At 37.2% G+C, this 230,686-nt stretch carries 223 protein-coding genes, 2 pseudogenes, 1 riboswitch and 1 other annotated feature (2 of these 227 cut by a window edge); of the genes and pseudogenes, 64 read left to right on the top strand and 161 right to left on the bottom strand.

Annotation, left to right across the window (positions count from 1 at the left end; genetic code table 11):
* The 3 genes from FXW34_RS05905 to dcm all read right to left on the bottom strand — a co-directional run.
* A protein-coding gene (locus tag FXW34_RS05905) for a phospholipase D-like domain-containing protein (protein WP_147533028.1) crosses the window boundary here: on the bottom strand, positions 1-1,052 show its 5' portion. Its footprint begins 733 nt before the window's first position; 1,052 of the gene's 1,785 nt are visible here — the first part of the coding sequence; the start codon lies at positions 1,050-1,052; its stop codon lies off the left edge, out of view.
* The gene (locus FXW34_RS05900) at positions 1,036-2,250 is read right to left on the bottom strand and encodes a DUF6361 family protein (RefSeq protein WP_147533027.1); all 1,215 of its coding nucleotides are present in this window, start codon (positions 2,248-2,250) and stop codon (positions 1,036-1,038) included. Before FXW34_RS05900 ends, FXW34_RS05905 begins: the two co-directional genes overlap by 17 nt.
* A gap of 176 nt (positions 2,251-2,426) precedes the next feature.
* Positions 2,427-3,686, bottom strand: a complete 1,260-nt coding sequence (gene dcm / locus FXW34_RS05895) for a DNA (cytosine-5-)-methyltransferase (protein WP_147533026.1) — start codon at positions 3,684-3,686, stop codon at positions 2,427-2,429.
* Positions 3,687-3,989: 303 nt separating this feature from the next.
* On the opposite strand from dcm, the gene FXW34_RS05890 reads away from it, so the two are divergent.
* The 7 genes and pseudogenes from FXW34_RS05890 (at position 3,990) to FXW34_RS05860 (ending at position 10,669) form a co-directional block, all read left to right on the top strand.
* Positions 3,990-5,375: a Sau3AI family type II restriction endonuclease gene (locus FXW34_RS05890; protein ID WP_147533025.1), complete on the top strand. Its 1,386-nt coding sequence runs from the start codon at positions 3,990-3,992 to the stop codon at positions 5,373-5,375.
* 160 nt (positions 5,376-5,535) lie between these two features.
* The gene (gene istA / locus FXW34_RS05885) at positions 5,536-7,083 is read left to right on the top strand and encodes an IS21 family transposase (protein WP_147533024.1); all 1,548 of its coding nucleotides are present in this window, start codon (positions 5,536-5,538) and stop codon (positions 7,081-7,083) included.
* Complete coding sequence (locus tag FXW34_RS05880; RefSeq protein WP_147533023.1) at positions 7,080-7,835, top strand: ATP-binding protein; 756 nt, start codon at positions 7,080-7,082, stop codon at positions 7,833-7,835. Before istA ends, FXW34_RS05880 begins: the two co-directional genes overlap by 4 nt.
* Positions 7,832-8,032, top strand: a complete 201-nt coding sequence (locus FXW34_RS05875) for a hypothetical protein (protein WP_147533022.1) — start codon at positions 7,832-7,834, stop codon at positions 8,030-8,032. Before FXW34_RS05880 ends, FXW34_RS05875 begins: the two co-directional genes overlap by 4 nt.
* Positions 8,033-8,511: 479 nt before the next feature.
* Positions 8,512-8,718 (top strand): annotated as a pseudogene (locus FXW34_RS23295) (transposase domain-containing protein); the annotation flags it as partial.
* A 289-nt stretch (positions 8,719-9,007) separates the two neighbouring features.
* The gene (locus tag FXW34_RS05865; RefSeq protein WP_147533021.1) at positions 9,008-10,321 is read left to right on the top strand and encodes a competence protein CoiA family protein; all 1,314 of its coding nucleotides are present in this window, start codon (positions 9,008-9,010) and stop codon (positions 10,319-10,321) included.
* 27 nt (positions 10,322-10,348) lie between these two features.
* On the top strand, positions 10,349-10,669 hold the full coding sequence (locus tag FXW34_RS05860) for a hypothetical protein (RefSeq protein ID WP_147533020.1): 321 nt from the start codon (positions 10,349-10,351) through the stop codon (positions 10,667-10,669).
* A gap of 180 nt (positions 10,670-10,849) precedes the next feature.
* On the opposite strand, the gene FXW34_RS05855 is transcribed toward FXW34_RS05860, so the two are convergent.
* The 7 genes from FXW34_RS05855 to FXW34_RS05825 all read right to left on the bottom strand — a co-directional run bounded on the left by FXW34_RS05855 (position 10,850) and on the right by FXW34_RS05825 (position 24,535).
* The gene (locus tag FXW34_RS05855; protein ID WP_147533019.1) at positions 10,850-12,274 is read right to left on the bottom strand and encodes an ApeA N-terminal domain 1-containing protein; all 1,425 of its coding nucleotides are present in this window, start codon (positions 12,272-12,274) and stop codon (positions 10,850-10,852) included.
* 207 nt (positions 12,275-12,481) lie between these two features.
* The gene (locus FXW34_RS05850) at positions 12,482-14,410 is read right to left on the bottom strand and encodes a UvrD-helicase domain-containing protein (RefSeq protein WP_147533018.1); all 1,929 of its coding nucleotides are present in this window, start codon (positions 14,408-14,410) and stop codon (positions 12,482-12,484) included.
* Entirely contained in the window at positions 14,407-16,314 is a 1,908-nt protein-coding gene (locus tag FXW34_RS05845) for an ATP-dependent nuclease (RefSeq protein WP_147533017.1), read from the bottom strand. The genes FXW34_RS05850 and FXW34_RS05845 overlap by 4 nt, the downstream gene beginning before the upstream one ends.
* Positions 16,315-16,667: 353 nt before the next feature.
* Complete coding sequence (locus FXW34_RS05840; protein WP_147533016.1) at positions 16,668-21,200, bottom strand: coiled-coil domain-containing protein; 4,533 nt, start codon at positions 21,198-21,200, stop codon at positions 16,668-16,670.
* 3 nt (positions 21,201-21,203) lie between these two features.
* Positions 21,204-21,935, bottom strand: coding sequence for a DUF6063 family protein (locus tag FXW34_RS05835; RefSeq protein ID WP_147533015.1), 732 nt, complete (start codon positions 21,933-21,935; stop codon positions 21,204-21,206).
* 3 nt (positions 21,936-21,938) lie between these two features.
* A complete protein-coding gene (locus FXW34_RS05830) occupies positions 21,939-23,444 on the bottom strand; it encodes a hypothetical protein (RefSeq protein ID WP_147533014.1) in 1,506 nt (501 codons plus the stop codon).
* Between the two features lie 5 nt (positions 23,445-23,449).
* Positions 23,450-24,535 carry a Wadjet anti-phage system protein JetD domain-containing protein gene (locus FXW34_RS05825; RefSeq protein WP_147533013.1) on the bottom strand — a complete coding sequence of 362 codons (1,086 nt, stop codon included), beginning with the start codon at positions 24,533-24,535 and terminating at the stop codon, positions 23,450-23,452.
* 164 nt (positions 24,536-24,699) lie between these two features.
* Between FXW34_RS05825 and FXW34_RS05820 the strand changes: the two genes are divergently transcribed.
* The 3 genes from FXW34_RS05820 (at position 24,700) to FXW34_RS05810 (ending at position 26,636) form a co-directional block, all read left to right on the top strand.
* Positions 24,700-25,299 carry a mismatch-specific DNA-glycosylase gene (locus tag FXW34_RS05820; protein WP_147533012.1) on the top strand — a complete coding sequence of 200 codons (600 nt, stop codon included), beginning with the start codon at positions 24,700-24,702 and terminating at the stop codon, positions 25,297-25,299.
* Positions 25,300-25,334: 35 nt separating this feature from the next.
* Positions 25,335-25,802, top strand: a complete 468-nt coding sequence (locus tag FXW34_RS05815; protein WP_147533011.1) for a hypothetical protein — start codon at positions 25,335-25,337, stop codon at positions 25,800-25,802.
* Positions 25,803-25,865: 63 nt separating this feature from the next.
* Positions 25,866-26,636: a hypothetical protein gene (locus FXW34_RS05810; protein WP_147533010.1), complete on the top strand. Its 771-nt coding sequence runs from the start codon at positions 25,866-25,868 to the stop codon at positions 26,634-26,636.
* Positions 26,637-26,716: 80 nt separating this feature from the next.
* Here FXW34_RS05810 and FXW34_RS05805 read toward each other — a convergent pair whose 3' ends face one another.
* Positions 26,717-28,081, bottom strand: coding sequence for a phospholipase D family protein (locus FXW34_RS05805; RefSeq protein WP_147533009.1), 1,365 nt, complete (start codon positions 28,079-28,081; stop codon positions 26,717-26,719).
* A 44-nt stretch (positions 28,082-28,125) separates the two neighbouring features.
* The gene (locus FXW34_RS05800) at positions 28,126-29,232 is read right to left on the bottom strand and encodes a hypothetical protein (RefSeq protein ID WP_147533008.1); all 1,107 of its coding nucleotides are present in this window, start codon (positions 29,230-29,232) and stop codon (positions 28,126-28,128) included.
* A 195-nt stretch (positions 29,233-29,427) separates the two neighbouring features.
* On the opposite strand from FXW34_RS05800, the gene FXW34_RS05795 reads away from it, so the two are divergent.
* The gene (locus FXW34_RS05795; RefSeq protein ID WP_147533007.1) at positions 29,428-30,906 is read left to right on the top strand and encodes a recombinase family protein; all 1,479 of its coding nucleotides are present in this window, start codon (positions 29,428-29,430) and stop codon (positions 30,904-30,906) included.
* A gap of 189 nt (positions 30,907-31,095) precedes the next feature.
* Here the strand turns inward: FXW34_RS05795 and FXW34_RS05790 are convergent, their stop codons facing one another.
* The 6 genes from FXW34_RS05790 to FXW34_RS05760 form a co-directional block, all read right to left on the bottom strand.
* Complete coding sequence (locus tag FXW34_RS05790) at positions 31,096-31,758, bottom strand: acetate uptake transporter (RefSeq protein ID WP_147533006.1); 663 nt, start codon at positions 31,756-31,758, stop codon at positions 31,096-31,098.
* A gap of 150 nt (positions 31,759-31,908) precedes the next feature.
* Positions 31,909-33,303: a M20/M25/M40 family metallo-hydrolase gene (locus FXW34_RS05785; protein ID WP_147533005.1), complete on the bottom strand. Its 1,395-nt coding sequence runs from the start codon at positions 33,301-33,303 to the stop codon at positions 31,909-31,911.
* 61 nt (positions 33,304-33,364) lie between these two features.
* Positions 33,365-34,402, bottom strand: a complete 1,038-nt coding sequence (locus tag FXW34_RS05780) for a hypothetical protein (RefSeq protein ID WP_147533004.1) — start codon at positions 34,400-34,402, stop codon at positions 33,365-33,367.
* An 893-nt stretch (positions 34,403-35,295) separates the two neighbouring features.
* A complete protein-coding gene (locus FXW34_RS05770; protein ID WP_147533002.1) occupies positions 35,296-36,123 on the bottom strand; it encodes an ABC transporter permease subunit in 828 nt (275 codons plus the stop codon).
* Between the two features lie 3 nt (positions 36,124-36,126).
* Positions 36,127-37,026, bottom strand: coding sequence for an ABC transporter ATP-binding protein (locus FXW34_RS05765; RefSeq protein WP_147533001.1), 900 nt, complete (start codon positions 37,024-37,026; stop codon positions 36,127-36,129).
* A 195-nt stretch (positions 37,027-37,221) separates the two neighbouring features.
* Positions 37,222-37,449: a hypothetical protein gene (locus FXW34_RS05760; protein ID WP_147533000.1), complete on the bottom strand. Its 228-nt coding sequence runs from the start codon at positions 37,447-37,449 to the stop codon at positions 37,222-37,224.
* Positions 37,450-37,748: 299 nt separating this feature from the next.
* On the opposite strand from FXW34_RS05760, the gene FXW34_RS05755 reads away from it, so the two are divergent.
* From FXW34_RS05755 to FXW34_RS05745, 3 genes are all read left to right on the top strand, one after another.
* Positions 37,749-38,516, top strand: a complete 768-nt coding sequence (locus FXW34_RS05755; RefSeq protein WP_147532999.1) for an ABC transporter ATP-binding protein — start codon at positions 37,749-37,751, stop codon at positions 38,514-38,516.
* Complete coding sequence (locus FXW34_RS05750) at positions 38,503-40,416, top strand: ABC transporter permease (protein WP_147532998.1); 1,914 nt, start codon at positions 38,503-38,505, stop codon at positions 40,414-40,416. The genes FXW34_RS05755 and FXW34_RS05750 overlap by 14 nt, the downstream gene beginning before the upstream one ends.
* Before the next feature lie 376 nt (positions 40,417-40,792).
* Positions 40,793-41,014, top strand: coding sequence for a hypothetical protein (locus FXW34_RS05745; protein ID WP_147532997.1), 222 nt, complete (start codon positions 40,793-40,795; stop codon positions 41,012-41,014).
* 112 nt (positions 41,015-41,126) lie between these two features.
* On the opposite strand, the gene FXW34_RS05740 is transcribed toward FXW34_RS05745, so the two are convergent.
* From FXW34_RS05740 to FXW34_RS05720, 5 genes are all read right to left on the bottom strand, one after another.
* Positions 41,127-43,391, bottom strand: coding sequence for a putative bifunctional diguanylate cyclase/phosphodiesterase (locus FXW34_RS05740; RefSeq protein ID WP_147532996.1), 2,265 nt, complete (start codon positions 43,389-43,391; stop codon positions 41,127-41,129).
* Between the two features lie 244 nt (positions 43,392-43,635).
* Entirely contained in the window at positions 43,636-45,288 is a 1,653-nt protein-coding gene (gene hcp / locus FXW34_RS05735) for a hydroxylamine reductase (protein ID WP_222705312.1), read from the bottom strand.
* Between the two features lie 388 nt (positions 45,289-45,676).
* Entirely contained in the window at positions 45,677-45,901 is a 225-nt protein-coding gene (locus tag FXW34_RS05730) for a hypothetical protein (protein ID WP_147532994.1), read from the bottom strand.
* Positions 45,902-46,031: 130 nt separating this feature from the next.
* The gene (locus tag FXW34_RS05725; RefSeq protein ID WP_147532993.1) at positions 46,032-47,513 is read right to left on the bottom strand and encodes a S41 family peptidase; all 1,482 of its coding nucleotides are present in this window, start codon (positions 47,511-47,513) and stop codon (positions 46,032-46,034) included.
* A gap of 59 nt (positions 47,514-47,572) precedes the next feature.
* On the bottom strand, positions 47,573-48,040 hold the full coding sequence (locus FXW34_RS05720; protein WP_147532992.1) for a hypothetical protein: 468 nt from the start codon (positions 48,038-48,040) through the stop codon (positions 47,573-47,575).
* Positions 48,041-48,302: 262 nt separating this feature from the next.
* Between FXW34_RS05720 and FXW34_RS05715 the strand changes: the two genes are divergently transcribed.
* Positions 48,303-49,163, top strand: a complete 861-nt coding sequence (locus tag FXW34_RS05715) for an AraC family transcriptional regulator (RefSeq protein WP_147532991.1) — start codon at positions 48,303-48,305, stop codon at positions 49,161-49,163.
* A gap of 89 nt (positions 49,164-49,252) precedes the next feature.
* Here the strand turns inward: FXW34_RS05715 and FXW34_RS05710 are convergent, their stop codons facing one another.
* The 3 genes from FXW34_RS05710 to FXW34_RS05700 form a co-directional block, all read right to left on the bottom strand.
* Positions 49,253-49,819: a Uma2 family endonuclease gene (locus FXW34_RS05710; RefSeq protein ID WP_147532990.1), complete on the bottom strand. Its 567-nt coding sequence runs from the start codon at positions 49,817-49,819 to the stop codon at positions 49,253-49,255.
* Between the two features lie 243 nt (positions 49,820-50,062).
* Positions 50,063-50,383, bottom strand: coding sequence for a DUF378 domain-containing protein (locus tag FXW34_RS05705; RefSeq protein WP_147532989.1), 321 nt, complete (start codon positions 50,381-50,383; stop codon positions 50,063-50,065).
* A 195-nt stretch (positions 50,384-50,578) separates the two neighbouring features.
* Entirely contained in the window at positions 50,579-51,322 is a 744-nt protein-coding gene (locus FXW34_RS05700; protein WP_187118846.1) for a MerR family transcriptional regulator, read from the bottom strand.
* A 204-nt stretch (positions 51,323-51,526) separates the two neighbouring features.
* Here FXW34_RS05700 and FXW34_RS05695 point away from each other — a divergent pair, with 204 nt between their 5' ends.
* The gene (locus FXW34_RS05695; protein WP_222705309.1) at positions 51,527-52,282 is read left to right on the top strand and encodes an NAD-dependent protein deacylase; all 756 of its coding nucleotides are present in this window, start codon (positions 51,527-51,529) and stop codon (positions 52,280-52,282) included.
* Between the two features lie 208 nt (positions 52,283-52,490).
* On the opposite strand, the gene FXW34_RS05690 is transcribed toward FXW34_RS05695, so the two are convergent.
* On the bottom strand, positions 52,491-52,913 hold the full coding sequence (locus FXW34_RS05690; protein ID WP_246140885.1) for a hypothetical protein: 423 nt from the start codon (positions 52,911-52,913) through the stop codon (positions 52,491-52,493).
* 204 nt (positions 52,914-53,117) lie between these two features.
* Between FXW34_RS05690 and FXW34_RS22830 the strand changes: the two genes are divergently transcribed.
* The gene (locus FXW34_RS22830; RefSeq protein ID WP_187118845.1) at positions 53,118-53,261 is read left to right on the top strand and encodes a hypothetical protein; all 144 of its coding nucleotides are present in this window, start codon (positions 53,118-53,120) and stop codon (positions 53,259-53,261) included.
* A gap of 94 nt (positions 53,262-53,355) precedes the next feature.
* Here the strand turns inward: FXW34_RS22830 and FXW34_RS05685 are convergent, their stop codons facing one another.
* The 15 genes and pseudogenes from FXW34_RS05685 to FXW34_RS05615 all read right to left on the bottom strand — a co-directional run bounded on the left by FXW34_RS05685 (position 53,356) and on the right by FXW34_RS05615 (position 67,700).
* Positions 53,356-53,940 (bottom strand): 4Fe-4S single cluster domain-containing protein, encoded by a 585-nt coding sequence (locus FXW34_RS05685; protein WP_246140883.1) that lies wholly within the window; start codon positions 53,938-53,940, stop codon positions 53,356-53,358.
* A 56-nt stretch (positions 53,941-53,996) separates the two neighbouring features.
* The gene (locus tag FXW34_RS05680; RefSeq protein WP_187118844.1) at positions 53,997-54,746 is read right to left on the bottom strand and encodes a ComEA family DNA-binding protein; all 750 of its coding nucleotides are present in this window, start codon (positions 54,744-54,746) and stop codon (positions 53,997-53,999) included.
* A 1-nt stretch (position 54,747) separates the two neighbouring features.
* Positions 54,748-54,960 (bottom strand): DUF2997 domain-containing protein, encoded by a 213-nt coding sequence (locus tag FXW34_RS05675; protein ID WP_147532986.1) that lies wholly within the window; start codon positions 54,958-54,960, stop codon positions 54,748-54,750.
* Positions 54,961-54,965: 5 nt separating this feature from the next.
* Complete coding sequence (locus FXW34_RS05670; RefSeq protein ID WP_147532985.1) at positions 54,966-55,418, bottom strand: hypothetical protein; 453 nt, start codon at positions 55,416-55,418, stop codon at positions 54,966-54,968.
* A gap of 11 nt (positions 55,419-55,429) precedes the next feature.
* On the bottom strand, positions 55,430-57,085 hold the full coding sequence (locus tag FXW34_RS05665; protein ID WP_147532984.1) for an AAA family ATPase: 1,656 nt from the start codon (positions 57,083-57,085) through the stop codon (positions 55,430-55,432).
* A 36-nt stretch (positions 57,086-57,121) separates the two neighbouring features.
* Positions 57,122-58,216, bottom strand: a complete 1,095-nt coding sequence (locus tag FXW34_RS05660) for a DUF4236 domain-containing protein (protein ID WP_147532983.1) — start codon at positions 58,214-58,216, stop codon at positions 57,122-57,124.
* A gap of 282 nt (positions 58,217-58,498) precedes the next feature.
* Positions 58,499-58,675 carry a Fur-regulated basic protein FbpA gene (locus FXW34_RS05655; protein WP_147532982.1) on the bottom strand — a complete coding sequence of 59 codons (177 nt, stop codon included), beginning with the start codon at positions 58,673-58,675 and terminating at the stop codon, positions 58,499-58,501.
* Positions 58,676-58,858: 183 nt separating this feature from the next.
* The gene (locus tag FXW34_RS23150) at positions 58,859-59,053 is read right to left on the bottom strand and encodes a cyclase family protein (RefSeq protein WP_222705308.1); all 195 of its coding nucleotides are present in this window, start codon (positions 59,051-59,053) and stop codon (positions 58,859-58,861) included.
* A 42-nt stretch (positions 59,054-59,095) separates the two neighbouring features.
* A pseudogene (locus FXW34_RS23145) lies at positions 59,096-59,460 on the bottom strand (cyclase family protein); the annotation flags it as partial.
* Between the two features lie 512 nt (positions 59,461-59,972).
* Positions 59,973-60,221, bottom strand: a complete 249-nt coding sequence (locus tag FXW34_RS05640) for a hypothetical protein (protein WP_147532981.1) — start codon at positions 60,219-60,221, stop codon at positions 59,973-59,975.
* 131 nt (positions 60,222-60,352) lie between these two features.
* The gene (locus FXW34_RS05635; protein ID WP_147532980.1) at positions 60,353-63,556 is read right to left on the bottom strand and encodes an AAA family ATPase; all 3,204 of its coding nucleotides are present in this window, start codon (positions 63,554-63,556) and stop codon (positions 60,353-60,355) included.
* A complete protein-coding gene (locus tag FXW34_RS05630; RefSeq protein ID WP_147533053.1) occupies positions 63,553-64,182 on the bottom strand; it encodes a hypothetical protein in 630 nt (209 codons plus the stop codon). Before FXW34_RS05630 ends, FXW34_RS05635 begins: the two co-directional genes overlap by 4 nt.
* 46 nt (positions 64,183-64,228) lie before the next feature.
* Positions 64,229-65,644 carry a hypothetical protein gene (locus tag FXW34_RS05625; protein ID WP_147533054.1) on the bottom strand — a complete coding sequence of 472 codons (1,416 nt, stop codon included), beginning with the start codon at positions 65,642-65,644 and terminating at the stop codon, positions 64,229-64,231.
* Complete coding sequence (locus FXW34_RS05620; RefSeq protein ID WP_147532979.1) at positions 65,629-66,945, bottom strand: DUF2399 domain-containing protein; 1,317 nt, start codon at positions 66,943-66,945, stop codon at positions 65,629-65,631. Before FXW34_RS05620 ends, FXW34_RS05625 begins: the two co-directional genes overlap by 16 nt.
* A 98-nt stretch (positions 66,946-67,043) precedes the next feature.
* Positions 67,044-67,700 carry a cyclase family protein gene (locus FXW34_RS05615; protein WP_147532978.1) on the bottom strand — a complete coding sequence of 219 codons (657 nt, stop codon included), beginning with the start codon at positions 67,698-67,700 and terminating at the stop codon, positions 67,044-67,046.
* A gap of 213 nt (positions 67,701-67,913) precedes the next feature.
* On the opposite strand from FXW34_RS05615, the gene FXW34_RS05610 reads away from it, so the two are divergent.
* The 7 genes from FXW34_RS05610 to FXW34_RS05585 all read left to right on the top strand — a co-directional run bounded on the left by FXW34_RS05610 (position 67,914) and on the right by FXW34_RS05585 (position 74,260).
* Entirely contained in the window at positions 67,914-68,801 is an 888-nt protein-coding gene (locus FXW34_RS05610) for a putative selenate ABC transporter substrate-binding protein (RefSeq protein WP_147532977.1), read from the top strand.
* A gap of 10 nt (positions 68,802-68,811) precedes the next feature.
* Complete coding sequence (locus FXW34_RS05605; RefSeq protein WP_222705306.1) at positions 68,812-69,564, top strand: phosphonate ABC transporter ATP-binding protein; 753 nt, start codon at positions 68,812-68,814, stop codon at positions 69,562-69,564.
* A 1-nt stretch (position 69,565) separates the two neighbouring features.
* The gene (locus tag FXW34_RS23290) at positions 69,566-70,354 is read left to right on the top strand and encodes a PhnE/PtxC family ABC transporter permease (RefSeq protein ID WP_246140880.1); all 789 of its coding nucleotides are present in this window, start codon (positions 69,566-69,568) and stop codon (positions 70,352-70,354) included.
* Positions 70,351-71,187, top strand: coding sequence for a PhnE/PtxC family ABC transporter permease (locus FXW34_RS23285; RefSeq protein WP_246140878.1), 837 nt, complete (start codon positions 70,351-70,353; stop codon positions 71,185-71,187). Before FXW34_RS23290 ends, FXW34_RS23285 begins: the two co-directional genes overlap by 4 nt.
* Before the next feature lie 185 nt (positions 71,188-71,372).
* Positions 71,373-72,482, top strand: coding sequence for an FAD-dependent monooxygenase (locus tag FXW34_RS05595; protein WP_147532976.1), 1,110 nt, complete (start codon positions 71,373-71,375; stop codon positions 72,480-72,482).
* A 270-nt stretch (positions 72,483-72,752) separates the two neighbouring features.
* Positions 72,753-74,006 carry a selenium metabolism membrane protein YedE/FdhT gene (yedE, locus tag FXW34_RS05590; RefSeq protein WP_281292920.1) on the top strand — a complete coding sequence of 418 codons (1,254 nt, stop codon included), beginning with the start codon at positions 72,753-72,755 and terminating at the stop codon, positions 74,004-74,006.
* A 71-nt stretch (positions 74,007-74,077) separates the two neighbouring features.
* Positions 74,078-74,260, top strand: coding sequence for a sulfurtransferase TusA family protein (locus tag FXW34_RS05585; RefSeq protein WP_281292919.1), 183 nt, complete (start codon positions 74,078-74,080; stop codon positions 74,258-74,260).
* 124 nt (positions 74,261-74,384) lie between these two features.
* Here the strand turns inward: FXW34_RS05585 and FXW34_RS05580 are convergent, their stop codons facing one another.
* The 15 genes from FXW34_RS05580 to FXW34_RS05510 all read right to left on the bottom strand — a co-directional run bounded on the left by FXW34_RS05580 (position 74,385) and on the right by FXW34_RS05510 (position 88,747).
* Entirely contained in the window at positions 74,385-75,200 is an 816-nt protein-coding gene (locus tag FXW34_RS05580) for an urease accessory protein UreD (protein ID WP_147532974.1), read from the bottom strand.
* A complete protein-coding gene (gene ureG / locus FXW34_RS05575) occupies positions 75,197-75,814 on the bottom strand; it encodes an urease accessory protein UreG (protein ID WP_147532973.1) in 618 nt (205 codons plus the stop codon). The genes FXW34_RS05580 and ureG overlap by 4 nt, the downstream gene beginning before the upstream one ends.
* Positions 75,815-75,832: 18 nt before the next feature.
* The gene (locus FXW34_RS05570; RefSeq protein WP_147532972.1) at positions 75,833-76,519 is read right to left on the bottom strand and encodes an urease accessory protein UreF; all 687 of its coding nucleotides are present in this window, start codon (positions 76,517-76,519) and stop codon (positions 75,833-75,835) included.
* On the bottom strand, positions 76,512-76,961 hold the full coding sequence (gene ureE, locus FXW34_RS05565; RefSeq protein WP_425457398.1) for an urease accessory protein UreE: 450 nt from the start codon (positions 76,959-76,961) through the stop codon (positions 76,512-76,514). Before ureE ends, FXW34_RS05570 begins: the two co-directional genes overlap by 8 nt.
* Positions 76,962-76,968: 7 nt before the next feature.
* On the bottom strand, positions 76,969-78,675 hold the full coding sequence (gene ureC / locus FXW34_RS05560) for an urease subunit alpha (protein WP_147532970.1): 1,707 nt from the start codon (positions 78,673-78,675) through the stop codon (positions 76,969-76,971).
* Between the two features lie 2 nt (positions 78,676-78,677).
* A complete protein-coding gene (locus FXW34_RS05555; protein ID WP_147532969.1) occupies positions 78,678-78,995 on the bottom strand; it encodes an urease subunit beta in 318 nt (105 codons plus the stop codon).
* A gap of 36 nt (positions 78,996-79,031) precedes the next feature.
* On the bottom strand, positions 79,032-79,334 hold the full coding sequence (locus FXW34_RS05550) for an urease subunit gamma (protein ID WP_147532968.1): 303 nt from the start codon (positions 79,332-79,334) through the stop codon (positions 79,032-79,034).
* An 88-nt stretch (positions 79,335-79,422) separates the two neighbouring features.
* Positions 79,423-80,649, bottom strand: coding sequence for an ammonium transporter (locus FXW34_RS05545; protein ID WP_425457403.1), 1,227 nt, complete (start codon positions 80,647-80,649; stop codon positions 79,423-79,425).
* 142 nt (positions 80,650-80,791) lie between these two features.
* Positions 80,792-81,940 carry an N-methyl-L-tryptophan oxidase gene (gene solA, locus FXW34_RS05540; protein WP_147532966.1) on the bottom strand — a complete coding sequence of 383 codons (1,149 nt, stop codon included), beginning with the start codon at positions 81,938-81,940 and terminating at the stop codon, positions 80,792-80,794.
* Positions 81,941-81,959: 19 nt separating this feature from the next.
* Complete coding sequence (glnT, locus tag FXW34_RS05535) at positions 81,960-83,315, bottom strand: type III glutamate--ammonia ligase (protein WP_222705305.1); 1,356 nt, start codon at positions 83,313-83,315, stop codon at positions 81,960-81,962.
* A 245-nt stretch (positions 83,316-83,560) separates the two neighbouring features.
* On the bottom strand, positions 83,561-84,919 hold the full coding sequence (locus tag FXW34_RS05530) for an FMN-binding glutamate synthase family protein (protein ID WP_147532965.1): 1,359 nt from the start codon (positions 84,917-84,919) through the stop codon (positions 83,561-83,563).
* Positions 84,901-85,608 (bottom strand): GltB/FmdC/FwdC-like GXGXG domain-containing protein, encoded by a 708-nt coding sequence (locus FXW34_RS05525; RefSeq protein WP_222705304.1) that lies wholly within the window; start codon positions 85,606-85,608, stop codon positions 84,901-84,903. Before FXW34_RS05525 ends, FXW34_RS05530 begins: the two co-directional genes overlap by 19 nt.
* Positions 85,596-86,492, bottom strand: coding sequence for a class II glutamine amidotransferase domain-containing protein (locus FXW34_RS05520; protein WP_147532964.1), 897 nt, complete (start codon positions 86,490-86,492; stop codon positions 85,596-85,598). Before FXW34_RS05520 ends, FXW34_RS05525 begins: the two co-directional genes overlap by 13 nt.
* A 75-nt stretch (positions 86,493-86,567) precedes the next feature.
* On the bottom strand, positions 86,568-87,833 hold the full coding sequence (locus tag FXW34_RS05515) for a M20 family metallo-hydrolase (protein WP_147532963.1): 1,266 nt from the start codon (positions 87,831-87,833) through the stop codon (positions 86,568-86,570).
* Between the two features lie 152 nt (positions 87,834-87,985).
* On the bottom strand, positions 87,986-88,747 hold the full coding sequence (locus FXW34_RS05510) for an IclR family transcriptional regulator (protein ID WP_147532962.1): 762 nt from the start codon (positions 88,745-88,747) through the stop codon (positions 87,986-87,988).
* 522 nt (positions 88,748-89,269) lie between these two features.
* Here FXW34_RS05510 and FXW34_RS05505 point away from each other — a divergent pair.
* Both FXW34_RS05505 and FXW34_RS05500 read left to right on the top strand, forming a co-directional pair.
* On the top strand, positions 89,270-89,917 hold the full coding sequence (locus FXW34_RS05505; RefSeq protein WP_425457397.1) for a transcriptional regulator: 648 nt from the start codon (positions 89,270-89,272) through the stop codon (positions 89,915-89,917).
* A gap of 824 nt (positions 89,918-90,741) precedes the next feature.
* The gene (locus FXW34_RS05500; protein ID WP_147532961.1) at positions 90,742-91,548 is read left to right on the top strand and encodes an enoyl-CoA hydratase/isomerase family protein; all 807 of its coding nucleotides are present in this window, start codon (positions 90,742-90,744) and stop codon (positions 91,546-91,548) included.
* A 118-nt stretch (positions 91,549-91,666) separates the two neighbouring features.
* Here the strand turns inward: FXW34_RS05500 and FXW34_RS05495 are convergent, their stop codons facing one another.
* The 3 genes from FXW34_RS05495 to FXW34_RS05485 all read right to left on the bottom strand — a co-directional run bounded on the left by FXW34_RS05495 (position 91,667) and on the right by FXW34_RS05485 (position 93,053).
* Positions 91,667-92,110 carry a cell wall hydrolase gene (locus FXW34_RS05495; protein WP_147532960.1) on the bottom strand — a complete coding sequence of 148 codons (444 nt, stop codon included), beginning with the start codon at positions 92,108-92,110 and terminating at the stop codon, positions 91,667-91,669.
* Between the two features lie 246 nt (positions 92,111-92,356).
* Positions 92,357-92,653: a septation regulator SpoVG gene (spoVG, locus tag FXW34_RS05490; protein WP_147532959.1), complete on the bottom strand. Its 297-nt coding sequence runs from the start codon at positions 92,651-92,653 to the stop codon at positions 92,357-92,359.
* A 76-nt stretch (positions 92,654-92,729) separates the two neighbouring features.
* Positions 92,730-93,053 (bottom strand): hypothetical protein, encoded by a 324-nt coding sequence (locus tag FXW34_RS05485; protein WP_147532958.1) that lies wholly within the window; start codon positions 93,051-93,053, stop codon positions 92,730-92,732.
* 347 nt (positions 93,054-93,400) lie between these two features.
* Between FXW34_RS05485 and FXW34_RS05480 the strand changes: the two genes are divergently transcribed.
* Together FXW34_RS05480 and FXW34_RS05475 are read left to right on the top strand one after the other, a co-directional pair.
* Complete coding sequence (locus FXW34_RS05480) at positions 93,401-93,730, top strand: hypothetical protein (RefSeq protein ID WP_147532957.1); 330 nt, start codon at positions 93,401-93,403, stop codon at positions 93,728-93,730.
* 233 nt (positions 93,731-93,963) lie between these two features.
* Positions 93,964-95,040: a sensor domain-containing diguanylate cyclase gene (locus FXW34_RS05475; RefSeq protein WP_147532956.1), complete on the top strand. Its 1,077-nt coding sequence runs from the start codon at positions 93,964-93,966 to the stop codon at positions 95,038-95,040.
* A 134-nt stretch (positions 95,041-95,174) separates the two neighbouring features.
* On the opposite strand, the gene FXW34_RS05470 is transcribed toward FXW34_RS05475, so the two are convergent.
* Positions 95,175-95,948, bottom strand: coding sequence for a DUF1129 family protein (locus FXW34_RS05470; RefSeq protein WP_147532955.1), 774 nt, complete (start codon positions 95,946-95,948; stop codon positions 95,175-95,177).
* 5 nt (positions 95,949-95,953) lie between these two features.
* On the bottom strand, positions 95,954-96,283 hold the full coding sequence (locus FXW34_RS05465) for a PadR family transcriptional regulator (RefSeq protein ID WP_147532954.1): 330 nt from the start codon (positions 96,281-96,283) through the stop codon (positions 95,954-95,956).
* 333 nt (positions 96,284-96,616) lie between these two features.
* Between FXW34_RS05465 and FXW34_RS05460 the strand changes: the two genes are divergently transcribed.
* Positions 96,617-96,841 carry a hypothetical protein gene (locus tag FXW34_RS05460; protein WP_147532953.1) on the top strand — a complete coding sequence of 75 codons (225 nt, stop codon included), beginning with the start codon at positions 96,617-96,619 and terminating at the stop codon, positions 96,839-96,841.
* Positions 96,842-96,911: 70 nt separating this feature from the next.
* Here FXW34_RS05460 and FXW34_RS05455 read toward each other — a convergent pair whose 3' ends face one another.
* From FXW34_RS05455 to FXW34_RS05435, 5 genes are all read right to left on the bottom strand, one after another.
* On the bottom strand, positions 96,912-97,919 hold the full coding sequence (locus FXW34_RS05455) for an HAAS signaling domain-containing protein (RefSeq protein ID WP_147532952.1): 1,008 nt from the start codon (positions 97,917-97,919) through the stop codon (positions 96,912-96,914).
* Positions 97,906-98,253, bottom strand: a complete 348-nt coding sequence (locus tag FXW34_RS05450) for a PadR family transcriptional regulator (protein WP_147532951.1) — start codon at positions 98,251-98,253, stop codon at positions 97,906-97,908. Before FXW34_RS05450 ends, FXW34_RS05455 begins: the two co-directional genes overlap by 14 nt.
* A gap of 226 nt (positions 98,254-98,479) precedes the next feature.
* Positions 98,480-99,805 carry a DUF4179 domain-containing protein gene (locus FXW34_RS05445; RefSeq protein WP_147532950.1) on the bottom strand — a complete coding sequence of 442 codons (1,326 nt, stop codon included), beginning with the start codon at positions 99,803-99,805 and terminating at the stop codon, positions 98,480-98,482.
* Positions 99,798-100,325, bottom strand: a complete 528-nt coding sequence (locus FXW34_RS05440) for a sigma-70 family RNA polymerase sigma factor (RefSeq protein ID WP_147532949.1) — start codon at positions 100,323-100,325, stop codon at positions 99,798-99,800. Before FXW34_RS05440 ends, FXW34_RS05445 begins: the two co-directional genes overlap by 8 nt.
* A gap of 305 nt (positions 100,326-100,630) precedes the next feature.
* Positions 100,631-102,454, bottom strand: a complete 1,824-nt coding sequence (locus FXW34_RS05435) for an acyltransferase family protein (RefSeq protein ID WP_147532948.1) — start codon at positions 102,452-102,454, stop codon at positions 100,631-100,633.
* Positions 102,455-102,657: 203 nt separating this feature from the next.
* On the opposite strand from FXW34_RS05435, the gene FXW34_RS05430 reads away from it, so the two are divergent.
* Positions 102,658-103,365 (top strand): M48 family metallopeptidase, encoded by a 708-nt coding sequence (locus tag FXW34_RS05430; RefSeq protein ID WP_147532947.1) that lies wholly within the window; start codon positions 102,658-102,660, stop codon positions 103,363-103,365.
* A 77-nt stretch (positions 103,366-103,442) separates the two neighbouring features.
* Here FXW34_RS05430 and FXW34_RS05425 read toward each other — a convergent pair whose 3' ends face one another.
* Positions 103,443-103,820, bottom strand: coding sequence for a hotdog family protein (locus FXW34_RS05425; protein WP_147532946.1), 378 nt, complete (start codon positions 103,818-103,820; stop codon positions 103,443-103,445).
* Positions 103,821-103,845: 25 nt separating this feature from the next.
* A complete protein-coding gene (locus FXW34_RS05420) occupies positions 103,846-104,778 on the bottom strand; it encodes an MBL fold metallo-hydrolase (protein WP_246140876.1) in 933 nt (310 codons plus the stop codon).
* A gap of 277 nt (positions 104,779-105,055) precedes the next feature.
* Here FXW34_RS05420 and FXW34_RS05415 point away from each other — a divergent pair, with 277 nt between their 5' ends.
* Entirely contained in the window at positions 105,056-105,751 is a 696-nt protein-coding gene (locus FXW34_RS05415) for a class I SAM-dependent methyltransferase (RefSeq protein ID WP_147532944.1), read from the top strand.
* 136 nt (positions 105,752-105,887) lie between these two features.
* Here FXW34_RS05415 and FXW34_RS05410 read toward each other — a convergent pair whose 3' ends face one another.
* The 9 genes from FXW34_RS05410 to FXW34_RS05365 form a co-directional block, all read right to left on the bottom strand.
* Positions 105,888-108,338, bottom strand: coding sequence for a sensor domain-containing diguanylate cyclase (locus FXW34_RS05410; protein ID WP_147532943.1), 2,451 nt, complete (start codon positions 108,336-108,338; stop codon positions 105,888-105,890).
* A gap of 357 nt (positions 108,339-108,695) precedes the next feature.
* Complete coding sequence (locus FXW34_RS05405; protein ID WP_147532942.1) at positions 108,696-109,316, bottom strand: HAD-IA family hydrolase; 621 nt, start codon at positions 109,314-109,316, stop codon at positions 108,696-108,698.
* 159 nt (positions 109,317-109,475) lie between these two features.
* A complete protein-coding gene (locus FXW34_RS05400) occupies positions 109,476-110,582 on the bottom strand; it encodes a GerAB/ArcD/ProY family transporter (RefSeq protein ID WP_147532941.1) in 1,107 nt (368 codons plus the stop codon).
* 218 nt (positions 110,583-110,800) lie between these two features.
* Positions 110,801-111,943: a Ger(x)C family spore germination protein gene (locus FXW34_RS05390; RefSeq protein ID WP_147532939.1), complete on the bottom strand. Its 1,143-nt coding sequence runs from the start codon at positions 111,941-111,943 to the stop codon at positions 110,801-110,803.
* A 13-nt stretch (positions 111,944-111,956) separates the two neighbouring features.
* On the bottom strand, positions 111,957-113,501 hold the full coding sequence (locus tag FXW34_RS05385; protein ID WP_147532938.1) for a spore germination protein: 1,545 nt from the start codon (positions 113,499-113,501) through the stop codon (positions 111,957-111,959).
* 144 nt (positions 113,502-113,645) lie between these two features.
* Positions 113,646-114,497 carry a DUF1259 domain-containing protein gene (locus tag FXW34_RS05380; RefSeq protein ID WP_246140874.1) on the bottom strand — a complete coding sequence of 284 codons (852 nt, stop codon included), beginning with the start codon at positions 114,495-114,497 and terminating at the stop codon, positions 113,646-113,648.
* Between the two features lie 213 nt (positions 114,498-114,710).
* Positions 114,711-116,372 carry a hypothetical protein gene (locus tag FXW34_RS05375; RefSeq protein ID WP_147532937.1) on the bottom strand — a complete coding sequence of 554 codons (1,662 nt, stop codon included), beginning with the start codon at positions 116,370-116,372 and terminating at the stop codon, positions 114,711-114,713.
* Between the two features lie 75 nt (positions 116,373-116,447).
* Entirely contained in the window at positions 116,448-118,292 is a 1,845-nt protein-coding gene (locus tag FXW34_RS05370) for an adhesive domain-containing protein (RefSeq protein ID WP_147532936.1), read from the bottom strand.
* Positions 118,293-118,717: 425 nt separating this feature from the next.
* Positions 118,718-120,475 (bottom strand): adenine deaminase C-terminal domain-containing protein, encoded by a 1,758-nt coding sequence (locus tag FXW34_RS05365; protein ID WP_147532935.1) that lies wholly within the window; start codon positions 120,473-120,475, stop codon positions 118,718-118,720.
* 199 nt (positions 120,476-120,674) lie between these two features.
* On the opposite strand from FXW34_RS05365, the gene FXW34_RS05360 reads away from it, so the two are divergent.
* From FXW34_RS05360 to FXW34_RS05345, 4 genes are all read left to right on the top strand, one after another.
* Positions 120,675-121,310, top strand: a complete 636-nt coding sequence (locus FXW34_RS05360) for a class I SAM-dependent DNA methyltransferase (protein WP_147532934.1) — start codon at positions 120,675-120,677, stop codon at positions 121,308-121,310.
* Between the two features lie 288 nt (positions 121,311-121,598).
* Entirely contained in the window at positions 121,599-122,063 is a 465-nt protein-coding gene (locus tag FXW34_RS05355; protein WP_147532933.1) for a prepilin-type N-terminal cleavage/methylation domain-containing protein, read from the top strand.
* 1 nt (position 122,064) lies between these two features.
* Positions 122,065-122,535 carry a PulJ/GspJ family protein gene (locus FXW34_RS05350; RefSeq protein ID WP_187118841.1) on the top strand — a complete coding sequence of 157 codons (471 nt, stop codon included), beginning with the start codon at positions 122,065-122,067 and terminating at the stop codon, positions 122,533-122,535.
* Between the two features lie 133 nt (positions 122,536-122,668).
* Positions 122,669-123,565: a hypothetical protein gene (locus tag FXW34_RS05345; protein ID WP_147532931.1), complete on the top strand. Its 897-nt coding sequence runs from the start codon at positions 122,669-122,671 to the stop codon at positions 123,563-123,565.
* 84 nt (positions 123,566-123,649) lie between these two features.
* Here FXW34_RS05345 and FXW34_RS05340 read toward each other — a convergent pair whose 3' ends face one another.
* The 3 genes from FXW34_RS05340 to FXW34_RS05330 all read right to left on the bottom strand — a co-directional run bounded on the left by FXW34_RS05340 (position 123,650) and on the right by FXW34_RS05330 (position 127,815).
* Complete coding sequence (locus FXW34_RS05340) at positions 123,650-124,852, bottom strand: CynX/NimT family MFS transporter (protein WP_147532930.1); 1,203 nt, start codon at positions 124,850-124,852, stop codon at positions 123,650-123,652.
* A gap of 107 nt (positions 124,853-124,959) precedes the next feature.
* A complete protein-coding gene (locus FXW34_RS05335; RefSeq protein WP_147532929.1) occupies positions 124,960-126,120 on the bottom strand; it encodes a DUF4317 domain-containing protein in 1,161 nt (386 codons plus the stop codon).
* Positions 126,121-126,237: 117 nt separating this feature from the next.
* The gene (locus FXW34_RS05330; RefSeq protein WP_147532928.1) at positions 126,238-127,815 is read right to left on the bottom strand and encodes a Na+/H+ antiporter; all 1,578 of its coding nucleotides are present in this window, start codon (positions 127,813-127,815) and stop codon (positions 126,238-126,240) included.
* 219 nt (positions 127,816-128,034) lie between these two features.
* Here FXW34_RS05330 and FXW34_RS05325 point away from each other — a divergent pair, with 219 nt between their 5' ends.
* Both FXW34_RS05325 and FXW34_RS05320 read left to right on the top strand, forming a co-directional pair.
* On the top strand, positions 128,035-128,961 hold the full coding sequence (locus FXW34_RS05325) for an ABC transporter ATP-binding protein (protein WP_147532927.1): 927 nt from the start codon (positions 128,035-128,037) through the stop codon (positions 128,959-128,961).
* Positions 128,961-129,740 carry an ABC transporter permease gene (locus tag FXW34_RS05320; protein WP_147532926.1) on the top strand — a complete coding sequence of 260 codons (780 nt, stop codon included), beginning with the start codon at positions 128,961-128,963 and terminating at the stop codon, positions 129,738-129,740. The genes FXW34_RS05325 and FXW34_RS05320 overlap by 1 nt, the downstream gene beginning before the upstream one ends.
* A 121-nt stretch (positions 129,741-129,861) precedes the next feature.
* Here the strand turns inward: FXW34_RS05320 and FXW34_RS05315 are convergent, their stop codons facing one another.
* From FXW34_RS05315 to FXW34_RS05300, 4 genes are all read right to left on the bottom strand, one after another.
* A complete protein-coding gene (locus FXW34_RS05315; protein WP_147532925.1) occupies positions 129,862-131,073 on the bottom strand; it encodes a cytochrome P450 in 1,212 nt (403 codons plus the stop codon).
* A 36-nt stretch (positions 131,074-131,109) separates the two neighbouring features.
* The gene (locus FXW34_RS05310) at positions 131,110-131,472 is read right to left on the bottom strand and encodes a hypothetical protein (protein ID WP_147532924.1); all 363 of its coding nucleotides are present in this window, start codon (positions 131,470-131,472) and stop codon (positions 131,110-131,112) included.
* A gap of 146 nt (positions 131,473-131,618) precedes the next feature.
* On the bottom strand, positions 131,619-132,788 hold the full coding sequence (gene bioF / locus FXW34_RS05305) for an 8-amino-7-oxononanoate synthase (protein ID WP_147532923.1): 1,170 nt from the start codon (positions 132,786-132,788) through the stop codon (positions 131,619-131,621).
* A 42-nt stretch (positions 132,789-132,830) separates the two neighbouring features.
* On the bottom strand, positions 132,831-133,595 hold the full coding sequence (locus FXW34_RS05300; RefSeq protein WP_147532922.1) for a 6-carboxyhexanoate--CoA ligase: 765 nt from the start codon (positions 133,593-133,595) through the stop codon (positions 132,831-132,833).
* Positions 133,596-133,743: 148 nt separating this feature from the next.
* On the opposite strand from FXW34_RS05300, the gene FXW34_RS05295 reads away from it, so the two are divergent.
* Positions 133,744-134,307 (top strand): pyridoxamine 5'-phosphate oxidase family protein, encoded by a 564-nt coding sequence (locus FXW34_RS05295; RefSeq protein WP_187118840.1) that lies wholly within the window; start codon positions 133,744-133,746, stop codon positions 134,305-134,307.
* Positions 134,308-134,598: 291 nt separating this feature from the next.
* Here FXW34_RS05295 and FXW34_RS05290 read toward each other — a convergent pair whose 3' ends face one another.
* Positions 134,599-135,558: an L-lactate dehydrogenase gene (locus tag FXW34_RS05290; RefSeq protein ID WP_147532921.1), complete on the bottom strand. Its 960-nt coding sequence runs from the start codon at positions 135,556-135,558 to the stop codon at positions 134,599-134,601.
* 185 nt (positions 135,559-135,743) lie between these two features.
* Positions 135,744-137,006 (bottom strand): MFS transporter, encoded by a 1,263-nt coding sequence (locus FXW34_RS05285; protein WP_187118839.1) that lies wholly within the window; start codon positions 137,004-137,006, stop codon positions 135,744-135,746.
* Positions 137,007-137,320: 314 nt separating this feature from the next.
* On the opposite strand from FXW34_RS05285, the gene FXW34_RS05280 reads away from it, so the two are divergent.
* Positions 137,321-138,235, top strand: coding sequence for a class I SAM-dependent methyltransferase (locus FXW34_RS05280; RefSeq protein ID WP_147532919.1), 915 nt, complete (start codon positions 137,321-137,323; stop codon positions 138,233-138,235).
* Positions 138,236-138,735: 500 nt separating this feature from the next.
* Here FXW34_RS05280 and FXW34_RS05275 read toward each other — a convergent pair whose 3' ends face one another.
* The 4 genes from FXW34_RS05275 to FXW34_RS05260 form a co-directional block, all read right to left on the bottom strand.
* Positions 138,736-139,995, bottom strand: a complete 1,260-nt coding sequence (locus FXW34_RS05275; protein ID WP_147532918.1) for an ammonium transporter — start codon at positions 139,993-139,995, stop codon at positions 138,736-138,738.
* Positions 139,985-140,404, bottom strand: coding sequence for a hypothetical protein (locus tag FXW34_RS05270; protein ID WP_147532917.1), 420 nt, complete (start codon positions 140,402-140,404; stop codon positions 139,985-139,987). The genes FXW34_RS05275 and FXW34_RS05270 overlap by 11 nt, the downstream gene beginning before the upstream one ends.
* Before the next feature lie 154 nt (positions 140,405-140,558).
* Entirely contained in the window at positions 140,559-141,356 is a 798-nt protein-coding gene (locus FXW34_RS05265; RefSeq protein ID WP_147532916.1) for a sulfite exporter TauE/SafE family protein, read from the bottom strand.
* 32 nt (positions 141,357-141,388) lie between these two features.
* Positions 141,389-141,886: a CBO0543 family protein gene (locus FXW34_RS05260; RefSeq protein WP_147532915.1), complete on the bottom strand. Its 498-nt coding sequence runs from the start codon at positions 141,884-141,886 to the stop codon at positions 141,389-141,391.
* Positions 141,887-142,080: 194 nt separating this feature from the next.
* On the opposite strand from FXW34_RS05260, the gene FXW34_RS05255 reads away from it, so the two are divergent.
* Complete coding sequence (locus FXW34_RS05255; RefSeq protein ID WP_147532914.1) at positions 142,081-142,287, top strand: transcription initiation factor TFIIIB; 207 nt, start codon at positions 142,081-142,083, stop codon at positions 142,285-142,287.
* Positions 142,288-142,332: 45 nt separating this feature from the next.
* Here FXW34_RS05255 and FXW34_RS05250 read toward each other — a convergent pair whose 3' ends face one another.
* Positions 142,333-143,502, bottom strand: coding sequence for an aminotransferase class I/II-fold pyridoxal phosphate-dependent enzyme (locus tag FXW34_RS05250; protein WP_147533046.1), 1,170 nt, complete (start codon positions 143,500-143,502; stop codon positions 142,333-142,335).
* Between the two features lie 381 nt (positions 143,503-143,883).
* The gene (locus FXW34_RS05245; protein ID WP_147532913.1) at positions 143,884-145,401 is read right to left on the bottom strand and encodes an MDR family MFS transporter; all 1,518 of its coding nucleotides are present in this window, start codon (positions 145,399-145,401) and stop codon (positions 143,884-143,886) included.
* 157 nt (positions 145,402-145,558) lie between these two features.
* On the opposite strand from FXW34_RS05245, the gene FXW34_RS05240 reads away from it, so the two are divergent.
* Positions 145,559-146,431 carry a TetR/AcrR family transcriptional regulator gene (locus FXW34_RS05240; protein ID WP_147532912.1) on the top strand — a complete coding sequence of 291 codons (873 nt, stop codon included), beginning with the start codon at positions 145,559-145,561 and terminating at the stop codon, positions 146,429-146,431.
* A gap of 186 nt (positions 146,432-146,617) precedes the next feature.
* Here the strand turns inward: FXW34_RS05240 and FXW34_RS22825 are convergent, their stop codons facing one another.
* Positions 146,618-146,776 carry a hypothetical protein gene (locus FXW34_RS22825; protein ID WP_187118838.1) on the bottom strand — a complete coding sequence of 53 codons (159 nt, stop codon included), beginning with the start codon at positions 146,774-146,776 and terminating at the stop codon, positions 146,618-146,620.
* Between the two features lie 102 nt (positions 146,777-146,878).
* On the opposite strand from FXW34_RS22825, the gene FXW34_RS05235 reads away from it, so the two are divergent.
* Genes FXW34_RS05235 through FXW34_RS05225 form a run of 3 tightly spaced genes read left to right on the top strand, consistent with a single transcriptional unit; the run spans position 146,879 to position 148,752 of the window.
* Positions 146,879-147,562, top strand: a complete 684-nt coding sequence (locus FXW34_RS05235) for a hypothetical protein (protein WP_147532911.1) — start codon at positions 146,879-146,881, stop codon at positions 147,560-147,562.
* Between the two features lie 12 nt (positions 147,563-147,574).
* On the top strand, positions 147,575-148,510 hold the full coding sequence (locus tag FXW34_RS05230; RefSeq protein ID WP_147532910.1) for a 4Fe-4S binding protein: 936 nt from the start codon (positions 147,575-147,577) through the stop codon (positions 148,508-148,510).
* Positions 148,511-148,512: 2 nt separating this feature from the next.
* Entirely contained in the window at positions 148,513-148,752 is a 240-nt protein-coding gene (locus FXW34_RS05225; protein WP_147532909.1) for a hypothetical protein, read from the top strand.
* A 76-nt stretch (positions 148,753-148,828) separates the two neighbouring features.
* Here the strand turns inward: FXW34_RS05225 and FXW34_RS05220 are convergent, their stop codons facing one another.
* The 16 genes from FXW34_RS05220 to FXW34_RS05145 all read right to left on the bottom strand — a co-directional run bounded on the left by FXW34_RS05220 (position 148,829) and on the right by FXW34_RS05145 (position 165,815).
* A complete protein-coding gene (locus FXW34_RS05220; protein ID WP_147532908.1) occupies positions 148,829-149,353 on the bottom strand; it encodes a YceI family protein in 525 nt (174 codons plus the stop codon).
* A 260-nt stretch (positions 149,354-149,613) separates the two neighbouring features.
* Positions 149,614-150,318 (bottom strand): pirin family protein, encoded by a 705-nt coding sequence (locus FXW34_RS05215; protein ID WP_147532907.1) that lies wholly within the window; start codon positions 150,316-150,318, stop codon positions 149,614-149,616.
* Positions 150,319-150,514: 196 nt separating this feature from the next.
* Complete coding sequence (locus tag FXW34_RS05210) at positions 150,515-150,655, bottom strand: DUF3934 family protein (protein ID WP_147532906.1); 141 nt, start codon at positions 150,653-150,655, stop codon at positions 150,515-150,517.
* A gap of 156 nt (positions 150,656-150,811) precedes the next feature.
* A complete protein-coding gene (locus tag FXW34_RS05205; protein ID WP_147532905.1) occupies positions 150,812-151,621 on the bottom strand; it encodes an ABC transporter ATP-binding protein in 810 nt (269 codons plus the stop codon).
* 11 nt (positions 151,622-151,632) lie between these two features.
* Complete coding sequence (locus FXW34_RS05200) at positions 151,633-152,400, bottom strand: ABC transporter permease (protein WP_147532904.1); 768 nt, start codon at positions 152,398-152,400, stop codon at positions 151,633-151,635.
* A gap of 63 nt (positions 152,401-152,463) precedes the next feature.
* Positions 152,464-153,504: an ABC transporter substrate-binding protein gene (locus tag FXW34_RS05195; RefSeq protein ID WP_147532903.1), complete on the bottom strand. Its 1,041-nt coding sequence runs from the start codon at positions 153,502-153,504 to the stop codon at positions 152,464-152,466.
* Positions 153,505-153,518: 14 nt separating this feature from the next.
* On the bottom strand, positions 153,519-153,842 hold the full coding sequence (locus tag FXW34_RS05190) for a 4Fe-4S dicluster domain-containing protein (RefSeq protein WP_147532902.1): 324 nt from the start codon (positions 153,840-153,842) through the stop codon (positions 153,519-153,521).
* Between the two features lie 13 nt (positions 153,843-153,855).
* Positions 153,856-155,478 carry an FAD-dependent oxidoreductase gene (locus tag FXW34_RS05185; protein ID WP_246140872.1) on the bottom strand — a complete coding sequence of 541 codons (1,623 nt, stop codon included), beginning with the start codon at positions 155,476-155,478 and terminating at the stop codon, positions 153,856-153,858.
* 340 nt (positions 155,479-155,818) lie between these two features.
* On the bottom strand, positions 155,819-157,036 hold the full coding sequence (locus tag FXW34_RS05180; RefSeq protein WP_147533045.1) for an MFS transporter: 1,218 nt from the start codon (positions 157,034-157,036) through the stop codon (positions 155,819-155,821).
* A gap of 4 nt (positions 157,037-157,040) precedes the next feature.
* Complete coding sequence (locus tag FXW34_RS05175) at positions 157,041-157,889, bottom strand: ABC transporter permease (RefSeq protein ID WP_147532900.1); 849 nt, start codon at positions 157,887-157,889, stop codon at positions 157,041-157,043.
* A 104-nt stretch (positions 157,890-157,993) separates the two neighbouring features.
* Entirely contained in the window at positions 157,994-159,340 is a 1,347-nt protein-coding gene (locus FXW34_RS05170) for an LLM class flavin-dependent oxidoreductase (protein ID WP_147532899.1), read from the bottom strand.
* A 60-nt stretch (positions 159,341-159,400) separates the two neighbouring features.
* Positions 159,401-160,432: an ABC transporter substrate-binding protein gene (locus FXW34_RS05165; RefSeq protein ID WP_147532898.1), complete on the bottom strand. Its 1,032-nt coding sequence runs from the start codon at positions 160,430-160,432 to the stop codon at positions 159,401-159,403.
* Between the two features lie 13 nt (positions 160,433-160,445).
* Positions 160,446-161,783, bottom strand: a complete 1,338-nt coding sequence (locus tag FXW34_RS05160) for an LLM class flavin-dependent oxidoreductase (RefSeq protein ID WP_147532897.1) — start codon at positions 161,781-161,783, stop codon at positions 160,446-160,448.
* 76 nt (positions 161,784-161,859) lie between these two features.
* Positions 161,860-162,693 carry an ABC transporter permease gene (locus tag FXW34_RS05155; RefSeq protein WP_147532896.1) on the bottom strand — a complete coding sequence of 278 codons (834 nt, stop codon included), beginning with the start codon at positions 162,691-162,693 and terminating at the stop codon, positions 161,860-161,862.
* A gap of 16 nt (positions 162,694-162,709) precedes the next feature.
* On the bottom strand, positions 162,710-163,519 hold the full coding sequence (locus FXW34_RS05150; protein WP_147532895.1) for an ABC transporter ATP-binding protein: 810 nt from the start codon (positions 163,517-163,519) through the stop codon (positions 162,710-162,712).
* A 1,039-nt stretch (positions 163,520-164,558) separates the two neighbouring features.
* On the bottom strand, positions 164,559-165,815 hold the full coding sequence (locus FXW34_RS05145) for a DUF445 domain-containing protein (RefSeq protein WP_246140869.1): 1,257 nt from the start codon (positions 165,813-165,815) through the stop codon (positions 164,559-164,561).
* Between the two features lie 206 nt (positions 165,816-166,021).
* Between FXW34_RS05145 and FXW34_RS05140 the strand changes: the two genes are divergently transcribed.
* The 5 genes from FXW34_RS05140 to FXW34_RS05120 all read left to right on the top strand — a co-directional run bounded on the left by FXW34_RS05140 (position 166,022) and on the right by FXW34_RS05120 (position 170,834).
* On the top strand, positions 166,022-167,302 hold the full coding sequence (locus tag FXW34_RS05140; protein WP_187118837.1) for an acetyl-CoA hydrolase/transferase family protein: 1,281 nt from the start codon (positions 166,022-166,024) through the stop codon (positions 167,300-167,302).
* 440 nt (positions 167,303-167,742) lie between these two features.
* Positions 167,743-168,642, top strand: a complete 900-nt coding sequence (locus tag FXW34_RS05135) for an HD-GYP domain-containing protein (protein WP_147532893.1) — start codon at positions 167,743-167,745, stop codon at positions 168,640-168,642.
* Positions 168,643-168,653: 11 nt separating this feature from the next.
* On the top strand, positions 168,654-168,941 hold the full coding sequence (locus FXW34_RS05130; RefSeq protein WP_147532892.1) for a hypothetical protein: 288 nt from the start codon (positions 168,654-168,656) through the stop codon (positions 168,939-168,941).
* Between the two features lie 131 nt (positions 168,942-169,072).
* Entirely contained in the window at positions 169,073-169,999 is a 927-nt protein-coding gene (locus tag FXW34_RS05125) for a WD40/YVTN/BNR-like repeat-containing protein (RefSeq protein ID WP_147532891.1), read from the top strand.
* Positions 169,983-170,834, top strand: a complete 852-nt coding sequence (locus FXW34_RS05120; protein ID WP_147532890.1) for a hypothetical protein — start codon at positions 169,983-169,985, stop codon at positions 170,832-170,834. The genes FXW34_RS05125 and FXW34_RS05120 overlap by 17 nt, the downstream gene beginning before the upstream one ends.
* A 303-nt stretch (positions 170,835-171,137) precedes the next feature.
* Here the strand turns inward: FXW34_RS05120 and FXW34_RS05115 are convergent, their stop codons facing one another.
* The 8 genes from FXW34_RS05115 to FXW34_RS22820 form a co-directional block, all read right to left on the bottom strand.
* Positions 171,138-171,887, bottom strand: coding sequence for an SAM-dependent methyltransferase (locus tag FXW34_RS05115; RefSeq protein ID WP_147532889.1), 750 nt, complete (start codon positions 171,885-171,887; stop codon positions 171,138-171,140).
* A gap of 46 nt (positions 171,888-171,933) precedes the next feature.
* Entirely contained in the window at positions 171,934-172,545 is a 612-nt protein-coding gene (locus tag FXW34_RS05110) for a hypothetical protein (protein ID WP_147532888.1), read from the bottom strand.
* Between the two features lie 161 nt (positions 172,546-172,706).
* A complete protein-coding gene (locus tag FXW34_RS05105) occupies positions 172,707-173,216 on the bottom strand; it encodes a hypothetical protein (protein WP_246140867.1) in 510 nt (169 codons plus the stop codon).
* A 125-nt stretch (positions 173,217-173,341) separates the two neighbouring features.
* Positions 173,342-173,623 (bottom strand): hypothetical protein, encoded by a 282-nt coding sequence (locus FXW34_RS05100; protein ID WP_147532886.1) that lies wholly within the window; start codon positions 173,621-173,623, stop codon positions 173,342-173,344.
* 120 nt (positions 173,624-173,743) lie between these two features.
* Positions 173,744-174,070, bottom strand: coding sequence for a hypothetical protein (locus tag FXW34_RS05095; protein ID WP_147532885.1), 327 nt, complete (start codon positions 174,068-174,070; stop codon positions 173,744-173,746).
* Positions 174,071-174,190: 120 nt separating this feature from the next.
* A complete protein-coding gene (locus FXW34_RS05090; protein ID WP_147532884.1) occupies positions 174,191-174,739 on the bottom strand; it encodes a GNAT family N-acetyltransferase in 549 nt (182 codons plus the stop codon).
* A 33-nt stretch (positions 174,740-174,772) separates the two neighbouring features.
* Positions 174,773-175,108 (bottom strand): DUF2651 family protein, encoded by a 336-nt coding sequence (locus FXW34_RS05085; protein WP_147532883.1) that lies wholly within the window; start codon positions 175,106-175,108, stop codon positions 174,773-174,775.
* Between the two features lie 141 nt (positions 175,109-175,249).
* On the bottom strand, positions 175,250-175,402 hold the full coding sequence (locus FXW34_RS22820; RefSeq protein WP_187118836.1) for a lipoprotein: 153 nt from the start codon (positions 175,400-175,402) through the stop codon (positions 175,250-175,252).
* A gap of 191 nt (positions 175,403-175,593) precedes the next feature.
* Here FXW34_RS22820 and FXW34_RS05080 point away from each other — a divergent pair, with 191 nt between their 5' ends.
* Positions 175,594-176,073, top strand: a complete 480-nt coding sequence (locus tag FXW34_RS05080; protein WP_147532882.1) for a glutathione peroxidase — start codon at positions 175,594-175,596, stop codon at positions 176,071-176,073.
* A 53-nt stretch (positions 176,074-176,126) separates the two neighbouring features.
* Positions 176,127-176,561 carry a MarR family winged helix-turn-helix transcriptional regulator gene (locus FXW34_RS05075; RefSeq protein WP_147532881.1) on the top strand — a complete coding sequence of 145 codons (435 nt, stop codon included), beginning with the start codon at positions 176,127-176,129 and terminating at the stop codon, positions 176,559-176,561.
* A 54-nt stretch (positions 176,562-176,615) separates the two neighbouring features.
* Here FXW34_RS05075 and FXW34_RS05070 read toward each other — a convergent pair whose 3' ends face one another.
* Both FXW34_RS05070 and FXW34_RS05065 read right to left on the bottom strand, forming a co-directional pair.
* Complete coding sequence (locus tag FXW34_RS05070) at positions 176,616-176,990, bottom strand: DoxX family protein (protein WP_147532880.1); 375 nt, start codon at positions 176,988-176,990, stop codon at positions 176,616-176,618.
* Between the two features lie 213 nt (positions 176,991-177,203).
* The gene (locus FXW34_RS05065; RefSeq protein ID WP_147532879.1) at positions 177,204-178,403 is read right to left on the bottom strand and encodes a phosphoglycerate dehydrogenase; all 1,200 of its coding nucleotides are present in this window, start codon (positions 178,401-178,403) and stop codon (positions 177,204-177,206) included.
* A gap of 144 nt (positions 178,404-178,547) precedes the next feature.
* Positions 178,548-178,626, bottom strand: a riboswitch (ZMP/ZTP riboswitch).
* A 200-nt stretch (positions 178,627-178,826) separates the two neighbouring features.
* Here FXW34_RS05065 and FXW34_RS22815 point away from each other — a divergent pair.
* Positions 178,827-178,982, top strand: a complete 156-nt coding sequence (locus FXW34_RS22815) for a hypothetical protein (RefSeq protein WP_169098777.1) — start codon at positions 178,827-178,829, stop codon at positions 178,980-178,982.
* Between the two features lie 119 nt (positions 178,983-179,101).
* Here FXW34_RS22815 and FXW34_RS05060 read toward each other — a convergent pair whose 3' ends face one another.
* Positions 179,102-180,148: a threonine aldolase family protein gene (locus FXW34_RS05060; protein WP_147532878.1), complete on the bottom strand. Its 1,047-nt coding sequence runs from the start codon at positions 180,146-180,148 to the stop codon at positions 179,102-179,104.
* A gap of 189 nt (positions 180,149-180,337) precedes the next feature.
* On the opposite strand from FXW34_RS05060, the gene FXW34_RS05055 reads away from it, so the two are divergent.
* Entirely contained in the window at positions 180,338-181,234 is an 897-nt protein-coding gene (locus FXW34_RS05055) for an HD-GYP domain-containing protein (RefSeq protein ID WP_147532877.1), read from the top strand.
* A 77-nt stretch (positions 181,235-181,311) separates the two neighbouring features.
* Here FXW34_RS05055 and FXW34_RS05050 read toward each other — a convergent pair whose 3' ends face one another.
* From FXW34_RS05050 to FXW34_RS05015, 8 genes are all read right to left on the bottom strand, one after another.
* The gene (locus FXW34_RS05050; RefSeq protein WP_147532876.1) at positions 181,312-182,160 is read right to left on the bottom strand and encodes a pentapeptide repeat-containing protein; all 849 of its coding nucleotides are present in this window, start codon (positions 182,158-182,160) and stop codon (positions 181,312-181,314) included.
* Between the two features lie 30 nt (positions 182,161-182,190).
* A complete protein-coding gene (locus tag FXW34_RS05045; protein ID WP_147532875.1) occupies positions 182,191-182,805 on the bottom strand; it encodes a LysE/ArgO family amino acid transporter in 615 nt (204 codons plus the stop codon).
* Positions 182,806-182,857: 52 nt separating this feature from the next.
* A complete protein-coding gene (locus tag FXW34_RS05040) occupies positions 182,858-183,232 on the bottom strand; it encodes a rhodanese-like domain-containing protein (RefSeq protein ID WP_147532874.1) in 375 nt (124 codons plus the stop codon).
* Between the two features lie 232 nt (positions 183,233-183,464).
* Complete coding sequence (gene ssuE / locus FXW34_RS05035) at positions 183,465-184,016, bottom strand: NADPH-dependent FMN reductase (protein WP_147532873.1); 552 nt, start codon at positions 184,014-184,016, stop codon at positions 183,465-183,467.
* Between the two features lie 88 nt (positions 184,017-184,104).
* Positions 184,105-184,275 (bottom strand): YezD family protein, encoded by a 171-nt coding sequence (locus FXW34_RS05030; RefSeq protein WP_147532872.1) that lies wholly within the window; start codon positions 184,273-184,275, stop codon positions 184,105-184,107.
* Positions 184,276-184,528: 253 nt separating this feature from the next.
* Positions 184,529-185,419 (bottom strand): WD40/YVTN/BNR-like repeat-containing protein, encoded by an 891-nt coding sequence (locus FXW34_RS05025; protein WP_147532871.1) that lies wholly within the window; start codon positions 185,417-185,419, stop codon positions 184,529-184,531.
* Between the two features lie 170 nt (positions 185,420-185,589).
* Positions 185,590-186,045, bottom strand: a complete 456-nt coding sequence (locus tag FXW34_RS05020; protein ID WP_147532870.1) for a flavodoxin — start codon at positions 186,043-186,045, stop codon at positions 185,590-185,592.
* Between the two features lie 184 nt (positions 186,046-186,229).
* A complete protein-coding gene (locus tag FXW34_RS05015) occupies positions 186,230-187,129 on the bottom strand; it encodes a GNAT family N-acetyltransferase (protein WP_187118835.1) in 900 nt (299 codons plus the stop codon).
* A 140-nt stretch (positions 187,130-187,269) separates the two neighbouring features.
* Between FXW34_RS05015 and FXW34_RS05010 the strand changes: the two genes are divergently transcribed.
* A complete protein-coding gene (locus tag FXW34_RS05010; RefSeq protein WP_246140865.1) occupies positions 187,270-187,698 on the top strand; it encodes a DUF2383 domain-containing protein in 429 nt (142 codons plus the stop codon).
* A gap of 777 nt (positions 187,699-188,475) precedes the next feature.
* On the opposite strand, the gene FXW34_RS05005 is transcribed toward FXW34_RS05010, so the two are convergent.
* Positions 188,476-189,492, bottom strand: coding sequence for a hypothetical protein (locus FXW34_RS05005; protein WP_147532868.1), 1,017 nt, complete (start codon positions 189,490-189,492; stop codon positions 188,476-188,478).
* A gap of 255 nt (positions 189,493-189,747) precedes the next feature.
* Here FXW34_RS05005 and FXW34_RS05000 point away from each other — a divergent pair, with 255 nt between their 5' ends.
* Positions 189,748-189,942 carry a hypothetical protein gene (locus tag FXW34_RS05000; RefSeq protein ID WP_147532867.1) on the top strand — a complete coding sequence of 65 codons (195 nt, stop codon included), beginning with the start codon at positions 189,748-189,750 and terminating at the stop codon, positions 189,940-189,942.
* Positions 189,942-190,148 (top strand): YwbE family protein, encoded by a 207-nt coding sequence (locus FXW34_RS04995; RefSeq protein WP_147532866.1) that lies wholly within the window; start codon positions 189,942-189,944, stop codon positions 190,146-190,148. Before FXW34_RS05000 ends, FXW34_RS04995 begins: the two co-directional genes overlap by 1 nt.
* A gap of 268 nt (positions 190,149-190,416) precedes the next feature.
* On the opposite strand, the gene FXW34_RS04990 is transcribed toward FXW34_RS04995, so the two are convergent.
* The 9 genes from FXW34_RS04990 to FXW34_RS04950 form a co-directional block, all read right to left on the bottom strand.
* A complete protein-coding gene (locus FXW34_RS04990; protein WP_066299304.1) occupies positions 190,417-190,617 on the bottom strand; it encodes a cold-shock protein in 201 nt (66 codons plus the stop codon).
* 176 nt (positions 190,618-190,793) lie between these two features.
* Positions 190,794-190,991, bottom strand: coding sequence for a cysteine-rich CWC family protein (locus FXW34_RS04985; protein ID WP_147532865.1), 198 nt, complete (start codon positions 190,989-190,991; stop codon positions 190,794-190,796).
* A gap of 600 nt (positions 190,992-191,591) precedes the next feature.
* The gene (locus tag FXW34_RS04980; protein WP_147532864.1) at positions 191,592-192,353 is read right to left on the bottom strand and encodes an undecaprenyl pyrophosphate synthase; all 762 of its coding nucleotides are present in this window, start codon (positions 192,351-192,353) and stop codon (positions 191,592-191,594) included.
* Entirely contained in the window at positions 192,322-193,155 is an 834-nt protein-coding gene (locus FXW34_RS04975) for a DUF817 domain-containing protein (RefSeq protein WP_147532863.1), read from the bottom strand. Before FXW34_RS04975 ends, FXW34_RS04980 begins: the two co-directional genes overlap by 32 nt.
* 148 nt (positions 193,156-193,303) lie before the next feature.
* The gene (locus tag FXW34_RS04970; protein ID WP_147532862.1) at positions 193,304-194,248 is read right to left on the bottom strand and encodes an ABC transporter permease; all 945 of its coding nucleotides are present in this window, start codon (positions 194,246-194,248) and stop codon (positions 193,304-193,306) included.
* The gene (locus tag FXW34_RS04965; protein WP_147532861.1) at positions 194,241-195,173 is read right to left on the bottom strand and encodes an ABC transporter ATP-binding protein; all 933 of its coding nucleotides are present in this window, start codon (positions 195,171-195,173) and stop codon (positions 194,241-194,243) included. Before FXW34_RS04965 ends, FXW34_RS04970 begins: the two co-directional genes overlap by 8 nt.
* A 65-nt stretch (positions 195,174-195,238) precedes the next feature.
* Positions 195,239-195,463, bottom strand: coding sequence for a helix-turn-helix domain-containing protein (locus tag FXW34_RS04960; protein ID WP_147532860.1), 225 nt, complete (start codon positions 195,461-195,463; stop codon positions 195,239-195,241).
* A gap of 10 nt (positions 195,464-195,473) precedes the next feature.
* Positions 195,474-195,950 (bottom strand): DUF2975 domain-containing protein, encoded by a 477-nt coding sequence (locus FXW34_RS04955; protein ID WP_147532859.1) that lies wholly within the window; start codon positions 195,948-195,950, stop codon positions 195,474-195,476.
* A gap of 562 nt (positions 195,951-196,512) precedes the next feature.
* Positions 196,513-198,441, bottom strand: a complete 1,929-nt coding sequence (locus tag FXW34_RS04950) for an endonuclease MutS2 (protein WP_147532858.1) — start codon at positions 198,439-198,441, stop codon at positions 196,513-196,515.
* 449 nt (positions 198,442-198,890) lie between these two features.
* Here FXW34_RS04950 and FXW34_RS04945 point away from each other — a divergent pair, with 449 nt between their 5' ends.
* Positions 198,891-199,547: an MOSC domain-containing protein gene (locus FXW34_RS04945; RefSeq protein ID WP_147532857.1), complete on the top strand. Its 657-nt coding sequence runs from the start codon at positions 198,891-198,893 to the stop codon at positions 199,545-199,547.
* 16 nt (positions 199,548-199,563) lie between these two features.
* Positions 199,564-200,439 (top strand): GNAT family N-acetyltransferase, encoded by an 876-nt coding sequence (locus tag FXW34_RS04940; RefSeq protein WP_147532856.1) that lies wholly within the window; start codon positions 199,564-199,566, stop codon positions 200,437-200,439.
* Positions 200,440-200,452: 13 nt separating this feature from the next.
* On the opposite strand, the gene FXW34_RS04935 is transcribed toward FXW34_RS04940, so the two are convergent.
* From FXW34_RS04935 to FXW34_RS04880, 12 genes are all read right to left on the bottom strand, one after another.
* Positions 200,453-200,737, bottom strand: coding sequence for a DUF2325 domain-containing protein (locus FXW34_RS04935; RefSeq protein ID WP_147532855.1), 285 nt, complete (start codon positions 200,735-200,737; stop codon positions 200,453-200,455).
* Positions 200,738-200,827: 90 nt separating this feature from the next.
* Positions 200,828-201,190, bottom strand: coding sequence for a hypothetical protein (locus FXW34_RS04930; protein WP_147532854.1), 363 nt, complete (start codon positions 201,188-201,190; stop codon positions 200,828-200,830).
* 19 nt (positions 201,191-201,209) lie between these two features.
* Entirely contained in the window at positions 201,210-201,422 is a 213-nt protein-coding gene (locus FXW34_RS04925) for a Fur-regulated basic protein FbpA (protein ID WP_147532853.1), read from the bottom strand.
* A gap of 159 nt (positions 201,423-201,581) precedes the next feature.
* The gene (locus FXW34_RS04920; protein ID WP_147532852.1) at positions 201,582-202,901 is read right to left on the bottom strand and encodes a homocysteine synthase; all 1,320 of its coding nucleotides are present in this window, start codon (positions 202,899-202,901) and stop codon (positions 201,582-201,584) included.
* Between the two features lie 73 nt (positions 202,902-202,974).
* Entirely contained in the window at positions 202,975-203,145 is a 171-nt protein-coding gene (locus FXW34_RS04915) for a YezD family protein (RefSeq protein WP_147532851.1), read from the bottom strand.
* The gene (locus FXW34_RS04910; RefSeq protein WP_147532850.1) at positions 203,129-203,578 is read right to left on the bottom strand and encodes an RrF2 family transcriptional regulator; all 450 of its coding nucleotides are present in this window, start codon (positions 203,576-203,578) and stop codon (positions 203,129-203,131) included. Before FXW34_RS04910 ends, FXW34_RS04915 begins: the two co-directional genes overlap by 17 nt.
* Before the next feature lie 82 nt (positions 203,579-203,660).
* Entirely contained in the window at positions 203,661-204,575 is a 915-nt protein-coding gene (locus FXW34_RS04905) for a sulfite exporter TauE/SafE family protein (protein ID WP_147532849.1), read from the bottom strand.
* Positions 204,576-204,827: 252 nt separating this feature from the next.
* Positions 204,828-207,326 carry a sensor domain-containing protein gene (locus FXW34_RS04900; RefSeq protein ID WP_187118834.1) on the bottom strand — a complete coding sequence of 833 codons (2,499 nt, stop codon included), beginning with the start codon at positions 207,324-207,326 and terminating at the stop codon, positions 204,828-204,830.
* A 211-nt stretch (positions 207,327-207,537) separates the two neighbouring features.
* Positions 207,538-208,329 carry a hypothetical protein gene (locus FXW34_RS04895; RefSeq protein ID WP_147532847.1) on the bottom strand — a complete coding sequence of 264 codons (792 nt, stop codon included), beginning with the start codon at positions 208,327-208,329 and terminating at the stop codon, positions 207,538-207,540.
* On the bottom strand, positions 208,329-209,204 hold the full coding sequence (locus FXW34_RS04890) for an ATP-binding cassette domain-containing protein (protein ID WP_147532846.1): 876 nt from the start codon (positions 209,202-209,204) through the stop codon (positions 208,329-208,331). The genes FXW34_RS04895 and FXW34_RS04890 overlap by 1 nt, the downstream gene beginning before the upstream one ends.
* On the bottom strand, positions 209,201-209,578 hold the full coding sequence (locus FXW34_RS04885) for a GntR family transcriptional regulator (protein WP_147532845.1): 378 nt from the start codon (positions 209,576-209,578) through the stop codon (positions 209,201-209,203). The genes FXW34_RS04890 and FXW34_RS04885 overlap by 4 nt, the downstream gene beginning before the upstream one ends.
* Before the next feature lie 419 nt (positions 209,579-209,997).
* Positions 209,998-210,696 (bottom strand): DUF3889 domain-containing protein, encoded by a 699-nt coding sequence (locus FXW34_RS04880; RefSeq protein WP_147532844.1) that lies wholly within the window; start codon positions 210,694-210,696, stop codon positions 209,998-210,000.
* Positions 210,697-210,843: 147 nt separating this feature from the next.
* On the opposite strand from FXW34_RS04880, the gene FXW34_RS04875 reads away from it, so the two are divergent.
* Positions 210,844-211,698, top strand: a complete 855-nt coding sequence (locus FXW34_RS04875) for a manganese catalase family protein (protein ID WP_147532843.1) — start codon at positions 210,844-210,846, stop codon at positions 211,696-211,698.
* A 271-nt stretch (positions 211,699-211,969) separates the two neighbouring features.
* Here the strand turns inward: FXW34_RS04875 and FXW34_RS04870 are convergent, their stop codons facing one another.
* A complete protein-coding gene (locus FXW34_RS04870; protein WP_147532842.1) occupies positions 211,970-212,311 on the bottom strand; it encodes a zinc ribbon domain-containing protein YjdM in 342 nt (113 codons plus the stop codon).
* Positions 212,312-212,773: 462 nt separating this feature from the next.
* Between FXW34_RS04870 and FXW34_RS04865 the strand changes: the two genes are divergently transcribed.
* Positions 212,774-214,495: a DUF2207 domain-containing protein gene (locus FXW34_RS04865; RefSeq protein WP_147532841.1), complete on the top strand. Its 1,722-nt coding sequence runs from the start codon at positions 212,774-212,776 to the stop codon at positions 214,493-214,495.
* 512 nt (positions 214,496-215,007) lie between these two features.
* Here the strand turns inward: FXW34_RS04865 and FXW34_RS04860 are convergent.
* Both FXW34_RS04860 and FXW34_RS04855 read right to left on the bottom strand, forming a co-directional pair.
* Positions 215,008-215,712: a hypothetical protein gene (locus FXW34_RS04860; RefSeq protein ID WP_147532840.1), complete on the bottom strand. Its 705-nt coding sequence runs from the start codon at positions 215,710-215,712 to the stop codon at positions 215,008-215,010.
* 4 nt (positions 215,713-215,716) lie between these two features.
* The gene (locus FXW34_RS04855; RefSeq protein ID WP_147532839.1) at positions 215,717-216,532 is read right to left on the bottom strand and encodes an ATP-binding cassette domain-containing protein; all 816 of its coding nucleotides are present in this window, start codon (positions 216,530-216,532) and stop codon (positions 215,717-215,719) included.
* Positions 216,533-216,631: 99 nt separating this feature from the next.
* On the opposite strand from FXW34_RS04855, the gene FXW34_RS04850 reads away from it, so the two are divergent.
* Positions 216,632-218,305: a ribonuclease J gene (locus tag FXW34_RS04850; RefSeq protein ID WP_187118833.1), complete on the top strand. Its 1,674-nt coding sequence runs from the start codon at positions 216,632-216,634 to the stop codon at positions 218,303-218,305.
* Between the two features lie 69 nt (positions 218,306-218,374).
* Here FXW34_RS04850 and FXW34_RS04845 read toward each other — a convergent pair whose 3' ends face one another.
* Positions 218,375-219,919 (bottom strand): histidine kinase N-terminal 7TM domain-containing diguanylate cyclase, encoded by a 1,545-nt coding sequence (locus tag FXW34_RS04845; protein ID WP_147532838.1) that lies wholly within the window; start codon positions 219,917-219,919, stop codon positions 218,375-218,377.
* 187 nt (positions 219,920-220,106) lie between these two features.
* A complete protein-coding gene (locus tag FXW34_RS04840; protein ID WP_147532837.1) occupies positions 220,107-220,748 on the bottom strand; it encodes an FMN-dependent NADH-azoreductase in 642 nt (213 codons plus the stop codon).
* Between the two features lie 293 nt (positions 220,749-221,041).
* Between FXW34_RS04840 and acsA the strand changes: the two genes are divergently transcribed.
* Complete coding sequence (gene acsA / locus FXW34_RS04835) at positions 221,042-222,763, top strand: acetate--CoA ligase (protein WP_147532836.1); 1,722 nt, start codon at positions 221,042-221,044, stop codon at positions 222,761-222,763.
* Positions 222,764-222,840: 77 nt separating this feature from the next.
* Here the strand turns inward: acsA and FXW34_RS04830 are convergent, their stop codons facing one another.
* Entirely contained in the window at positions 222,841-224,181 is a 1,341-nt protein-coding gene (locus FXW34_RS04830) for a sodium-dependent transporter (protein WP_147532835.1), read from the bottom strand.
* A gap of 116 nt (positions 224,182-224,297) precedes the next feature.
* Positions 224,298-224,519, bottom strand: a binding site (T-box leader).
* Between the two features lie 76 nt (positions 224,520-224,595).
* Positions 224,596-225,150 carry an NADPH-dependent FMN reductase gene (locus tag FXW34_RS04825; RefSeq protein ID WP_147532834.1) on the bottom strand — a complete coding sequence of 185 codons (555 nt, stop codon included), beginning with the start codon at positions 225,148-225,150 and terminating at the stop codon, positions 224,596-224,598.
* A 214-nt stretch (positions 225,151-225,364) separates the two neighbouring features.
* On the opposite strand from FXW34_RS04825, the gene FXW34_RS04820 reads away from it, so the two are divergent.
* The gene (locus FXW34_RS04820) at positions 225,365-225,877 is read left to right on the top strand and encodes a DUF3231 family protein (protein ID WP_147532833.1); all 513 of its coding nucleotides are present in this window, start codon (positions 225,365-225,367) and stop codon (positions 225,875-225,877) included.
* A gap of 60 nt (positions 225,878-225,937) precedes the next feature.
* Positions 225,938-226,903: a UV DNA damage repair endonuclease UvsE gene (gene uvsE / locus FXW34_RS04815; RefSeq protein ID WP_147532832.1), complete on the top strand. Its 966-nt coding sequence runs from the start codon at positions 225,938-225,940 to the stop codon at positions 226,901-226,903.
* Positions 226,904-227,458: 555 nt separating this feature from the next.
* Here the strand turns inward: uvsE (FXW34_RS04815) and uvsE (FXW34_RS04810) are convergent.
* The 3 genes from uvsE (FXW34_RS04810) to FXW34_RS04800 form a co-directional block, all read right to left on the bottom strand.
* Positions 227,459-228,415: a UV DNA damage repair endonuclease UvsE gene (uvsE, locus tag FXW34_RS04810; RefSeq protein WP_147533041.1), complete on the bottom strand. Its 957-nt coding sequence runs from the start codon at positions 228,413-228,415 to the stop codon at positions 227,459-227,461.
* Positions 228,416-228,536: 121 nt separating this feature from the next.
* Entirely contained in the window at positions 228,537-230,528 is a 1,992-nt protein-coding gene (locus FXW34_RS04805; protein WP_187118832.1) for an FtsX-like permease family protein, read from the bottom strand.
* A protein-coding gene (locus FXW34_RS04800) for an ABC transporter ATP-binding protein (RefSeq protein WP_147532830.1) crosses the window boundary here: on the bottom strand, positions 230,518-230,686 show its 3' portion. The gene runs 596 nt beyond the window's last position; 169 of the gene's 765 nt are visible here — the last part of the coding sequence; its start codon lies beyond the right edge, outside the window — the gene reads right to left on this strand; it ends in the stop codon at positions 230,518-230,520. The genes FXW34_RS04805 and FXW34_RS04800 overlap by 11 nt, the downstream gene beginning before the upstream one ends.

The following is a 230,686-nucleotide window of genomic DNA, read 5'->3' as shown; positions in this document are numbered from 1 at the left end:
TTTAGCATGAACTCAACATTTCCATAGCTAGCGCTAGTTGAGGCATTTAATGAGCCAATGTATAACTCGCTATTAGCGTATTTTGTTTTACAATAAACCTTAGCGTGAATATCTTGCTGAAGCTTTTCTTCCTCCTGCTCACCTTCACTCAAGGCCTCTTCCCCATCGACAATTTCATCCTTCATGACAAAAACATCGAAGTGTGTGACCGAAGATTTTCTTAACCTCGGGAGCTCCGACCGTCGTGTGATCAGTGTGTTTCGATGAGGATTTGTTAATGCATTTTTATTAAAATCAAGAATGATTTCGTCACTTAAAAATGGAGAAAGTATAAGCAACTCATGAAAATTTTGAAACAAACCCGTTGAATCAATATCATATCCAGCAATCCCAACAGGACAAAAATCAAATTCCAGGAAACGCTTATCATGTAACTCGAATTTCACATCCAGTACTTCAGAGGATAATTTAGACACCATTTTCCGCTTATCAGATAGAAACGCATTTGTTCCTGCAAGTTTTAATAAAGATTTTAGGAAATCACTTATTGGTTTAGACTTCGGATATCCATTTGTGTATCTACCATCAGGCTTATAAACCCCATCAACACCAACAGCGACATCCCAGCTTCGGTCAAAGGTAAGGTTCCTGCTTAAAATCAAACATCGATACAAAGCGTCCCCATCCTCGTTTTCGTATTTAACAAACCAAAATTTCGGATGGAATGATTTTTTGTTTTTCATTTTCACTTCAACGACCATTTTTTCCAAAAGAATATGTAATGGACTCGGATTTGCCGGTGCCTTTATTTGACCACCCTCGCAAAAAATGAGAACCTTATCCGCCGTCCTTTTCAAAGCTTCTAATAAATAGATAGGCTGATTCTTCAAGGCACTGTCAATTGATTCTGACAATCCAAGGGCAATGCTGATACCTATTAATGTATTAAGGTCCAATGAATAGGTTGTGCCAATCGCAAAGCTCGTCTCATAACCCGTTGGAGGTGTCAGCATATTACTATAATCTAGTCGATCACTACTTGGTTTTAACATACGTCTCGCCTAGCCCTTCGAAAATATCACCTAATATATTTTTTGCTTGTCTTAATCGAAATTGGAGCTTATCAATCCCAACCCAACCTTCATAAGTAAATTCGTGCCGATTATATAGCTTCGAACGCTTCCTACCTTTTAAGCTTTTCTCCCGCTGAAGAATGAGTTCATCAAGCTTGTCGATATGATCCGCTTGCATCGCCAGCTGAAGCTTTACTAAAAATGGCAACAACTTCGGGTTATTGATATGTAATCGTTTCACTACGATTTCTTGAAGATCTAAACTTGAATACGGTTCCATTTTCTCGTGCCATTCCTCCCATTTTTGTAAAACACCATCATCTTCATGATTGGAAAGGATCACATTATAACGGAGATGTGCACCATAAATAAACTCAGCAAAGGATTTTGCCATTTGATAATCGGAGCGAATTTGCTCAGGAAACTGCTCTAGCATCGCTTCAAGCTGCTCGAAAGTCCCATAACTACAAAAGTCAGTCACATTGTTTTCTAATACCCAGGCTAACAATGAATTAGGCACGGATTGTATGATTCTATATTTCAAGAATAGAGCCTCATCAGAAGACAGTTTTATATTTAAAGTATCACGCCAGTCCTTTGAATGCTCTGGTACTCGCCAAAAACCCTTTGCAAGCTCTTCGGAAACAGCATTATTATCATCTCCGTCTTGATCACTATTATTTTGATGAATAAACCCATGTGATCTAGTCGTTTTCTTTTTCTCTTTTAAAAAATGAAAGGCACGGACATATTCATTCATGGTCATACTCTCATCTGTAAAAATACCGAATGTTCTCAACCCATTCCAATAAATATCAGAAGGCTTTCGTTGCAAGCTCCTGCCGGCATTTTCTCCGATTATGCCCCATTCATTACTCTGTTTCAGAACATCAATTAACTCGAGCTCACGTTCATGCAGCAGCTTCAACATCTTGTCAGGATTTAACGCTTTTTCACTTTCAAGTTCTGTAAATAGGTACGGGACAATAAGAAAATATTTAGCCCTCGTTTGGATGGTAGATGTACCAGGAAAAAAGATATTTGCAAAAGCATCACGAACAACCCCAATCCCCAATTCATCCACCGCACCTGGCTCTGTTAGAAGATTTATCACGCTTAACACTTTATTTCTCTGCTCTTTAGAAAAATCAATCCACCCAAATTGAAGGCCATTCATGCTGGACATCCTTTCTCGTTATCACTCAAACATAGGATTATTTTACCATAATGATTTCTAATAAATAACAAAGGCAGACCCTATATTTAGAGTCTGCCTTCAATTATTAATCCTCAAGATAGCCTTTTCTACACGGATGAAACAAAGGCCCTTTCCTTTAGAAGCTACACATCAAACTAAAATATATAATTATCTATACTTAATTGCTGAGGTTCTTCTGCTAAAGCTTCTTTGTCTTCGTTCTCAATTTCTAAAATACGATTTCCCATCCGCTCTATTAATCCAACAACTAGCGCATTTCCCATACAGAAATATCTCATTCTTTCAGACATTCCTTCTGTCCAATTATCTGGAAATCCATTCAGTCTCTCACACTCAACAGGTGTTAAAATACGTAACCTCTTAGTTTCTAAATCTTCCACAACATGACTACTTCTATTTACTGTTCCTTCACTTGTTAACATTGTCCTACCCGGTTTATCTAATGGTTCCGGAAAAGACATTCCTCCCTCTGAGAAAACATATTTATGTCCATTTGCAGAAGTTCTTTCGATTTTTTTAGGACCTTTTAAGTATTCAAATTTGGCAATCGCATTTTCACCTAAATAATATTTTTCATCTACACCCAATTGTAGAATTTCACCTAATGTAATAGGATTTTCTTCTAATGTCGGTATTAGCTCCTCTGTATAAACTTTCCCATCTCTCATAATACCTGCATTATAATAAGTTTTAGAAAACTTTTCCGAAATATCAATAATATCATCATTAAAATCAAAGTAGTGAATCTTCTTGCCTTCTTCTTGAATGACGGGAAATGCTTTTGCAAAAAAGCCTTCAGCTTGGAGCATTATAGAATCATCAACATTCTTTCTTTTTTCCAAAAACATATTTTCATTTCGGACAGCAAATATGAATACCCTCCTTCTCCTTTGGGCTTGACCATATTCCGCTGCATTAATAACACGCCATTCAACAGAATAACCTAAATCCCTAAAAGCAGCTAACATAACCGAAAAATCTCTGCCCCTCTGCTTAGATGGTGACTTCAGTAGCCTATCTACGTTTTCTAGTAAAATATATTTAGGATTTAATTCCCCAGTTAGTCTAACAATCTCCCAGAAGAGAACACCTTTTTTACCTTCTATCCCCTTTTCACCAGATAGACTTCGAGCAACAGAGTAATCCTGACAAGGAAAACCTCCAACTATGAGGTCAACATTTATGTCCTTTAGTGTCTGTTCGTTAACAGACGCAATATCTTCATTCGAATGAATACCTCGACCTTCAAAATTTCTCGAGTAACAATTAAAGGCATCTTGTGTCTTTTTAGAAGGCTCCCACTGGTTCCCCCATACAACGTCAAATCCCTTTGTTTTTTCGAGTCCGATTCTGAATCCTCCTACCCCTGCAAATAACTCTATTACATTCAACATGCACGAACATCCTTTCGGTATTGAATATACCTAAGAAGTATTATAATAAAAATTGAATAAAAGATCAACCTTAATACTAATACCATTTAATATAAAAAATAATCTTATCACAATATCAACATTTTTTCAGTGATTTACAAAAACTAGTGAAAATTAAGAATTGCTAAACATAATTAATCAAAGATAATACTTCATAATAAATAAATGTATCACAAAAAGAACGATCGTTCTATATTTTTTGGAATTTATTCACTAATTAATTGGATTGGCGATTATTATCAAATGAACATACGGGAGGTAACAATGGAATATTTAACAACGGATCACTTACTTAGAAAAGCACATGAGGCCGAAGGAAAAACATTCGGGGAAATAGATGAGACGAATAGGCTAAATAATAAAAAATCCAAAGGAAGTCTTGGACAAGTAATTGAAGAAAGTTTTTTTGGATACACAGTTAATTCAGAAGCAAGACCAGACTTTGATAACTTAGGAATTGAACTGAAAGTAACCCCTTTTAAGCATAACAAAAACGGCACAATTTCAGCTAAGGAAAGATTAGTTTTAAATATTATTAATTATTTTGAAGAAGTAAATGAATCATTTAAATCATCAAGTTTTTGGAGAAAGAATGCAAAACTACTACTTATGTTTTATGAATGGCTTCCAGAAAAAAATCGTGAGGATTATCGTATTTTCAAAAGTATTCTTTTTACTTATCCTGAAGCTGATTTAGAAATCATCAAGAATGATTGGGAAATAATCGTTTCAAAAATTAAATCCGGAAATGCACATCTTCTATCAGAAAGTGATACTAACTACCTTGGTGCATGTCCTAAAGGGGCAAATAAGGGTTCGTTAAGAAAACAACCCTTTTCGGATACTTTAGCCATGCAAAGAGCATTTTCTCTTAAACAATCTTATATGACTGCATTGGTGAGAAAACACATTAATAATGAAGAACTTATTAGTTTTACCAAAGTGGATGAGTTAAAACAGAAATCCCTCCAAGAACTACTTAAAGAAAGATTCACACCATTTACCGGTAAAACTGATAAAGAAATTGCAAAAATATTCGATATAACCTATAACCCCAAATCCAAAAGTTTTATTCCATTAATAGTAAGCTCTTTACTTGGTATAAAAGGAACGAGATTAGATGATATTGATGAATTTGCAAAAGCTAATATTCAATTTAAAACTATTAGATTAGAGCCAAACGGAAAACCCGAGCAGCATATGTCGTTTGAAAATATAGATTTTCATCAATGGGTAAGCGAATCATGGGAAGATAGCTACATACGTCAGCGCTTTTTGGAAACAAAATTTCTACTCGTTGTATTTGAATATAAAGAAACAAAGAAAGAAAATCCACTTCGTCAATTATATCTTAAAGGAATAAAACTATGGAATATGCCTGTAACCACCATCGAGAATGAAATTAAACAACTTTGGGAACAGGTAAATAATGTTATTATACAAGGGATAAAAATTGAATACAAGAAACATGGAAATAAAATGATTGAAACCAATAACTTGCCTAAAATTGGATTTAATGGCGTAACACATATCCGTCCAAAAGGAAAAGATGGGTCTGATAAAGTAGTTCTACCAAATGGGCAAGTCATTACGAAACAGTGTTTTTGGTTAAATAACACTTACATCGCAAAAATCATTGAAACCACTTGATTATTGCGATTAATTAGAGCCACTTATGCTAAGTTTAGAGCCATTCAGTGCGGAGAACTGAGCCATCTTCTGCGACATAGTAAACCGCCGAATAAAATAGCCTTTTGTATAATTGAGTTGCATGCATAAGCATGACACCAATATACAGGAGGTTTTTTTTATGGTTAATTGTCGTAAGATTCTGGAACTGTATTTTGAAGGGGTCAGTCAAAGAACAATTAGTTCTAGTACTGGGCACTCAAGAAATACAGTATCCGAAGTCGTTCATCGTGCCAGGAAACTTGGTATAGATAATTTGAACGATACAATGACCAATCGATGGCTAGAAGTATATCTTTTTCCTGAGAAACAAGCTGTTGAAAAAGGTTATTATCCGGTGGACTGGGAAGAAGTGCATAAGGAACTGCAGAAAAAGAATGTCACCTTGACTCTATTGCATCATGAGTATGAAACAGAAGCACGTGAAGGTGGCAAGATTCCCTATGCATACCGAACTTTTTGTGAAAAGTATGGGAAATATGCGAAGAAATATAAGTTAACGATGCCTATTCGGAGAAAACCAGGTGAGATCATGGAGGTGGATTGGGCTGGCTCAACACTTCATATTTACGATCGTTTAACCGGAGAAAAGATTCCAGCGTATGTTTTTATTGCAACATTGCCTTACAGTCAATTCAGTTATGTGGAGGCATTTTTAGATATGAAATCAGCCAATTGGCTTATTGCTCATATCCATGCATTTGAGTATTTTGAAGGTGTTCCTGAAACGATGGTTCCAGATAATTTGAAAACAGGAGTTACGAAAGCACTTCGTGGTGAGCCTATACTCAATGAAGCCTATCGTGAATTAGCAGATTATTATCGAACAGTGATTGTCCCGAGCCGTGTTCGGAGACCTAAAGATAAAGCAAGCGTCGAAGGGACTGTTGGATATATTTCTCGGCAGATTATAGCTGCTTTAAGGAACTATCAGAGTTTTCATATCGAAGATTTGAACCAGAAAATACTTGAGAAGCTAGAGGAAATTAATACTATAATTTTTCAAAAGCGCCCAGGTTCGCGTAAAAAAGTGTTTGAGGAAGAAGAGAAATCCCACCTTCTGCAGCTTCCTCAAACACGGTACAAGTTTACGGAATGGAAAACAGCAAGAGTTCAATTGAACTACCACATCCAAATTGAACGAATGTATTATTCCGTTCCGTATGATTATGTCCGTGAGGATGTCGACGTACGACTAACCACGGATTTAATAGAAGTTTACTTCAAAGAAGCTCGAATTGCATCCCATAAACGATTACACGGTGAAATTGGCCAATTTTCTACGAACATAGATCATATGCCTGATAATCACAGATTATATCTGGATCATAATCCTGCGAGTAATCTTAAGTGGGCTGAAACCATTGGGCCATCTATGACACAATTTGTTTCTAATATCTTGGAAACGAACGTGGAGAAAAAAGCTTTAAATATCCTTAGCACATTAAGGAATTTATCTGATAGATATACAAAGTATGAATTAGAAAAGGCATCTGAAACTTTACTTGAAATATCTACAAACCCCTCTGTTTCTGTTTTAAAAGGCGTACTGGAGAGAAGTAAGAAGCGAAACCAAAAACGAAAAACAGATACTAATAGTCATCCAGCCAACGCTAATGACTATGGATTCGTTCGTGGTGCTAAATACTTTGGGAGGGACCAAAAATGATGAACCAAGAAACTTTACGAAAATTAACAGAAATGAAAATGGGTGCGATGGCAGAAATGTACCAGCAACAAAATCAGAATAAAGAATACCGTAAAATGGACTTTGATGATCGATTCAACCTAATGGTAGATTATGAGTATGATCGTCGCAAATCCAATAAGCTTGAGCGATTAATTAAAATGGCCACATTTAACGAACCAATGGCAGCAATTGAAGATATAGAATATCATCCTGACCGCAATTTAGATAAAAACCTAATACTAGAGTTAGCCTCAGGAAATTACATTCAAAATCATCATAACATTATTCTAATGGGTGCATCAGGCAACGGAAAGACGTGGATTTCAAATGCCTTTGGGGTTCATGCGTGTCGGCAATTTTACAAAGTAAAATATATTAGATTACCTGAATTACTTGATGAATTAGCTGTAGCAAAATATGAAGCTGATGGTAGCTTCCGGAAATTAATTCAAAAATATAGAAAGATTGATTTATTAATTCTAGATGAGTGGTTATTAACAGATCTTTCTGAGGAAAATGTACTTCATGTGTTGGAAATTATTGAGGCAAGGTTTAAAAGAGCATCTACTATTTTCTGTTCTCAATTTTCCCCAGAAGGTTGGCATTCTAAGTTAGGACAAGCACAGGTGGCTGATGCGATCCTCGACCGTATCGTTCAAGATTCATATAAGATTCTAGTTGATGGGGATGTCTCTATGAGAGAACGTCATGGATTGGCGGGAATTAAATGATTCCAATAGAAGTTGAGAATCGCATAGCTAAGTATTTTTTTCATAGATATTTACCTAATGAAGTGATGAACCAAGTTGAAAGTAAGCTATTATCCTCCTGCATATGCGCCAGAGATGAGGATTTGAATCTTGATGAACTTGTTCGTTGGGCAATTGAGATTATTGACAAGGAGTTAGAGAATAAAAGATTTAAATAATACGATAAGCAGCCATTTGAACAGGTCTCTGTTCAAATGGCTGTAAAATTATTTTATGCATTATTAACAGTGGCTCCCTTTCACACAAATACTGGCTCTTTCATCCGCAAACCACGGCTTAAAGCTCCGCACCACTGGCTCAATCTATCTGCAATACTCACCACTGAATAATCCTAATCTCAAACATTAAACTACTCCTCACAATATTTCTTGTGGGGAGTAATCAGTTTCATTTATCAAATTTTCAAATAACCATAAAATCTTCTTCTTTAACGAATTTACCAGTACTTTATTGTTTTCGAAAAGAATCCTAAAGCGACCTTTGCAATCATTCAATGTAAAAAGGAACTAGATATGAGTGATTACAGCCAAGGGATTTTACCACCTTTGCCATGTTTTAACCACTGTTTGTCAGGGGATTTACCAGGCTAAGCCAAACATTGCGGTTATGTTTTCAAGAACATAACCGCAAAAACTAGCTCCACTCTGTTAGTGAAGCTGGTACAAAAGCCAACGCAATTTGTTTGAGTATCGCAGAAACAGCCAAAGCGAACGGCGTAGATTTTTATCAATACCTTGTGAAGTTATTGACGGATCTTCCGAATCTTGATATTCACAGAAATCCAGAAATATTAAAACAATATTTGCCTTGGTCAAAAATGATCCAGGCTCAATGTGGAATATAAAATAGCCGTATATCTGATTAAAAAATCAATGATATATGGCTATTTATGATGCGTACCGTGAATAGACTATTACTTGTATAAATTTCATGAAGATTCAAAATATACCTTTTCCAAAAATATCCCTACTCCGAAATAATTGAATTTGGAACCTCACAGTCTATCCCCTTGTCTTAATAATGTTATAAGGAATCTCTTCACCAGTATCCATAATATTTTCATATAGTTGCATATTGACTTCCTTCTAGTAATATATGATTCTTGAAAAAAAGGGAAACTGAGGTGAAGATTTTTGAGAGAGGCTCTTCATGTAATTGATAACGAATTATACAAACTTCCATATTCTGCAACCAAAGAAGAAGTGAATAATTTTAAGAAGTTAGCAGATAAAGACATTTTCCAATGCCCCCATTGTAAAGCAAAACTAATAGTAAAATACGGCGACACAAAAGGAATATATTTTTCACATCAGCATTCTGAAGCTTGTGAAGAATCTAGGAAAATTGACCAGGCAGAGAAAAGGTATAGACGCCAGATTGAAAGGGAAACAAGTGTTCATAATACTATTCAAGCCATTCTTCATGATGAAATCTCGAATCAGGCTAAGAATAATACAATGATTAAAGTCGACTATGGCTTCAGGGCAAAACCCGACTTGAAAGAATTTCCGGATATTTGGGTAAAGGTTGCCGATAGGGAATTTGCACTTTCAGTGATTACCAACGTAAATTCGTTAGTTGATAATAAACTTTCAAATACAATCAGCAAAAGGCATCAATACTTTCTGGAACAAGGTATAGAACCTATTTGGTTTGTAGAAAAGAAGGAACAAGCAATTGAAAGAGAAAAAAATTCCATAGTGTTGTGGGATGCTGAATTGACAATTGCGGCAAAAACAAATCAAGATAGAGAATGGGATTCTTTACTTGCTTCCCTTATGAAGGACACAATGTTTTTTAAATATTTTAATTATCCTGTATCCACGGAAAACATTGCAATTGATGTTCTAAGCATGTATTACATTTATTCTAACGAGGACCGAATTGTAGTCAAAGTCCAACGGTTCTTAAAAGACCATCTTGTAAAGCCTTACCGGGCATTCCTTCTAGGGGACGGATATGAAATTCCATTTTCTGATGCGGTTCTAATAAAAAATGAATTCCTTTTGAGGAACCCCACACTAGAAGCTCAGTACCAAAATGAATTTATTCAAAAATTCAAGCAGCTACAATTCGATTTTTATGAGCAACAAAGAATTGAAAAAAAACGGCAGCAGCAAGAGGAAGAAAAAAGGCAAAAATTAATGCAGCAAAGGTTGGAACAAGAGGAGCAGCGCCGAAAAATCCTAAAGCAAATATCTGAGCAAAAATTAAACAGTAACCTAGAAACAATGAGAGTATCTTCTTATGATAGCCTTAAATTGCTTCTAAAAAAACGAATCGGCTTAACCCAATCACAACAAATGGAATTATGGACCACGTTCATGCCCGTGATTGGTTACAAAAATTCAGATGTTGTCTGGGATTTGTTTGTGAAGCATGATTGTAAATCATTTGGTGAATTAAGAACAGTTCTGCAAAATTTCATTTCGACCCGTAATAAATAAAGAGGTCGATTGAAGGGGTGAATACCAATGAAAGAACTACGTACCTTAGTAAAACAAAAGCCATTTAAGTACGATGGTTCCGTAAAAAATGGCACCATCATCTATTTTGGAGAAGGCTGGAAGATTAAAGTTACCGACAGTCAATATTCTTCACTTCTCGAAAAGTTTAACGGTCAGACCTTGGCAATTGGTGCTTCTAGAACTAATCCTCCGAAAAATAGCTTAGGTGAATGGCTGATGGCGAATATTACAAAGACAGCAATAGCATCTTATGTTGTGCCGATATTAATTGATGAAGGTTTCGCTATTAGTAATGGAAAATACAAAATATTTATTAAAGAACAGTAGTATCTTATTGCTCAATGGTATTCGACAAAAGAACTAACATAATTAATCTTGCACACGCAATAGAGTTGGATATAACTGCTGGTAAATGTGGAAAAAGGACCGAATTGGTCCTTTTTTTCACATTTAATGGTCTTCTTTTTATCTAAAGTATTAACATTATATTTTAACATAGCTAATTAGTTATGATTCAGTTATTGTAGAGTCTGTAGAATTCTCTTTTGAATCATCCTCGGTAACATCTTTAATCTCTATTTTCATCAATTCTATCGGTGGGATGAGTCCTAATCCCTCTTTTATATTTAATAATTCTTGACTATCAATCATACGACATTTAATAAGGTCATTATCCATCCCTAATTCTCTCAATAGTAGCACCCGTAATACAAGCTTTAAATACCCAGTTAAATAGTACATCATATCCACATCAAGAACGTTAGGTTTTAGTGCTTCATCGAAATGGGTAAAATAATTGCGAGTATCCACTATTTTATTTGTATATGATTTTCTCTTTTTAGAAGAAATTTCAAAAATATCATTAACTTCTGCAAATAAGTCTGTTAACCTTTGTCTTAATCTTGGTTCATTTGAAAGAATTCCAGAGATAAGCTTTTTATCTTCATCATCCTGCAATTGCGCTACAATCCTATCAACTTTTTCTTTAAACTCTTCTTCAGTCCAAATCTTATTGTTTCTCATCCTTCTTGAAAAGGCTTCTATAGCTTGTACCACTTTAAGAAAAGATAAAGGAACATGAAATCCTCTTTCATGTGCTTCAACAAAGTAAATAATAATTGGCTCTAGTAGCGCTTTTTTTGCATTCCATGCCTGTAGGCATGTTTCAAATGTTTCTTCGATGTAAGAGAATTTAATAAAAATATCATGCTCTCTTATTTTTTGGGAATTTTCCATTTGTAATTTAAATAAGAGAATAATATCATTACCATCTATATCTTTAGCATAAAAATTTTTATTACCTACCTTCTTACCAATACAAAGAGTTAAAAAACTAGAAAAATCATATACTTCATCAATTGCTGCCCTATAATGTGTGTTCTCTTTAAAAAGAAATCTTACAAATTCTGTTTGGGTCAATTCAAATTTACTATATTGGTCCCCTGTGGCACTCACCCTATAAGTAAACTCTATACCTAAATTGCCAATTTCACTTTTAATAACTTCGGGCATCTTATAATTCATATAGATTTCATTTTGACGACTTATTATCTCAAATGGATTTTTATTCAACCAGAAATTTAAGTGTTCATACGTAGCTTTCATTTCGGAAATTATTATATCTTTTTCATCTTGATAAAATCCACCTATAACAGCTAATCTACAAGATAAAATTGTCACAGGAAAGCCTGGGAATGCCCATTGTTGATTTGTTTTAGTTGAGTCTATTAGTGTTACTTTTTTTCCATTTGACAATATGCCATGAATTACAGGTAAATTATCAATTCCTATGCCAGAAAATCCCCCAAAGTTATGAGCCATCTTTAACTTACAACCATTATCATCATCAATAATCAATGTTCCTGAAAGTCTCTCAGTGGGACTTGATGGCAAAAACCATATTCCTAAATTTTCCTTTTCGATTTTATTCATTTAGCTCACCTCACTAGATTCCTCAAACCCTATTCACTTTACGTTTTCTTCATTTTTTATATCTAAGCTAATAAATTTATTAAAAGGATAGTCACAATATTAACCGGTTCCAATTAAGAATGGAAACTAAACTACTCGATATTACAGCTAAAACCATCATTCCAATGGTAAAGACATCCAAGTTGAAATTTGATTGCTTTCTTACAGTTATGAGCTTATGCTTACCTTAATTATCGGCGGTATTACCTCGACGATTTCCCAACCTGCTTCTTTCAATTCTTCTTCATGCCCTTCTATAGATGACCTTTGAGCTGCAACACAAAGTAGATGTGATGGTCTGGACATGGCAACATAAGCATTTTTTAAGGCAGCTTGCTCCCTCTTCCCCCTTTTTTCTTTTTTGTAGCCTTTAAATGAATTAATTAGGCTACCCACATCATAATTATAATGAAACGTTTCTAAATAGAGGGTTGCGGTATGTGTTTCACCTTTTACACCAGCAATTGTATCAATATCAATATTAATAGTTATCCCCTCATCACAAGTATATGAGAATATATTTAATGACAATTGACTTGCCTCTACTTCGAATTGGGTACCTTCAAAAAAAGATTTCAATTTTTCAAAGGGTTGATTACCAAACAAAAGTGTAATTATTTCCTTACTAAACTCGATGAATTCCTCTCTTACAACTTCCTCTTTTCTTACCTTTAAACACCACTTCATTAATTCACCTTGAATAGTATCATATAACATTGGGTCATGTTCTTTAACTTTGGTTAAAAAGGATTTTTTTGAATAGTATGTTCCTCTGTCAGTTCTAATGCCTAGGATAGAAACCATGCGTAACAATGCTGCTAAAATAGCATTTCGATATGTTTTTACATCAGAATCACTATGCGGGTCAATAAAACGTTTGTTTAAATAATCCGAAACAAACTTTGGTCCTACAGCGCTCCTTTTTTGAATGTATTCTTGAAAATAGCTTGGGATTTTTATTCTCTCATCACCCTTATCTTTACCGATTCTTCCCACAGCTTTAAATTTATTGTTTCCTATGTTGTGTACCCGATTTGAGATTATTAAATTAGCAAATCGCGGCAAAACCTCATTAATATTTTCTGTATCATATACAATAATCTTAGGAGATATAACTGCTAGTTGGTCATTTCCATTCATTCCAGACTCCAAAAGTTCAAAGGGAGCAATCAACTTACTAATTACAGGAGAATTTCTGTTACTATTCGTAATTTTTAAGGGGTCTTGTCCAATATCCCAAGCCATTCCTTCAGAATCTCCATAGATTGCCTGATTCGGGTCCCCAAACCTTTGCATTATTACTTTCTCTTTATCAAACACTCGATTGAGAATGTTAAGCTGTAATGGCGAAGTATCCTGCATTTCATCAATAAAAACAATAGCAAATCGTTCAGAAAAAAAACTTCTTAGCTGGCTTTCACATTTGTCCATATATTTGAGCGCCAAATAATAAGCGTCATGATAACTTAATATTCCATCTTCAATAATTCCCTTTTTCAGTTCCATTAAAGCAATTGATATTTTTCCTTCTGACTTATATAAAGGTTTTCCCATTCCGTTAACTAATGTATCATTCCCCGGATGGAAATGAATATCATTTAAATACTTAAATACATTTTCCTGAGTTTTAAATGTTTTTATTAGCCCATATCTTACTCCATATTCCAATGTATAATATCGCTTTTTAACTTCTTCAAAATATTTTTCGTCATCAACAGATACCACGTTTTTATTGTATTGATTTCTAAAGAAGGGAAGAGCTAAATACTGATTTATAAAGGATTGTATTGTGCCAAAGTAGTTTGGATAATCAAACAACTTCTTACTATCGGCATTCAATCTTTCCCTTATTTCATCAATAGCGATGTTTGTATGCGTTAGTACACAGATACCTTTATTATTCAATTCATGCAAATGGTCTCCAATTATAGACAACTTCGCTAATAGAGTAGTTGTTTTACCACTTCCTGGGCATGCCACAATATCTTTAGACTCTAAGCAACATAGTATGCTCCGTTTTTCTTCACTAAACGTATCTCCATTGGGTAAAAAGAGGGATTCTGCCTTCATGATATCCTCTGTTGAAATCGAAATCATACTTCTTCACCTAATTTCGCAGCAAACTTAATTGCATTTACGAGGTAAGAAAAGTTCTCATCCTTTTTAATTCTTTCTTTAGTTTCAGTTGGGTCAAGACTAGAAAGAATTTCGGCAAAGCATTGAGCTACAATTGCTTTTGAGATTTTTTTGTCGAGCATATAGTCATTATAGATAGCGTAGGCAATTGCTTCATCGGTTCGTTGTTCCTGTTTCCATTTTGATAATTCGCCTTCCACAAACTCTATACCCGCTGCCTTTTTCTCCTCGGTAAGTCCATATTTCTCACTATTCTCGATGTATTCTGCAAACTTAATTGCTATAAAAAATTCATGTTGAAATTCACCTGCTGCAATACAATATTCTAGTGTCCATGCGTCCGAGACAAAGCACTTTATTTCATCCTTTGTATATAGTTCTTCTTTTCTCTGTTTGTGGTAATTTTTTGCCTCTTCATAGGTAACATTATCTCTGTCTCCTATTTTATAAGTTGAGGCACTTATGGAAGGTTTAACATCCAAATCAGTCACACAGGCTACAGGGATACCCATATTTTCTGCATCGTTTTCTCTTAAGAAGATATTTGAGTATCTCAAAAACGCAGTGCTACCTACATTGATTACAGAAATCCCATACTTTGAAAGTGAGATTCCAAGTATTTGAGAAAGGGTTGGAATGAGTATGTTTTCAGCATCTCCTTCCACAATAATAATTCCATTTGCAAAAAATAAGTTAGATTTTGTTACATCTAAAAATCTTTGAAGAAATAAGTAGTCCCCAACCCTTAATTTAGTATACTTAGACCCCATGTTAAAGACACCAGAGCTTTTACAAATAATTAGATTTTCCACATTCACTTTTGAAGCAAGATTTGGACTGTGTGTGGTGAGTATCATTTGAATGGATGATTCATTGCAAACAGACTCTAAATATTCTATTAATAACGACTGGGATTGAGGATGTAAATGTGCTTCTATCTCCTCAATTAAAGCTAGTTTTAACCCACTAAAATTCTCTCTTTTTAACAAGAGTAGTTCCGTTGCAATAAATAGTAAATTTTGAGAGCCTAAACCAGCTTTATTATTTTGGAGCAGAAGACTCAGTTTCTCTAGTATTGATTTTAATTTCGTATCAGCAATATTAAAGTTTGTCTTAAGAAGATTACCTTCCCTTGAAAATTTATTTAAATAGCTGTTTAGTTCTTCTAGTAACTTTTTCCCTTCTACATCGGCAATCTCATTACCATGCCCATCTAACCCTTTGAAGTAGTTACTAATTGAATTGTTGGCATCTTGGATAATCTTAATTAATTGATGATTTTCTTCATTACTAAATGCATCATGATTGTACAGAATCTGTGATAGTCGTGAGTTTCTCCTGGAGCCTAACTCTCTCTCTGAATCTCTTAGTGGCTTAAGATAAGTTGTTCTCAATAGTTCCCGCGCTTTTCCGTCCATTTGTGAGCCTTCTTCATGAGAACCAGCTTTGATATCGTAATAAATATTTTTACCTTCCCTTTTTGCAGCAAAAGTTAACTTTAGATAAAATGTGGTTTCTCCAGCAGTTTCTTCAAAGCTCAACCACTCCAAAAAGTTTTTTGCTTCTGCATCACTTAATCCCTTAAAGATGCATTCAATTCTAAATTCACTGCACCTGAATTTTTCTTCCTTTCCAGGCTCAAGATAAAAGTCTTCTACTTCTGGCTTAATAAAATCGTTGCTTTGCGTACTAAGGACCATCTTTACCGCATCAATGATAGCTGTTTTTCCGCCATCGTTTTCACCAACAATAAGATTTAGTTTGGGATTAAGATTTAAACATAGTCCTGGAATAACTGTCCCATCTACACTTGGTTTAATTCCGTACTTTCTAAAATTAGATATATTTAGTTGAAATAGATACATGACTACCGCCCCTGCTTTCTTGTTATCTGCTTTTATTATACTGGGTATTTCTTACAAAACCATTAATAATATTCAAAAAGTGTCGAACTTTGGAAGATACAAAGATTCATAATCAAATCCAGCTAGGAAAAATATATACAGAGAATAGCTTAGTTCATTTAATTTCGGACTAGGCTTCTTTATTATGAAAAATAAACAAAAAACACCGCAAATTACCGGTGTTTTTTGTTTATTTTTCACTTCACATTTTCATATGTAAATTAACGTTTTATGATAGGGAACGGAACCCCTTAGCATTATACTGGTTCTTACACAAAATGATGGTGTTATTCACACTGAAAATTGATTTATTTTTAATCTAAGATAAATTCACCTTGCTCCACATCCGTGTTTTTTACCGCTGAAAAGCCAATTACTTCATCCTCAAATGCTTCTGTCATAAACCCGCTAGGCGATAAATATTGTCTTCTCGTAACTAAGACTCTACTTTTCCCTGTTGGTTCTTTTTCGAATGACAAATCATGTAAAGATGGAAACTTCATTGAAATCTCGGCTTTCATTAATTCAGGCGGAGCCACAACAATTAATTGATAATTCAACGCTTCGGTAATAGCGAAAATCGGGTCTATCACACTAGCAGAAATAGCATTAGCAAACGGGTTGTCCATATAAAAGAACTGCCAGTCTTTATCAGCAACTTTCCGTTTATGAGACATCATCATCAAGAACATAATCGTCCTACCTGCGACCTTCTGTCCACCGCTTCCTGCCGGATTGGTCAGTGACCCTTCATTTAGCACTTCCCAATCCACGTAATATTCAGTTCTTGGAGAGTCGTACATAAAAACATTGTCTTTATCGAGATAATAAATATCAAATAACGGATATTGATTCCCCAATGCGGTGTACACAATATCGGCGATGTTAATAATTTGATTGATTTCCCGAATGGTCATTGAATCCACTGGTATGTTCATTTGATTCACCTTTTTAATAGATTCATCGAAGTAGCGCTCCAATGCAACCTGAAAATCATCTGCTTTGGTAGATAGTTTGCGTTTGTTTCTGATTTTCACAAGCGGAAAGGTAAATCCGCCACGATTTTTGAGTTCCATGGACTCTGCCATTTCTATAATGGCTTTGGCGATATTAGAAGAAAACTGAGCAGCATACCTCACCCATCGTTCTCTAGCCTCAACGCCTTTTTTCTTATCTTCTTCCATCACTTCTAGTTCATACTTGGACAATGCCCGAATTCCTTCTATCATTTCCACGGTGGAAGGGAGATTGGCTACGTCCATAGCGTTATATTGTTCAAGAAGATTTTGTTTGGTTTTTTCGTCCCAGTTGGATACTTTGATGTCTTCCAGGCTCTTTCTCTTGATTCGATTTAATGCATTAAACGCTTCTGTTCGTCTTCTTTTTCTTTTTTCAAATTCTCCGCTCCAATCTTCCACCACTTGGTTGATGGTTTCAACTAACCCATGGATATTTTCCTTGATGGAAAACATCAACGAAGGAGGAGCTCCAATATGAACGGCAATCGTCGGTCGTGCCTTTTCTAATGTGTTCTGCATGGTTTGAAGTTCTTTCAATGCTTTGTCTTGGGCACTCAATTCATCATGAATCCGTCTCGATTCTTCGGCAATTTCTTTTCCCTTTACTTCTAAATCAACATTCTCCCAGTCATCTACAGAACATTTGTGGTTTTGCCGGATATCTTCTATCAGCCCATTTACTTGCTCTTCAATTCTTCCTACCACCGCTGTCAGCGATTCGAGCGTTTTTTCTGCACTTTGCAGCCTCTTTGCTGCGTGCTGGGCATTTGTGATTGCTCTTTCTTTCTGTTGTTTTAAGAAGTCAAGCGGTTCAACCGGCTCCGAAAGCGACAATCCCTCTGGGTCGCATTTCAATAACTCTTCTTTAGCATCTTGCACGAGACCGATATTGACCTTATTCATTCCTTTTAACTCAGCGATTTTAGAAGATTTTTGTTCTAATGTATGAGTTAACTCATCATGCTGAACCACAGTCTCCATAATACTGTCAAACAAGGTATCCGGCAGGCTAGGTGTAGAGATTTCATCCATTCCTGCCTCTACCCTTAATTCTTTTGGGAACTCCACATTTGGAATAATTTTGGCAATACGGTCCACTTTTTGGAGCATACGCGCTTTCCAGTCGGCATAATACGTTTGCCACTCCTTTAACTCTTCATCTCTATCGGTTGCTTGTTGGGTGAGTGCTTCTAGCTTTGACTGTTTTTGTGATAGCTCCGTTGAAAGAGTGGACTCAAGGGTTACATCCTCTTGATGTTGATGAAGACGCCCAATAAAAATTTCTAGTTCTCGCCAGTCCTTTTCCTTTTCTTTTAATATCAGTCCTGCGTTTTTTTGTTTTATTTTGTTATCTTCAATTTTCTTTTTGAGTTCGGTTTGTTTCGACCCCATTGTGGTGAGCTCATTTTCTAATTGCTCGAATCTATTATTCAACCGGATAAGTTCCTGTTTAAGAAAATCTGCACTATCTGTTTGTGGAAAGCGTTGCACATCTTGAATAAGAACTTGAATTTCATCTATTTCTTGAGTGACTTTTTGAATTTCCTCTTCTAATTTTACCTTTTCGTCTTGAGAGGCTTGTAGGAATCCCTTCCATTTTTCCGGTTGTTCAACAAACTCATCTGCCTGGTTCCAAAATAGAAAGGTGCTATCGGATAACTGGTCCAGTTGTCTCGCTTCTACAAGATTCACCGGACTTTGCAATAGTTCATCGTGGAACTGGAGTTTTCGTCTTAATTCTTCTAAGTTTTGGGTTTGAACAATGATGCTGTATTTAAGACTAGAGAACTGTCGATTATATCGTTCTCTCTCCTCTTCCTTTAACTCCATAAGAAATTCGGAACCGGTCTGGTGGTAAACATTGTAGTGAGCCAGTTTTTCACTAATTCGTTGAATATCGGCATTGAAAAGAAAGCGGTCCTCATTTGATATTTGGAGTTGTTGCTCCAACTTTAAAACCTCCACCGTCAATTCTCTAACTCGTTTCTCTCTTTTTTCTCGCAAATCTTGGAGGGCAGGAAGAACAGATTGGAGCCAATCATACGTGGCTAGACACTCATCTGGAGTCAATTTTAAGAGCCTTGAAACTTGATTCATCCACTCAAACTGCTGCCTTTGTTGCTGAGGTAGTCGTTCTTTTACTTCTCTTTGCTGTTTCTTAATCGAGTTTTTCTCGTTATTTAGTGTCCAAACTTCTTCAGCAAGTTTATCTTGCTTGGCTAGTAATGAAGGCTCTTCAATTTCAGCTTCCCTTTGCAAGAACTGATTAGCTTCTATTTCTTTTAGGAGTGACGCTTTTGCATGTTCTGGTTTGACATGAACCGAATAACCGAATTTCTCCTTTGCTTTTCCGAGTAGAGTTTCAAACTCTTTGGTACGATTTGTCACAGTTGAGAGTTGAACATCTAACCTGCCTATCGCCGTAGCTAATTCTTGGCTTTCCTTGACAAGATTAGTAGCTTCCTTTTTCTTTTGTTGGGTAAATGCTTGATACTGCGCTTGAACCTGTAGCAAGGCCTCTTTGTTTTCAGCCCATTGTTCTTCTATGGTCTGCTTGATGGCTCGTTCCTTTGTTGAAATTTCTATCATTTCCTCTGATTGTTCTAAACGCTTAATGTCAGCCTCAATAGCTTGATATTTTTTCTCTTCTACTTGATACTTTTTAACCAGTAGTTTCCTTTCTGCTCCTCGTTGCTTATTATCAGCAGTTTCTTTATCAAAAGCAGCATCTTTCTGGTCTAAATCCGCTTGTTCCTGTTCTTCTTGCTTCTCTCGTAAATCTCGTAGTGATTTCACATATTTTAAATTATCTTTTTCCCATTCGTTTTCATCCCGTTGATTTTCCAGTTCCGAAGTCTGGTTATTAAGTCTCTCCTTTTGATTTTCCAACTCTTGGAGTTTCTCGTCTATATTCCCTAAAATATTTTCTCCGGTTCGTTTATGCTCAATTATTTGCTTTTCGGCAAATTCATAGTTTTTGATGGGAGCATCAAAGTGTGAGACCATTTCTAATATCTCACGATGGTACTTCTCTCTAGCTAACAAATGCGGTAAATTATTGGCAATCGATGCACTATCTTTAAATTGTTGGCTAAGTTGAGATTGGATATCAATCCCGTTGATGATTTCATTTCGGTCCACTATCGAAGGAATTAACATATTACGGAAAAACGTTTCATTTTTTGTGGCTTTTTTCTGTTCAAAATAAGGACCAATTCCTGCTTCATAGCGGTTGATTTTCTTTAGTTCTGCCCAATCGCTTTCAAAGACTCCATGCGTCCGACACTCTTTAAAGAATTTCCCTTTTCCACTCGGTGCATAAGAAAACATCCCCTTTTGTTCTTTAACATGGTTTTCAAATACAGAAAAGTCCACTGCCGTGTTGTTTTCCTTATCCCATACCGGCACTCGTTGAATAGTGTATTCGTTTTTGACGTACTTTTTCCCGAATAATCGATACTTGATTCGATACTCTGGTTTAGGGTCTGTGACTTCCTCTGCGGTCATAACAATCCCTGTCATAAGGCGGCGAGTATAAGAAATCCACCATTCAATCATAATGTAAAATGTATAAGGGGCAAACTTGTTCCCTTTCATAAAGTAATGCAACGGGGTATTTTCATTGTTATTCCCCCATTCGGTCTCTGGCAGAAAGATTTGGTTTATCGCTTGTAACAATGCACCCTTCCCATTTCCGTTTGGGAACGTAATGGCTCCATTACTTGGAATGCCGGCTTCCGTTAAAAAGTGGAAAGTTAAATCATCATAATAGTTATTTTGTTTGGCGTAATGCAAATTGACCACTCGGATTTCTGCTATGGCTGCCATTTCTTATAGTGCTCCTTTCGCAGAGAGTATCATTTTTTTGATATTCTCATACCGGGTATCCTCTCGGTAGGCAAATTCCAGTCGTTCATACAAAATATCAGTTGGATATACCAAAAGATTGTCGCTGGACTCAAAAAAACGGACCAGTTTTTGCTCTTTTAAAAAGGTCATGATTTTATGTATAATGCCCCATTTGGTCCGAAACGAGGGAACCAATCGACTGACTTTTTCGTCTCGCAAATTCTTATTCAGGTACAATTCTGCTGCTGTTTTGATGTTGATGCCCCATTGTTCTTCCCACTTTGGATTTTCTTTCATCTTCTCTTGCCAGTCTTCTAAGACTCTATCTACTTCTTTGGCGAGTTTCGTATAAGAGACGCCATCCCGCTCCGCACTGCTTCGAATAACTAAATTCCCGTCGACTTCGGCTAAATAGACAAGAGCTATCAAACACAAAAGATGGAATTCGTCTTGGTTTTGAAACCCTATTTTTTCTTTCAAGAGATGGTAAGGGGTTTCAAAAAGAGACCCGCTTCCGGCTGTAACCAAATGTATATTTTCTGCTGCTTCTAATATTTCAGTGCCAGACTGAGTGGCACACATACGGACAAACTCTCGTACTCTGGCATCCGAAAAATAAAGTATCCCTTCCTCCTCTTTGGTTTGTATATAACCATTTTTCACCAAGGAAAAATAGATTCTCAGCCCTTCTTTAAAGGTTGTTTCTTGTTCCATTCCTTACTCTCCTTCCTGCGCTAACTTCAATCGGAGCGTCCCATCTGTTATCAAAACGAAATTGTTGTAACGCATGGTTTCACTGTAGTGTTTATCTACATAAAAAACACTTCCCTCTAACACGGCGTATTTGGGATTTCGAAGAATGGCTCTTCTAATGAATTCTTCACGCTCATCTTTGTACGATTGATTCGTAAAGACCTTGACGGGCACCGTGAACCGCTCTTTTGTAAATTGCGACCAAAGTTCTACTGCATCCTTTGACCAACCTTCTAGGCTTTCAAGGGAATGAAGGGAAAAAGTCCGGTGTTTCAATAATTCTTCGAGTATCGGTATCCATTTATCTAATATATTTTCCCAACGCAACACATATTCAAAGGTTTTAATTTCATAGACTTCTTGTTCCACAGGTTGAGTAGTCACTACTTTTTCTGTTAGAACCCGCTGTTTTGCCCAAACTCTATCCAGAGAAAACAAGACGGGTGATTGTGGAGAAAATAAAGGGTTCAGGATTTCCTGTAAGATGTGTTCATCCGGAACCCCTTCCACCCGTATCAACTTTTCCCACACATCTTCTTTGTATCGTTTGGATGACTTTCGCAGCAATAAATCCGGTCGATTTGTTCGGATATCGAGGATGAGCGCAATATTTCTTGTGACCATCGTATTGAATTCCGCATGCTTAATCGTTGTCTGATTGAGGCGGTCTCGAATCTCATTCATTTTTATCTTTGCCTCGGCGTCGTACAGTCCTTCGTTTTTCTCTTCAATTCGGAACAATAACATATGCATATGTCGGAAGTTCTCATCTTCCTCCTGAAACTGTTTCCGTATTTCTTGCTCTCGTTTACTTCTATCATCAAATCCTTCTCGAAGGATTATCTTAGGCTCCCGAAGAATTTCTCTTCCATATGCAGTTTCTTTTGCAATGAGTTGGCGGACACGTTGTAATAAAAAATCCGTTTGTTTTAAAACCCCTTCGATGTTTCCTTTTTTCAACAACTGAATCATATATAGCTGCTCCAATGAAATGGATAGCTCGGACGTGATTTCTCGGCTCGAAAACAGTATGAACTGGGCGTCGTCCGATAATTTATAATGGATGGAAGGAGCATTATCGCCCATCGTTTCTAAGTCCGGAATCAAATATTTAAACTGGTGAACCTCAAAGGTTCGATGTTTGACTGAATAGAATTTTCCTTGAAAGGCTTCTAGAGTCTGCGGATTGGAATATAACAATCCGGTAACGAGCCGCTCCGAGTCTTTTTCTGAGGCTTCCAATTTCATTTCCTTTAGCACCTCTTGAACGATTTCCACAATGTCCCGTTCCGTTCTCGCGTCATTGTTTCGGACTTCGCGGTAGAACAATTCAAGTAAAACCGCCAAAAGGATATTTTCAATGTATGGATTTAAATGTGGACCAAGTTGTATCCCTTTTCCGAACGAAAAGAATGGATTTAATAGTCGCATTCGACTCTCGTACCCATCCCATATATCTTGATTCAGCATTTTGTTCACTTCTTTCTTGTTAGCTTCTCATAATTCAGTACTTCTTGCGGAATTCGTTTGTTCTCTTTCCACATGGTTTCAAGCTTGGCTCGTTCCATTGCATTCTCTATTTCATTAAATTGGTGGAGGAACAATTGGAAATCCTCTCGATTCTTCCGTTGACCTTTATCCACCGCTGGAGGGTTCGGTTCTTCTCGTAACATCCACAGGTAGATGTTTTTGGCTATGTTAATCGACAAATCATCGTATTTTCGTCTTACTTGAGCAAAAATACTATAGCCTTCAGGGTCAAGGTCCCCAACGTAGTAGTATTGTTTTTGGGTTGGCTGCTCGAACAGTGCATACAAATATTCTAAATTGGCAATAGTTTGCTTTCCTCTGGCGTACACTATCATATCCACAGGAATACCTGCTATGACCTCTTGTACTTCGAGGGTCCTTCTGACCGAATGGTAAAATGAATTATTTTCTGTAATTAGAACAGTTTGTACCTCGGATAACGGCATTCGATTTCTTGTTTCGTATGGGATGGGTTCAGGGAATTTTTTAGCTTTCAAATCATCCAAACTAATTTTTATTTTTGATAAAAAGCTTTGTCCGTTTTCCCCATTCGGTTCCGGCAATAACCATTTCTCTTTTTGAAACAATTCATACATCCGTTCCTCTGCTGACACTAATTTCCGATTCGGTGATTCCAAAAAAGAATAAATCGCATCTATTCGGTCTTTGTTGAGAGCCGTTTGATTTTCTGGATTCTGGATGAAATTTTTTAGGTCCAGTTTGGTCATTTTAGTGAGAACATACGACCTAGCCCAGGTTTCTTCTGTCAGTTCTTTATTCTTTCTCCAATGATTTGGGAGCGATAATACGCGATGTATCTCTTTTATTTTGGATTTAACAGGCGTGATTTTGGATTCCTCTTCGAATAAAAGAATGTCCTTTTTTAATTGAGCGCTACCGCCTCTATCAATATAGGTATTCATGTTTTGGGTTTGACCTAGGACGTATTCTTCTAATTCATCTAACGTAAATCCCAATTGCCTTCGTTGAGATAAGAACGACTCTATGAATTGGCAGAAAGATGGCTCCATATCTGACACTCCTTTATTTTTCTACTTCCCTAATTTATTTTTCCAATGTTCCTCTTGTTCTTTATGTACCCTAAACCCATTTTTAATAGGTAAAAATGGCTAGTGTACCATTGCTATAACTTAATTCGAATCGAAAATTTCGCACTTCTTGATATGGTATCGTTATGTTAATAATCGGTCTGGAATTAGGATATCTAGTAAAATATTACCATAGTAAAACCATATTATGTTATATAATTAAATGGGTAAGGGGGGGTAATATACTGAAGGATGTAATAAAAAGTAACCTTGATATTGTATTTTGTGGAACAGCTGCTGGTAATAAATCTGCACAAGTCGGTTTTTACTATGCATCCCCAAACAACAAGTTCTGGAGTGCCATACATCAAGTAGGTCTTACCCCATTACAACTGAAACCAAATCAATACATGGACTTGTTAAAATTTAATTTGGGGTTAACCGACTTAGTTAAAGAGGAAAGCGGCAATGACAGGGAGTTAAATGAGGATGCATATGATTTAGCTAGGTTTGAAGAATTAATTGAAATAAATCAACCAAAATATGTTTGCTTTAATGGCAAAGAAGCTGCCAAGGTCTATCTAGGGAGAAAAAAAGTTGCATATGGATTACAAAAGGAATTAATTAATAACACTAGGCTTTTTGTTGCTCCTTCTACTTCAGGCGCAGCTAGTAAATATTGGGATATAAAATGGTGGCAACGTCTTGTTGAAATATTAAATAAAGAACACAAGAAATATTCATAGTTAGAGCAACCTTAAAAGTTTACTGGAGAAAAGAAATGTGTGAAATTATAAACGAATATGCCAAAACAAGAAGAAGAATTCATAGCTGGCTAGACTCAAAAAAAATTCCCAGCAATGATAACATTGTAGGACGAATCGGAGAGTATTACGCAATTGTTTATTTTAAACAGCAGTTTCCCGATTTATCAATTATTCCCACAAGTACGACCAATCAAGCAGATTATGACTTTTGTATTGGGAGCGAAAAATATTCAGTAAAGACAATCACAAAAGAAAACAAGGCTGGTTCAACGACACCCATTAAGTTTAATGAAAACTGGAACTATTTAGTTGCAATCAAGCTTGATGATAATTTTAATTTAGCAAGCTTGTCGGTAATTGATTACCCATCATTAAAGAAAGCCCTGGATGCAAATTCCTTAAAACAAGGAAGAGTTCCAGGGATAAAAAAATCATTTCGATGGTGGAAAATATTAAATGAACATATTTACCGCAAAGTGTAATGATTTTTCTAGAAGAAAGAGTAGCTAATACTAGTACATAAAAAAAGGTAGGTATTATAGATTATGAGTTGGAAAGAGATACCTGATAAAAATGATGATTTTATTTTAAAAGAGTTTAAACACTTCAAAGACATTTCAGGTCCATACCTTTGCCGTATATTAGGCGATTCCCCTGAATATGGGGATTACCGTTATTTCTTTTTAGGTTCTGGAGGGTTTTTAAAGTTTAGAGAGAAATTTTTTGTTGTAACAAATTATCATGAAGTTAAAGATATACCCTATGAAGAGAGGCTAGAGAGAATTGTTGTACCTATTGTGTCTGATGGTACAGCAAAAGCGGTTTTAATAAATCAGGCTGAAGATAAACATATTGATTTGGCTGCATTTGAAATACCGAATACTGACGTAGCTCGATTTCACCCCAAAAATTTTGTAACAGATGAAAAACTAGAGACAGAACCTGTCAATTATCTTGAAAGTGTTTGTAATAACGTCCTCCTACATGGCTTCCCTGGAGAGCGGTCTATTATTGATTATGATAAAAAAATAATTGGAATTACCACTTTCCCTTACGGTACATTTGCTAAAGGCTATGATAAAGATATAGATATGATTGAACTAGATGCAGCAATTACAGGAATTGATGAAAATGGTGATGTTGTTAATGTCCCTGTATTTAATGGTATGAGCGGTTCTTTTGCTTACACTATAACAGAGGGGCTGATACCTTATAAGTGTTTCGGAGTCTTATCAAATGGAGAAAAAAATGCTGGGAGTATGTGGGTTATCCCGATAAATCAGGTCTTAACATTTATCGAAAATTCTTTTTTCTAAAAGCTAATTATTTTATTGCTAAAACTTAAAAGGACAAGATACATTACTTGTCCTTTTTAGATTAGATTGTAACTGCAATTTTAATTCTTAGTTGTAACTTTATTTCTAAAAGTAATTAATTGATATAATGGCAAAAGCTGTCTTATCTTCTTAAGTGTAAACTTTGCAAGAGTGATTCTGTCTTTTAATATATCACTATTAGGTGATAGTAAATAGCTACAGAAAGATTCATAACCTGCCTTATCATATTTCTTATAAAAACCAATAAAATCTTCTGCTTCATTCTTGTCAAAGGAAAAACTTGCTATTGTTCTATCGTTCTTTGCATCGGTTATATACCATGTAAATCCTTTTCCCTTTAATTTTGCAATTTCTCTAATAATACTTTCTATTTTCACTTTATCAGGTTGGTTAATAATATCATGCATAGTTCCCCTATCCACAGCATCATTAGCGACAGAATGAAAAAGAACTATTTCAAAACCATTGCTAACTAAACAAAATTGGATACAACCATGTTTTTGAAATCCCATATATTCATCAGATGATGTATAACTTCCTCTTGAAGGAGATAAAAACGCATTTAACTGCTTTACTTCCTGCTCTGTTTTCCCATAACGCACACCTATCCAAGAAACTCGATTATGGTTAAAATAATTTGGTTCAATTCCGGATGTTAAATTATTCAACTTCCAATGTTCATGCAAATCTAATAAATTTACATGTTTTTTTAATAACTTGTGGATGCTTGCCAATTTATCTCGAATTAACTTTCGTCTTTCTTTAATTTCGTTATTATTTAAAATAGCATTTCTATGGAATAGAGATTCATAATCTTCATAAGTAAAATAATGCTTAGTTAAATCATACTCATCCCTCTCAAATGAATCCCCATTTGTAATTCTTCGATTTAGCTTTTTCCTAATATTTTTTTGTAAGTTATTTAATTTTAATAGTTCCGCTTCAATTTCCTTATAATAATCTATAATTATACTATCTACTAAACTAGCATTATTCTTACAATAATCAAAAAACAGGAGTATCCTATCTACGTTATGTTTATCTCCTTCATGATAGCTCATAAACTCTAAGTTTCTTTGAAATCCACCTTGAGTTAAATTAGCAGAACCGTGAATAAGTTCGAAATCCCCATCTTCCTTTTCCACTAGGTAAACCTTGGCATGTAATTGTAAAGAGTCCACAATAAAGACATTTGCGATATTACTTAATTCTTTCAACAGAAAGACAGGGGAAGTGTTACTAAACTCAGTTGATAAAAAAATAACGACCTTTGATTTAGGTAATTTATTTTTATTGACTATATCTTTTAATAAGTTTAAACCAAACTCAGAAAAGTAAGCTGTTGCAATTCGAATTGATTTTATTTTACTTAGCCTTTCAAAATATTCTACTAAATTACCACGTTTCCATTGGTAATTAACCAATTCAGTCCCCCCTTATCTGATATTACTTACTACATTTTTATCTCTTATATGTAATCATCTTCCTGCCATTCAATAATTTCATATTCTGACATTTCATCCTTCATTCCTATGTAGGTAGCTACCGATAGAATAACAAGTGTCATACTACTGAACACTTGACTGACATGAATAACTTTACCAAAAGTGGTTGTTCCTAAGTCCAAAGAAAAGTTATAAGCAGAAACGGACATGCTATATAAAAAATAATCAATAAATGAAGTCATGGAGCCATTATTAAATGAATTACTTATGTAGGTACCAGATAAATAATAAATACAACAGAATAATAATATAAATTCAAAATAACTATGTAAGGCGAGTGATATCCTATTTCCTCTTTTTAAATTAGAAGACTTGTAACCTATACTTAAATTTGAATAATTCATTTTTGCCCCTACCACATCTTTGTAAAAGGCAAATACAACTTCTATTATCCTTGATAGTAAATGAAATACGAGAAACGTATAAAATACTCCCTCTACTTTAAAAATAGCAATTATGCAGATAATACAAGCTATAACAACATTACCCCAGTTTGAATAAATTACGAAGTCCTTCCGCCGATTTTTTTGCTGATGAATTTCACAATTATATTTACCACGTTCTTCTTCACATTGGATATACTTTTTACTTATTGTATTATAATGCCCTTCGCCTTTTTTTATGGGACATTCAGAATTTAACTTTTCACTCCATAAGATTGCCTTAAAATTGGAAGCAAAAGAATAATCCGGACTAATTACCCTTAACAATATGTTTTTTAATCTTGATGGACTCTTACTGGATTGCTCTTTATCCGTCACAAACTTAAATATTGCTATCCAATAAAAGTTATCTTCGAGTTGCGAGTTTGGTATTTGTATTTTATTTGATTTTTTAACCAACCAAAATGTAAGGAAATGTAATATGTAAGCTATAAAATATGAAATTAAGTAGCCCCAAAACCATATATAATATTCGATACCTAGAAAGCGCGTACCATATTTAAAAAATCCTATTTCATTTGTCAAATTATTTGAAAGTCCACTTGCATTTATAATTGCCGCAAATAGTATAAAAATAGCCCAACTTTTAAATTTCCAGGATATATTATTCATTTGCTTCCTATTCATATGTTCCTCCTATTTTGATAATGCCTTACAATCCGTATTCCAACAATTTCTAATTATACCATGTTTGACTTTATCAAAATAACTATAAACAACCTAAAAAGTATTCATTACAGATTAAATAATTAAAAAACTGACAATATTAGTTCACAGGTAAACATTACTACATCTCAACAAATGGAATGGGAGTTGAGATGATTGAAATGTGCAGTATACATTCGTGTATCGACTGATAAGGAAGAACAGAAAACCTCATTGGAAAATCAGCAGCGGTTCTTTTACAACATTATCGTGGAGAAAGGATGGGATTTGTTTCGTTTTTATATTAATGTGGAATCAGGAACAAAAGATAAAAAGCGGGAAAACTTGCGGCAATTGATTGAGGACGCAAAGCAACATAAGTTTGATGTCATCCTTTCAAAGGAACTATCGCGACTAGCAAGGAATGGGAAGCTTTCATACGAAATAAAGGATATTGCTGAAAAGCATAATATCCACATCATCACCTTTGATAATGCGATTAATTCACTTGAGGGCAATATTCATATGTTCGGCTTATATGCATGGGTATATGAACAAGAATCACAGCGTACTTCTGAGCGTATCAAGGCTGCTCTAAATACCAATGCCAAAAGAGGAGATTTTCACGGTTCAAATGCTCCCTATGGATATAAAGTATTTGATAAGAAACTTATCTTTGCAGATGATAATACACCTGAAGTGGTTAAGAGCATTTTCGAATTATATTTGAATGGAAAGGGTTTCGATTCTATTGCTCGTTCTCTTTCCAAAAAGGGATACCCAACACCCTCTCAGGTAGCAGAGAAGAGCAATGCAGGTCGTTTTTGGCATGGTTCCACTATTAAAACCATACTAAGTAATCCACATTATACAGGTGATTTAGTTCAAGGAAGGGAGACTACTAGAAGTGTTACCTCCCAGTCCAGACACAGTGTTCCTGAAGAAAACCAAATTGTTGTAAAGAACACTCACCCTGCAATTATTTCACATGAAATGTTTGATGCCGTTCAAGAGCTAATGAAAAGCCGCAAAAAAAATCATCCAAAAGTAAAAAAACATCTTTTTACGAATGTCTTATATTGTTCTGATTGTGGAACAGGCATGTGGTACCGGCAGAATCGAATTGGTTATATTTGCGGGAGTTACGCTCGTCATGGGAAAATCGCTTGCACTCAAAGAACGATAAAAGAAAAGGATTTAAAAGAAACAATCCTTTCTGATATTAAAAAAATGGCTCAAGTTATTAATGATAAGGAATACCTAAATAACCTAGCCATAGATGCTCAAAAGAAGCAAAAGCAAGTTACTCAAATTTTAATCAACATTGAAAATGAGATTAAAGCTTCTAAAGCAAAAAAGAAACGTTTCCTTGAGATGCTTGCAGAAAAACAAATCACCCATGAAGAATACCGGGAAGTTGCTGATGAAAATCAGGGACGGATAAATGAATTGAATATAAAAAGGAGTGGGCTTGAAGCCTCACTCCGACATGATGAATTTTTAGTACGTATTGAAAACCTTCGGAATTCGATTAACCGTTTTTTACCATTTGATGACGTAACAGAGGAACTGCTCCATCAGTTCGTCGAGCGAATTGAGGTAGATAAAAGCGGAATTCCTAAAATAATTTATAGGTTTTCAATATTACCGAATTAATTTTCTCTCAAAACTATCTGCGACACGCATTCAACATGTGTCGAGGGTAGTTAGGGGGTGGTGTGTTTGTTGTTTACGATATTAAATACTTCAGGAGACTAAAAAAAGAGCACCCCAAAAGAGATGCTCTAAACTACTATATATGAAAGAATGAAACGTTCTATCCTTCTGTATTATGCAGTATTTGTTTTACCCAACCTTAAGCTGTCTTTCAGTTCTCTGTTCATTAACATTTTGTTTTGTAAATATCCCAAATGGTTTACCTACTGGTAAAACAACTTGGCCAAAATGTGGATTTAAGATTGCTGCTGCAGAACCATAGAATGATAGTAAAGCGATGAGCAATTCAGATATGGCTGCAAGCATATGAGAAAACTCATACATTATGCCAAATGAGCTTAGGGACAATCCGACAAATAAGAAATCGATTAGGACAAAAATAGAAAACAGTACTTTATGGGTTTCCATTGCACCTACTGTCATAAATATGCTAAAGATTAGATAGCCGACGAATGCAACACCTAGCTGTTTCGTATCCCCGTTAGCAAGGAGATTTTCACCGAAAGCACCTAGTTGAATCAACCATGTTGTTCCGACTCCAAACCAAAATAATCCGAATGCTCCAAATGCCGTTGTTCCAAAAATATTATTCTTTTTTGCATCTAGGAAACTTGCGATTAGTTGTGCAAGGCCACCTAAAAAGAAAGCCCATGGTAGGATTAAAGCAGTGCCTTCTGTCAGTCCTAATTTTTGTGATGATGCTACGAGTGTAACCATGGCTAAACCAAACAGCCCAAGGGCAGATGGATCAGCAGTAACGATTTTTACTGAGGTATGATTATGCGTGTTCAATGGTGTCTTACTCCTCCTTAGTTATATGCCTTCATAAAGATACGGGAGAATCGCCTGTTTTGTCAATCAATCCTGGATATTTACGTTCCAAAGAATTTGCAAGAATTCACAAGAATTTCAGTAGACAAAAATCAAAGGTTTTAAAGGTTATTACAACGCTCTTTTCATTAAAGTCGCTGCATATTTTTCCCTTTCAATTGTACGTAATGTTCTTTGTAATTCTCTCCCATTATTCATCACTGCTTTGACGAGTTCGGCAGTTCTGTAAGAATCGTCCACGTTTAGTGATTCTCTCTCACTATGTTCGTTTTTGTAGCCTGCTGATAAATTAACGCTTTGGATGCCGTGTTGAGCCCAGATGGCGGTGTCGCTGCTTCCTCCTTTGGTAACAGCCCAACCACTTAAGCCTGCTGCAACTGCTATTTTTTCGAAAAATTCACCATATCGTGTATCGCAAAACTGGATGTAGCCTCCACATGAGGTGACGATGTCTCCGTTGCCACGGCGGTCGACGACTATGGCTGCATCTATGTTCCATAGGAAATAGTCATCTACTTGGCTCGCACCTACTAAACCACATTCTTCTTCGACAGTGAAAATGAATTTGATTTTCCCGCTAAAGGATGTATCGTTTACTTGTTCCGCTTGGTGAAGGATTACTGCAACACCCGCTCGGTCATCAGCTCCCAGTATCCCCTTGCTGCTGGTCCAGCTGTTTCCTTCCTTCAATATTTTTCGGTCATGATCAATTTCGAAGACTGTATCAAGATGTGCATTTAATAGAATGGTAGGTCCTTGCCCACCGCGGTACGTTTTTTCTGCTAAAATATTTCCGTATCGGTCAACAGTTAAGTGGTCGACATGCGGTGTTAATTTTTCTAAAACGTAATTACGTACTTGAGCTTCATCCCCGCTCGCACCGGGAATCATGAGTAATTCCTCCAGCATGTTGTGAAAAAGCTGTTTTTTAATAAAATCAATTCCTTTAGCTAACCATTCTGGATCTACTAAGCTAAGTTTCTCAGCAAGATCCAGTAGTTCAGAGGGTGTTAATCTGAAGGCAATCTGATGGTAAGTTGGCGATTTGTGATTAGGTTGGATTTTGATTCCTAGGGCATGTAGTAGTTCTACAAGCTGATGAACATTGCTTTCCTTGATGATCATCACATACGGGTTTCTTTTTCCATGACCGTCGCATGAGCCGTTCGTATAATATCCTAGGCGGTTTAATTGACGAACGATGCCAGCAATATAGGTGTCCAGCTCGCGAATCTTTGGTTCATCGATACCTGGACGGAACCATAGGTCTCCACCTACGCCACGATATCTGTATTGAACGGCTTGGATCCATGCGTCTTCTTGAATCACATCTATTGGTAATTCAAGCAGGCCGTCTTGAAATTGATAAGGAATATTTGCATTCTCAAGACATTGAAATAGGAAATCAAGATTTTCTTCCGTTTCTTTTCTGCAATCAAATACATTTCCTTCCTGCTTTGCTACCTTCCACCCATGACGTACTAATAATTGATTCCAGTTTTTCATACAATCATCTCCCTCGCTTTGATGAGTTTATTATCTCATCAGGTCGATGACAGACCTGTCATTAGCCAAGGATGAAGTTGTCATCACTGCGATGGATGATGATAAACGGAATCAGTTGATTGTAATAATACGCCGTTTCTTGATGATCCGGTTTGTTTTCAATGACTTTTATCGGAATCCCTGCATTTGAGAGCCGTTGGTTTAATCTGGTAATGTTTTGTATATATGTATTTGTTGGTATTTCACCATTCTCATCGGCGTTATTAAACAAATCGTACACATCATGTTTAGTAATTGGGGTATCTAGATTGCTTTTCAACAAAAGAAAGCGAAGCAATTCAACTTGATTTTTTGATAATGGCTTGTCTTTTTGATTATATGAAATGATATTCTCTCTTTTTGTTAAATCAAGTATCATCGTATTATTTCGTTCGAAAGCAGCTTCACATTCTTCCAAACTGCAGTATCTGCTACCTTCATTTGTGATGATTTGATATCCATGTTTTTCGATAAGAGCTTCATTATGTTTTATTAAATGAAATAAAGAAGATGTTTCATATTTCTGAATGACATTAGGCTTTACATTCAATTCCAATTCATCAAGTGATCTTTGTGCATTTTGGGCAATGAACAAACCACAGTTGGCTAAATACAAATGACAATAGTACAACTGCTGTTGATTTAAGTGGTATTGCTTGTTATTATCGCGCGTCTGAATTTTGAGCGCATTTTCAAAATGGATTAGAGCTGTAGTGAATTTCCTTTTTTTATAGTTTAGGAACCCAAGACGATAATGGACAATTGGCAGATGTCGTTCATACTTAAGTGCATCCTTTAAGGTAGACTCTGCAGCATGGTCGTCCTTTTGATATACAGTCTTTAAGTATGTACCGTGTTGAATAAGATAGGAGATTAATTTTGTTTTGATTTTTTCTAAACTGGTGATATATTCACTAGTCTTGTCGGCTGATATTTTGGATAGGAGTGCTTTATAAATAGAGATACGCATATAAACGATACCATTATTCTCATCTTCCTCGGCATCAAGTAGCTCCTGTTCCATATCCAAAAGTTCATCAATCGTTTTGTTTTCATACATATCGATTCTACCTCCTGATATCTTTTCCGGTGCATATTTATAGATTTTAACTTAATTTGATTTTATTAAAATCCTTAGTGTTTTTGTTATTTATTTCATAGGATTGTAGCAAAAAGAACACCTTTTTTGTGTCCTTTATAGAAAACTAAGAATTGTTATACATATACTCGATACTACTCGACAGAAATTTTTAATTGTTACCATTCTGTAGATTGATGGGCGCTGTTAAACCCAATAGTTGATTTCCTTGTGTATGAGTAATAAGTGGAGAAATTCCCCTTAAAACGGGAAATACCTATATTTCCCTAAAAATAACAGGAGTTTTTCCGCTTATTTCATAAAAATCTTTGGATTTTGCCTATTTTGGAGTAGTTAAGCGGATTTTCTCCTCTTATATCTGCTCATTTTGCCTCACCTAACTATATTAAGCGGAAATTCTCCCCCTATCATTATATCTACACGAAAATCAACACTGAACTTCAACAGATCTTGTTGATAAAAACGAAACTTAATGTAATCCTAAACGTAAATATTTTTAAATAAGCAGAATATACAATATAAAATGATAAAAAGGATTGAGCACAATGAAGGAATGGTGGAGAAAGAAGAAAGCAGCGTCAAGAAAGAGCAACAAAGATAGTAATAAGTATACGGTCGTAGATTTCCTTTTGGATGTACTTATTTGGGTGCCAGAATTATTATTTTTGCCTTTCAGAATGCTGTTTTGGATGTTTAGAGGTTTGATGAGGTATGTTTTCGATTTTGTCAATTAATTGTTCCAGAATCAATTGATATTGATAATGTGATGCAGCACAAAAAAATAAAACCCTTAAACAAAGAAGTTTTTGTTTAGAAGGTTTTATTTTTTTGGGAGTGATATCTCTTTCAGATTCTTAATGGATTTGCTTTTCGAACAACACGTATCTATCATTATTTTTTGAAATGAATATCCATAAGACAAAGTTTATGATTAGTAATGCTACGGAAATGAGGATGATGAGCTGAACTCCTAGTAAAAATAGTCCACTAACCTGGCCAATCAGTAGGGCGATGACTGGTAAAAGGATGATGCCACCGAAGTTCTGGGCTTCTTGATACGTCTTTACCCTTGATGAAATAAGGACATTGAGCAGCACTGTCAGCAAGATTACCATTGGCGAAAGACAGACGATTAACGCAACCCAGTTACCTGATGGGAAGATGAGTTCGCCAAACAAGTTATAGCCCAAAGAATTGATGATGATTCCAATTAGCACAAAACTGATGATAGACACAAAAAATGGCGGGATGAAAGCTGCGATTGTTTTGCTCAGGAATAGCGTTTTAATCGAAATCGGTGAAAATAATAAGCTTTCGAGTGTGCGGTTTTCCTTTTCACCAACAAAGCTGTTCGCGGCCACTGACATCGCTGTAATGATCGGAACGAGCAAAAATAAGTTTGGCAGCATAAAATTGATGAACATATAAATTATTTGTTGTTCCATTGAATAGGAAGAAAACTGATCACCTGTTGTACTTTTTAGAAAAGCATCGATTAGTTTCTGTACATCATTTCCGGCGATTTTTTCGGCATCGAAAAATACAGCTCCTCCCACTAAAATGGAAGGGAAAATCACAGAAAAGATAATCGGGATGATAATCATCGTTACCAGCAATGTTTTACTTCTAAAAATATCTTTAATATCTTTTTTTATTAAGGCTTTGCTTATATAAGTGCCCATGATTTACATCCCCCTTACCTTAAAATAAATCGATTGTAGGTCATTATTCATAATCGTAACTGAATAAACAGGATCTGTTTTCAGCAGGTTATTAAGCAAACTTGGGATGTCTTTTTTACTAGGCAGCTCGAAAACGACCATGGATTCTTCTTCCAATTTGCAAGGAAACCCGGAGAAATGGTTATCTTGCGGCTTGAATGTCGTATTCACTTTTACGACGACGTTTTGAACATATTTTTCCTCTAATTCTGTTAGTGTTCCTTGTTCAGCTATTGTCCCATTTTCGATAAACGCAAAAGTATCGCAGATTGTCTCCAATTGATGCAGGACATGAGAACAAATAATCATCGTCGTCCCTGTTTCCTGATTGTATTTTTTCAAATAGGATAAGACCATTTGAATCCCATCGGGGTCTAAGCCATTTGTCGGTTCATCTAAAAAAAGAATGTCCGGCTTGTGTAACAGCGCTTTAGCCAGAGCTAACCGCTTTTTCATTCCGGTACTATACTTACCTACTGGTTTATCCTGATGTTCAGTCAAATCAAACAGGTCAAGTAGCTCAGTCAATCTCTTTTTATCCTTTACCCCATATAAATCAGCGAATAATTCTAGATTCTCTTTGCCGCTCATCTGATGATAAAGTCCCGCACTCTCCGTCACAATTCCGGATATTTTTCTAATGGTATCACCCTCTGTGGCAGGATCCATTCCGTTTAATAAAATCGTTCCTTTTTCTGGTTTGATTACACCATTCAAGATCCGGATAAAGGTCGTTTTCCCAGAGCCATTGGGACCAAGTAACCCGACTATTTCTCCTTTTTCCACCTTAAAGTTCACATTTTTTAGTACGTTTTGTTCACCAAATGATTTATACAAACCTTCCACATTTATGAAACTAGTCATGTTTTTCACGGTCCTTTTTATATGATTAAAATCAAACTAGTACAAAAGCTTGGTCATCATTATTTTTATTGCAATAAAGGTTTCTTGGGAAAATTCCCATTATATGTATTCAACATGTAAATCATAAATACCTGTATTGTCGATAGGAGTTCTTTTAATCAAGGTTTTTCAATCAAAAAAATACCATTCCCGATGTTAATCGAAAATGGTCACCTCGTTTAATTCCTGTAACAGGTCTACTACCTGGTCTTCGTTATAGAACGCGACTTCTTCCTTCCCCGTCCACATTCTTAATCGTCTTTTTAAGATCTTGAAAAACTCCTCATAGGACATGTCCTGCCCTTGCATTGAGCGAAGTTTTTCGATTACACTTCTTGGACCATGGTACTTAAACTCCCTGTCCTCTAGCACAAATTTTCTCATTTGGTACACCATCCTCCCCCATGATTCCATTTTATTTTCCGCAATTCTTCCATTAATATTGCCTTCTTTGCGAAAAAATCACCCACATGTTTACACTTTATTAACTCGGATTACTATGGACTAGGTCTATGGTCTTAAATTTTATAAAGGCTTGAGGCGGTTTTTAATATCCAATAAAATTCGTATGCTTAATATACGGTTTCGGATGCCGAGACTAAGTGACCACTCAATTTGAAAATATTAATAATAGAAATAATTCGTTCGTGATTTCAAAGGCGTAATTTATGGAGGGCAAATATATGAAAACTATTATAGAAGCAAAACAAGTCAAAAAAACATATGGAACAAAAGAAAATGTATTTACGGCAATCGATGAATTTAACTTAACTGTCAGGCAAGGTGAATTCGTTGGAATTATGGGCCCTTCTGGTGCTGGAAAATCAACATTGCTCAACATTTTAGCGACGATTGATGAACCTACTGGAGGAGACGTAAAGATTGATGGAACAAGCATTGTAAAGATGAATGAAGAGAAATTATCCGCTTTTCGCCGAGATAAGCTTGGATTCATTTTTCAAGATTATAATTTATTAAATACTTTAACGGTAAAAGAAAATATCCTACTCCCACTAGCACTGGCAAAAATGAATGTTCAGGAGCTTGAAAAAAGAGTGAATGAAGTTGCGGTTAAGTTTGGGATTGTTGAAATATTAGAAAAGTACCCCTATCAAATCTCTGGAGGACAAAAACAGCGAACGGCTGCTGCACGGGCGATTGTGGCAAAGCCAAGTTTAATCCTAGCCGACGAACCTACTGGTGCACTAGATTCCAAATCGGCAACTGATTTATTGGAAGGTTTAAAGGGTTTAAGTGAACATGACCAAGCTACGATCTTAATGGTTACACACGATGCCTTTGCCGCGAGTTATTGTCAGAGGGTGATTTTTATAAAAGACGGGAAATTGTTTACTGAACTTATTAAGGGCGAAAGTTCCCGTAAGCAATTTTTCAATAGAGTTTTAGATGTACTAGCTACACTTGGAGGTGGCGTAAGTGACGTTATATAGTTTGGCGTGGAAAAACATTAAAGGGAATTTCAGCAATTATCTCGTCTATTTTAGTTCATTGGTTTTTTGTATGGTCATTTACTATACATTTGTTTCTTTACAATATAGTGATGATATCCAAAGTAGCATTTTGCTATCGGATACGATGAATTTTATGTTTCTAGCGGCATCCGTCGTATTAATTATCTTTGTTGCTGTGTTTATTTTATATTCAAATACATTTTTCACCAGGCAGAGGAAAAGAGAAGTTGGGCTTTATTCGATGCTAGGCTTGCGAAAGAAAACCATCGGGAAAATGTTGTTTTATGAAAATCTCATCATGGGTATCATCGCTCTAGTGATCGGAATTGGTCTTGGTACGATTATTTCAAGTTTATTTTCATATATATTAATCCATTTAATGGGCTCAACCGTCGAAATAGGCTTTGGCTTTTCTTTAAAAGCAATAATCCAAACAGCGCTTGTATTTATGGTAATTATCCTATTTACATCTGTTCAAGGTTATCGTTTAGTGTATCGTTTTAAATTAATCGAATTATTTAATGCCGAGAAAAAAGGCGAAGAAGTTCCTAAGGTTTCCCCTCTATCCATTGCAATCGGACTTATTTTTCTTATAGCAAGTTACCTGCTAATCCTAAGACCATTTCCGGATGAATTAACAATTGAATATATCCAATTGAATTATGGGATCGCATTAGTTTTACTTATCATTGGTTCTCAACTCTTTTTCCGCTCTGTCACTGTATTTTTATTAAAGCTAGCGCAAAGAAATAAAGCGCGTTATTACCGAGGCACAAACTTAATTGAAACGGCACAACATCTTCATCGAATTAAAGGTAATGCTCGGACGTTTACGATGATTGCCTTATCCAGCGCTTTTACTATTAGCTTGTTCGGAGCAACATACGGTGGATATTATGGCAATGAAAAGCAAGCAATTGAGGATGCAGCATTTAGTTATTCTCATTTATCAAGGGATGAGGCTTTTGATGGTCAGATAGAAAATATGATTTTGAACGATAAAAGCCATCCTGTATTGGCGCAACTTGATCTCTCGGTTATTGAAGTGAAAGGGAAACTCTCATTTGAATTCGATTATCTAACTGATCCTATAAAATTAATACCTATAAGTTCTTTTAATGAGGCTTCTTTGGCTTTGGATAGAAAAATAAAGTTGTCACTTTCAGGTAACGAGGCTGCGGTGATCAAACCGAGAGCAACAGAATTTACCGATAGTACCTTTAAAGCTCAAAAGTTAGCGTTACAAAATCAAGAACTTATCTTTACAGAAATGGTGGAAGGCAGTTTGCTTCCATTCGATTATCCGGACTTCTTTGTCGTCGTTAGTGATGATGTTTTCCAAGAAGTTTCCGAGCAAGTTGCTCCATTAACTTATAAGTTGTATGAAGTAGAGGATGAAAAAAGGACTGAAGAAACTGGATTGAAAATCGACGAACTCACTCGTGATGACTTCCAGGCTTCTGCTTCCTTTTATGTAGAATATAAGGAAGGAAAAGAAGGAAATGCACTGAATCTATTTATACTCGGGTTTTTAGGACTGGTATTTTTGACAGCGACGGGAAGCATTCTTTATTTTAAACAATTAACAGAAGCAAACGAAGTGAAGCCAAACTATGAAATATTAAGAAAAATTGGTGTCGGCAAAAAGCAAATTCGCAAAACGATCAGCAAACAGATGCTCTTCGTATTCGGATTACCATTAATTGTTGGTATATTACACGGAAGTGCAATCCTCCACTTTGTTAGTAACTTTATGTCAAACCTAATCGGAGCCAATATGTTTGTTCCGATGTTTACAGCTATGGCAGCGTTTGTGTTCATTTATGTTGTTTATTATGTGATGACAGTAAATACGTACAATCAGATTGTGAACAAATAAAAATGGCTGTATATTTGCTTTACTCTATCCTAGGTATACCCTTGAAGCGATTTGGTATTAATTAAAGCGGACACAGAAGACATTATTTGCGGAAAAATACCATCATTTCAAAGTTTTGCGGACAGCAGATTCCTTATTTCGCCCAAATCTTGCTACTCAGACGGTTGTTTGGGCCAATAGCGTATTCTGTGTCCGCTCCCAGCTCAAATATACGGTTTTTGTCACAAATAAAGGCTTGGAAGTCCGCTAACGATCACCTTCTAATTCAAACTCCCCTCTGAAATGATATACCCGATTATTCACATTTTTGAAACTGCTTTAACAGATGTTTTCTACTAAAATAGGATTAAGTACAGATCAGGAGGTTGGTTTGATAATGAAAAATTTAGCTCAAACACAAGAATTCGTTTCTGGAAAAATATACATAGTTGAATCACAAAACGGGAACGTTGATAGATATAGGGTGCTCGCAGAAACGCCCTCCCATTTTATCTTTTATAAGGGGGATGGCGAAAATGTTGATGTCATTGAAAAAGCGAAGAAGGAAATCGTTGGAATATATGAAGTAAAGGATTGGGTAGATTCCCAAGAGAATTAAAGCAACCGAACTTACTTATGCTTTCTACTGTAAATGAAAAAAAATCCTTAACGAGTAAAAAAGGGTGACCGGCACCATCCATTCCTTTGATAGTGCGGTCACCTTTTGCTTTTTAAAGACAGATACTTCTCCGGTTTTCCTCTCGTAACAATTCAATAGACCGAACTTCTGATATCGGTTTGCTGAATAAATACCCTTGGATAATATCGCAGTTATTTTTTAACAGATAATCCTTTTGTACCTGAAGCTCTACACCTTCGGCAACAATTGTTAGTCCAAGCTTATGGGCCATAGAGATAATATCATCTATTAACAGAAATTTGTCATCTGTACTAGTTATTTTTGTGATGAAATATCGGTCTATTTTTAATGTATCAATGGGAAGCTCCCTTATTCTAGCAAAAGACGAGTATCCAGTTCCAAAATCATCTAGCGCAATAGCTATATTGTGTTCTTTTAATATTTGTAGTTTTTCGGTTACAATCTGATAATTCCCCATAAGTACTGATTCAGTGATTTCTAATTCAAGATTGGAGCCATTAACACCTGTTTCGTGAATGATATCCATAACCGTACTTAAAAAATCATCACGGAGAATTTGAATTCCTGAGATATTAACAGCAACTTTAATATCTTCGTAACCTTCATCACTTAATCTCCTGAGAAAACTACAAGCCTTTTGTAATATCAATTTACCGAGGGGAACAATTAGTTGATTCTTTTCTGCAACATCAATGAACTCAACTGGCGATACGAATCCATTGCTTTCGGTCTTCATTCTTGCTAAGGCTTCAAAACAAATAACTTTATCCTTACGTAAATCAATCTGAGGTTGGAATTCTAAATAAATATTCTCAGTATTTTCTTCAGCAATCGATTTTCTAAGCTCTTTATCAATGAGTCGTTCCCTTTGGATTTTACTCTCCATTACTTCATCAAAAAATGCATAGTTGATGGCATCATTATTTCTTATATGCTTCATCGAAATCAAAGCTTCCTTGAGAACTTGATCAATTTTTGTTAATTCAATTTGAAATTCACTTATTCCAATTTTTACTTTTATATTAAGTTCGGCGTCATGAATTCTTAAAGGGGTATCAAATAAATGGCTAATGATGTTCGCGATTAACACCAAGCTTTCACGACTATCATAATTTTCCACATAAAACACAAACCCTTCGGAGGAAAATCGAAAAACCTTCATGTTGCCATCTTCTAACTCTTTAAACTTTCGACTTACTTCTTTTAGTAAATCATCTCCATTTTCATAACCATAAGCTTCGTTAATAAGATGAAAATTAATAAAATTCACGAGCAGAACGGCATTGTTTTTTCCCTTTTTTATTGTCGCTTCTTTTAGATAACTTTTTAAATATTGTTCATTTGGCAAATTTGTTAGTTTATCGAAATAGGCCAATTTCACAAGCCGATTATTTTTTTTATTAGTCGAAATAATGATGAAAAATATCAAGGTGAATATAGTGATTACGATCGAAATTCCTGTAACATAGATTTGCCACATAATTACTTTAGCCTCATTTAATGTCTTAATCATAGCTAAAGTGCCTATCTTTTTTTCATTAGAATAGATTGGAACAAAAACTTCGTACATCTCTTCCCCATTTTGTTTAATTTTGTGCCCGAATTCTTTATTCTTATTTATAGCCTTTATTACTTCATTATTTGTCACCTTGCTACCAATAAGTTTGTTAACCGTACTGCCAATTACTTTATTTTGATTATCAATAAAATAGATCTGATTAACAATGCCGCCTACTTGCATTTCATAGAGTAATTGATTCATTTCAAATCGATCAAGAAACTGAAAAATTTTGTCTGCTCGAACACCAATTTGAATAAAACCACTTTCAGAAACGCGAAAATAACCATATTTATATTGGATACCACTTTCAGCGCTAGGTCGTATTTCCTCCACTTGTTTTAATTCATTGCTTTTCAAGAAATCATAGGAAGGTTGACCCTCATGGGTTTTCCAGCCACGGAAATCTTTTAAATTAGAAAAAATGATTTCGCCTTGAGAATTGAAAAAATTGATTTCATCAACCTCTAGTGTTGCAGCAAGCTCTTCAAATAATTGGTTACTATAGCTTTCAGGATATAAGCCAATTGTTCTACTCGCTACAAGCAGCTTATCTTGAAGCAAATTATTTACTATGACTGTGGCCTCAGCTGACTTTGAAATACTAAGCGAGTAGCTGCTTGCTAAATCTTTTGACATCTCTTCTAAATGCTGATAATAAACTCTATTTATGTTATTAATTGTTAAATAACAAATAATAATAAAGATTAAGGAGAAAATGGTGATTGGTATTAAAAAGCCTTTTTTATCAACATTATATTTACTTTTTTTACTCAATGGAATTCAACTCCTCAATGCCTAAAAACAGTATAGTTAAATATTAAATAAACATACTGTATAAAACATCTAAAAGTTGAAATCTTTCATTTTTTTGTCATAAAGATTGGCTTACCATGAAAATATTTCCATTAAAATGAGAAGAATAGCATCGGATTTTTAGAAATTTCCTTAAACCCCAATCCATAAAAAAGGAGACAGGCACCATCCCTATTTTGTGGATGGTACCTGTCTCCATTTGCTATTAAACTAATGCACCATTCATGAACATTTCCACGTCTTCTGTAGTTGTAGAAATCCCGCCTACACCAAAGTTTTCAACTAAATAGTTTGTTACGTTTGGAGATAAGAATGCTGGTAATGTTGGACCCACGTGAATATTTTTCACACCTAGGTACAGTAAAGATAAGAATACGATTACCGCTTTTTGCTCATACCATGCGATATTGTAAGATAAAGGTAATTCGTTGACACTTTCTAATCCAAATGCGTCCTTCAACTTCAATGCAGTCATAACAAGTGAGTAAGAGTCGTTACATTGACCGGCATCAAGAACACGAGGAATTCCGTTGATATCGCCTAACTCTAGCTTGTTGTAACGATATTTTGCACAACCAGCTGTTAAGATAATTGTATCTTTTGGAAGCTCTTCAGCAAAATCACTATAATAAGTTCTGCTCTTATGGCGTCCATCACAGCCTGCCATAACGAAGAAGCGTTTGATATCACCGTTTTTCACAGCTTCTACCACTTGATCCGCTACTTGAGCCACTTGATTATGGGCAAAGCCGCCAATAATTTCACCTTTTTCAATTTCTACTGGTGGCTGGCATTTCTTGGCATGCTCGATCATTACAGAGAAGTCTTTTGTACCATCTTCATTTTTAGGAATATATGTTACACCTTCAACAGCCGTTGCTCCAGTTGTGTACATTCTTCCTTTATAAGAATCCTTCGGTGGTACGATACAGTTTGTTGTCATTAAAATTGGACCGTTGAAGCTCTCGAATTCACGAGTTTGTTCCCACCATGCGTTTCCATAGTTACCGACAAAGTGGTCATACTTTTTGAAAGCAGGATAGTAGTTTGCTGGTAGCATTTCACTATGTGTATACACATCTACGCCTGTGCCTTCTGTTTGTTTTAATAATTGTTCCATATCTTTTAGGTCATGTCCGCTGATTAAAATACCAGGATTTTGACGTACACCAATGTTTACTTTCGTCATTTCAGGGTGACCATAAGTTGAAGTATTGGCAGTATCTAAAAGCTCCATCGCATGAACGCCGTACTTACCACATTCCATGGATAGCTCAATCAATTGCTCTAAGCCTAAAGAATCATCAGTGATCAGTGAAAGTGCTTTTTGCATGAACGCATTTAGCTCTTCGTTTTCATAAGCAAGGGCTTCAGCATGCTTTAGGTAAGCAGCCATTCCTTTCAGACCGTAAGTCACTAACTCTCTTAATGAACGAATATCTTCATCTCTTGTCGCTAGAATGCTAACTTCTTGTGAAGCAGATTTGATTTCTAGTTGTTCATTTGTTTCTGCTGACCAAGTGACAAAATCGCTATCGTTGTTTACAGTGTGACCAGCTGCAACGATAGCCGCTATAATTTCCTCACGGAGTTTTAATCCTTCACTTACTGTTTTGAAGAATTCATTTTTATCCCAGTTGGCATTTGTAATCGTCATGAAAAGGCTATTTACGATATAGCGATCAGTTTTATTTTGATTTATCCCGATTTCACGAGCCATATTGTTCACAATCGCTACGCCCTTAAGCGTATAGATTAATAAATCTTGCATATTAGCTAAATCGTCTTTTTTCCCACATACTCCAACGATTGTACAGCCTGTACCTTTTGATGTTTCTTGACATTGATAACAAAACATACTCATTTTATACGTTCCCCCATTGCTGATTTTTACATTTTCTAATTCTTCTAAAATAAATAAGCATTTCTCATTTTTAGAATGAATTTGATCTTGTAACACAAGTGATTGCAATATAACCAACTTGTTTACTTCGTTATTATAGATTCAATCATCTGGAATTTGGAGTTCCTTGTGCACCTGTTCATAAATAGGTCGATAACATTTGAACACTTCGTGACAAAAAATCATTTAGTTAAAAACCTCACAGACGATTCTTTCCTGTTTTTGTTTATACGAACTACGTCAGTAGATTGCTCCCTATTGTGATGGATACAAACAACAAAAGACACTCCCTGTAAGGTAGTGCCTTTACGTTGTGTGACTTATGTTTTACTTTTGCTAAATGTTAATCAATATCCTTCACCAACACCAATAGTCCACTGACTGCCTCCTTGATTGCTTGTTCTTTTGTTTCACCAAATCCATTATGGCAAAACCATTCTGATCTTTCGGCAGTGGCGACTGCATGCCAATGATGGCCGTTCAGAAACACATCAACTAATACACCACAAGCTGGATGGTCGTAGTGAAAACGTTCAGTGGCTAGAAGTAGATTGAAATCTAGTGCCATTTTGATATCTCCTTTGCTTCTTTATTTTTACGGAAACAATTGGAGATATTTTTCTTCTGAACGTGATATTCTATTCAAGATTTTGGAAATCATGACGAGACTTTTTGTTGTTTGAGACCAAGTCGACATTTTATTTAAACTGCCCTACTCCAGCCACCATCACCACATCCTTATTTTTCAAAATATCCTCAATACTTGGTCGTACTTCAATATCTGGCGTGACTCCACTGTTTTCTGACATCCCTTTAACTTTGACTTTAAAAAGTTGGGTTGAATAATGCAGGCGAAGACGTGTATTCTTTAAAGCTACGTCCTTTGATCCATCCGTACAAATATAGGTCCCTCCTGTTTCAGCGCCTACAACCGTCCCCAATTGATGATATTTCATAAGCGCGGTAAAGTGGGCAGCCGTTGAAAACACTGCTCCATCAGTTAATACCACCACTTCTAAATTCGGCAAATTGTTCTTTGGTGTTACAGGCTTCGTAAACCCTAGCCAACGATAATAATAGGGCAATTCTGAGCTTATATAGTCAAATTTTTGTGTGGTCAAATAGGACAGTAACTTCTTTGCCAAAAAGGAATCTCCACCAAAATTCCCTCTCAGGTCAATTATTAAATGGTCAATTTTCTCTGCTTTAAGTTTCTCAAAGAAATCGGCCAAAAATCCATCAAACTTATTTTCGTTTTCGTTTGCAAACATTTTGATGGTGAGCACTGCATAATCCTCGAAGATCTTACTCTCAAAGTAATTCCCATCTTTAGTTTCTACAAAGTGCGCATCCCACGCAGTAGTATTGAAATCCTTTCGGGGTATAGCTTGCAATTTAGCATTCTTAGTTTCTCCATCAGCACCTACCAAATCCACTTCAAACCTGTCGCTGCTATCGACAAAATCATAAAATTTAGAGTTAAAATGTTTACTAATCAAAAAGCGGCGTTTGGATTCATAATCTCCATCACCACTTGTATTGTTAATAAGTATGCTGATTATTTCCTCACTAGTTTTTCCGTTAATTGTGAGAAGTTCATCACCAGCGAAAATCCCAGAAGATGGATCATTCTCTATTACATATAAATGATTATCGACAAGTGTTACCTTTAATGGAAAAAATTTTGCTGTATCCTTACGATTCTCATATAACGCTTTTGATATGGATAAATTCGTATGACCGCAATTAACGGCTGCGACAATTGGATTAATCAAACGATAGAATTCAAGCTCCGACATCCCATCCTCAATATTGTTATAAGCATTGTTAAAAAGTTCATTCAGCTTAATTTTATCGGCAAAATAAAGCGGATTCTCCTCGAGAATGTGCTTTTCAAGCTCCTGTAAATCCTGTGTAAGCTCCACCTTCGTATATTCTTTAATGTTGATTGTTTGCGAGTCGACGAATTTCCCGAATGCCCCAACCCAAAATAGAAAACCACCAATGAGAAGCCACGCTCCTACCCATATCCCAAATACCTTTATTCTTTTTCCTTTAAATCGTTTCCTGAACACCACGATACCAACAAAAGAAATTAGTAAAAATAGGATCACGAACAAAATGATAGTATCCATTGGAAAGATTATATACGATTTATTTGCTGAAAATATCATAGGCATGACAACCTCCTATCAGCTTTATGACCAAGATCTATTTTTATAAATCCCCTCCGCGTTCATCAATTGTCTTCCTGATGTGACACCCTCTTTACTCCCTTAGTTTCTAAATCCATTTTGATTTTCCCCTTGGCATTCCTGCCTACGATTTTGATACGATACTTTCCTTTAGAAGTCTTCACTTTATAATTCCCTTTGCTGGTATTCTGGGCAATGTTAGTAACTTCCTGTTTTGGCGTTACTAGCACAATCTTGAAATCACCTTTTTCAATCTCGGTATCATAACGTAGCTTTATCTCACTATTTTCTTTAGCCTCAATTAACCATTGCGATTGCATCCCGGAAAACTTTTTAAATCTAAAATCAACCTGATTTTTTCTTTGATTCCCAATTCTCCCCACAAATGTATAGCTATCTCCTTCCTTAGCAATCTCTAAGTCACTATCATAAATTTCCCCTTTATCCGTCCCGCACCCAAATAATACAGTTAAAAGTGTGAATACTATTACTAGCAGCCCGTACTTCCTCAAATCAATTCCCTCCTCAGGTTTATTTACAAAAAAAACGTCCGCTCCATCAACGAAAAAATGATGTGCGGACGAGACTCTCAGTAACATTCTCTATGACTAACATACTACAAGACTTAAAGGACCTCAATGAATTATCGGTAATTTCAAACAATCCCGCGCCTAATGGGTTTCAGTCTGTTTATTAGGTATAATAATTCTGTTCAAATAAAGCATAAAAAGACAGGATTTGAAAAATTTACGATGTTAATATGATGTTAAGGAGTTGAGTTGGGTGGCATTAGTAGAATCATTGCAGATGGCGATTGATTACATGGAGGATCATATTCTGGATAAAATCACGATTGAGGATATTGCTAACGAGGCAAATCTATCTCCTTATCACTTCCAGCGCACGTTTATGATTTTAACAGACTTATCTGTTGGAGATTATCTTCGGCGACGCCGTTTGACATTGGCAGCTCAAGAATTGGTCAATACTGATAGCAAGGTGATTGAGATTGCCTATAAGTATGGCTACGAAACTCCTGAAGCATTTTCAAAAGCGTTTCGCAAGCAGCACGGCTTTACACCAAGAGATGCACGAAAAGGAATTGGAAGTATTAAATCTTATAACCGCCTGATGATACAGGTAAGTCTGAAAGGAGCTCAACCAATGAAGTACAAAATGATAGAAGCTGAAGCTTTCCAAGTGGTCGGGATTAAAGAGAACATTTCATGTGGTACTAAGGATACTGATGCGACGATTCCAAAGCTGTGGGGAAAAGTCGCTCAAGATGGAACGCTTGAGACATTAGCTAGGCTTAATAATGGTCCTGTTGAAGGTGTATTGGGGATAACTGATAATTATCGTGAGAGTGACGACACGATGGATTATTGGATCGCCACAGCCTTTAGCGGAGAGCATGTGCCTGATGGTCTTCGGAGCCTAGAAATCCCTGCTTCAAAATGGGTTGTATTTGAGGTGGAAGGCCCGATTCCAGAGGCTATCACAGACACTTGGAAACGAATTTTTTCAGAGTGGTTCCCGTCTAATGGGTACCAGCCTTCGAGTGCCCCTTCGTTAGAAGTATACATTGGTGAATACCCGAATCCATCATGTGAAATTTGGGTATCGATTAAATAGCTTGGCGTTTGGCAGATTATATGCAAAGAAGTCTAATTCGTGGGTGAATTAGACTTCTTTTATGATAGTAAGACGACTTTGAATTCTCTCTATTCAAATATCTCTTTTAAATCGACTGAGAAACCCTGTAAGATTTTTGAAGTAATGTATCCTTGTTTTGTTTGGATATCATGTTGTTCATATAATCCTTCTAGATTGAGTGAGTATACGGTCACTGAATGGAGCATTGGATTCACAATCCAATATTCTTTTACTCCGGATTTCATATAAATGTTTAATTTTGTAATTAAGTCATGCGCTTGGTTTGAAGGGCTTAGGATTTCAACGATTAGCGTTGGTACCCCTATATAACGAGAGTCTGTAAAACCACTCTTATCACAGATGACGCTGAGGTCTGGAATGACAATTTTCGCCTCTTCACTATGATCAACTTTTAGTTCAATATCAAACGGTGCATGAAACACTTCACAGGACTTTCCTTCTAAATAATGATCCAATTGAATGAGAAGTTTTCTTGATATTCGTTGATGGGCTGTTGATAGTGAAGGTGGCATATAAACCATTCCATCTATGTACTCTAACAGATTCTCAGACTTCTCTCTGATATTATAATATTCATGAACAGACATGGGGCTATTTTGGTACAGATGATTCATCTCAACCTTCTCCTTAGCCATTCGTTTCTTATATTTTACCATTATTTTCTTTAAGGAAACACCCTAAACATGTGTGCAACTTGGGTGCTGTCACCGCCCGAATTATCATTAGTGGTATATATTGGCGAGTACCCGAAACCATCGTGTGAAATTTGGTTTCCAATTAGGTAGTATGTTTTTACCTGGAAAAAAAAGTCATGCTTTTGCATGACTTTTGCTTTTGGATGACTTTCTTTGTTTTCCTTACTTTCCATCTTCTCTATTAGAGTTTTTTAATTGAGATATGTCCGCTTCTTCACCGAATTCAGTTCCATAATTAAGCTTACCGTAGTTACTCCTATTATTAGCCTCTTCTGTTGAATTAGTTTCTCCCCATTGTTTAAATAATAGCGATAAACAGATTAAACCACTTAGTCCTACTAGGCTATAAATAACTCTTGATAAAAAAGCGTCCTGACCACCAAATAGTGTCGCTACCAAGTCAAAATCAAATAAACCAATCAATCCCCAATTAATAGCTCCAATGATAACTAATGTTAAGGCAATTCTTTGAAGAACTTTCATATACACGTCTCCTTTAAATTAAGTTATATTATTATCATCTCTAAAATTGGGGATATCATACGGTGCCTGTCACCGCCCGAATTTTCTTGTTTCACAGTTTTGTTTCACGGCTTTTTCCTGAATTGATGTCCTTTCGGTTTGAAAAATTTTTTTAAAAAAGGCACCTAAGACTTCTTTTCTTAGGTGCCCTCTTGTTTAGTGATTGGATACATAGAATGCAGCTGCTTTATTCAGAAAATAGGCAAAGCCAGTTTGCTGTTGTTCTAGCATATTTCTGTGAAATCCGTCCGAAAGGAAAAATTCAGTTTGATTTAGAAAATCCTGTGGTGTTGAAGGATGACCCATTTTTTCTAAAAATGATAGATGCTTCTCAATTCGATTAAGTACTTTCGTATCATTTACTGGATGCCCTTCTTTCAAGAAATGGATCATCTCCTGATTAAATGCCTGTGCTTCCATCGCAGCTTCATTCATCGCTTGAACATCTAGTGGTTGTTTAAATAAATCAACCTCATACTCGTTAATGAGATATTCATTTTGCTCCTGTAATGCTTGTTGCCATTCTTTTTCTGTTTCGAAACCTTTAAACATTTTTTCCATTTCTAGTTCGACTCCTTCTTTGGCACTGTCGATTGATAAATCAATCGTTTCGACTAATTGGTTCAATCGCGTTATTTTTTGCAGGAATAACTGCTTTTGACTTATCAACGTTTGTCCCAAATCGACCTTGCCATCAAGTAATTGTTTGATTTCTTTGAGAGGAAAATCTAGCTCTTTGTAAAAGAGAATATGCTGCAAGCGTTCGAGATCCTTTCTCCCATATAAACGATAGCCGGCTTCCGTCGTTTTTTCAGGGATTAACAGGCCGATTTTATGATAATGATGCAGCGTTTTTACAGTCGTGTGAGATATGTTAGCAACTTCTTGAACTGTGAACATTCTTCTCTCTCCTCTCATTGATTTGATGATAAGGTATCCTCTAAGGTCAGAGTCAAACAAAAAAATAATTCATTTGGTAACACAATTATTTCATCATAAATTTTGTAACGATGAATACTCCTTTCAGATGCATTTTCATTCACAGCACATTGAGATAATATGATTGTAGGATAAACGTTTTATTTTTAAGGAGTGTGCATTAGGTTGAACGAGCAAACAAGATTATGTACAGATATTATTCAAAGAGCCAAAAACATCGTGGTGTTGACGGGTGCAGGTATTAGTACAGAGTCAGGAATTAACGATTTTCGTTCCCGTACTGGTCTTTATCAAAAAGCACCGGAAACGATACTGTCGATTGATTATTTTTATCAACATCCTGACGAATTTTATCAATTTGCTTTTGAGCATCTTTATCACCCAGATGCTGAGCCAAACGATGGCCACAAGATTTTAGCAAAATGGGAAAAAGAAGGCCGCGTTTCAACGATCATTACCCAAAACATTGATGGACTTCATCAAAAGGCAGGCAGCGCGCATGTGATTGAATTTCACGGGACGATGAAAACAGCGTCCTGTCAAAATTGTGGGAGTAAATATAGCGCAGAACAAATGGTTGAGCGCAAACGTGTGATGCCTGACTATTATGTATGCGACAAGTGTAATACTCGCGATAAACGGGAGCGCTATATTAAACCGGATGTTGTCCTGTTCGGCGATACAGGTGAATGGTTTTCGGATAAAGGATTTCACACGATTCTCTCACAAATCGAACAAGCTGATTTGTTATTGGTTCTAGGCAGTAGCTTAAAGGTCACACCCTTTTCCTATTTTCCAGAATACAGATCGGCTGGTGTCCCTTTGATCATCATTAATATAGGAGAAACAAGGTATGATATTCAAGATGACACCTATGTCATTCGTGAATCAATTGGAGAAACCCTGAAACAAATGGTGTAAGGTGCCTGTCACCGCCCGAATTTTCTTGTTTCACGGTTTTGTTTCACAGGCCCACTTATCCAATCATCTCCCATATAGTATTTAATTAGAAAAAAATATTAGTTTAATTTTCAAATACCAGTATCCACTTCCTTATCAGAATCATATTGAATCCCGCAACCATTTGGATTGCGGGTACCGAAGAGTCGTGCTGATTCATAATGTATATTTAATTTTCTTCATCTTGCTGAGCCAAGCCTTCGCTGTGCTCAGAAGATGATTCTATAATGCTCTTTTTCACGATACTGTCTCTTACCTTAATTCCTTGCTGTCCACCCGCTTCATCATTATCATTTCCAGCAATACCACTTCTGCCATTTCCATCTGCGAAATTTGATTGATCATTTCGGGTTGAGCTGTGATCAATCGCATTTTGCCCACCTTGGTTTGCGTTTGTTCCGACGTGTTTATTTATTTGTCCGCCTCCCTCAGCTCGTTGGTCTACGTGGATTTCTTTATTGCCTATATTAATGGTGTAAGAAATGTTGATATTGATGGAACAACCATCACACTCATGTTTCTTTACTTCTGTTTCCACCAGCTCATCTTGGTGCTTGGAATGTTCTTTATGCTTTTTTCTTTTGCTTGACATATCTTTTTCACCCCTTTTACCCTCGATACTATCAATATATTTCTTCACAAAGGGTTGAGTGTAGACAAGTTTAAGGGAAAACAAACAAATTTGATTGCCAGGAAGGATTGAAATTAACAGAGTTTTTTCGGTAAATTTTAAAATGGAGGCGTTTTGGGGAAATTTACATATCATCTGGACATATTAACCCTAGGAGGTGATAATGTGGCTGATAAAAAGGAGGCAGCTAAACCGATAGACAGTAACAGTAATTCCGAAAGCTACGAAACTGATCGGCATAGTCAGAATGCTAAGGCTGCAGCAGAGCTAGAACCACTAACTCCAAATATAAGTACCGACGGTCTTTAAACGTGAATTGACTTACAGGACCCTTGAAAAACCCAACCGATATTTACTACACCACAAACGCTTGGATCTTCACCCAAGCGTTTTTATGAATAACCTATTTGCCTATATTGGGATTGATTCTCTGACTTAATGCCACATTTTCGAACAATTCACTGATACCCATTTGGGTTATCATTCCATTAATTTCTACTATGCCCCGATTTGAAATTCTGACTTCGAGCCGATTAGGAATGGTAGACACCTTTCCTTCTAAATGCCGGTATCGCTCAGTCAAGAAATGATATCGCTGGTTTGAAGACCCCACCCAAGGTCTACTTAAATCAAGCTTTGTCTCTAAAAATGGTCCATCAATTAATAAATCAGTTTGATTTAGTAGTTCAATCCAGTTTGCATTGTTTTCTTTTCTAATTTTTTCAATCGTATAGCCTGTGAAGGTCATGATTGAAAGACCGATTTCTTTGCATTTCTTTGCTAAAATTGCTAAGCTTTTCGCTTGTGCAAAGGGTTCACCACCAAGAAACGTGATACCTTCTATGCCATTTTCGCTGACGCTTTCTGTTATTTTTCTGAAAATTCCCTCCACATCAATAAGCTTTCCACCAGAATCTGACCAAGTCCATGGAACACCGCAGCCCTTACATTGAATGGGGCAGCCTTGAACCCATATGCAAAATCTCATCCCTGGTCCTTCCGCATTCGTAAGGGGGAGAATTCTATGTATTCTTAGTTGAGCCTTCATATATCCAAGACACGTCCAGAAGTTTCTGGATCATCGGAAGGTGGGGTAGTCGGCGTAGAATTGCTCCCACTAACATACAAATAGGGTCTGACTCTCTCAAGCGTGTGAGGTTTTAAACCCAAACTTTCTCCAAAATGTTCTATCGATTGAAAAGACCTTATTTCTTGACGGATAGTGATAATTTTTTTCGCGATAATCAGGCCCAATCCTGGAACTGCCGCAAACTCTTCTTCAGTTGCTGTATTAATATCAATCGGTTTCATATCCTGTTCCGATTCTTGATGTTTTACTGGGCCTTTCCTATCATTGGCTTGGATGTTACGCTTTTCTTCTTTTTTAAACGAAGCATTTTCAGTTACCGGTGAAACACCATATTCTTTTTTGATACTATCTCTTAATGATGCTATTTCATTTGGAGCGAGCTTTTGTCTTGCTTCTAATCGTAACAAATACTCTGGTCTAATTTTAAACGCATGAAAAATGGAAAATATCCATGATAACAATAGTAAAACCATCCCTACATCAGAAGACCAATGCTCGGTATTTTCAATCGTAAGCATGATAATGATAAAAGGAATAGAATATATAAGCCCAAAATAAAACCATTTACGTTGTTTGACCCGGTAACTAATATAAAAGAAGGAGATATAATTAAAAAATCCAACCGTTAAAATTGCCCAGAGTATCCAAATTGAATTTGCAATCTCCCACACTTTCCCCTTGGATGTAATTCCTGTATATGCCACCTTAACCTTCCCCTTTAAGCACTTGTTGATTTCGAGTGCGCTCGTATTGCTTTTCCACTTGGTGATATTCCTCTGTATATGCAGAATCAGTGGTCTCAGCATCTAGAAGCTTTTCTAGAATTTCAATCATTTTCGTACAATCCTTTCCCTTTATTCCCAGAGTTTCAGCAAAAATTTTTCCGTCAGGAGTGATTTCAATCTTTACTTTTTTCATTCTAATCACCGTTGTTCCTGATTGATTTGAAAGGTCAATACAATGGAATTTTGTTCGTTGATTTCTTCAGACTCAAGGATATACCCTTTATCTTTAGCTCTTTGTAAAAGCTTCTGGTAGGTGTCCTCCTGGACGAGCCTTCTATATTCGGTTGAGATATTATCCAAAAACTGTAGCGCATGCTCTTCACCAATTTCGTTTGAAAAAATCGCACGAATGACGCCTTCTTCGTCTTTTTGAAAAATAATGCCAATATCACCAATTGACGACGATACTTGATTATCTAGATTCGTGACGCTACACCCATAAGCTTTTAGAGCTCTTGCTAATAATCTTTCCTCTTTCATGATGGTTTTATAGGTACGTGATGGTTTCTTTTCTATTTTTGAATCTAACCTAGTCGCAATCGTTTGCCCAACGGCAATCGCAATCGGAATTAATGCTAGTTCTATACTCACCCACAAACCTCCTAAAAATCTAACGTCCTTCCGCCTCTAGTGAAACGAATTTCCTCTGCTGCAGCTGGGCTATCGCTTTTTTTAACTGATTTTGATGATTGATATTCAAAACGATCTTCTCTTGGAGTGGCAGCTACTGCTCTGACATTGGCCCATTCCCTAATTTTGAGAATTTGTTCCGCTTGGGTAACCGACAAAGGGACCACATTTTGAATGACTTTCTCTAAATCTTGCAGTTGCAGGCTTCTGTCCTCAGAAAACGCCTCAAACAGTGCAGCATTCACGACTTCTTCAATTTCAGCACCAATAAAGGTTTCCGTTATGTCCGCTAAATGCTCGAGGGTACTATGATCGTAGGTAAAATCGCCTTGAATCTTAGGGTTATTCAGTCGTCTAGATAAGTGAATTTTAAAGATTTCCATCCGCTCTTTTTTAGTAGGAAGGTCAACGAAAAAGATTTCATCGAAGCGTCCTTTTCTTAGCAATTCTGGAGGCAAGGCTTGTATGTTATTAGCGGTTGCTATGACAAACACTGGCTTTGTTTTTTCTTGCATCCACGTTAACAATGTTCCAAAAATTCTCGTCGATGTACCCCCATCGCCTTCTCTGCCTGCTCCACTAAGACCTTTTTCAATCTCATCAATCCAAAGGATACAAGGAGCTAATGCTTCCGCATTTGATATCGCTTTTCTCATATTCTCCTCGCTGCTACCAACAATTCCACTAAAAATTTTTCCCATATCGAGCTTCAACAAAGGTAAATGCCACATAGAGCTCACAGCTTTAGCGGTTAAACTCTTTCCACATCCTGGGACCCCCGTAATTAACACCCCTTTAGGTGCTGGAAGATTATATTCCTTTGCTTGATCGAGCCAGGATTTATTTCGTTTTTTCAACCATCGTTTTAAATTTCCAAGTCCCCCGACGTCCTGCATATTCGGTTCACTATTAATAAATTCAAGAATTCCTGTCTTTTTGATGGTTTGCTGCTTTTCTTTAAGGATTTGGTCAACACTTTCAATATCTAAGCGTCCTCTACTTACTAATGCTAAAGCAAAAGCATTTTCAGCCTCTTGAATTGTTAATCCTTGAGCTGCCCTTACGATAAGCTCCTTTTCTTCTTTTGATAAATCAATCACGATTCGACTGTTATTTTGATTGGCTATTAAAATTTTGTCCAAAACTTCATTTAATTCTTCAAAAGATGGAAATCCAAAATCCATAATCGTCATATCCTTTTGTAAATCATTCGGGATGACTAGGGTTGGCGATATAAATACAACATTTTTGGGGTTCGAACTGCTTTCTAATACGGACACCAAGTCACGGAGTTTTCGAACTACAACAGTTTCTACTGGTCTTCCTTCCGTTCCAAAAAAAACATGGAAGTCTTTTAATATAAACAGTGCTGGAGGTTCATATTTTTGGATAAACTCCAATGCTTTAAGTGCAGCTTTTGTATCACTGCCTTTAGATCCTCCTTCCCCTTTAAATCCTTCCGTTTGACTCCATGTAAAAAAATCTCGCTTCGTCTTAATAAGCTCTAAATCAGCAGAAAGACGCATTAATTCATCAATCACCCGCTCTTCTTCCCAAGAAGAGATATAGACAAATGGAAATCTTGCTCGAAATAAATTAGCCATTTGCATTCTGAATTCTATACTCATATTTGAATTGAATCCCCTTATGAAAAGTTTTCACTATTAGGATGTGATTACTTCTACTTCTTCAAACCCTTTCGTCTTTTTAAAATTCATATTGTGCTTAAAATTACTTAACGCATCGGATGGGTCTAAATTGCTAAAGTTCAAACTATTCAATGTGGGTTTGTCAAATTTTACGGATAGAATCGATTCCCTCTCTTGATGTCCTGTTGCAGTATTCATTTTATTATCATAAGCATGTACAAAAACGTACTTTATCGGTAATAAGGCAAACATATCGCGAGCAATTCTAAGTGAACAACCACATACATAGTCTTGACATAAATCAAAATATCTCGTTTTTGCCATTGCCTTTTCAGAGAGCTTTCCTGTTTTCGTTAATGATAAAACTTTTTCCGGAATCACATTTTCCGCATTTACGTCAAAAGAAACATGAATAGAATCTTCCTGGTCTGTTCCAAATTCAAAGCCACTCCCAAATTCAACCAGGTCATCTAATGGTCCAAACTCCTCAATGACCTCAAAATAGGCGTCGATGTCATGAGCTACCATTCTTTTGGCAATGGTCACCATCCGCTGCCATTCTTCATATAGTTCAGCATCCTTCTGAATCGCTTCGTTTACTTCTTCCTTTAGTCGTTGGATGATTCTCTGATCTTTTTTAAACAAACGGTCGAAAAAGCCAGGTATATAATCATTTAATGCTTGTGTTGCTTTCCGTTCATTAGGTCCTACCTGCCCTTTTTCAAACGGTGGTCGGCGATTAGATACTTCATCCCAATCGACTTGGTCATCACATTCATCATGGATAGATTTGATTTGGTCTAGTCGATTTTCGAAGAGGTCCACCTGGAGTCGAGCATATTCTAGCTGCTCTAGCTTTTGTTGTTCCTTTATACGGCGATTCAATTCACTTTTTCGTTTATAGGCGTCTGTTTTATAAGAACGTGAATTGGTTGAGGATGTATAATACAATCCTGAGCCTGGTATACCAGCGGTTGCCGTTCGTTTCCCACTGCTGTGTATCGAATACCTAAGCCCTTTCCCGCCAAAGCTCACGCCAACACCTTTTTTACCAACATTCATTCGAATTCCAGGGGCAATCTTAAAACTCTTTCGAAACCTCAACCCCATAAAACGCACCTCCTATGGTGACAGGCACCGCCCGAATTTTCTTGTTTCACAGGTTTTGTTTCACGAATTTAAATTATGTATATTTCATTAACTTACTTTTAGTATATGGAAGGCATTCATGGAAATACAAATCAATTTAGTTTACATAATATTATTATTGATTCCTACAGAAGTTGGTCCTCAGAATAATTTATCGCACAAAAAAACAACTCCAAGTTAGAGTTGTCTCATTTTAAACGATATTTGGTGTTTTAAATTTAACGCTTTCCTAAGTTTACCAGATTAAACGAACTGGATTGATCCAAATTCACCATGTGGATGTGAACGTAAATTTTTGTACTCTGATTCAAGTTTATATAATGGTAGCTCGTAAAGTTGTTGATCATCTTCTTTATAAACATTAAGAAAAATTAATTTATTAATTAGCTTTTGACGTTTTTTTTCTTTTTTATCTTTCATTCGAAACACCCCTTTGTTCCTTTGAATGCTATTTTATTATTAATCTCATTATAAAACATATAATTCCCATCAGTCAAGTATGTTTTAATTTCTTGAAACCCATTTTATTCATTAAGCAAGCTTTCACTCAACAGAAAAAAGACCCGAGAAAGCGTAGTATATACGGCTTTCTCGGGTCTTTATTTACAAAATAGCAACTGCACGAACAGGTGCCCCATTAGCGTTCTCAAATTTAATTGGAAATGCACAAAAGGTAAATATGTCTGCTCCAACACTCCCTAAAATTTTGAGATTTTCAATGACTACAATATCTGATTGTGCAAATAGCTTGCGATGGATGATCAGCTTTTCATCAGAGATGGCATCAATGCCCATCACATCTATACCTACCCCTTTCTTTTGACTGCTAATTATATATGCAACCACTTTCCCTGTAATAGTCGGATAATCTCCAAAATAGGTATCCGTTCCCCAATATTTGTCCCAGCCTGTATAGAACAAAATGAATTCAGCCTGCTCCGCCTTTCTTTGACAGCTTCCATATCCTTCATTGTGATTTGATGACCTTCAGCCAGATTACTACAATTAATGACTAATCCTTTGTCAATGAAATGGTCAATTGGAAAGTCACCTAATGATGTTCTATTTTCAAATATATGTAATGGAGCATCCATATGCGTACCGATATGGGAAAACATCGTCAACAGCGTGCCTTTAAAGCCATGTTCATCATATGTACAAGTAGCTTCAAGTTTAGGAGTGTCATCGCCTGGATAAACAGGCATTTTTTCTGATATGGAATGTGTTAAATCAATTATTTTAATCGAACAACCTCTCTTTCCGAACGATGGAATTCATCTTCATTCTCTAAACCGCCCGTGAACAAAATATGCTAAACTACTTCATCATGATAGGTTATTGTTTAGTCTATTGGTATGTAATTCTAGCATTGCCATGTCAATAATAAAATTGTAATTTTTCAGGATGTCCAAAGCCAGTAACCCGCTATGATCTTTTGGTAGTGTTCCAACATCTATTTCTATATCGTTTATTTCAAATGTTCCAATCTGGATTTTATTTACATTTTTTTGCGTAGAAGGGGATTGAACCACCTATACCATAGGCTTCATAGATTGGATCTCCGTTTTCATAAAAAATTTGAATTTTTTCCAAAAGGTCAGAGGTTATTATTGTGTGGGTGAACCCGTATCTATAACAACATCGTTAATTTGAAGGGAGTTTCCACGAAAAGTGATTATTAATGAGGTAGTATGTAGTTGTCCATCAAGATTAATTTTCATGAGCCCCACCTCACCCTCATTAATGGATCTTTACGGATGTGGATGATAAATTTTTCATTTGAAGTGTGATAAACAATATTTCCTGGAGAAACGTTAAAAAACTCTTTATTTGCGTCCTCATTTGCAATTGGTCGTATCGGAGCGACTTCATCTACAATTTTTTTCTCGCCCTCAATATGGGAATCTAGAATTGTGACTAACACGAATTGATTTGGAAACAAATTTCTTACTTCTTCCCATTTCATTGTCATACCTCCTTTTCGGCCTATTTAATGAGAATTTGTGGATGTGTTCCACGTGATTGTTATATTATGGAAATTAAATATATTCAAAAAAAATCAAGACACCCATCTTACCGGTGGATGTCTTGCGTTACTTATGCTTTTTTAATAATACCTACTACCTTACTTTTTGGGACGGTTGGATCATGCTGAACGACAAACGCTTTTGAAAATTTATTCAGATAGGTTTCTTCATGAGATTTTGGGGTGAGAATGATTAGTTTCCTTTGTAATTCAAGAACATACAAATCGAAGACTTTCACTTTACGATTTTCATCTAAAGCACTATCAAATTCATCCAAAACAATAAAGCCAGGAGTTGTCTGCAGATTTTGTAGAAGTGCAAGTGCAAATAACAATGAGCTAAGAGATTCCTCTCCGCCAGAAACACCTTTACCCACTCGGCCGCCGCGAGCTTTTGTACTCACATCCTCCATGGTACCTCGATGACCTTCTTTTCTTGCTTTAATATACAAATTAAAATGCGTTCGATTTCTACGATCCTCATAGGATTCCCAGCTAATATCCCCTTCAAATTGAAATTGACCCATGTAAGATTTAAATCGCTGCTGCAGTTCAAGTACTCTCATATTTATAGTCGTTTCAAGCTGATCTTTTAGGCCTTCCATCCGTTCCTTATCTTGATCAAGCAATATTTTGGTTCGCTTGTAATCGTCATCCAATCGCTCGTATTCTTGTTTTACAGTTTGATAATTTTCCGGTGCTGCTGGGTCGATTCCGGATTCATTGCGAGCATGCTCAAATTTTACTCTGCCGTTTTCGCAAGCTTGCTTTATAAGCTTCACTGAAGGGAGCTTTTCAAACGTGTTATCCATAGAAACTCTTTTATAAAGGTCTGGAATCATATGTTTCATATCTTCTAATTCCTTAATAATCTGCACGAGTTCCTGTTTCGCTACATCTTGATCTTCTATTCCTGAAGTCCTTTGCCTTTTTATCGAATCTAATTTTCCCTGTTGAGATTCGATAGCGTCATCCATATGCTCGCAATCTCGGGTGAGTCTTGTTATCGTTCGTTTGAGTAGATCCAAACCATCTTCCATTTTTTCAATCGCCGTTAGTTGGTGCTTTAACGCTGCTTTTTGTTCATCCAATTCTGTATGTAATTCGTTTCGCTTTTCATACTTGTCTTTCAGCTTACCAAGCTCAACATAAAAGCTAGCTTCATTTTCCAGAGTTTCCCTTTGTTGTTCTTGCTTCAATTGCTGACGGTCAAGAATTGATTTTTCACTTTCTAACTTTTGTATTTCAGCTTTGATTGCCTCTTTTTCCACATTTGCTTCAATTAATTTCTTCTTTCGTAAAATCCTTTCATACTCATTTGTCATGAACGCTTCCGATTCCTTCACCTGATGTATTATGCTATTCAGTTCTTGGAATCGCTTTGTTTCCCTATCAATGTCCTGTTCCAATACTGATAGTTGATGACGAAGAACTTCTAGTGACTTTTGAACTTCAAGCTTTCGTGCCATTAAAGCTTTTACACTTAAAATATAGCGATTTTTTTCCTGCGGACCACGAAGTCCCTTTGAATCGATTAAGATACCATTTTTAATAGAAACCGCACCTTCTTTGAAAAACTGTTCCACCCACCATAGCGCCTTCATCGCGAAGGCCAATTCTTTCTCTACTAAATCATTTCTCACTTTTAAATGAAGCGTTGGTAAATGGTTCACCATCCGGTCTGGCACAATGGCCATCAACGGGACATGATACAAGTCGTTCGGAGGTGTAGCGTGCTTTCCATCGAAAAACATTGTATATTTGATTGCATTAAAAAGCTGTTCTGCTTTTATTGAAGCTTCCTCATCCAACTCCAATAATTCACGAAGAGCATATGCTTTTATTTGCTGGGTTCGGAAAAACTTCAGAGATTCGAGCTGACGCACTGACAAATCTCGATTTTCTTCCAGTAATTCTAATTCTTCTTCCAATGCCTTCTCTTTTTGCTTTTTTTCAAATTGTGTATTCTTTTTTTCCACTACCTTTGTGTTAAGGTGCTCAATTGTAGATTGAACTGCATGACTGCTTTGATATTGATTTAATCTTTCAAAATGAAGACGGTGTGCCTGTTCATCATGTTCAACTTCCAATTTTAGTCTCGCAATTTCTTCTACATTTTTCTGCTGAAGTGCCTTTTGGTCCTTTAAGCTTTGCTGTATTTGCTCTAATTCGTTATTGGTTTGTGTTTCTGAAATGATTAATTTTTCTAAAGCAGTTTTCACCTCTGCTTCTGTTCTGGAAATTTGATTTTTCCTTTGAGTAATCGAGGCTAATTCCTGGTCAAGCTCGTCAATTTGCTCTTGAAGTAGAGTTATTTTATCATCTATATTTTGTCTTATTTCAATACTAGCTTCATACTTTTCGTCAAGATGTCGTAGAGATAATTTCGTTTCTTCTAATTCTGTTATCTTCCGCTCTTTTAAACTTATCTTTAAAGCCACATCATCCTTCGCTTCCTCAAGATCATCCTCTAGTTGAAGTATGACTGCACCTAGTCGTTCCTTTTCGATTTTATAATAAGTCTCTAATTGCAATAACGAAAGGATATAGAGCTGCCCGCCATCAGAAAGCCGATTTTGGTTATCGATAAACCGATCCAATGCCGATTTTTTCATTGAAAGTTCTTGCTTCATTAATTTGACATTTGTCTCAGCACTTCGAAGCGTTTCTTCAGTGTCCTTTACTTTTTCCATACTTTCTTCCCAATCACGCTGTACTTTATCAATGCCATGCATTTCACTAAAAATACGGAAACGCTCCTCGGGATTCATGACAGCAAACTGGTTTACCTCTTGTTGGTACCAAATGAGATAGTAAAGGTCTGGATCGACCTTGTATTTGTATTGGAGGTCTTTTTTATAGGTTGAAAAACTAAAAACCTTATCGCCGGAAGTATACCGATCTGTATATTCCCACTCATCGATTACATCACCTGCAGCGATACTGAACTCTTTTTTCATTGGCTGTCCAGGGTCCTGCGTAATTTTCAAAGTGAATTCAATAAACGCGGGAGCATCAATTTTCATCATGCCTTCGTTATGAAATAACAAAGAAACTTTGGCCTTCCATGTTTGATCAACTGGTAGATTTCGAGATTTTAGCCCCTCGATATCCACCTTTGAAGAATATAATACTGCTCCCATACAAAAGGTAATCGTTGATTTTCCCGCACCGTTTGGACCTGTAATCATCACGTGTTCGTCAGCACCAGAAAGGTCTAATAGTGTTGGCGGATAATCCCGAATCCCAGAAAAAGTCAGTCTCCAAGGAATCATTCCGTATCACCTCTTTGATAAAGGTTGTACCGTTTGAAGAACTTCAACACTTCCTCTTTATTTAATTGATTGGATTGACTAAATTCTGCCGTCCTTCTTAAGAACGAGTCCGAGAACATATGAACTCCAATGGTCGTTAACTGATACGCTTTTTCTTGTGAAGCGTGCTCATATTCTTCAATCGCTCCAATTTTTCGCAGTTGGTCAAGATTTAATAATATTCGCTGGTTTGCTTTCGTTGTTTCATGGCCAAATGCTTCAAGAATCTGGTCAAACAGTGTAAATTCATGCTGCAGTACTTCTTGCTGGTAAAACATATATAACAAAATCGATAGACTTTCTTTAGATAATGTATTCCGTGCCGCACGGGCCGGAACCCTCATCATCACAATGACTTGATCACGACGTTCATCATAAATCACCTTCATATAACGGCTAATTGCTTGATTCACCCTAGTAATAAAAGAATAAAATCGCTCATCGTCCTCTTGAATCTGCAACTGTTTTTCCACTTCTTTTCGGGATAGTCCGAAATTTCCCGAACGTATCGAAGCTGAAGATGAGAATAAAATATTCATAAACGTTAATTCTTCTGTTTCAGTAAGCATGCCCTTTAACGATTGCATTACATTAAGGGGGTTGAAATTTGACCCGGTTTCTTGATCTATTTTATTAGTCTCGGTGCTCTGTTCTTGATGTTCGTTTGCGGATAATGTTTCGTCCATCATCTGAGTTCATCCACTCCCAATTCCGTTCGTATTTAGGAAGAGTTATTTTGTCAGTTGGCTTTAATATAGTTATTTTTTTATTCCCGACTAAGGCTGCAATTGCCGTAACGGCATTTACAGCATCACACCACTGCGTTGAAGTTGCTTCAACCACTACTTGCTCCATCGGTGCTTCCTCATGTTCTACTAAATATGCTTCAATTGCTTCGGTCTCAATCATCGATTTAGCCATTAACCATTGAGATTGACCCAGGATTTCATCAAGTTCCTGCTCTGAAACATGTTCAGAAGAATATTCAACTTCCTCGTCTTGATCAATAACAGGTGCTATTACCGGCTCATACGTTTCTAAGAAATTTACAGCTTCATCAATCGCGATTGGCGAAATTGGTGCTGCGAATTTCACTGGTATCCATAATCCGTCGATTGCCTCATCTTCATATTGACCTTGTTCAATAAAGCTAAATAATTGATACACATTCGGTATATCTGAATCAAGCGGGGGATCATACATTTTCACGATAAACTCTCGAACCTTCTCCGGTTGAATCGTAGTTGATAAAGGTGTTTTTTGCATATGCGTAAACTTTAAATATTTATTAATCATCCCCAAGCTAAGGTTAGTCCCTTCAGCAAGTGATGCTGTCCCCTTTTGCATTAAATTGGAAAGGACTAGACTTTCTTCCAATGTCTGAAACTGACGAAATCGTTCTTGGATTTTCTCCTCTAAGTCCTCCATTAGACGATGAATTAATTCAAGTTGCGGCAGAGCATTGCGATCTGCGAGCATTTCCAATTCACGTTCTTTCATGAGTTGAATCGCGTCCTCTACATTACGAATCATGCTCGCTATCTTATTTCCGCCCGAGATGCCCTGATCATCGTAGGCTTCGCTCAATTCAGCATCCCGCCTAGCTTGAAATAGAGAACGCCCGATATCATCATTCATATAATAAGCCATCGAATCATTCGCTAATCGGATTAACGCATCCATCATCCTTTTTCCAGTATCGCGCATTTTAATTTGTCTGGACTGTTTTGAGATCCAATTATATTTCACTAGTACATTTATGACTTGCTCGACCCGCTTTTTAGTAGGAGGCTCATGATCTTGGTAACGATTACGATAGCGATAATAGACAGTCTCTGCATGATCGATTGGATCATCTAAACCAAGTGCCGCTTCATTGATTAATTGGATGATTTTTAAAAAGCGAAGAATCTCGATTGGTGATTGAAATGAACTTTGAGAGCCTAGTTCACTTAATACACCTGATAGAGTGGCGATATCTTTCATAGATTGTAGTACTTCCGGTGCCGAATCTTTTGTATGAAAAATTGAGATTAATGACGAACCCATTTTTTCCAAATATCTGCACCTCCCAAAACTTCTTCTTGTTCCATCTTCTTCATTTTTAGAAAATCATGCATATATTCTTGGTAACTATTCCAAGTATCATATACCTTATGCTCTGCAGAAATCCATTTTAGATGCAACTCTGAATTGGCTTGTGATACAGTTTCAAACAATTCTTTAGAAATTTGCAGTCCATCAGGATCATAATCTGTCCAAAGAATAACCACTTCTATGGCACTATTTATTAATAACTTGTTAATGCATTGCTTATGCGAGGAACGAAGATGACCGTCAATGCAAAGCATTAATGAGTTAGTATCCTGAAGAAATCCCTTTTCTGAAGCGATTCTTGTTAATATTGCTCGGTTTTCAACAAGCCATAACGTGGTTGCCATCGTTGTGTATTCTTCTTGATAAATGGAAATGTCGGTCAATGCATGGATTGGTCCAAAAGAATAAGAAGAGTATTTCCCTTTGATTGGCCCTGAAAAATATAATGGCGTAATTTTGCCAAGACTTGTTAATCCGAGTATTGCTGCAGGGCATTGTGAGAGATTTTCAAGTTGATCAATAAACCCCTCTTTATATGTATCAAATTCTTTCGAACCACCGATTTCTCTATAATAATTAGCTCCGATTTCTTTCCAATCAAATTCTGATTTACTCCGACAGATTTGAAGGAATGCCACCATAAAATGAAGAAATTTCATTTTTTTATTGATAGACCATTGGCTAGGAAAATGAACTGACTCATGAAGCTGAGATGCTTCTTGATTGAAAATTTCATTCATTACATTCGTGCATGAGTTAATTCCTTTTTCCCGTAGCTTTGGCATTTGCTGTGATTGAGAATCTCTCATCAAGTTGAATTTATTTTTAATCTCGTTAAATTCTAGTTCCCATCCTTGTTCTCTTTCTCTTTGGAGATTTTGTATGTATTGGTACAGTTTAAATCCCATCCGATAATGCATGGATTCAGGAGTTCTACCATCTTTTTTGAAACGAATCTCTTTCATAATCCAGCCTTGTTCAAACCAATAGGTGGTATTTGGATCATGATCATTCAATTGGATTTTCTTATTGGGTGTTAATTTAAGTTTGAGTAATTCTTCGTCAGGAGCATCAGCGTTAGTATCTTCGGAAAACGTTATAAGACCGACGATTCGATATTTTCTCGCTGTCCTTTTTACAATTTTAACATCGGTAAAAAAGGATGTATCTGCGGGGGGTGTATCTAAATCCAGCTGTTCACCACTTTTTAATATGAAATTTTTAATATAATCTAGTTCATTGCTTATCAACATAATTCAATTCCCCGTTATTTTCTTTACTACTATTTTATCAAAATAATTATCAGTTAGTGGATTGTAACTCATAGGCAGCTTACTTAAAGATTCAAATTTCAATTGTTTAAATTATCCAATATAGCCACCGCTCGGACCGGAGCACCGTCAGCGTTCTCGTATTTTAGCGGAAATGCACAATATGTAAAGAGCTCTGATCCAATCTCACCTAATTTTGTCAGATTCTCGATGACAACGATATCGGTTTCAGCAAAAATTTTGCGGTGGATGGTCAGTTTTTCATCAGAGATGGCATCAATCCCCATCACATCTAAGCCTATCCCCTTCTTCTTGCTGTGAATTAAATATTCAGCGACTTCCTCTGTGATTGTCGGGTAGTCTCCAAAATAGGTATCTGCACCCCAATACTGATCCCATCCAGTATAGAACAAAATGAATTCGGCTTGTTCCGCCTTTTCTTTGACTGCTTCTAAATATTTCATTGAAATTTGTTGGCCTTCGTGTAATTCACTACAATTTATCACTAATCCCTTGCCGATGAACTGCTCCACTGGGAAGGCGTCTAGAGTAGTTCTTTGTGGAAAAACGTGGGAAGGTGCATCCATATGAGTACCAGCATGGGAAAATAAAGTTAGTAACGTTCCTTTGAAACCATGGTCATCATATGAGCAAGTTGCTTCTAATTTTGGCGAGTCATCACCTGGATAAACAGGCATTCTTTCTGAAATCGTATGAGTCAAATCAATAATCTTCATCTTAAGACCTCCTATGGTGCCTGGCACCACCCGAATTTTCTTGTTTCACAGGTTTGTTTCACATTTCGCTCTTTGTGCAACGTTTTTTCATTTTCTGCATGTATCGATTTTATCAATAGGTTAGCGTGTTTGTTATCGATTAAATGATTTGGAATTATTCTGATATAACATGTAATATTAAGATTCCACTATATATATTAAGGGGCGTTTTAATTGAAAAAACTACTACCAATTATGTTAGGCATCATGATGATTTTTTTCATTACGGCCTGCACAGATCAAACTGAACAAGCTAAAGATAACACGAATGAAAAGGAAGCGGAAATAACAAAGATTAAGATTGGAATGATTCCCGATCAAAACACTGCAGATTTAAATCGTAGTATGGATGATTTTGCGAAAGACCTTGGCGAAAAAACAGGGCTTGAGGTTGAATTCGTTCCTTCTGTTGATTACGCGGCACTAGTGACTGCTTTTGAGCGCGGTGAAATCCATCTCGCTTGGTTTGGTGGACTTACTGGTGTACAAGCAAGAAACCTTGTACCTGAATCTGAAGCAATCGCCCAAAGACCAATAGATCAACAATTTAAATCGGTATTTATCGCAAACAGTGAGGTAAAAATCAATTCGTTGGAAGAACTGAAGGGTAAAACTTTTACCTTTGGTAGTGAAAGCTCAACATCTGGACACTTAATGCCACGCTATTTTGTGATGGAAGCCGGAATTAATCCAGAGAAAGACCTTGATGGTACCCCTAATTATTCTGGATCCCACGATAAAACTTATAAATTAGTGGAATCAGGAGCCTATCAAACTGGTGCTCTCAACATTTCTGTTTGGGAAGCAGCTGTCAAAGAAGGAAAAGTTGATACAACTAAAGTGAAGGTCTTCTATACGACGCCAGAGTATTATGACTATAACTGGACTGTAAATAAAATGGATAAAGAGACAAAAACAAAAATTAAAGATGCGATTCTTTCTATGAAGGCTGGGGACAATGAGGTTATGAACCTCCTTCAAACTGATAAATTCATTGAAACAAATAATGACAATTACAAAGCAATTGAAGAAGTTGCAAAAGAACTTAAGATAATCAAGTAGGTGACACCTTGTGTCTAGAGAGAAAATGATTGTATTAAATCAAATAGTGAAACAATATGACCGGAAGATAGCCTTATCTTCCCTTTCTTTTGCTGTCGAAAAAGGTGAATTAATTGCCTTAATTGGCCCTAGTGGAGCTGGAAAAACCACTTTGCTCAATATCCTTGGTGCAACTCTCCAACCTGACAGTGGTGAATTATTAATCGATGGCAAGCCTCTCCAGCATTATGCCAATCAAAAAATTAGAGCAAAAAAAATTGGAATGATTCGTCAGCAGTTTGACCTTGTCGGGCAGCTTGCTGTGATCCACAATGTTCTTGCAGGGCGGCTTGCCCATTGGAGTTTCTTTAAATCTTTATTGTCTTTGTTCGTACCTCAAGAAAAACAATCAGTCATAAAAGCGTTGGAACGAGTTGGGTTATCTGAAAAATTGTATGAGCGCACCTCGACTTTATCTGGCGGAGAACAACAGCGTGTAGCACTCGCTAGACTCCTTATTCAAAAACCAGAAATCGTTCTCGCCGATGAACCAGTAGCTTCGCTTGACCCGGCGCGGGCTGAGGATATTCTTGGTATGTTATCTAGACTTGCTGTGGAAGAAAATCAAACTGTCATAGCGAGCCTGCATTCCGTCGAGTACGCCAAAAAATATTTTACAAGGTTGATTGCCTTAAAAAATGGTGAGTTGCTCTTTGACCTTCCGGCGGACCAAGTAACAGACAAGCTTCTCAAAGAGCTTTATCAGCTAAAGGAGCTGGACTAAGATGCTCTTTGTGGATTTGCATAAAAGAAAAATTTTAACGATATTCTTGCTTTTGATTTTTACCTGGAGTCTTTTTGCAGTGGAATGGGGTCCTAATGTGTTGCATGCGAAAGGCCTTAGTACAGCCTCGGATATATTTGCAGCCATTCTTCAACCTGACCTTTCCTCAGATATTCTTGTTTTAGCGCTGGAATCAGCCTGGCTTACTCTTGCCTATGCGACTGCTGGGATGAGTCTAGCTATTATAATAGCACTTATTTTCGGAATTTTTGCTTCCGGGGTTTTAGCATCTGGGAGTCGATCAAGGGCATTTATGATGAGTACTTTCCGAGGATTACTTGGTTTTATGCGTGCTGTCCACGAACTAGTATGGGCATGGCTTTTTGTAGCTTCGTTTGGTTTATCACCTTATGCAGCTGTGTTTGCCCTTGCGATTCCTTATGGGGGAATTCTTGGGAGGATTTTTGCTGATATGTTAAATGATGTCCCAAAAGAGCCTATTCAAGCCTTGGTCGCAACCGGTGCTTCAAGGTGGGAATGCCTGTTTTATGGTTATTTTCCAAGCGTAAAGATGAGCATTATCAGTTATACGATGTACCGTTTTGAATGTGCTGTTCGGTCCTCTGCGATTATGAGTTTTGTTGGGCTTGGCGGACTTGGTTACCAAATTCAGCTATCGCTTAATGATTTGAATTACAATGAGGTTTGGACCTTTGTATTCTTTTTGATATTGATGGTTGTTGCTATTGACGGTTGGAGCAGTATGCTTAGAAAGAGGATGGCACAATGAGGAAAAGAAAATTAAATTTTGTTACCCTTTCATTTTACTTAACCATTCTTTTAATTGCGTCGTCTTGGTATTTTATCATTGGTGTGGAAAAGGCAAGTTTACTGGACGTTTTTTCGCGGGACAATATGCACTATGCAAGTAAGTTTTTCAAAGGGATGCTCGGTTTCGGTGAAGAGGAAGTAGCTTTTTTGAATCAGGATAGCTGGTCTGATGCTTTTACACTTACCGTTGAAACACTGCAAATGAGTATTATGGCAATTGGATTCTCAACAATTGTGATGTTTCTGACGGTTATTCCTGCTGCTCGTAATGTAGCAGATGGAACGCTCACATTATCCCGTAAATGGTATCGCTGGTTTGTTTTCGGTCTAATTAGAGGGCTTTATATTTTCAGCAGGGCAGTGCCTGAGTTGGTGTGGGCAATGATTGTCATTTTTATTTTTAAACCAGGTATTCTTCCGGGTGCAATCGCTCTTGCCCTACACAATTTTGGAATTCTCGGTAAGCTTTGTGCGGAAGTCATTGAGGATACTGATTCACGTCCCATCCGTAATCTTGCTTCAGCTGGAGCTGGGCGGGCACAGATTCTTTTGTACGGCGTGCTGCCTTCCGTTCTGCCACAATTTCTCACTTATATTCTTTATCGATGGGAAGTCATTATGAGAACGACCATAGTCGTTGGATTTGTTGGGGCCGGCGGATTAGGCCAGCAATTCAAGCTTAGTATGAGCTTCTTCCACTATACCGAAATAACCTTGATTCTTATTTGCTACATCATCCTGGTCACAATCGCCGACTACATCTCCGAAAAATCCAGATACTTCGTAAAATGATTCGGGTGCCTGTCACCACCCGAATTTTCTTGTTTCACATGTGTGTTTCACAGCGCGCATTGTGGCACTTTTATTCGGTCTTGTGGTTTCCCCTATGTGTATGCATTCTTCCAAAATCATCCTCCGCTTTTGCAATTATATTCATTCCCATTAATGGCAAACTACGATAAAGGGAGCGGTGGAATATGGGTCAAAACACATTTAATGTAGATGTTTGTATTGTTGGCGCAGGACCAAGTGGAGCTTTGTTAGGTTTGTTATTAGCGAAAAACGGTGTGTCTACCTTAGTCCTTGAACGAACCTCCGGAAAATCACCCGAGTTTAGGGGTGAACATATCAGTGCCGAAACGGAAGGAATCTTAACGGAACTGGGGTTGTTCGATAAAATTGAAGAAAAAGGCTTACTTCGAATGAAAAAGGTTGAGTACATAGTTCAAAATCGAGTTATTAAAGAAATCGCTCCACGAGGCGATGAAGAACATGTTGGAATTCATGTGCCCCAAGCACATTTAATGAGCACAATCATCCAGGAGGCAAAGCACTATAAACAACATTTTCAGATCTTGTTTAACGCCAAGGCCACTGGTTTAATACAAGATGATCATCTACGCTACTGTGGTGTAAAGGCCACACTCAATCAGACTGAAGTAACGATAAACTGTTCGGTTGTGACCGGTGCTGATGGTCGCTTTTCAACAGTACGGAAGCTGGCTAACATTCCGGTTGAGTTCTTTCAGCATGGCTATGATGTCCTATGGGCAAAAATTACAGCTCTATTTGAATGGAAACCGACTGTTAGGATGCTACTTGTAAACGATGCACAGCTTGCTCTTTTCACTCAAACTGGTGGCTTTGTTCAAATCGGCTGGAACATCGAAAAGGGTTCATTTTCGGAACTCAAAAAAGCCCCTTTTAGAGACTTTATACAGCCGCTTGTTGAGAATGTTCCTGAGTTAAAAAAAACAGTCGAACGCGAACTTCATACCTGGAATGACCTCATTTCTTTAGATGTATTTAGTTCAAAAAGTCCGACCTGGGTAAAGGACGGACTTATGATTATTGGCGATGCCGCTCACACGATGACTCCAACAGCCGCAATAGGAATTAACACCGGAATGATTGATGCATATGTGTTGGCCCCTCTTCTTTCAAGGGCTATTAAAACCAGGCAATTTGACAAAGAAACATTAAGTGAGTTTGAGGTTCTCCGCCGAGATAAAGTAGAATTGCTTCAAGAGCAGCAAATTATTATCGAAAAATCATATAAGGAAAATTTTAATGGGGTTGTGCTTTGACCAAAACTGCACTCCAAATGACAGTGGTGGTATGCAGTCCATGTCATTACACATACTCTGCCGCGTTTTAGTATCGATTTTTCCGATACATTTTAAATTCATTTATCGATTTTATGAATTGTTATATCTCCGTTTTACCAATACATTAGTGATAGATAGAGTGCCGAGATTGATATCTCAGGCATTTTTTATTTGTAGGATGCATTTTGGGAAATTTCTACACGAAAGAGTTTCTCACCGTGTTTAACTACATAAAGTGCTAATACTTTTATTAAGGAAGAAGGAGTTAACAACATGCAGCTTTATCAAAAAATCTTCAAAGAGTATTGGAATCCCTATGTAGCAATGGGTATCGCTGGGCTTGTCAGTGCGTTGTATTTTGGGATTACTGGAACGGTGTGGGCAGTGACTGGGGAATTCACTAGATTTGGTGGTCACATCCTAAAATGGTTTGGATTGGATGTATCAGATTGGGCCTATTTCCAACTTGTCGGCCTTGAAGGCACTCCCATCAGCCGTACGGACGGTTGGATTGTCATCGGGATGCTTGTTGGTGCAATGATTACGATACTGCTTAGTAACAGCTTTAAGATTCGCGTACCGAAACAGAAGCGTCGTTTAGTTCAGGGATTTGCCGGAGGAATTATCGCCGGATTTGGCGCACGACTTGCACTTGGCTGCAACTTGGCTGCCTTTTTTACTGGGGTGCCACAGTTTTCATTCCATGCTTGGGTTTTCATGCTAACGACAGCGATTGGAACGTACTTTGGCGTGAAACTAGTGAGCACAAAGTGGTGGCGCGGAAAACCAGCCTTGATGAAAGGTTCGATGAATCCTGTTGTCTCCGAAAATGACACAAAGAGAAGCGTTCAGCCGCTGTTAGGACTTATTTTTGCTAGTTTGTATCTCGTACTTATCCTCTACTTTTTCGTAACTGGCAAAACGATGCTTGCGGTTGCCTGTATTGCCGGAGCACTATTCGGGATTCTGATTGAACGAGGACAAATTTGTTTCACGTCTGCCTTCCGCGATTTATGGATTAGCGGCCGAGCGGTCATGTCCAAGGCCATTGCTGTTGGGATGATGATTAGCGTTGTGGTAACTTTTTTCTATATTCAAAGCGGTGCAATTTCGCTGATTAAAGTTGCTGCTCCAAGTACTGCCATTGGTGGCGTCCTCTTCGGTTTTGGAATTGTACTTGCCGGGGGATGTGAAACTGGCATGATGTATCGAGCAATGGAAGGTCAATTATTATACTGGGTAGTCGGCGCTGGGAATATTGTTGGAGCTACTGTTCTTGCTTACGGCTGGGATCACCTCGGTATTTTTAATGCACTTGCGAAAAATTGGAATAAAGTTGACTTAATTCAAGAATGGGGACCAATGGGAGCACTATTTGGAACGATGGCAATGCTTGCTGCTTGGTTCTTCCTATCAAATTGGTGGGAAAAAAGATTCCGTTATGGTTCTGGTATGAAAAATATATCAGGAAAACGCAATTCACATGTTCCTAAGGAGGCTTAAAACTCATGTCACAAGTAATTGATGTAAACTACACTTTAGATATACGTGGTGAGCCTTGACCGTACCCAGTCATTTATGCGCTGGATGCGCTAAAAACGATGAAAATTGGGGAAGTACTTCAGGTCATCGCCGATTGTCCGCAATCTTTTCGCAGTGTGCCAGAGGAAGCTGTCAAACATGGCTATCAGCTTTTAGCTGAGCCTAAAAAGCTCGGACAGGATATTTATTTTTATATAAAAGTGGTCCCATCGTAAAACTCAAAAAGTACTCTATCTTGTAGACGAGGAAGAAGTCTCGAGATGAGTACTTTTTTATTGTAACAGCCTTGGCAAAAGGCCTGTAAATACATAATGATAGATGATTTCAAGCTTACGGTACTTATTTTCTCCATTCAAGCTTTTCTCTCTTTATCAAATTTTGATTTATATAAGACTCACAATTTGAAAGGATTGATTCGATACAGTCCGTGGAATTTGCTAAAATTCTAATTGAGAGACCATTGATACTAAGTAAACTAATGCCGATTCTGACACCATCGTCCGTGTTGCTCGATAATTCTTCTCTCAACATATCAACGAATGTTGCATTTACCTTTTCATTTATAAAAAACATCGTTCCAACATGAGTATACCCCTCTAAATACATGATTTCTTCCAACTGTTCAGATGGCTGCAGAAGTAAATGATCAAAAACAGCTAACCTCCCATCGACAAACACCTTTAGCCTAGATGAAAGTTTTTCATATTGAAAAAGCTTACCATCTCGCGACCAACCAGGGGTGATAATATCTATATAGGAGAAAGTGGCCATTGAACTCATGAATACATTTGTATTTTGGAAGAATTTAGCATCCTTGTATAAAATTAAGCTATCTTGTTTGACATATAGGGCACTCTCCTCTTTCAAGACAAAATTCATCGTTTGCGTGGCACCATAACGGGGTGATTTATAAATTTTTGTGGCTGCTTGGGTTGTTAAAGCCAGTGCGGTTGATTCATTTAGCGTGACTTCAGTCAAATAGGTGTCACCATCGACATAACCTCCCCCGACATGAATGAGTGTAAGTAAGGGGAGGTTTTCACTTACATATGAAGGTCTTGTGATTTTCAAAACCCCATCAAAAAAACTGTTTGTAATGACAGATTTGTTAAACCGCTTTTCCATCACGATTTTCAATAGTCCGGTGTACGTCATGTGTCGAGACCAATCAAAAAAGCTTCCCGTTTAATCCATTCCACTACATCGCTAACACCTGAACCACTTTTTAAATTTGTAAAAAAGAACGGTTTTTCACCACGTGTTACCAATGTATCCTTTCGCATCACCTCAAGATCTGCGCCAACATGTGGGGCAAGGTCCGTTTTGTTGATAATGAATAAATCGGACTTAATCATTCCCTGCCCGCCCTTCCGTGGAATTTTCTCCCCTTGGGCAACATCAATGATATATATTGAAAAATCAACAAGTTCTGGAGAGAAAGTAGCAGCGAGATTATCACCACCACTTTCGATAAATATCAAATCAAGACTCGGATGACGTTCGTTTAATTCATCAATGGCGGCGAAATTCATCGAGGCATCTTCACGTATCGCTGTATGTGGGCAACCACCAGTTTCTACCCCAATGATTCTTTCCTCAGGTAACACGCCATTTTTGATTAGAAATAACGCATCCTCTTTCGTATAAATATCGTTCGTAATAACCGCTAACTCGAATTCATGCATTAGTCCTCTCGTGAGTTTATCTACTAAAAGGGTTTTTCCAGCCCCAACCGGACCACCCACTCCAATTTTGATTGGCTCTCCCATTTAACCACTACCTTTCTATTAAGAGGAAAACAGCCGCACTGAAAGCTGTTCATGTCTCATTTGGGCAATTTCCAGACCTGGAACACTTCCACCGAAGTCATTCTCAGGTACCTCCAATATTTTCGAAACCTGTTCTTGCATATAGGTATGAAGGTCTCGAAGGATCATTTGTCCATCTGTTTGCCCAATCGGAATTCCTCTAACCCCATTTTGAATAAGGGTAGAGACTGTTGAATGAAGATAGCAAAATAGAATCATATTTAGGTCAATTTCGAGATTTTCCAATCCAATCGCGAATACAAGCGAAGAATGCCCATATAATTCTTTTGCCCTTATTTTAGATTCATAGACTTTTAACAGCTCATTAGGATAAAGTACATTCATGACTTTAATAAATTGCCGTCCAATCCGTTGGTTCCCTTCTCTAGACTCCCTGCTCCCTACTAAGGCAAATAGTTCTTGATCAATTTCCCATATCCTCTGCTCGTTTCCACTATTAATGGCTTCATAACCTAAGCGGCAGGCTAAGCCATCACTATACACAAACTGATTTTTTATATATTGCTGTAAGGCATATTGAAACGTTTCTTTATCTTTGATTTTCCCTTCTTGGATATAAGTTTCCAGTCCAAACGAATGACTAAAGGCACCTGTTGGAAAATTTGAATCGCATATTTGCATAATTTGATAAATCGCGTTATTCATGAGAATGTCCAATATGTTTAAAGGCTTGAGCTAATTTCCTTTTTTCACAAACGTATGGGATCCCTTCATCTTGAAGTAATTTTTCTACTAAATAATCGTATTGAACAAGCATCTCATCGTTCGTAAACTGAGCCGGTAGATGACGATTACCAAGCTGATGAGCGATCTCCCCCATTTGCTTGATTGTGGTCGGTCTTATTGCGATTACTTCATCCTCTAACACACTGATAACAATCGCATTTTTCTCATCACGATATAATATATCGCCATCCCGAAGCTCTTCACCATTTTTCAAACGAATACCTAGCTCATTTCCATGATCAGTTTTTACTCGTTGAATTTTCTTCAAGAGCAAGTCGCTTCTTAAATAGACACGTTCAATATGGGGAGGCAATTTTTCAATACTACGAATATTTCCCAACACTTGTTCAATAATCAACATCATCACCTCAAAATAAGAAATATCGTTGTGCTAAAGCTACTCTTTGATCTGGTTCACAGGTAATCAATTTACCATTTACTTTTACCTCATAAGTCTCGGGATCCACCTCAATGTTAGGAGTCTCGCCGTTTAAAACCATATCCTTCTTAGTAAGACTTCGAACATTCCCAACCGGACGAATATTCTTTTGCAATCCTAGCTTTTCATGGACTTTCTTCTCCATCGCAGCTTTAGATAGGAAAGTGATAGAAGTGGTGTATCTTGCTTTTCCGAAGCTTGCAAACATCGGACGATAGATGCAAGGCTCTGGGGTCGGGATTGAAGCATTAGGGTCGCCCATTACACTCCAAGCAATCATCCCTCCTTTTAAAACAATTTCAGGCTTTGCTCCAAAAAAGGCCGGCTTCCACAGAACTAGATCCGCAAACTTTCCAATTTCTATTGAACCGACATAATCGGAAATTCCATGCGTAATTGCCGGGTTTATCGTATATTTAGCAATGTATCTTTTCACCCTCGCATTATCATTTTCCTCACCTTTCACCATTTCACCTCGTTGGCGTTTCATTTTATCGGCCGTTTGCCACGTTCGGATAATCACTTCACCAACTCTTCCCATCGCTTGAGAATCCGAGCTAATCATACTGAACACACCCAGATCATGAAGAATATCCTCAGCAGCAATCGTTTCTTTCCGAATTCTTGAATCGGCAAAAGCTAAATCCTCAGGTACGGAAGGGTCTAAATGGTGGCAAACCATCAGCATATCTAAATGCTCTGCAATCGTATTGACGGTAAAAGGTCTAGTTGGATTGGTGGATGAAGGTAGAATGTTTGGGTAGGAAGCCGCTTTGATGATATCAGGTGCATGCCCACCGCCCGCACCTTCTGTATGATAGGTATGAATTACTCGACCGTTAATGGCCCGAAGCGTATCCTCTACAAATCCACCTTCATTCAGCGTATCTGTATGTATCGCCACTTGAACATCATATTGATCTGCGACCTTTAACGCCTTATCAATATTGGACGAATTCGTTCCCCAATCTTCATGCAACTTTAATCCGATTGCCCCGGCTTCAATTTGCTCAATCAGAGCTGCCTCGCTTGAAGCATTACCTTTAGCTAGAAAGCCAAGATTCATCGGAAATTCTTCTGCACTTTTCAGCATTTGGGCAATATTCCAAGCTCCTGGCGTGCAAGTGGTGGCATTCGTACCTGTAGCAGGACCTGTACCACCGCCTATCATTGTAGTGATGCCAGACTCAATCGCAGTTTGAATCTGCTGCGGACTGATAAAATGAATATGAGCATCGATTCCACCAGCAGTCACTATCATCCCTTCAGCTGCGACGACTTCTGTTGCAGCACCGATGATAATGTCAACATGGTCCATGATTAGCGGATTACCCGCCTTCCCAATTCCTGCAATCATCCCATCCTTAATCCCGATATCGGCTTTTACAATTCCTGTATAATCCACAATCAAAGCATTAGTGATGACAAGATCGACAGCATCTTTTCTAGTTGCTAAAGGATGTTGTCCCATCCCGTCTCTTATCACTTTTCCTCCACCAAACTTCACTTCATCTCCATAGGTGGTATAGTCTTTTTCAATTTCAATAAACAGCTCTGTATCGCCAAGTCTCACTTGGTCTCCAATCGTTGGACCGAACATCTCAGCGTATGCTTGACGTGACATTTTAAAGCTCATTGCTATTCCCCCGTATCTAAAGCCGAATTGGTCAGGTTATTTAATCCATATATCTTCCTTTCACCACTTAAGGGAATCAGCTCCACCAGCTTCTTGTCACCTGGTTCAAAACGCACAGCCGTGCCAGCAGGAATATTTAATCGCCTTCCCCAAGCCTTTTCTCTTTCAAAATATAACAAACTATTAATTTCATAAAAGTGAAAATGTGACCCCACTTGGACAGGACGATCTCCCTTATTCATAACCGCTACTTTAATTGGCTTCTTACCTTCATTACAGATAATCGGTGTTTGTTTTAGCCTGTACTCCCCAGGTATCATCTTTTTTCCCCCTACTTCCCACCGTGGTTATTCATACTATTGAATCGGATTGTGTATCGTAACTAGCTTTGTCCCATCAGGAAATGTTGCTTCGACCTGGATATCATGAATCATTTCAGGAATACCTTCCATGACGTCCTCTCGAGATAAGATGTGTTGACCGAATTGCATTAATTCCGGTACAGATTTCCCATCCCTCGCTCCTTCCATTACTTCATATGTAATGATGGCAATCGCCTCAGGATAATTTAGCTTTAGACCTCGGCTTTTCCGTCTCCTTGCTAAATCACTAGCTACGACAATCATCAGTTTTTCCTGCTCACGTAAGGTAAGCTTCATTCTTTTCCCTCCCATATCCTACTATTCTTTAAACAAGCAATTGAGTTCCTAAGCCAAAAGACTTAGGAACTACAAGAGTTGCGTTATTTTACGAAGAAACCTTTTCTGATTTAATATCTATGTCTTTCACGGTTGAATATGCAGGTTCTTCATGAAAGCTTAAATCCAAGCCCATCAGTTCTTCCTCTCTGCTTACTCGTAACTGAGTGAATAAGCCAATAACTTTTAAGATAATAAATGTCCCCACTGTTGCTAAAACAACGGCAGTACCTACTCCGATTAATTGATGCAGGAGCTGTTCAGCATTTCCGTAAAATAAACCATTATTCCCAGCAGAATTGACCGTTTTAGTTGCAAATAAACCAGTGGCGATGGCACCCCAAATCCCGGCAATACCATGGACTCCAAATGCATCTAATGTATCATCATATCTAAAGCGTCTCTTGATAAAGTGAATACCGAAATAACTGACCGGAGCTGAAATCAACCCAATCACTAATGCTGATAGAACCGTAACGAAGCCAGCAGCCGGTGTAATCCCTACTAAACCAGCAATTGCACCTGTTGCAGCCCCTACTAAAGTAGGTCTTTTTCGAATACTCCACTCAATCACTAACCACCCGAGACCACCTGCTGCAGCAGCTACTTGTGTGTTGGCAAAAACAAGTGAAGTTAACCCGTTTGCTGAAAGTGCACTACCGGCATTAAAGGCAAACCAGCCAAACCAAAGCGTGGCTGCACCGATTAAAAACAGCACAATATTATGTGGCACTAGTTCTTTTTTCAAATGTTCATAACGTGGCCCAATCACGATGGCTGCGGTTAATGCACTAACCCCTGAAAGTATATGAACGACGGTACCTCCGGCAAAATCTAATTCACCAAGCTTATACAGCCAGCCGCCACCCCAAACCCAATGAGCCATCGGGGCATAAATGAAGGTTACCCACAGAATCGAGAACAGGATCCAGGCTGGAAAGGCAATCCTTCCGGCAATCCCCCCTGAAATAATTGCAACGGTAATCGCTGCAAATGCTCCCTGGAAAATCGCGAAAACATAATGAGGAATCGTCCCAAACGCTTCTTCACCGACATTGTTGAAGCCTAAGAAATCCAGGCCGCCAATCAAACCGGCAATATCACCACCAAAGCTTAAACTATAGCCCCATAAAACCCAGACAATTGTAACGACTAGTAAACTTACAAAACTATGCATCATCGTCGACACAACGTTTCGTTCACTAACTAATCCACCATAAAATAACGCTAAACCAGGGACATGCATGAAGATGACAATCGCAGTAGCTACTAGCATCCAAGCCGTATCACCCGTATCTATGACAGCTTCTTTCTCTGCTGCAAAGACACTTGAAGGTAAAATAAGAAATAATAAAACCAGTGCACTAAATAATAATGATCGCGTGTTCAATAAACGCTTCATAAAATCCTCCCCCTCTTTATACTTTCTCAACTTCGGAAAAACGATTTAGGCGAAGAAATGAAATATCGTATTGTGTTTCTCCTTTAGTGGCTAATTCTGTTAAAATTTTTCCAACTACACTCGCAAATTTGAAACCATGGCCAGAGAACCCCCCAGCAACACATACATTTTGATATTCTGGATGAATGTCGATAATAAAATCTTCATCAGGCGTCATCGCAAACATACTAGCTGCTCCTTTAACGAGTTCACCGGCAGCGCCTGGAAGATACTGTTCTAGGAAATTTCGAATATCACTTTCATCATCTTCGTATGCGCCAAATTCTCGGTTTACTGTATCCGGATCGCAGTCATAGCCTAAATCCATCCGACCTAACTTCACCCCGCCTCCATCAAAATCTGGGAAGCCATAATAATGACCAATTGTGTCAGTATCAAAAATAAAGCAAGGAAAACCTTCACTATATAATTTTTCGACTGTTGGTTTAAACCAGCCAATTGTTTTACGCAGTGGTTTAATTGGAATGTCTATTGATCGTAGCAACTTAGGAATCCAAGCCCCAGCAGTAACGATAAGTTTCTCAGCTGTAAAATCGGCACTAGTGGTGAAGACAGTTACTTGCTCACTTTTTATATCTAAATCTACTACAGCTTGATTTTCCAGGACAACAGCTCCTAGCTTAATGGCTTCTTCCTTGTATGTTTGAATACACTCCTCACTAAAAAGAAATCCTGCTTCTGGATCATAGCAACCGTAATAATCATCGGGAATTTCGATACCAGGCCAGCGCTCACGTATCATGCTTGCAGTCATTTCCTCGTAAGTAAGATCATTAATTACAGAACTCTTAATTGCTTCACTTACATACTCTGATTTTGGATGCCCCACTGTTAAGGCACCTACTCGTTGATAAAGAGTTTTTCCGCTTACTTCTTCCAGGTCCTTCCACAAACGAAGCGATTCTTTTCCAAGCGGAACGTATTGTCCACCATTACCATTCCCTAGACGAAACATTCTAGTGTGTCCATGATGACTACCGTAAGTATTTGGAATCGAGTATTGATCAATGACCAACACCTTTTTTCCTTCTTTTGCTAAGTAAAAGGCAGCGGCAACTCCCATTGTGCCGCCTCCTAAAACAATCACATCATACTTTTTCCCCATAACTTCCACCCTCTAAAATTTAATTTGTTTCTTTTAAATATTTTTCGATTTCCCAAGAACTGATAAAGTCATGATACTCTGACCATTCCTCTTTCTTTCTATTAATATAAGTTTTCATAAAATCTTTTCCCAAAGCTTCAAGCAAAACTGAATCCTGCTCTAGTTCAATAATGGCTTCTTGCAAAGTGGCAGGAAGAGTGTTAATCTGAATCCCGAAAACCTCGTTAATTCCAGAAAATTCTGATATTATTACGTCTGGATCGACCTTTTGTTCAATTCCATCTAATCCAGCGGCTAAAATTGCAGCAGTTGCAAGATAGGGATTTGCATTATTATCCATTGCTCGGAACTCAATTCTTCCTGAGCCTGGAATCCTTACGAGCTGAGTACGATTATTTCCACCATAAGAAATTTGATTGGGGGCCCATGTTTGACCTGAGCTCGTTGACATCGCCGTCAAGCGTTTATAGGAGTTTACAGTCGGACAAACGATGGCAGACAAAGCACGCGCATGTTTTAGTAATCCTCCGATAAAGTGATAACCTGTCTCAGATAACCCATTTCCCTTAATGTCTTTTTCATTACTAAAAATATTCTTCGCACCATCCCAAAGGCTTAAATGCATATGGCAGCCATTACCGGTTAAATGTGAAAAGGGCTTTGGCATAAACGTAGCGACTAGATTTCGCTCCTCGGCCATGCTTCGAACCATGTATTTAAAAAAGGTTAAACGATCCGCAGAAGTAAGTGCATCGGCAAACTCAAAGTTTATCTCAAATTGTCCATTCGCATCCTCATGATCAGCCTGCGCAACATTCCAGTCTAATTCCTCCATATAGTTGATTAAAGTAGATAAGAAATCATAATTTCTCATCAAGGCAAGCTGATTATAACAAGGCTTCTTTGCGACATCTAAAGAATCAGAAGGTGAAATTCCTCCCTGTTCGTCTTCATTTAATAAGAAGAACTCCGGTTCTACACCTGTCTTCATCTCGTAGCCAAGCTTTTTTGCTTTTTCCATTACATTTAGTAAAATCGTTCTAGTGCAGTAGGACCAAGGTGTCCCATCTTCCGTTAACGTCCCTGCAAACCATGCCAAATTCTTTTGCCAAGGTAGGATTGTCATCGATCGTAAATCAGGAATACATAAAATGTCTGGATCAGTTGGTCCGTGCCCCAGGTCGCCTATAGCAAAGCCGGCAAAACCGGCTCCACTTTCACATACCGACGATAATCTTTTTGCAGGAACCAGCTTTGCTCTTGAAGTTCCATTCATATCTGAAAAAGATGCTAATAAAAATTGGACTTTTTCCTCTTCCATTTTCTTTTGAATTTCTTCTAATAGCAGTGTATTACTGGAGACTACTCCGTTCATTATTAACACCTTCCTTTATTATTTTGTTTTGATTTTTAGCGGACACAGCGGACCTTATTTTCAATAAAATGGTTTCATTTAAAAGGTTGGCGGACATCAGATCCCTTATTCAGCCAAAATCTAGACTATTAGACGGATTTTTGGGCAAATAGAGGATTCTACGTCCGCTTCCACCTCAAAAATGTTGTTTTTTTCACAAATAGCGGATTCTGTGTCCGCTAAATTTCCCATCAAACACGACAATCTTATCTAGACAAAAGTTCTCCCGCTTGGGTTGAAGTATGATAGTTCGCCCAATACGGCTTACGCGTGCCCATTCCGACAATCGGAACACCTGTAATCATCGAAGTGTTCATGGTAAGTGAACGTAAATCGGTTGGGTCTAAGTCACCTACTTTACTTTTTCCACAAGAACGCGCGAAGATTTGCAGCTCCATCGTAATCGAATTGATATAGTTTTCAACTCGATCTGCAGCTTCATTTGGATTAAGACGGAGCATTAAATCTGGATCTTGTGTGGCAATACCGACTGGACATTTTCCGGTATGACAGTGGTGACAAGCTGATGGAATCGTACCAAGCGCTTTATAGTCCTCAACATACAAGGCCTTATTGCAATTTAACGCAACCAACATTGCCGTACCAATGTACACAACGTCAGCACCAAGTGCGATTGCTTTTGCCGCATCGGCTCCATTGCTAATTCCACCACCGATAATCAGCTTGATTTCATCCTTCATCCCAATTTCATGTAGTGCTTCAGCCGCTTCCACAACAGCTGCCACAGTAGGAATGCCTGTATGATCAAGCTGGATTTCTGGAGAGGCAGCCGTTCCACCTTCCATGCCATCAATGACAATCGCATCAGCGCCAGCCTTTGCTGCTAGTTTCGTATCATCATAGACTCGACCTGCGCCTATTTTAATAAAAATAGGAACCTCATAATTGGTTGCAATCCGGACTTGGTCGATTTTTACCCCTAAATCATCAGGACCCATCCAATCAGGATGACGACAAGGACTACGTTGGTCGACACCCACTGGTAAATCACGCATTGTTGCGACTTCTTCCGAAACCTTTTGTCCGAGTAAAGTTCCCCCTGTACCCGGTTTTGCGCCCTGACTGACGACGATTTCCACCGCATCAGCACGTTTTAAATCATACGGATTCAAACCGTAGCGACTAGGTAGTAGTTGATAAACTAATTTGTCAGAAGCTTCACGTTCAACCGGATGCATCCCACCGTCTCCGGTACAAGTACTGATTCCGCAGCGTGTGGCTGCCATTCCTAATGCTTTTTTCGCATTGGAGTTAATCGCGCCAAAGCTCATCCCTGCGACCATAATCGGTGTTTCTAACACTAATGGTCGTTTAACTCTTCCTTCACCAATTACCACTCTTGTATCACATTTTTCACGGTAGCCCTCAAGTGCAACACGTGATAATCCAGCAGGTGTAAAAACTAAATCATCAAAAGACGGTAAATCCATTCTTTTCGTAGCTTGACCTCTTATGCGATAGCGACCTAGCTGTGCTTTCTCTTGAATTTCTTCTATTTTCTCCGGACTCCATACTTTGCTTTTTCTTATAATACTGTTTTCCATACGCCAAACTCCTTTTTATTAAAATTGTGAAGCATTCCGTTGCAAACAATCTTTTTAAAACTTGCTGGGACTGCCACTCCGTAGAATTCAAGTAAGCTCTTAATCTCTTCATACTCTTTTTTCTCACATTCTACGATTTCAGTGCCATTGCCTAGCTCGGCAATTTCACCTGCCACATAAATTGTGCCGTCATACATCGAATCACCTAATGCTTTTCCAGCGTTTCCACAAATAATCATTTTCCCTTTTTGCATCATAAAACCTGTCATATATCCGACATCACCGCCAACAATGAGCGTGCCACCTTTGAGGCCAATACCAGTGCGGGCACCAGAGCTTCCTTTTACTACAACGGTCCCCCCGCGCATCGAAGCTGCTGTTGAGGATGCTGCATTTCCTTCAACAATAATTTCACCATTCATTAGATTCTCACCAATTGCCCAACCAGCATTGCCTTTTACGATAGCCGAAATCAAATCACAAAGACTTGAGGCGTAATAGCCTACATCGCCTTCGTAAACGAGATGAATGGGATCTGTAATTCCAACACCTAAATTATGACGGGCATATGGGTTCTTAATAACGACTTCCTTTATTCCTTTTTTGGCTGCTTCTCTAATTTGCTCATTTAGCTCTTTTTGAGAAGTTTCGTTACAATCAATTACCAATTGCTGTTTTACAGATTCCATACCATAACCTCCTCTGAACCAGGTTCAATTACTTTTAAATTTTTACCAAAACCATTTGTAATCGCTTGGCTTTCTGATGCGAAAGCAACAAAATCCTCTGTCTCGGCAATGACCATCGGTTTCATGCCAAACGGCTCTTTTGCTAATCCAACCAGCTCAGGTGTAATGGCAATATAACTAAAGGACCCGTCTAACTCTTGAAGTGATTGCTCCATCGCCTCTTTTAAATCTAATCCGGCCTTCATTTTATCAACTAAAAATACGGCTATTACTTCTGAATCATTGCCAGTGATAAAGTTGTAGCCCAGATTTTCGTACTTGCTTCGTAGTTTAATATAGTTGGTAATATGGCCATTATGGATGATCGTTAAGTCCTTGCCATTGTGGCAGCATAAAGGCTGTGAATGAGAAATGTCTACCTTACTTTCTGTTGCCATTCTTGTATGACCGATGGCAACCTTGCCGTCATATTCTGAAATTTTATATTGTGTTTCTAGGTTTTGAGCTCCCCCTAAAAACTTCAATACTTCTATTTGTTCACCGAAGCTAGCGACCGAAACATCACTATCGATATTGTTTATCGCATTGATTAACATGCCCTCATCTGTAACATCCTTAATTAAGGCTCTTACATAATTACAGTGATCTGTTGAGCATATCACCGTCGAAAATTCCGTTAATAGATGAATAACCTTTTGACCGTTACCTCCCTTATCGTAATTGACATCGATGTATAATCGATTTTCAGCTTTTGGATGGAGCAGGGCCACACCTGTTGAATCAGGTCCCCTTCTCCCTAAGCCCTCAAGCATTTTTAAAACAATTTCTCCTGTTTTTTTCTCATGAACTGGATTTTTATAAATAAGCCCTCCAATACCACACATTTTCAATCACCTCATTTATATTTTTAAAAAATCAAAAGTAATTTCAATATTCAGTTTTTTAAATTCAACACATGGCTACCACACATCGAATCTCTTATCCAAAGCTAAAAGTGTGTTCAACAATACATTGGCAACAATTTCAATATCCTCTAATCGACTTTCTTCCTCAGGGCAGTGGCTTTTCCCATCAAGACTTGGAACAAACAACATCCCGCTTTTAGTAATAGACGCCATGTGAGTTGCATCATGTCCAGCCATACTTCCTAATAATAATGGCTCATAGTATAGTTGTTTCGCTTGCTCCATCATTACCTCAATAACTTTGTCATCCATCGGCGCGGGTGCTTGATTTAGCAATATTTCTCTTTTTACTGCGACGGAACGATTGTTCTTTATTTCTTCAACCTTATTACTCCACTGCAGTAGGACTTCATTAATTTCATTTTTTGTCGCACCTCTAATTTCTAGGGTAAAATCAACCTGAGCTGGAATAATATTCGGTGAATTCGGTTGAAGGCTTAGTTTTCCAACCGTCCCCACAACTTCCTTTACCGGATAGCTCTTACAAATTTTTTCTAAGGACAATATCAACTCTGATGCCACTGCAAGAGCATCCTTTCGATCCTCCATTAAGGTTGTGCCAGAATGGTTAGCTTCTCCAAAAATCGTCACCTCTTCTCGATAAATTCCTGTAATTGCCGTCACAACGCCAACAGGAATGTTACGCTTTAATAATCTCTTACCTTGTTCAATATGTACCTCAACGTAGGCACTAATTTCATGTGGATGACGAACTGCGGCCTCGAATTTTTCCGGATCCCCTCCAGCACTTTTTACAGCTTCAGTTAACAACTTTCCCTGCGGGTCTTTTACACCTATTAAATCATTGGCATTCAATTTTCCAGTAATCGCTCTACTACCAAAGGTTGATAACCCAAACGGATTTGGCTCTTCAGCACTAAAGGAGACGATTTCAAAAGGATGCCTCGTGCGAATTTGATTTTCCTCAAGTACCTTCATGACTTCGAGTGCCATCAATACCCCTAGAGCTCCATCATATTTTCCGCCATTTGGAACTGTGTCGATATGTGAACCAAATACGATGACAGGCAACGCATTATTTGTTCCTTGTCTTGTTGCCCAAATATTGGCTGCTTCATCCACTCTTACATTTAGATTGATTTTTTGTAGTTCACTTTTCAACCATTCGCGAGCTTCTAATTCAGATTCAGTAAAGGTTGTGCGATCTAACCCATTATTTTCATTCAGTCCAAATCTTGAAAGCTCGTTGATTGAGGATGCTAATCTTTCAATATTAATTTTGTGTTTCGTTATGGGCATTATTTATAAATCCTCCTTTCAAACCAGTGTTGGTGTTTTTTGGTTGCTCTTATCATGCCTTATTTTTTCTCGAGTAAAAAGGTGGATATCCCACATATTGGGATAACTCAAAAATTTATGTCAGAAATTCTTACATCATTTGATTATTTTCATCATTTGCCACTAACCCAACCCATTTCTTTAGAAATTTCTATGGAAGTTTTCTTCACAAGTTCACTAATTTTATTTAAATAATTGGAACTAAACCTTATTTCTGGCCCTGCTACGCTGATTGCCCCTTCAACCTGGCCACTCCATGAAAAAACCGGAGCTGCGACACCGCTCGTACCTCTTGTTGTCTCACTCGTACTTATCGCAAATCCTTGTTGTTTTATCATGTTTAATTCCTCCATCAATGCATTGAGTTCTCCGCGTGATTTAATAGCCTTCGAATCAATTAAATCTTCAAGCACTTTCCTTTGAGCAGCAGGTTTAAGATAAGCAAGAATAACCTTCTTCGAAGCACCGTGGCACAGTGGTAGCCTCATGCCGATTGGTTCTGCAATTCTAAGCATTTGCGGAGAGTTGATGCACTCAACAAAGATCCCGTCGTTGCCTTCCCTTACAGTTAAATAAATGCTTTCCTTCGTTGTTTCAGCAAGCTTTTCCATAAAGGGTCTGGCAATATTTAATATCGACAAACCTTCCCAAATCGTCAGGCCTAATTGCATCAAACCTAAGCCCAATCTGAATTTACGATTCTCATTATTCTTAAAAACTAAACCGTTTTTTTCTAAGCTCGATAACAATCTATGAACTGTTTGGACAGGCATCCCCACCTTCTTACTAATTTCGGTGGCACTCCATTCATTTTCAAATTCATCCGGTTTAAGTGCATGAATTAATTTAACTGATTTATTAATGACCTCTGACACAAAAACACCTCACTTTTTATTAAATAATTGGAAAATTTTTATTTATCTAAATTATACGTAGCTTAGTTTAACATATGATGTAATAAAACTTAACATAAGTTTTGTAAATTTTTCTAAAGCACACGAAGACAAATAAGCCGCTCCAATAATTTGAACAGCCGGAATAGGATTATCTCTTGAATTCTACTGTTAAGAAAATTTCTAAAAATTATTGAAGGAAATTAAATTCGCATGTGGAATTTGTGAGTGATACACCACTAAATTTCCCTCTATAGTGGCCCGTTGAGGACACGAAGCTTCTTATTTCCTCCTTAAACTCCATTTTGTTATTTTCCAAGGACAATTAATCCCTTATTTATTTTAAAAATAAGAAATATTGAAGAGCTATTGTTTAATAGAGGATTCAATGTCCTTTCAGCATTTCAATTTTGTAAATTTGAGTTGGATAAAGGAACCAGTGTCCGATAGTGTCAGTATCCTTTGTAGAAGAACACTTAATTATCAGAAAGGATTGAAGGCGTAATGATAGGAAAATTCGAGCAAAAATACGAAGAATGGCTTAATGAGAAAATTTCCGAGGAGACAAACCACAGGAGACGTGAAATTTTAGAAAAGGGATTAGGTCACGGGACAGTTGAATTTCTGAGGAAAATTTGGTTTCCTGCAGTAGGAAATTTTGATTTTTTATATCCCGAATGGGAAGTCCGTGATTTCAACAACGGCCATCGTTATCTAGATCTTGCCTTTAGACCCGAGGATTCGAAGGGTTGTATTGAAAATCAGGGATATGGACCACATGCTAGAGACCTTGATGTTAGACGATTCAAGGATTTATGCTGGCGCCAGTCATTATTAGCACTTGATGGATGGACCATATTAACAATTGCTTATTTATCTATTCATGACGAACCTAAACAATGTCAACAACTCGTACTAGCCTTTATAGGTAAATTCGCAAGTATCGATACTCCGTCACAATTGTCCTGGTTTGAAGCAGAAGTATTACGCTTCGGGCTCAGACTACTTCGACCATTTGCTCCTCGTGAAATTGCATCCCACTTAAAAATTAGCGACCGTCACGCAAGACGCATACTACGTAATCTAGTAAATTCGGAACATATATGTGTAGCGAGTGGTAATAAGCGAGCTCGGACATACAGATTAAGATGACCATTCTGGTATTTTTGCTGACACTACATCCTCATGCTGGCGCGAAGGGTGAATCTGATTTTTTTGCGGACATTCGTTCCGCTATTTGTCCTCATTTTGTTGGGTTGCGATGTTTTGCGGACACAGAAGCCTCTATTCTCCAGTTTAAACAGCAAAAAGTGTTTATTTTATCAAAATAAGGGCTGTGGGGTCCTCTTAATTGCGGATATTAGAAATTTTGATCAAATAAGGCATTCTGTGTCCGCTAACAATACACTCTAGCCGGACCGACGGTGGCTCTGATTTTTAGCGGACAATGGTTCCACTGTTTACCCTAATTTTGTTGGGTTTCGATGTTTTGCGGACACAGAAGCCTCTATTCTCCTGTTTACACAGCAAAGAGTGTTTATTTTTGCAAAATAAGGGCTGTGGTGTTCTCTTAATTGCGGAAATTAGACATTCTGATTAAATAAGGTATTCTATGTCCGCTAACAAAACACTCTAGCTGGATCGACGGTGGCTCTGATTTTTAGCGGACAACCGTTCCGCTATTTACCCTAATTTTGTTGGGTTTCGATGTTTTACGGACACAGGAGCCTCTATTCTTCAGTTTAAACAGCAACGAGTGTTTATTTTATCAAAATAAGGGCTGTGGGGTCCTCTTAATTGCGGATATTAGAAATTTTGATCAAATAAGGCATTCTGTGTCCTCCAAAAAATCAATCCATGTTTTTGTTTGAAAGTTTTTAATTTTCTGATAAAATAAAAGAAATTACATATTAATAGACTAGATTTGTTTTATTAGAATTGTAATTAATGATTAGACATTTTAAGGAGGCAACAGCATGGAAAATAATTATGTTCAACTAACAATCGAAAATCATGTAGCAATCATTACATTAAACCGCCCTGAAGCCGGTAATTCACTAGATTATCAGATGGCAAAGCAATTAATGAAAGCTGCCGTTTTTTGTTCAGAAAATGAAAAAGTCAGAGCAGTAGTACTAACAGGGGCTGGAAACAAATTTTCAGTTGGCGGGGATTTAAAGAGTTTTGCGAGTCATGGCGATGAAGTTGGTGCACATCTTAAAATTGTTACAGGCTATTTCCATCAGGCAGTATCTCTTTTTGCGAGAATGAATAAACCAATTATTGCAGCAGTTAATGGTGTGGCTGCCGGAGGAGGAATGAGTCTGGCATGCGCATGTGATCTTGTTTATTCCTCAGAGAATGCAAAATTTGTTACCGCTTACAATAATATTGGATTAACACCTGACGGATCGGGAAGTTATTTCTTGCCACGTCTTATCGGCATGCGACGTGCATTTGAATTATTGTATACGAATCGAGTATTGGCTGCGAACGAGGCAAAAGAATGGGGACTCGTTAATGATGTATTACCGAGCGAAAAACTAAAGCCATTTGTTATTGATTTAGCTACTAAACTAGCAAACGGACCAAAGAATGCCTACGGAGTAACGAAAAGGCTATTCCTACACTCTCTTCAGGAAACCCTTGAATCGCAAATGAGTATGGAGTCATTACTGATTGCAGAAAGAGCGAGCAGCGCCGAGGGTAAAGAAGGAATTTCAGCCTTTCTGGAAAAACGTGAAGCAGACTATGTGAAAAATAGTGAAAAATTGTTTAAATAATTTAAAGCAGATAAAAAAACTCGGGAGGTGCCTGTCACCGCCCGAATTTTCTTGTTTCACGTGTTGTTTCACGTAAATATTTATGGATTGGCGTGGCTTTTCGTGCCAATTTGATTTGCTATCCTCCACTATAAACACTATCACATGTTCCGGCTTTTGGTTCATAATAACAATGATTTTTAAACTTACCTGTTAAAATTTGACCATACCATGTTGGAGGACATGGTGCATATGGATTAAAATACCAAAGGGCAAATTTCCCTGGATGTTGTCTCCAATAATCGAGATTCTGCTTTGCCAATCTTTTTTCAGCACTTCTCGCTCTTTGGTAAAATACATTTCCCTTTTGCACAGCTTCAAAAGAATAATTTCCTCCTTGCACTTGAAAAATTACTTGGGGAACAGTTCTTACATTTTTAAAGTCTGAACAATTTGCTTTTACACGATTCACAATGACATTTCCAACATACAACATCCCCTGTTTTCCTTCACCTTCTGCTTCTGCTCTCATCATCCTCGCCATCAAATCAATATCTGAGCTTCGGTAATTTACTCTCGGCATTTTCTCACCCCAAATATATCGTATGAACAAATACCGAAATTGATGTCTAACTCTATAGGGTGCCTGTCACCGCCCGAATTTCTTGTTTCACATTGATGTTTCACAACGCTCGAATGAATATTCTTTAAAAGACAGCTTTTGCAATTTTCTTTTGCGCATAGCAAAACAGGCGCAGCACTTCGCTACACCCGTCCATTCCATATCTCTATTTTTTCATATATAAAACTATTTTCATATATAAAACTATTAAAATACGCCAGCTCCAGCTTCCTCAACTTGACTTTCTAATTCTCCAAGGCGATGGTATTCTCCCAAAACGGCCTCTTGAATTTTGCCTCGAACCATTGAATTAATTGGATGGCATACATCACGGAACTCGCCATCTTTTGTTCGCTTGCTTGGCATCGCTACAAATAAACCTTCATTTCCATCAATTACACGGATATCATGAACTACGAATTCATTGTCTAACGTAATTGAAGCGATTGCTCTCATACGTCCATCTGTGTTAACCCGGTGTAATCTAACATCTGTCACTTCCATCATGCTCGCCCCTTTATATTATATAGAATAATTACCAAAATAATTAACTAGCTAGAGAAGTGATGAAATGAAGTTATTAAAGGATTGAGTCTAAATAACTACTATCACCCTTAATAATCTCTACCCCTTTTTGTTCTAGATCTTTCCATAGTTTAATGTCCAGCGAAAATGGCGCCTGCTTTTGTAGAGAATCGAGTTCTTCCTCAGAAATCATTACATCATAATAACAATCACCATTTTTAACATTAAATTCATAGTCTTTAAGTTTCAAAACATAAACTTCATAATTTTCATCCCATTCTTTAAGTTGTTGCTCTACGACATTCGCAACCCGAATTAGGAATTCTTCATTTTTCATACTTCTTGACATATACGCTCTGATCCAACTACTAACATACATTTCTCCCGTCTCCCCTTTGTTCAATGTAAAATAACCCCATATACCCCTTTTTCAAAAACGACATACCCCAGACAACTGTAATTAGGAAAAACGTATTATAAGTTTGCATCTATCAAGTTCGAATTAATTATATCAAAATTTTAAATATTTAGAATAAAAATTTGCAAATTATTTTTTTACAATACATAAAAATTTTTCCAATATAGATAATTACAGAACACATGTGGCTGCTTAAAGTTACTAAATCCTTCTGCATGAGAAAATATTGTTTATAATAGTTATATATATTACCTCCATTAGGAGTAGTATAAAAATAACTGGAACATTAGATAAAGGAGAACAGCTTTATGTACATTCTTATGGTTTATGGTTTCTTGCTAATAGGAATCATACTTGTATTTATATGTGCTGCTTTTTTTAAGAACGATCCGAAGAAGTATTGGTTGGCAGGAATAATTATGTATATTCTTAGCTTTCTTGGTAGTTGGTCGATTGGGCTTTACTTGTTGGTTTTTCCATTTATGCTTTTTGCGTTGGCAATTGCGCATTCATTTGGCTGGGTAAAAAGATATTGGAATAACATCCCGTTTATCGCTATTGGAGGGATAATTTGGTACTTTAGCATCAAAAATATTGATGATGCTTTCTTATTTTTTCCGTTTAGATGGTTAGTTTAGTAATATTTATTTTTCCAAAAAGAATGTTTCATTAATAGCTGTTTGGTCTTAAGCCATACGGCTATTACCATATGTTTGGAAGAACATCTCGATATGATTGCATTGGTGAATTAAATAGATAGATAGAATTGCGTAAAAAATGTCATAAATTTACTATTGTATTTGCGATAATATTCATTACTATTAAGGTAACTATTATCTCGAAATAACTCCGGGTGCTAAGGAGGTATTTGATGGATTTTTGGAAAAAGAAATACTCTCGCTGGAACTCTATGATTTTTATTAACATTATCGGAGTTCTAACTCTCAAACTTGTTGAGATGATCGTATTTCAAAAATTAATCCACTGGTTTTGGAGCGGAGATATTAATGAAGAGCTGGTTGATATTATTGTATTTATTATAATAATGACCCCCTTCACCTACATTGTTACAAAACAAAAGAAAACGATACAAAACGCAGAGAAAAAATATAGGATATTAGCTGAGGATTCATTGATTGGCATCTATACTATTGACGATGGGAAAATAACCTATACCAATCAAAGGTTTTTAGAAATGTCAGGATATGCGAGCGATGAACTTATCGGTAAGTCTATCTTTGATTTCGTGCATCCTGAGGATTTACCAACAGCACAGGATTCATTGAGACGCAAACTTAGCGGAGAACTACAATCTACACCTTTAGAGATTAGGGGTGTAAAAAAAGATCATAGTATCATTGATGTCGAAATTTATGGTACCGTTATCAATTGCAATGGGAAGCCACAAATTTTAGGTTCCGTCTTGGATAATTCCGGAAGAAAACTGAACGAGAAACTCCTGAAAGACTTAGCGTATAGGGATTCACTTACAAATCTAACTAATCGAAGGTATTTTAAGGAAAATTTCAAAAACTCAGTTTCGATGTTAAATAATGCCGCCATTATGTTTTTTGATTTAGATGGATTCAAGGCAGTGAATGATTCTTATGGTCATGAAATTGGAGACTCAATGTTAATAGAGGTCGGAAATCGCATATCATCGTGTTTTAGATCAAATGATACCTTTTCAAGACTAGGAGGAGATGAATTTATAGCATTTTTACCGAATGTCGATGAAAATAAGGCAATCGCCATTGCAAAGCGAATCATCGAGGATATAAACAAACCATTTACAATCCATAACCAGACAATATGCGTTTCAACTAGTATCGGCATTGCCTTTTATGGTGAAGGCGGTAATGATGTTGATACACTCATTAAAAATGCCGATATCGCCATGTACCAAGCTAAAATAAAAGGAAAAAACACCTTTGCAATATACAACTAGGTGCCTGTCACGCCCCGAATTTTCTTGTTTCACGGTGGTGTTTCACAACGCAATGCGCAAATTGTTATGCAGTGAGCTACCACAAAAGAAAAACTGGTATGACCTTTGGCGCCATACCAGTTTTCTTTTTGTGGTTATAGATTATCTTTTAGTCCACCTGTTTTTCGTTTTTTATAGTACATCAGGCTGCCACCTGCTCCTAGTACCAATAATATTAGAATGGTAAATATAATATAGGTTGGATTGTTGTTTATTTCTTCAGGCAAAAATCGATTTGCTAGCGGACCAAATGATGTCAATATCGGAATAATAATCGTAATCCACGTTTTTGTGTAGATGGCTGATACAATAAATATGATGATACAGCCTAAGACAATCAAATTATTTTGAAGGCTTGTTGCGACAAATGTCGGCTCAAAACCTTGCTTATTGAACCAAAATAAAATGGCTACACTGAATCCTGTAACGAGAAGCATCGCCCCGAAGACAAGGAAATACATCCATTTTGATTGAAATACTTTTGGTACCACTTTAAATAATAAAAAGCTGTATATGACTATTCCTATAAGTCCTGCTAATATTGCGATCATTAGAATTTCTTTTGACAAAGAAAACTTCCCTTCAATCGCTGGTCCTATGCTAAAATATGAAGCTAATAGAAGAATCATCATCGGGACTAAAACAAATATTTGTCGTGAATCGGTTTCCATAGAACGACCAATACTTTTCATATATTGCTTAGGACTTTCACCAATGATATGGGTAATATCTTTTCCTGCTGCTTCAGCTTCAATTAGATGTACCTCGAGTTCCTCCGTTATCTCATTAATCTCTTGATCATTTTTTCCTTTTGATATTAAGTAAAGACGTAGTTCAACTAAAAATTGTTCTGATTCCTTTGAAAGCATATTTCTTACAACTCCTTCTTGGTTAAGACGTTATTTACAGCTCCGCTTACGTGTTGCCAGCGCTCGATAAATTCATTTAGCTCCATTTCCCCTTTTTCGGTTAGTGAGTAGTATTTTCTCTTTGGACCTGCTGTTGATTTTCTTAGAGTTGTACTGACTAAACCTTCCTTTTGCATCCGAAGCAATAGTGGGTAGATTGTGCCTTCACTGAAGGATTGAAATCCATAGGATTCTAATTTAGCAGCTAATTCGTAGCCATAAATTTCACCATCTTTAATAATGGCTAAAAGGCAACCGTCTAAAATCCCTTTTAGCATCTGAGTCGTATCTGCCATAAATTCTACTCCTCTCAATACCTTGTATTGCAAGACATATCTACAAAAGAAATACCTTGCAATACAAGATATACTAATAATATAAACCAAGCTATCATGTAATACAAGGTAATTAAAAAAGGTGCCTGGCACCACCCGAATTTTCTTGTTTCACAATAATGTTTCACAACAAATTCACGTGTTACAATTCGATTTTGGAGCAGCCTTACATTTTCCATAAATCCTGTCCACCTTAACGTGTAAATTTGTTATGATTAATATATAGGAAATGCAAACAAACAAAGTAAAATGTTGACGATTATACTATAGAAAACGTAAAGAGGTGAGGATTTTATGGCAGGAGTCATTGCGGTGATAATGGTGTTTTCCATTCCGATTATTGCAATTTTAACATCACATTCTCAAAAACAGACCAAATATAAACTCAAAATGCTAGAATCCCAGTTGGAACTTGAAAAGATCAAGCATGAAAACTATCTTCTTGAAACTAAAAAAATGCAACTTGAACTTGAGCAAATTAAGCTTGAGAACCCCTTAGAAAAAAATAAACTACTTTGACTACGACAAAAAGCTGGAATCCAACACGAAGATTCCAGCTTTTCTATATCCATATCTAAAAATTAACAAACTACATTCGCGCTTTCCGAAACGAGTCATAAATTTCAATAGCGATTGTAATGACAAACGTTATAATCATGCTCCACCAAATCCATGTAATGGTATTCTTCACCGAACCCTCATTTGTTTCAATGATATCCGCAAAATAAGAAATAACATCTGGATTATATAAATTTGGATTACTAGCAATGACAAATAGTACGATGATGCTCGCAGTATGAATAATTGTATTGATCCAAGCCACTGACATAGTCCATTTTCCAATTTTTAATTTATACAAAATTAAAGCTACTTCCAAAACGATAAATGCTACGATTATTGGCCAATAAGAAAGGAGAACCTTCTGATTAAATATTGGCATGACAAACTCCAACCCATCACCGTTAATAGAATGATATATTCCCACAAGACGATCCGCATTAAAATAAACCAGTGCCCATATGACAACCCAAATTAAGCCAAATATAATCTCAGATTTAGATATTATTTTCTTCTTAGGAATCATGACGATATCCTTTAGATCTTTAGGTGACCACGACACCCCATTTTTAGTCAGCGGTAAGTCTGTTTTTGATAATCCCACTCGTTCAATAACGATAAAGACCATGGTAACCCAAAAGAAAAGCTGAATTAAAGTCATGATTACACTAGGAATAATGTTGGCAAAGCTTTCGATAATCACATTAAGGATTGACTGCTCACCATTAAATAGAACAATGCTTTCAACAACATGAGCTAAAATGGTAAACAAAATTGCCCACGGAATGATGAGTTTAATCGTATGAATATAAGCATCATATACTTTTGGACCGATTAAATAATTAGGGGTATCTCGATAGCTCGCGGCTAGTACTGCTGGATTTCCTAACTTTTCTAACTGCTCCATCACATCTTCTTCGCTAAAATTTTCAGGCAGCATATCCTCAATAGTAGATTTTAACTCAAGTGCGATATCTTCTCGATTTTTTTCCGGAAGCCTCCTCGTGACTTCATATATATAAGTGTCAATTAGATTCAATGTTGTCATCCCCTTCCAGTAAGGACTTTAATTCGAGTGTCATCTTTTTCCATTCACTTTTTAATTGTTCATACACTTCCAACCCATAACCACTTAATACATAATACTTTCTTGGTCTGCTTTCTGTTGTGTCCCAGCTACTCGTCACGAGTTCTTGCTTTTCCAAGCGGCGCAACAAGGGATATAAAGTACTTTGATCAATCGTAACACCCGCTTTTTCAAGGAGCTGGACTAACGAATATCCATATTGAGGAGTTCGCAACTGACTCAAAACCGCTAGTGCTAATGTTCCTCTTCTAAGTTCTGTCGTATAGGAATCTAACAAAGAACCCATGCTGATATCACCTCATCTTCTTATACTGTATATAATACACTATAGTATTATACATATCAATAGATGTTACACTTTAATTAATATTTATACTTTTTTGTGTAAAATTGATCAGGAATCACGAAAAATAAAACCATTGTTGCTGAAAAAAAATGAAGGACACTGATGGCTGGGCAGTAATCCCACTCATCAGGTGTCCTTTTGTTTATATCCCTCGGTTATTAGAGATTTATTTTATTGGCATCTTTATTTCCAGTTCCTTCAAGATTTTAAGTGCTGGCATTTCAAAAGTTACGACTTTTATAGGTTCATTCTTATTGATTTTCTTAAACTCTTGAACATAAGTATTTGGCTTAATTCGCTCTGGATATGCTTTTGCATCACTTGTTAAATCATTTCCTTCTCCATCTTCAAGAAATAAGTAATTATATTGAAAATGTCCATCATATGGAAAGTCACTAAGCACTTCAAAATATAAAAGTGTTTTTTCTTCTTGGTACTTCACATCATATATCTTAATTTTCCCCATCTTGCCTTGGTCTAGAGTAAGCGGTAGTGCATCAACTTGAAGTGGTTGTTCAACTCTAGGAAGTACTTCAAATGAATCCGGCATTAGGAAGGGGCTTATGGTTAAAAATTCAGTATCGCTCTCTAATGGAGCAAAAGTATAATCCATATTCATAACAATTTTACCACCTACTTCCCCACCTGATCCCGTTTCATCCAAATGGGTAAGTCCAACCCCTTGATCATCTATTAAATTAAATTTAAGGAGATTTTTCATTATTAGTTCCTTATCCCCTTTCGCAGAAGATAAATCGACAGAAAGCTTTATACCCGCTGGTCCAACTTTTACCGTTTTCACAGTAATTGTTGTATCCTTATACACGCTGGTGTTATTTATGTGAATTGTTTTTACATCACCCTTGGATTTTTTAACAGGAATATTATAACTCCAAGCACCCTTCACTCCTCCGATTTCTTTCAATTTTATACTTAACTCAAACGAATCCGGTAGCTCCTCTGTTGGTTTGATATTCACGATACCTGCGTACTGATGATCTGATACTAATTCTCCTGTTCGACTATCAGCAAAGTTTATTTCTTTACCATCAACTTTTAGTTCTAATTCGCCTAAATCATCCAACTGATCAGGAAATTCTTGGATGTAACTTATCGACAGGCGTGTTCCATCATAAAAGATATCCTTTATAGTTAAAGTAATGTCTTTGTCGGTAACAGTTTGATTAATTTTATTTGACAAACCTTTTTGACTTGCTGTTTCAAGTCCTCTATCTCCTACAAACTCAAAAACTGAATCCAATAACGGAACATTTGACAGTACTTTTGCCATAGTTGGAGAGACGAAGGCAGAACCAATAAATACAAAAGCTGCTAAAGAAACGGCACCTGTTAAACGATACCATTTTCGAGGATATTTCTTTTTCTTCGTTTTTGCTCTCTTAATTGCAAGTTGTATTGCATTATCAAGCTTTTCAATAGGAACCTCTATTTTTTCAATTGCCTCTTTTACATCTTGATTTTTATTATTCATTTATGCACGCCTCCTTTAACATACCCTTCAGTTCATTAATAGCTCGATGTAAATTCGTTTTCACCGTTCCCTCTGGGCATTCTATGAGTTTAGCAATCTGCTTAATCGTTAAATCTTGATAAAATCTTAGAATAATCACCGTCTTGTACTTTTCAGGTAATCTTTCTAAGGCTTTTAACAGGTCCATCTTATCCTCAAGCATTATTCTATCTGCGGACTGTATTCTTTCAATTGAATCTTGATCAATAGGAATCACTTTGCTATTTTTCTTGATAAAATCTAAAGCAGTGTTTATTAAAATCCGAGTTAGCCAAGTAGAGAAATATGAGCTGTTCTTAAGACTTCCAATCGATATGTATGCCTTGTAAATTGTTTCCTGAACGATATCTAAAGAATCACTTTCATTTTTCACATACAGAAACGCGATTCGATATAGCTTATCTTTTTCTTTATCAATTAGCTTCGTAAATGCCGAATCGTCACCTTTTTGAGCTTTCTTTACCGTATTAAAATGGAACATATGGTTACTCCTTTCTATCAGACAACAGTTAGACTAGCATCGAATGCATTTCGTTTCAATCATATGGAAAAATTTTTCTGTTTTACAATCAATAAAAAAAGGCCCTTACTATATAAGTAAGAAGCCTCTTCTTGCTGGATAACCGCATTGGTTACAAAGTACTTTGAAAAATTCATTCCATTGTTACCAATAGCACTTATTGGTAACAGTCCTTTCTGCAAAATCAGAAGAATTGTTACCAATAGGCTTGGTTGATGACACTACGTATTTATTTTCCATCAAAATTGTCACCAAGGAACACTGCTTTATTTTTCAATCGCATTGTTCATTAAATTAGCTAATACCGACGCACCTTCTCCTGTTAAGTGGACGCCATCCGGAGCAAAGTAACTAGGCTGGTTTGCGCTATTTGTGTACCAATCTACTAAGGTTGTTTTCGGTGTAGTAAGTACAAATTTTGCGAGCGTGTTATTGACCTCAGCTTCCCAAGGTCTTGGGACTCTTGTATTCACAAAAATGGTTTGTTTTGGATTTCCAAGCGACCCATAAAGCGTTTGCAATTGCTCCATCGTAAACGGTCCATTGGTCCCAAGATGAATAATAATCACATTCCCCAAATTCCCATTAGACTGTAAAATTGCTATTTCCTGTGCAGCATGTATCAATTGTCTGCCGACTTTCCCGTCCACTACAATCCCAGGAATCAACTGTTTAAGATATGGTTCTACATTTATCATGACAGAGTCACCGATGGCAGTAACTTTAATTTCTTCTGCTTGTTGGTCCGATACAGGTTGTGTATTTGCTGTTGCGGTCGGTGCTGGTTCTCCAGGCGGTTGGCCAGTTTCAGCAGTCGATGTATCAGTGGTTTCGGGTGTTTTACCATTGTTATCGTTGTTGTTATCCGTGGTAGCTGCTCCTTTTGTTTCTGGCGATTTGTTACTTCCTGAGGCAGAGGTTGGAGCAGCTTTAAATTCACTACCATTCTTCGGTAACGGCAATGTCAAAAACATCACCCCGCACAAAAAAGCCATTGAGCTTTTCAACATCACAGGACGGGTGAATTTTCCATAACGAATCGGATTTTCGATAAATCGATAAGACAAGGCTGCTAGACCAATCGTAATCAAAACTTGTAATACGATTCGCTCCCACCGAATCCCACCAACATTATTCACAGGACTGCTTAAAATAATCACTGGGAAATGCCAAAGGTAAATTCCATACGACCGCTCCCCTAACCACTTAAGCGGTTTCCAAGCAAACCATTTCCCGAGTTTGCTTGTTGGTTGTGCAATAACGCCGATCAGAATGGCCGTTAATATTGAAATTAAAACTAGTCCGCCTCGAAACAAAAATGAGTTATATTCATTCATTCCAAAAATGAACCCTAATAAACTAAGCAAGGAAACTATGCCAAGTGTTTCCATAATGATTTTCTTCTTCTTTGTAACCCACTCTTTTGGGGGATGAATTTGGTGATAAATAGCTAAAGCACAACCTATCAATAGCGCAAAAGCTCTTGTATCTGTTCCGAAATATACACGGCTTGGATCAACGCCAGGTTGATAAAGCCACGCCATCAGCCCTGCCGAGACTCCAGCCAAACCTAAAGCCACAGCAAGTAGCCACTTATTATTCGATACCCACCGCACTCCAAGCCATAATAGCAAAGGAAATAGTAAATAAAACTGTTCTTCTACAGCTAATGACCACAGATGCTCAAAAGGTGATGGTTGACTGAAGCTTTGAAAGTAGGAAACCTCGTGAAAAATATACCACCAATTGCTTACATAAAGGACTGAAGCCAAACTATCCGGCCGAATTACAGGAAGTTGACTTTGATTAAAGAAATAAGACCATCCACTAACAACAATTAGCACCATAAATAGTGCGGGCAACAAGCGTTTAGCCCTTCTAATCCAAAAATTTTTAAAATCCAACCGTTGGTGCTCATTCCATTGACGTAGTAATATCCCCGTAATCAAATAACCAGAAAGGACAAAAAATATCCCGACACCAAGCAAACCACCAGGTGCCCAAGTGTAGTGAAGGTGATAAATAATTACCACCGCAACGGCTAATGTTCGAAGGCCGTCAAGCCCATCTATGTATTGTCTACGCAGCAACTTATCTCCCCCCTTGCTTCATTTTATGTAATGTCCATATTGACCATGTACAAAAATTCCACTCAAAAAAACTTATGGGTTGGGTGTAAGCTTAATTTTATAAAAGAGAGTTGTTAATAAAGCTTTATCATCGATATTTGAAAATAATGTATAATGAACTAGAAAAACATGGCAGTATGCCAGCGAAATATAGGTGATAACAAATGTTCCATTCTTATTTAGGAGAAACGCTTAGCTTTGAATTGCTTTATAAAAATCGGAAAACAGTCGGTATTTATATCGATTTTTTTGGACAAATAGAGGTTCATGCACCGAAAGGCACACCTGAAGAAAAAGTAATGCAGATTATAGAGGAAAAATGGGAACAGATTCAACAAAGGATAAAAGAAATGAAAAAGCGCCTAGCTGGGCAAAACGAAATCTCCTATGAACAAGGTGAACGGTTTCTGTATTTGGGGAGGGATTTCCCTATTTTGATCTCCGAGGAACAGGATCTGAAAAAGGACAAGGTTGTCTTTGAAGATGAAACCCTTTACGTCTATGTAAAGCAATTTGAACAGGAAAGGATTCAAAAAGCGTTAAAACGGTTCTATTACCAGCAATGTAAACGACTTGTGGAGAAGCGGATTCAACATTTTCAATCACACTTTAAAGTGAAACCTCGCTCCTTCCGTATCTCTGATAGCAAAACGACTTGGGGTACTTGCGATGGTTTACGCCAGCTCACCTTTAATTGGAAGCTGGCTATGGCACCGCTTGAGGTGATTGATTATGTCGTTGTCCATGAAATGTGCCACATGGTCCATCTAAATCACGATCGCTCCTTTTGGCGACTTGTTGGAAAAATCATGCCTGATTACGAACGCCGTGAAAATTGGTTAGCACTATCACAATGGAGGATGGATGTTTAAGATAAAGAGATTGATCTTTTATTAGTTCGAATTTTCTAGTCTAGTTCAACCTTTCTTTTTCCAAGCATTCACGGTGGCTAAAGGATTACTCCTGAAAAACCACCTTTTAAAACTTCCTTTTCATGTTGATTTTTACAGGAAAAGGTTGCGGTAATGGCGGTTCTATTTTTTTCGATAGCTTCAAATCTGTCAATTTTCACTTCACAGGCGATTGTATCCCCTGTAAATACGGGTCTTAAAAACTCAAAATCCATATGTCGAGCGAGGACGTTGTGATCTCCACCTACCTTCGTTGGGAGCGTAGCCGTTAATAAGCCTTGAATCACAAGTCTTCCCTGTTCATCTGGAGTTAAATGATGAATCCCTTCATCACCGGAAATCTCGGTAAATATCTCTACATCTCTTTGTGTAAAAGTTCGCTCAAACGTAATGATTTCGCCAACTGTTAAAGACAAAATAATCTCCTCCTGTAAATTTTTATTACGCTAGAAAAGCTTTTGTCTGCCAATCTTTCGGCTTGATGTTCTTATCCATCCATTGCTTTTCCGGTGCCTGATAAGGAGCTGCGGCAATTAAATAATTATTTTTCCAACTAGCTGCCCCAGAACGAAGCATCTCATTCAGTAAGATTTGAACGAATTCTTCTGGTTGGTGTTGGAAAGCGTTGCGTGCAAAATCTTGGAACCATCCACTGTTTAATAGGTAACTGTCAATTTCTTCTTTTTCCAATCCGTTTTTTATGATTAGAGTAAAGGAAAAGATCCTTTTGACAGCATGCCATGAGATTTTTTCAGGAGACTTTAGATATTTTTCAAACCTTGCCCTCGCTTTATCAATGGCAGCGTGCGGATTTTCGATTTGAGGTCCATGACCAGAGTATGCCATCTCAATCCGAAGCTTTGATAACTTTTCTAGGCTTTCTAAAGACCTTTGAATTGAGGTAACCCCCTCACGAAAAATATTAATCCAGCCGATATCGTTATTGTGAAAGAGGTCCCCACATATTAAAATTCCGTCTTCTGGTTCAAATAAAGATATATGCCCTAATGTATGTCCAGGTGTGTGCAGCACCTTCAAGGATTTACTCCCTGTATTAATTTCATCGTTATCCGAGAGCTTAGTGTCGACACGATATGGTTCAACAGGTTGGTCCAACCATTCTGCGCTACAAGCTTCAGGGTTACAATGATTAATTAAAACGGCTTCCCATTTATGTGCTGCAATCTTTACTCCATAATTTTTTTGAAAATAAAAATTGCCACCAACATGGTCACTATGGTAATGGGTGTTCACAATAAGATGTAATTCTTTTGGGGAAACGCCCGCCTCTTTTATTAATTGTTCGGTCGCTTTTGCTTCACTCCCAAAACCAGTATCGATTAGGATTGGTAGCTTGTCCTTTATGAGGACCATGTTTGCACTTGGAAAATACCTTTCAAAGAACATGATTTTGGCGTTATTGATAAGCTATACCTCCCTATATTCACTGCTAATGCAATGGTGATTGAACGTTCATTCATTTATTATACATAATTTTCTGAATTTTTAAAAATGAAATGTATTCTAATGTAGCTATATGAAAAAGTGTTTGGAGATAAAGGTCCATCATTTCAATTCTCTTTAACAATATGAAATAATACGAATAGACGGGAATCATAACCATAACCAGCAAACTTTGGAGGTAATATACATGAATGAAGAAAACACTTATAATCCAGAAAAGGCGCTTGCCTACGAGAGGAACACGAGAATCTCGGTTCCAACATATGATGCGTTATTTGAAATGATTCAATCATATTTTCGAGCTCACATTAACGAAAAAGAGGCTGCACTGCTTTTAGTTGGAGCTGGTGGTGGAAATGAACTTTCCGCTTGGGGTACTTCTAACCCTGAATGGTCATTTACTGGGGTCGACCCTTCTGAAGAAATGCTTTTTTTTGCTAAAAATAAAGCAGTCCAACTTGGTATCGAGGAACGAGTCAATCTAATTGAAGGAACGATTGAGGATCTGCCACTTTCAGACACGAAGTTCGATGCAGCAAGTTGCATTCTAGTACTTCATTTCATTCAAAATATCGAAGACAAACTGATGCTCCTTAAAACGACAAAAAAACACTTAAAACCTGGGGCTCCCTTTGTACTCGTTTGCGCATATGGAGACCGCGACAGTACCGAACTTCAAAACAGAATTAATGTGTGGAAAGCATTTTTGCAGGATGCAGGATTTGAAAAATCAAAGGCGGATGAGCGCGGAAAAATCATTATGAATATTTCTTTCATTCCAGAAAGTCAAATTCAACAGTTATTAACAGACGCGGGGTTTACGAATATCACAAGATTTTATTCTACCGCTCTTTTTGGTGGCTGGATTTGCCATGCTGAATAGTTTTGCAAATAGTACCGGCATAAAAAACCCCACATCCATCCGTGTTTTATGATAGATGTGGGGTTTATATTCACAAGAATATTTTGTTTACTGAGAACGCACCTAACTAGGCAATATGCCCTAAGTTAATCAAGTTTTATTGATAGCTGCAAACACAGTTTCGTCCTAAATGTTTTGCTTGATAAACGGCTTTATCGGCATTAGAAATTAAATTTAGCAAAGATGTATATTGGGATGGTATCATCGTGGCTGTTCCTACACTAATCGACACCCATGGCTGAATTTTCGATCCAGAATGAGGAATTTTTAACGACTCAACAGCAACTCTGATTTTCTCTGCTACTATTTTAGCCCCGTCTTTATTCGTTTCAGGTAAAATAGCGCAGAACTCCTCTCCTCCATACCGGCAAATGAAATCAGTCGATCGGCCTATCGTTTCTTCAATCGTGCTAGCGATTTGTTTTAGGCAACCATCTCCGCCTTGATGTCCGTAAGTATCGTTATATGCTTTAAAATAATCTATATCAAACATTATGAGTGATAACGGCCTAGAGGTTCGCATCGCGCGATTCCATTCAATTTCTAAACGCTCATCAAAAGCGCGGCGATTAGAGACACTCGTTAATCCATCAATGGTGGACAGATGCTTGAGGATTTCGTTTGCTTTTTGAAGCTTCTGTTCAGTCAATTTTCGTTCGGTTATATTGCGTGACACGACTATCAGTTTTTGTTCACCAGTATGAATTTCATTTAACAATTTAGTTGCTGATTCAAGCCAAACATATTCTCCATCTTTTCGACGAATTCGATAGGTTGATACATTGTAGCCATTTAGCATAACATAGGCATTATCCATTGTGATCATGTCGCGGTCATTCGGATGAATATATAAAAAGGCATCATTTCCGACCAATTCTTCAGGATGATATTGAAGAATTTCTTTACATGCGGGTGATGCATAAAGGTATTTTCCATCTATATCATGCATGGATAACATATCACTTGAGTATTCGGCGAGCAATTGAAAACGCTCATTATTTGTGATTGATTCTGCTTCAGATTCCTTACGCGTTGTAATGTCATTCAATGTACCTAATGTACCGACTATTTCCCCTTGATCATTTATTACTACTCGAGCAAACATTTCAACCCAACAGTATCGGCCTGCTTTTGTTTTATAACGAATTTCTTTTCCAAAGTATTCTGTTTCACCGTTAATTAACGATTGAAAGTGCTGGTTTATTTCTTCTCGATCCAGTTGATAAACTTTTTGAAAAACATGATTTCCGATACTTTCGTTGACTTGATATCCAGTAATCCTAGTCCATGCCGGATTTAAAAATGTCAAATTCCCATGATCATCCGTTTGAAAAATGACTTCTTTCACATTTTCAACAACAGAACGATATTGTTCTTGAGAATTTATTAATTTCCTCTCCATTTCTTTTCTTTTTGTAATATCATGGATGACCACTTGAAAGGCTGGCTTATCCATGTATTCAACTGGAGCGGCAATTACTTCAACATCAATCACTTTACCGTCTAACCTTATATATTTTTCTTCAATAGCACCAACACGAAGATTTCTATTTAATGTTTGAATCCTTTCATTAACAATTTGATGATAATCTGGATGGACAAAGTTGATAATCGGTTGACCAATTATTTTATCTTCAGATTCTGCCTTAACCATTTTAATAAAACTAGGGTTAGCATATATGATTTTCCCTTCTTGATGTAGGACAATCCCATTTGCAGAGGACTCTACTAAGGTACGGTAGCGTTCTTCGCTCTCTTTTATTATTTCATTGCTTTTTTGTAATTCTTTTTCCATATTTTTACGTTGTGTAATATTTGAAAAAATTACAAGAACCTCTTTTTTTCCGTGCTGATTAATCGGATTTGAAGAAATTCTTACATCAATTTCTTCTCCAGTTAATCTGATAAATTTCATTTCATATGGTTTCAATTGTTTATTGGTTTTAATCATTCTCTCAATTCGTCGGAAAACGATGTCTTTATAATCTGGATGAATAAAATCTTCAATATTCCTTCCGATTAATTCGCGTACACTATTTGCCCCTAAAGATTTTCTTCCCTCTTCATTAATATACGTAAGCTTACCTTCACAATAGAGTGCCATCGGTTCTGGAGAATATTGTATTAGATTTCGATAACGATTATTACTTTCCTTCAATTTGTCTTTTAACTCTTTTTGTTCCGTAACATCTTGAATTTGAGATATATAGTAAAGTGGTTGATTATTTTCATCTTTTTCTAACCTAACAGTCAGTATTCCCCACACTATTTTACCTGACTTATGGATAAAACGATTTGTTATTTCATAATATTTAATTTCATCAGTTAAGAGTTTTTCATTATTCTTAATGTGCAATTCTATGTCTGCCAGATAGATAACTTCTTGAAAAGTTTTTTGTTCAATTTCAGTTTCAGAGTATCCTAGAATTTTGCATAAAGATGAATTGACCTTTAACCACTTACCATCCATAGATACGATTGCCATTCCAATAGCCGAGAAATTAAATGTATTCATAAAAAGGCTATTTTCCATAACTTGTTTCATCATGAATCGTCTCCTGAATCTTCAATTGCTAGATTTGAACCCAACTTACACCTTATTATATTACTATATTCATTTACTAACAAATAATCGGTGACAGGCACGCCCCGATTTTTCTTGTTTCACAATATGTTTCACAGCAACGCCATAAACTTGATACTATCAAAAATTCATCAGGGCTATGAATGAAAAAAACTAGTGCGCAAGAGCTACCACACTAGTTTTTTGTTCGTTATTCTATTAATTGAGTTGTATTATACTATTAAACTTCGAGAAACATAAAATAATATGTAATATAAAAGTAATGGTGACAGGCACCCCTCGAATTTTCTTGTTTCACGAGTTTGTTTCACGGTTGTTGATTCAGCTTAAGACTTCAACTAACTGTTCTGGTGTATGGACGAGGTATTTGGGATTTTCCTTTTTTATCAATTCTTCTCCATCGATTCCCCAGCTCACCCACATAAATGGTATACCAACCTTGTTGCAGGCAAGAATGTCTCGAACTTCATCTCCTACATATAGGATTTCTTCTTGCCTCACTTGCTGCTGCTTCATAAATTTCTTTAGCACAGTATCTTTCCCAAAGATTTTACTTGAAGTTAACACTTGCGAAACACTTTCAATCTTTTCTTGCTGAAGCAATAGCTCAATATTTTCTTTAGCATTTGATGACAAAATGATAATGGTAAAGCCTTTTTGAGATAGTGTATCCAGCATTTCTTTTATGCCATCGAATAGCTTAACCTCGCCAATATGTTCGTTAAAATATCGGTAAATTTTCGGAATGACGATGGGCATTTTATGCATTGGAAAGCGATACTTCTTCGCTCTTTCCTGGATTGATAAATTTCTGGCAGTGATCAAATCTTCTTTTTGCACCCGCTCAAAATTGTATTGGTCTGCGATTGTGTTCCAGGCATGCATTAGGACATTATATGAGTCAGCTAGTGTTCCGTCAAAATCAAAAATGATATATTTCAATAGATTTCCTCCTGTTTTTTGTTCTAGTTATGCCCTATTCTCCCATAAACTGAAACTCCCGTCATTAAGTGCGGTGTTTTATTCTAAAATATGCTACAAAAAAGCACGACTATAAAATAGTTGTGCTATTGATTATATAATGAATTTTAAGTTATATCCTCATGTTTCCACCGAATGACTGTCCTTTTTATTTACCCTCCTACATTTCACCTCTGCAAAGAGTAGCATTACCAACGGGACTATAACCTGAAATGGAAAAGCATAATATGGATAAACCTCAAATGCCCAAATCCTCATTTCAAATATATTCCCATATAATGTATAGGCGAAATAAACCATAATTAGTCCTAGTTGAATTACAATAGAACGATACTCAGCTAAGTTAAATAATTTTGCGATGCCTAAGCTTGTGACATACAGACATATACTGCTTTTTATAAAAACACCAAATACTAATACAACCGCAACAGATATTTCCACTCGCTGCAAGAATTCACCGACGCTAATCCTACTTACAGCTACATGTGATGGGAAATATAGCTTCGGAAGAATACCACCTAAAATTAATATATTTCGTATCGTAATGATGATGATTAAAAGTCCAGCGATGATGGTACTGGTAAAATAAACTTTATAAGGCGCCTTGCTTGTTTTTAATGAAAAAAAAGCACCCAATAATACAACGGATTCAGCAAATGGAAAGGCAAAAGTCGAAAAACTACCCTTGAGTACAGGAAGCCAGCCGTTGCCAAGTATGGGCTTAATATGGTGAAAGTTCCATGATGGTATACCCATAATTTGAATAGCAAATAGTAAAAAGAATAATACTGGCAAAATATATGCACTTATTCTTCCCATTACTTCAATACCTGATCTTACTGCAACAATACTCAATATCCCTAAACAAATCATCGGAATAAAAATTGGGGTTTCAGGTAAAGCGGCAGTATTAATAAATTCGCCAAAATTTCTAATTACAAGTGCCCCAAGGTGAAAAGAGTACCATATATAAAATATGGAGATAACTTTTCCTAATATTTTCCCAAACAGCAATTCCAAAATATCAAATAAACCCTTTTTTGGAAAAAGGGCCAACAACCTCGCGTAAACCATGATAATTGGTATAGATGATAAAAGCCCCAATATTCCGCTTATCCAAGCATCATTTTTCGCAGCCCCACCAATGCCAAGAATGAACGAACTACCCATATAAAATATGATTAGAAGACAGATAGCCTCTTTATTAGTTATTTGCTCCCTTCTCATTTTTTACCTACTTTCCAAGAAGTGATAGTATCATGTTTTGAATTGGGATTGCTGGACTTGGGACATCTACCCCTAGGGCTATCACGACGGCAAATGCGAATGAAATCATTCCGAGACTAAGATTTACCCAAAAATCCCGCCAAAGTTTTTGTTTATATAATGGAACAAACTCATAAATAACTAATAAAGTATAAAATATCAAAGGTATTATAATCACATTAATCTCCCATTTTTAATGATTCTGACATCATTCCGCTTCCTTTTATGTGAACTTTCGCCGATACGTCGACTGTCAAATCCTTAAATCGATTTTCCCAATCATCGCCTATTTCATTCCATAACTGTGGATTTTCATCTCTAAATTTGGAACCAAATCCAAACACATCAACCCCATAATCCCTTTGTACTTCTGCTACAAAGTTCTCAATTCTTTCCTTTAACATTTCTTCCACGCTCTTCTGTACCTTTTTTATTTGCTGAAAATCTGTGTAGTTTTCTTCCCCACCAATTTCATCAATTGCCATAGTCGTTTCTATTTTTATTTTGAAGGAAATATCATCCTTATTGATTACCGGTGTGATTTTGGTTTTGCTTTTAAAAATTTCCATTGATACAGCAGTTGGTAATAACGAATCGTTTTTTCCCACCACGAGTAATCCACCTTTTATTTCATCTCTAATAAAAAGAAGATTTTGAGTTTGAAGGCCATCGAGAAAACCAATCAGCTTATCCTTTCTAAACATTGCAGTCCCCAGCATTATTGGAATTTTCCCTTTAAAGGATATTACTGGCAATATTGCAGCAATTCCAGGTGACTCAATATCATTTATAATCTTCCAAATCTCAATATCAGGTGTTTTACCTAAGGATTCCTGGTTATTGATCATTTCTTCAAGTTCAATTGTCTTAATTTCGTAGAATGACTTTTCACCTGAAAGAATCTCCTTCGCAGTCTTCTCCTTAGAAATCAAGATTTTAAGGTCCGCCCTTGTTTCTGAGTCACGTTGAAACCAGTCGAGAAACTTCAATATTCCTTCTTCAGCTACCTCTTTGCTTAAAATTACAACCTTTGCATGACTCCAATAAAGTCTTTTTCCTGATATGGAGATTTCATTGCGTACCGCATCAAAAATAGTCTTGCCATTCATAGAAAACTGCTTAGAAGTTATTTTTGCTTCTTGTCCACCTTCGATTAGAAAAGTTTCTACAGTTATTTGATATTCTCCGTTTTTTCCTTTATCAACGGCTACTCCACCAACAATCAACATTTCTTCAATTTCACGATAATTCCAGCACCCTGTAAGTAAAGACAGGCATAATACAACGACAAACAATAGCCTAAACTCATTTCTAGGTCTCATAACTTATCTATACCTACCCCTTATTTCGGGTTTGTCTTACCAAGTTCTTAGCACCAATTAGTTTTGGTCGCAAGGTCATCGACCACCACGGAGATCGAATCCATATGTCCTGTCCATTATGATTTTTCACTGAGGTAATACCTAACATATAAGGGACACCAAACGACCGGATGTTTAACATATGTAGTACACTTAATATCATCCCAAAAATATATCCATAAATACCCAAAAAGGCGGATAGTAAGATTAAAAAATAGCGGACTAAGATGACCATGCCTATCGTAGTAGGGCTTAATAAAGTCATCATTCCAGATATAGCCGTAACAATAACCACGGGTGCACTTACTAATTTTGCTTCAACCGCTGCTTGCCCTAACACTAATGTCCCGACTATATTTACTGCTTGACCAATCGGAGCAGGCATTCTAATTCCCGCTTCACGAATAACATCAAATACTAAAAGCATGCCGATTAAAGTGATAACGGTTGGAAAGGGGACGCCTTGACGAGATGCAGACATACTAAGTAACAATCTTGTTGGGAGCATTTCTTGATGAAAACAGGACAATGACAGATAAATTGCCGGTAACCCTAATGCTATAAAAACACTAACCGTTCTTAATAGCCGATAAAATGAAGCAAAAATAAACTTACTATAATAATCTTCGTTCGCTTGCCACCCTTCAATGAGAACATATGGTACTGTCAACACAAAGGGACTCCCATCGACAACTAGCGCGACCCTTCCCTCCAGTAATTTTGCCGCAATGACATCTGGTCTTTCACTATATCCTACTGTTTCAAACAATGACAACGGTGCATCTTCAATTAACTCTTGTATATAACCAGAATCAAGAATCCCGTCAATGTTTATCTCATCTAGTCGCCTTTCAAGTTCACTAATCACTTCCTTTAGTGCTAAACCCTCGATATAGCAAACACACGTTTTGGTTCGTGTCCGTTCGCCAATCTCTTTAAACTTAAACTTTAAGTCTGGATTATTTATTTTTCTTCTAATCAAGCTAAGATTGACAATGATTGATTCCGTAAATCCTTCTCGGGGTCCACGTACAACCTTACCTGATTCAGGCTCGGTTATCGCTCTAGTTACCCAGCCCTTAGATTCAATCATTAAGGACACATCATAGCCATCTATTAAGAACACAGTATCTCCACTGATAATTGAACTGACGATTTTATTTATTTCCTGAGTTTTTTCGATGCGATTTGAGACGATGATTTTACTTTCTAATTCTTCGAGAAGATGCCTTGTTGAAATCTCCTCAGTTAAATTATTCTTCATAATTGGTTGGATAATATTTTCATTCACTAATTCTGTATTAACCATCCCATCAATATAAATCACACAAAAGTTTGCACTAGGAAAAAATTTATTTTGAAACTTGCGAATTCTAATTGTTTCATCATTGTTAAAGATTTGCTTGATTAACTCTAAATTGGATTCCAGAATTTTTTCTAGAGTAGGCGTAGTATTCTGTACTTTCTCATTTTCAGCTTTTTTCTTTTTGAGCCTTATAGATTTTCTGTTAATACGCATACATACTCACCCACGGTTAGATTATTAAGGGTAGTATTACCAATTTTTGAAAAAATACCATGTATAATAGGAGCGAGGATATTATTTCCTACGCTCCTAAATAGGGATTCTTTTTTGAATATTACAATTTTGGGGAATTTTTCATTATTCGATTACCTCAAACGAATCTCTGACATCCCTCGCAAATTGTATTGGATTATCTATTTTCACAAAATGAATATACATGAGCTTAGGGTCATCGAAAAGCCAATGATTATGGAAAGCCGTAATAATGATATTACGTTCCCGTAGCTCGCTGGCTAAAGGATTAAACTCTTCTTCTAGCAGAACCGACTCTCCACTACATAGAGCTCTACCGTCTGAAGATAAAGATTCGAAAGCAAACATTTGCGGAATGAGAAGGAACGATCTTGCTCGTTCACCTAGAATTCGTGGACGAATATCATTTCTTGCTCGCATAACCATACAAGCTCCATTTTCAAACGTATGGCTTCCACCTAGTATTCTTTGAAACCTATCACATAGTCTTTCCGCATTACTATTTTCAGAACGATTATCCCTACGTGAATCGCCAATAGTCTTATCAGTTAATACATTAAGCGCTTCTCTTACTCTTCGTGCAAATTCAAGTGGATTCGCAATCGTCTCAAAATGAATATACATAAGACGAGGGTCATCAAATAACCAATGGTTGTGGACTGCAGTAACAAGAATTCTATTTTCTCTTAAAATCGAGATAAATGGATTGATTTCCTCTTGAAGTATTACGGTTTCTCCTAAACAAAGAGCCCGTCCATCCCTGTCCACATTTTCAAACGAAAAGGCCTGTGGAATAAACATGAAGGATTCTGCTCTACGTCCCAATACTGTTGGGCGGAGGTTTGTCCGAGATCGCGTCGCCGTGCAAACACCATTAATTACTGCGGGTGTTGCGTCTAATATTCTAGCAAACTCCTCACATAGCTTACTTGGCTGCATACCGTTATTATCACTCATCATCATCATTCCCCTTCTAAAATAATCTGTCCATAACAAACTATTCAAAAAGGAAAAAAACGGAAAGGCATATGGTGCCTGTCACCGCCCGAATTTTCTTGTTTCACAGGGATTGTTTCACAAGATCAAGTGGCAATCGCAAAAACACCTACCGACTTTGTGCCGATAGGTGTTTCTCGTCAAGTATTTGAATAATTGTATTATATTCGCAGATTACACAAAGAAACGTTTATAATACGTACAATATCCAGATAAATAATGCTCAATATCATCAATTCTCATCCGGAATGAATGATGTCTTATAAAGAATCCGCCATCAATTCGCTCTGGGTTCTTAAAATACATTGCTAGTTCTGGGTAAAAAAAGCCATTCCGCTGATATTCAGCCCGTTTATGAATGGTTTTCAACAATTTTTCTTCATCAAACGACTCAAGGATTGAGCTAAACTCAGTTTGCTTTAACCGTTCAATCATTTGAAACGTAGCCATTGTTAGCTCAAGAAAGGTAGGATATGTTGTAATCCGATCATAAATAAAATCTAATTTATCCTCCGTATTTTTTAATCCAAATTCAAAGTATTGTCTTTTTGGTTCAAATTTTATTAATTCATTTGTACAGTAACTTAGCCAATGGTCATGATATTTCCAATAATCCTTTTCAATAAAATATTCAAACGCTTTTTTTACACAGGAAATCCATTTCATATCACTATCAAGATTGTAAAGCCTCATGAGTGCAAATGCAGCTTCACCATCATAATATACAATTCTAAATGCTTCTTTAATTTGTAAAGAAGGATACTCCAGTACATGGATAAAGTTCCCATTCTCTTGTTGAAGATCTACAATCCCATTTGCCAACGCTTGTGCAGCAGACAAAAATTGATTATTATTTCGATCAATTACTTCGATATATTTTGTTAAAGCAAGAATGGCAGCTGCGTTGGCACCAAGTTTGATTTCTTGCGAATTTTCATTTCCATCATCTATTACATATGCCTTTTGATCTTCATAATAAATTCTATCTGATAATAAGTAACGTAAACCTCGTTCAATACTTTCTTTTAGTTCGGTATCAGGAAAAAGCTCATAAGTTTCTGTCATAGCGTAAAGTGTACTGGCATGTCTTAACATATTATAAAAGTTAATTTCTTTATCAAAGCATGAAAAGTAGCCATAGATAAATTGACCATTAGGTTTGCATAATTGTTTTAGGCGTCTTTGACCACTTTGAATCAGTGTCTTAACTTCCTTAGCATCTAACGAAGTATCTCGCCTTCCATGGTCCTTTTCTGAGATTTTTAACGAATAGCAACCATGTTTGTCGCAGTAAAACCCTTGTGTATTAAAAGTAATAACATTTTTTACTTTATTAAAATTAATTTTAGCTAATTCTTTTCGGTGGTTTTGGATGTAGTTTTGGATATTGATCTCATTTAAATATCCTCTTTTCGTTTTCGGATCAATTTGGATTATTGCATTTCCATTTATTTCTTGTTCGAGAAATGCGTAGGTAAATGAGGAATCAAAGCTAATTCCTATTCTAAAGTAGTTCTTTCTCGTTTCGGTCATCATGTTTATAAAATCGATTACCGAAAGTTTTTCGTAATCTGTCACCCAGTCTACTTTTATACAAGTTATATTTTTACTATTTTTAAAATATTTCTTAGCATGCTTCATCAATACTTTCCAAGCAAATTCAAAATTATGGTGCTTTACATTAATTACATCAGCACGCTGGTTTTTATATCCAACAGAAAGGAACAAGACGCATTCACTTTTCGGTTTTAGCTCTTCATATTGCTTTGTTGATTTAATATAGTTGTAGATTTGTTCTAATAAAATATCTATAGTGTTTGTCCTAGTTGCTAACACATTCTGTCACCACCATTTATTGAATAATGAAGGGACAAGTGAGAAACTTACCACTTGTCCCTTCAATCTATAAAATTATGACTGTTTTCTTCTACCAAACATTCTTGCAGCTAGTCCAGCAAGTACTGCACTCAACCCAAGTAAACCAGTATTCCACATTGATGAAGCAGTATTTGGTAAATTTCCTGTTGTTTTAGTGTTTGTGTTTGTGTTTGTGTTTGTATTTGTATTTGGAGCTTTGTCATCGTCTGCATCGGCATCCGCATCGGCGTCAGCATCCGCGTCGGCGTCGGCGTCAGCATCCGCATCAGCATCCGCATCAGCATCGGCGTCTGCATCTGCATCGGCGTCAGCGTCGGCGTCTGCATCTGCATCGGCATCTGCATCCGCATCCGCGTCGGCATCTGCATCCGCGTCGGCATCTGCATCGGCGTCTGCATCTGCATCGGCGTCTGCATCTGCATCGGCGTCTGCATCTGCATCCGCGTCAGCATCCGCATCTGCATCAGCGTCGGCATCGGCGTCAGCATCCGCGTCGGCGTCAGCATCCGCATCCGCATCCGCGTCTGCATCTGCATCGGCATCCGCGTCAGCATCCGCATCCGCATCCGCGTCGGCATCCGCATCCGCGTCGGCATCCGCATCCGCGTCGGCATCCGCATCCGCGTCAGCATCCGCATCCGCGTCTGCATCTGCATCGGCGTCAGCATCCGCATCGGCGTCTGCATCTGCATCGGCGTCTGCATCTGCATCGGCGTCAGCATCTGCATCCGCATCCGCATCCGCGTCTGCATCCGCATCGGCGTCAGCATCTGCATCCGCGTCGGCATCCGCGTCGGCATCTGTATCCTCATCAAATGTCACAGTATCTGAACCAGTAGCGTCTGTAAATAAAGCAGCATCTATTGCAGTAGTACTAACTCCTACAGCTTTAATTGTAACGTCCCCATCAATTTCAGCAGGCTTAGCAACTTTTGCATTTAGCGTTACATCTGTGTGACCAATTACTTGGGCACCAGCTAGATCATTCGTTAGGTCAATAGTACCATCAGTTAATCCAGTAATTACAGGTTGAACTTGAGTTAATAATGCTTTTACTGGGTCAAGAATCTGATTAAGTAATGGTCCTGTATAACCGGTAATCTTTAATCCATTAATTGCAACTGTTAAATCAGTTAATAGATCCACAACAACATCATTTACTAAAGTTTCAACATGATTACCTAAACCATCACCAAAGTCAACAACGAGTGTTCCATCTGGGTTTATTGTTACAACTACTTGATCTTGATAATCTAGTAAATCAACTAAAGCACTGTCTACATTGTTTAACGCATCAATTGCAGACTCTAATTCCTCTAACCCTTCAACACCAAGTAGTGGATTAGAAGCCAACCATGCTAATCGATCTAATAAAGTAGTTAAAGTTACATTAACAGTTATCATTAAAGGATCAAGCGCACCTTTTAGTGTAGGTAAATCATTCACTGTAACTGGTAGGATATCTACACTAACATCAGCTAGTATTTCCTCATCAACAAATTTCCCTGCTAATTCTGGTGCATAAAATGCAACTACACGATCTGGAGTTAACAGTTCAGCATCTGCCAAGCCTTTACCATCCATATCTAATAGAAGATTGTAATAATCTACTGCTTCAGTCAGTGTAGCATTCAACGAGACATCTGTTAATAGCTGCACCTCAGCTATACTTTGTGCACTAACTGCTTGTACTTCAATAGTAGGATTAATTAACATTTGACCAGGGGTAGTCACTGATTCAGCCCCAACAACGTTTGCCATTGGCAAAAGTAGCATACTAGAAATCAAATATGCTTTCATAAGTCTCTTTGTTTTATAAATAGACTTTTGTTTATTAATATTCATTTTTTTCTTAAAATTATAGCCTTTTCCACTCATTAATAGTTTCCTCCATTCATTTGGTCCTTATCCTTTATTAAAGGCATCGTTTCTAGTAGGTATTACTTTTTTACTATGTCGCCTTAACTTCTTCACGTATTTTTGCTGCCGATAGTTATGTACTTTACCTTTGGTTATCGACACAAAAAAGTTTAATAACTCAGCCCCCACTAAGTTATATCAGAATATAAACTTTCCTCCTCGCTTCTTAAATAATAACTATCCACAAGTCTACGAATTCGACAAACACTGAACTAAACCTTCCAAGGAATTAAACGTTCATATTTTTTTCACATTATTTTATTATTTTGAAAGAATTTTTAAAAACTGTATATAAAAGTAAAAAAGGTGCCTGTCACCGCCCGGAAAATCTTGTTTCACAAAATCTGTGAAACAAGAAAATTCGGGCGGTGACAGGCACCTAGTTAATTTGTTTGGTATATTCGTTTTGTTGGAGGTACTAATACTTGCCTGTTTTTTACGTCGTATAGTCCACTCGGGGTTAATCTAATGAAAGGTAAGTGAGTGGCAGAGAAGAATAAAAGCGTAAATGCTGGGTCATCGTATTGATAGCCTCTTTCTTTAAGTAACTCTATTAATTTTTTCTCTCGATCAATTAATATATGCATTTCCTCATCTGACATAAGTCCGATTAACGACAACGGAATTTCATGGAGGATTTGATTGTCTTCAACTAGGACCAACCCGCCGCCAAGCTCTTGCATCCGCGTAAACGCGAGCAGCATGTCAGACCTTCTTTTACCCATAATTAAGAAATCACCCGTACCAGAATACGAACTTACAAAACCACCCACTCTTTGAGCAAAGCCTTTCACGACGGTGTTGACCCTCCACGATCCGTCACGGGCAACCATCATTAGGAATAACTCATCACTTTCAAGAGGTAGCTCATCCGCAGATAAATCGACACTTGTCTCATATCGCTTCGTAATCACATTGTTCACCAATTGAATTCCCGTTGAACTCACGAAACGCAAATCCTCTTTCTGTAAGGTCCAATTAAATTTAAGCGGGGATAACTGATATTTCTCCCACTCAATAGACGAGGAATCGAGTTGACCCGCTCCGTCTCGCTTAATCCATTTTCCTTTTGCTAAAACGCTGATTGGTGTTGGATTGTCTCTGCTATCTAAAATATTGATATTTGCGATACGCCCTGTCGCAATCGAGCCATGCAAATGCTCCATATTATAATAGCGAGCAACATTATAGCTTGACATGAGATATGCATCAATTAATGGTATGCCTTGAGAAATTGCCATTTTAATTAGTTCATCTGTCATCCCATTTTCATAAAAATACGGATGCGAACCGTCTGAAGTAAAGAAAAAACGGTCAAACCTTTCAATACCCAACTCGAGCAATTCCTTTAATAATACCTCTAAATCTGGTCGAATCGATGAATTCCTTAGTGAAACCGTATAGCCCTGCTTCAACCGCGTCAATGCCTCTTGACCGGTCATGGCTTCATGATCACAATCTGCGCCGATTAACATCATTTTTGCTAAAGTTCGTTCAGAAGCTCCCGGAAAATGCCCTTCTACTTTTTTATTTAAGCTCTTTGCCTCTTGAACCCAGGAAAGCATCGTGTCATCGCCATTTAACAGTTTGGGCCATGCGGTCAGCTCTCCCCCCTGCAGCACCGAATCATGCTCGAGCCAATTAATAATATCTTCTGTATTAAAAATCATATCATTATTGGGCAGCTCAGTTTGAGCATCGAAACGACACCACCAGTACATAGTTGAAGGTAGATTTTTGAATTCTTTTAATAAATCAAAAGTTACTTCAGTAGGCAGCGCCAAGAAATAATTTAAGTTATCATTTATTAAAGTTGTAGTCCCAAATTGCCCTGCATGTTTTGCTAATGTAACAGGATTGTATAACTGAAACGGGTGCGCGTGGGGCTCAATGTATCCAGGCACAATATAATTCCCTTCACAATCAAGCAACTCGTACCCCTTCTGATTTTCTGGTAGTTTCTCACCAACATACACAATTCGGTCATCATAAATCCAAACATTCGCAACCAACCACTGCTGTAAATATGTATTTAAATACGTAGCGTTTTTCAAGACAATATGTGGAGTGATTATCTCGTCGAGTACCTTAACGTGGTCTCTTAATTGCTTGTTGCTCCATCGATAATTTCTAGTAGCCAATGTGTGAACCCCCTACAATGTTTTTTATCTAAAAATCATACCAATATATAATTTTGAAATTATTGTTAATACTCTGAATATTACAACACATTGGAAATATATTCAACTTTCCCTGTTTCAATCACGTTACAAGTCAGCTTTTAAATTCATACTATACTGATGAGTATGCTTAATTAATAAAATGAAGGCGGAGGTATATATGGGTCTTGAATTTATAGAGTTGTTTGATGAATGGGCTGATACGTATGACCAAACTGTATTGGGTGATGACAAAGAATATCGTGCTGTGTTTAAGAATTATGACCGGATTTTGCAGGCTGTGGCAGATCGTGTTCAGGGGAAGATTATTGAATTTGGGGTAGGGACCGGGAATTTAACCGAGAAATTGCTAAATTCAAATAACAAAGTTATTGGATTTGAACCATCCTTGGCTATGCGCGAGAAGGCATTGGAAAAATTAACAAACGTTAACATCCTAAACGGGGATTTTCTAAGCTATAACATTCATGAACCAATTGATGCCATCGTAAGCACATACGCCTTCCACCACTTAACGGACGATGAAAAGGCTTCAGCATTTTCCCTATATCAGTCAGTTTTAGCAACAGGAGGTAAAATTGTATTTGCTGATACGGTTTTTATTAGTGATGCCCACAAGCAGACCGCAATACATGAGGCGAATTTAAAAGGTTATCTAAATTTAGCCAGAGACCTTGCAACAGAATATTATTCGACCATACCCTCTTTAGAAGCAATGCTTAAGGCAAACCATTTTTCAGTTGAATTTACACAGCTTAATTCTTTTGTATGGCTAATGGATGCCACCAAATTGTAATGTAAGCGATATTTTCACCTGACATGGGTGACCTTAATTTGAAAATTCTAGCATTTTTTTGATTTTATCGGACACTGGATGCCTTATTTCGATGAGAACTTGTATCTTATGCTTCATTTTTTTATAAATAACGCATATGGTGTCCGTTCAGCAAAGCAAATTGCGTTTAGTTGTATATGTTTTTCCGCTTTTTTTTGAAAAAAAATCACCCACGTCCTTTATCCACATATTCAACTGTTTGTTTTTTTGATATAATAATCATTACGACATTTTTGCTATTCTACTTGGATGGTGATCACCATAGAATCATACTTTAAAAAAATCTGTACTAAACAGAGCGGTTTCACTTTAATGGAAGTGCTTGTATCTCTAGTGCTTGTAACCATTATTTTAACAACTTTTTTTAGTTTCTTTAGTCAAACTGTCTTTATTTCAGATAAAAATGAAGACAAGTTAGTCGCTTTTAATTTAGCTTCAAAGACATTAAATATCATAGAGGAGCAGTATAAAAAGCAACCTATTCCCACAACATTATATTGTGGAAATTTCCCTATTGAATTAGTTAATGCCCTGTCCCCTTCTACATGCTTTTTCAAACAAAACAACAAAAACTATTATCCTAAAATTACATTAACAAAAGATACAGATTACCTTAATTTAACCATAGTTCATGTTCAAATCTTTGATTCTGAAGACATAACTAATCGTAAACTGCTTTCGGAAACTTATGGTTACATTAGGCAGGAGATATAATATGAGGATTAGAAATCAAAAGGGTATAACATTAGTAGAGCTTTTAGCAACACTAGCCATTTCTTTAAGCTTGATGGCGCTGATCTCTAGTGTTCTTTTCCAATCCATTCGGAGTATGGAAGTCAGCGATACTCATGTGAATTTGCGGCAGGAAGCTAATCTTATTATAGCTATGTTCTCAAATGCGCATACAAGTTCCGGATCGTCCACCTATGATGTTCAATACAAAAGAATGAATAATAATGAATGGACAATGACCATCGCTAATCAAGAATTATCGAATCAAGGTTATAACATAGCTATTGAAATGACAGGTGGAAATAGAACTTATCAGATTGATCCAAACAATAGCCAATTACTAACAGCAACCCTTACAAAAAAGGAAAAGCTAAAAATCAAAAGCATGAAATTAATCGATAAAAATAATTCTAATAATCAGTTTGAGATTAGTACAACGATAAGTAGAATGTAGGGACCCTTAAAGGAGACAACTTATGTATAAGCATAATCAAAATGAGCACGGGTATACATTGCTCATTGTCCTTATGATTTCAGTCATAATTTCAATATTTGCGATGGTGCTGATTCCAAAAGCGATGAGTACCATGAAGCAAGTAGGCAAAAGTGAAACAACATCCCAATCTCAGGATATGGCTGAGATGGGAGTTGAATATGGATATTCCTTTCTTCAAAACATTATTAAACAGGCTAGAATAGAGGCGAAATCCACTGATCCCTCTCTTGACGACAAAAATTTTTGCGAGAAACTTACGGCACGTTTAAATGCAACACCTTTTCCGCAAAAGAAAACGATGAATGAAAATAACAAATTTTCCTTTCAAGTTAGATATTCTCCAACCGAAGGACGAACTATTGTTTCCAAAAACAATACTACTTGCGATGGATTTGTGAGTATGAAAATACCCGTTTTAAGCACTGGAAATGTCGAGGGGAAGGATAGCACCAGTCTTACAGCTTATTATGTGGTTGATAATAAAGGTGATGTACTGACAACACAGCCAGGACAAAGCAAAACTCCTGCTGATCCAAATTCCTATCCTTACGAAACCATTAGAGCCAGTGAATTCAAACTTGCGGGTCAAACTAGCTCCGCATTATCCAGATCTACTAGGTTCGATGGGATCGTTACAATTAGCGGAAATGGTGTTTTATCAATTGGTGGAAATGCGTGGTTTAATAATTTGAATACTAATTCAGACATTTCTATAAATTTCAATGGGAATAATGGGATTGTAATAGTGTCAGGAAATGCATATTTTACGAAGCGTATCAGTTTAGGAGGTACAGGTTCTAATTTTATTTGTATAAAAGGAGATGCTTATCTTTACAATTCAGCCACAAAAAATTGGGAATGGTATACAGATGTTAAAGAAAAAGCCGCTTGTCCTCCAACAAATCAGACCGTAATTGACAATGCTAAATATTTTTATGATATCAACCTTTGGGACATTAACCAAAACAAATTGGAGGTTGTGTACTAAATTGAAATGAAGTATTAACAAAAAAAGCAGAAGACAAACTCCGAGTAAATCAAGTTTGTTTTCTGCTTCTTTATTTTCGCCAAACTAATAAATGTATTTATTCCGCCCAGCAAACATACTAAAAATAATCATTAATAGTGAAATAATAATCATTGAGATAAGTGGTACAGTCCATTGGTGTGTTAAATCGTACAAGTACCCTATGAACAATGGTCCAATTGCCGCTAAGATATAGCCTATTGATTGTGACATACCGGAAAGCTCAGAAGCTTGTCGACCATCGCGGGCGCGTAATCCGATGAAGGTTAATGCCAATGGAAAACAGCCACCCAAACCGATTCCTAGGAACATACTACTTAATACCATCATTTCATAGGATATATTCCATAGCAATCCTGCAAAGCCGATTACTGAGCATAGGCTTAACGCAAACCCAAGCAATTGCTGGGATTGAAATCGCCCTGCAATCATCGGCACAATAAAGCTAAATGGCAATCCTACCAATTGTGTTAAAGATAAGAGCCATCCTGCCATTTCCAAGCTAACGCCCCGACTGACCATTATTTCCGGTAGCCAAGCGACCGTAACATAAAACATAAATGATTGGAATCCAAAGAACAAGGCAATTTGCCAAGCAAGTGGTGACCTCCAAACTTGATTACCAGTTGAACGTGAAGGCTTAATGCTCTCCTCCGTTCCATTGTTTCTTTTATCAAGAAAAATCCAAATCAGTAATGCTGCGACAACTGGGATTCCCCAAATAATTAAAGAATTTTTCCATCCTAGATTCAGTCCGTTAGCGAGTGGAACACTTATACCCGAGCCTATGGCTGCCATTAGTGATAAGGCTGTTGAATAAACGCTTGTGATCAACCCTAGCCTGTTCGGGAATTTTTCTTTCACTATTACCGGTAATAGCACATTGCAAATGGCAATCCCTATCCCTACGAACAACGTTCCTGCGAAAAGAAAAAAGGTGATGGGTACAAACCGTATGATAATTCCCACGACCAAACTTAACAGTCCAAGTATTAATGACCGTTCGTTGGATAAAATCTTAGCCATTTTCGGGACCATTGGTGAAACGATCGCAAAAGCAATTAACGGTAGGCTTGTTAAAAATCCTACACTCCAATGGACAAGGCCTAAGTCCTTCTGTATCATGCCAACCAAGGGACCAATTGAAGTAATCGCTGGGCGTAAATTCATTGCGACAAGCACAATTCCCGCGACAAGAATATATCGATATAACGATTTTGATTGAGTAATAGATTTTACCATTTCCATAAAGAGTATCTCCTTTTATCAGTAAACACTCTTATAACCATACCACATCAATCAACTGTCATGCATATGAAAAGTTTTGGTAAGAAAGCAAAAATCAAAGATTCATTTTATAGTTCTTCCGTTTCCAACTTAAATCCTTCTAAAATAATATCCTCGTCAACCTCAAGCAACAAACATTTTTTCCCTTGGTACATAATATATTTCACTTTGTTCAGTTCTTTCGGATTAATTGCAACATCTGCCACATGTGTGCTAATTTTGATTTTTTTAGGAATTAACGTGCTTGCTTTGAATTCGTGTTTTTCATCATCGACAACCGCTTTAAAGGCGTGTTCAACCCTAGCCGTATCAACATCTTCTACTCCACTTACCTTTAGGATCCTCTCAACGTCCTTATAATCGACCATTGGAATTTCTGGTTCTTCTTGTTCTTCATCGACCTGCATCATTTTGTCGATTTCTCCATAAACGTTGGAAATCACTCTAGTATCCACTTCGTCTCCGATGACATTCACAAGGATTTGTTCGAAAATATCTTTGTTTTCGACAGCTGTAATAATGCCCTCACAATCAAGAACATCAAAGACAAAGGTCTCGTCCGGCTGATTTACTTTACCAGCACAATAAAGGACATGATTTACATCAGCAGCGTTATCGGTAAACGCCGGAAACAAAAAGCCTGATAATGGTGAAGCTAAATTTATTATCGGGTCAAAAGCGTTATTTGGCTTGAATTCCTTCTCAATATAATCAAATAATAAAGCCTTTTTCGGTTGGTCAGTTTTATTTTGACTGCAAAGGATAAATTCGTTTGCATAAACTTCATCGTCCCCGCCTGTTTCATTATCAGTGTCACGTTTACTTGATGGTTTTCGGTATTCTCCACGAATGAAGGTCACCATCGTATCAAATTCAAACACTGTATGAGCATACATCTTCTCAACGATTTGTAGCATATTTCCAATCCAATCCTCGGAAGTATCCAATCGTAACCCTTCATAAAGAATCGTTTGGGCGCTGCCTTCTACATCCCGTCGGAATTTTAGCTCGAATAGTTTTGTATCAAGATCACCTGTTAATACCTTTTTGAAGTTTGTTAAAAATAACTCCTGCGCCTCTTGCTCCAGCATTTGAAACGGCTGACAAATATGATGGTAGATTTCTCCAGATTCCTTCTTCACATAAACGTTTAAGATTTCTCGAATTCTCATCCGATGATTATCTAATTTAAATTCCTTACGAATATTTGCGATGTCTTTTTTATTCATTCGTCTCAACTCCCATCCATGATTATACTGTTCATTATGTAAAATAGTAATACTATTACATTCTAAATTGCAAAAAATAAAGGAAGACGATTGTCTTCCTTATATTGATCCTTTAAATCAATGCTCTTTGTCGAACTTCACTAATTTATCCGTTATTGTTTCTTGCTGCTGATTGGCTACTTCATATGATATTACTTCTTCCTTATATAATCGCTCGATTGCTTCATGTTGGGCATATAAGGAGTGTTTTTGAAGAACTTCTTGCTGCTTTAGTTTAAGTTCAGGATACTTTTGAAAGAGTATGTCCAAATCTGCTCTTAATTTTAACAGTTCTGTTTCATATTTTTGGATCATTTCTTTTGTTACATTTTCGGTGATAAATAATTCATTTTTCACCTTGTTAATCTCGTTAATAGCAGCCTCTAAACGATAAGCTCGCGCAATCATTTCTTCGTACTCAAGGAATCCTTCTTCCTTTTTATTCACACCTAACCACGATAGTAGAGGTTTAACAGTAAGACCCTGAACAACAAGTGAAAATAATACCACACTAAAAGCTAAAATTAGAATTTCCTCGCGGCCCTCGAAATTTCTAGGTAAGCTTAAGACAAGGGCAATCGAAAGAGACCCCTTCAAACCACCCCAGTTAATGATATGTTTCCAGGGATTTGGGAAGTTTTTAATCACAGCTACACTAAGATACACTGCAATGCTCCTAGCAACTAATACAATCAAAATCGCCAATATGATTAATCCCCATTTATCAGCGACATCAATAATGGTGATTTCTAAGCCGACCATTAAGAAGACTAGTGAATTAGCAAGGAGGGCTGTTACCTCCCAAAAATTATTAATATTTAATTTAGTAGTGGGACTCATTCCGATTTTGGCACCATAGTTACCAAAAATGATGGCAGACACCACAACCGCGATAACACCTGAAGCATGCAAGCTTTCAGCAATTAAAAAGGAACCGTAAAATAGAATAATACTAAAAATAATTTCCAGTGGATAGTCATCGAAAAATTGAGTGATTTTCGAAAAAACATAACCTAATGATCCTCCGACAATCAGGCCAAGTGATATTACTTTCACAAATTCCCATAATCCGTGCCCTACACCTTCAAATCCAAGGTCCAAATATGTAAGTAGATAAAATGCAGATATTTTGAAAAGGACAACCGCCAATCCATCATTAAATAAACTTTCTCCTTCAATCACAATTGCAAGTTTCTTTTTTACCCCAACACTCTTAAAAATTGATAAAACGCTGACAGGATCAGTAGCGCTCATTAAAGCAGCAAACACAAATGCGGTTGGAACAGAGAAATCGAGTAGCCATATTCCAGCAAAACCAGTAATGATAAAAGAAAGGAACGTACCACCAATTGCCAACGCTAGAATGGGTGCTTTATTTTCTGTTAAATGTTTAATCGGGAGCTTAAACGCTGCTTCACCTAATAATGCAGGTAAAAAAATGGTAATAATAACAAAATTAAATACTTCACCCTCAGTGATAAAAGTCTTCACAGGCTCTAGGACTGGAATATTTACAAGCCCGATGATTGCCCCAATAATAACGAGAGCAATTGGGTATGGTTGTTTAAACTTTTTTGCAATCGCCGTAATCCCAGCTGCAAGCATTACTAAGATAAGGACGAGTTCGAAAATATTGTGTAAATCCAAACTTTCCAATTTATTCAACTCCTTTTGTAAATGATAATTAGCAAGTATTAATAAGTTTCAATTATATGTCAAATGAAGGAGAAGTTCTATTCCCTCCATTTTAATAATGTTATGATATAACTAAACATTAACAAGATAGTAAAGTGCCGATGAAAATTTATGGCCATAGTCTTTTTCATATTGTATTAGTCTAATTGTAGACGGATTGTTGATAACGGAGGACTGTTCATGACTGAAACCATACTTACTACGAAGCTTACTAAAAAGTACAAAAGCACTTTGGCCGTTAACAACGTGACATTAGGCGTAAACAAAGGGGAAATATATGGTTTCCTAGGGCTAAACGGTGCAGGAAAAACCACAACGATTCGTATGTTATTAGGCATGATTCGCCCAACATCCGGAGCTTGCTATATAGATGGGACGAAGGTGAGCTATAAAGAAAATAAATTGTGGGAAAGTGTTGGCTATATGGTCGAAGCCCCAGCCTCCTATCCCGAGCTTACCGTTCAAGAAAACCTTGAGTTGACTTATCGATTACGACAATTAAAGGATAAAAATGCCATTTTGAAGATTATGGATCAGCTAGAATTAACAACATATAAACATAAAAAAGCAAAACATCTTTCATTAGGTAATGGACAGAGACTCGGCATCGCGAAAGCAATTCTTCACCAACCAAAGATTCTTATTTTAGATGAACCAGCAAACGGATTAGACCCTGCAGGGATCGTTGAAATACGTGAGTTGTTACAGAATCTTGCCAATAACAATGGGACGACGATTTTTATTTCCAGTCATATACTCAGTGAAATCTCCAAATTGGCATCAAAAATTGGAATTATCCATAATGGTAGCCTTATCAGGGAAGTCGCTTCTCATGAATTGGATCGACTCTTACTGAAACGTTTGTTGATAAACTCAAGAAACAATCGCCTGACAAAGGAGATCCTGGCGAAAGGTAATTATCATTCTAGTTTTACCACATCTGGTATATTAGAAATAAATAACCCAAAAGCTATCACTCATCCAGAAAAAATTGCAGAGATGATGGTCACAGCAGGAATGCCACCTTCAATGCTACTAGTGGAAGAGGAAGATTTAGAATCCTTTTTCCTTAGAACAATCGGCATGAAAGGAGCAAATGAGCAGTAATGAAACAGCTAAAAGCTTCTTTACATGGAGAATTATTAAAAATTAGAAAATCGACAATCCTCTGGATAACCATCGCTGCGTTGACAATTGTTCCGCTGCTGGGCGGATTTTTTATGTATGTATTAAAAGATCCAGAGCTCGCAAAATCCACCGGTTTACTAGGAGCAAAAGCCCAATTAGTTGGTGAGGCAAGTTGGCCTTCTTATTATAGCTTGCTATCACAAGCAATTGCAGTTGGAGGAATTTTAATTTTTGGTTTTATCTTCAGTTGGATTTTTGGTCGGGAATATTCTGACCGGACCTATAAAGATCTTCTTTCAATCTCGATACCAAGATCTTCAATTGTAATAGCGAAATTTATTGCAGCAGCCATTTGGTGTACGTTACTTTCACTCTTTGTATTCTCGCTAGGTTTAGTTGTCGGCTCCGTAATCGACCTGCCTAGTGGTTCAACCGAAATTACACAACAAGGTTTTATTAAATTCGTTACTTCGTCACTGCTAACAATTGCTTTAAGCTTCCCAGTCGCTTTTTTTGCAAGTTACGGTCGTGGATACTTGGCACCACTTGGTTTTGTGGTTATTACGTTGGTATTTGCGCAGGTGATTGCTGCGGCAGGACATGGGTATTATTTTCCGTGGTCAATTCCCGCTCTCTACAGTCAGATTGCCGGTGCGGAAAATGAACCGATAGGTATTGTTAGTTTTGTGATTGTGCTATCCACCGGCTTACTTGGATTTGCAGGAACCATCATGTGGTGGAAATTTGCCGATCAGTAAGGTGACAGGCACGCCCCGAATTTTCTTGTTTCACAGGTTTTGTTTCACGGAAAAGGACGACTTCTCTATATGTTAGTACTTTAGAAAAGTCGTCCTTTTAGATTTTTTAGTTGGAGTTTCCTTAATTTACTGTGATGATTAGTTCTTCGAGTGCTCTGAAGCCGGCAAGCTTTCGCCATTTTGGCTGATCGGTTGCTAAATTGATATGCTCGAATTTCTCTAGGAACGCTTGGACTGCAACTGAGGCTTCAAGTCGAGCCAACGCTGCGCCTAAACAAAAATGAGAGCCAAACCCAAACGCAATATGCGGATTTGGGTTTCTTGTTATATCAAATTGTTCAGGATTCGTGTATTGTTTTGGATCATGATTTGCTGCTCCAAGCAATACATAGACCTGCTCCCCTTGCTGAATAGTTGTTCCATTCACCTCTACTGCCTGAGCTGCAACACGAGCTGTCAATTGCGTTGGGCTTTCAAACCGCAAAACCTCCTCAACCGCAGATTGAATTAGCCCTGGATTCTCCCTAAGTAGACTTAATTGCTCTGGATTTTTCAATAGACAAAGGATTGCATTACTAATGAGGTTTACAGTTGTCTCGTGACCTGCGATTACTAGCAAGATACAGGCAGAAAGCAGTTCCCCAACTGATATCGTTTCCCCTTGCAGTTCCTCTTTAATTAATTGACTGATAAAATCATTCTGTTGATCTTGCTTTCGCTGTTGGATTAAACTTTTCATATAATCCACGAACTCTTGAATCGTTTCATTACCATGAGCCAATAAGTCCCTGGACCGCGTAAAATCAATCGTTGGAATTAACTCCAGCGTCCATCTTCGGAACAAATGTCGATCCGCTTCTGGTATTCCTAGTAATTTTGCAATCACCTGGCTTGCTAATGGAGAGGCTAAGTCTGCAACCACATCGATATGGTGTTGATTTTTCACATCTTCTAGCAGTTCGTGAGCCGTTATTTCCATATATGTTCGCAGTCCTTCGATGGCGTTCGGTTTAAATCCTTTACTCATAATCAAGCGCAAACGCTTATGGTCTAGTTGATTTTTAAATACAAGCATATCCTCTTGAATCGTTTTCAAAGCCTCGTATTTTGTGCCGGCTTTAGGCAAGGGAACGCGGTTTTGAAATTTAGTATTTTTTAAGATTGCTACAGCCTCGTCATAACCGGTTACGTACCAACCGGAGTATTTGAAGGCTGACATTTTTATGATTGGGTTCGTAGAGCGCATTTTCTTATATATTGTATATGGATCTCTCAAAAACTCTGGCGATGTGAGAGTTAATGGTTTTATTTTTACCGCTTGTTTAGTTTTCATATTTTTTACCTCTTTATTTTAAATAGATAGCGATTGTTATAGAGTCAGCAGATTTTCGGATTCAATCGGACTTTTTGATTCCCATTTTTTCGGTTTGAAGGATTTTTGGGCATCAATCCAGTCCTTTGATTCCCATTTTTTCAAGTTGAAAGATTTTTGGGCATCAATCCGACTCTTTGATTCCCATTTTTTCGGGTTGAAAGATTTTCGGGCACCAATCCAGCCCTTTGATTCCCATTTTTTCGGGTCGTAAGATTTTCCGGCATCAATCCAGCCCTTTGATTCCCATTTTTTCGGGTCGTAAGATTTTTGGGCATCAATCCAGCTCTTTGATTCGCATTTTTTCGTGTCGAAAGATTTTTGGGCTTCAATCCAACTCTTTGTTTCCCATTTTTTCAAGTCGGAAGATTTTCGGACATCAATCCAGCCCTTTGATTCCCATTTTTTCGGGTCGTAGGGTTTTCGGTCATCAATCCACCTCTTTGTTTCCCATTTTTCTAATTCAGCAGATTATTGGGCAGCTATCGAAAACATCATCACCTTCTTTAGATGATGCTCAGTTGTTTTCCAATTTTTTCAAAACTCTCCAGTAAATACTCAATCTGCTCAGAACTATGATCCGCTGTTACGGTTAAGCGAATCCGGCTTTCAGACCACTCAACAGTAGGCGGACGGATTGCTGGTGCAAAGATTCCTTCCTCTTGCAATCTCTTACCAAAAAGCTCGGCTGCGGAAGGATCCCCAATGATGACGGGAATAATTGGTGTATCCTCGCCTTTGAGGGAAAATCCCAACACCTTCAAGCTTTTTCTAATCTGTTCTGACTTCGCGAGTAATCGCTGCCGCTTATCCCCACTGGTCTCAATGATTTCAATCGCAGCATAGGAAGCCGCACATATCGCGGGGGCCATCGCAGTTTGAAAGATGAAAGTGCGAGAATGATTTCTTAGAAAATCAATCAACACTTGTGAGCCGCAAACAAAACCACCTTCTGTTCCAACTGCTTTACTAAGAGTCCCAACCACAATATCAGGACGCAGATTGAAATATTCACTTGTTCCTCTTCCATTCTCACCTAGCACCCCTGTCGCATGGGCATCGTCGACAATTACAAAGGCGTTGTAGCGCTTGGCAAGCGCCATGATCTTATCAAGTGGAGCAATATTTCCATCCATGCTAAACACACCATCTGTTACAATGAAACGATGGTTATAGGATTGTGCTTCAGAAAGCTTTTCTTCAAGGTCCTCCATGTCAACATGCTGATAAACAACCGTTTCGGCTTTTGACAATCGACAGCCATCTATTAAACTAGCGTGGTTTAATTTGTCGCTTAGTATGACATCCCCTTCTTCTGGAATGGCCGACAAAACCCCGACATTGGCTAAATATCCTGAAGAAAAGAGCAGAGCTGCTTCAGTCTGTTTAAAAGTTGCGATTTTTTCCTCAAGCTTTTGATGCCACTTTGAATGACCTGTTGTTAATCTAGACCCACTGCTTCCTACGCCAAAATCATGTAAAATTTCCTCAGCAGCATAAATCAAGCGACGGTCATTTGCAAGTCCTAGATAATTATTCGATGAAAAGACAAGCTGCTGAGTGCCGTCGACATTCACTTTCGGATTAGGAGCGCTTGTCATCGTCCGTAACGTTCGATATAACCCCGATTCAATTGTTTTATGTAATCTTTCATTTAACCATTGATTAAATTCCATTAATCATCCGTTCCCCTCGTTACAAATCGTCTAAAATTTTCCCTACTTCTCCCAGTGAATAAAAACTGGTTGCTTTTCTAAAAAGTGAATATATGAATCTAGGCATGTAGTACCATCAACGAAAAAAATTCGACAGCCTTGTTCATCACCTAATTCTTTAAGTTTTGTAATTCTCTGATAGCCTAACTTCCTGCTAGCTACGTACCCCGTTACATAATCTGGATCGTCGGACCAGCATAATTCAGCGATTGAGGACGGATGGGAACTTACCTTTGATGCGAGCACTAGCGCCTCTTTCACTCTAGAATGATTAGGCATATTGTTAGCTTCTGCCCAATCAGCAAAATTACCTACATTCCAATCCATTCTTGAAACCCGGATTCCCCGTTCAAACCTATCATCCAGTCTCTCTCCCGTGCGATAATCAACGATGATCGCGCCTCTTGCGCCTGAATATTCAGTTATTTGTTCATATACTTTTTGAATGATTTTTTGTTGAATACCTGCTGACTCTAATAGCCTCATCACAACTGAATGTCCATCCTCCACTGTTGTTACTTCATTTGTCACGATGTCTAATGGTTTTATTTTTATGAAAGGTTCCTCTATCACTTCAAACTGAACTTGCATGAAATCCGGTTTTCCTCGTGTATGTTGTAAACCTTTTTCTAATAAGTCGCTAACAGCTTTTTGCAGATTGTCGTACGTAGAAATCGCTTCACCACCGGAAATATGCTTCCCCCCACATTCATGCCTCCCGTTTTGTGAAGCTCTCATTCTAACACTATAAAATTGTTCTTCCTCCACCTTTATTCCCCCACAATTAAGGTATAATTTTTAATAAAAATAAAAACTATTATCTGTCATAATTCAGTTGCCATTATAACACAAAATGTAAACTTTTAAACGAAAATGGTTAACAAAAAACTTACATGACTATGAAAGAAGGTTCAACATGTATAGACCAATAAGACGTAAAGTTAATGAATTAAAGGATGAATCAAAAATTAATCACCTACTTACTACAGCAAAAGTTGGGTATTTAGGGCTGAACGATAAAGAAGGAACCTATGTAGTCCCGTTAAATTTTGTATGGATGGACCAGAAGATTTATTTTCACTCAAGCGACGAAGGGCGCAAAACAGATGCACTAAATAATTGTAGCCGCGTTTGCTTCACTGTTTCAGAGGATTCAGGTACGATTGCTCATCCAGTGCCAGCTGATATTGGAACCGCTTATAGAAGCGTGATGGTTTTTGGACATGTAAAAAAGGTGAGCGATTTAGAGGACGCAACAAGCGCATTGCAGACAATGTTAGAAAAATTTGTACCAGGATATTTTGAAGGAAAGCTCGCAAAACCATTTGTGGAAAAGTATCGTTCATCATTAGGCAGTAAAACAGTGGTTTATTGCATTGAACCTGATCAAATTACTGCAAAAGTTGCTGAAGCAGCACCTGATGAATTATTTTATCGAGGCAGAAAACAAACCGATGATTTGAAGAAAGAGCGAGGTTAGGCTAAAGTTGCTCTTGACCGAAAATGCTATGAAAATAAGATTCATTGCGGACACACAGTACGTTAATTTTACCAAATAGACTGATTTGATTGACGATACGGACCTTTGGTTCTTTATTCGTTTATCATTAGACATGATTTAATCGTTTTCGTGTAAATAAGGTATACATTGTCCGGTTAAGTCATTAACATAGTAGAATTATATAAAATAAGGTCTTTTGTGACCGCTGTACAGCTATCCTTTTGAAAATTGAGTAGGACCCAAAATTAGGTCCTACTCTATTTCTAATAATTATGATCGAACAAGCACTTTCACCGATGAATCCATTATTTCCTTTAGGACTGATACAGAATGGTCAAATTGTGCTCTTTCTCGTTCGCTTAGTTCAATTTCAATCACTTCGCGAATACCGTCACGATTCACTACTGCTGGTACGCCAATGAAAACATCGTGATGACCGTATTCACCTTCTAAAAGAGTCGATACTGGAAGAATGCAATTTTCATTGTGTAAAATTGCTTTTGTAATTCGCACTAACGACATGCCGATTGCATAGTAGGTTGCGCCTTTTCGTTGGATGATATGATAAGCTGCGTCACGGACATTCGCATGAATTTGTTCATATACTTCTTTTTGTAGCTCTGGGTTACCTTCAAAATACGCATCTAGCTTTTTGATACCGATTGTTGCATGGGACCATACTGGAAACTCAGTATCTCCATGTTCTCCCATTATATATGCATTCACATTTCTCGCATCAACATTTAAATAATTTGCAATTTCATATTGAAGTCGAGCTGTGTCTAGCACTGTTCCGGAACCAACTACGCGCTCTTTTGGTAAACCCGATTCCTTCCAAGTTACTTGAGTGATGATATCTACAGGATTAGTGGCCACGAGGAAGATTCCGTCAAAGCCATTCTCCATAATGCTTCCTACAATTTGCTTAAAAATATTTGTATTCTTTTCTACTAATTGTAATCTAGTTTCACCTGGTTTTTGTGCTAAACCAGCTGTTAGAACAACAAGATCTGCACCATTACAATCTTCATAGGAGCCCTTCCAAACCTTGATTGGAGATGGCGCCAACGGAACACCATGATTTAGGTCCATTGCTTCGCCTTCTGCTTTTAGTTCATTCACATCAATTAGGACTAATTCTTCCGCTACTCCTTGATTTATCAATGAATAGGCATAACTGCAGCCTACTGCACCTGTTCCAACTAAGACAACTCGATTAACTTTTCTCATGATTGTAATCTCCTTTACTAAATAGTTGTTTAATGATTATTGATAAAATCTGAATGTGTAATTGCAACTTTGTGAAATACTTAACAATCTGTTCCGATATAGTATACCTTATTATTTTGATATAACATTTTCAGCAATTTGAATTAATTGTGAATCTTCATAAGTTTTTCCATTTCGCACTATTGTTACTTTCCAAAGTGTAATTTAATCCAAAATGGAGCCTTGTGATGACGAGTTTTAAATGCATTTTCTTTCTCTCTTGTTTCCGGAAAGGTCGCTACAAGAAAAACATAAGCACTTGCTACTGAAATAAAGAATATCATCGCTGGTACATATCCTGATTTTCCTAAAATAAAGCTCCAGATGATGGTCGCAATCGTTTGGCCAGCATAAGCGATTGCCCAAAACAATCCAAACATAATAGTTAATTTTTGCGGCGTCATCCCTTTTAACTCATGAGGTAAATTCAAAAAGATAGGGTACTGAATAAACATCGCAAAGCCGGAGATGGAAATAAAAATATATGAAAATAGTGGATTTACATTTGCGAAAAATAAAGCCAGTCCAAAAGCTCCTACCATTATCATGCCCGACATTACTAGCGCCGGCTTACGCTGTGCCCCTTCATTACCAATACGGATTCCCACAAACGTACCTAGAATACCAAAACCAGAGATTAGTAAATTTGTTACAGAACCATTAAGTAATGTATATTGGTCAAAAATTGCTTTAAAGCTTACTAGCGATAATACGTATAGAGTTAAGAAGGAAGCAAACGCTAAACCGTATCGCCATAAAAATGGATCCTTCAAAGCATCTTTATAACCGTATTCTTCTTCATCGGTGCTTGCTTGAGACTGTGTTTCATAGTTTTCTGCCTTTAGCAACCAAGCGATGAAAACCAATAAAGTGAATGAAGCAAAAATCGTTAAGGTGAGTTGCCAATTTACTACCATTTGTTTGGCAAACAGCGTGAATAAAATCGCCACAACAAAGGCCCCAACATTATAGGAAACCGTATTTGCGGCATTGATTCGCAACTTTTCCTTAGAGTCCTTAACATAATGAGCTACAACCGGATTCATATATACAATTACCATTGAGCCACCAACTGCCATTACCATTCGCGCAATAGTGTATGCCCAATAATTCGGAAGATATATCGCTACGAGACCCATCATTAATAATGCTATCGCTGTTCCAGCAGCTTTCTTTGGGCCCATCTTCATCAAGATAATCGCAGCTAAAATATTGGCAAACACGCGAGCTGTAGTAATAGAGTAGTTGACTAATTGGGCAATAACAGGATTTACTGGTCCACCGAAAAATGTCTGGGTAATCTGCGGTGTTAACGAAGACCCAGCTACCCAGTTCATCGCAAATGTCACATAGGCGAGCCAAAGTACTGCCATCATAAAATAACCCTTATTTCTGTTCGTTGCTTCCATGTTCAAAGCCACCTCAATTTGTATTATTTTTTTATGGTTTCTAAATCCTAAATGATTTAGTAGATTTAATTTGTGAAACATTTCACATATAGTGTTGATGTCATTTAGTATACCTCTAGTTTGTGAAATATTTCACATAAGTTGTTAACAAGATATGTATATTTTGAAAGCCCTTTCTGCAAATACATCTTTTTAGATCCGGTTTCACTTGACAAAAAAATTAGTTATGCTATAATTTACAATTAAAATAATCCTGTATATAATAAGATTCTCCTGGCCGGGGAATCTTATTTTTGTTTTTAGGAGGATTAAGCATGAAGCAAAATGAATCAAGTATTACCTCATTAATGACATCATTTGGTCGTGCCTACCACAGTCGTTTTGACAACCCGAAAATCTTCAATGATGATATTGCAGAACAATTAATAACCAAACAAGAATTTGATAACATCAGTGAAAATTTAATTCAAGGTTCCCAGTTTTTCATCGACACTATTCCTAGCAAAATTCTGGATCAGCCAAAGGAAATATTAAGATGGATTACACAAGTCCAACTATCTCCCATCTCATTGTCTCGGTCCGCTTTTTGTGAAAAGGTGCTTCATAATGAAATTATGTTAGGTGCCGTGCAATATGTGATTCTCGGTGCAGGTCTGGATACTTTCGGCTACCGTCATCCAGAATTCAATCCAAGGCTTCAAATTTTTGAGATTGATCATCCATCAACCCAGGCCGTTAAAGTAGACAGATTGAAGCTTGCAGACTTGGATTTACCTAATAATCTGCATTTTGTCGCCATGGATTTCACTCATGAATTTTCCCCTCAACAGTTGTATATTGCTGGATTTGAAAACAAAAAGACTTTCTTTAGCCTATTAGGCGTTTCATATTATTTAACAAAAATCGAAACTATCAATTTGTTAAAACATATTTTTGCAATCGTTCCAAAAGGTAGTTCCATTGTTTTTGATTTTGCTGATGAAAATGTATTTGTCGAAAAAGGCAAACATAACCGTGTGGCAAATATGTTGAAAATGGCCGCAACAGTAGGCGAACCGATGAAGTCTGGCTTTTCATATGATGAGTTAGAGCAATTGTTAGAGGAATGTGGATTGCTTATATATGAGCATTTAACACCAGCTCAAATAAATGAACAGTTTTTTAAAAATCGTACAGATTATTTAACCGCCTTCGAGACAGTTCATTATATCCACGCTGTGAAACAATAGTTTTTTTAAAAAAACAAAGAGGCTGAGACATAATTATTTCAGTTAAAAAAAACCGAACTATCATGTGAAATTCTAACTTAGAATTTCCTAATAGTTCGATTTTTTTATTTAATAGGCACAACCCTGAAATTACTGTAGAAAACTGTTAGCGTGGGTCTGTTAATCCGAATGTTGATTTCCTGGCGTTTGAAAATAAGCGTAAGAATTCCGCTTATTTTGAGAAATATGGTTTTTTTGCTAAGAATAAAGGGAGTTTTTCCGCTTATTTCATAAAAATCACTAGATTTTGTCTTTTTTGGAGTAGTTAAGCGGAAATTCTACTCTTATTCCAGCACATTTAGCCCCCCTTACATATAATAAGGGGAAATTCTACTCTTATTTATTCTCAACCTCAACCCTACACGAATATCAACACTAAACTTTAATATAGTCTTCCATATAAATCATTCGGTCTTAATAGCGGACTCCCATCTTCTTTTTTTACTTTTTTCATGAATACTTCATTCAGTAATATGTTCTTTTAATTCAATAAAATCCGAGGATGCGTGTGTAGCCATTATTCCATGGTAGCTTATGTCCAAACCAACCTCCTCTTCTTCAGCAGTTGAACGAACCGGCACCCAAACATTAATGATTTTTAACGTAATCCAAGTTGAAGTAAATCCCCAGATGCATAAGGCTGTTAAACCAAGCAACTGAACACCCAACAAATACCATTCGCCCTCTATAAAAAGTCCGCCCTCTGAGGCAAACAAGCCCAACGCCACCGTACCCCAAATACCCGAAGCCGCATGAACAGGAAAAGCTCCAACTGGATCGTCGATTTTCAAAACCTCTAACCAATTGGTGACTGCCATCATTAATAAGCCAGCAACTGCACCTATAAACAAAGCAGCAAGATTACTTACAAAAGCACAACCGGCAGTAATTGCGACCAGTCCCGCAAGTGAACCATTTATGACTGACGGAGCATCAGAACGACCATAGCGAAACAACGTATAAAACAATGTTGCTGCCCCACCTGATGCTGCCGAAAGCATCGTCACAATTGCAATATGACCAATCCTCACATCAGTAGCCTGAAGCGTACTACCGGCGTTAAAGCCGAACCATCCAAACCATAAGAGAAACGCACCGACAGAGGCAAGCGGCAAGTTACTCGGTAATGCAATCGTGCTTGTCCCAAGAGCAGAATATTTGCCTTTGCGAGGTCCAATAATCATCGCCGCTGCTAATGCTGCAAAACCACCAAGAGCATGGATTACACCAGAACCGGCGAAGTCAATCATTCCAAGTTTTCCTAACCAGCCTCCTCCCCACACCCAATGCCCAGCTAATGGGTAAATTAGAGCCGTCATCACAACCGCAAATAGAAGGTATGCGCGAAAATTTATACGTTCTGCCACTGCACCAGAAACAATCGAGATAACAGCAATAACAAACGCTGCTTGAAACAACCAAAATGCATCTAGTGAAACAGGGAGGCTTAGATGTGATAAATCCCCTTCTAAAAAGAAACCACTTGTGCCGATGAAACCCATTAAATCGGTGCCATACATCAGTGCAAATCCCATAGTAAAATAGCAAAGCGTGCCGATAATAATATCAGCGAAGACCTTCATAATGATATTTACACTGTTTTTGTTGCGAACAAACCCCGCCTCAAGTAAGGCAAAGCCACCCTCCATTAAAATAATCATCGCTGCTGTTAACACAACCCAGATTGTATCCATACCTAACTGCAAAGACTCAATTGTCACTTAAACGCCCTCCACTTCCTTCCAAAGACTTTATTTCTTCCAGCAGAAGCCCAGAAAGTTGAATTTCCTCATTACCAGGCTTAGATTGAATTAGCAAAATCAACTCATCCAATCTAGTAATATCTCGTTTAATTTTCTCAATGCTTTTAAAACGATCTTTGACATAGACCATATACTCAACTGCTTGATGATGACTTGGGGCTCTACTAGTAAACATCTTTTTTATCAAAGGTAAGGCCTGATACACCACTTCTTCAGTTCTTCTTTTTTCTTCATATTTGATTATTTTATCCTTAATATTGACAATCTGATTTTCCTTATTACTCTTGATTCTCAATAGCAATTGTTTTAATTCTTCTGGGCCAAAATGAATTGAATTGTTAACTTTAAAATCATCTCCAACAACCACGTTAACTCCCCTAACATATAATGTTAACTTTTCTTACATTATATTTATCTCTAACAAAAGAGTCAATAACAAAGAAAAGAATTTTCTTGATTTTTCTGATAGATTTTCACAAAAAATGGCTCAGTTCTGTTGAACTAAGCCACTTTTAGTAAAATTAACCCTTAAACATTAAGCGTACCGCTACCACCATCAAACATGTAGCAAGCGCTCGTAAAATGATTTTTTCTGGAAGCTTCGAAGAGATTTTCGCCCCCAATTGTCCACCAATTAATGAACCAGCTGCAAGCCACACAACAATGCTCCAGTCGATATGATTGTATGCGAAGTGAGAAGCCGTGCCGACAATGGAAGCAAACAATATCGAGAACATTGAAGTTGCAGCAGCAATATGTGCTGGAAATGACAGCAATAATACCATCGTCGGAACCATGACCGAACCGCCACCAATCCCGAGCATGCTCGATAAAATTCCAGCGAAAAATGAAATCACAATTCCAACCCATTGATTGTACGAAAAAACATGCTCTTTACCGAACGAATCAGCAAAGGTTCTCGTAATTGTATTTGGAAAAGGTAATTCGATTTGTTTAGACGGCTTAAAGATTAAACTCAATGAAACTAACATCATGAAAATGCCAAATGTAATAAAAAACAGTTTATCAGTTATGTAATTCGTAATCCATGCTCCCAAAATAGAGCCTGGAAACATCGCAGCGGCAAACATCAATCCACTTTTATAATCAATTCGTTTTTGTTTACTGTATCTATAAGTACTTGAAAGCGAAGTGAAAAATAAAACAGCCATAGAGGTTCCAACAATTGTGGCAACCTCTAAATCTTGAAATAGAGCCAAAATTGGAACGATAATAAATCCTCCACCTAGCCCAACAACAGAGCCACTCACTGCAGCAAAAAGCCCAACAAAAAATAATAATATACTCTCAACTTCCATTGCCCCTACCCCTTAAATGTAGAAATGTTATTCTACATTTTATCACAACCTGGAGCTCTACTCTTCTTTAAATTTGAATATTGCTCACGGAAGCCCCTTTTAATCATTAGATAATTTAACCGTAGGATGGTATAGAGGAAAGGATAGGCAATCGCAGAATGCCAAATCTTCCAACCGTTATGATAAAAAACTTCCGTTTGTAGAGAAATCAGTTCAATTACTAAGGTGACCAATGAAAATCCTATCACATATAAACCTTTACCGATACGTGGTTTAGTTTCTGGATAATAATTTAAAAATAGAATATTAGCTGCCGGATAAATGAAAAGGATAACAAGTATGTACTCCCAATCCACACCCTTTAAGAAAAACCCGTACAAATCCAATTTCACATCTAAAAACATGTCTGCAAAAGTACCCATGAGGGTCGCAAATAATGAAGTAGTATACAGTTCAATTTTTGAAATCCGCTTTGGAACAAAAAATATCGTATACAGAGCTCCAAGCGTGAAAATTATTAATAAAATCATGCGGAGACGCCTCTTAACTTTCAATTTTTCTATCCAAGACACATTAATTATTGTAAATAATTATCTATTCTTTCCAGTTAAAATGAGTTCTATTATCGAGGCGATAATGGATGAAACTTTTTTCCCATATAACTCGTAAATAACAATAGGTATTCCCCATTTTATAAAAAGTTTGCGGATTGGAGGTCTTAATTATGAGACATGTATCAAGAGCGACAGAATGTCCAAAATGCCGTTCAAAGGAATTAGGACTAGGCAAGCATAGCGGGTACGCAGTTATGTCCCCTGTAAATAAAATGAGTTTAGGTTCAAACATTGAATACGTTATTTGTACAAATTGCGGATATATTATCGAAAGCTATGTCCAAAAACCAGAAAAATTCAAAGGGACGATATTTTAACCAAAGCGGCTAATTCAATTTGAATTAGCCGCTTTGGTTGACACCTTAAATAATATTCATTTCTTTCCCAATCATTTGGAACTTACTTAACAAATATTTAATATCTTTGTGTGTATGATTAGCTGTAATCGTTATATTAATGCTGCTTTCCCTGCTTATGTTTGTCGGTTGCGGAATAAGTGGAACGAATATTCCTTCCTCTTCCAATCTTGTAGAAAATGCTTCGGCTTGATGTGGATCTCCAATTACGACTGTAATAATTGGTGATAAATGACCTTTAATATAAAAGCCCATATCCCCCAATTGATTTCTAGCATAGTTTACTTCGGTGAATATCTGCTTTCGTATTTCCTGATTAGTTTCAATAATTTCTAGCGCTGCATAAGCCGCTGCGCAGATTGAAGGAGGAATTGAAGGATGATAAACAAAAGTCTTAGCATGATTTCTTAAAAAATCAATCAATACTTTAGAGCCACAAACAAATCCCCCTTCAGCACCAACAGCATTACTTAATGAGCCAATTATGATATCAGGTCGAACATTAAAGTATTCACATGTTCCTCGTCCTTTTTCTCCAAAAATTCCGATCCCATGGGAATCATCAACAATCACATGCGCTTGATACTGTTTTGCTAGCGACATGATTTTATCTAAAGGCGCAACAGCTCCATCCTCACTAAACACTCCCTTTGTAACAATAAAACGGCGTTTGTGATCTTGGCTATCTCTTAATTTCTCTTCAAGATCTTCCATATTAACATGAAGATAATGAATAGATTCTGCATATGATAATTGGCATCCATCAAGGATACTGACATGATTGAATTGATCACACAAGATGACATCACCCTTTTCGGGTATGGATAAAAGTACACCAAAGATTGCCAGAGACCCGTCTGAAAACAAAATTGTTGCCTCCGTATTAATAAACTGGGCTAGTTTGTTTTCTAGTATAAGATGCCATTTTGTGTAACCCGTTGTAATGCCCGTTCCACTACTGCCAACACCAAATTGATGAAGGATTGTCTCTGCTGCATAAATACATCTTTCATCATTAGCGAGACCTAAATAATTGTTTGATGAAAAAACTAATTGCTTACGGCCGTCGATTTCCATTATTGGACTCGGTCCAGCATTCATTGTTTTCACTGTACGAAACTTTCCCGATTCCTTCGTCTTGTTTAACCGATCACCTAACCATTTCTCAAACCCCATCATCATTCTTTATCCCCTTGTCGAATTAATGACAACCCAAATTACCTTGTTCCTTATAAGTAACCTCCTTTTTATTTTTTTAATTTTCTGAAATATCTCTATATATTAATGCTATTGATTTTAATTTTAAATATCTCCTGTTATACTACAAACAATCAATTAAACTATAAAAGTGTTATCTTTGTCTGTCAATAGGTTAACAAAACAATCAAACAATCATCTCAAAAAAGTATAAATTTTCAGTCAATAATAATTATTCCAACTACTATAACTATCATTAAAAAGAGGTACATTATACGAATGATTAAATATCAAGCGTATAACGTACCTGCTTAACTACTATTGAACGATTATGAAAGTTAATATGATTATTACTTTTCCTTATGAAACAGATACAGGTTTTGAAGCTGTATTTTGTTGATTTTCGATTTTACTAACCGCTTCCGCACTTGTATCAACACGTTTCACGAATATCGAAAGTGCTAAAGCAACTAAATTTACGACAAACGTTACATAGAAAGAATATTGAATTCCTGCTAGTAATGCCTGCTGTGTTAATAGTGCAGTTGATGCCTCTGTTATTGTGGTCGGATCAACACTTGCCATTAAGCTTTTGGCTTCAGATTTTGTGACTGAATTCATAATCGTTACTAATACAGCCGTACCAATCGAACCAGCAACCTGTTGGGCCGTATTGTTAATCGCTGTACCGTGCGGATTTAATACAGTTGGCAGTTGGTTTAAGCCGTTTGTCATAATCGGCATCATAACCATCGACATCCCAAACATTCTGAGCGAATATATGAAGATGATAAATGTGTAAGTAGAGTCAAGTTGTAAGTGAGCTAGCATATATGTTGAAAACGCCATAATCGAAAGTCCGGAAACTACTAACACACGTGGTCCAATTTTATCAAATAATTTACCAGTGATCGGTGACATTAGCCCCATAATAATTGCACCAGGTAATAACATTAGACCCGAATCAAGTGGTGATATTCCTCGAACACTTTGGACATATGCTGGTGTTAAAATCATCCCTGAAAACATGGCGACTGAATTTACCATCGCAATGACTGAACCAAGCGCAAACATAGGATATTTGTAAACTCGTAAATCCAATAATGGTTTTTCCATTGTTAGCTGACGAATAATAAATGCCACTAAAGAAACACCACCAGCAATTAGTGCTGTTAATACGATTCCATCAGTCCATCCGTCCGAGCTGGCAGTACTGCATCCGTATAAAATCCCACCAAAACCAATACTAGATAACACTACAGATAAATAGTCTAAATTTGCCTTTTTATTTTGAGGCATGAGATTTTCTGATTTCCAAATTGACAGCAATAAACTGATGATTGCCAACGGTAAAATCATTTCAAAGAGAACACGCCAATCATAATATTCAACAATATACCCTGATAATGTTGGACCAATTGCCGGTGCAGAAATCATAACTAAGCCGAAAATCCCCATTGCTGCTCCCCGCTTTTCTCGAGGAAAACTTACTAACATAATATTCATTAGCAGAGGTCCCAACGCTGATGAACCAGCCGCTTGAATCATACGACCAGTTAGCAACATACCAAAATTAGGTGCGAAGGCAGCTAACGCCGTTCCTAAAGTGAAAATTGCCATCGAGCTGATAAGCAATTGACGATTAGAAAAACGCGTTAACAGAAAAGCTGATGTTGGAATAAGTACTCCACTGACTAGCATATAACCCGTTGCTAACCATTGTACGGTTGAATAATCAGCAATTTTTAAATCAACCATTATTGACGGCAATGCAATGTTTAACAAAGAATTATTTAAAAATGATACAAACGCCCCAATGAAAAGAATTGAAAGCATCAAATATGGGGGTTTTTTATTCTCTAAAGTAATTGAATTCATTCCATTAATCCCTCTATCCGTTCTGAATTTATTTCACTTGATTCATTTTATACGCGCAGTGCAAAATTAGCAACATTTTTGTACTCTGCGTATAAATTGTTGTTTTTCCATAAGAGGAAATCTATACTTAAGGATATAGATTGTACGGGAGGAAGTTATGAATAATCGAAAAAGAAATGTAGCTGACGTTGCCTTAAAGCTGTTTGTTGAAAAAGGCATCCAGAATACCTCGATACAAGAAATTATAGAAAAAGCTAGCATATCAAAAGGTACTTTCTACAATTATTTCACCTCGAAAAATGATTGTGTTGCCGATATATTAGAATTTTTACGATACGATGCCAGCCAACAGCGGATTGCGATTCAATTCGGAAAAGATGCTCAAGATCGCCATGTTTTTATCGAACAAATTACGATATTAATACGTTTAAACGAAGAACGAAATCTAAATGCTCTATTTGAAGCTATTTTAGCATCAAACGAAAATGAATTAAGAAAATTAGTATTGCGCCATCGGGTTATTGAATTGGAGTGGCTAGAAAACCGTTTTATTGAAGTCATTGGTGAAGAAATTCGTGAATGTGCGTTTGAAGGAGCAATCTTGTTTTATGGGATGCTGCAGCATATGATGTTTTCAATGCGGATTACAAACAGTCAATATTCGTTAAACCGCTTAGTTGAAATAATTTTGACATATATTGAATTAATTCTTGAAGAAATGCATAAGAACAATACATCACAATTAAATAAATCAGCCGTCGATATACTTCGAACAAAGGTTGATAAAAAGGCGATCACTCTCCAAGAGCTTGAAGAGGTTGCCCAAAACCTTCAACAACAATTTAAATTTAATGAAGAACAGCAAGATTTGCTCGATGCAGTTATGACCGAGTTAAATCGAGAAAGGATTCGAAAAATTGTGATAAAACAATTTTTAAAGCCTATGCAACAACTGTTCCAAGGCACAACCATTGAATCACAAGTACACACCTTTACCAATTTAATCTGGTATTATTTGAAATCGATATAAGAGGATTACTAAGCTTAGCCAGTTGTAGACTGGCTAGGCTTTTTTCTTACTTCAAAATGAATTCTGTCTGTATGAACCTCTCTTACGGACACTTCTTGCCATTTCGCATTGACTTCTGTCCGTATGAACCTCTCTTACGGACACTTCTTGCCATTTCGCATTAACTTCTGTCCGTATGAACCTCTCTTACGGACACTTCTCGCCATTTCGCAATGACTTCTGTCCGTATGAACCTCTCTTACGGACACTTGTAACCATTTCACATTGACTTCTGTCCGTATGAACCTCGCTTACGGACACTTCTCGCCATTTCGCAATGACTTCTGTCCGTATGAAAAACTTCATAAAAACTTCTCCTAAACTTCATCCAAACTTTTTACTTTTATCATATTTTTCTCACAACTAACCAATAGAATGAACCCGAAGATATCAATTGGGGGAATTAAGGTGAAAAATGCAATTGTAAAAACCATTCTATTTTTATTAACGATAGGAATTGTACTCAGTGCTGGATTGTATCGTACTGCACTATCCGCTGAAAGAGCGCAATTCCAAGCTAAGATTCCTGGAAAAGACAATTTTCCGATAGTGCTCGACTTAGCAAATCAAGGCTGGCCGAAAAAATTAATACAGCCAGGACTCGTCTCAATTTCAAATGGACACGGACCAATGGGTATCCAAAACATAAGCAAAGAAAATTTGAACGTTCAAGTGGTGTTGAAGGGATTCCCCAGTGAAGCAGACTTAGAAATCCCAGAGCTGGAGTACGATGAAGAAACTTATGCCTTAAAGCAGCCACTTAAGCCTAAACAGAGTTTTAAAATCGATTTATCTGTAGAAATACCTAAAGAATATCGGAATAAGTTGGTAGGTTTCTCGGGAGAAATTCAATTTATCAATCAAAAAGACCAATCGATTTTGAGCAGCATTCCTGTACATATCGTCAACTCAGACTATGGTGATCCCTATAAAAAACTAAACATCGAGCGTCAGCCGCTCTTCGGACATGGTGGCGGAAATGGTAAAGGTAAACCTGCAGACAACACGAAGAAACAAGAGAACGACAAAAGCAAAGGTGAGGAAAATAAACAATCCGAAAAAGAACAAAGCAAGGAAGAGAATTGTCATTAGGAGGAAAGTTGTATGAAGGGATTTACAATTAAACGAAAGCGATTAAGTAAGGTGCAACAGCGTTCACGCAATTATGTTTATCGTCGGGGTATTTGGTATATATTTGGACTCACTCTATTTTATGCTCCATTTGCCTTGTTTAATCGTGGACTAAATATGTTATTTGGACAAGGTAAAGATGGGGATATTCATGGTACTTGCCTCCGCATGCCAATCGGAGATCTGTTAAGTGGAAAAGGCTTGGATTTAATGTCCGTTTGGGGTGTAAGTATTGCTCTCCTCCTAGGCTCAGCTTTTCTAATTGGTCCATTTTTCTGTGGCAGATTATGTGCCGCAGGAGCGTTTACTGAATACTTAAGCCGTTTATGGCCTGATAATTGGAAAATCGATTGGTCAAGAGTCGTAAATCCAGCACCGATTCGATATGGATTTTTAGCAGGTTTTGTCATTGCTCCATTAACAACTGGTTCAGTTAGCTGTTCATATTGCAGCTATGGTTTCTTCGAACGCATGCTTACCGGTGGGTTTTGGGGTGATGTCGGTGTAATGAGTTCAACCGTAATCCTTACCGCGTTTCTTTGGTTTGTTGTGTTTGGCCTATTTGCAAAAGGTGGCCGAGGTTATTGTAATTTTATGTGTCCTGTCGGAGCAATCCAAAGCTTCGTTCACAGTTTAGGAGCTCTATTTGGTTTTACTTTTAAATTAAAATATGATCGCTCGAAATGCGTCAGCTGCGAATCTTGCCTGAAAGCATGCCCAATGGGTGCGCTAAAGAAAGCTGAGGATAATAAAATCCAATACAATATTCATCATTGTATAACATGCCGTCAATGTACTGCCGCGTGCCCAACAAGTGCGATTAGCTACGGTACAGGCGAACGTGGCTGGGATAACAAAACAGTTACAGTTTCTCCTCTTGAAAAACCTACAGTTAAAGAGGGTGCTTAACTATGATTAAAACCTTTACAAACACGAAGAAAAAGATAACAACCATATCAACTGGAATTGGTGCAGCGGGCTTAACAGTTGGAACATCTTTAACTGGATCAGCAAGTTCCTTGTGCACTGGGGCATGTGGTTCATGTGGACTAGGTTGTGGTTCAGCCGCAGCCATTGCCGCAGCTGGGTTTGTGATAATGATTGGAAGAAAAAGACTAAAGAATGGTACAGTCGATTCCACTAAAAAGTAATCATACAAATAGATAAATCACTAGATATAAAAAAAGCGACTGAGGATATGACCGTAATCCTAGTCGCTTTTATATATTAGGCTGGATTTAATTCTAGTTCAACTTTGATTTTCACATCTTTACCAACAAGTACGCCGCCTGTTTCAAGTGCTGCGTTCCAAGTTAGACCAAACTCTTCACGGTTAATTTTTGCTTCTGCTTCAAATCCGTAAACGTCTACTCCCCACGGATTTGTACCTTTTCCACCAAATTCAACAGTAAATGTGACTGGTTTTGTTACATCTTTAATGGTTAAGTCACCAGTTAATTTGTAATCATCGCCATCTTTTGTAATGCTAGTTGATGTAAAATCAATCGTTGCGAAAGTTTCAACGTCAAAGAAATCCGCTGACTTTAGATGGTTATCACGATCCTCATTTCGTGTGTTAATGCTTGCAACGTCAAATTTGAATGAAACCACAGCTGATGTTAGATCGGCTAAGTCTGCCGCTTCCACTTCTGCAGTATATGCATCAAACTGCCCTTTTACTTTTGATACCATCATGTGTTTTACTTCAAATCCTACGCTTGAGTGTGATTGGTCAATTGTCCATTTTGTCATTATTAATTCCCCCATTATTTTATTTTATCTCGAAATCGAGATATATTTTTTTAAAAAAGTTTACCCAGTCATCTCAAAAAATTTCCAGGTAAACTTTTGAGAAAATAAATTCGAATATATAGTTCTGAGGTATATCTCGAATTGATTTATCTCTAATTCGAGATAAATTTATCATATTTTCAATTTGATTGTCAACGCTTTTCAAAAAGTTTTTTTCTACCATCTCACCATGTAACGACTTTTTGGTGCAACTAAATTGATTAATTGGCTTGTTTCTCCATTTCTATAATTAAAAAATGAGACGTTTCTACAGAACTTATCAAAACATCCTCTTCAACAATCTCCATACCATCGCCATCATTCAACTCAATATCGTTCATTTTAGAAGTGCCTTCGATTTGAACTAAATACGCTTGCCTGCCCTCTTTTACTGGGAAGTGTATGTCTTTTCCTTTATCCAATTCTAATGAGTAAATATTTGCATCTTGATTAATTTTAATTGGAGCATCGCCATTTACTCCCGAAACCATGTGCAGCCATTTATTCTTTCGCTCATCCCAATTAAAGCGAAGATCACCATAGTTAGGCTTTAGTCCATTTTGATTTGGGAATATCCAAATTTGCAATAGTCTGAGTACTTTTTCACCTAAATTATGCTCGCTATGACGTACACCAGTTCCTGCGCTCATATATTGAATATGTCCGCGTGAAATAGTGTTTTTATTACCCATGCTGTCTCTATGAGTTAAATCCCCGTTTACTACATAAGAAATAATCTCCATATCTCTATGCGGATGTGTATCAAATCCTGTTTTTTGTGCAATTAAGTCATCGTTAATAACCCGTAAGACGCCAAACTGAATATTTTCCGGATTAAAATAATCCGCGAAGGAAAAATGAAATTTACTTTGTAGCCAACCATGATTACCAGAACCCATGGTTGTACTGTCAATCTTTTTAAGCATAATGAGTTCTCCCCTTTGTTCATAATGGTTTAGATTACCCTAAACCCTAATATTTACAACAATTCGATTTATCTCGAATTCGAGATATTTACGCAAAAAATAAAGTAAACCTAACGCTTACCTTTAATTAATATATCTTGAATCTGAGATAATAATACAATGATATTACATCATTGTCAATCCTTATTCCTACTAATTATGACTCTTCTGTTTTTTTATTGCCCTTGCTCACATACGGTTTCGCACTCTTGGCTCTCTTGGCTCCAGCTTGCCAACGATTCCAACCTTTTTTTCCTGTTCCTCTACCTGTTCCGCTTTTACTCTTTGCTTTAGTCATATGATCACTCCATTATTTTGTACACCTTAGTCCATAAGAAACTAAGCAGATGCACTATAACATATCATAAGAAATGACGTGTGTCTATTCCACACGTCATTTGTTCTGGTATGTTGAGTAGCAGCAACAAGCCATTGTAAGTTCACGCTTTCTCCCCTATATTGAATAATCCTCTGGAATGCGCTCTTTATCATTTTCGAAAAACAAATGAAAGATTTGCTCACGAATTTTTATAAAGTCACGGCTATTACGGTCGCGCGGTCGCGACAGATAAACAGGAATCGTCTTTTGAATTCCCCCTGGGTTTTTCTGCATTACGATTACTCGATCCCCTAGTAATACAGCTTCGTCAATATCATGCGTAACCAATATCATCGTAATATTCGCCTGTTCTCTTATTCGTAATATTTCATGCTGCATTTGGATTCTTGTCAACGCATCTAAAGCGCCAAACGGTTCATCTAGTAAAATAATATCAGGTTTTTTCACCAGTGTCCTACCGATGGCCACACGCTGTGACATCCCACCGGACAACTCGCCTGGCTTCGCTTTTTCAAAGCCCTTTAAACCAACCAACTCTATATATTCAGCAATAAGGCGGCTTCTTTCTTGTGCAGATAAACGCTCCAAGCCAAAGCCGATATTTTGTTCCACCGTCATCCACGGGAACAAACGGTGATCCTGGAACACCATGCCTCGATCATGGCCAATCCCTTGAACAAGCTGATCATTTATCGTTATTTTTCCTTCATAAGAAGTGTCCAAACCCGCAATGATTCGCAGAAGCGTGCTTTTGCCGCAGCCACTCGCCCCGACGATTGTTAAAAACTCCCCTTCCCGAACCTCTAAATTAATATTGTTTAACACCTCAATTTTTCCTTCCCGGTGCTGAAAAGACTTCGATAGATTGCTAATTTTTATTTTTTGTTTATTGGACCCATACAAAATTCTCGCTTCACTACGCATCATCAACCCTCCTATGATTTAATCCCTGGCTGCCATGAAAGCACTCTTTTTTGAACATACTTAATTAGCGCATCCATCGTCACTCCAATTAGTCCAATCATGACCATGCCGATGACCATGACATCAGGCTGAGACAACTCGCGTCCTTGGGTAATTCGATAGCCTAATCCGGAATCAGAGGCAATTAATTCAGCCGCCACAACTGCCATCCATGCTGCCCCAAGCCCGAGCCTTAATCCAACAAAAATTGAAGGCAAGGCTGCCGGTAGAATTACCCGAAAAAGATATCTAGATTTGCTGACTCCCATGAGCTTAGAAACCTCCAAATAGCCCTTTGGAACACCTTCAATGCCTTGAATCGTATTTAATAAAATCGGGAAAAACGCACTTTTAAAAATAATAATTACTTTAGACGTTTCACCAATGCCGAACCAAAGAATGATGATAGGAATCCATGCAAGCGGAGGAATCACGCGAATGGCATTAAATACTCCCGCAAAAGTGGAGTCTACCCGAGCGAACAAGCCCATCACAATCCCAAATGAAATACCAACAACCACAGCAGTTAAAAAGCCTTGCAGCATTCGGCTCAAGCTAATCCACGTATCTCCATAAAGCGTCCCGTCCACAACAAACTGGACAACCGTTTCAAATACAACTTGAGGTGATGGTATTAAATAGGATGCAATCAGTTGTTTTTCCGTAATATAAAACCATGAGACAACCAGTAAAAGAGGCAGAATCATTGGAATAAGTTTTGTAACATATGGTTTTCTCATTTGTATCACCCCTAATTCATATATAAGGAAAGGGCAAACTATGATGCCCTCTCCCGCAATTCACTATTTATCTCGTAAAATCCAATCCTCTAACTCAAAATCTTGTTTGATTAATTTTTGATCAACAAGGAATTTCTTCGTTCCCTCTAGTAATTCAAGCCCTTCTTTCGGGAAGCTCTCCTCAGTAATAATCTCTAAAGGTACGCTTTCCTTAACGACATCTAAATCATGCTTCGTTACTTCGGACACATATTGATAAAATTCATCCTCATGCCCCTTTAAATCTTTAACTGATTTCGTCCGAGTATCATTCCATACGGACAAAAACTTCGGATTCTCATCTAACCATTTTTCTGTTGCGACAATCACCGAGCTTCCAGTCAAATGAGGTGTAGACTTACTTGCCTGTTCAATAATTGGAAATCCTAATTTAATATGTTTTGGACCGTTATAGGTTGGGAATGCATATGCCTGAATATCACCACGTTCCAGCGAGGCTGCTGCTTCCGTTGGCAATAATGAAACAACCTTTACATCATCTAACAAATCATTTTCTTCTAGCAATCCAATTAAGTATCTGAACATATAAGAGCCATTTGAAGTGGCAACGGTCTTCCCTTTTAGGTCCTCAACCTTTGCAACACCATTTTTCTTATTTGTGACGAGCCAAATATCAGAATGAATATTTGCAAATCCGATTAATCTTGTTTTCTGACCAGAACTTCTTGCCAGTAAGCTTGGAGTATCCCCAAAGATTCCTAAATCAATTTCTCCGGCAGCGACGGCTTCATTCAGATTGGGGCCATTTGGGAATGAAAAAAATTCAATATCAGTAATACCGATTTTCTTCAATTCTTCCTGTAAGTATCCTTTTTCGATCGCCCAGCCTTCTGCTCCAGAAACAGCAGGTTTCCCATCCTTCGTATTGCCACTTGCATTGATATAACCTAGGCGTAATGTTTTGCCTTCTTCGGTAGATTTCGCCGCTTCACTGCTTGATTTTTCAGAACTTGAGCTTTTCGAAGCACCGTTGCACGCTGTTAAAAGTAGAACCAACAGCGTTACCAACACAACGAATCCCTTAAATTTCACGAATTTCTCCATCTTCTCCACTCCAATTATTTTAAATAAAATTTATAAAATTGATCGTCACTTGCTGTGGATTTTTGACCTTTCTCCCAGCCAACGCTTCTTCGATAGCTTCCGATTAACGCTTTTTCTTCAATTTCTTGCGGAGATATTTCAACATGCTCCTCCGCATAAGGTGCTACGTATAAAGCATTTACTGGACAATAAAGTTCGCACATGTAGCATGTCTGGCACTCACTTTGTCGTGCTATTCTTGGGGTTTGATCTTCTCTTGACTCAAATACATTTACTGGGCATACCTTGACGCATTGATTGCATTCAACACATTTTTCTTCTATTAGTAATTCAATCAATCTCATTCACTCCTTACGTATTTTGGAGAAGACGGTCTGCTGAAACATTGATTTCGTCTAATCCACTTGTAATTAATCGATAATGTTGGTTATCATCTAAGCCCGGATAATCAAGACGCTTATGCATACCTCTAGTTTCTTTTCTCTCAAGGGCAGTAGTATACATGAAGCGAGAAGTCGCAAGCATCGCTGCTGATTCACGGACTCTGACAATATCGGTATCACTTTCACCCAGTGTCGATTTTGCTTCTTGCCACAGATTGTTTAGGCGTGAAAGTGAAAGAGAAAGATTTTCTTCTGTTCTAAATAAATTAATATCAAACGGAGTGACCTCAGCTTGAACAAGCTTCGTTAACTCATTTGCCCCGAGGCGAGCTTTGCCTCCTGTTTGATTTGTGATTCCAACAACAGAGTTACGCTTCAAGTCACGATTTTGTTTATTCCGGTTAAAAGCTAACGCATATTTTGCTGCACCTTCACCTGACCAATGACCAGAGGAAATCGCCCATGCTGCATTATAGCTACCTCCACCTGTAAAACCTCCACATATTAGTTCGCGAGTTGCAGCATCACCTGCTGCATACAAACCTGGCACTTTTGTTGCGCAAGATTCATCAACGATTCGTATTCCCCCCGTGCCTCGGACTGTTCCCTCCAGGCGCAATGTTACCTCAAAACGGTCCTCAAACGGATTAATTCCCATCCGATCAAACTGTAGGAAGAAGTTTGGTTGGGCAGCTCGCATCCATTTTTGCATACTAGGTTCTTTCGCTTTATCAAGCTGAGCGAAAACTTTTTGTCCTTGTAATATCGTTTTAGCGATAATAGACCGACCTCGTTGGGAGCCAGCACCCACTACAACACTTCCATCCTCGTAAGAGAAAGATGCGTAGCTGTAAAATGCTCCTTTTGTAATCGATGAATATTTCGGGGAAAGCGCGTAGGAATTTGAAAATTCCATCCCTGAAAAATCAGCACCTGCTTCGGAAGCCAATAAGTATCCATCACCTGTGAGTACGTTGCAGCCTAAAGCTTTGCTTAAAAATGCGCATCCACCAGACGCGATGACAATAGCGTTTGCTTGAATTGCCCAAACTTGATTCGTTTGAGTATCGATTCCAGCGGCTCCTGCTACACCATTGTCATCATATAAAAGCTCAAGGGCAGGGCTGTGATCAAGTATCGTAATTTTGGCCTGATTCAATTTTTTCCGCAATAGTCGCATATATTCTGGACCTTGAAGACTTCGTTTATGTGAAACGCCATGTTCATCCACTGGAAATGGGTAACCCCATTCCTCCAATTTATTAACATTGTCATAGGTGCGATCAAGCACCCGCTTCATCCAGCTTCGTTCTGCCAAATAGCCACCTAACGCTTCGCGACTTTTCATCGCCTCTTCACGTGAGGCTTCGTCTGGTTGGATATACCAAACCCCATTTCCGGATGGTGCTGTTGCTCCACTTGTTCCGCAATAGCCTTTATCGACTAAAATGACGGAGGCTCCATTTTCAGCTGCTGATAATGCTGCCCAAGCACCGGCTGGCCCTCCTCCAATCACTAGTACATCAGCTTTTCGCTTAACATCATACAATTGATTTTCCAGCTTATAGCTTGCATTTAATTCAATTGCCATTTTCCTCATCTCCTTTTAACTTTTAGGCCGTGTTAAACCTAGCTGTTGATTTCCGCTCCAATCAACGTCGCAAAAATCAATTCTGTGCATTAACATAGCCACCTTATAAAAAACAGAAAAAGACCTCCTAAAAAAGGAAGTCTCCAGTTGTCTGGTCAACTTGTGACGATATGTAGTTCTTTTTCTAGAAATCAAAAAAGGTTTATTCCCCTCATAATTAAATGAAAGAAATAAACCTCTAATGGATTAGTCGGTTTAGAATAAATATCATTTTATTCCGATTAGATTACTTAGATTAATACCAATAATAATCTTAATTTTAATAATTGTCAATCATTTTTTATACTTGAAGTTTCAATTCATCTTGTAACAATTGCTTAGGTTGTTTCTGAACGACGAAAACAATGATAGCGGCAATGAAAAACAACATCCCTGTTGAGTAAAACACGTAAGGAATCGATGCAATACTGCTTATAATTCCCCCAAAAACAGGGCCGATTATATTCCCAAAAAATTTGCAACTTTGGTTATAGCCCATAACTTCACCTTGGATTTCGATAGGGGTCTCACGCCTAATAAAGGCAATCATAATCGGCAGGAGCCCTCCAGATGAAATTCCAAATAGAATTCGCAACACAATCAATTGCCATAGGGAGGTGACAAAGGCTTGTGGTACGATGAAAAAAACACTAATAAAAAGTAAAACGGTTAAAACCTTCTCATAACCTACATTATCCGCTAGCAATCCCCAGTAACGGGTAAACATAAAAGTCCCAATCCCGGTTGCACTAAAAGTAATTCCTGCAAGTAAGGAAACCTGCTGTGCATCAGTTAAATCGGCTACATATAGCGAAAGAAGTGGTTGAATACTAAAATTACCTATTTGAACTATTATAGTAACAAGCATGATATTCATTAAGGAACGGTGATGAAAAATGGCTTTAATAATATGTTTTCGTGAATAGATGGGTTGTGTATTTGTCTTTTTCATATCTGATTCATGAATACCAAAAGTGATGATGATGGCTGCAATTGTAATCGTAACCGCAGTTAATAAAAATGTATAACTAAATCCAACTGCATCAGCTAATAACCCGCCAATCACCGGGCCTAATAAATGCCCCCCAACACTTCCCATTTGTAATGTCCCAAGCGTTTTCCCTGCAATATGAGTTGGCGTATTTTTACTGACAAATGCGTTTGAAGTAGAAATGAAGCCAGCAACCGTTCCCATGGTGAGGCGGAGTAAAAAAAGCTGCTCAACGCTTTGTACATAATTCATTAAAAAAATACTCGTTGCCATCCCGAAGCAATTGATAATCATAATCGGTTTATACCCATATTGATCAGCAATTCTCCCCCATATGGGTGACATTAAAAAAGCTGAAATAAAGGTGGCACCAAAACACAAACCTGCCCACTTCTGTACATACCCAGTAGAAAAGTTTCCCAGCGTATCGATATAAAGTGAGATGAACGGCATAATCATCGTCATTGAGGCAGCGACGATAAAATTTGTGATGAGCATGATTCTTAAATCGAATTTATTATTGGCCATAGCATCACGCATTCGGAAGTTGTTTCCACTTCGAAAATCTTCGTTCTAGTACAACTAACCCTTGATTTACAATCAAGCCAAGCGCCGAAATGGTCAATATTCCAGCGTACATTTCAGCAATTTGGAAGTTAAATTGAGAATAAGTGATCAGAAAGCCTAAGCCTTCCCTTGCACCAACCATTTCTGCGGCAATTAAAACTAAAATACAACCAGTTCCTGCCATGCGAATCCCAGTAAATATCGACGGAAACGAAGCTGGAAAAATGACCTTAACAAATAATTTTACAGATGATACATTCATCGAACGTGCCGATTTTATCAGTAACGGATCAACGCTCTTAACAGCAGCAATTGTATTTAATAAAATAGGAATGACACAAGCATAAAAAACGATCGAGATTTTTGAAGCTTCACCAATTCCTAAAAACAAGATAAATACTGGTAACAGTGCAAGTCTCGCAGTATTTCGAAAAACTTCGAAAGTAGGATTCAATAAATCTCTCACAATTGGATTCCAACCAATCAATAGCCCCAGCGGGATACCAATCGATAGCGCTAAACTAAATCCAGCTATAGAACGCTTAATACTTGCCGAAAATTCTACCCATAAATCTCCGGAGATAGCTAATTCCCACCAAGCCTTTAATACCTCAGATAATGGGGGGCAAAATGCAGGATTCACAAAACCAAAACGTGAAGCGTTTTCCCATATTAACACTAGTAAAATTAATACAATGGAACGTTTAAATAGGGTAAATAACCATTTAAAACCTTCAACCTTTACTGGTTGCTCTGGATCTGTTTGATTTTTCAACTCTTTTGGCATTTCTATTTCAGGTACAATGGATGCCATCATAACTCCTCCTTTAAATGATGAGAAAAAAAAGAGGCTCAGACTTCAGTACCCGAACTGAAATGTGAGCCTCTGGATGTCCAGTGGGCATTTTTTTCATGATTCTATCTTACTATCGAAGTTTTTGAAAATTGATTTTCCGGGCGACTCAATCCTAAATTCTCTCGCAATGTAGTACCAGAGTATTCTGTTCGGAAAAGACCACGTTTTTGCAATACCGGAATGACGTAATCAACGAAATCAAGTAGTCCTGTTGGGAACACAGGTGGCATAATATTAAAACCATCTGCGGCACCATTTTCAAACCATTCTTGTAATTGATCAGCAATTTGTTCAGGTGTTCCGATGATTTCGCGATGTCCTCGTGCTCCGGCAATATGCTGGTATAATTGGCGGATTGTTAACTGATCTCGTTCCGCAATATCCTTCACTAATTGGAAACGACTTTTGTTCCCGTTGATTTCAGAAAGATTAGGTAACTCAGGTAACGGGCCATCGACTGGATAACCACTCAAATCTACTCCCAAATTGTTTGATAGTCTTGCAACTCCTACTGCCTCAGGAATTAAACCCAATAATTGTTGGCGTTTTGCTTGAGCTTCTTCCAAGGTTTTGCCAACGATTGGATAAACTCCGGGCATAATTTTTAGTTCATCAGGGTGCCTTCCATACTTTGCCATTCGTCCTTTGACATCCTGATAGAAAGCTTGCGCCTCTTCAAGCGTTTGCCAAGCTGTAAAAATAACCTCTGCTGTTTTTGCCGCCAATTCTTTGCCAGCTTCAGATGATCCTGCTTGGACAACAACTGGATGCCCTTGAACCGGACGGGAAATATTTAATGGTCCTCCAACTGATAAATGTTTTCCTTCAAAATTAATTGTGTGAACCTTAGATTTATCAGCATAGATGCCTGCCTCCTGATTGAAAACAATTGAATCATCCTCCCAGCTATCCCAAAGCTTCTTAGCCACATCAACAAATTCATGTGCACGTTCGTATCGCTCATGATGCTGTAATTCCTGTTCTAAACCGAAATTACGGGCAGCTTCCATTCCAGCGCTCGTTGTGACCACATTCCATGCAGCACGCCCGTTGCTTAAATGGTCTAATGAAGCAAACTTTCTTGCTACATTAAATGGTTCATTATAGGTTGTCGAAACGGTACCGACAAGACCTATATTTTTTGTAACCGCTGCTAGCCCAGACAATAGCGTAAAGGGTTCAAAACGAGAGGTAGACTCATGCTCAAATGCTCTACTCGTTGTTCTAGCTGATACTCCATCGGCGAGGAATACCATATCAAATTTACCGCGTTCTGCCACAAGAGCTTGCTCTTTGATAAAATCAAAATTTAAGATATGCTCCCGCTCTGCATCTGGATGACGCCATGCTGCAGCATGATGTCCTGGTAACATAAAGAATGCTCCTAATCTAATTTGCTTGTTTCCCATTTAAACCACTCCTATTAATCCTATTATTTGTATGATTTTAGTATGAATTAGGGTAAAAAATTATTGCTGAAACGAATTATATTCATTTGTATATAAATCTTCTAATTTTACTTGATCTTTCTTTAACTGCTTATCTTTCACCAAATAATCAACCCAAACGGTGTATTCTTCAGGTTGAATCACACCACCTTCTGATGCAACACCAAAGCTTTTCCAATACTTGAGATTCTCTGTTGTTTCATTATTTTTTCTTCCTTCAACTATTTTTTCTAACCGAGCAATTACTTCATCTCTAGGAGTTGTTTTTGCCCATTCGTGTGCTTTGGCAACACCATCGACGAATGTTTTTACGGTGTTTGGATTTTCTTTAATATACTCCTCTGCAAAGAAATAGCTCCCAGCTGTAAATGGACCACCATAAATTTCTAAGTCATTGGTGATTTCCCTTATTCCTCCTTTTTCTAACGCACGATCCTTCGATAACTCAGATAATCTGACTGCATCATTTTGTTTGCTACGAAGAATTTGCTCGGCATTTGCAGTTGGAATTACCACTAATTGAACCCTTTCGATTTCTTTTTCTGTCAAGCCATGATCTCGTAAATATTGAACATTAAAGAACTCCGCCTGTGCACCTAGCGTGTTCACACCAATTTTCTTCCCAATCAAATCCTTTGCAGTTTTGATTGGGCTATCTTCAAGAACAAAAAGTCCACCCTTCGTTTTTTCGTCGACACCATATGAGCCAATGACGGATTTAATTTTTACACCTTCCGCAACTGATTTAATGACCGCTCCATTAAATGCATTACCAAAATCGATTTGTTTTGTGGCTGTTAACTGAATATCCTCTGGACCGCCCGAAGAACTACCAGCATTTTCTAATTTTAAATCTCCTAAATATCCTAAATCCTCTGCCAGCTCTGCAATTTCTACAGTACCAGCCGCTCCGCTATATTGGAGCACTTTATCTTCTTCCTTTTTCTTGGTATCGCTGCCTGAAACTGTTTTTTCATTTGAGCAACCTGCTAAAATGCATCCTGCTAGTGCAATAATGAATAGGTATGAAGCAATTTTTTTAACAATTTTCATATAATGTTCCCCCTCAAACTGTTTGTGATTGTTTTTTGTTTGGATTGACGGGTACTTGTAGTCCCAGATTTTCACGCAATGTAGTTCCTTCGTATTCTGTTCTGAATAAACCACGGCGTCGTAATTCTGGAAGCACTAACTCGACGATATCATTAAAGCCTTCTGGGTATGTCGGCGGCATAATATTAAAGCCATCCGCGCCTTCATTTAAGAACCATTCTTCTAATTGATCGACAATCTGTTCTGGAGTCCCGACAATTTCTCGATGACCGCGTGCACCAGCAATATGCTCATAAACCTCACGAAGGGTATGTAAATTTTCCCTTTCGGCAATTCGGCGAATAATATTTGAACGAACTTGTGGATTGGTTTTGTCTTCATTCTCACCCGGTTCAGGTAGTGGTGCGTCAACATCGTGCCCCGATAAATCCTGTCTAATGAAATTTGATAAGTAAGCTAAACCAACCTCTGGAGAAATATAACCATTTAACTGTTTACGCTTGGCAAGTGCCTCAGCTTCTGTTTTTGCCACAGTTATAAACACACCTGGCATAATTTTCAAATCTTCAGGGCTTCTACCATATTTCGCTAAACGCCCTTTTACATCGCGATAGAAGTTTTGCGCTTCTTCCAGTGTTTGCCAAGCTGTAAAAATGACTTCGGCTGTTTTTGCAGCGAGCTCTTTTCCTGCTTCCGATGATCCTGCTTGAACAATGACAGGATGACCTTGTGGGGTTGAGGGTGAATCTAAAGTTCCTTTCACGTTAAACCATTTCCCCTGGTGATCGACTGGATGTACCTTATTTTTATCAATATATCTACCATTCTCTCGATCATTGACGATTGCATCAGCATCAATTGAGAACCAGAGCTGCTTTACTACATCAACAAATTCCTCAGCTCGTTCGTAACGATCGGCGTGTGCTAGATGCTTTTCTTTCCCAAACAATAACGCTTCACGATCATTATTCGAAGTCACAACATTCCAAGCTGCACGTCCTTTTGATAAATGATCGATTGCACTAAATTTGCGAGCCACATGGAACGGTTCATTATAAGTTGTCGTTAATGTCGCTGTTAAACCAATGTTTTTTGTCGCAGCAGCTAGTGCAGAAATGAGAATGACAGGATCTAATTTCAATCCGTTCGCAGAGCCCTCGGAGATGTTTGATCCAAATACGTCAGCAAAAAAGATCGTGTCAAACTTTGCTTCCTCTGCTTTTTTAGCTATGCTAGTTAAAAAGTCTAAGTCAAAAATTCTTTCTGTTGCTGCACCTAGATGACGCCAGCTTGCAACGTGCTGACCTGGTAATTTAATAAATAAACCTAACTTCATTTGTCTTTTTGTCATTTTGACCACTCCTATAAGATTAGTTTGTTTTATATTTAAAAAATAAACAGAAATTACTGGAGCTAAAGTAAAATCGTTAAGCATTTGGATGTTGCTGCCACCTTGAAACTCTTCTTTCTAACGAGGTTAAACCGATATTAACAAGTAAGCCTAACATGGAAATCGTTAATATTCCGGCAAACATTTTTGCAATTTGGAAATTGTGCTGTGCAAAAGTTATTAGATAGCCCAACCCCGCTTTTGCTCCAATCATTTCTGCAGCCATCAATATTAATATGCAGCCAGTCCCTGCCATTCGTATCCCTACAAAAATCGTAGGTAGTGCTGCCGGTAATACCACTTTCGTAAATAACTTATATGAAGATAGATTCATAGAGCGAGCTGATTTAATCAATAATGGATCCACATTTTTCACTCCTGCAATCGTATGCAACAATATTTCAGCAGTGCACGCGTAAAAAACAATGGCTATTTTCGACGCTTCTCCAATTCCAAGCACTAACATAAACACTGGTAATAGTGCTAATGTTGCCGTGTTACGGTAAACTTCAAATGCTGGATTCAATAATTCGTTCATGAGCGGGTACCATCCAATTAGTAACCCGAGCGGTATTCCAACGGCTAAAGCTAATAGAAATCCATATATAGATCGAGTGATACTTGTAGAAAAATGCGTCCATAATTCCCCTGTGATAAGCATTTCTCTCCAAGCATCAAGAACCTGTAAAAATGGTGGGAGATACTCTGGATTTACAAATCCAAGCCTCGGAGCGAATTCCCATAACAATAGTAAACTTATTATCACGATTGATTGTTTGAAAAATTTTGATGCTAGGTGAAAAGTAGAAAGTGTTGTAGTCTTCGTTAGCTTTGTTTCTTCCATTTCTATTTTTCGGACAACCGTCGCCATCAAAGAATCCCTCCTTCTAAATATTTGCGCCGACAAACTCTTGTTCATGCAGAAGGTTCCAAACTTCATGACGTGCTTTTACAAATTCAGGATTCGCATGAATATCTGCCGCTTCTAATCTATTAGTTAATGGAATATCAACTATTTTTTTCACTGAACCTGGATTGGCAGTCAAAATGACAACACGTTGACCAAGATACACAGCTTCATCTATTCCATGCGTAATGAAAATAATGGTTTTTCCTGTTTTTTCCCAAATTCGCAATAGCTCCGTCTGGAGTGTTTCTCGAGTCTGAGCATCAAGTGCAGCAAATGGTTCGTCTAATAGTAGAACATCCGGATTAAAAGCTAAACTTCTAGCAATTGCCACCCGTTGCTTCATTCCACCAGATAATTCATGAGGATATCGATCTGCGAAATTTTTCAAACCGACTAAATCTAAGTAGTAATCCCCCAATTGCTTCCATTCTTGTTTTGGTACACCCTTCGCCTCTAAACCGAATTCAATATTTCCACGAGCTGTTTTCCATGGGAATAAAGCGTATTGTTGAAAGACGGTACCGCGATCTAAGCCAGGTCCACTTATTTCTTTTCCATCGATTAAAATTCGCCCGCTACTTGGCTTTGTTAAACCTCCTAGTAAATCTAATAGTGTTGATTTACCGCAACCACTTGGACCAACTAATGTGATAAACTCCCCCTCCTTCACCGTAAAGTGAATGTCTTTCACCGCTGTGAATTCTTTTAACCCCCGTTTTTTTGTATCACCACGGATTGGGAATGTTTTCGTTACTTTTTCAAACCGAATTTTTTCAACTGATGCCATTGACATCACTCCAAACTTATTTATTGTGGTTGTTCATGATAAGAGCGGACACTGAGTACCTTTTTTGCGATAAAAACTCATGATTTCAAAGGTTTGCGGACACCAGATATCTTATTTAATCAAAATCATGATAGGAAAGCCGATATTTAGGCGAATAGCGGCCTCTATGTCCTCTAACACCTCGAAAAGACTGTTTTTATTCCAAATAAGAGCTTTGATGTCCGCATAGATTATTTACTGATTTTAGAGGACAGCGATTACCATATTTTCGAAATAAAAGAGGCTCACATTTCAGTTGTTCCTAAGAAATGTGAGCCTCTCGGATGACCAGTCGGCTTGGGCTAGATTCATTTGTAATTTCATGATTATTTTCATTAATTCACCACCCTTCAATTAACTATTACTATACCTATAGTTATAATCGGTTTATATTTCGATTACACTGTGTATTGATCCTTCACATTGACGATTTAAAAAAAGCTCACACTTCAGTAAGAAACTGAATCATGTGAGCCTCTTGGACGACCAGTGGGCAGGAGATAGTTATTTATTTTTCAATTCATAACCTGATTTTCATTGTGAAAGATGCAATCCTAGTGAATTTTTAAAACCGATTAAAACTATATGTTTAATTTACCATATATTCCTATATTGTCAATATAGTTATGGTAAAAACTTCAAATTATTATTTCTTCCACTTTACTCTCTAATACCAAATCCTAATTATTATCATCTTCAAATCGTCAATCTTAAGGGTGAAAAAAGTTTAATAAATCAAAGAAATCAAAAAAGCCTTAATTTTCCCTCCACGGTTGGAGTAAAAATTAAGGCCTCTGGTTTTCCAGTCAGCTATTTTTAAGTTCTTTAATTTCATTTATTCCTATCAGTTTAGTCGATTTTAACAACAAAAATTACAACTGTCAATACATCTTCCAACAAAAAAATCGCCTATTTCTTCTTAAAAAAAATCCCACAACAAAAGCTCATAAAATCGAGCAATATCGTGGGATCTGGAGAAGGTTTTTCAAACTCGTAAAATTTATACCAATCGAAACACCGCTTGAATTCCAGTTAGGAAAATCCCGATAATAAAGCCACACACTGCACCATTGACTCGTATCCATTGCAGATCTTTACCGATGTTGTTTTCCATCGTATTAATCAAAGTTTCATTATCAAGTTTATCCAAGTTTTCTTTTACAAGCTTGCCAATTTGCTCATGGTTCCTTTCAACAAGCGTTGAAATTTGTTTTTGAAGCCAAGCATCGATTTGTGCGTCTTGTTCTTTCACGTTTGTGAGAATGTGCTCAACTAATGGCATAAGATACGTCTCAATAAAAGCCTCATCCTCAATCGTTTCAAGGACTGTTTGTTTGAACTGATGTAAGGTTTTAGAGATGGTCTCATCAGGTTCCCAATTGGATAAAAACTGTTCCTTCCAATTCTCCACACTCGTAAGGAGCTCAACATTTTCAGAAGCCTTCTGCAGTTCGTTTCGGATATAAGTTAGGATGGCCTCACGATTGGGGTCCGTTTCTTTTTGCAGACTGTTCACCCCACTAAGTAAAAGCTTTTTCACGATACTACCCAACTTTTCTTCACTTAATAAATTTCGCATTGAATTTAATGCGAATTGAAGAATACCATCCACTTCAATTTTATCAAGCATGTTCATCGACACCGCACCGAGCTTATAAGTTGTCTGGCTTTCATTTAACCAGTTCTCTGCTTTTTTCAAAACGTGATCTAGTGCGCGCTGGTCATAGTGTTCTTTTAGTAAATGGTCACCGACAGTTTGAAGTATTTTACTCGTATTGATTTTCAATGCGTTTTTTAAAATTTGTTTCTTGACGACCGGTGTTAATCTGTCTACGTCGATATAGCTAATCATTTTCTTGATAATTGAAACAAGACCGTGACGAAACGCATCTGTGTGAAGCTCTTTTTCAATTTTTCCAACCAGAATATCGGTAAACTTAATTTGCTTGATTTTATCCTGAATACTTTCCTTAGAAAGCCATTCCGTCTTAATGGTTTTCACAAGTCCGTTAGTCATTCTGTCTCGATTTTTTGGCAGTAAGGCAGTATGAGGGATCGGAATTCCGAGCGGATGACGAAATAAAGCTGTAACTGCAAACCAATCAGCTAATCCTCCCACAAGTCCTGCTTCAAAGCCCCCCTGCAACAAATCTACCCAAAAGGATCCTTGAAACGGTATCGTCCCTAAAAAACCAGCTCCCATGATTAATAATGAATATCTAGCAATTTTTTTTGATTCTTTTGATTTAGTTGTCATATACATAATCATCCCATTTTATTTAATAACAAAATTTGGGTTTATTTTTACACATTTACCCAAGTTTTGACACTACCCTTTATATAATACCAATTTTTTATGATGAAGTTCTAGTTTTTAGCGAAATCAGTACGATTTGCTTTGTTAAGCTCAACTTTTTATGTAAACTACAAATAACATCATTATATGACGAAAGGATTTTGCGAATGAATCTGCAATTTGACAAAGAAAAAGATATTCATGAGATTTTATCCCTAATTCCAGATGATTCAGATTTAATCATTCCCCTTGCTAATGGAGAGCCAGATTTAATCCTTACTGCAATTGATGAAAATCCTGACCGTTTTTCTGCGCTGCGCATCCATCAAATGCTTGAACTAAAGGATCGCAAATACATGCATCGAATTCATCCACACATTCAATACTTTTCCTATTTTTTAAATGGCTATGCCCGAAAAGCGTTTGCAAATGGCACCTGTGAGCTTATTCCAAACCATTTTCATAAAATGCCAGAACTTTTAGAATTAACGACGAAACAACCTCTGGTCATTTGCCAAGCAACCCCAATGGACGAACAAGGCTATTTTTCACTCGGAACTGAAGCTGAATACGCAGCTTATTTTATCGGAAAAATCCCCTTTATTTTGCAAATTAACGAGCATATGCCGCGGACTTACGGCACTAATTCTATCCATCTATCACAAATAGTAGGATATATTCGCAGTGATGCACCTTTGGTGGAGTTGAAGCCTGCAATCGTCACAAATACTGATCGGAAAATTGCCGAGTTTGTTTGCGAGCACATAGACCACGGTTCAACTATACAAGTAGGAATTGGTGGAATCCCTGACGCTGTTGTAAGTCTATTAAAACATCATCATGATTTAGGAATCCATACAGAAATGCTTACAGATGGTGTTGCCGAACTTGCCAAAATTGGTGTTATAACGGGCTCTAAGAAGCAAACTCATAAAGGCAAAATGGTTGCGACGTTTGCATTTGGCACAAACAAGCTCTATGAATTTATGAATGATAATAGAGTCCTAGAAATGCTCCCTGTAAATTACGTAAACGACCCGAGGGTAATTGCCCAAGAGGACAATATGATTTCAATTAACGCGACTACCGAAATTGACTTTTATGGCCAATGCGCTTCTGAAACGATTGCTGGTAAGTACCATAGCTCAACCGGCGGTCAAACCGACTTTGGAAGCGGTGTTCAATTTGCCAAAAACGGTAAAGGCTTTATTTGTTTGCATTCGACCGCCAGAAATGGAACTGTTTCAAGAATTAAGCCAACTCTATCTCCTGGTTCTGTCGTATCCACTTCAAAAAACGATATTGATTATGTCGTTACAGAATATGGAATTGCTCAGCTTAAAGGAAAAAGTATTTCGCAGCGAACACTGGCATTGATAAGTCTTGCTCATCCACAGTTTCGTGAGGAATTACTTCATGAAGCTAAGAGGAATAGGCTAATAGTATAGCTTTTTAGTGTTTCAAAATTAGTAAATTGCCGAGTCAACAAAAGGACAATAGTCAGTCTTAATCTGATTATTGTCTTTTAATTGTTTGTATAACGCATATCAGCCATGCAAAAGTGATAAGAAATAAACCCACGATAAAATCTTCCATTCTCGCAAACTATTTATTCATCCCCAGCCTCCTAATCGTCATATGAATCAAGAAAGGTATTCCGCTAAAATTTTAATCATTCGAAAATTGTCGAATTTTAGATATTTACGCACAAGCAATTTAGATATATTGTTATAAGAAGTAGAAATTTGAGTGATTTATATCACTTTTTCTATGCGATTATCGTTAGGACTAAAGATTATATTTATTCTACTAAATTCAATATTGCATAAATAGTATAATTTTCTACTCCACACGAAAAGTACGTTTTTTATTTTTAGGAGGAAAAAATATGAACATACTAAAAAAGGATGCAATGAAAAAAGTCTATTTAAAAAATATGGAACTTTCGCTATTGGCTTCTGGAGATGGTACCGAAGTCATTCATCATAAGCTATACAAAGGTGGACGATGGGCAATGGGGCCAGCAGAAGGCTGGATTGCCTTAGAACACTTAACGATTCTATCAGGAACCTTAATCTATCAAACGCCTAGTGAAGAGATCGTCCTGTCTACTGGAGACTCCTTCCACGCATGCCCTGTCACAGAGTTTTCGCTCTTCATTGCTCAAACGGATGTTGAGTTCATATATGTCACCTCCCAACCACAATTTCAGAATTATAGTAGTTCCTTACAAGAAATGTTGGATTTAGCAGTCATGGTTGAAGAAAAAGACGGTTATACCGCTGAGCATTGTGAGCGAATCAAAGAGCTATCAATGTTGATTGGGACGAAAATGGAGCTATCTACTGATGAACTATATAGCTTAAATTTAGGGGCTTTTCTACACGATATTGGGAAAGTCAAAGTGCCTGACCACATCTTAAACAAACCAGGAAAGCTAACCGACGAAGAATATGAAATAATGAAAATGCATACAACCTGGGGACGAGAAACATTAGAAAATACTAACATCCCAGAATTAATCAAGGCTGGAAAAATCGTCGAACAGCATCATGAAAGATTTGATGGCAAAGGTTACCCGAAACAACTTCAAGGAGATGAAATCTTAATTCAAGCGGCAATCATCTCTGTTGTTGATACATTTGATGCGATGACAACCGATCGTGTTTATCGTAAAGGGTTATCAGTTGATACTGCTCTAGCAGAATTAGAACGGAATATAGGCACGATGTTTCATCCAAAGGTTGTCGAGACGTTCTTTTCCATAAAAGACAAAATACTAGCTTAGGAGGTGATTTCGTGAAAAAAATATTAATCGTTGCTGTGCTTACACTTGCATTGTTACCAATCTTTTCAACTGGTGCTGATGCTGCATATGTAGGTTCAGCTGATAAGACTATTTCAATTAATACAGGACTAAACCTCACATTACCTATCAATACCGGAGCATTAACATTTAAGCTACAAGAAGATTTGCATAGTCTTGTAACCAACACTACTGGACTTGAAATTGACCATTCCTACATTTGGGTTGAATTAGATGGTGAAAATGTTTTAGGAATTGATCCTGCTTATGGAATGTACTAAATAATAATATATGTTAGAAGCGCAGAACCTTGAGGGTCTGCGCTTTTTGTTAATGGTGCTCTTTCTAACGCATTTTCTGTCTGTTATGCTAAAATTATTAAAAGGTTCGTATACGCAAGGGAGTTTTTTCGATGAAAAAGTTTCTAATAGGCCTAGCAAGTATCATGATGATTGGCATCATGTTGGCGACCGTCATCTACCAAACCAACACACAAATTTCAAAACCAGAGCTGGAACAGCTTGAAGAAAAGATTCAAAAAGAAGCTAAAGAGCCTCAGCCAGAAAAATTAATGCCGATTTACGAGGATGCTACAAGTGGGATTGGCTACTCATTGCAAAATGACCAATTACAAATTACATATGATAATGGGACAAATTGGATTACTGTTCCGATTGAAAAAGAATCATTATTTTCCGGAGAGTATACAGGTAACAAAGAAGAATTGATACAAAACAGCTATATACTCACCAAAGATCGGGCTTTGTTTTTGAATACTAACTATAAGCTTCAATATGTCATTTCTTTAGACCAAGGAAAAACTTGGCAGCACTCTATCATAACTGATACATATCCCTTTATTCGATTTAGGAAAATTGATTTTCTAAATGAAATCTTTGGTTATGCGATTGTATCCGGTGACAGAACCATGTCATCAGAATGGTCTTCAATTTTTTTAACTATTGATGGAGGCGCGACTTGGACCGAAACCAACCGCCCTGATACAACGAGATTAGTAGCTGATGGTGGTTTTGTTGACGAGAAGACTGGATTCCTCTCCTTTGGCATCCTCAACCCTGAAAAGCCAGATTTGTATGTCACCCAAGATGGAGGCAACTCGTGGAACCAAGCTCAAATCACAATTCCCGCAGAGTATGATAAGATATTTGTCATAGCCGAGTCACCTTCCAAAGAGGAAAACAAGCTTGCCATGCTAATCAATCAAGGACCAAATGGTGATTATTTGGGTGGCAAAATTAAAGGGAAATTCATCTCAACTGACAATGGTTTGACGTGGTTATTTGAAAGCGAGGTTGAGCCTGATGAAACGAAAAATTAGTGGCTGGATGTTCTTTCTCGTTGCGTTTGGCCTTTTCTGTGTGCAAATGGGATACCTTATTTTACATGCGAGATACCAAATCGAGTACGCTGACAATCGCCTTTTTTATATTAATAATATTTTAATCGTTTTATTTTTGGCTCTGGGACTCCTACTCATACTTTCTTTAAATAAGAACTGGAAATTACTTATCGGGAGCTTTCTCCTCATTTTTATTGCAATGAATTTGGCTTTACTTTTTATTAACGACGGAAAAATTAATAATGTTTCTAGAATCTCTCCGAATTTCAAGCATGTGCTTTCAATAAAAGTTGATCCTGAATCCAGGAAAGCTGTATATTACCGAACCTATTTCGGCGTGTTTGCGAGGGCGAAGGAAACTCTCCCTTACGAAACAACAGGTCCATTTTCCATTGAATGGTTGGCCAAAGACATTGGCGCAATTACATATGAGTCTACTGATCAAAGGATCCATCAATACATTGCAACCTATGGCGACCGTGGTGACGGCTCCTCTTACTCTTACGTTGGTCCGTCTATTCAAGGAACTTGGAGGGCGAAAAATGTCCAAGTTGATTGTCTCACCAGCGGGATTACCATCACGGAAAAGGGTAACTCAAAAAGCTATGATTGGAAGGAAATTGTTCAATTTGGGACATTAGCGATTGTGTTGACTGATCATTATCAAGCAGAGTGGACAATTGCCCTTGGGGACAATTTTAAGATCGATTCAGCAGCTAACACACCACCAACAGGAGAAATTGTCTTATACAAAGCAGAGCTAAATAATAGTAAACCCATTATTCTTCGAAATTCGAACACAGCTCAAGAATAAATACTACCTTATATTAAGACTCTATTAACCCAATTGTGATTTCCCTGTGTTTGAAAAATAAGCGGAAAAATTCCCTTTAAATTTGGAAATCCCCATAATTCCTTATTAATAAGGGGAGTTTTTCCGCCTAATTGATAAAATCCCTTGAATTTGGTCTTATTTAGAGCTAATAAGTGGAATTTCTCCCCCTATATCCGCTCAATAAGCTTCCCCAAATACAATAAGCGGAAATTCTCCGTCTATTAATCCTCAAGCCTAAACGAAAATAGGGACAGCTCCCAGATTGGAGCTATCAATAATATATTATTTTCGAAACAAATACAGCCCGAATCCAAGGGTATCTCTTCCCCATTTTAAGTAAGTTTGTCTCCATAACCGAATCCGCTCTAGCATAGACTCTACATCAGGATCCTTTGGATTTTCATGGCAATAGTTTTCAACAGATAGTGAATATAGCCATTCGTATTCATCCCAATCATCCTCATTCGCTACATACGACCACTGTGGGATCAAGCCTATTTCCTCACCAAGCATCACATTTTTAGCATGGCTTGTTAGCTCTGATTCGTCCGCACCACCTAGAGCAGCTAAATACTCCGAACTCGGTTTCTGCTTCCAATAGCCTTCGCCAACAAAAATATAGCCACCCTTCTTCACAAGACGCTGCATCATATCTAATGTAGATTTTAATCCTCCTAGAGCATGAGTAGAACCAATGCAAATACCCAAATCATATTCTTCATGGGGACATTGCAGGACTGCTTCCTTAGCATCAGCACAAATAAAATCAATGCTTTCCGCAGAAACTCGTTGTTTTGCCTGGGACTTCGCTTCAGTAATAGCCCCAACATACAATTCAATAGCTTTTGCTGATATGCTGTATTTTTCAACCAGTCGAATTAATAATTCACACTTTCCTGCTCCAACATCAATTACATGATGACTTGGCTTTAAGGAAACAAGTTCTATCATTTTCATAAGCTTCGTTTCATTTATTGGGTTGCTAAATGCATGATGACGATGTGCGATAGCTGAAAATCGATTTCGATCCATCATAATCTCCTTTAATTTTTTCTAGTGTGTATCTTCATATTAATGGCTAATCAGTGATTGTATGATCATTCTCTTGGACGATTGCGCCCTCTTCAAGCCAGTAATAGAAATTTCCATCAGCATAATTTAAAAAAACCCCATCTTCCTTCGCATAAAACAAATGCTCTGTCTCTTTTTGGAAAAAATAAATCACGTTTGAGTCTTCATTTATATACTTATCCTCTGAAAAATTCCCACCAAAATCATCTGCAAATTCATACATATCCATGTCTAAATGGATAAGACCTACTGCTCCGTTAGCAATCCCTACAAAAAAACCATCATATGTAAGGAGTGTCTCATTGTAACCTGATTCATCTATTTCCTCTTTAATTGGATTTCCTAAAATATTGATTACCGTTTGGAGGTCATCACCGAGCGAAATTCCATGTACATAGTACTTGTTATCCTTTACATTGAAAATACTTGCTTGTGCTTCAGGCTCGACTGAGGCTTGTTCATCCTCTTTTTCTGCAACATTAGGCTTAGTTTCAGACTGTTTCTCCTCTTGAGTCGGAGCTGAGTTTTGCTCTTTTTTCTCGGAAGTATCTACACTTTTTGAATTTTGACAACCAGCAATTAAGATAATCGAGAATATCAAAAATAATAATTTCTTCATATTAGCAACTCCTCAACCTTTTTGTCTAATAAGTATTATATAAAAATACCAATCTACATAACTTTAACAATTCTAGTCTAAAAATTCCAGTTAAACCCCTTCAAATAATTGGAAAATCAATAAAATACGCTTAGAGCATGCTCCAAGCGTCATCAAGAATTCTATAAAGAAGTCAGCATATGTATTAAAAACATTACGACAAAGGTAATCGCCACTGTTCTGTGGAGCTTTTTACGGAATCCACTTGCCTTTTTATGACGTAAATATCCTGCCAGCAAGGTTGGAATTAATAATAAACCCGAAAAATACCCTGTCACCATTTTTAAATGACTATAGCCTACAATAGGTCCAAGGTGAAATATATTGATTGAGGCATGCCCTATAATAATAAATGTGGCTGTTAAGGCAATTTTAATATGCCATTTCATCATCTTCCTTGAAAAGTTTGCTAAGCTAATCTTTATTTTTCGTTGTGGGGTTTTACGTATCACAAGGAATATAAAATACATATTTACATTGATGATAAATAAGATGATGGCCATTTGTGCTAATAGCTGACTGCTTATGATCAACACGCTGGTGTGCGGTCGCACAATCCAAATATATATGATTGAACCAATAATGAGAAAAATATTTGTGAACATCCATATCCTATGATGCAAGGTACTCATCCTTCCAAGTACATGATATACCTAAAATACCCAATTTCTTTGTATTCCATTATTAGTTATAGTAATCGTCAACTTAAAAGTAAAAGACAAACACCCATCTAATTGAATAAGATGGGTGTTTTTAGTTAGATTGACCATTTTTCAGCTAGTTTATGATTTTCTACTCTTGCTTGAATATCAGATATTTTTAAATCAAAGTAAACTTTATACACCTTCATATCCTCTTCAAAAACAATTTGATGAGATACATAATTGCCTTTATAGGTTTTAAAGTTTTCATCAAACAGGATACATTCTTGACCTTTTTCAGCAGATTCCAATAAGCTGAATATTAAATCAGTCTTTCGATAGGTTTTTTCACGCAGAACTTCATTGGTTAGAGCATTACATATTTGCATTTTATACAATTAGAGCACCTCCCAAATCATTACACTTTAAGCATATATGATTTGGTAATACTTTACACAAAAAGATTGTGAATATTTCAAGAACATACGTCGGATTGATTGATGTTACACTTAAAGGGATTATTGCTTTTCTTTAATTTTCTCTCGGATCCTTTCCAATTCTTCTAATGTGAGGTCCCCTAATGAATTCTTAATTTCTTCTTCAATATGCTTCCGGTTGCTTTCTCGATATTGGTCCCACCATTCTTGAAGTCCTTCCGTATTTTCAAGGAGGTTTTGAATATCAATTTCCTCAATATCATCATCTGATAAGTATGTTAATACAGCACCCAACATCCGAGACAAATTTTCAACTTCGCTCTCACTTGCCTGCTCTTTTTCAGGTAATAACTCCTCCACTTCATTCTCATTATCTTCATCTTTGTTAGCTGCAGACTTACGTGGCATGTTTATCTATCCTCCATACATTGTTCTTATCCTTATTTTTCCCGCAATGATGTATGAACATGTATTACTAACATAAAAAGCCTAAACAGAACTCAACCATTATGAATAGGTAGAGACTGCTTAGACTTTCAATGTTTCTTGTATGTTAATTTTCCATACCATATGATGATTGTTCGTCCCCCAGTAATCTTTTAAGAAATAGTCAGGTTCACCAAACTTCTTTTTCCAAATTTTTTGGGCCCGAGAGTAGCCGCTATCCAAACAAAATTCGTTGAAACCTTTGTTTTGTAAAGTATGCAGCATTTCTTTTATTAGCAGATTTCCAATGCCCTGTCGCTGATAATCTGGGTGTACAAAAACTGTGCCAACTTCCATTAAACCTTTATAGGCACCTGCTGTGCATGAAACGATTAAGTCGCTTGCAGGACCAAACTCAATTGTCCCGATAATACCATTATCTAGTACAGCCAACAAAAAGTAACGATCCTTACCATTGCTAGTTAGGTCCAACCTAAGATACTTATTTTTATCCTTTATCTCATTTTCCATATCATCGACTAGCTGTGATAACCCCTCTTTAGAAAAGGTATCCTCAATGACTTTTTTAAAAAATAAAGCCAATTTATTAACGTCTCCTTCAGTTGGTCGCCTGATCTCTATTTGGTGCATGTTACACCTCTCTATTTGAATCTAGTGTTTACATTAGTCGGTTAGTAGCTTTCCGAAAAATGAAGTTAAAACACTGATGATAAGCGAAACAGCAGTGTATGCAAAAACAAATCCAAAATATGTGGTATTAAAAAGAATGAGAAAAAAGAGATTAACCACAATAAAAGTGATGCAAGGCATCGCAATCCAAATTTTTACCTTCTTAGTCCCAAAGACAGATATCACGGTAATGATGAGTGGATATTCAATTAATTGAAGAAGGAAATTTTCACCATACATATCATAATACCCACCTGAAAAAAGTACAGCGATAAACATACTGGCTAACATGAGAAGTGCAAATAATAAAACATCTTTTAACATTTTCATAATAAAGCACCTCTTTATATATAATTCCTTCTATCTTAATTAAATCACAAACTAGTTAATTCCACTAAAAAAGACTATCAAATTCTGCAAGAAATTTGGTAGTCTTTTTGGTTAGTCGCCCTATTTGCTTTGGGAAATCATTTATTCATCATCCACCTCACCATCACCAATTTCATCCTCTTCTTCAATTTCTTCAATTTGTTCTCCTTCCTTTAGATCATCTTCATCATTTCCACATCCAGTCACAGTAAAAAAGGAACCAGCCATTAAAAGTAGCATTAAGAATTTTTTCATTTATAAACCCCCTTTTCAAATAGGGTTTCCAATCTTTTTAGTGAATATGAAAAAAACGAAAAATAATAAATCTTATCCATTTCCTTTTTTTTATATAACTTTTGTTGATGTTTTAATTTAAATCGCGTAAGATTAAATCGCAAGCGATATAAATATTTCTTTTTTAAATATACATTATTGGAGGAACCAAAATGACGACTGTATATGATTTCAACGTTAAGAAAACGAATGGTGAGCTAAAATCATTAAAAGATTTTCAGGGAAAAACATTACTGATTGTAAATACTGCTAGTAAATGTGGTTTGACTCCACAATTTAAAGAGCTTCAAGAACTTTATAATAAATATCAACAGGACGGTTTCGAAATTCTCGGCTTTCCTTGCGATCAATTTAATAACCAAGAATTTGAAGATATTAAAGAAACCGTCCAATTTTGTCAATTAAACTATGGCATCTCATTCCCGATGTTTGCTAAGATTAATGTTAATGGAGAAAACGCTGACCCACTATTTACTCATTTAAAAGAACAAAAAAGTGGCGTATTTTCAAAAAACATTAAATGGAATTTTACCAAATTTTTAGTTGACCGCCATGGAAATGTTGTTGAACGATATGCACCGACAACTACTCCAAGTCGGATTGAGAGTGATATTGAGAAATTGCTTAAGTAATTAGAATATTTACGAAAACTATCCAAATTACGTTTATCATGGAGGGTGAAATGATGCAGGATTTTTTACCTTTAAATAAACAACTTTGTTTCGCCATCTATGAAACATCAAGCGAGTTTACAAAGCTGTACTCTAACGTCCTACAACCATTCGGATTAACATACACACAATATTTAGTCTTGTTAACGCTTTGGGAAAAGGATGGGGTCCCGGTTAAAGAGCTTGGGAAATCATTAAATTTAGGAACTGGTACTTTAACACCGATGGTTAATCGAATGGAAGCAAACGGCTGGCTTCGTAAGGAACGTTCAAAAGAGGATGAGCGAAAGGTCTATATTTTTTTAGAAAATAAAGCACTCGAAGAGAAAGCATCCATTATTCAAAAAGTAAGTGAAGAAATTATAGCTTGCAAAATTGATTTGGAAGAATACGAAGCACTATTGATGCGTTTGAACATGCTAAGAAATAAACTACGTGCAAGACTATAAACACTACTAAAATGAAGAGAAGAGAAGCAAGATGTCCCCGCTTCCCTTCTTTTTTTAATTAAATCCCGGAAAATTAGCAAGTTCGGAATATTGAAGATAAAATAATATGAATGCCAAGATTCCAAGTAGGAGAATGGCTGAAGCCTGTTTGAATGTATCTTTTGCACGCAAATGAGTTAGTATTCCCCCAATTGCCACTATACCTAGTAAAAGTGCTCCTGCTGCAGCCCAGCTTGCCTCCCAATAGCCAACGATCAATGCTGCAGCCCCAATTACTTCAATGAGACCTGTTACAATTCGAAACCATTGTGGCAGCCTCCAATGATTGAAATTATCAACATGCATTTGCATTCCTACTACTTTTCCAAAACCAGCAAGCACAAACATCAATGCCAAAACGCCTTGCAAAACATAAGCTACCATATCCATCTTTTTTCCTCCTTAATTTGTTAACATAACAAAGCTGTTGAAGGACCGGACATTAAATTAGAGCTTGAATTGCAACCTTTCAGCACATTATATGCATGATAAAACAAGTTCAGAATATAGTTCATAGCCACTATAAGTTATTATTTTTAGAAAAAAGCAAAAAATCCACTTGCCTGATATAAGCAAGTGGACCTGTAAACAATATTAAATCTATCAGATTACGCGAATTGTTACAATGCCTTCGATTTCGCTGATTTTTTGTTCTAATGCAGGTACAACATCACCATTGATTTTTTCATCGATGTCAATCATAGTGTAGGCATAATTTCCACGGCTTCTATTTACCATGTCAGCAATGTTTAAGTTGTAGTTAGAGATAGCTGTAGTTAATTGACCAACCATGTTTGGAACATTCTTGTGGAATGCTGCTACACGACGCTTACCAGTGTACTCAAGTGACGCATTCGGGAAGTTTACAGAGTTTTTGATATTACCAGTTTCTAAGTAATCTTTTACTTGTTTAGCAGCCATGATTGCGCAGTTTTCTTCAGATTCACCTGTAGATGCACCAAGGTGAGGAATAGCAATGCAACCTTCCATTTTCAATACGTTTTCGTTAGGGAAGTCAGTTACATACTTGCTAACTTTTCCTTCTTCTAAAGCAACTGCCATATCGATTTCATTTACTAGTTCGCCACGAGAGAAGTTTAAGATTGTAACTCCGTCTTTCATGATCGCGAAAGTATCTTTGTTGAACATACCTTTTGTATCATTTGTTAATGGAACGTGAACAGTGATGTAGTCACAATTTGCATATAATTGCTCAAGAGTCATCGCACGTTGTACGTTACGAGATAAGTTCCAAGCTGTATCAACAGAGATGAATGGGTCATAACCAATTACATCCATGTCAAGGTCTAATGCATCGTTTGCTACAAGAGCACCAATCGCACCTAATCCGATTACACCTAGAGTTTTACCTTTAATTTCTTTCCCAACGAAAGCTTTTTTACCCGCTTCTACTAGCTTTGGAACTTGATCCCCTTGATCTTCAAGAGTTTTAGTCCATGCCACACCAGCAAATAGATTACGAGATGAAGCCATTAAGCAAGTTAACACTAGCTCTTTAACTGCGTTTGCATTAGCACCTGGAGTATTGAAAACTACAATCCCTTGCTCTGTGCATTTTTCAACAGGAATATTATTAACGCCCGCGCCAGCACGCGCAATAGCTTTTAAGTTTTTATCAAATTCCATTTCGTGCATGTTATAGCTACGTACAAGAATGGCATCTGGATTTTGACTGTCATTGTCGATTTTGTATTGATCTTGGTTTAATACTTTCAATCCATTTTCTGCAATAGCATTTAATGTTTTAATTGTTTTTACGTCGTTTAAAGTTGTTGTGCTCATTTTTATAACTACCCCTTTTTATTATAATCGTTTTCAAATCCCCAAATTATTTTCAATAATCCAATAATTAAAACGAGTATAGTTGTATAACTGCCCTTATCTCCTCCTAGTAAGCAGAAAGAGGTAAGGGATGTGCAAATCCCTTACCTCTGCCCAGGCGAACGGCTTCGCAACTATGTGCTCCCTCACGGTTATCCGTGTTTCGCCAGTCACACATAGTCTTTTCATTTCCTTTATTTTATCTGATAATTCTCTAATCTTCAAGTAAAAAATGTGAGAAAAGTCACCTTTTTTTGAAATTTCGGTGCCTGTCACCGCCCGAATTTTCTTGTTTCACGGTTTTGTTTCACGAGTACATTCATTTTTTCGTTAATCTTGAGCATATTAAGAACGATACTATAAAGAAAGTGAGTTGAATGATGCATGTCAAAGCAAGGGATGAAGAATAAGGATCAAATAAGAAAACAACTAGAAAGACAGGATAATCGAAATGATATTGAATTAGGTTCTGATTTCCAGGTTGGCAATTCAAAGTCTCAAAGTCAAAAGAAAAGCGGACGACAAATAAATAAGAAATAGTCTTTAGGTAAATAGAAGCATTTACAATTGATTTTTTCGAAGGTACAAAAAACAGGAAACTCTGTTTTTACAGAGTTTCCTGTTTTCAATACTAAATTCAATTTTCAGACTCCAACAAACTACGATTCATTCTGTTTTGTCGTTACTAGCCTTTTAATATCTTCAATCAGTTCATTTACCGCATTTTCTGGAGTAGCCCAGGAAGTGACGAGACGGATTGCTGAATGCCTCGCATCCACCTTATCCCAGACATGAAAATCATACTTCGCTTGAAGCTGATGTATTACATCAACTGTTAAAATTGGAAAGACTTGATTTGAAGGTGAATTCGTTAAAAATTGAACACCACATTTAGCTAATTCCATAGATAGCTTGCGAGCAAGTCTGTTGGAATGAGTAGCTAGCTCAAAAAACAAATCATCCCGAAACAATTCAAGAAATTGTATTCCTAATAGCCTGCCTTTTGCTAATAATGCACCTTTTTGTTTCATATGAAACCTAAAATCCGCTTTTAGAGGATCGCGACAAATCACTAGTGCTTCCCCAAGCAAAGCCCCATTTTTCGTCCCGCCAATATAGAATGCATCAACTAACTCTGGTAAATCACTAAGCCTTAAATCATTTTCAGTAGAACATAGTGCAGATCCAAGTCTTGCACCATCCATGAACAAAATTAATTGATTTTGGTGACAAAATGCATTCAATTGTACTAGTTCCTTTTTGCTATAAATTGTTCCAATCTCAGTTGAATTCGATATGTATACTAATTTCGGCTTAACCATATGCTCATCAGTATGCGCCTTGATTACTTCCTTCAATTGAGCTGGCTTAAGCTTTCCATCAACCGTTTCAACCGAAATGATTTTATGACCGGTAGCTTCAATTGCTCCGGTTTCATGGGTCTGAACATGGCCTGTACTAGCTGAAATCACAGCCTCATGTGGTCTTAAAAATGCAGAAATCGCCGTAAGATTAGTTTGTGTTCCACCTGATAAAAGATGAATATCAACATCATCTCGACCCATTTTTTTCTTTAACAGTTGTATTGCATTTTTCGTAAAACGGTCTTCGCCATATCCCTCCACTTGCTCGGTATTCGTTTGAATTAAGGCCTCTAAAATTCGTGGATGGGCACCTTCACTATAATCATTTTTAAAGCTGTACATATTAACCCCCGCCAGATTATTAACATTACATTATGTAGTCTACCATAGGCATTGCATGTTTCTGAAATAATATTCATTATTGTTCGATAATAAAATACAAAAAAGTTACTTTTTTATAAATAGTCTATATGCTCTAAACCAATGCTAACAATAATGAATCTTGTGGTAGGTGTATTTAATGGAGGACTTATGTTAAAAAAATTTTACCATTGGGTAGATTATCCTGAGTATTTTCGGTTGGGATTTTATCTATTGCTTATTTCGGCTTTCACTTTAAGTGAATTTGTCTTTGAGTATACAAATAACTTGTATATTTTATATATATTTTCAGGGATTTTTTTAGGTATTGGTTTTTATCAAAAACCTGCCTGGCTCATTATTTTATTAGACATACTCATTGTTTACCTACGCTATTTTCTCATCCCTGAAAGAAATCATAACTATACAACCTTCTTAACGTACTTAATGACTTACATATTAATTACGTTTATTACAGTAGGCTTGATGAAGAGTGTTCAAAGAGTGAAGAATAACCAGATAGAGCTAACCACTGCGTTATCTAATATCCTTGATTCGCGGGATTCCTACTCATCTCACCACTCAGAAAATGTAGCTAAATATGCTGTGAAAATCGCAAATGCGATGATGGTTGATAAAAGCATGATTGATTCAATTGAAATTGGCTGTTTACTCCATGATATCGGAAAGATTGGAATTCCTGAATCACTCTTGAACAAACCTGGTAAATTAACTCCCGAGGAATATACAATTGTAAAAAAACATCCAGTGATTGGCTTTGATATGATTAAGCACGTTTCTCACTTTAAAAATAGCGGAGTTTTAGATATCATCCTCTACCACCATGAGCGCTATGATGGTAAAGGCTATCCTTATGGTTTAAAGGGCGACGAGATTCCCTTATTGGCACGGATTACGGCTGTAGCTGATGCTTTTGATGCAATGTCATCCAAAAGAGTATACCGAGGAGATTACGATTTGAACTATATTTTAAGTGAAATTTGGGAAAACAAAGGGACTCAATTTGACCCCCACATAGTGGATATTTTTCTAAGTCTGTTTGATTAATGTCAATCGCTAAAAAACAAAAACCATACAAAAACCTTTGGTTTTGTATGGTTTACATTTGCTGAATTAAAGGATAACTACTTCCAATGCTTCGGTATGGTTAAAGTAGGGGGTAATTTAGTGTCCACACTTCCCATTGCGGAATTCAGTTGGGCTTGGGTAAGAAAAATACTACCAACGAGATTAGCCCCACTTAAGTTTGCATCTCGTAAATCTGCTCCTATTAGATCTGTAGTTCTCATATCTGTGTTGCGAAGATCGGCCGCAATCAGCAATGCGCCTCTTAAATTTGCACCGCGTAAATCTACCCCATTAAGCTTTGCACCGATTAAATCACTACCCCTACCGATTTTCAACTTACCTTTTACTCTGACAGACTTTACACTCCCTCTAACTAATTCGCTAGTTTGTAGCAATAATTCATTAATATGTCTTCTATGTCCTGCTACATCATGATTGAGGATTTCTGCTGCCGTGAGCTTCGTCAACGCTTCAGTTTCATCTAATGCAGTCTGCAACACTCCAAAAATAGGCTTTGCCTCTTTACGTTGTATAGCTTCATATAAATATGAAAGCATCTCGTGCATCTGCTGCATTATTGGAAAAACCTCAAACATTTCGTTTTGAATTTTAGGATTTTCGCGCCAGTCCAGTCCGTTATATGTATACTGCGAGACTTTTTGACCCGCGCCAAAGCATTCATAAACTGCACAACCACGGAATCCTTTTTCCCTTAAGTCCTGATGAATACCACAACGATTGTCAGGTCCTAAATTACGACAGGGTGTTCCTCCTGATTTATTAAAGGCAAAATCAGCTGATTTCGCATATGGCAGGGCAACACAGCACAAACCAAAGCACTTTTCACAATCTGCATGTAAGTCTTTTATATCAAGGTTCTTACTAATGATTTGATTACTCAACATTTTCCACTTCCTTTAATTATGGCAAAACTGCTATTTAAAAGAAAACATAAGGTAGACTGCCACTCCCCATATAATAACTGCTGAAATTTTATTAAGGTATGAGATAAAACTAGTCGAATGGCTCAATCTCCCAATCTGTCGTCCAGCAAAGGCCAAACAAAAAAACCATATCCACGAAATCGCCATACAGGATATCGAAAAGGAAAAACGCTCTAATCCTGAATAAGAAAGAGAGCTTGTTCCAATGACCCCAATCGTATCCATGATCGCGTGAGGATTTAGTAAGGAGACCGATGCTGCAAAGGCAACTTGTTTTCTTAACGGTAACACTCTTCTATGTTCCATTGATGAAAATTCATCTGAAACACTTCTCCAAGTGACAAAACCCATATAGATGAGGAACAAAATCCCAAATATCATTAATACTTGCTTAAACCAATATACCCCAAATACAATGACAGATACACCCTTTACAGCAAGCAAAATTAATATTGTGTCACACATTGCTGCAGTAATAATCACAGGGAGTGCTGAAGTGAACTTGGGCTGAGTTGCACCTTGATTAAACACAAATACATTTTGAACTCCTAGAGGAAGTATCAACCCTAAAGCTAGAATTGCTCCATGTAAGGCCGCACTAATCATTTATCCCCACAACCCTTTACAAATTTTACTAATAAAAAAACCTCATTTTTCATCATGAGGTTTCGATTTCAATACCATTTTCTTTCGGTGAACTATAATTAGTAGGTAAAAGAGTATAACTACTAACTCTATAACCCTTCTTTCTTAACAGGCGTGCACTAATGTTTTTCTCCAGCGTTGATGCTGCTACAAGATGGATTTCCTTTAAAGGCAGTTCCTTTAGGCTTCTATTAAGATAAGCAACTGGAATGTTGACTGCACCATGTAATGAAGATTTATATGACTCATTAAAATCTCTAACATCAAGAATTGTAACCTCATCTAGATTAATCTCTGTCCATTTCACATTTTGAATTCCATTAACGGGCAGGTATCTAGATAACAAATAAACCGCAATGATCACTATGCTGATATACAATGCTGCCATTCAAACTTTCTCCTTTCAAAAAAGAAAGAAACCATATATTCAACTTAAGAATATGACCGAATAGGCAAAGTGTCAACTGTTATCATAAAATGTTTAATATATCGAAATAGTTTTAATGCGATAAAAAAACAACCATGGTCTTTCACATATGTATAAACGTGTAACGAAATATCAGTAAAATAATAAAACAGGGATTCGAATTACACTTCGAACCCTGCATGCTTTGATAATATTAATTTAATGATGCAATCGAGAGTTTATTAATAATTTGGACTAATTCATTTACATTACTCTGTAATCGGTTTTCAATTTCAATATCCTCAAATACGACACCAGCTTCAGAATACTTAACTTGGGAATCCCCAATGAACACTCCATTTAGAATTTCTGTTGCTCCTAATACTGAAAATAGCGGCTTAAGTGCATATTCTAAAGCTAATAAATGAGCTGTAGTCCCTCCATTTAATATTGGTAATATCGGTTTCTTTGACAGTGCTTTTTCAGGAAGTAAATCGAAAAATGTTTTCAAAACCCCCGTATAGCTAGCCTTATAAACAGGACTTACCACGACCACTGCATCAGCATTGACTACTGAATTTACTGCCTCAATAATTGATGGACTATTGAAATTAGCATGTAATAAATCCTCAGATGGTAGGTCGCGAACTTTGAGATGTTGTGTTTTATGACCATTTTTATTTAAAAGCTCACCAATATATTCGGCAATCGTTGATGCCCTCGAAACACTTGATGGACTTCCAGAAATGATAATAATATTTGACATTTATTTCTCCCCTTTAATAAAAAATATGGTATTCCAATAAATTTACATGGGTTTTGCGGTAAGAAGCTTCTTTTTTATAAATGAAATATTAATAATTACCAGTTCTCAGCTTTTTCTTCTCAACCGCAAAACGTTTCTTTCTTGTACTATCGATTTGTGTAACTTGACCATCATGAACAATAATTGAAATTGATCCATAGTCTATATTTTTTATTAGCTGTAAAATGTGATCAAGCTTTTCTCTCTCAAGATTTACCATGTAATAAGCACTCCTTTTTATTGATTATGTTAGGTAAAAACAAAAAGCTCTCGAACGCAAGTACAATCACTTGCGTTCGAGAGCCTCTGGTGATCCAGTCAGCTTTAATTATAATAAAACCATACTTGAATATTAACCAAATTATTCCCATGAGTCAAGTAGGAATTTATATTTTTCCAATAATTTATTAATTTGTTCCTATAAAATACGGACGCTGATTTAAGCAACGTCCGCAACATTGTTTTTCAATTAATTAGTGCAGTAACTTTTTGTAATGATAAGATTCATATAGACCCGCAACAACGTACTCTTCTTCTCTGTTGACTATTCTCCAACCATGCCCTTTTACCTCACCAAACGGAACTACTCTCTTCTCATTTAGAAACACTCTGGAGATGGTTCCAATCCCATGTTTATTTTTTGCTGAAGTTGTATAAAGAACATTATCACTCCATGATAAATCCAAATAGCAGGCCTCACTTTTTTCACTGATACATGTCTTCCATGTTGGTATTTCCTTCCCAATGAGCTGTGATAGCTCGCAGAAAATGATCTTACCGCTTTTTCCACGACAAGAACCACAAGCCGCGAGAAGAGTATCTTCATTAACTTCCATTGAGGCAATCATGCTGTTTTTCTCTTTTCTAATTTTGCGAATTTCTCCAGTTTTAAGATGTAATCTCCATATTCCTCCATTTGAAAAATGTATTTTTGTACCGATAAATAATTGGTCTTCATGTAGGCAAACTGAACGAATAGCTGGAGGATACTTACAAAAAGAAAACGGCTCAATTCTTTGCCATGATTCACCAAAATTTCGAGATAGAAACAAAGATTTATCAGAATGGGTTACAACAAGCCCAGCATCATTGCAGCACACGCTCCACATCGAGCATTGGGTGTGGAATCGTTTCATTGTCCAAGTTACTCCGCCATTCGTACTCTTAATGAATAACCCGTTATCACCCACACCATAAACGGTTTGATCTGTACTTTTTAAATCTAGGATTCTTTCCTTTGTTAGGTCTAGAGTTTTGACCCATTCATCCTTCCGCTTTACAAAGATACCCTCGTGATCAGCGGCAATGATAAAAGCGCCATTGCTTAATTTTGTCACTGATGTTGCACCTAGAAACGTTCCCATTCATACACTCCTTCCCTCTCAAAGGTTATCCATTCTTAGAGGGATTATTTGCATCCCCCTTTCCAATTAATCTCAGTCTTTTAAAAGGATCAGGATTTATTGCTCGTTAGTATAGGAGTAAAATGGTACCCTTGTTGAACATTTTATGGATGGCCCAAGCTAAAAATTCTTTAAATAATTGCTTTTACTTCTTTTACTTTTTCAGCAAAGCTTTTCCCAAAATTAATACAAAGCTCTTCATCCTCAGGTGAAAGTTCAATTTTCAAACCTTCCTGCACAATCGTTGCCCCAAGCTCTTGCAATTTTTCGGTGAGGATATCAACCGCTACACAAAATTGCTCGTAGGCTGTATCACCTGAACCAAACACTGCAGCCATTTTTCCATCCAAGTTCAAACCATCCATGTCATCATAGAAATCCAAAAATTCGTCTGCAAGCTCTCCATCGCCATATGTATATGACCCTAGGAGAATACCATCATATTGCTCTAGTTCCTTCGGTTCACCGGCAGGTAATTCACGTATTGTTAAATTGACACCAGCCTCCTTTACTCCTTTACCAACCAATTGTGCGATTTCCTCAGTGTTTCCAGTCATGCTTGCAAATACAAGAATTAGGTTTGTCATATTCATCTCTCCCGTGTGAATCATTTTATTTTCAACTTCATTATAATGATATTGATAATCATTATCAATTAAAATTTTTAAAAATGACAATAAATAAGGTGCCTTTTGTGAAAAAACAAAAGACACCTTTGCAACACAAATTTAATAAATGTTTGCTAAGATATAAATCACGACTTCCAAATAATCATTTTTTTATATAATATTGATAGCAAACCACTGATTCGACCTCTTTAAACCCTTCTTTTAAGTAAAGTGCCTTTGCCCTTTCGTTCTCTCCATTCACAGACAATACCGTACGATGATAGTTGTTTTCTTTAGCAATCCGCAATGCTTCTATAATGAGTTCACGACCAAGGCCTCTCCCTTGATATTCAGTAATCAATGCAAGGGGACCGATATTCATAATTGGTGCTCCCTCGTATTCATCTCGGGAACCCCTAACCAGTCCCACTGGCCTATCATGATGGTAAAGAATTCTCATTCCACCTGTAATAAAATCGTCTTGCGAATGTAATTTCACGACCATTTCTTCAGTAATTGGAGTTTGACTTCCTTTAAGTTCGGCAAAGGCTCTATTTCTAATATCGCACCAAATTTGCTCATCTTTTCCAAGTTTATGTGTTTCAAAGTGATAATGAGGTGGTAAATTTGACTCTACTATTGGTAAAACGTCTCTTATTAACAAAAATGCATATCTTTCCTTATGAAATTTCAATTGAGGCATGGCATTCATCAAATGGATATTATTTGTTGGAACATAGATAAAGAGATTGTCTAAATCTGAGATATCTTCAAGTAGTTTTTGAAAAAGATTTTTGTAGTATGTTACATCATCAATTTCAGAATGAAAGATTCGAAACCTCCCCTGCTTTCCCCTACGATAATAATCATTCATTATCAGCGAAGCGGTTGCTACGATTCTATCCCTTTGATTGGTCGTAATATATGTTGGATTTTCACTGTTTGGAGTGAAATTTTCCAGGTCTTTATCATATAAAAAAGAATCATCCACCTCATTCCGATGCTTTCTGCAATACATCACAAATGCCTTTATTTTATCCCTCGTCAATGCTTCAACCTTCAACTCACGACACCACCTTGTCTCTAGCACTTTGTTCCTGTGTTCAATATACAAGAACATTGTCCATAACCCCTGCTTCTTTATCATTCTTTCACGAATATTTCATATGAATTTCCTCATAATAAGATGGGAGGTTGACCAATTTGAATCAAAAAATTGTAATAGAAGAATTAAATACGTTATTGCGTGGAGCCTTTATGGGAATTCGTTCTTTAGAACATTATATCCAAAAAGTTGAGGATCAAGAATTAAAGAGAGAATTTCAATCGATGCAGCAAGATACTAAACTTAACGCTCAAATTATTGCCGAACGAATCCAAAATCTTGGCGGCGTACCCGCTGATGACGAAGGTGTCACTGGCTCGATGCATAGCTTTATGCATAAAGTTACACTTCCGAATGACACATCAGATATTATTGAGGATGCGATTAATGGCTTTGAAAATTATGGCGTTCAATATTCAGAAGAGCTTGTTAAGGGTGATTTAGATCCGGAAAGCAGGAAATTGGCGGAGGATGTTATTAATACAAGCCGACGCAATGCAGAAAAACTGCGACAGCTTTTGCATTAATGATGTATGAACTTACGATTTTTTTACTTCCTCTTTTCGGGTTCATGTAAAGAATGAGGCTGGGACAAAACTAGCTTCTATACATGAAAAAGGCAAAGCCTGTGAAATTTTATCCTTCGTAAAAATTTCACAGGCTTTTTTGTATCCAAACCGGGTTTTGTCCATGCCTCTTTTCTATTGTGGTAAAGAAAATTCGGGAGGTGACAGGCACCTAAATGGCACCTAATTTTAGGGTTGTGCATATAATGTTAAATGTGTTCATAAATTATATTTGTGTGCATATCCGAGTTTTCCTGTGCATATATATGCGGAGTCTATCAAAAGTTGTGCATATATTTTAAAAGTCGTGCATATATCCAAAAAGTTGTATCATATATTTTTTCAAATGAAGCATATCCACTATTTCATGTGCATATCACAAAAAAGTTGTGCAAATAATTTTCCCCAAATAAAGTGAAACCATGAAAAATTAATATGTTATAAACAAAAACGATGATTTTTTTACAAAAATGATGTGGATTCAACCCAAACCAGTCACGTTTTATAAAAAAATACCGCATTTTTCATCTAATACCTAGCAAAATTTCAAAATCCCACTCAAAATCCATCTTTAATTAGACCAATTATGGAAAATCAACATTCGGGTGAATAGATACTCATTCTAAAAAGAAAAAACCGAACAATCATGTTAAATTCTAAGTTAGAATTTAGCATAACAGTTCGATTTTAGTTTAGCCGAAATACTTTTGTCCCAGCCTCATTTTTCCAAGGTATATCCTACTTTTCAAAATACTTCCTTGCAATACCAGCAACTTCCTCGGGTACTTTATAACTTAACGGTTCTCCATGTAAAGTATGAAAAAAGTTAGCATCGCTAGTATCCAGCACCCCGAATGAGAATCTTGGAATCAACCGGGCAGCAATGGAGCTTGGATTCTCCTGATTAAATGATAGATTTAATGCCATATTAAAGCTCGCATAGCCTTGTTCATTCAAGGCACCAAAAATACTTGTTAGTCCTTCCGCAAAATCAAGCCAATCAGACTCAGTGATATCTTGGATCGTAGCTTTACCACGGAAAATAGCCATATAATCATTATGTCCTTTAGGCGCAAATGCGTGCAGCCACCCCACATTGCCTTTTTCACCAATCCAGCGGTCACCAGTTGATTTCTCTGTTTCATACAAAGATGCATAATAATCATTTTGGAAAGCTTTCTCCTTCAGTTTCGCATTAATCAACGCTTGATGATTCGTTGGCGAATCAGAAATGAGCACCTGAATATGAGGATGGAGTATACTTCCACCAGAATTAGGAAGATAGTTCCAGTTAATTGAAGCAAATTGAGCTTCCTTATCGTTCTCCTGGACCTTTTCTATATATTGCTGTGCAGCTAAAAACACATCTTTAATCATTTGTGCTGAGAATTCTTCCAAACGAACATAATGCTGTCCGGAAAAAGTAATGACTCCATTATGCTTACTATAAGGGAATAAATTTGGAAATAAAGTAGCTACTCCTTGAAAAATTCTGCCCTCTTCCGCAATCTCACTAGGAAAAACAGGTGTCATTTTTAAGAGATTTTCAGCACAAAACGGGCACTTTGACCCACTTGTTTGCCGACCAAGTTCTGTATAATCTGGAGGCGTAAGTTTTAATCCCCCATCTGGTACAATCCGTGAAGATTCTCCAGTTAAAGGATCAAAACGAATTACTGTTTTGCGCTCAATTTCATTTCCATTACTATCAAAAAACCGGAACGATTCTTCTTTTTGTAAAAATTGTATTGTCATGTTATCCCCCTTGCGTTTGCCATATGTAATAGAACCATTTTCACAGATTCTACCAAAATCATATATAATTCTGAAAATTTAGTCAATTAATAATGGAAAATACCTCAATAATCTGCGGTTTTTCTCCAGATCAATCATTTACATATTTATCATAAAACAGCATTATTTTCCTTTCGGATTGCCCTTGCTTTTCTTTGACATATGTACAAACTAGATTATACTGAACTAACATCATATAAAAAAGGGGTTTATCCTATGACTGAGAATAATGAACCACAAGCACCGAAAAAGAAAATCAGCTTACAAGAAGCTATGAAGCAGCAACTTGAGAACAAAAAGAACCAGATTTCGGGTAGTAAAGGCAAATCAAATAACGACCTTTCAACTAAGAAAATGAAAAGTCAGCTAACGAAAAAAACAAGTAATACACGTAGAAAAATGGGCGTCTAATGAACGGACAAAATCGAAATGACATATTTCCAGGTATAACTGTTGATATTGTTTTAAAAAAGGATCAAAAAAACGGCAAACTTACTAGAGGAATAGTGAAAGATATTCTTACTAAATCGGGCACCCACCCCCACGGCATCAAAGTCCGACTTACAGATGGACAGATCGGAAGAGTGAAGGAAATTCATCTTGAACAAAATAAGTAAAACACCCTCAATAGTTCCTGTGAAAAATATATTCTCAAGTAATATTAGGGATTCTAATCATACTGTGCTATACTTATCCTACCGTTTATACTATTACTCATTGTAGTTCATGTAGTTGCAAAGCTCTATTCATTTATTGAATGGGGCTTTCCTTCTGTCTATAAGCCTCTTGTCATTGGACAACAGGTGGTGAAATCAATTTTAGTTAACAAAAAAATAAGCAAATAAAAAAACAGACCCTTAATTAAGGGTCTGACACTTAACATTATTAAGCTTTTTGAACGTTTGTAGCTTGTGGTCCACGTTGACCTTGCTCAATTTCAAAAGTTACACTTTGACCTTCGTCTAAAGATTTGAAACCTTCGCCTTGGATTGCTGAGAAATGTACGAATACGTCTTCTCCTGCTTCACGCTCGATGAATCCAAAACCTTTTTCTGCATTAAACCATTTTACTTTACCTTGTTCCATAATTGTTGCCTCCTGGTGTGTGTTTCCACACATAGTGTAACTATCCTTGCTCAAATACCTTAGACGAAAAACAAAATATATTCTCAATCTGAAAAAAGAACAAAAATAACTCTACCTAAGGTTAACAGACATATTATAAAATAGCAAATGGTATTACACTTTTTTCTTATAATTATTTATATATTTTCAATTTGTTCCTTATATTTACTTAAACAACTTTTACAAATACAATGTTTATTTCTGCTCTCTTCTGGTACTAACTCAAATACACCTTTAGGAAAAGTTTCTTTATTGCACCAGCAGCTACCATGTTCCCCTGCACCTGCTTCACATTTATTTTCTTCGCCACATATTGGACAAAATTTATTAGCCATATTTTCTCCTCCTCAATCGTATACCATATATCTTAATTGTAAAAAACATGTGAATAATAACCTATTATATCATTCCTATTTAAATAAAGAGGCTGGGACATAAATATTTCAGCTAAACAAAAAACCGAACTATCACGCGAAATTCTAACTTAGAATTTCGCATGATAGTTCGATTTTGAGCTACCCTGAATTAAATGTCGATCACACATTGAGTGCAAATTTTTTTGCCTGTAGGTCTGTAACCCAGATGTTGATTTCCTTCTGTTTGAAAATAAGCGGAAGAATTACGCTTATTTTGGAAAAGACCCATATTTCCCTTATAATAACGGGAGTTTTTCCGCTTATTTCATAAAAATCAATTGATTTTGTCTTTTGGGGAGTCGTTAAGCGGAAAATCTCCCCTTATTTCAGCTCATTTAGCCCCATTTACATACAATAAGGGGAAATTCTACTCTTATTTAGATTCTCATACCTACATGAAAATCAACACTGAACTCTAATATAGTCCTACATAAAAATCATTTGGTTTTAATAGCGAACAATTTAGTTCTGTCCCAGCTTCTTAGCTTTTAACTATGGAACTTTTGATTTGGTAACCATTCATATTCCACCATATCGCCGCTTTCGTTGCAGGTATTCTTGCAAAGCATGGAAAAAATCCTCCTCGGAAAAATCAGGCCACAACACATCTGTAAACCAAAATTCCGTATAGGCCAGCTGCCATAAAAGAAAATTACTTAAGCGTTTTTCCCCACCTGTCCGAATGAGCAAGTCAGGTTCTGGCATACCAGCTGTATACAGGTATCCTGAAAACCGCTGTTCATCAAGCTCATCAAGAGATAATTTTTCATCTTTGATATCCTTTAGCATCTCTTTCATAGCATCCAAAATCTCGAGTCTGCTTCCGTAGTTGAGCGCCATATTCAGTTGAAGTCCGTCATTATCTCGTGTCTTGTTGATTGCATACTGGACAGCTTCACGTGTATGGTCAGGAAGATTCTCTATATCTCCGATTACTTCTATGCGAACATTATTGGACATTAGCTCTGGGAGATAAACATGTAGAAACTCTTTGGGAAGTCTCAATATAAAGTCTCTCTCAGGCTTTGGGCGTTTCCAGTTTTCCGTAGAAAATGTGTACAGCGTTAAAACTTTCACCTTGCATTCTACAGCAGCCTTAACAATTTTTACAACAGTTGATAAACCTTCCTTATGTCCTGCAAATCTCGGCATGCCTCGCTTCAAGGCCCACCTGCCATTTCCGTCCATAATGATTGCGATATGGTTAGGTATATTATCCTCCGAAAAATGGAAGGATTCTTTCGATTGCTTATTTTTCAAAAAAGGAATTTTCATCGACATTGTCTATCCCCCTCCCGATATATTGATGGTCGACTTTAGTGGAAGATACTCCCTTAACCAGCTTTAAAGTCGCTACTATTAGGAAACTAACAATTACCAATAAGAGCCAAGAACTTACCTTTCCTAGATGGACGAGACTCCATGCATCGGCTTGGTTAGGATATTCCCATGCTCCAAAAAATGTTGCAATATTCTCGGCAACCCAAATAAAAAATCCGATGAGTACAAAAGATAGTGTGAGCGGCATTTGGTAACGCACTCTATTAACCTCGTATGTTACTCTCGTTTGCCAAAAGACTATAATTACAAGGCCAGATAGCCACCACCGTACATCAATCCAATAATGGTGGGTGAAAAAATTCAAATAAATTGCTGTTGCAAGAGCTACTACAACAAAAAACGGTGGCCACTTAATCAATTCAACCTGAAGTCTTCTCCAGGCTTGGCAAAGATAACTTGCTACACTTGCATACATGAATCCGCTATACAAAGGTACTCCCGATATCTTGAAATATGCGTCCTCTGGATATGACCAGGAGCCCATATGTACTTTGAAAAGCTCAAGCGCTAGCCCGATAAGGTGGAACAATGTGATAACCTTTAGTTCATCTCGTGTTTCTAGCCCAGAACGTAACATCCACCATTGCATTAAGAGACAGATCATTAGTAGCCAATCGTAGCGTGGCAATAAAGGGAAAGTCATCATTTTTGTAAGTGCTAAACTGGCAAAAATTACGACAGGAAACACACACGATAGTGCCTGTTCCCAACCGAAAAGCAAGAGTTGTTTTATTGCTCTCATGATTTTCTCCGACTTTGCGAAGGCAGGGCTAGGTTAAGTTGATTGCCGAAGTTCATCGAAATTTTTCTTCTAATTAAAAAAACGGCTCCTTCCACCGCAAATATCGCGAAATCATACATTCTAATTTACCTCCGTATGTCGGTATAGTTTAAGCCGCCACGTCCCTACGTGTAAAAATGAGCCAAGAAATAAGATTGAACACAAGGAAATAGACTACAAGCACACCGATAGAAAATGACAAGGTCATATCTTCTTGGTAAGGTCGCTCAGTCAAATACTGTGTAAGATCGGTATTAGCGAATAATAGATATTTACTCCAATCAAATCGGTGGAGTGCCTCGAGTACAATATTACCTGCAAATAAGGTTCCTATCGAAAAGCCGATTGCCATCGCGCTGCTTCTGAAAGCTGACGAAATCATAAAGGCCAAAGTTACGTACATGACCGTGGATATACTGTTAAGCATATACGTCTTCCAAAGATTTAGGACCATATTCCTTTCGAGGATTTGTCCATCCGTTGTCATACTAATCAACGGTAGATCCATGTATTCAAAGCCGTATAAGATTCCATTAATCACGACTGATATGATAAACAGTATGAATAACAACAACATGCCAAACATCAGAAATGAGATATACTTGGAGACCAGAATTTTGATTCGGCTAGCTGGCCGAATCAGCAGCAGTTTAATCGTGCCGGATGAAAACTCACCCGCTAAACTATCTCCAGCAATGATGATGGTAAAAATCGTAATCACAATCATCAGATTAGCCGAACCGTTCACCCCATCCCACATCGTGCCGTCCGTCGAACGAATATTTTGCTCTAAGTGATAGTTATTAATGACAATTTGTTGTTCGTAGAACGTTTGATCATCTTTACCTAAATTCGGTTGCTTCAGAATTTCACTATACCGCTGATTATCTTGCTGAAGTTTTACCCGCCAACCATCACCCTGCGCTTTTTTTCCATCTTCATTCCATTCGATGATGTTGATAAACAGCACTAAAGCGACCATAAGTCCAACCAAGATCCAAGTACGCACCCGTCGGTAAATTTTCATATTTTCATTAAGTACTAGATTAACCAATTTGCCCAGCCCCCGTAATTTCCAAGAATCGTTCCTCCAGAGATTGTAAGACCATTTGGACGCCGTAAATACGAATATTGTTCTGCATCAGTTCTACAAGAATGTCTGGGATTCGTTCTTCCCTAGTGGTAACCTCTATGTGAGCATCTTGAGTCAGTTTGACCTCCAGAACTTCTTCCATCTGCTTGATGGTCGATAACGCTAGTTCCAGTGGCTTCGCTTTGATTTGATACGTTTGAGCTTGATCATTACCGTGGGTTAAACGTTCAATTGGCATCACATCGACCAATTTGCCCTGCTGGAGGATGGCAACTCGGTCACACATGAGTTCCATTTCGGATAACAAATGGCTCGAGACAACAACCGTAATTCCCTCTGTATGGGTCAAATGTCGCAAATAGTCACGCAGCTCGCGAATCCCTGCAGGGTCCAGACCGTTCGTGGGTTCATCGAGAATTAACAGAGACGGCCGATGCAATAGAGCTTGGGCTACCCCAAGTCGTTGACGCATGCCGAGCGAGTACTTTTTGACTTTGTCATGAATGCGGTTTTCCAGCTTCACAAGCGACACCACTTCGTCGATTCGTTCCTTGGTTACCCCTGGAACCATCCGCGCATAATGAATCAGATTATGGTACCCGCTCAGATATTTGTACATTTCCGGACTTTCCACGATAGCGCCGACGTGACGAATCGCTTGTTCGAATTCAGTTTTGATATTTTTCCCCTTAATCAGTATTTGTCCTTCCGTGATCGACATCAGTCCAACAATCATCCGTATTGTTGTTGTTTTACCGGCACCATTTGGACCGAGAAAACCGAATATTTCGCCTTGTGGTACTTCAAATGTAAGATCATCGATAATCGTGTTCCGGCCAATTCGTTTGGTCACATTCATCAAGCTGATGACAGGTTTGTTATTCATACATGCCCTCCTTTATCGATAAACTTCACGTTTCTTCCGTTTTTATTTTTAGGAAAATTTCACTTTTATGTTCCTTCAATATCATCGTCACTTTGGTATTCTAAAATATCCCCAGGTTGACACTCTAACGCTTTACAAATGGCCTCTAATGTTGAAAATCTAATCGCTTTCGCCTTTCCATTTTTCAAGATAGAGAGGTTAGACATTGTAATTCCAACCCTATCTGTAAGTTCTGTTACGCTCATTTTCCGCTTCGCTAACATAACATCAATATTTATAATAATCGCCATGTTCTCACCCCTAGACCGTTAAATCATTTTCTGACTTGATATCAATCGCTTCTTTTAGGAGTCTTCTAAGAAGAGCAGCAAAGACTGCGATTACCATTGAAGCAAAAACTGGAACCATTCCAATAATTATTAGGCCAGGTGCATCGTCTACCTCTGCCAACATAAAAACAAATGGCAAAATTAACACATACAAGCTACTGATTGTTATTGCACAGTACATAATTTTCTTCAGTGCATTAACAGATAAGTCAGAGAAGGCTTGGTTATTGTCAATATAGCTTAAAAGCTTAAAAGCCTGATATAATGCACCAAAAAACGGAAACACTGATACAAAAAAACCAACAACAATGGGATATAAAATATGCGCAAAATCCGGATTTACTGGGTTTTTTAAAAGCCACGGCACTCCAAACACACACAAAGCAAGAACTGGGGTTCCTATAAGAAATACAGCCATCCTTAAAAACAATGTTGATCCACGTTTCATAAAAAGCACCTCACAAGATTATTTTCATTTTTGATATTAACAGGATATTTATCGTTTTTCAATAAATATTTATCTTTTATTATTAATTTATTATTGTTAGTTTTATTTTTTGTCGAAAAAATATTCCCCCTGCACAAAAAGACACCTTCTTTCTAAAGAAGGTGTCTTTTAATAAAGTACGTTTAAATAATTGATAGAATTGAGAGATTTTTTTCATCCGCTTTTGATCATTCTTTTTCGTATGCTACCTACTCCCCATAGGAAAACAGAATTAACACAATTAAAAAAACAAATGATAGGACCAAATACTTCACTGCATCTTCCTATTCCTTCAATCCCTGAAATATTAACATTGCAAGGTCCTCACTCAGATTATCCACACCTAAATCATTATTAAGCATTTGTTCAACAGTTTGTTTTGAATTATGCCTTTTCTTAATAAACTTACTGATGTGTATCCATAGTATTCCATTTTTCAAGTATTAAACTCAGTAAGGTAAAAATAATTTTACCTTACTGAAAGTATTTTAATTTTCTATTTGTTAAGGTTTTTTTGAATTATTTATTCTTCATGTACAATCTCGATTCCTTCGACGTGCTTGCGAGATAATAGATGTTTTTTCTTCCTATTTTCTACACTTTCAAAAATAATATCAAAATCGTAATCTTCAGGATATAATTCACTAGCGGCAATATGGAGCGTTAGTCTTTTATGGTTATAGGTCGCTTTTTCTCCCTTTACTTGAACAATATAATTCCCCTGTTCATCTGGTCCTTTATAGACAATACCAAACACATTTGCTGGTGAAATCACCACATTATCACCCTGTTGAAAAATTGTTATCATTTGCTTGGGAGATGGTTGTTTCTTCACTCTTTGCTGATGCTTGTTAACGATGATTTGCTTTTCTCTTTCCCGCTTAGTTACCGAATCCAACTCCTCATCCTGATAAGTTTTACGTTCTTTATAAGTGATTTCATGGGCACGTTCAATTAATTTTGGATGAATCCCAAGCTTTAATGCAATCGCGAATGCCTGACTTTCGCCACCCTTGCCGATATTCAACTTATAGGTTGGTCGTAACGTTGCTAAGTCAAATTCCATCGAACCATTAATAAAACCTGCTTGCGTTTCGGCAAATTCCTTTATTTCACTATAATGAGTCGTAGCAAGCAATGTTGCTCCTTTTGCATACAATTGTTCGAGTATGGCAGTTGCCAATCCCATCCCTTCACCTGGGTCTGTACCCGAACCAAGCTCATCCAAAAGGACTAACGTACGATCATTTGTTTCTTTTAAAATCTCAATAATATTAACAATACGCGAGCTGAATGTGCTTAAATTCTCTGTAATACTTTGTCCATCACCGATATCAACAAGAATGTTTTGATATACAGCAACTGAACTTCCCTCTCCGACCGGAATATGAAGTCCAGCTTGAACCATCATTGTCAACAGTCCAACCGTTTTAATCGTTACAGTTTTCCCTCCAGTATTGGGTCCAGTAATAACCAAAGCATTTTCCTGATTTCCTAATTCAAACGAAATCGGTACTGCTTGTGAACCTAGTAATGGATGCCGCGCATTTTTCAGATTATAGTAATGTGCCTCGTTGATTTCTGGTTTCATTCCATCTATGGAGATGCAGTATTTTGCCTTTGCAAATAGAACATCATAATGAACCATCGTTTCAACGGCTAATCTGATTTGCTGTTCATTTTCTTCCACTAAACCAGTGAGAAAGAATAGGATTTTTTGAACTTCAGCATCTTCCTCTGCCTTGATCCAGCTTAGCTGCTCTTGGTACGCTGCGATTTCTTCTGGTTCAATAAATAAGGTGGAGCCAGAAGCAGATGTATCAAGAACCGCTCCTTTCACTTTGTTTCGATATTCCTTTTTGACTGGTATGACATATCTACCGTCCCGTTGACTTACCACATGCTCCTGTAAGTAAGACTTCAGTTTTCCAGAGCGAACCATTTGTTGGAGCTTTTCTTTCAGTCTATCTTCTTGGATTGAGATTTGTTTTCTTATTTTTAATAGTTCTTTACTTGCGTAATCATCTACTCCGCCATTTCGGATGCAACGGACAATTTCTTCTTCTAGTTTTGGTAATTCTTCTGTTGAAAAAATATAACTGGAAACGCGCGGAGCAACATATTGTTTATCCTTCATAAACCTGCGCATTTTACCGCAGCAATCTAGAAAGTCGGCTAGCTTCGATAACTGTTCAGGTCGCAGTGCGACACCTTTATTCAAGCTCTTTAGTAATAGTTCCATTCCATCCAAGCCGTGAACAGGAACACTCGTTGAGATTTTCATTATATCCACAGCTTCTGATACCTCATCGAGCCAAGCTTCGATTTGTTTTAGGTTTGTTGAAGGCATTAATTCTAGCACCTTCGCCTTTCCCGCTGGTGTTAGAGCATAACTCGCGATATGTTCTTTAATTTTGCTAAATTCCAAAACTTTAAATGTATGATTATTCATGATTTTCTCCTCCAAAAAATAAAAATAGCCGCGTTGAACAATGTCAACGCGGCCTAAAAATCCCGTGGTAAAATAAACACGCAAGGATTTGTGCATTTAAACTAATATTAGCCAAAATAAAAAGCCGTTTACACAAAGGTACACAGCTACAATCGGCTAAGGATAGTATGCTCGGTTTGACCATTGTTCTTAACTGCATTCCATAGATAAATAAGACTTCATTCAACTGAAAATTGAACAAAATCTGATAGGAATGACATTATCCAATTATTGGATTAGTTAAGAACGACACCTAACATAAAACATACTCCCTTTATACATAGAGATTTCAAATACAATATAGCATATTCGTATAATGGTGTAAAGTTGCTGAAGATTGCCAAGAAAGCTTCGCTGAAGTTATAGTAAAATAAAAACATAGAATTTTATTCATCAAGGGGAGAATCATTTTGCAGAATAGTCAAATCATCTTTTTATCTAAAGGACTACCAAAAACAAGAACCTACAATAGTGCAGAATATCATTCTGGTATTTGGAAGGAATCAGCGACTGAGTTTTATGTAGAAAAGAATATTATTTCTGGTGATGATGTCGCAAACCATGATTATCATGGGGGTAAAGATCGCGTCGTTTGCTTTTATCCATATGAACACTATACATACTGGGAAAAGGAATTTGGATTAGAGTTAACTCAATCAGCATTTGGTGAAAATGTGACGGCAACTAATATGAAAGAGGATCAAGTTTTTATTGGGGATATTTTTCAAATGGGTGATGCAATTCTTCAAGTCTCACAAGGGAGATATCCATGTGCAACCATTAATATAAGAAACGAAAATCCTCGCTTATTGAAGAAAATTATTGAAACTGGTTATACTGGTTATTTTTTCCGAGTAATGAAAGAAGGCAGGATCACAACCGAATCACAAATAACCAAACTTTCTTCCCTTCCAAACGCAATTTCTGTCGCCGAGATTCACCAGCTATATTTTCACGAAAAAGCACCGACCAGTGAGGCTATTCAAAAGATATTAGATGTACCCGAGCTTGCAGGCCGTTGGCGCGAACTACTATTTGATTTAAAAATGAAAATTGACCTATCGTAATATTGGAGGTGCCGGATTGTCTATCAAATCCTACAACAAATTAACTAAAGAAATAGAGAATCAAATACGTGATATTGAATCCAAATGTAAAAGCTTTGACCAATTAAAAGGGAACATTACCCTTGATTCTTCAATTAATTATGCACCTGAAATGCACAATATTTTCTTATACTTTGAAAATAGCAAATTAGTGAGCCTCTTAACCATCTTCATGCCTACAGCAGAGGAAGCTGAAATATCAGCTTATACCTTGCCCGAGTTTAGAAGAAAAGGATATTTCAGCAAATTACTTCATCATGCAACCACCGAACTTGCTAAATTCAAGCTAAAGGCTCTGTTGTTTGTATGTGAAGCACAATCAAAGTCTGGGCTTGAATTGGTGAAAAAGCTTGGAGCTGAGCTTGATTTTACAGAGTATTTACTGAGGTATGCAAGTGAGACCTCAATGAATACTACCCATAATCAAACCCGTCAAATCTCTGTGCAAAAAGCTTCATTATCTGATCTTGAAGCCTTGATTAGACTAAGCCAAGACATTTTCGAAGATGAATATGAGGATGCCAAAAGCATGATTGTTAAAGGTCTTGACTCAAAGCAAAGGACTCAATACATCGCAAGCCTTCATGGTAAGCCAGTTGGACTTGGTGGAGTTTTCCTCGAAGACAGTGAAGCCTGCCTATATGGTTTAGGAATATTACCGGAATTTCAAGGTAAAGGCCTTGGTAAGGAATTATTGTCAGTTTTAATACATGAGCTTCAGCAACAAGGTATTAAAAACATTATGTTAGAGGTGGAAGGCAATAATCAAACAGCCTTTCGTTTGTATCGAAATAACGGTTTCGATATTGAAGCTGCTTTTGGTTATTATCGCAAATCACTGGGGACTGAGTAATTTTCAGTCCCCCCTATGCTGATAGATTTTGAATTTCTCCGTATATAGAACTCCAAGAGCGTTTTGAAAAACGAATCGGAATTCCCTTTTCTTGCGCCTTCCGTTTTATCGCAGTGGATAGGTTGTGATTAATAAAGTCTGTTAACACGAGAATTAAGTTGACATGACTAGGTATATCCTTTCGAACCATCTGTGTTTTTCTACCATTGATATGAATGACTTCCTTGAAACCTTCGCTTTCAAGCTTTTGTGTAATTTTCCCTAGATGATCGCCTCCAATAATTAACAGTGACTTCATAAAAAAACTCCTCCTTTATACATTTGAAATCGTACCATATTCTATACTATTCCGACCTTATTAGTTGTATTAATATTCAAAAAAATATCTTTATGAGCGTTTTATTAATGGTATGACTTTACCAGATCCACTCAGCTGATTCACAAACTCATTTAATCTACTCGTTAATCCCCCTGGACCGAATCGGATCAATTTGTGACGTTCCTTTTCTTGACTATCCTGCCCAATACTATCTAAAAATGCCAGTAAATTTATTCTCCGACTATATATAGATATCATGCCAAAATCAAACAACCATTGATCAATCGTATTATACACACCACGGTTGATACCATAGATTTGATTGCACCAGTTAAAAAACTGCAAATCGGGCAAGTTCAAATACTTGCTTGAATGGAAATCAACTGACTGTATTTTAGTTTTCTTTGTAAAATGATTGTTTTTTGTTCCCATCATGCCACCTCCATTTTCCTTACTGATTAGACTTTTGACTAGTAAATTGAATGGATCCGTATTCACCATGCGGATGAACGTTAGAATTAAATTGCCGATATTCCTGTTCCAATTCTGTTAGTGTTAGTTCAAACAGATGTTTATCTTCCTTTTTAAAAACATTAAAGGCAATTAGCTTATCTATCAATTTTTTTCGTCTATTTTCCAAAGCATTCTGAAAGATTTTACCCATGATCATCTCTCCTAAAATAGATATTGATTATTGTTTATTTACTTTGTGCGGAAACAAAAATGACCCTCTATTTAAGATTCGTACATCTTAAAACAGAGGGCCTCTAGTGTTCTAGTCAGCACTATTTTAAAAGCTTAGAATGCTAAAAATCAATACAAACTACTGATTTATTTCCACATCTTCTTTTGCTTGTTGACTTGCTTTTAAAGCGAAATCTAAATCCTCTAGAATATCGTCAATTGCTTCTGTTCCAATCGATAAACGGATTAATTCTGGTGTAACTCCAGTTGATTTTTGCTCAGTTTCTGATAGCTGTTGGTGAGTTGTACTAGCTGGATGAATGATAAGTGATTTTGAATCTCCAATATTCGCCAAATGTGAGAATAATTGAATCGAATCAATTACCTTCTTAGCTGCCTCTTTCCCTCCCTTTACGCCAAAGGTTAAAATTGCGCCCTGGCCTTTCGGCAAATATTTTTGTGCTTTAGTGTAAGAAGGATGACTTGGTAAACCTGGATAGCTTACCCATTCTACCGCTTCATGCTGCTCTAAAAATTGAGCAGTTTTTAATGCATTTTCACTATGACGCTCGAGACGTAAATGTAGAGTCTCTAACCCTTGAAGTAATAAGAATGAATTAAAGGGTGATAATGTTGCACCTAGGTCGCGAAGTAGTTGAACACGCGCCTTAATGATATATGCTGCTTCACCGACAGCTTCTGTATAAACTACACCGTGATAAGTTGGATCTGGCTCAGTTAAGCCTGGAAATTTTCCGCTTTTAGCCCAGTCAAATTTCCCACTGTCAACAATTACGCCACCGATAGTTGTTCCATGACCGCCAATAAATTTAGTCGCAGAATGGACCACAATATCTGCACCAAATTCAATCGGGCGTAATAAATATGGGCTTGGCACAGTGTTGTCAATAATAAGCGGGATACCATTCTCATGAGCAATTTCTGCTACGGCTTGGATATCCAGAACATCACCTTTAGGGTTTCCAACAGATTCTGCATAGATTGCTTTTGTCTTAGGAGTAATCGCCTTGCGGAAATTTTCTGGGTTCTCTGGATCTACGAAATGCACCTTAATCCCAAATTTCGCAAATGTAGCAGAAAATAAATTGTAGGTACCACCATATAAACTACTTGATGAAACAATTTCATCACCAGAGGAAGCAATATTGATAATGGCAAATGTAGTTGCTGCTTGGCCAGACGAAACAGCAAGTGCTCCAATTCCGCCTTCTAATTGGGCAACCCTTTGTTCAAATACATCAGAAGTAGGGTTCATAATTCGGCTGTAGATATTTCCAGCTTCACTTAAGTTAAATAGATTCGCCGCATGATCGCTGTCATTGAACACAAACGATGAGGTTTGATAAATTGGTACTGCCCGAGAATTCGTAGCTGAATCTGGTTTTTGACCACCGTGAATAGCAATGGTTTCTAAGCTTTGTTTTCTTTCATTTGTCATGTTAATTCCCCCAATTTTTTATTTTATAGTTAATTAATAGGATTAGTATGATTTAAGAATAAAATTAATCTAGTTACTTGTTTGCTGCCTTTTTTAAGGAAAATCGATATTTTTCCCCTTTTTCAATTTGAGTTACCTGAGAGTCATGAACCGTAATTTGGATCGTACCATATTCAATATTTTCTAAAAAACTTACAATTTTATCGATAACTTCTTGGTCGATTTTTTTATTTTTTGAAGACAACAAAATCCTCTCCTTTCAATAATCTAACCCGGTTTTCGAGCAGGTCTTCAAGCGTTGTCTGCTCAAGTACAAAAGCAATTGTGTCTCTAACTAGTGACCAAAGTGGCTTTAATAAGCATCCTTCCTCCAGCTCACAAGGCTCATACTTTGTTATTGAAGCACACCCCATTGGTGATAATGGTCCTTCAATGTTACGAACAACTTCGCCAATAATAATCTCACTGGGCTCCTTTAGAAGGAGATATCCACCACTTATTCCACGTTTACTCGTAACAAGCTTTTGCTTTTTTAACTGAAGTAATATTTTTTCAAGGTAATTTACGGTCACCAAGGTTTTTTTTGAGATTTCTTCAATCTTCATTACACTACCTCGATGCTGACCCAACACGATTAAAGCTCTAAGCGCATACTCTCCACGACTTGATATCTTCATGATTTACCTCTCTCTCTAAAGTCGACTAATTCAGTCGACTTTTAACCGTAAGCAATTGTTCATTTTTTAGTAGTTTTTTACATTAATCTGCAACATTTCCCGTATTTTTGTGGACGATAGTTTTTAACAAGGTGAACTTCTTTCCTGAGATTTTAATAAACGTAAACACGATAGCGATAAACCAACTGATTAAAAGAAATGAGTATAAATAAGGGTATACAGAACTATTTTCAATCCAAGTTATTAATAGCGTTCTTGAGTTTACAAAGATAATAAAACCTCCAACTAGTACTCCCATAAGCTGCGGATGGACTTTTTGGACAAACCAGGCTGCGATTGGTGCGGCTATAACACCACCAATAACTAAGGCAATTACCCAAAACCAATTCACGTCAGACCAGCCAAGTGAAATAAAGAAACCAACTGAAGCTGACACGGCGATGGCAAATTCACTTGTATCAACCGTACCCACCACTTTACGAGCATCCATTCCATTTTTGCTTAATAAGACTGGTGTAGCAATCGGTCCCCAACCACCACCACCAGTGGCATCCATAAAACCTGCAATAAATCCAAGTGGAATTGCTTGTTTCTTCGTTAATGGTGACTGGCCATTGTTGACCGCTGGTTTGTAATTAAATAAAAAGCGAAATAAAACGTAAACACCTAATAATAATAGAAAAATCGATACATATGGTTTTGCTATCTCACCTGGAATATTACTCAAAAATGTAGCACCTAAAAATGCACCAACAGAACCGGGTATGATTAACTTATAAACTATTTTTTTATCAACATTTCCAAACTTTATATGAGAAACTCCTGAAGCAGCTGTCGTAACAACCTCTGATAAATGGACAGAAGCGCTTGCGACGGCAGGGGCAATACTAAATGCCAGCAACAATGACGAAGATGTAACACCATAAGCCATGCCAAGTGCCCCATCAATCAATTGTGCCAAAAAGCCAATAAATGCAAATACGATTAACTTTTTCATATTAATCCTCCATCATAAACAATCTTTTTTATCATCGCGGAACTCCTTCGGTTGTCCGATCAGCTTTCCAATTTAATTGTTTTAATTTTTTAATTAATTCAAATTTTAATACCAATAATTCCTACCTGTCAACTATATTTTATAGGTTTTTTTATCTAATTTGTTTTTTGGTACTGTTAGATTATTACTTTTCCGCAGAAAAACTTTTATGAAATAACAAAAAACTGAAGAAACCAATTCTCATTCTCGGAATTAGGTTTCTTCAGTTTCATTTTTAGATAGTAATAACCTAATAAACTGATTAGGTGGCACAGGCTTACTAAATAAATATCCTTGCAGATAATGGCAAAATAAAGCTTGAAGAACTTCCCATTGGGTTTTCGTTTCTACACCTTCTGCTACGATTTTCAAGTTAAAACCTTTTGCTAATAAAATGATTGATTGCACAATTATTGAATCCTCTTTATCTTCAAGAAAGTTGTTTATAAATGATCGGTCAATTTTTATGATATCAACAGGGAATCTTTTCAAATATCCAATCGAGGAATAACCTGTTCCAAAGTCATCTATCGCAAACTTAATTCCCATTTCTCTTAATTGCTGAATAGTAGGATAAGCACATTCCTCATTGTTCATTAATGATTCTTCGGTAATTTCAATTTCAATTAATTTTGGAGAGATATTATACACGTTGAGGTTATCGATTATTGTTTGTGCTAAATTTACTCTCATCAATGTTTTTGCAGAAAGATTGATTGAAATAGGAACTAGTGGATAGTTTTTTTCCTTCCACGCTTTTAGCTGCTTACAAACATTTTTCATCACCCATATACTAATATCATTAATTAGTCCAGTTTGCTCCGCTTGTGGGATAAACTCATTTGGTGATACTAACCCACGAGCAGGATGATTCCAGCGTATTAACGCCTCTGCACCAACAATATCCCCTGATAAGGTATCGACCCTTGGTTGATAATGTAGCACAAACTCGTCGTTTTGAATCGCTTTTCGTAATTCGTTTTCCAAAGTAAATGTATTTTTTGAACTGTCTATACCTTTTGTAAACAACTGAACATTATTTTTTCCTAATTCCTTTGCTTTATATAAAGCAACATCTGAATTCATAAGTAATTTTTTTATCGTGTCTCCATCGTCCGGAAATATACTAATCCCTACGCTAGTTGATATATGAATATCATAGCCATGTACGTTAAAAGGTTTTTCGATTTCTCTAATAATTTCTATTCCAAATGCATTTGGGTCTTTTACTCCAATATTACTTTGTAGAATGGTGAATTCATCTCCACCCATCCTGAACACATTTTCATGGCCAGCAAACATCTTCAATCGTTCGGAAACCTTAATGAGCAGTTGATCCCCTATTTCATGGCCTAACGTGTCATTTACAAACTTAAAACGGTCTAAATCCAAATATAACAGTGCAAATCGTTCATTAGTTACGTTGTAGGTATCAATCAATTTCTCAAGACTTTTTTCAAACATTCTTCGATTTGGTAATCCGGTGAGATAGTCGTGGTAAGCAAGAAATTGTATTTTTTCCTCATTACTTTTTCTCATAGTAATATCTTGGATAATCCCATCTAGCCTAATTAATTTCCCTTTAGAATTTGAAATGGGGAACGTCTTGTCTTCGATCCATCTTACTGATCCATCTGCATGAATGATTCGATATTGATGAAGAATCATATTACCTTCTGACAACCTGCGCTGATTTTCAAGATAATTTAGTAGGTCATCAGGATGTATTAGATTTTGCCAGTTTTTTATTCCTGATAAGAGTTTGGATATTGGATATCCTGTAATGATTTCAACGGCAGGAGATACATAAACTACCTCGTTTCGTAGCAAGTCCATTGACCATATTCCAACATCCAGATTTTTTGCTATCATTTCAAATTTTTGTTCGCTTTCAATTAAACGGTTTTCAGTCTTAATGCGCTCTGAAATATCAAACAGGACACCAATGATACGTGTGACCTTGTCCATTTTGTCTTTTTTTGCTTCTGCTCTAACATATACGGTTAAGATTGATTGCTCTGGCGTAACAATCCGATATTTGATATCCATTTCAGTTCCGTATTTTTTCGAAAGTTCAAATTGATTATCTACTCTTTTTCGGTCTTCAGGATGAACCATTTCCAGAAGATTTCCATACCTTGGAAAAATTCCTTCAATATGCTCTATACCTACTATTTTGTACAAAGCTTCTGAGCAATAGATTAGGTCGGTTTCGACATCATAATCCCAGCTCCCAATGTTGGCTACCTCCTGCGCTAAATTTAAGCTATTTGTAATTCTCAATAACTCTGCTTCCTTTTGGTATAGCTCCATCAAATCCCTTGCGAAACCAAAGACACCGACTATTTCACCATTAATGGTTAACGGAATGTCAGTCAGATTTAAGTAAACCGTTTGTTTATTTTTATGGATAACTTCACAGAAAAAATTACTTGTCTCTCCTAATAAGGCTTGTTGAAAATAATGATTTGCTATGTCTTTATACTCATCTTTAATTAACTGAAGAAAGTGCCCTGTTATTTCATGTGGTTTATAACCGATTATGTCTTCTGCTTTTTCATTTACGAAGATAAAGTTTCCCGTTTTATCTAATGTAAAAATGGTATCAGGATAATGCTGGTAAATTAGCGAACAAATATCAGCCTGAATAGCATCGTGTGAGATTGATTGTTTATCTCTTGAAGTCTGACTGGTTTTTGAATTTTCTTCCACCAGTAAATCCTCCTTAACCACAAATGTATTTGAATTTCTTACTTAATAGATGGAAATTGGCAAATCTTGCCGATACAACACATAGTATTAATGTTTGCTCATTTTCTACTTTCATCCCCTTTCATGAGGATTTTTTATCCAAAAAAAGACACCACCCAATGGATGATGCCTTGGTAAATCACTTTTCTATTAAAAAATGCACTTAACTAATCTATAGCTTAATAACAACTCTACGTGTTACCCTACGAATCATCCATAGTACAAGACTTATTATTGCCACCGACCCTAGGATGGAGACGATTGTCGGAAAATCAAACGAACCCACACCAAGCAAACTAGCTAAAGGTTCCCCAAGTTCACTGCCCCAAATCAAATCCCAGATTATCATCAGGAGGATGGACATACCGATAAAGCCAAATCCAGCTATCCAGCCATAACGGTAATAGCCTGCAGCAATGAAGCCACCCATCACATATGAAGAAATTAAATTTAAACTGGTTAAGATTAGTGACAAGAACCAATTATCTTCTAATCCTACGAAAGGTGATACAACTATCATTTTAACTATCTTTGCTATTAGGATGTCATCTTCATCTTTCGAAAAAACATCTGCACCTGAATTATCAATATTAATCGGCAAATTAGCCATTTTTATCACTGCAGTTTCTATACCTGATAGCACCAAAGAGTATAAAACGATGGATACAGAAAGTCCAATTCCTACGAAAATCGAACCAATGAAATAATCTTTCCTCGTCACTCCGTTTTTTACAAAAAAGGGCAAAAATGCATAAAGCCCAATAATTCCGATTATGAACATATATATATTTGACGATACAAATGAAGAAACAAAAAAGCCTTCGTGGTTTCCACCCATTTTAATCGAAACGATTGCCTTTACAATATGGATAATCGTAATAATCCCTAGAAACCATATCGTCCATCCAGCTTGGATAGCCCCCATATCAAACGCAACTTTTGGATATACCGCCTTCTTACTCATTACGCATCATCCTCCTTTGTTAAGTGAATAAATAAATCTTGAAGAGTGAGCGTACCAACCTCTAGCCCTTGAAGTTCCGCATTCAATCTTTGTTGGTTACTGATTTCCCCATAGACCATAACCGCCTTTGTATTCCCCAATCGTTGTTCACTCAACTTCTCCATTCCAGCCACAAAAGCATCCACAGCATCTAGTGAACCTGTAATCGATGCCCCCTTCGATACAACAGAATCGTAATCTTCGTGAAGGACTAGTTTACCTTTGTCAATCATAATCACTTCATCAAACAGATATTCCATTTCTGATACAAGGTGGGTGGACATGATAATCGTCCTTGGATGATTGCCTTGATCCTCTAATAACTCCTGGTAAAATATTTCCCTTGTCGGCGCATCCATCCCAATATAGGCCTCATCAAAAATGGTAATCGGTGATCGACTTGCTAGGCCGATTGTAACGTCTAATGCAGACTTCATTCCTTTTGATAGTTCAGCCACCGGTTTATCAAGAGGCAGTTTAAAACGTTGAATCAAGTGATGCGCATACTCTGCATCATAATTTGGGCGATATCGCTCACTAACCTCAAGCATACCCTTTACTTTTTCTGTTTCTTCTTTGTAATCTTTTTCATATATAAATGAAACAATTTGCATGATATCAGGATTTTCAAATGGGGTTTTACCTGCGATTTTGATTGACCCTGAAGTCGGTTCTCTAAAGGAAGCAAGTAATGACAATAGCGAAGTCTTACCAGCCCCATTTCGGCCAATCAAGCCGTAAATTTTTCCACCATCTAATTTAAAAGAGATATTCTTTAATGCTTCAAAGTGTTTATATGTTAAGGACAGATTATTAAGTTCGATATCGTTTCTCATTGATTGTCACTCCCTTGTACCTTTTTAATTAGTTCAATCATTTCATCTAGCGAGATACCTAATTTATTAGCTTCCCTTACTAAACTAACTATATAGTCTTCTACAAAAGCCGCTTTTCTTTTTTGGATCAATTTTTCCTTCGCTCCTTCTGCAACGAACATTCCAATTCCCCGCTTTTTATAGAGAATTCCTTCATCGACTAACTGATTAACACCTTTCGAGACGGTAACATGATTGATTTTATAAAAATTAACAAGTTGATTGGTGGAAGGTGCTTGTTCGCCCTCCTTTAGTTGATTGTTCACGATCTGGTCTTCAATTTTTTCTCGAACTTGCAAAAAAATTGGCTTATTATCATCAAAAAGCTTACTCATTCATTTCACCTCCGCTTGTACGCTTTCGAATATCAGTTTTTCAGTTATATGGTTCAACGGTTATATACTTATGTATATAACCATATCAGTGTTTAGTTATTTGGTCAAGTGAATCAAAAAAATAAGCGGAATTTTTCCTGTTAAATGCAGTTTGGAGCTCGTTTCGAGGGAAATAACGGGAGATTTTCCGCTTATACAAGCGAAAATTCCACATATTTGCAATTTTCGAGTCAATAAGAGGAATTTCTCCGCTTAAAAAAACCATTTCCATTGAAAATTTTTCAATAAGCGGAATTTCTCCGTCTATTTATCAGACTGAATGCTTAACCAAAAATCTCCCGACTGAAATAAACAATAAAAAAGACGTATGCCAATACATACGTCTTTTCCTGTGTCGCTTATAGGTTACTTTTATGAAATTAAACCTCCACCAAGTCAAATGATACGACCCGGTCAGTAGTTGGATTATAAATTACGTTCCCACGGACTTTTAGTCTTTCACGAGGAGATTGTAAGGTAAATTCGAAGGTTTCTTTTGTTTGTTGCGGTGAAAGCTGTTGTTTTCCTACAGAACGATAATCGATTATGTTATAGCCTGGATAAGCAGTCTGAGTTACCTCTAATAGGTATTTCCCCCATTTTTCCTGTTCAAGTTCTGGTGATGGAATAATTTCAATATTGATTACACCTAGACTTGGGTTTGCACCGAGTGCTTCAAAGGCTCGGCGATGAAGATTAATTCTGTTGGCAGGATATCCAGCAACTCTGTCGACAACTGTGACGATTATTTCTCTTCCTCCTGGTATGGAAAGATTCCTAATTTTTAACGATTGACCGCAACGATACGGAGTATTCACACCAACGGCTGCTGTCATGAACCGGTTTCTTGACCATGGAATCCCGCATTTCGTCACCGCTCCCCCTTCTGTCCAAGTCGCCTGACCTCTTATTGGTTTTTGCCGATACCAGTCATCATAATCATCCTCAGAATACCAATCATCATTATATTCCACACTATATCCATATATTGGAGCTTGAGCACCCCAATATGGTAGGGCTTGAACCGGATAGTTTAAGTATTGATGTGCATATGGTCCGTATGAATAATATGGATACATACTTTTCCCTCCTGTCTTCGCTAAACCTGCTTATAACATATGCTGTTAAATGGTCGACTCGTGACTGTCGAGCAATTACCGTTCGAATAAGATTATTTTGTTGACCGCATAATACATGTGTTATTTCATTTTTTAGGAGGAATTCATTTGTATTTTTACCGAGAAGATTTAATTAATATGATTGTTCCAGATAAACCGGATCCAGGAGCTGCTAAGGTGCTCCAAGAAACCTTGGGTGGTCGATTTGGTGAAATGCGGACGATGATGCAATTTTTCTTTCAAAGTTCAAACTTCCGCGGCAATCAAAAGCAATTTCGTGATTTAATTAGAGGGATTTTTCTAGAAGAAATTAGTCATGTTGAGTTAGTGCAAACAACTATTAACTCTTTGTTAAATGGATCTGGTGAAGAAGTCGTTGGCTCACAAGGAAATAATGGTGCCCCATTGGAAATCGCAACACAGGGAGCAAACCCGCATCACTACATAATGGGAGCACAAAGCTCTCTTCCAGTTGATGCTTCTGGTCTTCCTTGGCAGGGAAATTATGTATATAGTCATGGAAATTTAATTAGTGATTTATTAGATAATGTCGTTTTAGAGTCAACAGGCGTTTTACAAAAAACAAGGATTTACGAGATGAGTTCCAATAAAACCTTCCGTGAAACATTAGCCTTTTTAATCGTTCGTGATAACGCACATCAAAACGCATTTGCTAAAGCTTTGGAACAGCTAGGCGTTAACTGGGGCAAGCTTTTCCCTGTACCAAATTACGATATCAATAAATATCCTGAATGCCGAAAATACGTTGAAATGGGCTTTAATAATGCCCAGTTTAACTTTAGATTAGATGAAACGTTGATGGGTCAAATCTTCCAAGGCGAATCACCGAGCCGTGCTGATGGTGAATTAAAAGTGGTTCCGCCTCCGCAAGGTCATCCAGTTCCGGTTCTTCCCGATATGCCTAATGAGCACAGTCCAGGGATCCAAGACTTAAACGCATAATGAACAAAAGCGGAAGCACCTTGCTCAGGGGCGACAGGCACGGTCCGCCCTGCAGGAAATCCTGATTTCCGGAAGGGATTGTAGGAAAAGTGAAAGTGGCTCGTTCAGGAGCGATGGGCGTAAGACGAATCACGCAAGAGATGATAATCTTTGGAGGGATTTGGCTTAGACCATCGCTCCTAGCCTCTTTCACTAGACAAGCTTGTGACCCCGAGCGCCTAGACTAACAAAAGCGCACCTCTTCGCGAGGGCGCTTTTGTATAAATTTTTCCTATATCTTTTTCACAAATTCAGATTTTAAGCTCATCGCACCAAAACCGTCGATTTTACAATCAATGTTATGGTCACCATCAACTAAACGAATGTTTTTCACTTTCGTTCCTTGCTTTAACGGAGTAGAACTTCCCTTCACCTTAAGGTCTTTTATGACAGTAACTGTATCGCCATCTTGAAGGACGTTTCCGTTTGCATCTTTAATCACTTTTACATCGTCATTGCCTTCAGCCGCTTCTGCTGGATTCCACTCATGAGCGCATTCCGGGCAGACTAATAGACTTCCATCCTCGTATGTATATTCTGAATTACATTTTGGACAATTTGGTAAATTTGACATCTTCACATTTCCCCCCATTTCATTCCTGTCTATTCTAATATATTCAACCAATTTTTCCAATTCTTTTCTTGTCCAATGCTGATGAGATATGGGTATTTTACCGAAAATGAAACAATACTATTGTTAGTGTTTACTTCAAAAACACTAAACTTCAATGTGGAGGGATCTGCTTGAATATTCTATTTGTCTTATTCCATGACTTAAGACATTTAGGTTTTAGACTGATGTATTTATTCAAACTAAAAACCTATTGGTTAAAACGGCTCTTACGCGTGCCAACTTTGACTCAAATGTCGAATATTCAATAAGTAAATCATATCGCATTGTAGTACGAACAGGTGAGCATATATATGCTCGCCTGTTTTAATTTCCCAATTATAGTATCATAAAAATATACATATTGTTTATGATGAAACCTTTTGCCATGTATATCGTAAAAATTTATAAAGGTAGGTGCAGAAGATGAAACGGAGCTGGCAAAATTCTATTATTCTTTGTTTAGGCTTAATCTTTGTCTTTTTTCTTTTTCCAAGCAAAGGACTAGCAGTTGAATTTTCAATCACTAACGCGAAAATGGATGCATTCTTAAGAGACGATGGCAATGTTCATGTAAAGGAAATCTTTACGTATCACTTTGATGGTGAATTTAACGGAATTACTAGAGAAATCATCCCTAAGCAAGGCACAACGATTTCTACGCTTAAAGCTACTGAGAATGGAAAATCGTTACGGGTTGAAAAAGACGAGGATTTATTCAAAATCCATCGGAAAGGTGAAGATGAGACCATTACGATTGAATTAATGTATACCATCACAAATGGGGTTGATGTGTACTCTGATGTTGCAGAATTTTACTGGCCCTTCTTTGATGACAGGAATGAATCAACCTACGAAAATCTCAGCATTACGGTTCATCCTCCTTCTAAAACGAGTGATGTGATAGCATTTGGTTATGATGAAGCATTTAATACTGAAGAAATCCTTGATAGTGGGTCTGTCATATTTGAACTAGGTGAAGTTCCAAGTGGTGAAAATGGTGATATCCGCGTTGCTTATGATGCTAAACTCTTCCCACATGCAGCAATAGCTGGTGATAAACTGATGAAGGATGAAATCTTAAAAGCAAAGCAGGCTCAAATCGATGAGCTAAAAGCAGATGCGGAGAAGAGAGATGATCTTGCCAAGCTTGCTGTAATCCTTGTTCCTGTATATGCACTCGGTTTATTTTTCCTAATGATTACAACTTGGATGAGAGCCCGCTTTAATCGAGCTGCGGTAAAACGAGAGCTAGAACAGACTTCACGTATTCCAAAGCAAACGATGAGTCTGCCGGCGACAATCGTTTATACGAACGGTGCATACTATCCAGCGGAAACAATGGCTGCAGCGATGATGGACCTCGTAAGAAAAGGCGCAATTGTTCAAATTGATGAAAAGACCTTTAAATTAAGTGATAATCGCAAATCATTATTAAAGCATGAGGAAATGCTCCTACAGTTTTTGTTCAATAAAATTGGCAAAAATGGTTCCTTTAGCTTTGATGATTTGTCAGCTTACACGAAATTCAAGAATAATCATCAAAAATATCAATCTAGTCAAACAAAATGGTTCCAAGCCGTAAAAGATGAATTAAAAGATCATGAACTATATGAACATAAAAAAGGCTATCGCTGGGTCGTGGCCTTATCCAGTTTGGTCTTAGCACCATTTTTATTTTTGTTTCCAGCAAATGACCTATTGGGATGGTTTGCGGCAGCACTTTTCTTATTTATCACTACCATTGTATATGCCTTAACCTATAACCCTAAAACCTGGACGGGTTTAACGATTAGCGAGGAATGGAATCATCTAAAGAAACGATTAAGAGAAACGCAATTGGAAGAATGGTCGGATCTAAGTGAAGATGATAAAATGCGAATTTACATTTATGCAATTGGCATTAAAGCGAAGAAATTTATGAACAACAGTAAGAAGATGATTGAATCCTTCGAGCTTCCAAATCGGAATTCCTATTATGATAATGATCATGTTAAAATGGCGACAATGGTCTATTTTGGCTCAACAGCATCATCCTCCTTTCATTCTGCCAATGATACAACTCTTTCAACTACTAGTGGATCAAGCAGCAGTGGCGGCGGCGGTGGTGGTACTGGTGGCGGTGGTGGCGGATCAGGTGCATTTTAATGAGAAATGCAGTCACGAATACGTAGAGTCTGGAACATGAGTATTTCAGCTAAAAAAATCGAACTATGTTGCGAAATTCTTACTTTGAATTTCCCAATAGTTCGATTTTTGTTTAAACACTCCCCTGAAATAAACTGTTGATTACATTGATGTGCAAAACTTTTTGCTATTGGGTCTGTTAACGTGTATGTTGATTTCCTTGTGTTTGAAAATAAGTGGAAGAATTCCGCTTATTTTGAGAAAGATGGTTTTTTTGCTAAGTATAAAGGGAGTTTTTCCGCTTATTTCATAAAAATCACTGGATTTTGTCTTCTTAGGAGTAGTTAAGCGGAATATCTCTGCTTATTTCAGCTCAATTAGCCCCCCTTAAATACAATAAAGGGAAATTCTCCCCTTATTTATTCTCTTACCTACATAAAAATCAACACTAAACTTTAATCACTCGATTTTAAGTTCTATCCCAGCACCTTTTTCATGATTATTGAAAGTGTAAGCATGATGTATCACGCGCATCATCTTTCTTTCTTTTTAAAAAGAAAAATAATTACTATAATAGCAACAATAATATATCCCACCACAAAAGCAATATCAAAGCTTAGGGAATCTAATAATACAATCTTGTCTTCCCCTTCCATATGATTGATCACTTTAAACACTGGTGGAAAAATCCACATCAACCATTTTAATAAAGGAAGACTTTCAAGCATTGCCGCCTGAGCCAATGAGACAACAATCACTAGTACTGCAGTAAGCCAACCATATTTTTTAATTGAAAGCTTAGTTACTGAAAACAATGTTCCTACTAAAATACCTAAAGCCTGAAATACAAGATGGCTAAAAATAGACAATGCGATAACTGCAGGAGTCAAATTTCCTTTAAAAAGATGGCCCAAAATCGGATATAGCATTCCATACAAAAGTAATGGAATCATCATAATGAGTAATGTTAGCCATTTTCCTAGCAAAAAGTTCAGCTTGCTTCCTAATTGGAAGAACAACATGTGCTTCTCACTGTCCTCCTCTATTGAGAAAATCGCCATTGCCATCCAGGTCATCGTCACGTATAAACCTATCGAAGAAACGCCATAGCTGCTTAGTATTGGTGCATTATTATAAGCATACAAAATAAACACCCATGCCAGAAAAAGAGTGGTAGGTGGGATGAATTTTAACGAACGAATAAAGCTAATCAACTGATATCGTATAAAAGCGATCATCATCCTACCTCATTTCCTTGACTTCTTGAATCGAGCAGCCTCGCTCTAGCAAAACTCGTATCGTTTGATCAGATTCATATTCAGAAGCAATAATCTCTACTAAATCATCACCTAGAAATTCTTGTTGAATGGACGGAAGATCTACTAACACTTCTTTTGAAGCGATTCGCGCCTTGATTAACATGGATCTCTCTTTTTGCTGCTTATATGTATCTGAAATGATTTGACCGCCATCGACCCTTATGATCCTCTTTGCTAGCTTGTCAATTAACAGAGAATCATGTGCGGTAAAAATAATCGTTGTTTCACTAGGTAGCTTAGACAGCTGTTGCATCAATTCTATTTGTGAATCATGATCTAAGCCTGTTAATGGTTCATCTAGCAAAAGCAGCTTAGGCTCAATCAATAAAGCTTGAATGATTCCTGCCTTTTGCTTCGTGCCCTTGGAGCATTTTTTTAATGGTGTTGTTAAAAAATTAGAAATTCCAAAATGCGTTGAAAAGTGCATGATCGTATCAAATATCTCGGATTTCGAGCATCCTGACATTTTTCCGATTAACATTAAATACTCATATAATTTGAACCGAATGGTTTCTGGAAAGTGTTCAGGTACATACGCAACCTTTAATTGGCCACGGATAATATCTCCGCTCGTTTCTTCATAAATCCCACCAATCAACTTTAACAAACTGCTTTTTCCAGAACCATTTTGTCCTGTAATCGCAATTCGTTCTCCATTTGTAATCGAAAATGTAAGATTTGTCAGAATCACCACATCATCTATCTTTTTTGCAACATTGGATGCATCGAAAATTTTCATTCAGTACCTCCTCGTCTGATAAACTACCATATTTTAACAAATAATTACTTTCCTTTTGGGAATACTATACATATTTAATTGAAATTGGGAGGACTAACAGTGACAACCATAGAAAACACCTTATCCATCATGGCTTTAGGCGGTATTAATGAAATCGGCAAAAACATGTACATCATTCAATTCGCCGATGATATATTAATCGTTGATTGTGGCGGTAAATTCCCCGATGAAAGTCTGTTGGGTATTGACTTAATTATACCTGATATGGCGTATTTAGAGGAAAATCGCGATAAAATTCGCGCCCTAATTGTAACCCATGGACATGAGGACCATATTGGTGGGGTGCCTTTCCTCATTAAAAAATTCCAAATCCCTATTTACGCAACTCGATTTACATTAGGGCTGATTGAATTAAAGCTTGAAGAGCATCGTTTGCTACGTGATACTAAATTAATTCAAATTGATTCAAACGCAAAGCTTAATCTTGGTCAGATTGACGTCTCGTTTTTTAAAGTCAGCCATAGCATCCCTGACTGTCTCGGGATTGTTTTTCATACTCCTGAAGGTAATGTGGTTCACACTGGTGATTTTAAATTTGATTTCACACCAGAGAACAATCAGTATTCTGATATTCATAAAATGGCTGAGATTGGCCAAAAAGGTGTTTTAGTATTAATTTCAGAAAGTACAAATGCCGAAAGACCCGGACTAACTCCATCAGAAAAAATGGTCGCAAACCACATGGATACCGCATTTATGAAGGCAACTGGAAAAATTTTCATCTCAACCTTTGCCTCTAATATTAATCGCGTCCAACAGGTCGTTCATGCTGCGATCAAAACAAATCGGAAGCTCGCTTTGCTAGGACGGAGTATGATTAATGTTGTTGATGTTGCAATGGAACGGGGCTATATCGATATTCCAGATGGTATGCTTATTGAAGCATCTGAAATTGAAAATTTCGCTCCTGAAAAAATCGTTGTTCTTTGTACAGGCAGTCAAGGTGAACCGAATGCTGCACTCGCGAGACTTGCAACTGGGAACTTTCGTGATGCTGTGATTTATCCAGGCGATACCGTCATCATGGCCGCCTCACCGATTCCAGGCAATGAGAAGGATGTTTCTCGCGTTATCGATAACCTATACCAACTCGGTGCTAACGTTATATATGGTTCAGGTAGTTCAACTGGAATGCATGTATCTGGTCACGGCTATCAGGAGGATTTAAAACTGATGCTAACATTGTTAAAGCCTACCTATTTCATTCCAATTCACGGTGAATACCGAATGCTCCATCACCACCGACTGTTAGCCGAGTCTGTAGGCGTTGAACGTGGGAATACTTTCATTATTAAAAATGGTGATGTCGTTGATGTCGTGAACAATAATGCAGTTCAAACAAGAAGCGTTCCTGCCGGAGATGTATACGTAGATGGATTCAGTGTCGGAGACGTCGGAGAAGTAGTCATGCGTGACCGAAAGCAGCTTTCCGAGGACGGAATGGTCGTTATCGTTTTGACTTTAAGCAAACGAGATTTCCGAATCATTCAAGGACCAGATACCATCACACGAGGATTTGTTTATGTTAAGGAATCTGAAAACTTAATTCGAGAAATAAACGATTTGGTCAAACGTTCGATCAATGAATTACTTGATGATAACGTGCGCCAATGGAATGTAATGAAGCAAAACATCAAAAAAACAATTGGACAATATTTATTTAAGCAAACAAAGCGTAAGCCTATGATTCTGCCGATTATTATTCAAATATAAGATGTAAAAACGGTTATTCTTCGACATCCTCATTCACTAGATGGAAAAAGGTTTAAATGACCCCTGTCACTAAGAACCTTTTTCCTTAGTAGATAACTTCGGTTGATTGAAAGTACAAACCCTATTTCTACCGCTATTTTTGGCTTCATATAAGGCTTTATCTGATTCATTGATTAGTTCAGTTAGGCTTCGTTTCTTCAATGACCCCTGTGTTGAAGCTACACCGATGCTCACTTTGACCTTAATTCTTTGATCATTGTATTCAATCTCCATATCTTCAACAATCTTTCTCAAATCCTCGGCAAGCTTAAACGTCTGATTGATGTCTGTGTTTGGTGCAAGTATTAAAAATTCCTCTCCCCCATATCGACCGATGATATCTGATTGACGGATATTCAATTGGCATTGACTAGCAAGGCATTTAATTACCATATCCCCAGCTAGATGACCGTACGTATCATTAATTTTCTTAAAGTAATCAATATCAAGCATTAACGCTGAGAGATGAGTTTGATACCGTTGAGCCCGATAAAACTCCTTTTCCCCCTCATTCATCAGTTTCCTGCGATTATAGACTCCACTTAATGTATCATGGGTCGCTATCTTCTTTAACTCCTCCATTGCCACAACTTGTTCGGTAATATCCTGAAATATTAAGATTTTACCAACGTATTTTTGATTGGAAAGAACTGGTGTCACCGTAAAACCAACATGTCTTGTTTTATTACAGCATTTAATATTCACTTTGAATTTTTCCTTTGTATTAACCCCTATCAATCTTCCTTCTTCAAACTCAAGCAAGCTCATACCTAGATGATTAGGAATCAACCAAGCAAACATCTTTTGAGCAGACCGATTAAAATCGATTATTCGATTGTTATTATCAACCACAATAATGCCTTCGTTCACCTCATCAAAAACAAACTCACGAGCAACTTCTTTGAGCTTTAAAAAGTCAAACTTAAATAAGGCGACCGAAAAGGCTAATGCAAACAACGCAAAGCCCAAGGTCGTAAAGTCATAAGGAATGGGCAAAACTCCTAATGCATATAAACAGTAAGCTATTCCTGGAAAAAGCGATCCAAGTACAATCAAAAACTCTGGTGTTTTTATTCCAAAGGATGACTTCCTCCATAATTTGAAAAATAATCCAATCCCATATATAAAAACACTGTATGTATAAACGATAAACAGGTAATACCAAGGCCCTTTAATAATTTGAGCCATTGTATATGAATTGTATTCACTGATGAAATAGTTCGTATAGTATAAATGATGGTAATCATTTGTTGCGGAAATGACGAGGGTTATCATCGGTATAATAAAGATCATAAATTTTGTGAGAAAGGCACTGTTCCGATTATAATAGAATTCATAAGAGGCCAATGCCCAAATGGGAGAAATAAAAATAAGACCAAAGATTTGAACCATGATTGCAAATTCCAACTTCCCAGGTGTTTGAGAAATCAATTCCAATCCATATCCGATATTAAATATTGCTATAGAAAGACATGTCAAAGAAAAATATGAAGCAGTTCTATTTTTATAGTTAATCATACAAAAGAAAAACAATAGAATAAACACGATTCCGATGAAAAAAACAAGTTGAGGCATCCGAAACACCTCCTTAATACCATTATATTATAATTTCAGAAAAATAAGAATCGATATCCTATACTACCCATGTTGCATTATAATTTCTATGGGAAATTTCAACTTTTTGTATGTAATGTTTATCATGAAAAAAAAAGCATTCATAGGTACAATTGCACTCCATGAACGCTTTCTTTTCGCTTATAATTTAGACAGGTTGTAACGCAAGCTGGTTGGCAACCTCTGTCACTCGCTTCAAACCGTTTTCGATTATTTCTTGAGCTTTATCCGGCATTGCATTATGACCCTCGATGATGACTTCATCGATTATTTCCATTCCAAAAACACCACCAAATACGTTGCGCATATAATTCACAGCCATTTCCATCGGCGCCGTATCAGGTGTTGAATAAATCCCACCACGAGCATTTAAGAATATTGCCTTTTTATCTGTCATTAAGGAAATGAGATTCCCCTCTGCGTCATATTTAAATGCAAATCCAGCAGCATATACATAGTCAATGAACGTTTGCAGCTTTGCAGGAATCGTCAAATTCCACAATGGGAAGGCAAACACAACAATATCGGCCGCTGACAATGCATCCATTGCCTTTTGTTTTGCTTTTAAGATCCTTTGTTCAATATCGGACAATTCTCCACCGCTTTGTTGTTTTCCCATGGCAGTAAATAAATCTTGACCTAAATAGGGCATATCCTCTGCAAACACATCGTAGGTCGTTACATCTAATCCTTTAGCTTTATTCAATGTCTCCATGAACGTTTCATACATTCTGCTTGATATACCTTCAGATGCTGGACGGTTGTTACCTTTTACGACAAGAATTTTCATAAAAGAATCCCTCCGATTAGGTCAATTTGGTACGTGGAACTTTGTTTATTTTATTAAATCACGTACTTTCATAAATTGCCCAAACACGTCTGATTCATGATTTTAAAATGACTTTATGTCTACGTTTTTCATTAACATTTTTGGAAGCCCTTACATTGATGGAAGAGTCTTCCCTCGACAAAAAATAAAAAATTTTTTGAAAATTTAAAAATAATTGTTGTTATAGTATACTGTTTTACATTATAATCTGTTTTATAACATAATTTATATTTTTATTTTTAGGGGGATAATTAATGGAAAGAACTTTAGGCGTAGTAGGAATCGAAACAATTGACCCAAATGCAAACTTACAAAATTATGATCAGACAGTTAAAGAGATGGACTGGAAAAATGTTGAGCAACAGTTCACTTGGTCTCAAACTGGCAAAGTTAATATGATATATGAAGCAATTGATCGTCATGTCGATGAAGGAAATGGCGATAAAAAAGCATTCATTTATAGTGATAACAGTCGTAATGAAGAATATACCTTTAAAGATTTGAGAACGCTTTCATGTAGATTTGCCAATGGTTTGCGTTCAAATGGTGTCGAAAAAGGTGATCGTGTCTTTATTTTCATGCCACGAAGCCCTGAGTTATATGTAGCAATGCTTGGAATTATCAGAATCGGTGCTATCGCTGGTCCAATGTTCGAAGCATTTATGGAGGAAGCAGTTAAAGATCGTCTTTTAGATAGCGGTGCGAAAGCTGTTGTTACAACACCTGAATTATTAAAGCGTATTCCTGTTGCTGAGTTACCGGAACTTGAGCACATCATTTTAGTAGGTGCAGAAGAAAAAACAGCTGATAATCAAATCCTCTTCCAAGATTTAATTACAAGCTCAGATGAATATGTAATCGAGTGGGTTGACCGCGAAGATGGAATGCTTTTAATTTACACTTCAGGTTCAACTGGAAAACCTAAAGGTGTTCTTCAGGTTCATGATGCAATGGTTCACCAATACTTAGCAGGAAAATATGTTTATGATTTAAAGGAAAATGATGTTTACTGGTGTACTGCTGACCCTGGCTGGGTAACTGGAACATCTGCAGGAATGTGGTCACCATGGTTAAACGGTGTTACAAACGTTCTCAGGGGTGGACGTTTTGATGCTGATGAATGGTTCCAAACTTTAGAAAAGTATGGCGTAACTGTTTGGTTTAGTGCCCCTACTGCTTTCCGTTTGCTTATGAGCGGTGGTAATGAACTGCCGAAAAAATACGATATCTCGAAGCTTCGTCATGTATTATCTGCTGGAGAACCATTAAACCCTGAAGTTATTCGTTGGGGACTTGAAACATTGAACTTACGCATACATGACAACTGGTGGATGACTGAAACAGGTTCTTCCATTTGTGCGAATTTCCGCTGCAACCCAATCCGTCCAGGGTCAATGGGTAAACCACTACCAGGTATTAACCTTAGCATCATCGATGATCACGGAAATGAACTTCCTCCAAATCATATGGGTAACCTTGCGATTAAACCAACATGGCCTGCAATGGTTCGTACTGTTTGGAATAATCCAGAGCGTTATGAGCAATATTTCCTTAATGGTTGGTTTATTTCTGGAGATTCTGCATATAAGGATGAGGATGGCTATTTCTGGTTCGAAGGTCGTGTCGATGATGTTATCAACACTTCCGGCGAACGTGTCGGACCATTTGAGGTTGAAAGCAAGCTAGTTGAACACCCTGCTGTTGCAGAAGCCGGCGTAATTGGCGTACCTGACCCAGTTCGTGGTGAAATTATTAAAGCGTTTATCACTTTACGAGAAGGTTATGTTGAAAGTGAAGAATTGCTAACTGAAATCCGTAATTTTGTTAAAACAAAACTTGCTGCACACGCTGCACCACGTTTATTCGAAATCCGTGAGTCTATTCCAAAAACTCGTTCCGGAAAAATCATGCGTCGCGTATTGAAAGCTTGGGAGCTTGGACTTCCAACTGGCGACTTATCGACAATGGAAGATTAATTGTTACAATAAAGCGCCTCATTTCTCCTATTTTTGAGAATGAGGCGCTTTTTTCATTAATATTTTTCAAAAAACGTTTATCCGCGTATGACATGGTAACTTACAATTAAGATCGCAATTGGTGCAATATAGCGAATTAAAAAATACCAAATATTAAACAGTCCTAGCGGAAAGCCACCACCTAGTGAAAGCTCAGTATACAAGGATGATTTCTTAATTTTCCTAGGTACAAAAATCGAAATCAACAACGCACCAATCGGCATTAACACATTACTAACTAAATAATCGGCTGCATCAAATATTGATTTTCCAAAAATTGAGACATCACTTAATACGCCAAAGGACAAAGCTGATGGTATTCCAAAAAGGAAAATCGCGATTCCGATAATCCAAGCCCACTTAGCACGTTTCTGCACATCCCCTTTTGCAATCACGGACACGATTATCTCCAGCATCGAGAACGCTGAAGTGAGCGCTGCAAATAAAAATAACACTAAGAATGCAACAAAGAAAACCATTCCAAGAGGCATTTGATTAAATACTACCGGCAATACATTAAACAGTAAAACTGGCCCAGCATCTGGTTTCAAACCAAAAGAAAACACTGCAGGAAAAATGGCCAAGCCTGCTAAAAGAATAATAAATAAGTTCAAACCGACAATTGACACTGCTGAACGTAACAAGCTTTCCTGCTTTGACAAATAAGAGCTGTAAGTAACCATTACAGATACACCGACACTTAAGGCAAAGAATGATTGTCCTAATGCAAACAAAATCGTTTCCGGCGTTATTTGACCAAAATCAGGCTTGAATAAAAAACTGACTCCAGCCATAGCCCCATCTAAAGTTAAGGAACGAATAATCAATGCTATAAACAGGATAAACAGGATTGGCATCATGATTTCGCTTGTTTTTTCGATACCTTTTTGGACTCCCTTGGCGACAACAAAAATGGTTATGAACATAAAAAGCCCTTGCACAATTAATACCCCAAATGGGTCTTGGATTGTGGTACCGAATAATTCACCAAATTGCTCTTGTGACAAACCATTAAGCTGTCCAGTTACTGTTTTCCAAATATAGCTAATAATCCATCCACCAATCACACTGTAAAACGAAAGTAAAATAAAACATGTTATGATTCCTAAATAACCTATCAAATGCCACTTTGTCCCTGGGGCAAGTTCTTGATATGCTTCTACGGCATTTTTCTGTGTTTTCCGTCCAACGACAAACTCAGCGATGAGAAGCGGAAGACCTAAAAATATGGTAAATAATACAAAAACAAAAAAGAATGCCCCTCCTCCACTGATACCTGCGATGTATGGGAACTTCCAGATTGCTCCCAATCCAATCGCTGAGCCTGCTGCTGCCATAATAAATCCAATCTTCGATGACCATTGTTCAGTGTTTTTCAAACTATAAGCTCCTTCCAAAATCAACCCACATTTAATCAATAATTTAGTTATCCCAAGTTGATTCCACTAAAATGTATATAGAATTGACAATAAAAAAAGTCGTCGCTACGCCTAAACGTAGGGACGACTTAATTAATCGCGGTACCACCCTAATTGAGAATTAATTCTCCACTTCATTTGTCAATATCGAGACAACCCGTCTTTCCCTACCCGAATCTTAGGTCGAAAAAGATACTCCAGGTCCGAAATTCATCTTTACATCTGTACTAGTTCACACCAGCCACTAGCTCTCTGAAACATAAATTAAAAGACTACTTATAACCCATCATCGTGTGCATATATTATATTAATAATTTTTAGAATACAGTAAAATCAGATATATGTACACAATTTTATTTTGTCAAAATAATGTTTTTATTTAAAACCTTCTCCTACAAATTCAATAAATCGTTTTACGACACCATCTAGATGCTGTAAAGTCCCTTCATCAGTTAACAGTTCTTTAGTTTCGTCAAATTTACCTGAGGCCAAATTCACCAGTACTTCATTCCCAGCTGCTGGCAAAACTTTGGCTTGTAATCCAGGACTTGCTAATACTTGCCGTAAATGAAGCTGGGCTCGAATAGTTCCTAATATCCCAACTGAAACCCCTGCAATCATTACCGGTTTATTTACGAGTACCTTATCGACACGTGATAACCAATCCATTGCGTTCTTCAGCACACCAGGTATCGACCAATTATACTCTGGGGTCACAATTATTACCCCATCAGCTTCAAATACTTTATTCTTAAATGTTTTTACGATTTCTGGTGCATCATTTTCTACATCTTGATCATAATGCGGTAAAACTCCGATATCGAGAATCTCTAAATCAAAGTTTCCACGATAACGATCCTGAATGGTTTTCGTTAACTGTAAATTATATGAGCCTCTTCTTAGACTTCCAACCAGTGCTACATACTTCATGCCTTTCCACCCTTCCTCTCAATACTCCGAGTAAACCATATTTTTTTGGTAAAAACCCCACATAATACACTTTACCACGTGAGAAATATTTCATTCAACGAAACAGTTTGATGTCTTAACTATATTGGGCATGCCAATTTTAGAAATGGACATGCTATCTTTGTGCGTTTTAAGAAAGGTGGCACAAAAAATGAATTTCATGAGGAGGATGACAATGGGAATTTTAAGCGGAAATCCAAAAGACGAACCGATGCACTATGGCGAAGTGTTTAGCCTCTGGTCATTTTTACATGTTGGTAATGGCATGAAGGCAGCTTATCAAACGATGATTAATCATGCAGGTGACATAGACCTGAAAAAGTTACTTGAAGAATCGATCCAACAATGCGAGCAGGAAAGAAAACAAGTGGAGGAATTATTAAAAGCAAATGGAATCGGGCTTCCACCTACACCACCTGAACGACCTGAAGCATGTCTTGAAGATATTCCAGTCGGTGCGCGTTTCCTTGACAATGAAATTGCCGCTAAATTATCTGGAGATATCGCCTCAGGATTGGTCGCCTGTAGCGCAATAATTGGCCAAGCAATACGTGAAGACATTGCCTTAATGTTTGGTCAGTTCCATGTTCAAAAAGCTGCAATTGGTGCGAAGGCTCTCCGGCTTAACAAAGAAAAAGGTTGGTTAATTCCACCCCCGCTTCATCACTTTAAAACAGAAAATTGCTAAATTAATTCAGCATGAGCAGCTCCTTAAAGACTGCTCATGCTGTTGAACTGAGGTAAAAAAATGACAATAGTACGGCTCGGCTATGTGGCTATGAGTATGGAAGTGAAGAACGCCTCTCCATCGCAAACCATGACTTTTACCCAATTTCAAAAAATCGATGACCGGCCTGCTGCTCTTCGCAAGCTGGAACGAATTACTATATCGAATCTACAAAATACTTTGCGCCTATTAAAGCACAACGCAGCTTCAGAGATTCATTTTTATCGATTAACTTCCCGGCTCATTCCGCTTGCCAATCATGAAGAACTATTGGATTGGGACTATCTTAAACCCCTGCGTGAAGCACTTTTGGAATTAGGGGCATTTGTTAAGAAACATGATATGAGAGTTGATTTCCATCCCGACCACTTTGTTCTAATCAATTCGCCTCAAGAGCATATTTTCAAAAATTCGATTGAAACCTTAAAGCTGCATTATCGCTTATTAAAAGCAATGAAAATCGACACTAGCCACCGATGCGTGATGCATGTTGGTGGGAATTATAAAGAAACCGAAATGTCGTTAGAACGATTTGTTGATAACTGGATGGATGTCCCTCGCTCAATCCAAAAAATGATCATGCTCGAGAACGATGACACCTCGTTTAGTTTAGAGGATAGCTTGTATTTATGCGAAAAGCTGGAAATTCCATTAGTGTTTGATTATCATCACCATCTCGCCTATCATCGTGAACCTGATTGGGTTAATAATTGGGATCGAGTCGTTGGTACTTGGAGGGATTCTCCTCTTCCAATCAAAATGCATATCTCCAGTCCGAAAAGTGAGCAGGAATTCCGCCATCATTCCGATTATGTTGATATCGAGATGTTTTTTCATTTTTTAAAAGAAATATCAGGTAGCGTCCCACAAATTGATTGTATGATTGAAGCGAAAAAAAAGGATGAAGCTCTATTCGTCTTAATGGAGCAATTGAAAGAACGTGATGATGTGGAAATTTTGGATGGGAGTACGTTTAGGTTGAAGTAGAGAATGGAGTTTTTTTACATAGTCATATTCTAATGGTGTATTTGGATTTACCTAGTGCCACTTTTTGAGCACTAGGTTTTGTTGTAAAGCAACAAAATTTGTGCTATTCACACCAGCTAGACGACATAAATCTATTCTAGAGTAATGATTAAGTGCTATTCACACCAGCTAGAGGACAAAAAACTTACTTAGAGTAATGATTAAGTGCTATTCACACCAGCTAGAGGACAAAAAACTTACTTAGAGTAATGATTAAGTGCTATTCACACCAGCTAGAGGACAAAAATCCCCACTAGAGTAATGATTAGGCGCTATTCACACCAGCTAGAGGACAAAAAACTTACTTAGAGTAATGATTAAGTGCTATTCACACCAGCTAGACGACATAAATCTATTCTAGGGTATTGATTATGTGCTATTCACACCAGCTAGAGGACAAAAATCCCCACTAGAGTAATGATTAGGCGCTATTCACACCATCTAAAGGACAAAAACCCCCGCTAGGGTAATGAATAGCAACCAACTAGAAATTTGTATTTGAATTTTTACATAGACCTACCATTCCACCTCTGAGCTACCAATCCTTTTCACGCCCCGAATCGATGAAATATCTTCAACAAGTTTGTGCATCGCTAGATTCTTCTGCTTCGCTTCAATCATAATGTCAAAATCTTGATTTAGCGCTTTAGCCGTTTTCAAAAAAGGTAGCACAAATTCCAAATCCACAAAATCCGCATGTGACCGGAACGCGGATTCTGACTTAGGTGAAGAAATATGCACTTTAGGCACAAGTCCTGACCGTTGCCATGTCATAAATATCCTCTCCAATAAAGAAGCATCAAGCTCCTCTTCGGAAAGATTTGCGAGATGGTGATGATAGTCAAGCACCATCCGCATCCCTTCCTGTTCGCATGCCACTAATGTTTCCTTTACATTATACGTTTTATCATCATTTTCAAGTGATGTGATCTGTTTAATCTGTTTTGGTAGCCCGGCAATATTTTGATGAAAACGCAATAATGTCTCATTTTTATCACCATAAGCTCCACCTATATGGATATTGATTACGGCATGATCGACAACACCCATTGCTTCAAGCATTCGAAAATGAAACTCCATATCCTTTATAGCGTTATTCGTCACATCATGACGAGGACTGGTAAAAAGAGTAAACTGATTAGGATGAAAGCTTGGACGAATCCCAAATTCCGTAACAAGCCTTCCGAGCTCCGCCCACTCTGCCTTAAATGGCGTCACAAAATCCCAAGCTACTTCGGGATGAGTCGCTAAAGGCACGAGCGAGCTTGAGAATCGATACAATTGGATTTCGTGTGCAATGTTATAATGGAGAATCCGCTTTGTGTGCTCAAGATTATCCTTTGTGACCTCATGTAGTTTATTTAATCGTTCATCCTCAGAAAGTGTGGAATATCTTGCAAAGGTTAATGATTTCGAAGGACTAGCGTCCCATAAACCTAAGGCATTTGCTACATAGCCAAACCGAATTCTCATCACTTCAAACCCTTTCGACACGAATCTTAACCCTTTTAAATTTTCCTCCATCATATTTTTAATACACGAAGTAACGAAAAAGCTTAGGACCGTTTTTAGTCCTAAGCTCTAAGCTCCACTTCTATCCTACAATAGCGCGGCGATATTTCAATTTTAGCCATTGATAATATACGACGAAAAAAAGCAATAATAACGCACAAATCTTTAAGCCATTGGAAAAAATCGTACTATTTGCCATTTCCATCTCTGTTACATTTTGCATATTGATGGCTACTGTTAACACTAAGCCCATCAAGCCCCCAAGCATGGTTGGCAGGACCATCACAAGTTTAATTTTACTATACAAGTAGCTCTTAACTTCTCCGGTCGTAATACCGATCGTGTGCAGCAGTTGAACTTTGCGAATGTCCCCTTCTTGATCCGTAAAAATCTTGAAGTAAAGCACAACGCAAACGGTCAACAAGAATAACACACTGATAAAAGACATGATAAATAGAGCAAAGCCGGCAACCTGTTTCATATGAACATATCGATCATACTTCGAATGAACAGCAAACGGCATAATCTGTTGCTCCGTAATCGATTTAACAGCAAGCTTCTCACTATCAGTCAACTTAGACTGTGCGGCTTCCATTTCCTCCTGCAAGCCTGCAACAAAATCACCACTTTGGTGCCAATTGTTAAACTTAAACATTTCAATACTACCAACTGAAGCAGGTGTGACAGTAGCGGATAAATCCTTATAATCCTCATCGTTTAAGATTACTAAGACGGGCTGGGCAAAGACGTAGCGATCAAACAGCTTTTTTTGCACCGTTTTTTGATGCACAAACTGATAAGCTTCATCATCACTTATTAAGGTAATATTTTTGCTAAAATACTTGATATCCCCTTCACCCGATTGATTAAAATCGACAACAATGGCTGCGCCAGTCGCAACTTTAAAGCGAGCAGAAAATATCTTATTAAATTCTGAAACCGAACTTGTCATTACTGTTTTATTCGTGCGCCATGATGTATGGTTTATCTCTGGCGCTTCCACATAAACCACGTGTAATTTATGTTTTTCCGAAGGCTTTACCATCGATTTCTTTGTAATTTTTTCAATATCCATCATATTTGTTAATCCAACAGCCTCAATATCCTTAACAATCACATCAAACCATTGTTCCTCATCGGCAAGAGCAGGGCTTTGCTGATAAAGCGTGTAGGAGAGCGTCGAAAAAAACACAATACCCATACAAAGCATACTGACCATAAACATAATCGAACGATTTTGCGAAAACCGATTGGCAAATTCAGACAAAGGCAAAATATTTCGCAGAAATACTGACTTACGATTATTCCAATAACGGTATAAAAGACTGATTAAATGACTGAGGAAAAGATACATTCCGAAAACGCAAAACAGGAGCGACACTAAAATGGCCTTCTTCATTGAGGCCACATTAGCAAAATCACTAGTGTAATCATACAAAAACACTAATGAACCTACCATAATCACAAAGCCAATAACTGCTATAAGCTTGTTCCCTTTTTGCTTCATTTCCACGACTTGACTTTCTTTGAGCAACGACGTCAGACTAACCTTCTTGATTTTTACTATCGTCATCAAGACAATAAGCAAATAAAGAGGTAGAAACATGAGCGCTGTATAAACAAAGCTCTTGTAGGTGAGTGAAAAGCTAATCTCATCAAGACCTAATATCGCTGTAGTTAAAATGAAAAATAGCCTCGAAAAAATCCCGCCACAAATATAAGCAAATATCAATGATAAAAGAAAAACTACCGTATTCTCTAATGTTATCATTTGCTTTAAGTCGCGATGGAGCATGCCGTACGAGAGCAATATCCCCACTTCCTTTGTGCGACTTTTGAAAAAGTGTTGATAAGAATAAGTAATTAAAAACAACGAAAAAATAACCGAAATAATACCACCAATTTGGACAATTTGTCTTGTCCCGGATGAAGCTTGCTCTGAAAAATCAGGGACAAACCAAATCGCTGAAAACAGGAAAAATACGGTCATCGAAAAAGTGACACAGAAAAAATAGCCTAAGTATTTTCGATAATTAAACAGCATCGATTTGAAGATGAATTGATTATAGGTCATAATCATCTTCCTCCAGCAGCGCCAAATGATCGAGAATCTGCTTAGCAAACAAATCTTGTGATTCCTTTTTGTAAAGTTGTGTCCGGATGACACCGTCCTTTAAAAACAAAACTTTATCACTGTAGCTCGCAGCAAACGGGTCATGAGTGACCAACAAT

This window comes from Bacillus marasmi (assembly GCF_902168435.1).
In the GTDB taxonomy this organism is placed as follows: Bacteria; Bacillota; Bacilli; order Bacillales; family Cytobacillaceae; genus Bacillus_BU; species Bacillus_BU marasmi.
This window is presented reverse-complemented; position numbering and strand designations above follow the sequence as displayed.

Coding starts and splice junctions, on each gene's coding strand:
- FXW34_RS05900 (WP_147533027.1), bottom strand. CDS start 2,250: ATGAATGGCCTTCAATTTGGGTGGATTGATTTTTCTAAAGAGCAGAGA.
- dcm (WP_147533026.1), bottom strand. CDS start 3,686: ATGTTGAATGTAATAGAGTTATTTGCAGGGGTAGGAGGATTCAGAATC.
- FXW34_RS05890 (WP_147533025.1), top strand. CDS start 3,990: ATGGAATATTTAACAACGGATCACTTACTTAGAAAAGCACATGAGGCC.
- istA (WP_147533024.1), top strand. CDS start 5,536: ATGGTTAATTGTCGTAAGATTCTGGAACTGTATTTTGAAGGGGTCAGT.
- FXW34_RS05880 (WP_147533023.1), top strand. CDS start 7,080: ATGATGAACCAAGAAACTTTACGAAAATTAACAGAAATGAAAATGGGT.
- FXW34_RS05875 (WP_147533022.1), top strand. CDS start 7,832: ATGATTCCAATAGAAGTTGAGAATCGCATAGCTAAGTATTTTTTTCAT.
- FXW34_RS05860 (WP_147533020.1), top strand. CDS start 10,349: ATGAAAGAACTACGTACCTTAGTAAAACAAAAGCCATTTAAGTACGAT.
- FXW34_RS05855 (WP_147533019.1), bottom strand. CDS start 12,274: ATGAATAAAATCGAAAAGGAAAATTTAGGAATATGGTTTTTGCCATCA.
- FXW34_RS05850 (WP_147533018.1), bottom strand. CDS start 14,410: ATGATTTCGATTTCAACAGAGGATATCATGAAGGCAGAATCCCTCTTT.
- FXW34_RS05845 (WP_147533017.1), bottom strand. CDS start 16,314: ATGTATCTATTTCAACTAAATATATCTAATTTTAGAAAGTACGGAATT.
- FXW34_RS05840 (WP_147533016.1), bottom strand. CDS start 21,200: ATGGCAGCCATAGCAGAAATCCGAGTGGTCAATTTGCATTACGCCAAA.
- FXW34_RS05835 (WP_147533015.1), bottom strand. CDS start 21,935: ATGGAACAAGAAACAACCTTTAAAGAAGGGCTGAGAATCTATTTTTCC.
- FXW34_RS05830 (WP_147533014.1), bottom strand. CDS start 23,444: ATGCTGAATCAAGATATATGGGATGGGTACGAGAGTCGAATGCGACTA.
- FXW34_RS05825 (WP_147533013.1), bottom strand. CDS start 24,535: ATGGAGCCATCTTTCTGCCAATTCATAGAGTCGTTCTTATCTCAACGA.
- FXW34_RS05820 (WP_147533012.1), top strand. CDS start 24,700: ATGTTAATAATCGGTCTGGAATTAGGATATCTAGTAAAATATTACCAT.
- FXW34_RS05815 (WP_147533011.1), top strand. CDS start 25,335: ATGTGTGAAATTATAAACGAATATGCCAAAACAAGAAGAAGAATTCAT.
- FXW34_RS05810 (WP_147533010.1), top strand. CDS start 25,866: ATGAGTTGGAAAGAGATACCTGATAAAAATGATGATTTTATTTTAAAA.
- FXW34_RS05800 (WP_147533008.1), bottom strand. CDS start 29,232: ATGAATAGGAAGCAAATGAATAATATATCCTGGAAATTTAAAAGTTGG.
- FXW34_RS05785 (WP_147533005.1), bottom strand. CDS start 33,303: ATGAAAAACTGGAATCAATTATTAGTACGTCATGGGTGGAAGGTAGCA.
- FXW34_RS05780 (WP_147533004.1), bottom strand. CDS start 34,402: ATGTATGAAAACAAAACGATTGATGAACTTTTGGATATGGAACAGGAG.
- FXW34_RS05770 (WP_147533002.1), bottom strand. CDS start 36,123: ATGGGCACTTATATAAGCAAAGCCTTAATAAAAAAAGATATTAAAGAT.
- FXW34_RS05765 (WP_147533001.1), bottom strand. CDS start 37,026: ATGACTAGTTTCATAAATGTGGAAGGTTTGTATAAATCATTTGGTGAA.
- FXW34_RS05760 (WP_147533000.1), bottom strand. CDS start 37,449: ATGAGAAAATTTGTGCTAGAGGACAGGGAGTTTAAGTACCATGGTCCA.
- FXW34_RS05755 (WP_147532999.1), top strand. CDS start 37,749: ATGAAAACTATTATAGAAGCAAAACAAGTCAAAAAAACATATGGAACA.
- FXW34_RS05745 (WP_147532997.1), top strand. CDS start 40,793: ATGAAAAATTTAGCTCAAACACAAGAATTCGTTTCTGGAAAAATATAC.
- hcp (WP_222705312.1), bottom strand. CDS start 45,288: ATGTTTTGTTATCAATGTCAAGAAACATCAAAAGGTACAGGCTGTACA.
- FXW34_RS05730 (WP_147532994.1), bottom strand. CDS start 45,901: ATGGCACTAGATTTCAATCTACTTCTAGCCACTGAACGTTTTCACTAC.
- FXW34_RS05725 (WP_147532993.1), bottom strand. CDS start 47,513: ATGCCTATGATATTTTCAGCAAATAAATCGTATATAATCTTTCCAATG.
- FXW34_RS05710 (WP_147532990.1), bottom strand. CDS start 49,819: ATGAATCATCTGTACCAAAATAGCCCCATGTCTGTTCATGAATATTAT.
- FXW34_RS05705 (WP_147532989.1), bottom strand. CDS start 50,383: ATGAAAGTTCTTCAAAGAATTGCCTTAACATTAGTTATCATTGGAGCT.
- FXW34_RS05700 (WP_187118846.1), bottom strand. CDS start 51,322: ATGTTCACAGTTCAAGAAGTTGCTAACATATCTCACACGACTGTAAAA.
- FXW34_RS05690 (WP_246140885.1), bottom strand. CDS start 52,913: ATGTCAAGCAAAAGAAAAAAGCATAAAGAACATTCCAAGCACCAAGAT.
- FXW34_RS05685 (WP_246140883.1), bottom strand. CDS start 53,940: ATGAGATTTTGCATATGGGTTCAAGGCTGCCCCATTCAATGTAAGGGC.
- FXW34_RS05675 (WP_147532986.1), bottom strand. CDS start 54,960: ATGAAAAAAGTAAAGATTGAAATCACTCCTGACGGAAAAATTTTTGCT.
- FXW34_RS05665 (WP_147532984.1), bottom strand. CDS start 57,085: ATGAGTATAGAATTCAGAATGCAAATGGCTAATTTATTTCGAGCAAGA.
- FXW34_RS05660 (WP_147532983.1), bottom strand. CDS start 58,216: ATGGGGTTGAGGTTTCGAAAGAGTTTTAAGATTGCCCCTGGAATTCGA.
- FXW34_RS05655 (WP_147532982.1), bottom strand. CDS start 58,675: ATGAAAGATAAAAAAGAAAAAAAACGTCAAAAGCTAATTAATAAATTA.
- FXW34_RS05640 (WP_147532981.1), bottom strand. CDS start 60,221: ATGAAATGGGAAGAAGTAAGAAATTTGTTTCCAAATCAATTCGTGTTA.
- FXW34_RS05635 (WP_147532980.1), bottom strand. CDS start 63,556: ATGATTCCTTGGAGACTGACTTTTTCTGGGATTCGGGATTATCCGCCA.
- FXW34_RS05630 (WP_147533053.1), bottom strand. CDS start 64,182: ATGCAATCGTTAAAGGGCATGCTTACTGAAACAGAAGAATTAACGTTT.
- FXW34_RS05625 (WP_147533054.1), bottom strand. CDS start 65,644: ATGGGTTCGTCATTAATCTCAATTTTTCATACAAAAGATTCGGCACCG.
- FXW34_RS05620 (WP_147532979.1), bottom strand. CDS start 66,945: ATGTTGATAAGCAATGAACTAGATTATATTAAAAATTTCATATTAAAA.
- FXW34_RS05615 (WP_147532978.1), bottom strand. CDS start 67,700: ATGAAGATTATTGATTTGACTCATACGATTTCAGAAAGAATGCCTGTT.
- FXW34_RS23290 (WP_246140880.1), top strand. CDS start 69,566: ATGCTCTTTGTGGATTTGCATAAAAGAAAAATTTTAACGATATTCTTG.
- FXW34_RS23285 (WP_246140878.1), top strand. CDS start 70,351: ATGAGGAAAAGAAAATTAAATTTTGTTACCCTTTCATTTTACTTAACC.
- FXW34_RS05595 (WP_147532976.1), top strand. CDS start 71,373: ATGGGTCAAAACACATTTAATGTAGATGTTTGTATTGTTGGCGCAGGA.
- FXW34_RS05580 (WP_147532974.1), bottom strand. CDS start 75,200: ATGACGTACACCGGACTATTGAAAATCGTGATGGAAAAGCGGTTTAAC.
- ureG (WP_147532973.1), bottom strand. CDS start 75,814: ATGGGAGAGCCAATCAAAATTGGAGTGGGTGGTCCGGTTGGGGCTGGA.
- FXW34_RS05570 (WP_147532972.1), bottom strand. CDS start 76,519: ATGAATAACGCGATTTATCAAATTATGCAAATATGCGATTCAAATTTT.
- ureE (WP_425457398.1), bottom strand. CDS start 76,961: ATGTTGATTATTGAACAAGTGTTGGGAAATATTCGTAGTATTGAAAAA.
- ureC (WP_147532970.1), bottom strand. CDS start 78,675: ATGAGCTTTAAAATGTCACGTCAAGCATACGCTGAGATGTTCGGTCCA.
- FXW34_RS05555 (WP_147532969.1), bottom strand. CDS start 78,995: ATGATACCTGGGGAGTACAGGCTAAAACAAACACCGATTATCTGTAAT.
- FXW34_RS05550 (WP_147532968.1), bottom strand. CDS start 79,334: ATGAAGCTTACCTTACGTGAGCAGGAAAAACTGATGATTGTCGTAGCT.
- FXW34_RS05545 (WP_425457403.1), bottom strand. CDS start 80,649: ATGCTAGTAGCTACTGCGATTGTCATCTTCATGCATGTCCCTGGTTTA.
- solA (WP_147532966.1), bottom strand. CDS start 81,940: ATGGGGAAAAAGTATGATGTGATTGTTTTAGGAGGCGGCACAATGGGA.
- glnT (WP_222705305.1), bottom strand. CDS start 83,315: ATGAACGGAGTAGTCTCCAGTAATACACTGCTATTAGAAGAAATTCAA.
- FXW34_RS05530 (WP_147532965.1), bottom strand. CDS start 84,919: ATGGAAAACAGTATTATAAGAAAAAGCAAAGTATGGAGTCCGGAGAAA.
- FXW34_RS05525 (WP_222705304.1), bottom strand. CDS start 85,608: ATGGAATCTGTAAAACAGCAATTGGTAATTGATTGTAACGAAACTTCT.
- FXW34_RS05520 (WP_147532964.1), bottom strand. CDS start 86,492: ATGTGTGGTATTGGAGGGCTTATTTATAAAAATCCAGTTCATGAGAAA.
- FXW34_RS05515 (WP_147532963.1), bottom strand. CDS start 87,833: ATGCCCATAACGAAACACAAAATTAATATTGAAAGATTAGCATCCTCA.
- FXW34_RS05505 (WP_425457397.1), top strand. CDS start 89,270: ATGATAGGAAAATTCGAGCAAAAATACGAAGAATGGCTTAATGAGAAA.
- FXW34_RS05500 (WP_147532961.1), top strand. CDS start 90,742: ATGGAAAATAATTATGTTCAACTAACAATCGAAAATCATGTAGCAATC.
- FXW34_RS05495 (WP_147532960.1), bottom strand. CDS start 92,110: ATGCCGAGAGTAAATTACCGAAGCTCAGATATTGATTTGATGGCGAGG.
- spoVG (WP_147532959.1), bottom strand. CDS start 92,653: ATGGAAGTGACAGATGTTAGATTACACCGGGTTAACACAGATGGACGT.
- FXW34_RS05485 (WP_147532958.1), bottom strand. CDS start 93,053: ATGTATGTTAGTAGTTGGATCAGAGCGTATATGTCAAGAAGTATGAAA.
- FXW34_RS05480 (WP_147532957.1), top strand. CDS start 93,401: ATGTACATTCTTATGGTTTATGGTTTCTTGCTAATAGGAATCATACTT.
- FXW34_RS05475 (WP_147532956.1), top strand. CDS start 93,964: ATGGATTTTTGGAAAAAGAAATACTCTCGCTGGAACTCTATGATTTTT.
- FXW34_RS05470 (WP_147532955.1), bottom strand. CDS start 95,948: ATGCTTTCAAAGGAATCAGAACAATTTTTAGTTGAACTACGTCTTTAC.
- FXW34_RS05465 (WP_147532954.1), bottom strand. CDS start 96,283: ATGGCAGATACGACTCAGATGCTAAAAGGGATTTTAGACGGTTGCCTT.
- FXW34_RS05460 (WP_147532953.1), top strand. CDS start 96,617: ATGGCAGGAGTCATTGCGGTGATAATGGTGTTTTCCATTCCGATTATT.
- FXW34_RS05450 (WP_147532951.1), bottom strand. CDS start 98,253: ATGGGTTCTTTGTTAGATTCCTATACGACAGAACTTAGAAGAGGAACA.
- FXW34_RS05445 (WP_147532950.1), bottom strand. CDS start 99,805: ATGAATAATAAAAATCAAGATGTAAAAGAGGCAATTGAAAAAATAGAG.
- FXW34_RS05440 (WP_147532949.1), bottom strand. CDS start 100,325: ATGTTCCATTTTAATACGGTAAAGAAAGCTCAAAAAGGTGACGATTCG.
- FXW34_RS05430 (WP_147532947.1), top strand. CDS start 102,658: ATGTTCCATTCTTATTTAGGAGAAACGCTTAGCTTTGAATTGCTTTAT.
- FXW34_RS05420 (WP_246140876.1), bottom strand. CDS start 104,778: ATGGTCCTCATAAAGGACAAGCTACCAATCCTAATCGATACTGGTTTT.
- FXW34_RS05415 (WP_147532944.1), top strand. CDS start 105,056: ATGAATGAAGAAAACACTTATAATCCAGAAAAGGCGCTTGCCTACGAG.
- FXW34_RS05410 (WP_147532943.1), bottom strand. CDS start 108,338: ATGATGAAACAAGTTATGGAAAATAGCCTTTTTATGAATACATTTAAT.
- FXW34_RS05400 (WP_147532941.1), bottom strand. CDS start 110,582: ATGAGAAGGGAGCAAATAACTAATAAAGAGGCTATCTGTCTTCTAATC.
- FXW34_RS05390 (WP_147532939.1), bottom strand. CDS start 111,943: ATGAGACCTAGAAATGAGTTTAGGCTATTGTTTGTCGTTGTATTATGC.
- FXW34_RS05385 (WP_147532938.1), bottom strand. CDS start 113,501: ATGCGTATTAACAGAAAATCTATAAGGCTCAAAAAGAAAAAAGCTGAA.
- FXW34_RS05380 (WP_246140874.1), bottom strand. CDS start 114,497: ATGAGTGATAATAACGGTATGCAGCCAAGTAAGCTATGTGAGGAGTTT.
- FXW34_RS05370 (WP_147532936.1), bottom strand. CDS start 118,292: ATGAGTGGAAAAGGCTATAATTTTAAGAAAAAAATGAATATTAATAAA.
- FXW34_RS05360 (WP_147532934.1), top strand. CDS start 120,675: ATGGGTCTTGAATTTATAGAGTTGTTTGATGAATGGGCTGATACGTAT.
- FXW34_RS05355 (WP_147532933.1), top strand. CDS start 121,599: ATGGTGATCACCATAGAATCATACTTTAAAAAAATCTGTACTAAACAG.
- FXW34_RS05350 (WP_187118841.1), top strand. CDS start 122,065: ATGAGGATTAGAAATCAAAAGGGTATAACATTAGTAGAGCTTTTAGCA.
- FXW34_RS05345 (WP_147532931.1), top strand. CDS start 122,669: ATGAAGCAAGTAGGCAAAAGTGAAACAACATCCCAATCTCAGGATATG.
- FXW34_RS05340 (WP_147532930.1), bottom strand. CDS start 124,852: ATGGAAATGGTAAAATCTATTACTCAATCAAAATCGTTATATCGATAT.
- FXW34_RS05335 (WP_147532929.1), bottom strand. CDS start 126,120: ATGAATAAAAAAGACATCGCAAATATTCGTAAGGAATTTAAATTAGAT.
- FXW34_RS05325 (WP_147532927.1), top strand. CDS start 128,035: ATGACTGAAACCATACTTACTACGAAGCTTACTAAAAAGTACAAAAGC.
- FXW34_RS05320 (WP_147532926.1), top strand. CDS start 128,961: ATGAAACAGCTAAAAGCTTCTTTACATGGAGAATTATTAAAAATTAGA.
- FXW34_RS05315 (WP_147532925.1), bottom strand. CDS start 131,073: ATGAAAACTAAACAAGCGGTAAAAATAAAACCATTAACTCTCACATCG.
- bioF (WP_147532923.1), bottom strand. CDS start 132,788: ATGGAATTTAATCAATGGTTAAATGAAAGATTACATAAAACAATTGAA.
- FXW34_RS05295 (WP_187118840.1), top strand. CDS start 133,744: ATGTATAGACCAATAAGACGTAAAGTTAATGAATTAAAGGATGAATCA.
- FXW34_RS05290 (WP_147532921.1), bottom strand. CDS start 135,558: ATGAGAAAAGTTAATCGAGTTGTCTTAGTTGGAACAGGTGCAGTAGGC.
- FXW34_RS05285 (WP_187118839.1), bottom strand. CDS start 137,006: ATGGAAGCAACGAACAGAAATAAGGGTTATTTTATGATGGCAGTACTT.
- FXW34_RS05280 (WP_147532919.1), top strand. CDS start 137,321: ATGAAGCAAAATGAATCAAGTATTACCTCATTAATGACATCATTTGGT.
- FXW34_RS05265 (WP_147532916.1), bottom strand. CDS start 141,356: ATGGAAGTTGAGAGTATATTATTATTTTTTGTTGGGCTTTTTGCTGCA.
- FXW34_RS05260 (WP_147532915.1), bottom strand. CDS start 141,886: ATGATTTTATTAATAATTTTCACGCTTGGAGCTCTGTATACGATATTT.
- FXW34_RS05255 (WP_147532914.1), top strand. CDS start 142,081: ATGAGACATGTATCAAGAGCGACAGAATGTCCAAAATGCCGTTCAAAG.
- FXW34_RS05250 (WP_147533046.1), bottom strand. CDS start 143,502: ATGGGGTTTGAGAAATGGTTAGGTGATCGGTTAAACAAGACGAAGGAA.
- FXW34_RS05245 (WP_147532913.1), bottom strand. CDS start 145,401: ATGAATTCAATTACTTTAGAGAATAAAAAACCCCCATATTTGATGCTT.
- FXW34_RS05240 (WP_147532912.1), top strand. CDS start 145,559: ATGAATAATCGAAAAAGAAATGTAGCTGACGTTGCCTTAAAGCTGTTT.
- FXW34_RS22825 (WP_187118838.1), bottom strand. CDS start 146,776: ATGAAGTTTTTCATACGGACAGAAGTCATTGCGAAATGGCGAGAAGTG.
- FXW34_RS05230 (WP_147532910.1), top strand. CDS start 147,575: ATGAAGGGATTTACAATTAAACGAAAGCGATTAAGTAAGGTGCAACAG.
- FXW34_RS05225 (WP_147532909.1), top strand. CDS start 148,513: ATGATTAAAACCTTTACAAACACGAAGAAAAAGATAACAACCATATCA.
- FXW34_RS05220 (WP_147532908.1), bottom strand. CDS start 149,353: ATGACAAAATGGACAATTGACCAATCACACTCAAGCGTAGGATTTGAA.
- FXW34_RS05215 (WP_147532907.1), bottom strand. CDS start 150,318: ATGCTTAAAAAGATTGACAGTACAACCATGGGTTCTGGTAATCATGGT.
- FXW34_RS05210 (WP_147532906.1), bottom strand. CDS start 150,655: ATGACTAAAGCAAAGAGTAAAAGCGGAACAGGTAGAGGAACAGGAAAA.
- FXW34_RS05205 (WP_147532905.1), bottom strand. CDS start 151,621: ATGCGTAGTGAAGCGAGAATTTTGTATGGGTCCAATAAACAAAAAATA.
- FXW34_RS05200 (WP_147532904.1), bottom strand. CDS start 152,400: ATGAGAAAACCATATGTTACAAAACTTATTCCAATGATTCTGCCTCTT.
- FXW34_RS05195 (WP_147532903.1), bottom strand. CDS start 153,504: ATGGAGAAATTCGTGAAATTTAAGGGATTCGTTGTGTTGGTAACGCTG.
- FXW34_RS05185 (WP_246140872.1), bottom strand. CDS start 155,478: ATGGCAATTGAATTAAATGCAAGCTATAAGCTGGAAAATCAATTGTAT.
- FXW34_RS05180 (WP_147533045.1), bottom strand. CDS start 157,036: ATGGCCAATAATAAATTCGATTTAAGAATCATGCTCATCACAAATTTT.
- FXW34_RS05175 (WP_147532900.1), bottom strand. CDS start 157,889: ATGGCATCCATTGTACCTGAAATAGAAATGCCAAAAGAGTTGAAAAAT.
- FXW34_RS05170 (WP_147532899.1), bottom strand. CDS start 159,340: ATGGGAAACAAGCAAATTAGATTAGGAGCATTCTTTATGTTACCAGGA.
- FXW34_RS05165 (WP_147532898.1), bottom strand. CDS start 160,432: ATGAAAATTGTTAAAAAAATTGCTTCATACCTATTCATTATTGCACTA.
- FXW34_RS05160 (WP_147532897.1), bottom strand. CDS start 161,783: ATGACAAAAAGACAAATGAAGTTAGGTTTATTTATTAAATTACCAGGT.
- FXW34_RS05155 (WP_147532896.1), bottom strand. CDS start 162,693: ATGGCGACGGTTGTCCGAAAAATAGAAATGGAAGAAACAAAGCTAACG.
- FXW34_RS05150 (WP_147532895.1), bottom strand. CDS start 163,519: ATGGCATCAGTTGAAAAAATTCGGTTTGAAAAAGTAACGAAAACATTC.
- FXW34_RS05145 (WP_246140869.1), bottom strand. CDS start 165,815: ATGACAACTAAATCAAAAGAATCAAAAAAAATTGCTAGATATTCATTA.
- FXW34_RS05140 (WP_187118837.1), top strand. CDS start 166,022: ATGAATCTGCAATTTGACAAAGAAAAAGATATTCATGAGATTTTATCC.
- FXW34_RS05135 (WP_147532893.1), top strand. CDS start 167,743: ATGAACATACTAAAAAAGGATGCAATGAAAAAAGTCTATTTAAAAAAT.
- FXW34_RS05125 (WP_147532891.1), top strand. CDS start 169,073: ATGAAAAAGTTTCTAATAGGCCTAGCAAGTATCATGATGATTGGCATC.
- FXW34_RS05120 (WP_147532890.1), top strand. CDS start 169,983: ATGAAACGAAAAATTAGTGGCTGGATGTTCTTTCTCGTTGCGTTTGGC.
- FXW34_RS05115 (WP_147532889.1), bottom strand. CDS start 171,887: ATGGATCGAAATCGATTTTCAGCTATCGCACATCGTCATCATGCATTT.
- FXW34_RS05110 (WP_147532888.1), bottom strand. CDS start 172,545: ATGAAGAAATTATTATTTTTGATATTCTCGATTATCTTAATTGCTGGT.
- FXW34_RS05105 (WP_246140867.1), bottom strand. CDS start 173,216: ATGAGTACCTTGCATCATAGGATATGGATGTTCACAAATATTTTTCTC.
- FXW34_RS05095 (WP_147532885.1), bottom strand. CDS start 174,070: ATGCCACGTAAGTCTGCAGCTAACAAAGATGAAGATAATGAGAATGAA.
- FXW34_RS05090 (WP_147532884.1), bottom strand. CDS start 174,739: ATGCACCAAATAGAGATCAGGCGACCAACTGAAGGAGACGTTAATAAA.
- FXW34_RS05085 (WP_147532883.1), bottom strand. CDS start 175,108: ATGAAAATGTTAAAAGATGTTTTATTATTTGCACTTCTCATGTTAGCC.
- FXW34_RS22820 (WP_187118836.1), bottom strand. CDS start 175,402: ATGAAAAAATTCTTAATGCTACTTTTAATGGCTGGTTCCTTTTTTACT.
- FXW34_RS05080 (WP_147532882.1), top strand. CDS start 175,594: ATGACGACTGTATATGATTTCAACGTTAAGAAAACGAATGGTGAGCTA.
- FXW34_RS05075 (WP_147532881.1), top strand. CDS start 176,127: ATGCAGGATTTTTTACCTTTAAATAAACAACTTTGTTTCGCCATCTAT.
- FXW34_RS05070 (WP_147532880.1), bottom strand. CDS start 176,990: ATGGATATGGTAGCTTATGTTTTGCAAGGCGTTTTGGCATTGATGTTT.
- FXW34_RS05065 (WP_147532879.1), bottom strand. CDS start 178,403: ATGAGCACAACAACTTTAAACGACGTAAAAACAATTAAAACATTAAAT.
- FXW34_RS22815 (WP_169098777.1), top strand. CDS start 178,827: ATGTCAAAGCAAGGGATGAAGAATAAGGATCAAATAAGAAAACAACTA.
- FXW34_RS05060 (WP_147532878.1), bottom strand. CDS start 180,148: ATGTACAGCTTTAAAAATGATTATAGTGAAGGTGCCCATCCACGAATT.
- FXW34_RS05055 (WP_147532877.1), top strand. CDS start 180,338: ATGTTAAAAAAATTTTACCATTGGGTAGATTATCCTGAGTATTTTCGG.
- FXW34_RS05050 (WP_147532876.1), bottom strand. CDS start 182,160: ATGTTGAGTAATCAAATCATTAGTAAGAACCTTGATATAAAAGACTTA.
- FXW34_RS05045 (WP_147532875.1), bottom strand. CDS start 182,805: ATGATTAGTGCGGCCTTACATGGAGCAATTCTAGCTTTAGGGTTGATA.
- FXW34_RS05040 (WP_147532874.1), bottom strand. CDS start 183,232: ATGGCAGCATTGTATATCAGCATAGTGATCATTGCGGTTTATTTGTTA.
- ssuE (WP_147532873.1), bottom strand. CDS start 184,016: ATGTCAAATATTATTATCATTTCTGGAAGTCCATCAAGTGTTTCGAGG.
- FXW34_RS05030 (WP_147532872.1), bottom strand. CDS start 184,275: ATGGTAAATCTTGAGAGAGAAAAGCTTGATCACATTTTACAGCTAATA.
- FXW34_RS05025 (WP_147532871.1), bottom strand. CDS start 185,419: ATGGGAACGTTTCTAGGTGCAACATCAGTGACAAAATTAAGCAATGGC.
- FXW34_RS05020 (WP_147532870.1), bottom strand. CDS start 186,045: ATGACAAACCTAATTCTTGTATTTGCAAGCATGACTGGAAACACTGAG.
- FXW34_RS05005 (WP_147532868.1), bottom strand. CDS start 189,492: ATGACAATACAATTTTTACAAAAAGAAGAATCGTTCCGGTTTTTTGAT.
- FXW34_RS05000 (WP_147532867.1), top strand. CDS start 189,748: ATGACTGAGAATAATGAACCACAAGCACCGAAAAAGAAAATCAGCTTA.
- FXW34_RS04995 (WP_147532866.1), top strand. CDS start 189,942: ATGAACGGACAAAATCGAAATGACATATTTCCAGGTATAACTGTTGAT.
- FXW34_RS04990 (WP_066299304.1), bottom strand. CDS start 190,617: ATGGAACAAGGTAAAGTAAAATGGTTTAATGCAGAAAAAGGTTTTGGA.
- FXW34_RS04985 (WP_147532865.1), bottom strand. CDS start 190,991: ATGGCTAATAAATTTTGTCCAATATGTGGCGAAGAAAATAAATGTGAA.
- FXW34_RS04980 (WP_147532864.1), bottom strand. CDS start 192,353: ATGTCGATGAAAATTCCTTTTTTGAAAAATAAGCAATCGAAAGAATCC.
- FXW34_RS04975 (WP_147532863.1), bottom strand. CDS start 193,155: ATGAGAGCAATAAAACAACTCTTGCTTTTCGGTTGGGAACAGGCACTA.
- FXW34_RS04965 (WP_147532861.1), bottom strand. CDS start 195,173: ATGAATAACAAACCTGTCATCAGCTTGATGAATGTGACCAAACGAATT.
- FXW34_RS04960 (WP_147532860.1), bottom strand. CDS start 195,463: ATGGCGATTATTATAAATATTGATGTTATGTTAGCGAAGCGGAAAATG.
- FXW34_RS04955 (WP_147532859.1), bottom strand. CDS start 195,950: ATGAAACGTGGATCAACATTGTTTTTAAGGATGGCTGTATTTCTTATA.
- FXW34_RS04950 (WP_147532858.1), bottom strand. CDS start 198,441: ATGAATAATCATACATTTAAAGTTTTGGAATTTAGCAAAATTAAAGAA.
- FXW34_RS04935 (WP_147532855.1), bottom strand. CDS start 200,737: ATGAAGTCACTGTTAATTATTGGAGGCGATCATCTAGGGAAAATTACA.
- FXW34_RS04930 (WP_147532854.1), bottom strand. CDS start 201,190: ATGGGAACAAAAAACAATCATTTTACAAAGAAAACTAAAATACAGTCA.
- FXW34_RS04925 (WP_147532853.1), bottom strand. CDS start 201,422: ATGGGTAAAATCTTTCAGAATGCTTTGGAAAATAGACGAAAAAAATTG.
- FXW34_RS04920 (WP_147532852.1), bottom strand. CDS start 202,901: ATGACAAATGAAAGAAAACAAAGCTTAGAAACCATTGCTATTCACGGT.
- FXW34_RS04910 (WP_147532850.1), bottom strand. CDS start 203,578: ATGAAGATATCAAGTCGTGGAGAGTATGCGCTTAGAGCTTTAATCGTG.
- FXW34_RS04905 (WP_147532849.1), bottom strand. CDS start 204,575: ATGAAAAAGTTAATCGTATTTGCATTTATTGGCTTTTTGGCACAATTG.
- FXW34_RS04895 (WP_147532847.1), bottom strand. CDS start 208,329: ATGAGTAAGAAGGCGGTATATCCAAAAGTTGCGTTTGATATGGGGGCT.
- FXW34_RS04890 (WP_147532846.1), bottom strand. CDS start 209,204: ATGAGAAACGATATCGAACTTAATAATCTGTCCTTAACATATAAACAC.
- FXW34_RS04885 (WP_147532845.1), bottom strand. CDS start 209,578: ATGAGTAAGCTTTTTGATGATAATAAGCCAATTTTTTTGCAAGTTCGA.
- FXW34_RS04880 (WP_147532844.1), bottom strand. CDS start 210,696: ATGTATCCATATTATTCATACGGACCATATGCACATCAATACTTAAAC.
- FXW34_RS04870 (WP_147532842.1), bottom strand. CDS start 212,311: ATGTCAAATTTACCAAATTGTCCAAAATGTAATTCAGAATATACATAC.
- FXW34_RS04865 (WP_147532841.1), top strand. CDS start 212,774: ATGAAACGGAGCTGGCAAAATTCTATTATTCTTTGTTTAGGCTTAATC.
- FXW34_RS04860 (WP_147532840.1), bottom strand. CDS start 215,712: ATGATCGCTTTTATACGATATCAGTTGATTAGCTTTATTCGTTCGTTA.
- FXW34_RS04855 (WP_147532839.1), bottom strand. CDS start 216,532: ATGAAAATTTTCGATGCATCCAATGTTGCAAAAAAGATAGATGATGTG.
- FXW34_RS04845 (WP_147532838.1), bottom strand. CDS start 219,919: ATGCCTCAACTTGTTTTTTTCATCGGAATCGTGTTTATTCTATTGTTT.
- FXW34_RS04840 (WP_147532837.1), bottom strand. CDS start 220,748: ATGAAAATTCTTGTCGTAAAAGGTAACAACCGTCCAGCATCTGAAGGT.
- acsA (WP_147532836.1), top strand. CDS start 221,042: ATGGAAAGAACTTTAGGCGTAGTAGGAATCGAAACAATTGACCCAAAT.
- FXW34_RS04825 (WP_147532834.1), bottom strand. CDS start 225,150: ATGAAGTATGTAGCACTGGTTGGAAGTCTAAGAAGAGGCTCATATAAT.
- FXW34_RS04820 (WP_147532833.1), top strand. CDS start 225,365: ATGGGAATTTTAAGCGGAAATCCAAAAGACGAACCGATGCACTATGGC.
- uvsE (WP_147532832.1), top strand. CDS start 225,938: ATGACAATAGTACGGCTCGGCTATGTGGCTATGAGTATGGAAGTGAAG.
- uvsE (WP_147533041.1), bottom strand. CDS start 228,415: ATGAGAATTCGGTTTGGCTATGTAGCAAATGCCTTAGGTTTATGGGAC.
- FXW34_RS04805 (WP_187118832.1), bottom strand. CDS start 230,528: ATGACCTATAATCAATTCATCTTCAAATCGATGCTGTTTAATTATCGA.